This is a genomic window from Haloarcula sp. CBA1129, from assembly GCF_008729015.1.
GTDB lineage: Archaea > Halobacteriota > Halobacteria > Halobacteriales > Haloarculaceae > Haloarcula.
In genome coordinates this window covers 1,742,479-1,970,978 of sequence record NZ_RKSM01000001.1, presented here as the reverse complement: position 1 = coordinate 1,970,978, position 228,500 = coordinate 1,742,479, and the positions used below count along the sequence as shown (strand labels likewise).

Annotated in this window: 217 protein-coding genes, 3 tRNA genes and 11 pseudogenes (2 of these 231 only partly in view); 114 read left to right on the top strand and 117 right to left on the bottom strand. The window is 59.9% G+C overall.

Translation table 11 applies throughout. From position 1 onward, the window contains the following. On the bottom strand, window positions 1-841 hold the 5' portion of the coding sequence (pdxS, locus tag Har1129_RS09835) for a pyridoxal 5'-phosphate synthase lyase subunit PdxS (RefSeq protein ID WP_151100480.1). The gene continues 68 nt to the left of window position 1, outside the view; 841 of the gene's 909 nt are visible here — the first part of the coding sequence; it begins with the start codon at window positions 839-841; its stop codon lies beyond the left edge, outside the window. A 166-nt stretch (window positions 842-1,007) separates the two neighbouring features. Here pdxS and Har1129_RS09830 point away from each other — a divergent pair, with 166 nt between their 5' ends. Continuing rightward, window positions 1,008-1,778, top strand: a complete 771-nt coding sequence (locus Har1129_RS09830) for a DUF1405 domain-containing protein (protein WP_151100479.1) — start codon at window positions 1,008-1,010, stop codon at window positions 1,776-1,778. 32 nt (window positions 1,779-1,810) lie between these two features. On the opposite strand, the gene Har1129_RS20555 is transcribed toward Har1129_RS09830, so the two are convergent. From Har1129_RS20555 to Har1129_RS09800, 7 genes are all read right to left on the bottom strand, one after another. Next, entirely contained in the window at window positions 1,811-1,987 is a 177-nt protein-coding gene (locus Har1129_RS20555; protein WP_191906111.1) for a hypothetical protein, read from the bottom strand. A gap of 93 nt (window positions 1,988-2,080) precedes the next feature. Then, window positions 2,081-4,807: a valine--tRNA ligase gene (locus Har1129_RS09825; RefSeq protein ID WP_151100478.1), complete on the bottom strand. Its 2,727-nt coding sequence runs from the start codon at window positions 4,805-4,807 to the stop codon at window positions 2,081-2,083. 237 nt (window positions 4,808-5,044) lie between these two features. Beyond that, window positions 5,045-5,962, bottom strand: coding sequence for a DUF6293 family protein (locus Har1129_RS09820; protein ID WP_151100477.1), 918 nt, complete (start codon window positions 5,960-5,962; stop codon window positions 5,045-5,047). Window positions 5,963-6,030: 68 nt separating this feature from the next. Then, complete coding sequence (locus tag Har1129_RS09815) at window positions 6,031-6,456, bottom strand: DUF2892 domain-containing protein (protein WP_151100476.1); 426 nt, start codon at window positions 6,454-6,456, stop codon at window positions 6,031-6,033. A gap of 102 nt (window positions 6,457-6,558) precedes the next feature. Next, complete coding sequence (locus Har1129_RS09810; protein ID WP_151100475.1) at window positions 6,559-8,085, bottom strand: sodium:solute symporter; 1,527 nt, start codon at window positions 8,083-8,085, stop codon at window positions 6,559-6,561. Between the two features lies 1 nt (window position 8,086). Further along, window positions 8,087-8,296 (bottom strand): DUF3311 domain-containing protein, encoded by a 210-nt coding sequence (locus Har1129_RS09805; RefSeq protein WP_151100474.1) that lies wholly within the window; start codon window positions 8,294-8,296, stop codon window positions 8,087-8,089. 75 nt (window positions 8,297-8,371) lie between these two features. Beyond that, window positions 8,372-8,716, bottom strand: coding sequence for a tRNA-binding protein (locus Har1129_RS09800; protein WP_151100473.1), 345 nt, complete (start codon window positions 8,714-8,716; stop codon window positions 8,372-8,374). Between the two features lie 51 nt (window positions 8,717-8,767). On the opposite strand from Har1129_RS09800, the gene Har1129_RS09795 reads away from it, so the two are divergent. Next, on the top strand, window positions 8,768-9,478 hold the full coding sequence (locus tag Har1129_RS09795) for a sugar phosphate isomerase/epimerase (RefSeq protein WP_151100472.1): 711 nt from the start codon (window positions 8,768-8,770) through the stop codon (window positions 9,476-9,478). 210 nt (window positions 9,479-9,688) lie between these two features. Continuing rightward, window positions 9,689-11,026 carry a DNA primase DnaG gene (gene dnaG, locus Har1129_RS09790; protein WP_151100471.1) on the top strand — a complete coding sequence of 446 codons (1,338 nt, stop codon included), beginning with the start codon at window positions 9,689-9,691 and terminating at the stop codon, window positions 11,024-11,026. On the opposite strand, the gene Har1129_RS09785 is transcribed toward dnaG, so the two are convergent. Continuing rightward, entirely contained in the window at window positions 11,023-11,439 is a 417-nt protein-coding gene (locus Har1129_RS09785; protein ID WP_151100470.1) for an N-acetyltransferase, read from the bottom strand. The genes dnaG and Har1129_RS09785 overlap by 4 nt on opposite strands. Next, window positions 11,436-12,794, bottom strand: coding sequence for a DUF92 domain-containing protein (locus Har1129_RS09780; protein ID WP_151100469.1), 1,359 nt, complete (start codon window positions 12,792-12,794; stop codon window positions 11,436-11,438). The genes Har1129_RS09785 and Har1129_RS09780 overlap by 4 nt, the downstream gene beginning before the upstream one ends. 95 nt (window positions 12,795-12,889) lie before the next feature. On the opposite strand from Har1129_RS09780, the gene Har1129_RS09775 reads away from it, so the two are divergent. After that, window positions 12,890-13,498 carry an undecaprenyl diphosphate synthase family protein gene (locus Har1129_RS09775; RefSeq protein ID WP_151100468.1) on the top strand — a complete coding sequence of 203 codons (609 nt, stop codon included), beginning with the start codon at window positions 12,890-12,892 and terminating at the stop codon, window positions 13,496-13,498. Window positions 13,499-13,502: 4 nt separating this feature from the next. Here the strand turns inward: Har1129_RS09775 and uppS are convergent, their stop codons facing one another. Then, on the bottom strand, window positions 13,503-14,429 hold the full coding sequence (gene uppS, locus Har1129_RS09770) for a polyprenyl diphosphate synthase (RefSeq protein WP_151100467.1): 927 nt from the start codon (window positions 14,427-14,429) through the stop codon (window positions 13,503-13,505). Window positions 14,430-14,544: 115 nt separating this feature from the next. Between uppS and Har1129_RS09765 the strand changes: the two genes are divergently transcribed. From Har1129_RS09765 to Har1129_RS09755, 3 genes are all read left to right on the top strand, one after another. Further along, the gene (locus tag Har1129_RS09765) at window positions 14,545-14,739 is read left to right on the top strand and encodes a cold-shock protein (protein WP_004517065.1); all 195 of its coding nucleotides are present in this window, start codon (window positions 14,545-14,547) and stop codon (window positions 14,737-14,739) included. A gap of 2 nt (window positions 14,740-14,741) precedes the next feature. Continuing rightward, complete coding sequence (locus tag Har1129_RS09760) at window positions 14,742-14,936, top strand: cold-shock protein (RefSeq protein ID WP_151100466.1); 195 nt, start codon at window positions 14,742-14,744, stop codon at window positions 14,934-14,936. 175 nt (window positions 14,937-15,111) lie between these two features. Continuing rightward, the gene (locus tag Har1129_RS09755; protein ID WP_151100465.1) at window positions 15,112-15,522 is read left to right on the top strand and encodes a DUF5778 family protein; all 411 of its coding nucleotides are present in this window, start codon (window positions 15,112-15,114) and stop codon (window positions 15,520-15,522) included. A 5-nt stretch (window positions 15,523-15,527) separates the two neighbouring features. On the opposite strand, the gene Har1129_RS09750 is transcribed toward Har1129_RS09755, so the two are convergent. Then, a complete protein-coding gene (locus tag Har1129_RS09750) occupies window positions 15,528-15,818 on the bottom strand; it encodes a hypothetical protein (protein ID WP_151100464.1) in 291 nt (96 codons plus the stop codon). 111 nt (window positions 15,819-15,929) lie between these two features. Between Har1129_RS09750 and Har1129_RS09745 the strand changes: the two genes are divergently transcribed. From Har1129_RS09745 to Har1129_RS09720, 6 genes are all read left to right on the top strand, one after another. Continuing rightward, window positions 15,930-16,985, top strand: a complete 1,056-nt coding sequence (locus Har1129_RS09745; RefSeq protein ID WP_151100463.1) for an Lrp/AsnC family transcriptional regulator — start codon at window positions 15,930-15,932, stop codon at window positions 16,983-16,985. 46 nt (window positions 16,986-17,031) lie between these two features. Continuing rightward, window positions 17,032-17,679 carry a bifunctional precorrin-2 dehydrogenase/sirohydrochlorin ferrochelatase gene (locus Har1129_RS09740; protein ID WP_151100462.1) on the top strand — a complete coding sequence of 216 codons (648 nt, stop codon included), beginning with the start codon at window positions 17,032-17,034 and terminating at the stop codon, window positions 17,677-17,679. Further along, window positions 17,676-19,022 carry a glutamyl-tRNA reductase gene (gene hemA / locus Har1129_RS09735; RefSeq protein ID WP_151100461.1) on the top strand — a complete coding sequence of 449 codons (1,347 nt, stop codon included), beginning with the start codon at window positions 17,676-17,678 and terminating at the stop codon, window positions 19,020-19,022. Before Har1129_RS09740 ends, hemA begins: the two co-directional genes overlap by 4 nt. 41 nt (window positions 19,023-19,063) lie before the next feature. Beyond that, a complete protein-coding gene (locus Har1129_RS09730) occupies window positions 19,064-19,342 on the top strand; it encodes a 4a-hydroxytetrahydrobiopterin dehydratase (protein ID WP_151100460.1) in 279 nt (92 codons plus the stop codon). A 10-nt stretch (window positions 19,343-19,352) separates the two neighbouring features. Continuing rightward, window positions 19,353-19,772, top strand: a complete 420-nt coding sequence (gene lwrS, locus Har1129_RS09725; protein WP_151102129.1) for an LWR-salt protein — start codon at window positions 19,353-19,355, stop codon at window positions 19,770-19,772. A 108-nt stretch (window positions 19,773-19,880) separates the two neighbouring features. Continuing rightward, a complete protein-coding gene (locus tag Har1129_RS09720; protein WP_151100459.1) occupies window positions 19,881-20,528 on the top strand; it encodes an HAD family hydrolase in 648 nt (215 codons plus the stop codon). Here Har1129_RS09720 and Har1129_RS09715 read toward each other — a convergent pair. Beyond that, entirely contained in the window at window positions 20,516-21,445 is a 930-nt protein-coding gene (locus Har1129_RS09715; RefSeq protein ID WP_151100458.1) for a molybdopterin-binding protein, read from the bottom strand. The two genes, Har1129_RS09720 and Har1129_RS09715, sit on opposite strands and share 13 nt — an antisense overlap. A gap of 144 nt (window positions 21,446-21,589) precedes the next feature. On the opposite strand from Har1129_RS09715, the gene Har1129_RS09710 reads away from it, so the two are divergent. From Har1129_RS09710 to Har1129_RS09700, 3 genes are read left to right on the top strand one after another with little or no spacing between them, the layout of a single operon-like run. Continuing rightward, window positions 21,590-22,369 (top strand): GIDE domain-containing protein, encoded by a 780-nt coding sequence (locus tag Har1129_RS09710; RefSeq protein WP_151100457.1) that lies wholly within the window; start codon window positions 21,590-21,592, stop codon window positions 22,367-22,369. Between the two features lie 44 nt (window positions 22,370-22,413). Continuing rightward, on the top strand, window positions 22,414-22,770 hold the full coding sequence (locus tag Har1129_RS09705) for an Hsp20/alpha crystallin family protein (RefSeq protein ID WP_151100456.1): 357 nt from the start codon (window positions 22,414-22,416) through the stop codon (window positions 22,768-22,770). An 18-nt stretch (window positions 22,771-22,788) separates the two neighbouring features. After that, on the top strand, window positions 22,789-24,507 hold the full coding sequence (locus Har1129_RS09700) for an AarF/ABC1/UbiB kinase family protein (protein WP_151100455.1): 1,719 nt from the start codon (window positions 22,789-22,791) through the stop codon (window positions 24,505-24,507). A 20-nt stretch (window positions 24,508-24,527) separates the two neighbouring features. Here Har1129_RS09700 and Har1129_RS09695 read toward each other — a convergent pair whose 3' ends face one another. Next, window positions 24,528-25,055: a GNAT family N-acetyltransferase gene (locus tag Har1129_RS09695; RefSeq protein ID WP_151100454.1), complete on the bottom strand. Its 528-nt coding sequence runs from the start codon at window positions 25,053-25,055 to the stop codon at window positions 24,528-24,530. A gap of 219 nt (window positions 25,056-25,274) precedes the next feature. On the opposite strand from Har1129_RS09695, the gene Har1129_RS09690 reads away from it, so the two are divergent. Next, a complete protein-coding gene (locus Har1129_RS09690) occupies window positions 25,275-26,693 on the top strand; it encodes a sulfatase-like hydrolase/transferase (RefSeq protein ID WP_151100453.1) in 1,419 nt (472 codons plus the stop codon). Between the two features lie 6 nt (window positions 26,694-26,699). Then, window positions 26,700-27,110, top strand: coding sequence for a GtrA family protein (locus Har1129_RS09685; RefSeq protein WP_151100452.1), 411 nt, complete (start codon window positions 26,700-26,702; stop codon window positions 27,108-27,110). Here Har1129_RS09685 and Har1129_RS09680 read toward each other — a convergent pair. Then, complete coding sequence (locus tag Har1129_RS09680; protein ID WP_151100451.1) at window positions 27,107-28,054, bottom strand: MoxR family ATPase; 948 nt, start codon at window positions 28,052-28,054, stop codon at window positions 27,107-27,109. The genes Har1129_RS09685 and Har1129_RS09680 overlap by 4 nt on opposite strands. A gap of 85 nt (window positions 28,055-28,139) precedes the next feature. Between Har1129_RS09680 and Har1129_RS09675 the strand changes: the two genes are divergently transcribed. Next, window positions 28,140-28,224, top strand: a tRNA-Ser gene (locus Har1129_RS09675). 67 nt (window positions 28,225-28,291) lie between these two features. On the opposite strand, the gene Har1129_RS09670 is transcribed toward Har1129_RS09675, so the two are convergent. The 4 genes from Har1129_RS09670 to Har1129_RS09655 form a co-directional block, all read right to left on the bottom strand. Further along, the gene (locus Har1129_RS09670; protein ID WP_151100450.1) at window positions 28,292-30,148 is read right to left on the bottom strand and encodes a DUF2070 family protein; all 1,857 of its coding nucleotides are present in this window, start codon (window positions 30,146-30,148) and stop codon (window positions 28,292-28,294) included. A 55-nt stretch (window positions 30,149-30,203) separates the two neighbouring features. After that, window positions 30,204-30,773: a GMP synthase subunit A gene (locus Har1129_RS09665; protein ID WP_151100449.1), complete on the bottom strand. Its 570-nt coding sequence runs from the start codon at window positions 30,771-30,773 to the stop codon at window positions 30,204-30,206. A 69-nt stretch (window positions 30,774-30,842) separates the two neighbouring features. After that, the gene (locus Har1129_RS09660; RefSeq protein ID WP_151100448.1) at window positions 30,843-31,940 is read right to left on the bottom strand and encodes an ATP-binding protein; all 1,098 of its coding nucleotides are present in this window, start codon (window positions 31,938-31,940) and stop codon (window positions 30,843-30,845) included. Between the two features lie 70 nt (window positions 31,941-32,010). Further along, entirely contained in the window at window positions 32,011-32,559 is a 549-nt protein-coding gene (locus tag Har1129_RS09655) for a hypothetical protein (protein WP_151100447.1), read from the bottom strand. An 81-nt stretch (window positions 32,560-32,640) separates the two neighbouring features. Here Har1129_RS09655 and Har1129_RS09650 point away from each other — a divergent pair, with 81 nt between their 5' ends. Both Har1129_RS09650 and Har1129_RS09645 read left to right on the top strand, forming a co-directional pair. Beyond that, entirely contained in the window at window positions 32,641-32,988 is a 348-nt protein-coding gene (locus Har1129_RS09650; RefSeq protein WP_151100446.1) for a DUF192 domain-containing protein, read from the top strand. Between the two features lie 193 nt (window positions 32,989-33,181). After that, window positions 33,182-34,690 carry a (R)-citramalate synthase gene (locus tag Har1129_RS09645; protein WP_151102128.1) on the top strand — a complete coding sequence of 503 codons (1,509 nt, stop codon included), beginning with the start codon at window positions 33,182-33,184 and terminating at the stop codon, window positions 34,688-34,690. A gap of 72 nt (window positions 34,691-34,762) precedes the next feature. On the opposite strand, the gene Har1129_RS09640 is transcribed toward Har1129_RS09645, so the two are convergent. The 5 genes from Har1129_RS09640 to Har1129_RS09620 form a co-directional block, all read right to left on the bottom strand. Continuing rightward, window positions 34,763-35,731 (bottom strand): hypothetical protein, encoded by a 969-nt coding sequence (locus tag Har1129_RS09640; protein WP_151100445.1) that lies wholly within the window; start codon window positions 35,729-35,731, stop codon window positions 34,763-34,765. A gap of 398 nt (window positions 35,732-36,129) precedes the next feature. After that, window positions 36,130-36,429 (bottom strand): HalOD1 output domain-containing protein, encoded by a 300-nt coding sequence (locus Har1129_RS09635; protein WP_151100444.1) that lies wholly within the window; start codon window positions 36,427-36,429, stop codon window positions 36,130-36,132. 99 nt (window positions 36,430-36,528) lie between these two features. After that, on the bottom strand, window positions 36,529-38,982 hold the full coding sequence (locus Har1129_RS09630; protein ID WP_151100443.1) for a bacterio-opsin activator domain-containing protein: 2,454 nt from the start codon (window positions 38,980-38,982) through the stop codon (window positions 36,529-36,531). Between the two features lie 90 nt (window positions 38,983-39,072). Next, window positions 39,073-39,747 (bottom strand): HAD family hydrolase, encoded by a 675-nt coding sequence (locus tag Har1129_RS09625; protein WP_151100442.1) that lies wholly within the window; start codon window positions 39,745-39,747, stop codon window positions 39,073-39,075. A gap of 43 nt (window positions 39,748-39,790) precedes the next feature. Then, the gene (locus tag Har1129_RS09620) at window positions 39,791-40,252 is read right to left on the bottom strand and encodes a bifunctional nuclease family protein (RefSeq protein WP_151100441.1); all 462 of its coding nucleotides are present in this window, start codon (window positions 40,250-40,252) and stop codon (window positions 39,791-39,793) included. 316 nt (window positions 40,253-40,568) lie between these two features. On the opposite strand from Har1129_RS09620, the gene Har1129_RS09615 reads away from it, so the two are divergent. Next, window positions 40,569-41,102 carry a hypothetical protein gene (locus tag Har1129_RS09615; RefSeq protein WP_151100440.1) on the top strand — a complete coding sequence of 178 codons (534 nt, stop codon included), beginning with the start codon at window positions 40,569-40,571 and terminating at the stop codon, window positions 41,100-41,102. A gap of 78 nt (window positions 41,103-41,180) precedes the next feature. Further along, window positions 41,181-41,507 (top strand): hypothetical protein, encoded by a 327-nt coding sequence (locus tag Har1129_RS09610; RefSeq protein ID WP_151100439.1) that lies wholly within the window; start codon window positions 41,181-41,183, stop codon window positions 41,505-41,507. A gap of 53 nt (window positions 41,508-41,560) precedes the next feature. Here Har1129_RS09610 and Har1129_RS09605 read toward each other — a convergent pair whose 3' ends face one another. The 4 genes from Har1129_RS09605 to Har1129_RS09590 all read right to left on the bottom strand — a co-directional run bounded on the left by Har1129_RS09605 (window position 41,561) and on the right by Har1129_RS09590 (window position 43,215). After that, complete coding sequence (locus Har1129_RS09605) at window positions 41,561-41,797, bottom strand: DUF3194 domain-containing protein (RefSeq protein ID WP_151100438.1); 237 nt, start codon at window positions 41,795-41,797, stop codon at window positions 41,561-41,563. Window positions 41,798-41,801: 4 nt separating this feature from the next. After that, window positions 41,802-42,191 (bottom strand): prefoldin subunit beta, encoded by a 390-nt coding sequence (locus Har1129_RS09600; protein WP_004591484.1) that lies wholly within the window; start codon window positions 42,189-42,191, stop codon window positions 41,802-41,804. A 215-nt stretch (window positions 42,192-42,406) separates the two neighbouring features. Next, a complete protein-coding gene (locus Har1129_RS09595; RefSeq protein WP_151100437.1) occupies window positions 42,407-42,916 on the bottom strand; it encodes a hypothetical protein in 510 nt (169 codons plus the stop codon). After that, window positions 42,913-43,215 (bottom strand): UPF0175 family protein, encoded by a 303-nt coding sequence (locus Har1129_RS09590; RefSeq protein WP_004517029.1) that lies wholly within the window; start codon window positions 43,213-43,215, stop codon window positions 42,913-42,915. The genes Har1129_RS09595 and Har1129_RS09590 overlap by 4 nt, the downstream gene beginning before the upstream one ends. Before the next feature lie 153 nt (window positions 43,216-43,368). Between Har1129_RS09590 and Har1129_RS09585 the strand changes: the two genes are divergently transcribed. Both Har1129_RS09585 and Har1129_RS09580 read left to right on the top strand, forming a co-directional pair. After that, window positions 43,369-44,205 (top strand): pantoate kinase, encoded by an 837-nt coding sequence (locus Har1129_RS09585; RefSeq protein WP_151100436.1) that lies wholly within the window; start codon window positions 43,369-43,371, stop codon window positions 44,203-44,205. A 60-nt stretch (window positions 44,206-44,265) separates the two neighbouring features. Then, complete coding sequence (locus tag Har1129_RS09580) at window positions 44,266-44,994, top strand: DUF2103 domain-containing protein (protein WP_011223779.1); 729 nt, start codon at window positions 44,266-44,268, stop codon at window positions 44,992-44,994. 21 nt (window positions 44,995-45,015) lie between these two features. On the opposite strand, the gene Har1129_RS09575 is transcribed toward Har1129_RS09580, so the two are convergent. Both Har1129_RS09575 and Har1129_RS09570 read right to left on the bottom strand, forming a co-directional pair. After that, window positions 45,016-45,660, bottom strand: a complete 645-nt coding sequence (locus Har1129_RS09575; protein ID WP_151100435.1) for a hypothetical protein — start codon at window positions 45,658-45,660, stop codon at window positions 45,016-45,018. A 37-nt stretch (window positions 45,661-45,697) separates the two neighbouring features. Further along, window positions 45,698-45,922, bottom strand: coding sequence for a hypothetical protein (locus tag Har1129_RS09570; RefSeq protein WP_151100434.1), 225 nt, complete (start codon window positions 45,920-45,922; stop codon window positions 45,698-45,700). A 76-nt stretch (window positions 45,923-45,998) separates the two neighbouring features. Between Har1129_RS09570 and Har1129_RS09565 the strand changes: the two genes are divergently transcribed. The 3 genes from Har1129_RS09565 (at window position 45,999) to Har1129_RS09555 (ending at window position 46,826) form a co-directional block, all read left to right on the top strand. After that, on the top strand, window positions 45,999-46,307 hold the full coding sequence (locus Har1129_RS09565; RefSeq protein WP_004591489.1) for a 50S ribosomal protein L37ae: 309 nt from the start codon (window positions 45,999-46,001) through the stop codon (window positions 46,305-46,307). Between the two features lie 26 nt (window positions 46,308-46,333). After that, window positions 46,334-46,468, top strand: a complete 135-nt coding sequence (locus Har1129_RS09560; protein WP_004517024.1) for a DNA-directed RNA polymerase subunit P — start codon at window positions 46,334-46,336, stop codon at window positions 46,466-46,468. Between the two features lie 106 nt (window positions 46,469-46,574). Continuing rightward, window positions 46,575-46,826: a KEOPS complex subunit Pcc1 gene (locus Har1129_RS09555; protein WP_151100433.1), complete on the top strand. Its 252-nt coding sequence runs from the start codon at window positions 46,575-46,577 to the stop codon at window positions 46,824-46,826. Window positions 46,827-46,850: 24 nt separating this feature from the next. Here Har1129_RS09555 and Har1129_RS09550 read toward each other — a convergent pair whose 3' ends face one another. Further along, entirely contained in the window at window positions 46,851-47,453 is a 603-nt protein-coding gene (locus Har1129_RS09550; RefSeq protein ID WP_151100432.1) for a metal-dependent hydrolase, read from the bottom strand. A 75-nt stretch (window positions 47,454-47,528) separates the two neighbouring features. On the opposite strand from Har1129_RS09550, the gene Har1129_RS09545 reads away from it, so the two are divergent. From Har1129_RS09545 to hop, 6 genes are all read left to right on the top strand, one after another. Further along, the gene (locus Har1129_RS09545) at window positions 47,529-48,170 is read left to right on the top strand and encodes a hypothetical protein (RefSeq protein ID WP_151100431.1); all 642 of its coding nucleotides are present in this window, start codon (window positions 47,529-47,531) and stop codon (window positions 48,168-48,170) included. A 17-nt stretch (window positions 48,171-48,187) separates the two neighbouring features. Continuing rightward, window positions 48,188-48,793, top strand: coding sequence for a hypothetical protein (locus Har1129_RS09540; RefSeq protein ID WP_151102127.1), 606 nt, complete (start codon window positions 48,188-48,190; stop codon window positions 48,791-48,793). 224 nt (window positions 48,794-49,017) lie between these two features. Further along, window positions 49,018-51,780, top strand: a complete 2,763-nt coding sequence (locus tag Har1129_RS09535) for a PAS domain S-box protein (protein WP_151100430.1) — start codon at window positions 49,018-49,020, stop codon at window positions 51,778-51,780. 111 nt (window positions 51,781-51,891) lie between these two features. Beyond that, window positions 51,892-52,299 (top strand): helix-turn-helix domain-containing protein, encoded by a 408-nt coding sequence (locus tag Har1129_RS09530; protein ID WP_225307793.1) that lies wholly within the window; start codon window positions 51,892-51,894, stop codon window positions 52,297-52,299. A 79-nt stretch (window positions 52,300-52,378) separates the two neighbouring features. Further along, window positions 52,379-53,140 carry an aldo/keto reductase gene (locus Har1129_RS09525; protein ID WP_151100428.1) on the top strand — a complete coding sequence of 254 codons (762 nt, stop codon included), beginning with the start codon at window positions 52,379-52,381 and terminating at the stop codon, window positions 53,138-53,140. 144 nt (window positions 53,141-53,284) lie between these two features. Then, window positions 53,285-54,115, top strand: a complete 831-nt coding sequence (gene hop / locus Har1129_RS09520) for a halorhodopsin (RefSeq protein ID WP_151100427.1) — start codon at window positions 53,285-53,287, stop codon at window positions 54,113-54,115. A 260-nt stretch (window positions 54,116-54,375) separates the two neighbouring features. Here the strand turns inward: hop and aspS are convergent, their stop codons facing one another. Beyond that, window positions 54,376-55,680, bottom strand: a complete 1,305-nt coding sequence (gene aspS, locus Har1129_RS09515) for an aspartate--tRNA(Asn) ligase (protein ID WP_151100426.1) — start codon at window positions 55,678-55,680, stop codon at window positions 54,376-54,378. 187 nt (window positions 55,681-55,867) lie between these two features. On the opposite strand from aspS, the gene Har1129_RS09510 reads away from it, so the two are divergent. The 3 genes from Har1129_RS09510 to Har1129_RS09500 are packed head-to-tail and all read left to right on the top strand — an operon-like array spanning window position 55,868 to window position 58,082. Next, on the top strand, window positions 55,868-56,767 hold the full coding sequence (locus Har1129_RS09510) for an ABC transporter permease (RefSeq protein ID WP_151100425.1): 900 nt from the start codon (window positions 55,868-55,870) through the stop codon (window positions 56,765-56,767). Continuing rightward, window positions 56,764-57,513, top strand: a complete 750-nt coding sequence (locus Har1129_RS09505) for an ABC transporter ATP-binding protein (protein WP_151100424.1) — start codon at window positions 56,764-56,766, stop codon at window positions 57,511-57,513. The genes Har1129_RS09510 and Har1129_RS09505 overlap by 4 nt, the downstream gene beginning before the upstream one ends. Further along, a complete protein-coding gene (locus Har1129_RS09500; protein ID WP_151100423.1) occupies window positions 57,510-58,082 on the top strand; it encodes a hypothetical protein in 573 nt (190 codons plus the stop codon). The genes Har1129_RS09505 and Har1129_RS09500 overlap by 4 nt, the downstream gene beginning before the upstream one ends. A gap of 339 nt (window positions 58,083-58,421) precedes the next feature. On the opposite strand, the gene Har1129_RS09495 is transcribed toward Har1129_RS09500, so the two are convergent. Then, complete coding sequence (locus Har1129_RS09495) at window positions 58,422-59,135, bottom strand: phosphoglycerol geranylgeranyltransferase (protein WP_151100422.1); 714 nt, start codon at window positions 59,133-59,135, stop codon at window positions 58,422-58,424. Between the two features lie 128 nt (window positions 59,136-59,263). Between Har1129_RS09495 and Har1129_RS09490 the strand changes: the two genes are divergently transcribed. From Har1129_RS09490 to Har1129_RS09480, 3 genes are read left to right on the top strand one after another with little or no spacing between them, the layout of a single operon-like run. Further along, window positions 59,264-59,740: a hypothetical protein gene (locus Har1129_RS09490; protein WP_151100421.1), complete on the top strand. Its 477-nt coding sequence runs from the start codon at window positions 59,264-59,266 to the stop codon at window positions 59,738-59,740. Between the two features lie 58 nt (window positions 59,741-59,798). Further along, window positions 59,799-60,200, top strand: a complete 402-nt coding sequence (locus Har1129_RS09485; protein WP_014040906.1) for a Rieske 2Fe-2S domain-containing protein — start codon at window positions 59,799-59,801, stop codon at window positions 60,198-60,200. Beyond that, entirely contained in the window at window positions 60,197-60,388 is a 192-nt protein-coding gene (locus tag Har1129_RS09480) for a hypothetical protein (RefSeq protein ID WP_151100420.1), read from the top strand. Before Har1129_RS09485 ends, Har1129_RS09480 begins: the two co-directional genes overlap by 4 nt. Window positions 60,389-60,405: 17 nt before the next feature. Here the strand turns inward: Har1129_RS09480 and Har1129_RS09475 are convergent, their stop codons facing one another. Then, window positions 60,406-62,931 (bottom strand): DNA topoisomerase I, encoded by a 2,526-nt coding sequence (locus Har1129_RS09475; protein WP_151100419.1) that lies wholly within the window; start codon window positions 62,929-62,931, stop codon window positions 60,406-60,408. Between the two features lie 247 nt (window positions 62,932-63,178). On the opposite strand from Har1129_RS09475, the gene Har1129_RS09470 reads away from it, so the two are divergent. Both Har1129_RS09470 and Har1129_RS09465 read left to right on the top strand, forming a co-directional pair. Then, window positions 63,179-63,724, top strand: coding sequence for a hypothetical protein (locus Har1129_RS09470; protein ID WP_151100418.1), 546 nt, complete (start codon window positions 63,179-63,181; stop codon window positions 63,722-63,724). Between the two features lie 170 nt (window positions 63,725-63,894). Next, window positions 63,895-64,191 carry a hypothetical protein gene (locus Har1129_RS09465; protein WP_151102126.1) on the top strand — a complete coding sequence of 99 codons (297 nt, stop codon included), beginning with the start codon at window positions 63,895-63,897 and terminating at the stop codon, window positions 64,189-64,191. Between the two features lie 53 nt (window positions 64,192-64,244). Here the strand turns inward: Har1129_RS09465 and gatB are convergent, their stop codons facing one another. Beyond that, window positions 64,245-65,762, bottom strand: coding sequence for an Asp-tRNA(Asn)/Glu-tRNA(Gln) amidotransferase subunit GatB (gene gatB, locus Har1129_RS09460; protein ID WP_151100417.1), 1,518 nt, complete (start codon window positions 65,760-65,762; stop codon window positions 64,245-64,247). Window positions 65,763-65,903: 141 nt separating this feature from the next. Between gatB and Har1129_RS09455 the strand changes: the two genes are divergently transcribed. The 4 genes from Har1129_RS09455 to Har1129_RS09440 all read left to right on the top strand — a co-directional run bounded on the left by Har1129_RS09455 (window position 65,904) and on the right by Har1129_RS09440 (window position 72,020). Then, window positions 65,904-66,206, top strand: coding sequence for a hypothetical protein (locus tag Har1129_RS09455; protein WP_151100416.1), 303 nt, complete (start codon window positions 65,904-65,906; stop codon window positions 66,204-66,206). 21 nt (window positions 66,207-66,227) lie between these two features. After that, a complete protein-coding gene (smc, locus tag Har1129_RS09450; RefSeq protein ID WP_151100415.1) occupies window positions 66,228-69,815 on the top strand; it encodes a chromosome segregation protein SMC in 3,588 nt (1,195 codons plus the stop codon). Further along, window positions 69,808-70,833: a segregation/condensation protein A gene (locus Har1129_RS09445; protein WP_151100414.1), complete on the top strand. Its 1,026-nt coding sequence runs from the start codon at window positions 69,808-69,810 to the stop codon at window positions 70,831-70,833. The genes smc and Har1129_RS09445 overlap by 8 nt, the downstream gene beginning before the upstream one ends. An 83-nt stretch (window positions 70,834-70,916) precedes the next feature. Beyond that, a complete protein-coding gene (locus Har1129_RS09440) occupies window positions 70,917-72,020 on the top strand; it encodes a site-2 protease family protein (RefSeq protein ID WP_151100413.1) in 1,104 nt (367 codons plus the stop codon). A 33-nt stretch (window positions 72,021-72,053) separates the two neighbouring features. Here Har1129_RS09440 and Har1129_RS09435 read toward each other — a convergent pair whose 3' ends face one another. Beyond that, window positions 72,054-72,704, bottom strand: a complete 651-nt coding sequence (locus Har1129_RS09435; RefSeq protein WP_151100412.1) for a hypothetical protein — start codon at window positions 72,702-72,704, stop codon at window positions 72,054-72,056. 48 nt (window positions 72,705-72,752) lie between these two features. After that, the gene (locus Har1129_RS09430) at window positions 72,753-72,989 is read right to left on the bottom strand and encodes a hypothetical protein (protein WP_151100411.1); all 237 of its coding nucleotides are present in this window, start codon (window positions 72,987-72,989) and stop codon (window positions 72,753-72,755) included. 93 nt (window positions 72,990-73,082) lie between these two features. Here Har1129_RS09430 and Har1129_RS09425 point away from each other — a divergent pair, with 93 nt between their 5' ends. Continuing rightward, on the top strand, window positions 73,083-73,334 hold the full coding sequence (locus tag Har1129_RS09425; RefSeq protein WP_151100410.1) for a hypothetical protein: 252 nt from the start codon (window positions 73,083-73,085) through the stop codon (window positions 73,332-73,334). Window positions 73,335-73,750: 416 nt separating this feature from the next. Here the strand turns inward: Har1129_RS09425 and Har1129_RS09415 are convergent, their stop codons facing one another. The 3 genes from Har1129_RS09415 to Har1129_RS09405 form a co-directional block, all read right to left on the bottom strand. After that, window positions 73,751-73,996, bottom strand: coding sequence for a hypothetical protein (locus Har1129_RS09415; RefSeq protein ID WP_151100409.1), 246 nt, complete (start codon window positions 73,994-73,996; stop codon window positions 73,751-73,753). A gap of 214 nt (window positions 73,997-74,210) precedes the next feature. Continuing rightward, a complete protein-coding gene (locus Har1129_RS09410) occupies window positions 74,211-74,621 on the bottom strand; it encodes a hypothetical protein (RefSeq protein WP_151102125.1) in 411 nt (136 codons plus the stop codon). A gap of 33 nt (window positions 74,622-74,654) precedes the next feature. Further along, window positions 74,655-75,092, bottom strand: coding sequence for a pyridoxamine 5'-phosphate oxidase family protein (locus Har1129_RS09405; RefSeq protein ID WP_151100408.1), 438 nt, complete (start codon window positions 75,090-75,092; stop codon window positions 74,655-74,657). Window positions 75,093-75,282: 190 nt separating this feature from the next. Between Har1129_RS09405 and Har1129_RS09400 the strand changes: the two genes are divergently transcribed. Continuing rightward, a complete protein-coding gene (locus tag Har1129_RS09400; RefSeq protein WP_151100407.1) occupies window positions 75,283-75,873 on the top strand; it encodes a HalX domain-containing protein in 591 nt (196 codons plus the stop codon). A 192-nt stretch (window positions 75,874-76,065) separates the two neighbouring features. Here Har1129_RS09400 and Har1129_RS09395 read toward each other — a convergent pair. Then, window positions 76,066-76,210: transfer RNA gene (locus tag Har1129_RS09395), tRNA-Met, on the bottom strand. A 144-nt stretch (window positions 76,211-76,354) separates the two neighbouring features. On the opposite strand from Har1129_RS09395, the gene Har1129_RS09390 reads away from it, so the two are divergent. Beyond that, on the top strand, window positions 76,355-77,365 hold the full coding sequence (locus tag Har1129_RS09390) for a hypothetical protein (protein WP_151100406.1): 1,011 nt from the start codon (window positions 76,355-76,357) through the stop codon (window positions 77,363-77,365). Window positions 77,366-77,524: 159 nt separating this feature from the next. Here the strand turns inward: Har1129_RS09390 and Har1129_RS09385 are convergent, their stop codons facing one another. Beyond that, a complete protein-coding gene (locus Har1129_RS09385; RefSeq protein ID WP_151100405.1) occupies window positions 77,525-77,914 on the bottom strand; it encodes a DUF5830 family protein in 390 nt (129 codons plus the stop codon). A 51-nt stretch (window positions 77,915-77,965) separates the two neighbouring features. Here Har1129_RS09385 and Har1129_RS09380 point away from each other — a divergent pair, with 51 nt between their 5' ends. Then, complete coding sequence (locus Har1129_RS09380) at window positions 77,966-78,625, top strand: TVP38/TMEM64 family protein (protein ID WP_151100404.1); 660 nt, start codon at window positions 77,966-77,968, stop codon at window positions 78,623-78,625. Here the strand turns inward: Har1129_RS09380 and Har1129_RS09375 are convergent. Both Har1129_RS09375 and Har1129_RS21195 read right to left on the bottom strand, forming a co-directional pair. Beyond that, window positions 78,603-81,170: a PAS domain S-box protein gene (locus Har1129_RS09375; protein WP_151100403.1), complete on the bottom strand. Its 2,568-nt coding sequence runs from the start codon at window positions 81,168-81,170 to the stop codon at window positions 78,603-78,605. The genes Har1129_RS09380 and Har1129_RS09375 overlap by 23 nt on opposite strands. Window positions 81,171-81,216: 46 nt before the next feature. After that, entirely contained in the window at window positions 81,217-81,339 is a 123-nt protein-coding gene (locus tag Har1129_RS21195; protein WP_004591539.1) for an HVO_2523 family zinc finger protein, read from the bottom strand. Between the two features lie 105 nt (window positions 81,340-81,444). Here Har1129_RS21195 and Har1129_RS09370 point away from each other — a divergent pair, with 105 nt between their 5' ends. Both Har1129_RS09370 and Har1129_RS09365 read left to right on the top strand, forming a co-directional pair. Then, a complete protein-coding gene (locus tag Har1129_RS09370) occupies window positions 81,445-82,965 on the top strand; it encodes a sulfite oxidase (RefSeq protein ID WP_151100402.1) in 1,521 nt (506 codons plus the stop codon). A gap of 43 nt (window positions 82,966-83,008) precedes the next feature. Continuing rightward, entirely contained in the window at window positions 83,009-83,299 is a 291-nt protein-coding gene (locus Har1129_RS09365; protein ID WP_151100401.1) for a hypothetical protein, read from the top strand. 84 nt (window positions 83,300-83,383) lie between these two features. Here Har1129_RS09365 and Har1129_RS09360 read toward each other — a convergent pair whose 3' ends face one another. After that, the gene (locus Har1129_RS09360; RefSeq protein ID WP_151100400.1) at window positions 83,384-86,482 is read right to left on the bottom strand and encodes an adenosylcobalamin-dependent ribonucleoside-diphosphate reductase; all 3,099 of its coding nucleotides are present in this window, start codon (window positions 86,480-86,482) and stop codon (window positions 83,384-83,386) included. 566 nt (window positions 86,483-87,048) lie between these two features. Here Har1129_RS09360 and Har1129_RS09355 point away from each other — a divergent pair. From Har1129_RS09355 to Har1129_RS09345, 3 genes are all read left to right on the top strand, one after another. Further along, the gene (locus Har1129_RS09355) at window positions 87,049-87,621 is read left to right on the top strand and encodes a J domain-containing protein (protein WP_151100399.1); all 573 of its coding nucleotides are present in this window, start codon (window positions 87,049-87,051) and stop codon (window positions 87,619-87,621) included. A gap of 37 nt (window positions 87,622-87,658) precedes the next feature. Then, window positions 87,659-88,342 carry a phosphoglycolate phosphatase gene (locus tag Har1129_RS09350; protein ID WP_151100398.1) on the top strand — a complete coding sequence of 228 codons (684 nt, stop codon included), beginning with the start codon at window positions 87,659-87,661 and terminating at the stop codon, window positions 88,340-88,342. 262 nt (window positions 88,343-88,604) lie between these two features. Continuing rightward, window positions 88,605-90,245 carry a GTPBP1 family GTP-binding protein gene (locus tag Har1129_RS09345; RefSeq protein WP_151100397.1) on the top strand — a complete coding sequence of 547 codons (1,641 nt, stop codon included), beginning with the start codon at window positions 88,605-88,607 and terminating at the stop codon, window positions 90,243-90,245. A 12-nt stretch (window positions 90,246-90,257) separates the two neighbouring features. Here the strand turns inward: Har1129_RS09345 and Har1129_RS09340 are convergent, their stop codons facing one another. The 6 genes from Har1129_RS09340 to Har1129_RS09315 form a co-directional block, all read right to left on the bottom strand. After that, window positions 90,258-90,755 (bottom strand): hypothetical protein, encoded by a 498-nt coding sequence (locus Har1129_RS09340; RefSeq protein ID WP_151100396.1) that lies wholly within the window; start codon window positions 90,753-90,755, stop codon window positions 90,258-90,260. 6 nt (window positions 90,756-90,761) lie between these two features. Further along, window positions 90,762-91,694: a methenyltetrahydromethanopterin cyclohydrolase gene (gene mch, locus Har1129_RS09335; protein ID WP_151100395.1), complete on the bottom strand. Its 933-nt coding sequence runs from the start codon at window positions 91,692-91,694 to the stop codon at window positions 90,762-90,764. Window positions 91,695-91,718: 24 nt separating this feature from the next. Next, window positions 91,719-92,051, bottom strand: coding sequence for an MTH1187 family thiamine-binding protein (locus Har1129_RS09330; RefSeq protein ID WP_151100394.1), 333 nt, complete (start codon window positions 92,049-92,051; stop codon window positions 91,719-91,721). Window positions 92,052-92,223: 172 nt separating this feature from the next. After that, window positions 92,224-92,871: an HVO_2922 family protein gene (locus tag Har1129_RS09325; protein ID WP_151100393.1), complete on the bottom strand. Its 648-nt coding sequence runs from the start codon at window positions 92,869-92,871 to the stop codon at window positions 92,224-92,226. Between the two features lie 159 nt (window positions 92,872-93,030). Beyond that, window positions 93,031-94,434, bottom strand: a complete 1,404-nt coding sequence (locus Har1129_RS09320) for a hybrid sensor histidine kinase/response regulator (protein ID WP_151100392.1) — start codon at window positions 94,432-94,434, stop codon at window positions 93,031-93,033. 220 nt (window positions 94,435-94,654) lie between these two features. Beyond that, window positions 94,655-94,726: transfer RNA gene (locus Har1129_RS09315), tRNA-Gly, on the bottom strand. A 348-nt stretch (window positions 94,727-95,074) separates the two neighbouring features. Between Har1129_RS09315 and Har1129_RS09310 the strand changes: the two genes are divergently transcribed. The 26 genes and pseudogenes from Har1129_RS09310 to Har1129_RS20960 form a co-directional block, all read left to right on the top strand. Then, window positions 95,075-95,920 (top strand): putative RNA uridine N3 methyltransferase, encoded by an 846-nt coding sequence (locus tag Har1129_RS09310; RefSeq protein WP_004957426.1) that lies wholly within the window; start codon window positions 95,075-95,077, stop codon window positions 95,918-95,920. A gap of 4 nt (window positions 95,921-95,924) precedes the next feature. After that, a complete protein-coding gene (gene rpl3p / locus Har1129_RS09305) occupies window positions 95,925-96,941 on the top strand; it encodes a 50S ribosomal protein L3 (protein WP_151100391.1) in 1,017 nt (338 codons plus the stop codon). A 3-nt stretch (window positions 96,942-96,944) separates the two neighbouring features. After that, complete coding sequence (gene rpl4p / locus Har1129_RS09300) at window positions 96,945-97,685, top strand: 50S ribosomal protein L4 (protein ID WP_151100390.1); 741 nt, start codon at window positions 96,945-96,947, stop codon at window positions 97,683-97,685. Beyond that, the gene (locus tag Har1129_RS09295) at window positions 97,682-97,939 is read left to right on the top strand and encodes a 50S ribosomal protein L23 (protein WP_004591553.1); all 258 of its coding nucleotides are present in this window, start codon (window positions 97,682-97,684) and stop codon (window positions 97,937-97,939) included. The genes rpl4p and Har1129_RS09295 overlap by 4 nt, the downstream gene beginning before the upstream one ends. 2 nt (window positions 97,940-97,941) lie before the next feature. Next, entirely contained in the window at window positions 97,942-98,664 is a 723-nt protein-coding gene (locus tag Har1129_RS09290; RefSeq protein WP_004516968.1) for a 50S ribosomal protein L2, read from the top strand. Further along, window positions 98,661-99,083: a 30S ribosomal protein S19 gene (locus tag Har1129_RS09285; RefSeq protein WP_151100389.1), complete on the top strand. Its 423-nt coding sequence runs from the start codon at window positions 98,661-98,663 to the stop codon at window positions 99,081-99,083. Before Har1129_RS09290 ends, Har1129_RS09285 begins: the two co-directional genes overlap by 4 nt. A 2-nt stretch (window positions 99,084-99,085) precedes the next feature. Further along, window positions 99,086-99,553, top strand: coding sequence for a 50S ribosomal protein L22 (locus Har1129_RS09280; RefSeq protein WP_151100388.1), 468 nt, complete (start codon window positions 99,086-99,088; stop codon window positions 99,551-99,553). Further along, a complete protein-coding gene (locus tag Har1129_RS09275; RefSeq protein WP_151100387.1) occupies window positions 99,553-100,470 on the top strand; it encodes a 30S ribosomal protein S3 in 918 nt (305 codons plus the stop codon). The genes Har1129_RS09280 and Har1129_RS09275 overlap by 1 nt, the downstream gene beginning before the upstream one ends. Beyond that, window positions 100,467-100,682 (top strand): 50S ribosomal protein L29, encoded by a 216-nt coding sequence (rpmC, locus tag Har1129_RS09270; protein ID WP_151100386.1) that lies wholly within the window; start codon window positions 100,467-100,469, stop codon window positions 100,680-100,682. Before Har1129_RS09275 ends, rpmC begins: the two co-directional genes overlap by 4 nt. Beyond that, entirely contained in the window at window positions 100,682-100,966 is a 285-nt protein-coding gene (locus Har1129_RS09265) for a ribonuclease P protein component 1 (RefSeq protein WP_151100385.1), read from the top strand. The genes rpmC and Har1129_RS09265 overlap by 1 nt, the downstream gene beginning before the upstream one ends. Continuing rightward, window positions 100,957-101,295, top strand: coding sequence for a 30S ribosomal protein S17 (locus Har1129_RS09260; RefSeq protein ID WP_004591559.1), 339 nt, complete (start codon window positions 100,957-100,959; stop codon window positions 101,293-101,295). The genes Har1129_RS09265 and Har1129_RS09260 overlap by 10 nt, the downstream gene beginning before the upstream one ends. Then, the gene (locus Har1129_RS09255) at window positions 101,295-101,693 is read left to right on the top strand and encodes a 50S ribosomal protein L14 (RefSeq protein WP_004516961.1); all 399 of its coding nucleotides are present in this window, start codon (window positions 101,295-101,297) and stop codon (window positions 101,691-101,693) included. Before Har1129_RS09260 ends, Har1129_RS09255 begins: the two co-directional genes overlap by 1 nt. A gap of 4 nt (window positions 101,694-101,697) precedes the next feature. Then, complete coding sequence (gene rplX, locus Har1129_RS09250; RefSeq protein ID WP_151100384.1) at window positions 101,698-102,060, top strand: 50S ribosomal protein L24; 363 nt, start codon at window positions 101,698-101,700, stop codon at window positions 102,058-102,060. Further along, on the top strand, window positions 102,057-102,761 hold the full coding sequence (locus Har1129_RS09245; RefSeq protein ID WP_151100383.1) for a 30S ribosomal protein S4e: 705 nt from the start codon (window positions 102,057-102,059) through the stop codon (window positions 102,759-102,761). The genes rplX and Har1129_RS09245 overlap by 4 nt, the downstream gene beginning before the upstream one ends. Then, window positions 102,758-103,291, top strand: a complete 534-nt coding sequence (locus tag Har1129_RS09240) for a 50S ribosomal protein L5 (RefSeq protein ID WP_151100382.1) — start codon at window positions 102,758-102,760, stop codon at window positions 103,289-103,291. Before Har1129_RS09245 ends, Har1129_RS09240 begins: the two co-directional genes overlap by 4 nt. Further along, window positions 103,288-103,473, top strand: a complete 186-nt coding sequence (locus tag Har1129_RS09235; protein ID WP_053967660.1) for a 30S ribosomal protein S14 — start codon at window positions 103,288-103,290, stop codon at window positions 103,471-103,473. Before Har1129_RS09240 ends, Har1129_RS09235 begins: the two co-directional genes overlap by 4 nt. A gap of 2 nt (window positions 103,474-103,475) precedes the next feature. Beyond that, window positions 103,476-103,868: a 30S ribosomal protein S8 gene (locus Har1129_RS09230; RefSeq protein WP_004516956.1), complete on the top strand. Its 393-nt coding sequence runs from the start codon at window positions 103,476-103,478 to the stop codon at window positions 103,866-103,868. Between the two features lie 2 nt (window positions 103,869-103,870). Next, window positions 103,871-104,407: a 50S ribosomal protein L6 gene (locus tag Har1129_RS09225; protein ID WP_151100381.1), complete on the top strand. Its 537-nt coding sequence runs from the start codon at window positions 103,871-103,873 to the stop codon at window positions 104,405-104,407. After that, complete coding sequence (locus tag Har1129_RS09220) at window positions 104,407-105,132, top strand: 50S ribosomal protein L32e (protein WP_151100380.1); 726 nt, start codon at window positions 104,407-104,409, stop codon at window positions 105,130-105,132. The genes Har1129_RS09225 and Har1129_RS09220 overlap by 1 nt, the downstream gene beginning before the upstream one ends. Next, window positions 105,132-105,581, top strand: a complete 450-nt coding sequence (locus Har1129_RS09215) for a 50S ribosomal protein L19e (protein WP_008312924.1) — start codon at window positions 105,132-105,134, stop codon at window positions 105,579-105,581. Before Har1129_RS09220 ends, Har1129_RS09215 begins: the two co-directional genes overlap by 1 nt. After that, window positions 105,581-106,144, top strand: coding sequence for a 50S ribosomal protein L18 (locus Har1129_RS09210; RefSeq protein ID WP_023843357.1), 564 nt, complete (start codon window positions 105,581-105,583; stop codon window positions 106,142-106,144). Before Har1129_RS09215 ends, Har1129_RS09210 begins: the two co-directional genes overlap by 1 nt. Then, window positions 106,141-106,779, top strand: coding sequence for a 30S ribosomal protein S5 (locus tag Har1129_RS09205; RefSeq protein WP_004957374.1), 639 nt, complete (start codon window positions 106,141-106,143; stop codon window positions 106,777-106,779). Before Har1129_RS09210 ends, Har1129_RS09205 begins: the two co-directional genes overlap by 4 nt. Then, on the top strand, window positions 106,779-107,243 hold the full coding sequence (gene rpmD, locus Har1129_RS09200; protein ID WP_151100379.1) for a 50S ribosomal protein L30: 465 nt from the start codon (window positions 106,779-106,781) through the stop codon (window positions 107,241-107,243). The genes Har1129_RS09205 and rpmD overlap by 1 nt, the downstream gene beginning before the upstream one ends. After that, window positions 107,243-107,734, top strand: a complete 492-nt coding sequence (locus Har1129_RS09195; RefSeq protein WP_151100378.1) for an uL15m family ribosomal protein — start codon at window positions 107,243-107,245, stop codon at window positions 107,732-107,734. The genes rpmD and Har1129_RS09195 overlap by 1 nt, the downstream gene beginning before the upstream one ends. Window positions 107,735-107,740: 6 nt before the next feature. Further along, window positions 107,741-109,204, top strand: coding sequence for a preprotein translocase subunit SecY (gene secY, locus Har1129_RS09190; RefSeq protein ID WP_151100377.1), 1,464 nt, complete (start codon window positions 107,741-107,743; stop codon window positions 109,202-109,204). A 280-nt stretch (window positions 109,205-109,484) separates the two neighbouring features. Continuing rightward, a pseudogene (locus tag Har1129_RS20960) lies at window positions 109,485-109,741 on the top strand (glutamine--fructose-6-phosphate aminotransferase); the annotation flags it as partial. On the opposite strand, the gene Har1129_RS09180 reads toward Har1129_RS20960, so the two are convergent. From Har1129_RS09180 to aglF, 5 genes are all read right to left on the bottom strand, one after another. Then, complete coding sequence (locus Har1129_RS09180; RefSeq protein ID WP_151100376.1) at window positions 109,738-110,178, bottom strand: hypothetical protein; 441 nt, start codon at window positions 110,176-110,178, stop codon at window positions 109,738-109,740. The pseudogene Har1129_RS20960 and the gene Har1129_RS09180 sit on opposite strands and share 4 nt — an antisense overlap. Window positions 110,179-110,227: 49 nt before the next feature. Continuing rightward, window positions 110,228-111,643 carry a DUF4330 family protein gene (locus Har1129_RS09175; protein WP_151100375.1) on the bottom strand — a complete coding sequence of 472 codons (1,416 nt, stop codon included), beginning with the start codon at window positions 111,641-111,643 and terminating at the stop codon, window positions 110,228-110,230. 57 nt (window positions 111,644-111,700) lie between these two features. After that, window positions 111,701-113,125 (bottom strand): sugar transferase, encoded by a 1,425-nt coding sequence (locus tag Har1129_RS09170; RefSeq protein WP_151100374.1) that lies wholly within the window; start codon window positions 113,123-113,125, stop codon window positions 111,701-111,703. 146 nt (window positions 113,126-113,271) lie between these two features. Beyond that, window positions 113,272-114,111: an RNA ligase family protein gene (locus Har1129_RS09165; protein ID WP_151100373.1), complete on the bottom strand. Its 840-nt coding sequence runs from the start codon at window positions 114,109-114,111 to the stop codon at window positions 113,272-113,274. Between the two features lie 229 nt (window positions 114,112-114,340). After that, window positions 114,341-115,096: a UTP--glucose-1-phosphate uridylyltransferase AglF gene (gene aglF / locus Har1129_RS09160; RefSeq protein WP_151100372.1), complete on the bottom strand. Its 756-nt coding sequence runs from the start codon at window positions 115,094-115,096 to the stop codon at window positions 114,341-114,343. Window positions 115,097-115,259: 163 nt separating this feature from the next. Between aglF and secY (Har1129_RS09155) the strand changes: the two are divergent. The 6 genes and pseudogenes from secY (Har1129_RS09155) to Har1129_RS09135 all read left to right on the top strand — a co-directional run. Next, window positions 115,260-116,342, top strand: a pseudogene (secY, locus tag Har1129_RS09155) (preprotein translocase subunit SecY); the annotation flags it as partial. A gap of 270 nt (window positions 116,343-116,612) precedes the next feature. After that, window positions 116,613-116,855 carry a hypothetical protein gene (locus tag Har1129_RS21355; RefSeq protein WP_370455408.1) on the top strand — a complete coding sequence of 81 codons (243 nt, stop codon included), beginning with the start codon at window positions 116,613-116,615 and terminating at the stop codon, window positions 116,853-116,855. 15 nt (window positions 116,856-116,870) lie between these two features. Continuing rightward, window positions 116,871-117,254 (top strand): annotated as a pseudogene (locus Har1129_RS21350) (NAD-dependent epimerase/dehydratase family protein). Then, window positions 117,251-117,466, top strand: a pseudogene (locus Har1129_RS20955) (IS6 family transposase); the annotation flags it as partial. The pseudogenes Har1129_RS21350 and Har1129_RS20955, both read left to right, overlap by 4 nt. A gap of 206 nt (window positions 117,467-117,672) precedes the next feature. Further along, a pseudogene (locus Har1129_RS21345) lies at window positions 117,673-117,875 on the top strand (hypothetical protein); the annotation flags it as partial. Window positions 117,876-119,171: 1,296 nt separating this feature from the next. Next, a pseudogene (locus Har1129_RS09135) lies at window positions 119,172-119,288 on the top strand (IS5/IS1182 family transposase); the annotation flags it as partial. A 224-nt stretch (window positions 119,289-119,512) separates the two neighbouring features. Here Har1129_RS09135 and Har1129_RS09130 read toward each other — a convergent pair. The 3 genes from Har1129_RS09130 to Har1129_RS09120 form a co-directional block, all read right to left on the bottom strand. Next, complete coding sequence (locus tag Har1129_RS09130) at window positions 119,513-121,051, bottom strand: HAD-IIA family hydrolase (RefSeq protein WP_225307791.1); 1,539 nt, start codon at window positions 121,049-121,051, stop codon at window positions 119,513-119,515. A 176-nt stretch (window positions 121,052-121,227) separates the two neighbouring features. After that, complete coding sequence (locus Har1129_RS09125) at window positions 121,228-122,802, bottom strand: hypothetical protein (RefSeq protein ID WP_151100371.1); 1,575 nt, start codon at window positions 122,800-122,802, stop codon at window positions 121,228-121,230. A gap of 345 nt (window positions 122,803-123,147) precedes the next feature. Then, a complete protein-coding gene (locus tag Har1129_RS09120; RefSeq protein ID WP_151100370.1) occupies window positions 123,148-123,423 on the bottom strand; it encodes a hypothetical protein in 276 nt (91 codons plus the stop codon). A gap of 432 nt (window positions 123,424-123,855) precedes the next feature. On the opposite strand from Har1129_RS09120, the gene Har1129_RS09115 reads away from it, so the two are divergent. Next, window positions 123,856-124,041 carry a hypothetical protein gene (locus tag Har1129_RS09115; protein WP_151100369.1) on the top strand — a complete coding sequence of 62 codons (186 nt, stop codon included), beginning with the start codon at window positions 123,856-123,858 and terminating at the stop codon, window positions 124,039-124,041. Here the strand turns inward: Har1129_RS09115 and Har1129_RS09110 are convergent. Then, window positions 123,951-124,814 (bottom strand): annotated as a pseudogene (locus Har1129_RS09110) (IS630 family transposase); the annotation flags it as partial. The gene Har1129_RS09115 and the pseudogene Har1129_RS09110 overlap by 91 nt on opposite strands. A 46-nt stretch (window positions 124,815-124,860) precedes the next feature. Here Har1129_RS09110 and Har1129_RS09105 point away from each other — a divergent pair. Both Har1129_RS09105 and Har1129_RS09100 read left to right on the top strand, forming a co-directional pair. Next, window positions 124,861-125,004: pseudogene (locus tag Har1129_RS09105) on the top strand (IS630 family transposase); the annotation flags it as partial. 55 nt (window positions 125,005-125,059) lie between these two features. Then, complete coding sequence (locus Har1129_RS09100) at window positions 125,060-126,163, top strand: IS630 family transposase (protein ID WP_151100351.1); 1,104 nt, start codon at window positions 125,060-125,062, stop codon at window positions 126,161-126,163. Between the two features lie 5 nt (window positions 126,164-126,168). Here Har1129_RS09100 and Har1129_RS09095 read toward each other — a convergent pair. Next, window positions 126,169-126,390 (bottom strand): annotated as a pseudogene (locus tag Har1129_RS09095) (transposase); the annotation flags it as partial. 65 nt (window positions 126,391-126,455) lie between these two features. Between Har1129_RS09095 and Har1129_RS09090 the strand changes: the two are divergent. From Har1129_RS09090 to asnB (Har1129_RS09075), 4 genes and pseudogenes are all read left to right on the top strand, one after another. Further along, window positions 126,456-126,548, top strand: a pseudogene (locus Har1129_RS09090) (IS5/IS1182 family transposase); the annotation flags it as partial. A gap of 309 nt (window positions 126,549-126,857) precedes the next feature. Beyond that, window positions 126,858-128,219 (top strand): O-antigen polymerase, encoded by a 1,362-nt coding sequence (locus Har1129_RS09085; protein WP_151100368.1) that lies wholly within the window; start codon window positions 126,858-126,860, stop codon window positions 128,217-128,219. A 348-nt stretch (window positions 128,220-128,567) separates the two neighbouring features. Beyond that, window positions 128,568-129,542, top strand: coding sequence for a glycosyltransferase (locus Har1129_RS09080; RefSeq protein ID WP_191906113.1), 975 nt, complete (start codon window positions 128,568-128,570; stop codon window positions 129,540-129,542). 548 nt (window positions 129,543-130,090) lie between these two features. Then, complete coding sequence (gene asnB / locus Har1129_RS09075) at window positions 130,091-131,932, top strand: asparagine synthase (glutamine-hydrolyzing) (protein ID WP_151100366.1); 1,842 nt, start codon at window positions 130,091-130,093, stop codon at window positions 131,930-131,932. Window positions 131,933-131,975: 43 nt separating this feature from the next. Here asnB (Har1129_RS09075) and Har1129_RS09070 read toward each other — a convergent pair whose 3' ends face one another. Continuing rightward, window positions 131,976-133,169 carry a sulfatase-like hydrolase/transferase gene (locus Har1129_RS09070; protein WP_151100365.1) on the bottom strand — a complete coding sequence of 398 codons (1,194 nt, stop codon included), beginning with the start codon at window positions 133,167-133,169 and terminating at the stop codon, window positions 131,976-131,978. Between the two features lie 162 nt (window positions 133,170-133,331). Between Har1129_RS09070 and Har1129_RS09065 the strand changes: the two genes are divergently transcribed. Then, window positions 133,332-134,525, top strand: a complete 1,194-nt coding sequence (locus tag Har1129_RS09065) for a glycosyltransferase family 4 protein (RefSeq protein WP_151100364.1) — start codon at window positions 133,332-133,334, stop codon at window positions 134,523-134,525. 10 nt (window positions 134,526-134,535) lie between these two features. Here the strand turns inward: Har1129_RS09065 and Har1129_RS09060 are convergent, their stop codons facing one another. Further along, a complete protein-coding gene (locus tag Har1129_RS09060; RefSeq protein WP_151100363.1) occupies window positions 134,536-135,822 on the bottom strand; it encodes a sulfatase in 1,287 nt (428 codons plus the stop codon). 133 nt (window positions 135,823-135,955) lie between these two features. Between Har1129_RS09060 and asnB (Har1129_RS09055) the strand changes: the two genes are divergently transcribed. Beyond that, window positions 135,956-137,806, top strand: a complete 1,851-nt coding sequence (gene asnB, locus Har1129_RS09055; RefSeq protein WP_151100362.1) for an asparagine synthase (glutamine-hydrolyzing) — start codon at window positions 135,956-135,958, stop codon at window positions 137,804-137,806. Between the two features lie 29 nt (window positions 137,807-137,835). Here asnB (Har1129_RS09055) and Har1129_RS09050 read toward each other — a convergent pair whose 3' ends face one another. The 9 genes from Har1129_RS09050 to Har1129_RS09010 all read right to left on the bottom strand — a co-directional run bounded on the left by Har1129_RS09050 (window position 137,836) and on the right by Har1129_RS09010 (window position 149,589). After that, window positions 137,836-139,986, bottom strand: a complete 2,151-nt coding sequence (locus tag Har1129_RS09050; protein WP_151100361.1) for a bi-domain-containing oxidoreductase — start codon at window positions 139,984-139,986, stop codon at window positions 137,836-137,838. A gap of 51 nt (window positions 139,987-140,037) precedes the next feature. Next, window positions 140,038-140,244: a hypothetical protein gene (locus tag Har1129_RS09045; RefSeq protein WP_151100360.1), complete on the bottom strand. Its 207-nt coding sequence runs from the start codon at window positions 140,242-140,244 to the stop codon at window positions 140,038-140,040. A gap of 31 nt (window positions 140,245-140,275) precedes the next feature. Then, entirely contained in the window at window positions 140,276-141,388 is a 1,113-nt protein-coding gene (locus Har1129_RS09040; protein ID WP_151100359.1) for a hypothetical protein, read from the bottom strand. Then, complete coding sequence (locus Har1129_RS09035) at window positions 141,385-143,202, bottom strand: alginate lyase family protein (protein WP_191906114.1); 1,818 nt, start codon at window positions 143,200-143,202, stop codon at window positions 141,385-141,387. Before Har1129_RS09035 ends, Har1129_RS09040 begins: the two co-directional genes overlap by 4 nt. Continuing rightward, the gene (locus tag Har1129_RS09030) at window positions 143,195-144,619 is read right to left on the bottom strand and encodes a sulfatase (RefSeq protein ID WP_151100357.1); all 1,425 of its coding nucleotides are present in this window, start codon (window positions 144,617-144,619) and stop codon (window positions 143,195-143,197) included. The genes Har1129_RS09035 and Har1129_RS09030 overlap by 8 nt, the downstream gene beginning before the upstream one ends. After that, window positions 144,616-145,878: a nucleotide sugar dehydrogenase gene (locus Har1129_RS09025; protein WP_151100356.1), complete on the bottom strand. Its 1,263-nt coding sequence runs from the start codon at window positions 145,876-145,878 to the stop codon at window positions 144,616-144,618. Before Har1129_RS09025 ends, Har1129_RS09030 begins: the two co-directional genes overlap by 4 nt. Window positions 145,879-145,884: 6 nt before the next feature. After that, window positions 145,885-146,976, bottom strand: a complete 1,092-nt coding sequence (gene wecB, locus Har1129_RS09020; protein WP_151100355.1) for a non-hydrolyzing UDP-N-acetylglucosamine 2-epimerase — start codon at window positions 146,974-146,976, stop codon at window positions 145,885-145,887. 69 nt (window positions 146,977-147,045) lie between these two features. Next, window positions 147,046-148,269, bottom strand: coding sequence for a glycosyltransferase family 4 protein (locus tag Har1129_RS09015; protein ID WP_151100354.1), 1,224 nt, complete (start codon window positions 148,267-148,269; stop codon window positions 147,046-147,048). 147 nt (window positions 148,270-148,416) lie between these two features. Further along, window positions 148,417-149,589, bottom strand: a complete 1,173-nt coding sequence (locus Har1129_RS09010; protein WP_151100353.1) for a CDP-glycerol glycerophosphotransferase family protein — start codon at window positions 149,587-149,589, stop codon at window positions 148,417-148,419. Window positions 149,590-149,773: 184 nt separating this feature from the next. On the opposite strand from Har1129_RS09010, the gene Har1129_RS09005 reads away from it, so the two are divergent. Next, the gene (locus tag Har1129_RS09005; RefSeq protein WP_151100352.1) at window positions 149,774-151,345 is read left to right on the top strand and encodes a phosphotransferase; all 1,572 of its coding nucleotides are present in this window, start codon (window positions 149,774-149,776) and stop codon (window positions 151,343-151,345) included. A gap of 514 nt (window positions 151,346-151,859) precedes the next feature. Next, entirely contained in the window at window positions 151,860-152,963 is a 1,104-nt protein-coding gene (locus Har1129_RS09000) for an IS630 family transposase (protein ID WP_151100351.1), read from the top strand. A gap of 39 nt (window positions 152,964-153,002) precedes the next feature. On the opposite strand, the gene Har1129_RS08995 is transcribed toward Har1129_RS09000, so the two are convergent. The 3 genes and pseudogenes from Har1129_RS08995 to Har1129_RS08985 all read right to left on the bottom strand — a co-directional run. Further along, window positions 153,003-154,202 carry an IS701 family transposase gene (locus Har1129_RS08995; RefSeq protein WP_151100350.1) on the bottom strand — a complete coding sequence of 400 codons (1,200 nt, stop codon included), beginning with the start codon at window positions 154,200-154,202 and terminating at the stop codon, window positions 153,003-153,005. Window positions 154,203-154,383: 181 nt separating this feature from the next. Further along, window positions 154,384-155,850, bottom strand: a complete 1,467-nt coding sequence (locus Har1129_RS08990; protein ID WP_191906115.1) for a flippase — start codon at window positions 155,848-155,850, stop codon at window positions 154,384-154,386. Between the two features lie 175 nt (window positions 155,851-156,025). After that, a pseudogene (locus tag Har1129_RS08985) lies at window positions 156,026-156,334 on the bottom strand (UDP-glucose 4-epimerase); the annotation flags it as partial. 59 nt (window positions 156,335-156,393) lie between these two features. Here Har1129_RS08985 and Har1129_RS08980 point away from each other — a divergent pair. Then, window positions 156,394-156,837 carry a helix-turn-helix domain-containing protein gene (locus Har1129_RS08980; RefSeq protein ID WP_151100348.1) on the top strand — a complete coding sequence of 148 codons (444 nt, stop codon included), beginning with the start codon at window positions 156,394-156,396 and terminating at the stop codon, window positions 156,835-156,837. A gap of 140 nt (window positions 156,838-156,977) precedes the next feature. On the opposite strand, the gene Har1129_RS08975 is transcribed toward Har1129_RS08980, so the two are convergent. From Har1129_RS08975 to Har1129_RS08900, 16 genes are all read right to left on the bottom strand, one after another. Further along, complete coding sequence (locus tag Har1129_RS08975; protein WP_151100262.1) at window positions 156,978-158,147, bottom strand: ISH3 family transposase; 1,170 nt, start codon at window positions 158,145-158,147, stop codon at window positions 156,978-156,980. Window positions 158,148-158,170: 23 nt separating this feature from the next. Further along, complete coding sequence (locus Har1129_RS08970; RefSeq protein WP_151100347.1) at window positions 158,171-158,713, bottom strand: DUF2254 family protein; 543 nt, start codon at window positions 158,711-158,713, stop codon at window positions 158,171-158,173. A gap of 185 nt (window positions 158,714-158,898) precedes the next feature. Beyond that, complete coding sequence (locus tag Har1129_RS08965) at window positions 158,899-159,456, bottom strand: hypothetical protein (protein WP_151100346.1); 558 nt, start codon at window positions 159,454-159,456, stop codon at window positions 158,899-158,901. A gap of 427 nt (window positions 159,457-159,883) precedes the next feature. Continuing rightward, window positions 159,884-161,410 carry a primase-associated protein gene (locus Har1129_RS08960; protein WP_151100345.1) on the bottom strand — a complete coding sequence of 509 codons (1,527 nt, stop codon included), beginning with the start codon at window positions 161,408-161,410 and terminating at the stop codon, window positions 159,884-159,886. After that, window positions 161,407-162,291 carry a DNA primase gene (locus tag Har1129_RS08955; RefSeq protein WP_151100344.1) on the bottom strand — a complete coding sequence of 295 codons (885 nt, stop codon included), beginning with the start codon at window positions 162,289-162,291 and terminating at the stop codon, window positions 161,407-161,409. Before Har1129_RS08955 ends, Har1129_RS08960 begins: the two co-directional genes overlap by 4 nt. Continuing rightward, a complete protein-coding gene (locus tag Har1129_RS08950; protein ID WP_151100343.1) occupies window positions 162,288-166,112 on the bottom strand; it encodes an ATP-binding protein in 3,825 nt (1,274 codons plus the stop codon). The genes Har1129_RS08955 and Har1129_RS08950 overlap by 4 nt, the downstream gene beginning before the upstream one ends. Then, window positions 166,105-168,339, bottom strand: coding sequence for a VirB4 family type IV secretion system protein (locus Har1129_RS08945; protein ID WP_191906264.1), 2,235 nt, complete (start codon window positions 168,337-168,339; stop codon window positions 166,105-166,107). The genes Har1129_RS08950 and Har1129_RS08945 overlap by 8 nt, the downstream gene beginning before the upstream one ends. Next, window positions 168,323-169,444 (bottom strand): hypothetical protein, encoded by a 1,122-nt coding sequence (locus Har1129_RS08940; protein ID WP_151100341.1) that lies wholly within the window; start codon window positions 169,442-169,444, stop codon window positions 168,323-168,325. The genes Har1129_RS08945 and Har1129_RS08940 overlap by 17 nt, the downstream gene beginning before the upstream one ends. Before the next feature lie 2 nt (window positions 169,445-169,446). Further along, window positions 169,447-170,562, bottom strand: a complete 1,116-nt coding sequence (locus Har1129_RS08935) for a hypothetical protein (RefSeq protein ID WP_151100340.1) — start codon at window positions 170,560-170,562, stop codon at window positions 169,447-169,449. A 2-nt stretch (window positions 170,563-170,564) separates the two neighbouring features. Further along, window positions 170,565-171,395: a hypothetical protein gene (locus Har1129_RS08930; protein ID WP_151100339.1), complete on the bottom strand. Its 831-nt coding sequence runs from the start codon at window positions 171,393-171,395 to the stop codon at window positions 170,565-170,567. Further along, entirely contained in the window at window positions 171,392-173,125 is a 1,734-nt protein-coding gene (locus Har1129_RS08925) for a hypothetical protein (RefSeq protein WP_191906265.1), read from the bottom strand. Before Har1129_RS08925 ends, Har1129_RS08930 begins: the two co-directional genes overlap by 4 nt. A 27-nt stretch (window positions 173,126-173,152) precedes the next feature. Beyond that, window positions 173,153-173,572 carry a hypothetical protein gene (locus tag Har1129_RS08920; protein ID WP_151100338.1) on the bottom strand — a complete coding sequence of 140 codons (420 nt, stop codon included), beginning with the start codon at window positions 173,570-173,572 and terminating at the stop codon, window positions 173,153-173,155. A 6-nt stretch (window positions 173,573-173,578) separates the two neighbouring features. Beyond that, window positions 173,579-173,857 carry a hypothetical protein gene (locus Har1129_RS08915; RefSeq protein WP_151100337.1) on the bottom strand — a complete coding sequence of 93 codons (279 nt, stop codon included), beginning with the start codon at window positions 173,855-173,857 and terminating at the stop codon, window positions 173,579-173,581. A gap of 512 nt (window positions 173,858-174,369) precedes the next feature. Beyond that, window positions 174,370-174,660 carry a hypothetical protein gene (locus tag Har1129_RS08910; RefSeq protein ID WP_151100336.1) on the bottom strand — a complete coding sequence of 97 codons (291 nt, stop codon included), beginning with the start codon at window positions 174,658-174,660 and terminating at the stop codon, window positions 174,370-174,372. An 80-nt stretch (window positions 174,661-174,740) separates the two neighbouring features. Beyond that, window positions 174,741-175,238, bottom strand: a complete 498-nt coding sequence (locus tag Har1129_RS08905; protein ID WP_151100335.1) for a hypothetical protein — start codon at window positions 175,236-175,238, stop codon at window positions 174,741-174,743. Window positions 175,239-176,021: 783 nt separating this feature from the next. Continuing rightward, window positions 176,022-176,861 (bottom strand): phosphogluconate dehydrogenase C-terminal domain-containing protein, encoded by an 840-nt coding sequence (locus Har1129_RS08900; RefSeq protein WP_151100334.1) that lies wholly within the window; start codon window positions 176,859-176,861, stop codon window positions 176,022-176,024. Between the two features lie 241 nt (window positions 176,862-177,102). On the opposite strand from Har1129_RS08900, the gene Har1129_RS08895 reads away from it, so the two are divergent. Further along, the gene (locus tag Har1129_RS08895; RefSeq protein WP_191906266.1) at window positions 177,103-177,876 is read left to right on the top strand and encodes an IclR family transcriptional regulator; all 774 of its coding nucleotides are present in this window, start codon (window positions 177,103-177,105) and stop codon (window positions 177,874-177,876) included. Window positions 177,877-177,914: 38 nt separating this feature from the next. On the opposite strand, the gene Har1129_RS08890 is transcribed toward Har1129_RS08895, so the two are convergent. The 3 genes from Har1129_RS08890 to Har1129_RS08880 form a co-directional block, all read right to left on the bottom strand. Then, window positions 177,915-179,321: a four-carbon acid sugar kinase family protein gene (locus tag Har1129_RS08890; RefSeq protein ID WP_151100332.1), complete on the bottom strand. Its 1,407-nt coding sequence runs from the start codon at window positions 179,319-179,321 to the stop codon at window positions 177,915-177,917. A 28-nt stretch (window positions 179,322-179,349) separates the two neighbouring features. Further along, a complete protein-coding gene (locus tag Har1129_RS08885) occupies window positions 179,350-180,609 on the bottom strand; it encodes a ribulose-bisphosphate carboxylase large subunit family protein (protein WP_191906267.1) in 1,260 nt (419 codons plus the stop codon). Window positions 180,610-180,682: 73 nt separating this feature from the next. Then, window positions 180,683-181,483: a hypothetical protein gene (locus Har1129_RS08880; RefSeq protein ID WP_151100331.1), complete on the bottom strand. Its 801-nt coding sequence runs from the start codon at window positions 181,481-181,483 to the stop codon at window positions 180,683-180,685. An 85-nt stretch (window positions 181,484-181,568) separates the two neighbouring features. Between Har1129_RS08880 and Har1129_RS08875 the strand changes: the two genes are divergently transcribed. Next, complete coding sequence (locus tag Har1129_RS08875) at window positions 181,569-181,994, top strand: VOC family protein (protein WP_191906268.1); 426 nt, start codon at window positions 181,569-181,571, stop codon at window positions 181,992-181,994. 199 nt (window positions 181,995-182,193) lie between these two features. On the opposite strand, the gene Har1129_RS08870 is transcribed toward Har1129_RS08875, so the two are convergent. Continuing rightward, the gene (locus Har1129_RS08870) at window positions 182,194-182,982 is read right to left on the bottom strand and encodes an SDR family oxidoreductase (protein WP_151100329.1); all 789 of its coding nucleotides are present in this window, start codon (window positions 182,980-182,982) and stop codon (window positions 182,194-182,196) included. Between the two features lie 159 nt (window positions 182,983-183,141). Between Har1129_RS08870 and Har1129_RS08865 the strand changes: the two genes are divergently transcribed. Then, complete coding sequence (locus Har1129_RS08865) at window positions 183,142-183,903, top strand: HpcH/HpaI aldolase/citrate lyase family protein (protein ID WP_151100328.1); 762 nt, start codon at window positions 183,142-183,144, stop codon at window positions 183,901-183,903. A gap of 82 nt (window positions 183,904-183,985) precedes the next feature. On the opposite strand, the gene Har1129_RS08860 is transcribed toward Har1129_RS08865, so the two are convergent. The 3 genes from Har1129_RS08860 to Har1129_RS08850 are packed head-to-tail and all read right to left on the bottom strand — an operon-like array spanning window position 183,986 to window position 186,961. Beyond that, on the bottom strand, window positions 183,986-185,293 hold the full coding sequence (locus Har1129_RS08860; protein WP_225307790.1) for a TRAP transporter large permease: 1,308 nt from the start codon (window positions 185,291-185,293) through the stop codon (window positions 183,986-183,988). Beyond that, the gene (locus tag Har1129_RS08855) at window positions 185,290-185,865 is read right to left on the bottom strand and encodes a TRAP transporter small permease (protein ID WP_151100327.1); all 576 of its coding nucleotides are present in this window, start codon (window positions 185,863-185,865) and stop codon (window positions 185,290-185,292) included. The genes Har1129_RS08860 and Har1129_RS08855 overlap by 4 nt, the downstream gene beginning before the upstream one ends. Before the next feature lie 25 nt (window positions 185,866-185,890). After that, window positions 185,891-186,961: a TRAP transporter substrate-binding protein gene (locus tag Har1129_RS08850; protein WP_151100326.1), complete on the bottom strand. Its 1,071-nt coding sequence runs from the start codon at window positions 186,959-186,961 to the stop codon at window positions 185,891-185,893. Window positions 186,962-187,067: 106 nt separating this feature from the next. Here Har1129_RS08850 and Har1129_RS08845 point away from each other — a divergent pair, with 106 nt between their 5' ends. After that, complete coding sequence (locus Har1129_RS08845) at window positions 187,068-187,508, top strand: universal stress protein (protein WP_151100325.1); 441 nt, start codon at window positions 187,068-187,070, stop codon at window positions 187,506-187,508. A 1,291-nt stretch (window positions 187,509-188,799) separates the two neighbouring features. Next, window positions 188,800-189,642, top strand: a complete 843-nt coding sequence (locus Har1129_RS08840; protein WP_151100324.1) for an aldo/keto reductase — start codon at window positions 188,800-188,802, stop codon at window positions 189,640-189,642. 550 nt (window positions 189,643-190,192) lie between these two features. Here Har1129_RS08840 and Har1129_RS08835 read toward each other — a convergent pair. The 5 genes from Har1129_RS08835 to Har1129_RS08815 form a co-directional block, all read right to left on the bottom strand. Continuing rightward, complete coding sequence (locus tag Har1129_RS08835) at window positions 190,193-191,419, bottom strand: phage integrase SAM-like domain-containing protein (RefSeq protein ID WP_151100323.1); 1,227 nt, start codon at window positions 191,417-191,419, stop codon at window positions 190,193-190,195. A gap of 276 nt (window positions 191,420-191,695) precedes the next feature. Continuing rightward, window positions 191,696-192,100 carry a hypothetical protein gene (locus Har1129_RS08830; protein ID WP_095637938.1) on the bottom strand — a complete coding sequence of 135 codons (405 nt, stop codon included), beginning with the start codon at window positions 192,098-192,100 and terminating at the stop codon, window positions 191,696-191,698. Continuing rightward, window positions 192,097-192,915, bottom strand: a complete 819-nt coding sequence (locus tag Har1129_RS08825) for a ParA family protein (protein ID WP_074878686.1) — start codon at window positions 192,913-192,915, stop codon at window positions 192,097-192,099. The genes Har1129_RS08830 and Har1129_RS08825 overlap by 4 nt, the downstream gene beginning before the upstream one ends. Window positions 192,916-193,273: 358 nt before the next feature. Beyond that, a complete protein-coding gene (locus tag Har1129_RS08820) occupies window positions 193,274-196,909 on the bottom strand; it encodes an exodeoxyribonuclease V subunit beta (RefSeq protein WP_151100322.1) in 3,636 nt (1,211 codons plus the stop codon). Beyond that, window positions 196,902-199,958, bottom strand: coding sequence for a PD-(D/E)XK nuclease family protein (locus Har1129_RS08815; protein ID WP_151100321.1), 3,057 nt, complete (start codon window positions 199,956-199,958; stop codon window positions 196,902-196,904). The genes Har1129_RS08820 and Har1129_RS08815 overlap by 8 nt, the downstream gene beginning before the upstream one ends. A 351-nt stretch (window positions 199,959-200,309) precedes the next feature. Between Har1129_RS08815 and Har1129_RS08810 the strand changes: the two genes are divergently transcribed. The 3 genes from Har1129_RS08810 to Har1129_RS08800 all read left to right on the top strand — a co-directional run bounded on the left by Har1129_RS08810 (window position 200,310) and on the right by Har1129_RS08800 (window position 202,319). Further along, window positions 200,310-200,975 carry a hypothetical protein gene (locus Har1129_RS08810; RefSeq protein WP_151100320.1) on the top strand — a complete coding sequence of 222 codons (666 nt, stop codon included), beginning with the start codon at window positions 200,310-200,312 and terminating at the stop codon, window positions 200,973-200,975. Between the two features lie 73 nt (window positions 200,976-201,048). Then, window positions 201,049-201,597: a TATA-box-binding protein gene (locus Har1129_RS08805; RefSeq protein WP_151100319.1), complete on the top strand. Its 549-nt coding sequence runs from the start codon at window positions 201,049-201,051 to the stop codon at window positions 201,595-201,597. Window positions 201,598-201,785: 188 nt separating this feature from the next. Then, window positions 201,786-202,319: a transcription factor gene (locus Har1129_RS08800; protein WP_151100318.1), complete on the top strand. Its 534-nt coding sequence runs from the start codon at window positions 201,786-201,788 to the stop codon at window positions 202,317-202,319. 32 nt (window positions 202,320-202,351) lie between these two features. On the opposite strand, the gene Har1129_RS08795 is transcribed toward Har1129_RS08800, so the two are convergent. The 6 genes from Har1129_RS08795 to Har1129_RS08770 form a co-directional block, all read right to left on the bottom strand. Next, on the bottom strand, window positions 202,352-203,083 hold the full coding sequence (locus Har1129_RS08795; protein ID WP_151100317.1) for a M48 family metallopeptidase: 732 nt from the start codon (window positions 203,081-203,083) through the stop codon (window positions 202,352-202,354). Between the two features lies 1 nt (window position 203,084). After that, a complete protein-coding gene (locus Har1129_RS08790) occupies window positions 203,085-206,054 on the bottom strand; it encodes a type I restriction endonuclease subunit R (protein WP_151100316.1) in 2,970 nt (989 codons plus the stop codon). Next, a complete protein-coding gene (locus tag Har1129_RS08785; RefSeq protein ID WP_191906257.1) occupies window positions 206,047-207,486 on the bottom strand; it encodes a class I SAM-dependent DNA methyltransferase in 1,440 nt (479 codons plus the stop codon). The genes Har1129_RS08790 and Har1129_RS08785 overlap by 8 nt, the downstream gene beginning before the upstream one ends. Window positions 207,487-207,556: 70 nt before the next feature. Beyond that, on the bottom strand, window positions 207,557-208,834 hold the full coding sequence (locus Har1129_RS08780; RefSeq protein ID WP_151100314.1) for a restriction endonuclease subunit S: 1,278 nt from the start codon (window positions 208,832-208,834) through the stop codon (window positions 207,557-207,559). Beyond that, complete coding sequence (locus Har1129_RS08775; RefSeq protein WP_151100313.1) at window positions 208,827-210,332, bottom strand: class I SAM-dependent DNA methyltransferase; 1,506 nt, start codon at window positions 210,330-210,332, stop codon at window positions 208,827-208,829. Before Har1129_RS08775 ends, Har1129_RS08780 begins: the two co-directional genes overlap by 8 nt. Window positions 210,333-210,334: 2 nt before the next feature. Beyond that, on the bottom strand, window positions 210,335-210,985 hold the full coding sequence (locus Har1129_RS08770; RefSeq protein ID WP_151100312.1) for a helix-turn-helix domain-containing protein: 651 nt from the start codon (window positions 210,983-210,985) through the stop codon (window positions 210,335-210,337). 303 nt (window positions 210,986-211,288) lie between these two features. Here Har1129_RS08770 and Har1129_RS08765 point away from each other — a divergent pair, with 303 nt between their 5' ends. After that, window positions 211,289-211,519 carry a hypothetical protein gene (locus Har1129_RS08765; RefSeq protein WP_151100311.1) on the top strand — a complete coding sequence of 77 codons (231 nt, stop codon included), beginning with the start codon at window positions 211,289-211,291 and terminating at the stop codon, window positions 211,517-211,519. Between the two features lie 27 nt (window positions 211,520-211,546). On the opposite strand, the gene Har1129_RS08760 is transcribed toward Har1129_RS08765, so the two are convergent. Both Har1129_RS08760 and Har1129_RS08755 read right to left on the bottom strand, forming a co-directional pair. Next, window positions 211,547-212,860: an McrC family protein gene (locus tag Har1129_RS08760; RefSeq protein WP_191906258.1), complete on the bottom strand. Its 1,314-nt coding sequence runs from the start codon at window positions 212,858-212,860 to the stop codon at window positions 211,547-211,549. Window position 212,861: 1 nt separating this feature from the next. Further along, window positions 212,862-215,801 carry an McrB family protein gene (locus Har1129_RS08755; protein ID WP_191906259.1) on the bottom strand — a complete coding sequence of 980 codons (2,940 nt, stop codon included), beginning with the start codon at window positions 215,799-215,801 and terminating at the stop codon, window positions 212,862-212,864. Between the two features lie 600 nt (window positions 215,802-216,401). On the opposite strand from Har1129_RS08755, the gene Har1129_RS08750 reads away from it, so the two are divergent. Then, window positions 216,402-217,430, top strand: a complete 1,029-nt coding sequence (locus Har1129_RS08750; RefSeq protein ID WP_151100308.1) for a Cdc6/Cdc18 family protein — start codon at window positions 216,402-216,404, stop codon at window positions 217,428-217,430. An 18-nt stretch (window positions 217,431-217,448) separates the two neighbouring features. On the opposite strand, the gene Har1129_RS08745 is transcribed toward Har1129_RS08750, so the two are convergent. Both Har1129_RS08745 and Har1129_RS20550 read right to left on the bottom strand, forming a co-directional pair. After that, window positions 217,449-218,135: an SOS response-associated peptidase gene (locus tag Har1129_RS08745; RefSeq protein WP_151100307.1), complete on the bottom strand. Its 687-nt coding sequence runs from the start codon at window positions 218,133-218,135 to the stop codon at window positions 217,449-217,451. A gap of 65 nt (window positions 218,136-218,200) precedes the next feature. Continuing rightward, a complete protein-coding gene (locus tag Har1129_RS20550) occupies window positions 218,201-218,791 on the bottom strand; it encodes a hypothetical protein (RefSeq protein ID WP_191906260.1) in 591 nt (196 codons plus the stop codon). A gap of 272 nt (window positions 218,792-219,063) precedes the next feature. Between Har1129_RS20550 and Har1129_RS08735 the strand changes: the two genes are divergently transcribed. Genes Har1129_RS08735 through Har1129_RS08725 form a run of 3 tightly spaced genes read left to right on the top strand, consistent with a single transcriptional unit; the run spans window position 219,064 to window position 222,487 of the window. Next, a complete protein-coding gene (locus Har1129_RS08735; protein WP_191906261.1) occupies window positions 219,064-220,008 on the top strand; it encodes a hypothetical protein in 945 nt (314 codons plus the stop codon). 2 nt (window positions 220,009-220,010) lie between these two features. Then, complete coding sequence (locus Har1129_RS08730) at window positions 220,011-220,316, top strand: hypothetical protein (protein ID WP_151100306.1); 306 nt, start codon at window positions 220,011-220,013, stop codon at window positions 220,314-220,316. A 2-nt stretch (window positions 220,317-220,318) separates the two neighbouring features. Continuing rightward, window positions 220,319-222,487, top strand: a complete 2,169-nt coding sequence (locus tag Har1129_RS08725) for a type B DNA-directed DNA polymerase (protein WP_191906262.1) — start codon at window positions 220,319-220,321, stop codon at window positions 222,485-222,487. Between the two features lie 139 nt (window positions 222,488-222,626). Here Har1129_RS08725 and orc4 read toward each other — a convergent pair whose 3' ends face one another. After that, entirely contained in the window at window positions 222,627-223,859 is a 1,233-nt protein-coding gene (orc4, locus tag Har1129_RS08720; RefSeq protein WP_151100304.1) for a DNA replication protein Orc4, read from the bottom strand. Between the two features lie 629 nt (window positions 223,860-224,488). Next, the gene (locus Har1129_RS08715; RefSeq protein ID WP_092893735.1) at window positions 224,489-224,812 is read right to left on the bottom strand and encodes a hypothetical protein; all 324 of its coding nucleotides are present in this window, start codon (window positions 224,810-224,812) and stop codon (window positions 224,489-224,491) included. A 138-nt stretch (window positions 224,813-224,950) separates the two neighbouring features. Here Har1129_RS08715 and Har1129_RS08710 point away from each other — a divergent pair, with 138 nt between their 5' ends. Then, the gene (locus Har1129_RS08710; RefSeq protein ID WP_151100303.1) at window positions 224,951-225,877 is read left to right on the top strand and encodes a MarR family transcriptional regulator; all 927 of its coding nucleotides are present in this window, start codon (window positions 224,951-224,953) and stop codon (window positions 225,875-225,877) included. Next, complete coding sequence (locus Har1129_RS08705) at window positions 225,874-226,677, top strand: DUF6036 family nucleotidyltransferase (protein WP_151100302.1); 804 nt, start codon at window positions 225,874-225,876, stop codon at window positions 226,675-226,677. The genes Har1129_RS08710 and Har1129_RS08705 overlap by 4 nt, the downstream gene beginning before the upstream one ends. Window positions 226,678-226,688: 11 nt before the next feature. On the opposite strand, the gene Har1129_RS08700 is transcribed toward Har1129_RS08705, so the two are convergent. Together Har1129_RS08700 and Har1129_RS08695 are read right to left on the bottom strand one after the other, a co-directional pair. Further along, window positions 226,689-227,504, bottom strand: coding sequence for a hypothetical protein (locus Har1129_RS08700; RefSeq protein ID WP_151102119.1), 816 nt, complete (start codon window positions 227,502-227,504; stop codon window positions 226,689-226,691). Between the two features lie 297 nt (window positions 227,505-227,801). Continuing rightward, window positions 227,802-228,500 carry the end of a DUF4365 domain-containing protein gene (locus tag Har1129_RS08695; protein ID WP_151100301.1) on the bottom strand. Its footprint extends 1,155 nt past the window's final position, so the window shows 699 of its 1,854 coding nt (coding positions 1,156-1,854); the start codon falls outside the window, past its right edge; it ends in the stop codon at window positions 227,802-227,804.

Here is a 228,500-nt window from a genome sequence, read left to right as displayed (position 1 = left end):
TGCCGGGGTTCTTCGCGATTTCCTTGAGTTGCTCAGGGTCGTCGTAGTTGTTGACCGCTGCGACGATGGACTCGCCCATCGCCTGCGGGTTCTCCGCGCCGAAGATGCCCGAGCCGACGAAGATGCCGTCACAGCCGTGTTGCATCATCAGTGCGGCGTCAGCGGGCGTCGCGATGCCGCCGGCCGCGAAATTGACGACCGGGAGTCGGCCGCGGTCCGCCGTCTCGTGGACGAGCCGCCGGGGAGCACCGTGTTCGCGGGCCCACTCGTCGCGTTCCTCGTAGGCCATCCCTTCGAGCTTGCCGATAGCGCGCTGGATGTTCCGCTGATGCGTGACAGCTTGGTTCACGTCACCGGTGCCTGCCTCGCCCTTTGTGCGAATCATCGCCGCGCCCTCGTCGATACGGCGCAGCGCTTCGGCGAGGTTCCGCGCCCCGCAGACGAACGGCGCGGTGAACTCGCGCTTGTCGATGTGGTAGCGGTCGTCGGCCTGTGTCAGCACTTCGGACTCATCGACCATGTCCGCGCCAGCGGCTTCCAGAATCTGGGCCTCGGCGGTGTGGCCGATGCGGGCCTTGCCCATCACCGGAACTGACACTTCCTCGATGACCTCTTCGAGCTTGCCGGGGTCGGCCATCCGGGCGACGCCGCCGCGCTTGCGGATGTCGGCCGGCACCGACTCCAAGTGCATTACGGCGACTGCGCCGGCGTCTTCGGCGATTCGAGCCTGTTCGCGGTTGACGACGTCCATGATGACGCCGCCTTTCTGCATCTTCGCGAAGCCGCGCTTGACGAGGTCAGTCCCGCGACGGAGGTCCTCGAGGTCGGTCTCTTCACTCATTACTTCGGCTTAGGACTGGATTTACTTAACGCGTGTCCTTTCGAGGGACAGAACGCCGTTTGACCCGTCTGCGAGGGGACTGCTATCGGGCCAGTGGCAGCGATATTCCTCAGTGGACGGGGCTGAGACCACTACCGTTTTCATCGCGTCTCCCCACTGCACCGACATGGCTACCGACGAGAGTGTCGGCGGGCGCATCGACGCGGCTGTCGCGCGGGTGTTCAGCCGGCGGCTCCCCGACGCCGAGGGGCTCCCGCGGTACGTCGCGCCGCTACCGGCGTGGCTGGAAAATGCCGGGCTCCGACTCGCTTGGCCCATCGCGCTCGTCAATCTGGTCGGCACGCTGTTTGGCTTCTGGTACTACGCCGGCCGACCGCTGAACACGGCCCCGCCGCTCGTGGAGGGGCAACTCGGCGCGGCCCCGCTTGCCGCTTATCCGCTGATTCCGGACTCGCCCGTCGCGACGATGTTCATCGGGCTCTCGCTGGTGGCGTGGCGGCTCGACTGGGATGTACAGTGGCTCCACATGCTCGGCTTCTTCGGCTGTATCAAGCTCGGCCTCTGGACGCCGTACGTCCAGCTCGTCCTCAACGGCCCCGGCGGGATTCCGCTGTGGCTCTACTGGTTCCTAGTTCTGAGCCATCTGGCGATGGCCGCCGAAGCATTTCTCATCCACCGCTACGCGAGCTTTTCGGTCGCCTCCGTCGCGGTCGCCGTCGGCTGGTACGGCTTCAATGATATCGTGGACTACTTCGTCCCAGTTCTCGATGGGCCACACCACACTTGGCTGCGGGCCGAGCCGCTGGTCGCCGCCGGCGGGTTCGACCACACGGTACTCGCCCACGACCTCGCGGCCGGCTGGGCAGTCGTGTTGACGCTCCTGGCGACGTTTCTGGCACTGGCCACACGCGTAGAGAAAGTGAAACGGCAGGCGTGACCACCGCTGTCCTGCACCGGTAGTGCGGCCGCTCAGGTCGTGAAACCGTCCTCGGCCTCGCGCTCTTTGAGGACCCATTCCAGTTCCTCGATGGCGCGCAAAATGGCGACCTCGGCCTCGTCTTCCAGCTCGGTCGAGGGCGGGTCGTGTTTGTCGTACTCCGCTTGCAGCGCCTCGATACGGTCCCGAATGGCCTCCTCCGTTTGCATGGTTCAAACCACCGGCCCCGCAGGTCTTCATGCTACTGGTCGCGGCGATGGGTGCGAACCCGATGCTTCTGCGATCGGAAAAACGCGCCGAGCTTACCGAACGACGACGACGGCGCTTTCGGTTTCGGTCATCTCGCCCTCGCCGGAGTAGGTCCGGGACTCCTCGACGGTGAACATCTCGTCGTCGAGTTCGACGCCGGCGACCTGCAGCGTGTCGCCGTCGACCTCGTAGTCGCCGTCCTCGATAGCGGCGTCGATAGCGCCGACTTCACTGCCGAACTCGGGACCGACGATGGAGTAGTCGAGGTCGATGCCGCTGACCTCGGTCGTGATGTCCGGGGCCTCGTCGTAGGTGTCCAGCTGGGCGACGTGCATCGCCTCGGCGACGGCGTCCTCGAAGCCGGCGATGTGGCCGAACACCTCGACGTGGTCGAGGTCGGCGTTCAGCGGCAGGCCGTTCTCGGTCTTGTAGCGCCGGAGCGCGGAGACGACCTCCATGGCCGTCTCGCCCGCTTCGAGGTCTGCGTCGTAGCCGCCCGCCGTCGGCCAGTCCGTCGTGTGGATGGAGCGATCCTCGTCTCGCGGACCCTGTCCGCTCGATTGTTCCGAGGCGCGTTGCGCCTCGCTCTCGCTATAGCACCGCTCCCACAGCTCCTCCGTGATGTGGGGCAGGAACGGCGCGAACAGCTGGAGGAAGGTCCGGTGGGCCTCCAGAAGCGTGAACTCCGTCGAGACGTCGCCGCCGTCGCTGAGTCGTTGCTTGGCGATTTCGAGGTAGTCGTCACAGAACGTGTTCCAGAAAAAGGACCGGAGCTCGTTCCGGGCCTTCGAGAACTCGTACTCCTCGAACTTCGTCGTGACCGATTCCACGGTCGCGTCCAGTTCGGCCAGCAGCCACTCGTCGACCGCCGCAAGGTCTTCAGGTTCGTCGGGCTTGCTCGCCGGCGTGAGCTGGTCGACCAGCCGGGAGGCGTTCCAGAGCTTCTGGAGGAGCCGTTCGCCGGCCTCCAGATCGCCCTCCTTGTACGGGAAGTCGTCGCCGATGGAAGTACCGGCGGCCCAGTAGCGCGTGGCGTCGACCGGGAACTCCGCCAGGACCTCGCTGGGCGGGATGACGTTGCCCTTCGATTTGGACATCGCCTCGCGGTTCTCGTCCAGCACCATCCCGTTTATCATCACGTTCTCGAAGGGCACCTCGCCGGTGTGCTCGTAGCACTTGACGACGGTGTGGAACAGCCAGAAGGAGATGATGTCGTGACCCTGCGGGCGAAGGTCGAACGGGTACAGCTCGGGGTTGTCCCAGGTGAACTCTCCGGCGTCGCTGTCCCAGTCCCACCCGGCATTCACGAGCGGCGTTAGTGACGATGTCGCCCACGTGTCGAACACGTCCTCCTCGGGCGTCAGCGAGTCGTGGCCACAGTGCGGACAGCTCTCAGCCGGCGGGTCGTCCGACAGCGGATCGACCGGCAACTGCTCGCGCTCGGCCATCACGGGTTCGCCGCAGTCGTCGCAGTACCACACCGGAATCGGGATACCGGAGTCGCGCTGGCGGGAGATACACCAGTCCCATTCGAGCCCTTCGATCCAGTGCTCGTAGCGGGTCGCCATCTTCTCGGGGAACCACTCCATCTGGCGGCCCGCCTCGATGTACTCCTCCTTCTTGTCGAGCAGTTCGATGTACCACTGCTCGGTGACGAGGTACTCGACCTCTTCCTCGCAGCGCTCGTGGACCTGCACGGTGTGGTCGTGGTCGCGGCTCTCAAGCAGCGCCCCCTCTTCGTCGAGGTCCTCGATGATGGCCTCGCGGGCCTCGGTGGTGTGCATCCCCTCGTACTCGCCGGCCACATCGGTCATTGTCGCGGACTCGTCGATGGCCAGTCGCAGCGGTAGGTCATGCGCCTGATACCACTCGATGTCGTTCTGGTCGCCGAAGGTACAGCACATCACGATACCGCTGCCGGTCTCCATGTCGACGCGCTCGTCGGCGATGACGGGGACCTCCTGCTCGAAGATAGGCACCCGTGCGGAACCGCCGACGAGGTGCTGATTCTCGTCGTCGTCGGGATGGACGAAGACGGCGACACACGCCGGCAGGAGTTCCGGTCGTGTCGTCGAGATGGTGAAGGTAGCATCTTCGTCGGCTGGCCCCTCGCCGGTCTCGACCAGATCAAAGGCGATGTCGTTGAACTTCGTGTGCTTGTCCTTGTCTTCCTGTTCGACCTGTGAGATGGCCGTCTCACAGTCCGGACACCAGATAGTCGGCGCGCGCTGACGGTACTCCCGACCCTGCTCGTAGAGGTCGAGGAAGGACAGTTGGGAGACCCGCTGGACGTCCGGCGCGATGGTCTTGTAGGTGTTGTCCCAGTCGATGGAAATCGCTAGCGACTGGACGTCCTCGGTGAACTCGTCCTCGAACCCGGTACACACCGTTCGGCACTTCTCCTGAAACTCCCGCCGCGGGTAATCCTGATGTCGAATATCGAGTTCACGCTCGGTGAGGCGTTCCGAGGCGATGCCGTTGTCGTCGTATCCGAAGGGGAAGTAGACGGTGTCGTCGGCCATCCGGTGGTAGCGGGCGACGAAGTCCTGCAGCGTGAACTGATAGAGGTGGCCCATGTGGAGGTTCCCGGACACTGTCGGCGGCGGCGTGTCGATAGTGAAGCGGGTGTCAGCGTCCTCGTCGTAGGCGTAGGTCTTGTCCGCGACCCACTGGTCCTGCCATTCCGGCTCTACCTCGCGAGGGTCGTACTCCCCGTCGAGGGCGTCTTCTGAGTTGTCTGTAGTCGATTCGTCCTGCGGTGAGTCCTGTGTGTCACTCATATTCTAACTGTGGGTGTAACACCCGAGTCGCATCGGACTGCGGCGCGGTTATCGGCGCGGTTATCGGCGGTGCGTGCGTCGATTTGGGGAGGTGGTGTGGGGCGTGGAGGCCCCTACACCGACGGGCGCGAGAACCAGATCGGAAGCGAGTCGACGCACCATGTATGTAGTATTCCACCAACGGCAGGATTAATGACTTCGGTTTTCGCTGGCGTTCCAGCAGATTCACAGCGCTGACTACGGCAGGTCAGGCTCGCGGTGATCGCGGTCCTCGGCAGAGTGGGCGCGGACCCACAGTTGCCCGATGCGCGAGAGTGTCGTCCGGTAGGATTTCCCGTGATCCTCCTGCTCGATGTACCCCTTCCCGCCGGGGCCGAGCCGGTCGACGTTGTAGATGACCTTCGAGCGGAATGAGTCTGTGTACTCCTCGCCCATGTCCCGGGCCAGTTGCTGGGCCAGTTCGGAGACGGACTCGAACTCGCCGTGTTCGCCGAGCGTAAAGAGGATGACCTCCTCGAAGGGCTTGACGTTCGAGAAGGAGGCGACCGGGAGTTCGACGATGTGGGAGCCGTCGATCTCCTTCGCGCCGATGGTCGTCCCGCGCTCGTCGAACTCCGACAGCAGGTCCCGTGCGGTTTCGAGTCGCTCGTCGACCCGCTCGTCGACTTCTTCGCCCGTGCGCATGTCCTCTAGCATGTCGATTTGCTTGCGCAGTTCCTCCGCGAGCTCAGTCTCCAGATACTTCTCGGGGACCGTGTAGTAGGTGTGGATTCGGTCCCGGTCGCCCTCGCGCTCGACCATGATCGAGTGGGCCGCAGTCGCGAAGGCAAACGAGACGGTTCGGGGCATCGCGGAGACGTTGACCCACACCTCGCTGCCCGCATCGAGTTCGGCGTTGATGAGTTCGAAGGCCTGCTCGAAGGCCTCGTCGTAGTCGTACACGTCGGCGACGACGAATCGCTCGGTTTCCGCTCCGAGCAGGTTCTGGTAGTCCTTCTCGAGCTTCTCGGCGAGGTTGCGCGAGTACTCGACGTTGGCCTCGCTGCCGACCGCCCCTTCGAGCAGGATGACGCGGTCAACGTCGAGTTGCTCGCGCACGAGCGGCGCGATGAGCCGGTCGTAGTCGAACCCGACCGGGACGATGTGGGTCTGCATACGTGAAAGACTGGGACGGTGATTATAAAAAGAACCAGACTCGGGCCGCTGAGCGCAGTGGCGGTGCGTTACTCGCAGCTCTCGTGCACGATAGCGCCGTCCTCGTTCGGTCCGCGGCGCTCTCCGGGAACGATGGGGTCCGCACAGACGGCGCAGGTCAGCGTACCGCTGGCGTGGCCGTTCGAGGCCTCATCGTCGGACGAGGTGAAGTCAACGCTCACGTCGGCCGGCTCGTCGGTCGCCGAGTCGTCGTCCGCGTCGCTCGGCGCGAACACGTCGTCGTCATCGGCCGCCGTATCGATGTCGAGCGTGTCGTTGAATCCACAGTACCCCGTTGAGGCGTTGAATCCCAGACCGAGCGCGCCGACACCGGCCAGCAGCCCGCGCTTGCGCTTCCCGCTGCGAAGCCAGCGCAGGGAGACGATTGTCAGGACGACTGCCAGCACCGCTCGGATCAGGCGGTCGCGACCGCCAACGTTTTGATCGGAGTCCATACTGACACATTGGTCTGGACGCTTTTGTAGGTTTACATGTCCGACGATGGCTGCCGTCCGGTGGTTGTCGCGCTGAATGGTCGGGCCCGGACCGAAGGCGTTTCAGTCGCTTTCGAGACCGGTGACGGCGTAGGCGGTGCGATTCTCGGTCGCAGCGGGGGCCGTCACCAGCGAGATGGCGACCGTCAGCACGAGGCCGACCAGAATGCCGACGACGCCGGGTGTCCAGCCCATGTACGCCGTCGGCAGGGCGATGTTGAGGCCGACCAGTCCCCCAATCGTCGAAAGTACCGGGAAGACGTGCAGGCCGTAGAACACCTGACTGCCGACCACGCCGGCGTACATCCCCGAGCGCGTCGTCCCCTGCCAGTACAGCGCGAGTGCGACGGGAACCGTCAATTGTGCGAAGCCGCTGAATGCGGTATCGCCGATTTGGACCAGCGTTCCCGGCGTGTAGAGGCTCGCAACGAACGACAGCGTGGCGAAGGCGACGACGCCGACGCGGGCGACAAGCCCCTCACGGCGGTCGGTCCGCTCGTCGCTAGCGTCGTCGCGGCCGGTCAGCGGCCGGTAGAGGTCCCGCGTCAGGTACGACGACCCCGACAGCAGCATGGAGTCGCTGGAGGACATCATCGCGGCCATCGCGCCGGCGATGACCAGCGCGGTGAACCACGTCGGCGTGTACTCGCCCAGCAGCGCCGGGATGACGTTGCCGCCCTCCGGTACCGTCACGCCGAGGCCGGCCGCCCACGCGCCGAGCATAAACGCCGGCACGAACAGGAGGAGCACGAGCACCGGCCAGAGCGCGAACGTACGTTTGAGCACCTTCTTCGACCCGGCGGCGAAGAAGCGTTGGTTGATCTGGGGGAACATCGTCACGCCGAAGGCGATGCTGACCGCGGTCGAGATGATGTACTGCGGCGTGTAGAGGCCGCCGCCGAGACCGACGAAGGCGGGCTTCTCCGTTGCTAACAGCGCCGTCGCCTCACCCGCGCCGCCGACGGCCGAGAGGACCCAAGCGACGGCGACCCAGACCAGCGAGAGCATGAACAATCCCTGAAGCGTGTCGGTCCAAGCGACGCCGCGCATCCCCGAGAGCGCGACGTAGAGAACCATGAACAGTGTGATACCGCCGGCCCCGACCCAGAACGGGACCGTGCCGTTCGTGAGGCCGACGATGGCCTGCCCCGCTCCCTTCTGCTGGAGCATCACGTACGGAAACAGCCAGAACAGGCTCACGGCGGCGACGACAACGCGGAGTGCCGTCGATCCGAACCGGTCGCCCAGCATCTCTCCGAGCGTGACGTAGCCGTGGCGCTTGCCGACCAGCCACTGCTTGTACCCCAGCACGTACCAGAGGACGGCGAAGATGACGCCGTCCATCAGCCCCATCACGAGTATCCATTCGGGGCCGGCGCTGAACGCGAGGTTCGGGCCGCCGAAGAAGGTAAAGGCCGATAGCAGCGTCGCAAATGTCGTGAACAGCAGGACAACCGTGCCCAGCGTTCGGCTCGCGAGGTAGTAGTCCTCGGCGGTCCGGTCGGTGAGCCGATAGGCAACGGCTCCCACCGCGAGCGCGACGACCATGTACGCGCCGACGATGCCCAACTGGAGCGCGGTGTCGGCCATCTCAGCCCACCTCCTCGACACCGAGGCCCCAGTCGGTGCGCGCGAAGACGGCGAAGACGACGCTCGCGAGCGCCATCCACCCGATGTGCCACCACAGCCACACAGGTAGTCCAGCCGCAATCCCGCTGGTGTCCCAGAGGAACCACGGGACTGCCAGCGCCATCAACACGAGCGCGACGACTGTCCACCCGACGGCCCTGCCCGTACTCATATTACGACAAACTAGCCGCTGGCGGTACTAATGGGTAACGAACCTTCACCGTCTCTCGTTGAAGAACTATCTTCTTCAATACACGCGGGTCCCCGGCTCGACCTCCCGCTCGGGGGCCAGATGGACGACGCCGTCCTCACTGTCGACGCCGGTGACCAGACACTCGCTCTCGAAGCCGGCGATAGAGACCGTGCCGAGGTTGACGACGGCGACGACCTGTGAACCGAGCAGTTCCTCCGGGTCGTACACGTCGGTCAGTCCCGCCGCGGACTGGCGCGTCTCGTCGCCGAAGTCCACGTCGAGTTTGTACACGTCCTTGCGCGCTTCGGGGAACGGCTCGACGTTGACGATTTCGCCGATGCGCATCTCTACATCTTCGAGGAACCGTGCGGGGTCGATTTCGGTTTCCGTGAATCCCATGCGCCCCGGTAGTACGTCCACTTATTTTATGACAGCGTTCGCAGCGGTGGTATGCGAACAGCGATACAGCTCTGGACGCTTCGAGACCTCCGGGAACGCCTCTCGGACGTGCTCGGCCGCATCGCCGCCGCCGGCTACGACGGCGTGGAGTTCGCCGGCATTGGTGATCCCGGTGCGTCCCGGCGCGCGCTCGACGAAACGGGACTCGGCATTGCTGGCGTCCACGTCCAACTGGAAGACCTGCAGTCCGACCCTCGAACCGTTCGCAATCAGGTCCGGACGCTCGACGCGCCGTACCTCGTCCTCCCGTATCTCGACGACGACCACTTCGCAAGCGAGAGCGCCATCGAGTCGACGGCGACGCTACTTGGCATGCTTGCGGCGGATTTCGACCGGCCGCTGCTGTATCACAACCACGACCACGAGTTTGTCCCGCTCGGCGACGGCACCGCCTTCGACGCGCTCGTCGACCAGACATCGATTGGCTTCGAGTTCGACGCCGGCTGGGCGCACGCGGCAGGTCAAGACCCTGTCGCACTGATCCGGCGACTCGACGGGCGCGTTCCCGTCGTCCACCTCAAAGATATGACTGAGGACGGGGAGCCGACGGCGCTCGGCGAGGGTGTCGTCCCGCTTCAGGCCGTGGTCGATGCGGCCCGCGGGGCCGGAACCGAATGGCTCGTTTTCGAACATGACGACCCCGAGAATCCAGTCGACGCCATCCAGTCCGGTATCGACGGCATGCGTCCATTGCTGGAGTGAACTGCTGACCTGTCAGGCAGTGGGGCGAGCCACAGCGAAAGCGTCGAACCACTGCGCAACTGCGGCAGTGTCTGCATGCAGTGCAACTGGGGAAGAGTTTGTTCACTGCCGACTCGCGTGCGCAAGGTTATTCCGCTGTACTACCCAACATCAGCATAGTGACAGCAGTCCGTCGGAACAGCGTTCGACGGGCTCGAAAATAGGACAATCATGCAAGATACGGCGAAATATCTGATACATGCCGACATCACGGCGGCGGGGGTCGTCGAGCGCAGCGACGTCGTCGGCGCGGTGTTCGGCCAGACGGAAGGGCTGCTCGGCGACGAATTGGACCTGCGGGACCTACAGGACTCAAAGAAGGTCGGCCGCATCGACGTGGAGATCCGCTCCGAAGGTGGCCAGTCCTTCGGCGAGATTACCGTCGCGAGCGGCCTCGATAGAGTCGAAACAGCGATTCTCGCCGCGGCACTGGAGACCATCGAACAGGTGGGACCGTGTCGCGCCGAGATCGAGGTCTCGGAAATCGAGGACGTCCGCAGCGCAAAGCGGCGTGAAGTCGTCGAGCGCGCGACGGAACTGCTGAACGACTTCGAGGAGAAATCCATCCAGACTGCGGACATCGTCGAGACGGTCAGACAACAGGTCCGGGTCGCCGACGTGACCGACTACGAGGGACTCCCGGCCGGCCCGCGGGTGGCCGACTCCGACGCGATTGTCGTCGTCGAAGGCCGCTCGGACGTGATGCAACTACTCAAATACGGAATCAAGAACGCCGTCGCAGTCGAGGGCACAAATGTCCCCGACGCCATCGCCGACCTGACGGCCGGTCGGACGGTGACTTCGTTCCTCGATGGTGACCGTGGTGGAGACCTCATTCTGAAGGAACTCGCGCAGGTCGGCGACGTGGACTACGTCGCTGTCACTCCCAGCGACAAGTCCGTCGAGGATCTCTCGCGTAGCGAGGTGATGTCGGCGCTGCGGGACAAGGTCCCCTACGAGACGGTCGCAAGCGCCAAGAGCCTCGACAGCATCCGCGAGGAGATGTCCCATGCCGGGGAATCGACGACCGCTGATGGCGGTGCCGTGGCGGCCGCGATGTCTGAGGATACCGCCGACAGCCAGCCGACCCCCGGGGAACAGACCGGGTCGGCGCAGGCCGAAACAACCGATGGCGAGACGAACGTCACGGACGGCTCGAATGCGACCGCGGTAGCGGATGCAGCAACCGACGAGGATACGACCGAGAGCGGCGACGAACCGCCCATCCCCTCGCTTTCGGACCACATCGAAGCTGTTATCCAGAACCACAGCGGGACGGTCAGGCTGGTCGACGAGGACGCGACGCTACTCGCGGAGGGCGACGCCGATGCCGTTGTTTCGTTGCTAGAATCCGCTGCGGACGTTCCCAAGACCGTCGTCATCGATGCCGATTGCTCACAGAAACTCCTCGACGTCGCTGCACAACGCGGCGTCGATGTTGTCGTCGCTGGCGGCCACGGCGAGTACGTCAAACAGCCGACAGCCGTTCACGTTCGCATCGAGGGCTAGAGGTCCCGAACGAGCAACACGCCGTCGCCGTCGTCGTAGTGGTCGGGTAGTTCGTCGGCGACCGAGAACTCGAACCCATCGTAGAAGGAACGGACCCGCCCGTCGTCAGCGCGCGCGGTGAGTCTGACCGTTTCGAATCCACCAGCCCGGAGTCTCTCCAGCAGCCCGTCCATCAGTGTCGTTCCGAGGCCCTGACCTTGTTTTCCGGGCGTGACGGCGAACTCCGCCAAGTACGCGACCGGGTGGTCCGGAACCACCAGCGCGTAGCCGACCGGCTCACCGATATCGAGCACCAGCACGAGCGGCGGGCCGTTGATTCCAACGCCGAGCAGTTCCGGCCACGGCTCGTCGAGCGCGTTCGTCTGGATAGCCCGGAGGGTGGCTTCGTCTTCGGAGCGGGCCTTGCGGATCATAGGAGACCGACGGCCAGCACGACACCGGCACCGGTCAAAGCGGCCGCCAGCGTCGCAAGCATGTTGACGCCCTGATTGCCGACGACCGAGCCCTCGACGGTCGCCCCCAGCAGGCTGTCGACGGTCATGCCGACCAGCCCGCACAGGAGGATGACGCCGCCGCCGACCGTCCCGATGTTCTGGGTGAGCGCGGCGATGCCGGCGATGATGCCCGCGCCGACGGCCCCGGCAGCCACGCCCTGCCATGTGACGCCACCATCAGTACCCGGTTCGACGGGTCTGAGCGTCGTGATGAGCCGCGGGTTGTCGTAGAGCCCGCCGAACTCACTGGAGAACGTATCGGTCATCGCGGCGGCGACGGCCCCGGCGAAGGCGTAGAAGAACAGCAGCGGGTCGACGGCGGTATGGCTCGGACTCGCCGCCGCGGCGACGACGGCGAACAGTGCGACGATAGAGTTCGCGAGCACGTTTCCGCTCCCGCGTGCGCCCTCGTTTTCCTCTGCGATGCCGCGGTCGAGTTTCTCGTCGTACCGATACTTGGTCGAGAGCCCACCGAGCCCGAAGAAGGAGATCAACATCGCGAACCAGCCGAACCCGCCGAGTACGATGGTCAAAAACGCGAGGAGGACGCCGGTGAGCATCCCCGGGAGAGACGCGGTGTCAAGTGCGTAGGAAAGGTATCCGAGCAGGACTGTCACGGCAAGTGCGATGACGACGCGCTGTGCCGTCACCGACGGGTCGAGTTCGAAAAACAGCCACAGCAGCAGTCCCACGGTGAGCATCACCAGCGGGTCGTCCCGCTCGAACAGCACCGAGCGAAGCAGCGCGGCGACAAACGCGCCGCTGGCGGCGAGAAACAGCACGAGCGGGAGATCGACAGCAGCCGCTCCCTCGCCGACAGCGGCCTGAATCCGTGTTCCGAGCACCTGTCCCGTGACGCCGGCAACGAAGCCGACGAGGACGAAGCCCGCGGTTGCGACCACCTCGTCGGAGCGAACAGTGTACGCGAGCCGCTGACCGAGGTTCCCGTAGGCGACGATGACGACGACGCCGACAAACACCGGCACCGGCAGACTGAATCGGACGGCAAGCAACGCGAGGCCGGCAGCGGCAAGCGAGAAGGCCGTGAGGCCGTACAGTTTCCCGTCCTCGTAGTCACCGGGGCGGGCGAACAGGTCGAACAGCCGCGAGTCCTGTCCGATGACCGTCACGCCGAGCGCGGCGACGAGGACGAAGGGTGCGATAGCGGCGACAGTCGCGAGTTCGAGCGAGCGAAAGCCCGTTGCGGCCGGGACGGCGACCGCGAGGGTCCCCACGGCGGCGAACGCGCCTGCCCGACGGACTGTGCCAGTCACGTCCCACCGGTATCCCCGAGAGGCACTTACCCTTTCCGAACTGTGGAGGCGACGGTACCGTGGGATTTACTGCGGCTGTCAGCATACCGACTGGTGTGGGACTATACGACCGATATCTCGCAACGCGCGTTCGGCGCAGCGACGCCGACCTGCCCGAGACGGTCGCGCTGGTGATTACGGAGCGGGACCTGCTGGGAGACGGTGCCTACAGGACGTTAGAGCGGTTCTTCGACTGGGCGGTCCAGTACGGTACCGATACCGTCGTCGTCTACGTGAGCGTCCTCGATGAGGAGGCGATTCCGACACTCCAGCGCGAACTCGAAAGCGTCACCGCGCCACGGGAGATAGCGGTCAGAGTACCGAACGACGAGACGACGGCCGACGCGCCGATTCAGATCTCGATCGGTCTCGGCGGACAGTCGGAGTTCGCAACGGCCGTCCAGAAGCTCGCCGAAAGCGTCGATACCGGTGCTCTCGATCCAGCTGACATAGACGAGACTGCGGTCGAAGAGCATCTGGTCTTCCCGACCGATCCGGATCTCGTCATCAAAACCGGGGCCGAGCGGCTCTCCGATTTCATGATCTGGCAGTCCGTGTACTCGGAACTGTACTTCACCGACGTGAACTGGCAGAACTTCCGGCTGCGGGATTACTTGCGGGCGTTACGGGATTATCAAGAGCGCCAGCGGCGATTCGGCCGCTAGGATATCAGTCCGCGAGGTCGTACTCTTCGTCGACCTGCTTGCGCTCGGTGCTCGGGAGCGCGTCGCGGAACCGTCCGAGCATCCGTTTGGCCGTCGGTAGCTCCGACTGTTCGATGGCACGAACCAGTGCGAGCGACCGCTCGGCACGGGTCGTCCGCCAAGACTGTTCTCGGTTCTGATAGGTTCGAATCGCCCGCAGGAAATCGACTTTCCGGAACTCGGGCCAGTAGGGGGTACAGAAGAACGTGGCGGCCTCGTTGCCGTTAGCGTGCCACGGCAGGAAGTTCGAGGTGCGCTCGTCGCCGCCGGTCCGAACGATGAGATCGACATCGCGGGTCGGCCCCTCGTAGAGTCGCGCTTCGATGGTGTCCGCTGAGACGTCTGTCGGGTCGAGAGTCCCGTCCTCGACGGCAGCGGCGACATCGCGGGCCGCGCCGAGCAGTTCGGCCCGGCCACCGTAGGCCAGCGCGATGTTGAGGTTGAGCTGGTCGTACTGAGCGGTTCGCCCTTCGGCGTAGTCGATAGCATCACGAACCCGCTCGGGAAGCATCTCCGTCTCGCCGATGGCGCGGATACACACGCCGGCCTCGTGAACTCGGTCGGCGTCGGCAAACGTCCGGAGCTTCTGCTCGACGAGGTCGAAGATGTGCTCGCGCTCCTCGGGGTCGCGGTCGAAATTCTCCGTCGAGAATGTGTACAGCGTTACTTCCCGGACGCCGAGCTCGTCGCACCAGTTCAGCAGTGCCTCCGTCGTCTGGGCCCCCTCTTTGTGACCCTCCTGTTTTTTTGCACCCTGCTTTTCAGCGTATCTTCGGTTCCCGTCCATGATGACTGCGACGTGGTCGGGCGTCCCTGACAGTTCCCACTGGAGCAATCGCTCATAGGCCGCATATCCCAGTCGCTTCCCCCTCGATAGCATCGTTGTATACATTTCAACCACTCAATAAGGACTTTGTGGAAGGGACTGGGTACAGTTATTTCCCGCCTAATCCGGCGAAATATATGCGCATAGTTTTAATACACCCCGGCACAACGTTCGAATTGCAATGGCGACCGGTACGGTAGACTTCTTCAACGACACAGGCGGTTACGGTTTCATCGATACCGAAGACTCCGACGAGGACGTCTTCTTCCACATGGAGGACATCGACGGTCCTGACCTCGAGGAGGGGCAAGAAGTGGAATTCGAGATTGAGCAGGCCGACAAAGGCCCGCGCGCGAAAAACCTCACGCGGCTGTAACCATGGCGACAGGCACTGTAGACTTCTTCAACGATACGGGTGGCTACGGTTTCATCGAAACCGACGATGCCGACGATGACGTGTTCTTCCACATGGAAGACGTCGGCGGCCCGGACTTAGAAGAAGGGCAAGAAGTCGAATTCGACATCGAACAGGCAGACAAAGGACCACGAGCGACGAACCTCACGCGACTGTAAGCGGGAGCGGCTCGCTTTTCGACGGGGCTCGTGCTCGGACCGAGCGGCGTTACTCGGCAGCGTGTGGGTTCCCACGGCTGTCGCCGCGCCGTCTCTCGAACCGAATATCTTCGGATAGACCGACCAGCGCTCCGAATCCGAAGTATCTTAGGGAGAGCAACACCGACCGCATGGTATGAGCGAGGCCGACGCACTCGACGACGACCTTTACCGCCGGACCAAACAGCTGCTCGAGCCGGGCGAGATCCAGCTCAACGGTGCTGTCGTCCACACAGAATACGACGGCAGCGACGAGATAGAGATGATGCAGGCCACCATCGAGGTCGGCGAATTCATCGCCGAGGGTGCGGGGCTGGACCCGACGGATACGTTTGTCTACTCCGGCAGCGACGACCCTGAGTTCGCGTCGAACCAGCACCAAGGGCTCACGCTGGACGACGAGGAGTTCGTCTGGGAGTGTCAGCAGCTTCTGCGCAACGGCTCCTTTGATCTCGTGTTTTATTATGAGGCCAGCGCCGACCACGCCGGGATTCTCGAAGCTGTCGAGGACGCTGGCTACGCAGTCACCGGCGTCAAAGGCGAGTAACCACGTCAGTCGTCAGTCGCCAGCCGTTCCTGACAGTTGTGACAGTAGGTGTAGTCGGAGCCGTTCGCCGCGCCACAGATGCGACAGGTCCGTGCCTCGATGGCGGCCTGTTCGAAGTACGCGTTGAGCTGGCCGGTGTCGCGACCGTTGCGCTGGCCGCTGAACTGCTCGACCAGCGTGTCGTGTGCGGCGTAGTCCATGAGCCGGAACATGAGGACAAACCACAGCGGCACCCCTAGCAGGACGAACAGGTAGACCAGCAGCCGGACTGCCAGTTCGGCTGTCGAGATTGCCACGCGTCAACTATGGACGCAGAAAGGTAAAACGCTCCGGCGATCTGGACACGTGGGCCGCGTGTGCCCGACTGTCCCGGACTGTTTTTATTCGCAGAACCCCCAGCTTTCGGCATGAGCGAAGACCTCGAGACGGTAGACCGGGCGGTGTTGAACGCCTTTCAGGGCGGCTTCCCGGTCGTCGAGCGGCCGTTCGAACCAGCCGCGGCGGCCCTCGGCGACCACGGCGTCGACATCGACGCGGACGAGCTGTTAGAGCGCGTGCAAGCCCTCGACGATGCGGGCGTGCTCACACGGTTTGGGGCACTCATCAACGCCGAAGCCATCGGCGGCACCGCAACGCTTGTCGCGACCCACGCCCCCGAGGGCAGCTACGACGAACACGCCGAGCTGATAAACGCCCACCCGGAGGTCGCACACAACTACGAGCGCGAACATCCGCATCTGAATATGTGGTTCGTCCTCTCGGTGGCTGACGAGGAGCGTGTCGACGAGGTGCTGGCCGACATCGAAGCCGAGACCGGCGAGGAGACGTACAACCTCCCGAAACAACAGGAGTTCCACGTCGGCGCGAAGTTCCCCGTCGAGGGACCACAGACACAGGATATCGACTGCTCGGACCTCGGGCCGGACGTGATGTCGACCGAGACGCGGTCGCTCACCGCTGACGAACTCGATCTCGTGCTGGCCATTCAGGACGGCCTGCCGATTACCGCCACGCCGTACGCCGACGTTGCCGACGAAATCGACGCGGCTGTGGACTGGGTTCTGGAGACGATACAGCGGTTCAACGAGGAGGGGAAGGTTCGCCGGGTCGGCGTCATCCCGAACCACTACGCGCTGGGCTACAGCGAGAACGGGATGACCGTCTGGGATGTCCCTGACGAAGTCATCGACGAGGTCGGTCCGGCCATTGCCGAGTTTGACTTCGTGACCCACTGCTACGAACGGCCTCGGCACGACGGCGTCTGGCCGTACAACTTCTTCGCGATGACTCACGGGCGAAGCGAAGCGGAAAGTCAGGAGCGCATCCAGCAGGTGCGCGACCGGATGGCAGAACACTGGGACGTGTCCGAGGACGACTGGGACACGCTGTTCTCGACACGTATCCTGAAGAAGACGGGCATCAGGCTGGACGAACGAGCACGGCAGAACACAGAAACGGCGTGACCGTGCGCAGTCAGGACTGCAATGTCGAGTCAGAGAGGGCCGACCGATGATCCCACTCATGCACGACTTCGAGGGCGAGACGGTCCTCATCGTTGGCGGTGGGCCGGTCGGTGCGCGCAAGGCTCGAACGTTCGCCACAGAGGCAGATGTCGTCGTCCTCAGTCCCGAGTTCGCCGACCGGGCGTTCGCGGACGCGGAAAAGGTCCGGGCCGCGCCGACTCCCGAGGATGCCACAGACTGGGTCGAGCGGACTGATCCGGTGCTGGTCGTCGCCGCGACGGACGACTCGGCCCTGAACGACGCCTTCGCGGCGGCTGCGGAGGACAACGGCGCTCTCGTCAACCGAGCTGACGACCACGGCGACCAGTCGTTCGGCAATGTCGTCGTTCCGGCGACGGTGCGGGACGACCCGGTAACGCTGGCGATTGCGACCGGCGGGCGCGCGCCGGCGCTGTCGAAGCACCTGCGCGAGCGTTTCGAAGACGAGTTCGGAAACGCCGGTCTGATGGCTGCTCTCGTTGGCGACCTCCGCGAGGAGTTCCGCGACCGGGGCGTCCCGCCGGCCGAACGGCGTGACGCCGTTAGGTTCGTTGTCAGGTCACGGGAAGTTTGGAAGGCTTTAGATAGTGGCAGGTACAAGGGGGAGCAAGTAGCTAGAGACGTGATCGGAGAGTTACCTGGTGATCAAACGTGAGAGGGGACACTGGTGCAATCGTTGGGGTCTGTATCTCCCATGAGCGCGCGAGCGTCGACCAATTAGAGACCGCTGCGGCGGATAGCGAGCGCCACGCCGTCGAATCCCTGCTCGCGAACCCCGAAGTCGAAGAGGCGATTGCCCTGCAGACCTGTAATCGTACTGAGGGGTATGTCGTCGTCTCTGATCACGAGGACGGGCTCGACGCGCTCGAACTGTTCACCCGCGCCGTGCCCGACGACGTTGTTGTCGAGATGGGCCACGAAGAGAGTCTCCGCCACTTGCTCCGGGTGGCCGCCGGGCTCGAATCGATTGTGCTGGGCGAGGACCAGATTCTCGGCCAGCTTCGGACCGCCTACGAGACCGCCCGCGGCGTTGGCGGCATCGGTCCGATGCTGGAAGACGGTGTCACGAAAGCGATTCACGTCGGCGAGCGCGCCCGCACGGAGACGAAGATCAACGAGGGCGTCGTCTCGATTGCCTCCGCCGCGGTTCGCCTGCTCGAACAGGAGTGCTCGCTGGCAGGCGAGACAGCGCTCGTCGTCGGGGCGGGTGAGATGGGCCAGCTCGCCGCAAAGGCACTCAGTGAGGAAGTCGACCGCTTGCTCGTGGCCAACCGGACGGTGCCACACGCCGAGCACGTCGCCGAATCGGTCGATATCGACGCGAGCGCAGTTGCGCTCGACGCCATCGAAGCGGCTGTTTCTGAAGCCCGCGTCGTTATTTCGGCGACGGGGAGCGGCGATCAGGTGTTCGAAATCGGAACGTTCAGCGACGCCGGAGCGGTGTCTATCGTCGACATCGCACAACCCCGTGACGTTCCGGCCGGTGCTGACCGCCTCCCAGCAGTTGCGGTACACGACCTCGACGCGCTGGAGTCGGTGACCGCCGAAACACGGAACAAGCGACAGCGAGCCGCCGAGGCAGTCGAGCGAATCGTTGACGAAGAGTTCGACCGACTGCTCACGCAGTACAAGCGCAAACGTGCCGACAGGGTCATCTCGACGATGTACGAGAGCGCCGAACAGGTCAAGGCGGCAGAGATAAACAGTGCGCTCTCGGCGGCAGACTTCGACGAGGAGCAGGCGGAAGTCGTCGAGGCAATGGCCGACGCTATCGTCTCACAGATCCTCGCCGCGCCGACCAAGAGCCTGCGGGACGCCGCCGAGGAAGACGACTGGTCGACAATCCATACGGCGCTGCAGTTGTTCGACCCTGACTTCGGCGGCCCCGACCAGACCACCCCACCCGAGTTCACTCAGGGTATGTCGGTCGAAGACATCCCTGACGGTATGCGCGAGGAAATCCCGAACGCGATGCTCGACCGACTCTCTGACGACTGACCACGCCCACCTTTTTGCCCACGCCGTCCGACGTAGCCGATATGGCAGACCTGCTCTCTGAGGAAGAGATTAGCGACCGGCTACCTGACGAGTGGACCCGTGACGGCGACGAAATCGTTCGCGTCTTCGAGTTCGACGGCTATCTGGACGCGTCGGGCTTTCTGAGCGCTGCTGCTGGTCTCGCTGAGGACGCGTGGCATCACCCGGAGATGACCATCCGCTGGGGCGAAGTCGAAGTCCGGCTGACGACCCACGACGCCGGTGGCATCACCGAGAACGATATCGATCTCGCCGAACGGCTGAACGGCATCCACGACTGACGGTGTGACTGTGGACACGACCGACGGACTCGCGTCGCTCCGGCCGACTGATCCCGATGGCGCGACTGCCCGGTACGTTTTCCGGATCGAATTCCGACTGGGGCCGGACGCGGATGGGTTGTGGACCGAGCCTGACCGGTTCGAAACGACGCTGTACCGGGCGGCTGATGACCCGGGAACCAGCGGCTGGCTGTTCTTCCGGGACACGCTCTGGCGTGGCGAACTCGCTGACGAACCGCACTTCCGTCGACTCGCCGGGGACGAACTCGGCTGTCAAGTCGTCTCGGCGTCGTTCAGCGAACTCAGGACCGACGAGGCGTATCTGGAGTCGCTGAAAGCCGAGATCGTCGACAATTTGGCCCTGTTTAACGCCGGTTCGGTCAGCGAGGTGTGCAACAAGTACCTTGGTAGTTCGATTCGGGTGGCGTGAAACGAGACGCTGCTGTGTAGTCGGTGGCTACAGAGGGGTTATACGCAGCAAAACTAGTCGTAGGGCCCGAAAGACTATATTCGAAACTCCCCAACAAATCGACCCCCAATGACCACCGAATACGACTTCTGGCTGTTTGACCTCGACGGGACGCTCGTCGATATCGAGCCAGCCTACCCCCGGAAAGTGATGGGTGCCGTGGGCGACCGCCTCGGCGTCGAATTTACGGACCGGGAGCGGGATGCACTCTGGTACGGATTCGGTGGGACACGGTCGCGGACCCTCGCGGAACGCAACGTCGACCAGCAGGAGTTCTGGCGGCTGTTCCACGAGGAGGAAGACCCTATTGCCCGGGCCGAGGCGACGTATCTCTACGACGACGCCGAGGCGTTCCTCGCCACCCTCGATACACCGGTCGGACTGGTCACGCACTGCCAGCAGTACCTCACAGAACCGGTGCTCGATCATCTCGACATTGGCGACTGGTTCGAGACGGTCGTCTGCTGTGACGACGATATCGGCTGGAAGCCCGACCCGAAGCCGGTCGAACTGGCGATGCGGGAGATGGGCGTCCGGTACAACGGCCACAGCGGCGTGCTTGCTGGGGACAATCCGTCGGACATCGGCGCAGCGTGGAACGCGGGCCTCGACGGCGTCCACGTCGGTCGGCGGTCCCCGGCAGAGACGGGTCGGTGCGTGCGCGGTGACAAGCGCGTCGCCTCACTACTCGACTTGTCGTCGTCTCAGGGGAGATAGTCCCAGTTTTCCACGGAGACGGTCGCGCCGGCATCGAGACCAGTTTCGCCTGCAGGCACGGATATCCAACCGTCAGCACGGGTCGCTGTAGCGAGTTCATCACCGGACAGTGGCGTCGCCGTCCCGTCGCTCACGGTTACCGGCCTAAAGGTCCGGGTCGCGTTCTGACTGTCGACCTGCGCCGCCAGCGTCGCTCGGGTCTCCGGATGCACAGCTAGCGGGGCGTGGGCGAACGTTTTCAGGAGCGGGCGAACGAGTTGGACAGCACTGACGCGGGCCCCAGTCGGTGACTCCGGCAGCAGCACCACCGGCCGGTCCGCAACGACGGCCAGACCGGTCTGGCCACCGGGGTCGATAGCGATGGTGTCCGTGAGCACGTCGCCGAGGTCCGCCACCACGTCCCGGAGCGTATCGCCCGGTTCCGTCCCGGTAATGACGATCATGTCACGGGTGAGGTCGCGCTGGACGGCCATTCGCAACGCCGGCGCGTCGTCGGCCACGGGGTCCCGGTATGTCACCTTGCCGCCCCAGCGGTCGACATACTGTGATAGTGTGAACCCCGCCGTCTCGACCTGTTGGGCCTTGCCAGCGTCTCGCTGACCCAGTTCATCGCCCGTCGGCAGGATGCCGACCTGCGGTCGCTGGCGAACGAGGAGTTCGGAAATCCCAGCGGCTTTCAACAGCCCCACGTCGCCGGGCCGTATCTGATGGCCCTGTTCGAAAACGGCGTCCCCGACGCTGATTTCGGCCCCGCCGATAGGTTCGTTCGCCGTCGCATCCGTTGCCAGAATTCGCCCGGTAGCGACGGAGAGTGGAATCCTGTCCGTCCGGTCGATGGGTCCGGTGACACTACCGATTCGGCGACGAGCGGTCTCCAGCGGGAGCGATTCGGCGTCCGAGGGCGAGGAGCCAGCCATATTCGGACTAGCGGCCGCTGTGGCAAAAGTACCCTGCGTAGCGGCGGTGTCCCGACACCTCACCGTTCCCGGCAGCCACACTGTCCCAGCCGTGGGACGGCGGAACCGGGAATGTTTTTCCTCGGTCGGGTCCGGCATCGACGTATGGTCCTCCCCCAACTGGTCGCCATCACGTTTCTGGCTATCGGCGGTTTCCTCCTTGTCCGCGGTGGCCGGGAACTCCGAACAGTGTTTCATATCCTCCGTAACGATCCGGTCCCAGTGCGCTCACTCGACGGGCACACCGGCCCCGTCGAAATCACCGGCACAGCCGTTGCTGACGAGGACACCGGCACAGTCACGGCCCCCTTCACCGGCAGCGAGTGTCTGGCCTACACCTACGAAGTCGAGGAATACCGATCGTCGGGGAAACACTCCAACTGGGAGACGCTGGATGAGGGGCAGGCCGGCGTCGACTTCGTCGTCGACGACGGAAACGCTCGCGTCCGCGTGAATCCTGATGGGGCGGACGTGCGGTTCGAGTCCCAGTCGGTGACGGTGTCCCCCGGGACCGAACTCCCCGAGCGACTGGCTGACTACGTCGAGCGGACGAAGAGCGTCGAGGCACAGGACGGGTCCGTGAACCTGCTCGTGACGGAGCTCAGTCTGGGGAACAAACAGCGCTTTACCGAGCGGCGGCTGGATGTCGCCGAGGACGTGTACGTCTACGGGCAGGCGATGCGCGGCCCCGCAACAGAGTGGGGGAGTAATCTGGTCGACGCTATCGTCGGGGACGGCGACGGGACGCCGGTGTTCGTCATCTCCGACACCAGCGAGCGCGGCACTGCCCGACGGATCGTTCGGGGCGCTCTCGCCGAAACCGTGTTCGGTCTCATCGCCGTCGGCATCGGCAGCGCCGCCCTTGTTTCCGTCCTCCTGCAGTAGCGGAGACCGTCGGGTTTACCACAGCGTACCACCTAGATGGGCGTATGCCAGCCCTGCGTGAAGCGCTTCGGGATCTTCCCGACGCCGTGTTCGCGGACGTGCTCGAATCCGAGGACGAATACCTGCTCGTGCTCGATCTGCCGGGCGTGACCGCGGATACAATCGACGTGACCGTTGAAGGGGGCCGCCTTCGCATAGACGGGCAACGGACCAAGGACGTGCCCGGGGAGTTCACGTTCGTTCGCGAGGACCGCTCCGTGTTCCTTGATGCCGAGATCCCGCTCCCGCCGGACACGACCGGGCAGGGCGGGGAGGGGACCGTAGAAAACGGCGTCCTCGAACTCCGCCTGCCGAAGGCGACGGCCGCACCGAGCACGACAATCCCGATCGACGGGGACTGACCCAGAGGTGGCAAGCCGGTGAACATTCGCGCGTACTGGCGGTTCCTCGTCGTCGCTCGCCACTTCCTGCCCCTGTTGGTCGCGTACGCACGAGACCGGAAACGGTTCTTCGTGATCGGCTCATCACGCCGCGTCACACCCGAACAGCGTCGTGAGCGTGCACAACAGCTACTTGACTCGTTGCTGACGCTTGGCCCGACGTTCATCAAACTCGGCCAGATCCTCTCGACGCGGCCGGACGTCCTACCACCGGAGTACATCGAGGAGTTCTCGAAACTGCAGGACCGCGTGCCACCGGCTGACTGGGACGAGGCACGGGTCGTCATCGAGGACGAATTAGGGTCTGTCGACGACCGCTTCGACGAGTTCGAGACAGAGGCAATAAGCGGCGCGTCGCTCGGGCAGGTGTATCTGGCGGAGGTCGACGGCGAGAAGGTCGCCGTCAAGATCCGTCGCCCCGGCATCGAGACGCTCGTGGAGGCCGACCTGCGGGTCGTCCGCTGGTCGCTCCCGCTGTTGATGTACTTCATCGACAACTCCCGGTCGTTCTCGCTTGAGACACTGGCCGATGAGTTCTCGAAGACCATCCGGGAAGAGATGGACTACCAGCGAGAGGGTCGTATGCTCACCGAAATCCGGGAGAACTTCAGGGACAACGACCGCATCTGCATCCCCAAGGTCAAGGAGTCCCACTCAACGCGGCGCGTCCTGACGATGGAGTACGTCCCCGGGACGAAAATAAACGATATCGACAGCCTCGATTCGGGCGGTATCAACCGGACGGAACTGGCTGAGACGCTCCAGCGGGCGTACCTCAAGATGATTATCGACGACGGCGTGTTCCACGCCGACCCACATCCCGGGAACCTCGCGGTACAGGACGACGGGACGCTCGTCTTCTATGACTTCGGGATGTCCGGCCGGGTCGACCCGTTCGTGCAGGACAAGATCATCGACTTCTACGCCGCCGTCGCGGATCAGGACATCGACGCCATCCTTGATGCCCTCATCGAGATGGGGACGCTCTCGCCGGAAGCCGACCGGCAGGTGATGGGTGACGTGATGGAACTGGCCATCGCCGACGCCCGCGGCGAGGACATCGAGCAGTATCGCGTCCAGCAAATCATCCAGCAGGTCGAGGACACCATCTACGAGTTCCCGCTTCGCTTGCCGGCGAATCTTGCGCTCGTATTGCGTGTCGCCACGGTCGTCGAAGGCGTCTGTGTCACCCTCGACGAGGACTTCGACTTCATCGGCGTCGCCACCGACTATCTCCGCGAGGAGGGGTACATCGCCGAGGGCGTCCGGAACTTCGTCGAGGACAGAGCGACCGAAGTGTCCGACGCGGCCCGGTCGGCCGTCCGAATCCCGCCGAAACTGGAGTCCGCCCTCGACAGGGTCGAGCGGGAGGACTTCCGCGTGCAAGCCGACATCGAGGACTCCGACGGCCTGCTCGCGACGATGACCAAGCGGCTCATCCTCGGAATGCTGCTTGCAAGCACGCTGTTCTCGACGGCGTTCCTGTACACGCAGGCATCGCTTCCCGCGACCGGTGTCGGTATCGCCGGCACTGTTGGCCTGTCTCTGGCGCTGTGGTGGTCGTTCCGCTCGAAGAAGGCCGTCCGTGCAAAACCGCAGTTCACGCGCCAGAGCATGCGCGAGCAAGACCGAGAGAGTCCGGGCGGGCTCAACACCTCCTTCGGCGAGGACACCGACGACGCCTATAGCGGCGACTGAACGCCGTCCAGTCGCTGCGATTAGAGCTGTTTTTCGAAGTGGATGAGTTCGTACTCACCCTGTGTCGACCGGTCGACCTCTTGATATCCTTCGTCTCGGTAGAACGCGACCGCGGCGGGTTGGCTCTGAGATGTCGTCGCAAGCAGGACATCGTACCCCCGCTCGGCCACCTGCTGTTCGAGTTTGTGGAGGAGGCTGCGACCGTAGCCGCGCCGCTGCCGGGACGGAGCGACCCGCATCCGATGGAGTTCGGCCGCGCCGGGGACGGTCCGCTCGTCCGCGTGGCCGACCTCGTTCGGGAGGAAGCCGCCCATCGCGGCTAGGCCGCCATCGAATGTCCCCGGGAGTTCGTCGTCAGCGGCGGTCACGACGCCGACGAGAAACGCGCCGCCGGTATCGAAATACCGCGTCTCGACGTTTTTCAGGTCCGACGTTCCGGGGATGTCACTGGGGTCGTTTCCGCTCGCTCGCATCGCCCATTCGTGAAGACGCCAGACAGCATCGGCGTCTCGGCTATCGTAGGACCGAAACTGAATCCGGTCGGTCATCGAATATGTTCTGGACAGCCCTTGTCGGAGAGGGGGTTTAATTCTACCTTATGAGAGTATGGTTCTATTATCCCTCTCTGAATTTATCCGGAACGTTCAGTATTCAGTGTCTGTTATAGGGGGTATGAGAAAATTCGGTGGCACACGCTGGGTGAAAACCCCGGTTTACGGACGCGATACGTCGGTCCTATTACGACCACAGGGGAGTGTAGGTCGATTATGACAGCCCCAGCAACGAACAATGTGGTGCTGGTCACGGTGGACTCGCTGCGGGCAGACGCGCTGGGTGGCCCTGACAGTGTCTCCCCTGTCATAGACTCACTCGCCGAGTCGGGTGCCGTCTTCGAAAACGCCGTTGCACAGGGGAATTGGACGCCGTTTTCGTTCCCTAGCATTCACGGGTCGCGTCCGGTGTTCGCGGAGAGCGACGACATCGGTCTGGCGTCGACGCCGACGCTGGCCGAGCAGGTGTCCGATGCCGGTGTCGAGACGGCAGGATTCAACGCTGCAAACGGCTTTCTCACCGACCACTGGGGGTACGACCGCGGGTTCGACGAGTTCGAGCCGTTCGTCGACAGCGGCGGCTACAGCAAGTATCTGGCGGCCCACCCGACTATTCAGGCCTGGGTCCAGCTGGGCACCTCGCCGTTCCGGCGCGCCGCGACGGTTCTCAGCGGCGGGTCCGACGAACGCCCCTTCGCCGACGTGTCACGGATGGGCGACCTCGAAGACCGTGCCACCGAGTTTCTGGAGACGACCGACGGACCGTTCTTCCTGTGGGTTCACTACATGGACACGCACACGCCGTACGTGCCGGCCCCGCGGCATATCCGCGAGGTATCTGACAACCACTTCGGCGTCCTCCGGATGCTCAGCTCCCACCTCCGAACCGGACTGGGCTGGGAAGTCGACGACCGGACGCTGGAGACGCTCCGGACGCTGTACGAGGCGACGGTCCGGCAGGTCGACGCCAGCGTCGGACGGCTACTCGACACGCTCGAAACAGAGGGCTACCGCGACGATACCGCCGTCGTCGTCGCCGGCGACCACGGCGAGGAGTTCCTCGAACACGGCCATCTCGCTCACTACCCCAAGCTCTATCGGGAACTCATCGACGTCCCGTATATCGTCTCGACACCAGATGGTGAGCACCAGTCGGTCGAGACGCCCGTCGGCCTCGACACCATCGCGCCGACAGTGTGTGACCTGCTGTCGCTCACGCCGGCGGCGGAGTGGGACGGAGCGTCCGTCGCTCCGGCGATTCACGGCGCAGACATCGAGGACCGCGCTCCCATCGTCTCCGCGGCGGTCCGGGGCGAGAGCGTGACCAGCCAACCGATTCCGCGGAGCCGCGCCGACGGCGAATTGCTCCTCAGCGCACGCGACGAGCGCTACACCTACATCGAGTTCACGGAATCAGGCCGCCGGGAACTGTACGACCGGACGAACGACCCCGAGGAGCAGGTCGATCTCTGTTCGGACTCGACGGACGCCGATCCGCCGGCGACGGTGCTTGACCGGCTCTCGGATGCTGTTGCCGACCACCTCGCCAAGCTCGACAGCGACGGGACGGGGACCGGAAACACCGAGGCATCCGACGAGATAACAGCACGATTAAAGGCGCTCGGTTATCAGTAAGGCTGTATGGCGTCTGCTGTCGTCACACCGGCCCGGCGACAGCAACTCGTCCGGTTTTTCCTCGTTGGCGTGGTCGCGGCGTCGGTCCAGCAAGCGTTGCTGTGGCTGTTCACCGACCTTGGCGACCTGAACTACATCCTCGCGGCCGCTATCGCCATCGAGTGTACGATTCTGTTGCAGTACGTTCTCAACAACGCTTGGACGTTTCACCGGTCGCAGCATTCGAACCTGCGGGAGTACGTCCTCGGATTAGGGAAGACGAACCTCGTTCGTGGGACGGCGATCCCGATCCAGTTGGGCCTCCTATATGCGTTTGTCACATGGGGCGGCGTCGTGCCGCTGGTCGGCAACGGCGGAGCTATCGTCATCACAGGCGTGTATCGGTATGCGCTTGACGCACACTGGACGTGGGGTTAGACGGTCGGGACGGGGACCTCATCGAGGACGCTCTGGACGACGGTTCCCTTGTCGACCTGCTCGACGCGGGCATCGGGCGTCAACACCAGCCTGTGGGCTAGCACTGGCTGTGCGACCCGCTTGATATCGTCTGGAGCAACGTACTCTCGGCCCGCGATTGTCGCCATCGCTCGCGTCGCCTCGAACAGTCGCTGGGTCCCGCGCGGTGAGACCCCGACATCCACCCGATAGTCGTCTCGGGTCGCCCGAACAAGGTCGGCCATGTACTGCAGCAGGTCGTCATCGACGGTGACCGTCTCCGGAACGCTCCGGAGTTCCTCGACGGATTCCGCATCGAGCACCGGTTCCACAGTTGGGCTCTGTGTCGTCCGGCCAGCGCGCCGCCGGAGGAGTTCGACCTCGCCCTCGCCGTCGGGATAGCCGAGCGACGTTTTCGCGAGGAATCGGTCGACCTGCGCCTCTGGCAACTCGAAGGTTCCCTCCATGTCGACGGGGTTCTGAGTCGCGATGACGAAAAACGGCGACGGCAGGTCGTAGGTGTCTCCATCGACGGTGACCTGTCCCTCTTCCATCGCTTCCAGCAGGGCAGACTGGGTCTTCGGCGGTGCACGGTTGATTTCGTCGGCCAGCACGACGTTGGCGAACACCGGCCCCTCCGTGAACTCGAAGCTCCGAGACTCCTCGTTAAAGATGTGTGTGCCCGTGATGTCGGCCGGGAGGAGGTCCGGCGTGAACTGAATACGGGAGAAGGACAGTCCCAGCGCGGTCGCGACGCTGCGGGCGGTCAGCGTCTTCCCTGTGCCGGGAACGTCCTCAAGCAGGACGTGGCCCTTTGCGACGACCCCCAGCAGCACCGTCTCGAAGAAGCCGCGGTCAGCGATGACGGCACTCCCGATCTCGTCGAGGATCTGACTCGACACCTCGCTTGCCTCGGTAGCGTCCATAGCCTGTCATGTTACGGGTCCGGTAAAGGGGTGTCGAGTCCGAAATCGAAACCACTAAAGAGCAAACGGCGGTACTGATGGATGAGCCGAGGTAGCCTAGCCTGGCCAAGGCGGTTGCTTCGAGAGCAACTGTCCTCACGGACTCAGGAGTTCAAATCTCCTCCTCGGCGCTTTCTGACGGACCAACTCCAAGCGACAGCGCTTGGCTCCGGCGGATCGTAGCCGGTCGACCGCCGCTCAGGTCAGTAGGAAGATCAGCACGCTGACCGTCATTACGATGAGAATAAACGCCGCGGCCAGCGCACCACCCATCGAGACCATCGCGTTGGCAGTCGAGGCCAGTGTCTCTGTCCGGTCGTTGCCGAACACCGTCACGGTCGCCTGTTCGCTCGCCATCCCGGCCTCGACGGGTTCGAGGTCGGCGATAGCTCTGTCGACGAGGTCCCCGATGAGCGCAACGATTTCCTTCTCAGGGATCGCCTGCCCGACCTGATTTTCGGCTTCGACAGTATTGACGATGTGGGTGTCGCTGGTCATCACCTCCATCATATCCACGCCTTCGGCGGCGTCGATGATGCGCTGGCGGAGGCCCGGCTCCATGTTGTTGCCGTCGATGAGTACGTACGCCGTCCGCTGGCCGTTGACTTCGAAGACACAGACCCGTATCCCGAGCGGGCCGATGCCATCTTCGGGCTCCCAAGGGGTTTCGTCCCAAGCCACGCCACAGCGGAGCTGGCCGGTCTCGGCGTCCGTAAGCAGGCTGCCAAGCTGACCGGCCCCGTGGAGCATGTCGAAAGACCGCTGACTGCCGGGAACGACGTGGCCGAGGTCGTCGCCCTCAAGCCCGTCGTTGCAGTTGTGCGCGTCGACCAAGAGCACGTCGTCGAGCCCGTCAGCCCGTGCTTCCGACATCGCTGAGAGTCCCACAGCGTACTCCACGTCGTCGGCACAACCCGGCGCGTACGTGTTCACGACGAGTGCGTCGTCGCCGAAGGCCTGCCCGGTCAGCGTGGCTTCCCCCTCGGTGACGCGGTGGCCCACTGTTGCCTGATCGTCGTATTTGAGCTTCTGGGACGCCGTTTCGGCGGTCGACAGGATTGTATCGACCTCCCGTTCGGTGACGAGGTTGAAGTCGTGGCCGGCGGTCGCGTGTGGCGGGAACGCCAAGCCCTCCGCCGACTCGGCGACGCGTCTGGGGAGGTTCCCACCGCCGATTTCACCCATCGGACCGGGGTGAATCATCGGCAGGACGAACCGGGCCTTCTCCTCGCCGTCCGGTTGGCGGACCGACAACACGGTGACCGGGACGACGGCTTCTTCGCCGATCTCCTCGAAGAACTCCTCCAGTTCGCGCGTGCCCTCGGCGATGTGCCCGATGAAGCCCCGGAGGAAATCCAGCGCGGAAACACCGAGCGAGGAGCGCCACGGCTGGTCGATGACGACCAGAAACAGCCAGACTGCCAGCGCGTAGATGACACAGATAGCCGCGAGGATAATGAAGTCTTGCGGGATGAACCCCTGCACCTGCGGCGGGACCTCTTCCGGGCGCGAGAGGTACTCCCGGAGCATCGGGTCTTCGAGGATGAACGCGGTTGCCCCGCTGTATATCGCCAGTAACACGGCGGCAGTGATGGTCTGAACGCTCGCCGGAATCGCCGCTTTCAGCAGTGAGTGTCGCGAGACGGCCATCAGTATCAGCAGCCGGAAGGCGAATATCGACGCCAGCGCGACTAACAGTACGTCGAAGACGAAGTTCTGGCCCAGCCGGACGGTAAAGATGGCGATAAGGCCGGCGATGGTCAGCATCGCTATCGTGATGAGCTCACAGATGACCGCAAGCAGGGTGGCCCGGTTCGGGGTTAGCTGCCCGCCCAGTTGTCGGTCGACCCACGGCGTCACGGCACTGGCGATTGAGGTCGGCAGGCCGATGAGAAACACGCCCTGCCAAGCGTCGTCGAGGATGAACCGTGAATCGAACGCAACGATGCCGGTCATCGCGGCGATGACCAGCGCAAAGGCTAGGCTCGTGTACCAAGTCGGAGCCCGGAAGATAAATCGGGAAAGGCTAGCGAGATTTCCCTGTGTCGCCGTCATTTATCTATCACTCCCTACGAGCGGATATAAAACCAGTTACATTACCCGTTGCCGATTACTGGCTGGCGACGGATTGTTGATCACAGACCGACAGGAAGTTCTCGAACACTTCCTCGCCTTCTTCAGTGTGCGCGACCTCCGGATGCCACTGGACGCCGTATATCGCCTCGTCTGTATTGCTCATCGCCTCGACGCCACAGATGTCGGAGGTCGCGGTTCGCTCGAATCCGGGTGGCACTTCCTTCACCTCATCAGCGTGGCTGGCCCACACCCGGGTTTCGGGGTACAGCGAGCCGAGAAGTGGGTCGTCGTCGTCGAGAATCTCGACCGTTACGTCCGCGTAGCCGCCGTACTCGCCGCCGCCGACCCGGCCGCCGAGTTCGTCGGCGATGAGTTGCATGCCCAGACAGATGCCGAGCACTGGAACGTCGAGGTCGAGGTACGCGGGGCAGTTCCCGATATCGTCCATGTCCGGGCCGCCCGAAAGGACGATGCCGTCGGCGTCGATCTCCGCCGGGGGTGTCGTGTTGTCCCTGAGTGAGACGTCGACGCCCATGTCTCGGAGCGCACGCTGCTCCAGATGTGTGAACTGTCCGTGATTGTCGATAACGTCGATTCGGGTCATTACTGACGCGAAGGCTACGAAGGCGTATATATCTCCTGATGCGGTCGACGGTTCCCCTCGCGACCGGCTTCAGGGCCACTCTCGAAGGGTCTGGCGAATCTCGTCGAGAACTGTCGGCCCGCACAATTCCAGCGTCACAACGTTGCCGTCATCCGACGTCGTGAGGTGTACTGCCCCGCCGTAACTCTCGACGATCCACGTCGTTAGCCAGAGTCCGATACCCTTTGAATGGCACAGTTGCGTTTCCACACCGCTATTGAGGACATCTTGTTCGTGCTGTGGAATCGACGGACAATTATCCCCGATGTGGACGAACACGGTTCGGCCGTGCTCCTCGACGGAGATATACAGTGTGGGGGTTTCTTCGCAGTGGACGACCGCGTTCTCGATAACGTTCCGTAACACGGTATCAAGCATCCAGTCAGCGTACACCTGCGACTGTTCTGGGAGGTCGAGTTCAACGGTTGTTTCGGGATGTGACGCCATGATCGTCTTCGCCTGTTCTCTGACGCACGGCACGAGATCAATCGGTTGCTGTGCGCGACGGTCTGCATCGAACGCGAACTCTATCTGTCGTGCCTTCTCCGTCGTGTCGATGATATCATCGATTGTGCCGCTCAATTGGTCGGCGTGCGCACGGCATTTGGGGTCTCCGCGCTCTGTGGCATCCCGTTGCAGTTCGCCGAGATGGCCAAGTGCGACGTTGAGGTCGTTCCGGAGGTCGTGTCGGAGCACCCGAAACAGCACCTCGTTGCTCTGGGAGAGTCTCCGTCGGGACCGTCGGAGTTCCAGCAGCCACCCGAACAGAATGCCGCCAAACCCGCCGACCGCGACCCCGCTTGCGAGTATCGATGGGACCATGGAGGACTGCGGTACCGGGGCGAGCAACACGACGATTTTGATGACCGTAAACAGCGCGATACCAAGCCCGCACCACTCTGCGGCGGTCCATATCTGTTCGCCGGACAGCCCGCTCACCGGGAGCCAATAGTTCGCCGCTACCAGAGCTAGCGCCGGTGTCAACCCCACGCCGAGGATGACCAGATCGATCAGGGACGGCTGGACGGTAGACATGCCGTGGGCGAGCAATGCGCCGGTAATCACGACGCCGGTCGCGACGACATAGCCCGTCCCCAGTGATTGCTTCGTAAGCACCGGAGAGGTCACTATACTAATCAGTTACTGTGTACCTACTTATCCGTCCACCTCTGAATATCAGAATTGATACTCAGGGCGGCTACGAGTCGTCGTAGCGGTCGGCAGCCGATTCGAAGCCCAGTTCAGATTGCTCCTTAGAGCGTCGCTGTTCCTGCTGTGCGATAGCGTCAGGGTCTGGATTCGCGTCGTCGTCGAGCCGTGCCCACGACTGGTGAACCTTCGCGTGACACCACCGACAGAGAAATACTGTTATTTCGTGTGATAGCTCACCGCCGCCGTCGCGGTACGAGAGGTGGTGTTCCTCCAGTAGCGGTCGGTCCTCGGAGTGGGCCATCCGCCGCTCTTCGAGTCCGCAGCGAACGCATTCCCGGTCGTGGTTCCGCGAGCGGAAATGCGGGCAGTCACCCCAGTCCCACTCCGGCTCCGCATCCGCGTCCGCATCGTCCGGCGCAATTGCCGCCGGACAGCGAAAGTCGTCGGCGCTCCGGGCGTTGGCGAACTCGGGGTCGTGGTGGCCGTGTTCACGCGCCCACCGACACTTCCCCTCGTCAGTGACGAAGTCACACCGCTTGACGTGGTCGTACGGGTCGTCGACGCCGACGGACGTGCCCCCGGGGGCCTTCTCCATAGGTCACGATACAGGTCTGTGGCCCCTCAAACCCACTGTTCCGACAGAACGCTTTTCCCTGCCCCTGACTTCCGCGGTGGTATGCGGCTCGTCTACGATCCCGACGGCGCGGCTCGGCCGCTGGCGACAGAGGTGGAATACGCCGAGTCGATATTCGAACAGGGCCGGGGGCTGATGTTCCGGTCATCTATCCCCGACGACTACGCGCTCGTCTTTCCCTTCGACCACGCGAGTCGACAGTTCATCCACATGCTGTTTGTCCGGTTCCCGCTTGACGTGCTCTGGCTCGTCGACGAAGAGGTGCAAGCCGTCGAAACCCTACAGCCTTGGCGGTCGGTCGGCTACGCGAACGCTGACACTGTCATCGAGCTGCCCGGTGGCGCGGCGTCAGGCGTTTCGGAGGGCGATACGGTCCGTCTTGAGTCGTGAGTGCGATTGGCGTGGGACGTGATAGGTAGTTCCGTCACCTTTTAGACTATGAAGATTAGAGTAGACACCACTATGTCGGAACACCCGACGGAGGATAGAGGAAGTCGCCGCGAGGCGGCTGGCCGCGAAATTCGTGGCGCGTGATGGAGTATCTTCTGTGAGTCAGAACACATTGTTCGAGGGGCACCCAGCGATGCGTGCGCTCTCAGATGTCGGTGAGGTACAGTTTCTCGACACGACACTGCGCGACGGTGAGCAGGCCCCCGGCGTCTCACTGACGCCGGACGACAAGGCCGACATCGCCCGCTCGCTTGACGCGGCGCGTATCGACGTCATCGAGGCCGGGAGCGCCTGTACCGGCCCCGGCGAGCGCGAAACGATTTCTCGCGTCGCAGGGCTTGACCTCGACAGTACCGTCACCAGCTTCTGTCGCGGTATCCAGAACGATATCGACCTCGCGCTCGACTGTGGTGTCGACGGTATCAATCTCGTTGTCCCGGCCAGTGATAAGCACGTAGAGCAGAAGGTCGGCACCTCCAAGTCCGAGAACGTCGACAACACTGTCGAACTGGTGGAGTACGCCGCCGATCACGGGCTCTGGGTCGAGGTCATCGGCGAGGACGGCTCGCGTGCCGATCTGGACTACCTCGAAGAACTGCTCGGGGCCGCTATCGAGGCCGGCGCGGACCGCATCTGCTGGGCCGACACTGTCGGCCACGCGACGCCGGACCGCGCGCTCGAATGCGTGTCCCGGCTCTCGGATCTAGGACCGGTCAGCACCCACACCCACGACGACTTAGGGCTCGCGGTGACGAACGCCCTCGTCTCGCTCGGTGCCGGGGCCGACCTCGTCCACGGGACGATAAACGGTATTGGTGAGCGCGCCGGCAACGTCGCCCTCGAAGAGATAGCCATCGCGCTCGACCACGGCTACGGCGTCGAGTCAATGGATCTCACCGAGGTGTACGACCTCGCCCAGCTCATCGCCAACCGAACCGGCATCCCACTGGCCCCCAACAAGGCGGTTGTCGGGGAGAACGCCTTCACCCACGAGTCCGGCATCCACACCGACGGCACGCTCAAGGACGACTCGATGTACGAGCCGTATCCGCCGGAGAAGGTGGGCCGCGAACGCCGTCTCGCACTCGGCAAGCACGCGGGCCGGGCCGGTGTCGAGGCCGCCCTCGACGAACACGACGTCGAGGTCACCGATGACCAGCTCTCGGAGATCGTCAACCGCGTCAAGGAGATCGGCGACCGCGGCAAGCGCGTCACCGACGCCGACCTGCTGACCATCGCCGACGAGGTGACTGGTGACGCACGCGACCGCCGGGTCGAACTGCTCGGCCTGACCGCCGTTTCCGGCTCCGATACGCCGACAGCGAGCGTCCGGCTCGCGGTCGACGGCGAGGAGCGCAAGGAGGCAGCGGTCGGCTCCGGGCCGGTCGACGCCGCGATGAATGCTGCCGAGGTAGCGCTGTCTCACACCGCCGACGCGACGCTCGAAGACTACCACGTCGACGCCATCACGGGCGGGACCGATGCGCTCGTCACGGTCGAAATCGAGATGTCACGCGGCGACGACCACGTCGTCGTCTCCGCCAGTGACTCCGATATCACTCGGGCGTCCGTGCGTGCGATGGTCGACGCGATGGACCGCCTCGTCGCCGACGACGAGGACCCGCTCGTCGCTGACGACTGACGGCACGACAGCTCCCTGTTTCAAGCACGCAAAACCGTCCGGCCCTGCAGCGGGCCACAAAATATCGCTCTGCTATTTGTATCCGCGGCTGGCTTCGTGGTACTGGAACACTGTTTCCATGCCCCGGACCAGCGCATCGAGATCAACGCTTTCCGTGTCAAACTCGCGGTCACGCACGGACTGGTAGATGTCGGCCCACCGCTCTCGGAACTTGGTCTCGAACTGTTCGGCTTTGATCTTGTCGATGAGTTCGGCTTTCCCGTCGGGGTTTTCCAGCTCTTCGGGCGTGACGAACCCTTCTTGGAGTGCGAGGACGACGATCCCCGCGGTGTAATCCCCCTCTTTGACTTCCCGCTCCCAAGTCGTGAGCCAGTTGCCGATCCGGGCCATCTCCTGCAGGTCCCAGATGAGGTCCCGAACCGTGCCGTAGTCGGCAAGCGCAAACTCCGGCGAGTACATGAGGTCGACGGCCGCGTAGGGGAACATTACCATGTTATGTGCCCCGTAGGTTTCCGCCCCGCTGAGATTCGCGATTCGGGGGTTCTCGTTGACGACCGCGCTGTAGTCCATGGCGTTCAGTGTCTGCCGCATATCGTAAGTAAACACGTCGTAGAACTCGTCGACGCGGGGCGCCTCAGTCAGTCCGCCCTCGAACTCCCGCCACACACGCTCGATAAAGGAGAAATAGTCCTCGCTTACCGCCGCACGGCTCGGGTCCACGGCCGACGGGTTTTGGACGAGGCGCCGGGCCTCCTCGAAGGTGTCCCGGTCCCCGTCGTTCTCGACGATGTCGTCAAGCATTGTGACGTACATCGTGAGAATCGTCTTCTGCGTCCGGACGTGGTCGGCGTGGTCCGGATGAACAGAAGAGAGCGTGAACTCGGGGAACAGCGAGTAGATCCACTGCCAGAGGAACCGATCACGCTCGCCACAGACCCGCTCGTACTCGTCTGCCAGTTCTGCAACCCTGTCGGGGAGACTGGTTGTCCGAACCTCTTCGAGAAGGTCCTGTGCATCAGCCGAGGGAGACTCAACACTCATCGGACTCACCGCCCGGGTAATAATGTTTGATTAACCGCGTTTTGCCCATCGGTTTTGCATTCGGTTGAACGAGTACCGCCTCGTTGCCCGTGCCCTGCGAGCTGGCTTCGATCAGTCGTTGTTCGCTGTCCATACAATCGAGAGGCAAAGTTGCACTTATAGTGGTACTGACGAGTAGGGTACTAGTAATATACTATTAACAATATACTTGGTCGGACTTGATCCAATTTACGTACCAGTTTTTCAATTGCTACCGCGAAAGAAACATCTACTTACTGAAAAATTCAAAATCCAGCTAACCGAGAGAGTAAAATAAGGTGACAATAATACGGATATGGGCAGTAGTACCCCTTCTAAATACGGTCAACACACAGCAGTAGCATGGCCGCAGACTGAGCCTACGCTTCGAGTTCGGTAGCCGCCGAGACGTCACGGGACGGTGTCACTAGCACCGAACGGTTCCCTTCGACTTCGATACGACAGCCAGCCATACTGAATACGACGAGTCCGTCAGGACTCGGTGTACCGTCCGTATCGGGACGAAACAGTCGGTCAAGCGCATCAGGGTCGATACAGTCACTGATTCGGTCATCAAGATCGACGGGGTCGACACCCAGCGTGTCGGCCACGGCGTGGACGATGGTTTCGCTCAGCGGTTCGTTGGGTGTCGGTCTGTAGACCAGTTTTGCTTGGGACATGGGTCGTCGCTGTTTGTCTCTTGATTGGTGACTGAAAAGGCGATTGTGGCTATACAGATACAGTCTGCCGGACTGGTCACTAATAGTATAGCGCCGGGATCAGCTATCGCCGAACACGAGTTCGAGCAGTTTTCGCTCGCTGACGCGAAGATGCCGATTGACCGTCGGCTGTGACACGTCCAGACTGGACGCGATCTCCTGACCGGTCGTCTCCCGGGGCCAGTCGAAAAAGCCACTCAGATACGCTGTCTGGAGCACTTCGAGCTGTCTGTCGGTGAGTTGCTCTTCCAGTGCCGACCGGACCGTCCCGTCTCTCTGACCGTCGGACTGTGAGCCGTCACGGCGCGCGATCAGTGCGACGTTGGCGTAGCGTTCGCCGAGCTGTTCGACGAACTGCCGGACATCGGTTTCACCCGAGACGACAACGGTCACCGTGAGTCCGCCCGTCGACGTTCGGATCGATTTCAACCGCCCGCCCTGTTCCAGTAGCGTCTCCGCGACGGTCTGGCCCGTCACGACGACTTCGTAAAGCCCGTCGGACTGGTCGGTCGAAATCGCTCGTGCTGTGTCAACACGAGCCATCGACAGCATCTGCTCCTCGACGACAGTCGGGTCACAGTCCGAGATCGCGAGGAAGAGACGGATCGCCCCGTCGCTGCGCTGTACGGCTCCCTCACAGACGACCTGTACGCCGACCCGATCTGAGAGCTGTGTCAGGAACGACTGTGGGGCTGACAGTGATAGTTCAAGTTCGACGGTTCCGTCGCCGGCCCGTCGCTGTCGGGACTCGACCTCCCGTATCGCGTTCGCGATGGTCTCACCGAGTTCGGCGAACACCTCCTGCAGCATCTCGTCGAACCCGTTTTCCTGCTCGGCGTACACTGTCAGGACCCCGTAGACGAAGTCGTCGTATTCGAGTGGGATACTGAGCGCTGACTGGAACTCGCGAGACAGCGCTTCCGTCCGCCAGTGGTCTCCCCGGAGGTTGTCTGCCACTGACGGGATGATAGTCATTGCTTCGGACTGGGCAGTCTGGACGGCCGGCGGCCCCCCGTCGCGCTCCAGCGACAGCGAGATGGCGTCCAGATAGCTAGCGGTGTCACCCGCCCACGCTCTGGGCACGAGTTCCGTCGCATCCTGTCGGCCGAGCCAAGCGAAGGAGAACCACTGTGATTCGGCCAACTGGTCACACACCGCCTGCTCGATTTCCTCGGTGGTCTCCGCGTCGACGAGCACCTGATCGATCCGGCGGATAATCGCGTTGACCTGCTTGAGCCGTCGCAGCTCACGGTTCTGTTCGCGGCGCTCGGCCTCGCGCTCGCGGAGCGTCGTCTCGCGGTCGACGCGCGCAAGCGCGGCTTCCGCGCTGGCAGCGAGCAGGTCAACCATCTCGCGCGTTCTGGCGTCGCTGTGTTGCTCGCCCAGTTCGATGTAGAACACGCCGTGGTCTTCGAGCGGGAGACAGAGTCGCTTCGCGTCCACCGTGACCGGGCCCACCCCGAGGTCGATACTCTCTCCCGGGGCGACCTCGACGGCGCTGTCCTGCACGAACACGTCCCACACTGTGCTGTCCCCCGGCCCGATTGACGAACTCCGGTTCTCCCCGGCGTCGCCGACGCTATGGAGAGTGTTGTCGCTTCGGTCGAACAGGTAAATCCCCACGTCAGGGAGCTCCAGCACGTCGACGGCCGTGTCGAGTATCTGCTCTGCTACGGCAGTCTTCGTTTCCGTGTGTAACAGCTTTCGGGTCGACTCGTGTAACGCCGCGAGCGTCTCCTCGAACCGCTTCCGGTCCGAGATGTCACGAACGACGCCGACTTGCCGGTAGCTCCCGTCTTCGCGGTCGTACGTCGTGAACTTGGTCTCTATCGGGAGCGTGTCCCCGTCAGCCGTTCTGAGGTCCGTCGTCAGCGTCCCCACGTCGCGTTCACCTTCGATGAACTGCCGTGACATCTCCGCAGCGTCCTCGATGACTGATTCGTCCGCCAGCAGCGTCGCGTTCGACCCGACCAGTGTGTCCTTGTCGTAGCCGGTCATCGACTCGACGGCGCTGTTGACCGTCTGCATCGTGAACGCCTCGTCAAGCGTGTATATCCCGTCCTCGATGGTCTCGACGATGCGCTCGTACTGTTCGAGCATCTCCGTCCGCTCGTGGCGCTCGGTGATATCGTGGACGATACCAAGGTACAGCGCCTCGCCGTCCCACTGCTGGGGCTCGAAGGTAATCTCGACCCACTGGTCCGTATCACCGACGGAACACGACGACACCAGCGGTGTTCCTGGCGACTGACTGCAGTGGGTTCCGAGGTCAACATCACTCAATCCCGGGAAGAACTCAGCTATTGGGCTCCCAAACACGTCCGACGGGTCCGAGTCGAGGAGGTCACAGAGATGGTCGTTCCCGGTCTGTATCTCTCCGCTTGCGGCGGTAACGACCACTGGCTCGGGCATTCGCGCGGCGAGCGTCTCCAACAGCACAGGGGGGGACTGCTGTGCCGGCGTGTCACGTGCCGCTTGTTCGTTCTCATCCGTTCCACCGACCGGCTTCTCCATACCGTTTTACGGCACTTGCCATGGGAAAGGTTGCTTTCAGTATACGTACCAGAACGGGATAGATGTGTATTTATTAGGTGTGGATACGGCTCAGTCACTCCCGCTATGCCGGCCAGCGATCCGAACCACGTCTTCGAGGCCGGACACATCGTGGTCCGGCGTCACGTCGAGTTGAGTGTCGACCCGATGTGGGCGACGGATAAACGCCGAGTCGATGCCGGCCCGGTGTGCGGCCTCGATGTCGGATTCGTTGTCGCCGACGAACAGGGCGTCGCTGACGTCGAGGTCTGCCATCGCCCGCTCGATGTAGTACGGTCGCGGCTTCTTCCGCCGAAGACTCTCGACTGTCGGCTCCCGGGCCCAGACGGTGTCGAAGTAATGGCCGATATCGAACTGCTCGAAGGCGAAGGCGACAGTCTCACGCTGGTTCGAGGACACCACGCCCAGCGGACAGTCCAGTCGGCCGAGCACGGATACGTCGGAGTAGGGCTGTTTCTCGCCGGCCCGGATGAGCGACCGCTGAACCTCGGTCAGTGCCTCGTCACGCGCCCGGAAGAACCGCTCAGGGTCGATATCGTACTGGGTGCAGATATCGGTCAGTTCGGGCACCGTCACGCCGATACTCATCGCCTCGACGTGGGCTGCCGACGGCGACACAACACCGAGTTCCTCGAAGGCCCGGCGCGCGCCGACGTAATGTGCGTCCATGTCCGTTAGCGTCAGCAACACGCCGTCGTTGTCGAAGATGACCGATTCGTACCCCATCACACATCACGAGGGCGGACAGACGCAGAAAGGTTTCGCGTTCTCACAGCCCGAGGTCCTCGCTGCCGCTCCCGCCCTGATCGAACTGCTCCGGCGGTCGCCCGGCCTCGTCGATAACGTCGTCCGTTACGACGACCGGACAATCCACCCGGAGCGCAACCGCGATAGCATCCGAAGGGCGGGCGTCGAACACCATGTCCTTGCGCCGGTCGTCGGTGTACTGCTCCGCGTCGATCTTCCCGTAGAAGGTCCCGTCGGCCAGATCGTCAATACGGACCCGGTCGATGGCGGCCCCGAACTCCGTCACCATCTCGACCAGCAGGTCGTGGGTGAGCGGGCGCTCGAAGGGCTCGCCGGCCATCGCCAACTGCATCGACTGGGCCTGATCCTTGCTGACGAAGATGGGGACAATCTCCTCACGCGCACGGAGCAGGACGACCGGCGTGCCGCTCCCTTCCTCGCTGACGCCGACGCCGACCCCTTCGACCGTGGCATCGTATTCCATGGTCCAGCGTTGGGCTCGCGGGTATGAAAAGCTACCCCGGCAGCGGTTTCAGGGACCGATCCTGTCCGCTATTGCCTGACCGCCTCGGCCACGTCTTCGTCAACCGGACCGGCTACGCGACGCGCACGCTAGCTATCCCATCCAGCAGTCCGGTCTGGACCCGACGGAGTGGTGAGCGCACACTAAATCGGGATTAAATCGAATTAAAACAAACGAGAGAACACTCAATTCGGACAAATTCGACTTAATTCGCACTTCCCGCTATCCCCCTTCATATGCCACTGGGCCAGAGAGAGGAGCGGAGGCAACGACCACAATGAAACTCACTACGATTGCCGGCGGCCTGCTTGCCGTGCTCGTCATCACGGGCTCGGCGGCGGCACTGCCCGGCGCAGCAAGCGCACAGGCCGATGACCATGCGGACAACGCACAGGCGGACAACGCAGCCGAGCAGGCAGCGAACGAAACAGCGAACGCAGGCGAGAACGAATCGGGTGCCGCCGCTGAGGCGGCTGACCGTCGTGGCCCACCCGCTGACGGTGGCGAAGCAGGCGACCAGCGCGGCCCGCCGTCGGACCTCCCCGAGCAGGTCCCTGACTTCGTCAGCGAGATCCACACCCTCATCGGGCAAAAGCAGGCTGGCAACCTCGCGGGCGATCTGGGCGCACAGATCAGCGACCTGACGCCCGGTGATGAGAGCGACGGGGCCGAGAACGAGACCGAATCGACATCTGAAGGCGCTGACGCGGAGTCCACTGGCGACGCGGATGCTGACGAGGCCGCCACTGACGAAACGGATGTGGACGACGAACAGCCCACTGCGGACGATAGCGACGACAGCGACGCGTAATCCCCTCTGACCTGACGGCTCTCCTCCGAATACTGACCAAGCGCGGTTTTTTTGCTTGCTGAACTCCGAGGGCTACCTATGGATGACACCGCCGAGTCCAGCGTCCACGCTGACGACGGAACTGGTGACCGCACGACTGCGGACCTACTTGCGGGTGACGAGGGCTCGTCGGCGTCGGAATCGTCTGGCGGCATGAACCGGAAGCGAGCCCTCATGTTCGTCGCGCCGTTTCTCGCTATCGGACTGTTCGATCTGGCCCTGCTACTTGGCTGGGGACTGGACCCGCTATGGGGGTTCATGATTCTCCCGCCGATACTGTTCGTCTCAGTGCTCGGCTGGATTGCGTTCCGAACCGGGTTCGCGAGCGACCGGACCGGGGACCCAGCCGTCGACAGTCACGACTGACGGTTCGCGGCGTCGGTAAAATACCGAGTGGCTGCCCGCCCCGTTGCGGGTCCCTATTCCTCGAACAGGTCGTCGACGGCAGCCCGGGCGGCAAGGGCGGCGTCGTCCGCAACCTGTGTCTCGTCCTGACGACTGTCGGGCGCATTGACGTACACGTCGACGTCTAGTACGCCGTCTTCGAAGGTGACAGTCACGTCGAGGTCCTCGACCGCGCCGACATCGTATCGTGAGAAGACAACGTCTTCGGCTGCGGTCGAGGCTGTCTCGACGACCTCAGCGTCTGTCGGCATCGCCTTATGCGCCGCCAGCGCCGGGGCCGCCGGCCGGACCCGCGCCGCCTGCGCCGCCGAGCATCTGCTGGAGCTCGCTCTGGAGCTCTTCGAACTGCTCCTGAACGCGCTCTTCCTGCTTTTCGAGCGTCTCGACGCGGACTTCGAGGCTGTTGACCTTCTCTTCGAGGTCATCCTGTGCCTCGTCGAACTCGGTCTTCACGAGGAGCTCGCCGACCTCGCGGTACATGGTCGAGTCCTCGTCAATGTCGTCGAGCTCGTCAAGAGCCGTCTGGGACTCTTGGAGTTCGGTCTCGGCCTGCTGTTTCTGTGCGGCGACCTGCTGTGCTGTCTGCTGAAGGTCCTGCAGTTCCTCGAGCTTCTCCTGTGCTTCAGGCGGAAGATTACCCTGCATACCTCCAGAGTTGGGAGCCGGAGTGTTAAACCCATGCATCTAGCTCCGGGCGTGGGTGACAGCACCCTGACTGTCTCAGGCTCTGTAGCGCTCGAAACCGAGGTATATCGTCCGTCTCAACGAGGGAAGCCGACTGGAGCCCGCAGTATGAAAGCACTACGGAGAAACAGGACCGACCCGAGCTATCTGCGACATGGCTGTGTATCGGGTCAGCTCTACGCGACCTCGCCAACTGCCCGCTCGCGCAGCTCCCCGGTCAGGTGCATCCCGTGTTGATCGATGCGCCTGACGATCCGCTTTGCCTGTGTCGGTTTGAGATACTTGTCCTCGATAGCGGCCCGGACCACGACGCCGAAACTGCTCGTCACCTCCGCCCCAAGCCCCTGTGCCATCCGGCGGACAGTACGGTCCTCGGAGACGACAGCCACGGCGGAGCGGTCGTCGCTGTCACGATGGGCCAACACGCCGGCCAGCACCGTCACAGCGGCTCCGAGGTCGGCATCACCGAGCAGGGATTCTGCTTGGTCGACGTGCCCCCCATCGATGTCGGTGTCGATACCGCTCTCGCGGTACTCCGTCAGGTTTGTCGCGGTCGGTTCGATCTGGACGTCATTGATGACAGGCTCCGGAATGACGATGTCGCCGTCGAACGCGTCCAGCAGTGACAGCTCTCCCACCTGCCCCAGCGAGTACAGCCCCGTCGGCCCGACGTAGATGCGGGTCATAGCTCCGCGGCCGTGTCAGCATCGAGCTCCAGATCGGACAGCTCAAGCTGCGTCGTCAGGTTGCGTTCGCGAGCCACGTCGAGCCACTCCGCGATGGAGAGGTCCGCAAGCTGTGCGGCTTCGGCCGCCGACACGTCGCCGGACTGGTACTGCTCGACGGCGACGCGGAGCCGGAGCGTTTCCAGCCCTTCCCGGAGGGCCTTCCGAATCGTGGTCGACCGGTCCTCGGAGAGCAACTCGGCGACGTCATCCAGTTCGTCTTTCTCTTCGCTCGGGAGCCGCGCGCTGATTGTCGGCATGTTTGCACAGTCATCCGCCGTAAACGCACATCAAACTACGGGTCGGGGAACCGCCTGTCGCCCTCCTGACACTCTAGCGAGCCGTCTGGAAGCCAATCCGAACGGAAGGACCGACCACCAATCCTTAACGCCGCCGGGTCCCACGGAGAGGCAATGAGCGACGAAGCACATGCGTTCGTTCCCGGCCACATCACGGGCTTTTTTACCGTTGACCGGGGCGAGGACCCGGTCGAGACCGGCTCCCGCGGGGGCGGGCTGGCCCTGTCTGACGGCGTCGCCGTCACTGTCAGCCGCGGGGCTGAAACCGAGATAACGCTGAACGACGAGCCGATTGAGGTGGAAGCCGTCGAGCGAGTGCTGGACGCGTTGCGAACCACAGCGACTGTCACCGCCGAAACGCCGCTCCCGCTTGGGTCCGGCTTCGGCGTCTCCGGTGGGCTGGCGCTCGGCACTGCGCTGGCGGCTAACGCCGTCTTCGGCCACGGACTCTCGTACAACGAACTGGTGACCATCGCCCACGGCGCAGAGGTTCAGTCCGGCTCAGGCCTCGGCGACGTTGTCGCGCAGGCCCGCGGCGGCGTCCCGCTCCGTCTTGAACCCGGCGGGCCGCAGTTCAATTATCTCGATGCCATCCCGGCCCGCAGCCGCATCGAGTACACCACGCTCGGTGAGCTATCGACAGCGGACGTGGTCGGCGGCGATACGGAGACGCTGACGGCTGCCGGCGAGCGCGCACTCTCAACCGTCGTGAAGGAGCCGAAACTATCGACGTTCGTGCAGGCCTCCCGGCAGTTCTCCCGTGAGGCGGACCTGCTGACGCCGGAGGTGAAAGGAGTCATCGACGACGTGACCGAAGCCGGCGGAGACGCCGCGATGGCGATGCTCGGCGAAACGGTGTTCGCGCTCGGGACTGGCCTCTCCGATGCGGGGTACGACGCTGCTGTCTGTGCCATCTACCCACCCGGTGCGACCATCGAAGACGAGGACTGAGCCTGCTACTGCTAGGACGCGAACCGGCCTCCTTATCCGCACGGACCCGTAGCCTCAGCTATGGACTGTCGGCAGTGCGCCACGCCGCTTGACCGACCGGGCGACTACTGTCTGGTCTGTCACACTGCCAACACGGACGCCGTCGTCCTCGAACTCGACCGCGAGCGAGCGACGGTGACATCGCTGCTCGACGGCTCGGTCGTGGGCCAGCGCACGGTGACGACGACGCCGGAGGGTGAGGGGAGCGACGAAACCGTCGTCGTCGAGCTTCGCAACTTCGCCGGCCTCGTCGCAGACGAAGTCCGGCGCAAGCGGCCCGAAGAGGTGTACGTCACGGGCGACCGCGATGTCATCGCCGCCGTCCGCCCGCAACTGCACTACGAGTTCTTTCGTGTCGAGGGTGACGACCCGGTTCAGCGGGTCATCGACCGACAGGGCGAGCCCGCGCTGGAAGTGGTCGACGCCGCGCCGGCGGAGAAACTTGGCGGGAGCCACTCGACGCTCATCGGCGGCCGGTCGGGCCAGCGCGTCATTCAGACCGTCGCCGGCCATCCCCACGTCAAGAAGGTCATCCCCGGCCCCATCGACGCCGGTGGCGCGAGTTCGCCGACAGGTGTTCGCGCGAAGGCGACCCGCGCCGACGCCAACGGCAACGTCCGGGTGCTCATCCGTGACGGCTCCAGCGTGCAAGAGAACCGCGTCGTCACGACGGCCGGTGACCGCGAACTCGGTGAACACGTCCGAGCCGACCTGAATGAGGCGCTCAGAGAAGCTGAACTGCAAGAGTAGTGCTCGCTTCGGGACCTGCGGTCACGCCACGACGACGCTGACAGCGAGCACAGCGGCGACCGCGACTCCGACGACAACAGTCCGGCGAATCGCCGGCAAAGCCGTTCGCACGTCGAGGAACATCGGGAGCGCATGGAGCACGGCGAGCGCCAGATAGCCCGTCGGAGCGATCAGCGGAAACGCTACGGCTCCGACAGCGAGCAGACAGAGGCCGACGACGCCTGCACCGAGGTAGCCGCGGCCGCGCGCAGGCTGGCCGGCCCCTTCGAGGACGCCGCCGGTCCAGCAGTAGCCGACGGCCGTTGCACCGACCCACGCGTGCCAGAACGCCAGTCGCTCGGGGACGATATCGAGGAGGCCGCCGACTGTCAGCGCAGTCGCGGTAGTGTTGACTGCTCCCCAAGCAAACATTGCGTCGGAAAAGCGGACCGAGTCCGGTGCGTGCAGGACCGTCAGTCCGACGAAACCGCTGATAAGAACGGCCCACAGCACCGCCGCCAGCAGCGCGGTATCGACGTGGTCCAGCCGGGCTATTGCCTGCGTGCCGCCCCAGCCGACCAGCCCGGCCGCCGCGCCCGAGAGGAGGAATTCCGAGGCCGTAAGCCGCCCGCTCGTGGCTGGTACGACCCGCTGGAGGCGACTTCGGAGTCCGTCGAACGCTGCCATCGACCGATTGTTTGCCCGCCGGCCTATTGAGTGGTTCCTAGGCTAGCTCCGCGGCCAGCAGGAGGATGCTGGGGGCGACGAGCAGGACGACGCCGACGAGTATCAGCACTCCCGGCACCACGAGCAGTCCCATGTCTGTGAACAGCCACAGACCGAGCCCGCCCAGCAGTGCGACGAGACCGACAAGTCGCACGAGCCACGTAACGATACCCTCGAACCCGGAGTCCGCGACGAAGTCGACGACATCGAGTATCTCGTCCATGTCGGTCGGCCGTTGCTGGCGGCGTGGATTAAACCCCTGTGGCCGTCGGCCGACCGGACCGCATCTCGAAGGCCTTATGTGGCCGCTCGGCGGACAACAGACCACTATGGCTAGCAAGAGCGGAAAGACCGGCAGCTCGGGCCGTTTCGGCGCTCGCTACGGTCGCGTGTCCCGACGCCGCGTCGCGGAGATCGAATCGGAGATGAACGAGGACCACGCCTGTCCGAACTGCGGCGAAGACCGCGTCGACCGTCAGGGCACGGGCATCTGGCAGTGCAGCTACTGTGACTACAAGTTCACCGGCGGCAGCTACAAGCCGGAAACGCCCGGCGGCAAGACCGTTCGACGCTCCATTCGGGCCGCACTGTCCGAAGACGAGGAGTAAAGGACCTCCGTTCCTATCTCTCAACTATGAGCTACAAGTGTTCACGCTGTAAGCGCGACGTGACGCTGGACGAGTACGGCGGCGTTCGCTGTCCGTACTGCGGACACCGCGTCCTGCTGAAGGAGCGGTCGCCCGACGTCAAAGAGATCAACGTCAACTGAGGCTGTCGGTGACGCGGCCGATAGTCGATAACCGGCTGTGCCACGTTGAAACGGCTTTTCTGGGGCAGTCCCGTGACCGATGCGATGACGCCCCATCCCGAACAGGATAACTGTGTCACACCAGACCCACCTCACCGCCGAGTACGACAGCGCTGACCGCGCTCGCGCAATCGAACGGAGTATCCGTCCCGAAATCGACGATATCGAGGGAGACCGGACGACGGCGCGCCTCAGTCGGGACGGACAGCGGGTCGAACTCACGGTTGAGGCGGCCGATCTCGTTGCACTGCGGGCCGGCATCAACACATGGCTGACGCTACGTGGCGTTGCCGAGGACTCTTTCGCGAGACCGCAGTGAGGAAAGCGGTGCGGCAGCCGAGCGTTACTGTCGGTAGCGGTCCGGGACGTGGGCCCCGATCGACTCGGGGAGGTTGCCGAACACGACCGGAGCAAGGGTTGCCAACCGACGACGGAGGAGTCCGTACGTCGCGCCGGTGACGAGGGCCGCGCCGACGACCCACTGAAACGGGCCGTCCAGAACGACGAACAACGGCCCACCCACAACCACCATCAGCCCCACATCCGCGGGCGAACCATCGTACTGTATCCATCGCTTCGGCGACCGCCATTGCCCGCGGACGTGGTCGTACACGGCACGTTCGGATGTCGCCTCCCACGGGCGGAGTTCGAGGCCGCCGCCGTACCGGTCCATCCGGCAGTGGAGGGCAGCGCCCATCAACGCGAAAGTGAGCGCAATGAGCAGTGGTGTCTGGAGGACAGCAGCGAACCCAGCAGTCGGGAGAGCCGCGAGCGTGTACCAACTGGGATAGTGCAATGTGCGCCGATGACCCGAGTATAGGTCGAGATCGGGCAGGACGCCACCGACGAGGCCGCCAGCGAGCGCCGCCGCGGCGTGGTCTGGCGCAAGAACGAGCAGCGGTGCTGCGATGGCAAGCCCCGCTATCGCATGTGTCGGCAGCATCATATACCTGTACAAGGGCCCGGAGCCGGTATAAACACGTCGCTGGGTTTATTCTCCGTCGTATCCCAGTCCACTCCAATGAGCGATGGTTCCGGCCGTCCCGACAGTAGTCTCGGGACTATCGATCTCGATAACACGTTCGAAAAGCTCTTTCGCGACGGGCGAACCAACGCACTCATCGCGTGGGTGCTCGTCGCGATTCTCACGGCCGTGTTAGTCGAGAGCGTCCTCGATATCGACTACCAGTGGATACTGCTCGTCGGTGTCGTGGGCGCTGTCGTGCTTGTCCCTCCAGTCGCCTACCGCGAGTGGCGCGTCATGCTGCCGTGGGAACTGCTCTTTCTCGCCTGCCTGCCGATTCTGGTCCGCGGCCTCGTCGGGGGGACGGTCGGAACCTTTGCCACATATCTCTCGCTGGCAGCGCTGTCGCTACTCGTCATCGTGGAGCTGGATATGTTCACTCAACTGGAAGTCACGCACTGGTTTGCCGTCTGCCTCGTTGTCCTGACGACACTCGCTGCAGTGGCGGCTTGGACGGTGTTCCGGTGGAACGCCGACCGGTTTCTCGGGACAACGTATCTCACGACCAACGAGGCGCTGATGACCGAGTGGCTGTACGTTACCCTCGCTGGCCTCGTCGCAGGTGTGTTGTTCGATGGCTACTTCAGACGCCGGGACCGCCGCCTCTGGCGTGGTATTCGACGGATGGTGCGGCGATGAGCCTGCCCCGACCGTCGATGCGGAACCAGCGACGGATCACTCGTGCGATGCAACTCGTCTTGCTCGCGCTGGTCGGATACGGCATCGTTGCCGGCCAGCCGAAGCCGATAACGAACGGCGGTGTCGGTCTGCTTGTGACGTTTCTTCCGGCGGTGATGCGGCGAAACTACAATCTGGCTCTGGATCCGTGGCTCGCCCTCTGGATCACGACCGCGGTGTTTCTGCACACGCTCGGTTCGGCCGGGCTCTACGGACAGATCGACTGGTGGGACCACCTCACCCACGCGATGTCAGCCTCGCTCATCGCCGCGTTCGGGTACACGACGGCCCGGACGATCGACCTCCACAACGATTCGATTCACATCCCCCAGCGCGTCTTCTTCGTGTACATCTTCGTCGTCGTGCTCTCCTTCGGGGTGATCTGGGAACTGTTCGAGTTCGCGCTCGATATCGTCGCTACCGAAACGGGTATCACGATGCCGCTGGCACAACACGGCCTCGACGACACGGTCCGAGATACGATGTTCAATTCGCTCGGGGCGCTTCTGGTCGCGGCATTCGGACAGGCCCACCTCACTGATGTCGCCGAAACCCTTCGGGAGCGACTGTTCGTTGTGGACTGACACCGGCCCCGCTGCCGAGATGGTCGCTATCGAGGGTGTGATGACGGAACACAGTACGTCCTCAGCCCGGCGTTTTCTGTCCGAGAGGCCACGACAGGGACCGTGTTGCCCCAGTCGCTCACCCATCGTGGCCGCTAACTATGTGATTTCGTTGTCTGGTAACTGCTGTCGCCGCCGAACTGTTATTACCCCTCAGTAAAGTGGTTGAACAGCATACCAGAGTGATGCTCGGAAACGACCTCGACGACGTCGCGTTTGCGGGAGCGAGACAGGCCGGCACTGCCAGTCGAAAAATCGAAGTGGTGTATCTCGATTCCGACGCGGCGGCACGAGAGCGGATACACGAGGAGCTTGCGGACCACCACGCCGATATAACGGCGACGAGCGTGGCAACGACAGAAGCCGCATTAGAAGCCGCCGCATCGATGGAGGTCTCTTGTCTTGTCCTCGACCCGTCTGGACTGGGCGACATCCCGGACTCGCTGGTGTCAAACGACCGCTACCCGGTCGTCCTCTACACCGACGCCGCGACGCCGGACAGCGTTGCGACTGTCTTCGACGACGCGGAGACAGTCGTCAGGAAACGGGGGGACGAACAGCTGACGTTTCTGGCGGAGAAGATTGTCAGCGTCGTGTCGGCGTCGGCTGATCGGACTGAGTCTGCGCTACAGGAAGCGGTATCCGGAATCGAATCGCGTACTGAAGCGAACGAGATCGCGGTTCTTCTGGCAGAGAACGGGACGGTACAGTGGTCGAGCGAAGCGGTGTCGACGTTCGTTCATGGTCTTGATGATACCCGCCGCGTGGAGCGATTCTACGACGCCATGAGGGCGGCACTCCCCAACACGCCCAGCGGCCGTCGGCAGTTACAGCGACTTCGGGACTCCCCAACCGAACCGGTCGCCGTCCGAATCCCGGGCAGCGAGCGCAATCAGTACCTTCTTCGACACGGGTATGAGCTACCGGACGCTGCGGGAGGACTCACGCTCGTCCTACTGCGAGACGTTACCGAAACCGCACGACGTGACGCCCGCACGGCACTGCTTGACCTCCTCATCGAGCAAGCACAGGACGGGCTCTACACGCTTGATGAACGTGGTGTCATCGACTTCTGCAACGAGTCGTTTGCGGCGAACCTCGGCTACGAACCGACCGAACTGTGTGGCAAACACGCCTCGGCAGTGCTGGCACCCGGTGAGCTCTCGACGGGGCAGGCGACTGTGGAAACGTTACTCGAAGCGTCTGAGCAGGAGAGTACAACTGTCGATCTGACGTTTTGTCGGAAAGACGGTACCGAGCGGGAGGTGTCGATCAACTACACGCTGGTTCACGACGACGGCGACTACAGCGGGCTGATCGGCGTCGCACGGGACGTTACAGAGCGAAAGCGCCGTGAGCGGGAGTATCAGGAGCTGACTGAGCGATTGAACTTCGCACTTGAGGGCGCGGAACTCGGCGTCTGGGACTGGAACCCCAAAACTAACGACGTCACCTTCGACGAGCGCTGGACCGGGATGCTCGGCTACGCTAGGGACGAACTGGAGCCACACTACGAGACGTGGGCCGACCTCGTCCACCCAGACGACCTCGACCGAGCGGAACAGGCGCTCGGGAAACTGAAGTCCGGAGAAACTGACCTGTACCAGTGCGAATTCCGAATGCGGACGAAAGACGGGGACTGGCGATGGATTCGGGATATCGGCAAGGTGTTCGAGTGGAACGACGACGGCGAGGCGATTCGGGCCGTCGGAATCCACCAAGACATCACCGAAGAACGGAGACGGCAGGACGCAATCGAACGACAGCGCGACGAACTGGCGACACTCAACGGGGTCAACATGCTCATACAGGACCTCATTCACGCTTTGGGTGGTGCTGCGACTCGCCACGAGACCGTAGAGACGGTGTGTGAGCGCATCGTCGAATCCGACCGCTGCGAGCTAGCGTGGATCGGCGAGCGAGCCGGTGCGAACGACAGGCTCGTGCCGAAAACAGTAGCGGGCGATACTGATGTCGTTCTTGACGACCTACTCGTTCATGACGAGAACGACCAAGTGCTGTGTGAAACTGCCCTCGTGACAGGGACGGTCCAGACGATACAGGACTGCAGCGACCCGACCGAGTTCAAGCAGTGTGGGGCCGCTGCTCGTACACAGGGATTCAAATCCGCCGCAGCGATTCCGCTGGTCCAAGGAAACACCGTCCACGGCGTCCTTTGCGTGTACGCCGACCAGCCAGCGGCGTTCAGCGGCCGTGTAGCTGACAGCTTTGCTGTCCTCGGTAAGATGGTCGGGTACACGCTTGCAGCGGTCCAGAACAGGCAACTCCTGTCTGATGACACCGCAGTTGAACTGACATTCGAATCAAGATACCCCGACATACCCCTTGTCTCGGCAGCGAACGCGCACGGCTGTCGAATCGAGGTCATCGAGTCTGTCGAGACCGATCCGACACATCTCCTCTACGTCTCCGTCCACGACGGGCCGCCTGATGCAGTCGCTGCGCATCTCTGTTCGCATGCGGAGGTCCTCGATTCGCGGGTCGTCCGTGCAGACGGCGACAGCGGCGTTATCGAGTTACAGGTTACAGAAACCGTCCAGTCGCTGCTTCTAGATGTTGGGGCGCGCTGCCGGACCATGGTTGCTGTTGACGGAACGCTCGCTATTACTGTTGAGGCTCCGCCGGATGCCGACTCCAGAGCGATACAGGACGCGGTCGCCGACCGGATTCCGGACATCACGCTAACAGCAAAACAGACGTGTGAGCAAGCGACCGAGATACTTGACTCCGAAGCGGACCCACATAAGCAGCTGACTGACCGCCAGCAAGAGGTCCTGCGCACGGCCTTTCTAGCCGGGTACTACGCTTGGCCGCGAGATACGAGCGCTGAGCAACTTGCGGAGACGCTCGATATTGCGTCACCGACCCTCCTCCAGCATCTCCGGCGAGCGGAACGGAACCTCATTGACGCTATCTTTGACATCTAATAGCGTACGACAGCTATAATACTGAATTATTCGCATATGTTTCTTGAACATTACCTAGTAATCTAGGCGTGTGGTTGATGCTGCTGGCAGTGATTTATTTAGACTGCATAAATGAGCAATCAAAGGAATGCTGGGCAGCGAAGTGACCAGTGGCGTGGGATGACACCGTCGGACAGAACACTGTCTACGGCGGAGGTAGATGACGTGTTCGAGGTTCTGGCTGACTGGCGGCGGCGTGCCGTCTGCCACTACTTCGCGAGCGGTGACCAGACGGCCGCTGATGTTGCGACACTAGCATCGGCAATATCGAAGCAGGGGGACACAAGCACGGTCGAGGCTACAGACACGTCGCCCTCGACTATCCGAACACAACTCGAAGAGGAGCACTTACCGGTACTCCATCGGATCGGGCTCATCGACTACGACGAGCGAAGCGGCGCAGTGAAGTACTGGGGGTCGGCCACCGTCGAAAAGTGGGCTGACCACGCGCAGGCAGTCACCCAGCGGACCGATTTCTAGCGGACCGACGGGCCGCATCTGGGGGGATGCGGGCTGTTGGAGACAGACTGTTTTTTACTACAGCGTTCGACGGGGATGCATGGACCTCCCACCGGTCGGACTCGGCACGATGGGTATCGAGGACGAGGCTGTTGTTCGGACAGCCATCGACTGTGGCTACCGCCATCTCGACACCGCGCAAATCTACGACAACGAGAGTACTGTCGGTGCGGGCATCGCCGCCGCCGACACCGACCGGGCTGATCTGACTGTCGCGACGAAACTCTGGATCGATGCCCTCGGAGCGACCGCCGTCCGCCCGGCGACAGAGGCGAGCCTCGACCGACTCGGCCTCGACGCCGTCGATCTGCTGTACGTCCACCGTCCACGCGGCGACTACGACCCCGAAGCGACGCTGCCCGCTGTCGAGGCCGCGTGCGAGGCGGGGCTGACTGAGCACGTCGGGCTCTCGAACTTCGACCCGGGGCAGTTGACCGTCGCGCGTGACTACCTCGACACGATTGCTGCACATCAGGTCGAATTTCATCCGCTGTTCTGGCGCAAATCACTGCTCGCTGACGCCCAGAGACACGGCTACCCGCTGGTCGCGTACGCACCACTGGCCGGCGGTCGCGTGTTCGAAGAACCGACCATCGTCGACATCGCTGACCAGCACGAGACATCGCCGGCTGCCGTCAGCATCGCTTGGGTGACCAGCTACGAGAGCGTTGTCACGATTCCGAAGGCGTCCTCCCGGTCCCATCTCAAAGCCAACCTCGCCGCTGCCGACATAGAGCTGACCGACGCTGAGATTGCGCGCATCGAAGCCATCGAGCGTGAAGAAGAGCTGTTCCCCGAGTGAGTCCACTCTGGGACCGTGAGCTGTTGCCCGCCTCTCATGTCAGTATCTGGAGGGTGAGCGACGGTTTCCAGAGTTTGGAGAGAACCCGAATACCGATACCGTTTGGCTATACCATCTTAAGTGGTCCGTTCCTATATTAAACATATGACAGGAGCCAGTACCACTGCAACGACAGTACTTCAGGCGACACAGTCAGAAGTGCTTCAGGAGATACAGTCGAATTTCCTCCTGAACTCCTCGCTCTGGGTGAACATCGCGCTGGCGGGCGTCGTGATTCTCCTGTTCGTTGCGATGGGTCGCGAACTCGAATCGTCACGGGCGAAACTCATCTGGGTCGCGACGATGTTGGTCCCGCTGGTCTCGATTTCCAGCTACGCCGGTCTGGCTTCTGGGCTGACGGTCGGCTTTCTACAGATGCCGCCGGGTCACGCCCTCGCCGGTCAGGAGGTCCTGTCACCGTGGGGACGATACCTGACATGGACGTTCTCGACACCGATGATTCTCCTTGCACTGGGGCTGTTGGCTGACACCGATATCGCGTCGCTGTTTACCGCCATCACGATGGACATCGGGATGTGCGTGACCGGCCTCGCCGCCGCGCTCATCACCTCCTCACACCTGCTTCGCTGGGTGTTTTATGCCATCAGCTGTGCGTTCTTCCTCGCAGTACTATACGTCCTGCTCGTCCAGTGGCCGGCTGACGCAGAGGCTGCTGGGACAAGCGAGATATTCGGGACGCTCAAGCTGCTGACAGTCGTGCTGTGGCTCGGCTACCCGATTCTGTGGGCGCTTGGCTCGGAAGGACTTGCGCTCCTGAGCGTCGGCGTCACCTCGTGGGGCTACTCCGGCCTCGACATCCTCGCGAAGTACGTCTTCGCGTTCCTGCTCCTGCGCTGGGTCGCCGCAAACGAAGGCACTGTCTCCGGCAGTGGCGTGAGTCTTGGCTCTGGGGGCGCTGCGCCCGCAGACGACTGAGTTCACCGTCGTTTCCGGTTTTTCGACGAAGAAATAGCGTGTCGTGTCCAGCTCCGGCGGCGCAGGGAAACAGGCGTATCGGTCTCGAATCGCTGCGAGACAAAACGCTCGCGTGTCGCGACGCCCCCGCTCGCAGTTCGAGGTTCTTCCCTGCGGTCAGAATCTCGCTCCCTACGGGAACAGGAGCTGCCGATCCCGCGGGAACACCGTCACTTCGCTCCGCTCGTGACGAGCCCCCGCTCGACAAATCATGTCGTCGCCTATGGCGACAGACGCTGCCGATCTCGCGGGAACAGCACCGCTTCTCGGATGTTCTCTAACCCGAGCATCGTCATGATGAGGCGCTCGCCGCCAAGGCCCCAGCCGGCGTGTGGCGGCATGCCGTACTTGAACATCTTGGTGTAGTACTCGAAGGCTTCCGGGTCCAGCCCCTGCTGTTCGAACCCTTCGACGAGGTGGTCGAAGCGGTGCTCACGCTGGCCGCCCGAGACCAGTTCCATCGACGGGTGCATCATGTCGAAGCCGGTCGAGACTTCCTCGTCGTCGTCGTGGTCCTTGATGTAGAACGGCTTGATCTCGCTGGGCCAGTCGGTGATGAAGTAGTGCTCGCCGACTTCCTGCCCGAGGACGTGTTCGGCCTCCGTCGAGAGGTCGTCGCCCCACACCAGCGGCTCGTCGAGTTCACCGGTGGCGTTGATCTTGTCGAGGGCCTCCTCGTAGGTGAGCCGCGGGAAGTCGCCCTCTGGAGCCGCGAACTCGTCTTCGAGGCCGAGCGCTTCGAGGTGGTCCTGACAGTTCTCGGCGACGCCATCGTAGGCGGCCTTGACGACGTGTTCGCAGGCGTCCATGGCCTCGGTGTGGTCGTAGAAGGCCGACTCGAAGTCGATAGAGGTCGCTTCGTTGAGGTGCCGGGGCGTGTTGTGCTCCTCGGCGCGGAAGATCGGGCCGATCTCGAAGACGCGTTCGAGGCCGGAGCCGACCATCAGCTGCTTGAACAGCTGCGGGCTCTGGTTCATGAACGCCTCCTGTCCGAAGTAGGTGATCGGGAACAGCTCGGTTCCACCCTCGGTCCCCGTTGCGACGATCTTCGGCGTGTTAATCTCCGTGCCGTTGATCTCCCGGAACGCCTCGCGGACCGACCGGAGGACTTCCGCGCGGATCTCGAAGATGGCCTTCACTTCGTCCTTGCGGAGGTCGAGTGTCCGGTTGTCGAGGCGGGTCGGCAGTTCGGCGTCGACCTTGCCCGACGGGTCAAGCGGGAGTTCGGGGTCGGCTTCGGAGATCACGTCGACCGATTCGGGCGTGACTTCGACGCCCGTCGGCGCGCGTGGCTCCTCTTCGACGTCACCAGTGACCGAGATAACCGACTCGCGCTGGACGTTCAGCCCCGTCTCGACGAGGTCGTCGTCCATCTCGTCTTTCTCGAACTTGACCTGTATCTTCCCGGTGGTATCTCGAAGAATGAGGAAGGCGATTCCACCGAGGTCTCGGATCTCGTGGACCCAGCCGGCGACGGTGACCGTGTCACCCGGCGTCGCGTCCGCCGTGTATGTTCGGTTTTCCATGGCTGTTCGTTCTTGTGGCCGTAACTTAAGAACAGTCTTTCGAGGCGAGGGTAATCCGTTCTCGGAACACGGTTGGCCGTGAGAAAATACAACACCTTTGGGCCGACCGAAGCGATAGCGCGTTTCTATGGAAACATAGCAGCCGTTGATAGTGTATTTTATATGATATACTTTCAAATCCGACCACATGGCCCTCCCCCGATGGTTTCCCATCGCACGGAAAGAAGCAGTCACGTTGTTCAAGTCGAAAGCAATCTGGATACTTGCGCCCCTGCTCGTCGTCTGGGGGTATGGTCCAACCTACGAGAGTTGGGACGTACTTGGCCCGAACGTCACGGTCGGCTTCGTTCAGGCCGCTGGATCGGTCCTCCTCCCCCTCGGTGTGCTGTTGCTGACGTATCGGTCGATTATTCAGGAGCGTACATCGGGCAGTCTGAAGTTCCTGCTTGGACTGCCACTTACCCGGACTGATATCCTTGTCGGCAAAGTCTGCGGTCGGAGCGTCGGCGCTGTGGTGCCGTTCGCTCTGTCGACAGTCGTTCTCGGAATCATTGGCGGCGTCAAGTTCGGGCTGTTCTCGCCGCTACGTTTCATCGGCGTGTTCCTCGTGACAGTACTGTACATCGTTGTGCTCGTGTCGGTTGCGACAGCGGCATCGGCAGTCACGACCAGCGAAGTCCGTGTCACCGCCGTACTGTTCGGTGTCTTCTTTTTGATTCTGACACTTCTGTGGCGATTCATCGGTGCCAGTATTTATTCGGCTGTGACCGGAACCGCGGCCAATCCGTTTGACCCGCCGGCTGACGGTCTGTTGTTCGCCATCCTCCGAATCTCGCCGGGGCGCGCGTACCGAACAGTAACGAACTGGATACTCGGAGTTGGAAACTCCGGTGGCCAGTATACGTCTGTGATTGATGTCATGTACCCCGGTCTATCGACCAACGAGTACGTGGTTGATGCAGCCTTCAGCGGACAGCCAGTCCCGGTGTATCTCCACGAATCACTCGGCCTTGTCGTGCTCCTCCTCTGGGGGATTGTTCCGCTGGCACTGGCCGGTTATCGGTTCAATCGAGGTGATCTCGCGTGACGCCGCCGGCAATCGAGACCGACGGGCTATCGAAGCAGTACGGCGAAACTGTCGCGATTGATGCACTGAATATGACTGTCGAACAGGGCGAGGTGTACGGCTTCCTCGGCCCGAACGGCGCTGGCAAGTCGACCACAATCAATCTGCTGATGGACTACATCAAACCAACGTCTGGGACAGCGCGCGTTCTGGGCCACGACCCGTGGAACGATGTCGTCGCCTGTCATCAGCGCATTGGTATCTGCCCCGACCGCTTCGAGACGTACGGTTCGCTGTCCGCGCGGCGGCATCTCGAACTGGTGATCGATACGAAGCGTGCGGATGACGACCCACAGACACTGCTTGAGCGTGTCGGACTGGCCGACGCCATCGAGAAGCCTGCCGGCGAGTTCTCACAGGGGATGGAACAGCGGTTGGCACTCGCAATGAGTCTCGTCGGGGCACCGGACCTCCTGATTCTCGATGAGCCGTTCACCGGGCTTGACCCGCACGGCGTCGCGCTGGTGCGGGATGTTGTCGAAGCCGAGTCCGAACGCGGCACGACAGTGTTCTTCTCTAGCCACGTCCTCGGGCAAGTCGATCTGGTCTGTGACCGCATCGGGATTCTGTATGAGGGAGACCTCATTGTTGAGGGGACCCTGTCGGCGCTCCGGGACACCTGTGATCTTTCGTCTGACGCGACAGTCGAGGATATCTTCATGACACTAACCGATGGTTCCGCCCGCGCTACGGAGGGAGATGCATGAATCGCCGCCAGTATCTGACCGTGTCGACGGCGGCGCTCTCCGGTCTCGCCGGCTGTCTGGGTGACACCGAGTACACGATCTCCAGCGTGGAAGCCGAAGACGATTCGCACCCGCTCGCACTCGATGTGACAGTCGCTGACCGGAATATCGCAATCGAAAGCCCCGGTCGGCTGGACATAACGCTCCGAAACACTGGGACACAGGACGTGAGCATCAAGAACACCGGTGTCTGGCCACTCGGAGTGTTAGGACTGGTGCCAGCGGATGCGTCAGAGTCCGTTGCCATCCTTCTGTTGACCGACGAGTATGAGAAGGCAGATACCGTCGAGATACAGCCAACCGGAGCAAGCAAAGACAATACCCCACTCACCGGAACGCTAGCGGCCGCTGAGTCCATCGAGCGGCAGTATGAAATCGACGGTCGGCGGGTTTCAGATACTGGCACATACACGCTGCAAGGCTACTTTGACGCAGTTCCCCTCTCCTACCGTCTGGGCGAGGATGCAGACTGGGTCGCGTATCACCCGTCAGTAACGGTGACACTCGCTGAACAGTCGGCGCTTCCCTGAAACGCCCGGCCGAAAACCGATGTCGGTCTAGTCTCTACCTGTGGCCCGTACGACCCGCTGAAAGTCCGAACCGGCATCCACTTCCAACGGAGACCGGAGCGGTCCTTCAGTTTCGCCACCCGCTCGGCGAGCGACAGCCAGCCACGGAACGCCATCCCCTCGAAACCTACCACGACGACCTGCTGGACCCCTGTGACGTGCCGACGGGACAGTCCGCCGTCGACCGGCACGCGCTTTCAGCAGGAATCGGTATGGCTGACAGCGACCACGCGTCAATGGCAGTAGACAAAAACCACCTCAGCGGCGTCGTCGGTCGGCTGCTCGAACGGCCGACTTCTCCTACTTGACCGTCGCCGTCGCGTCTTTCGCGCCCTTCACCGTCTCTCGTACCGCGTCGACGCCTTCGTCGTGGACGAGGTCGCCGACGACGATGGTATCGGCGTGCTGTGCCATCGTGCGAGCGGACTCGTAGTCGTGGATGCCACCGCCATAGAACAGTGTGGCGTCGTCGAGGATGTCCGCAGCGGCGGCGACGATGTCGGGGTCGCCGAGCATCCCCGAGTACTCCACATAGACGATTTCCTGCCCCAGCAGGTGTTCGGCCGCCTCGGCGTAGGCGGCTACGTCGTCCGCGTCGAGGTCGCAGTTGGCCTGCGTGTAGGACGCCACCGATGCCTCCGGGTTCATCACGATGTAGGCCTCGGTGAAGGTCCGCGACCAGTCGATATCGTCGTCCATGCGTATCCACTCCTTGTGCGCGCCGGTGATCCAAGCCACGTCGCCGGCGTTCATCACGACCGGGATGAGATAGCCGTCGTGACGGTCGCTGTGGACGACCGACGCGGGGTTGGACGGCTCAATATACACGGGAATATCGTGTTTCCCGCACGCGTCGACGACCCGCTTCATTTTCTCCTCTGTCATCCCGGTGGTCCCGCCGACTTCGATGGCGTCGGTCCCCGTCGCCGCGACGTCTTCGAAGGTCTCTCCATCAACCAGCGTCTTGTCGGGGTCTATCTTCACGATGTGGTCCCAGTCCGCCCAGTCGCTCATACCTGCCAGACTTGCGCGTGGCCGTATAACCGCTTCGGATACGCCGATGACAGTGGGCCCGGCCGGTGTCGACTCCGGATATATATGTCTCCGAAGGTTTATGATGGCTATGTTACAATCGTCAGACGATGACAGCGGACAAGCGTCTGTACGTTGTCACTGCCATCCGCGGCGTGCTCGTTCTCACGGGCGCTGTCGTGACGGTGGCGGTGCTGTACTCCTTCTCGACGATGCCGACAGCGTCGGCGTCCGGCGGCGGCTTCGTCCGCGGACTCTCGTATCTGTTCGGTAGCGTCTTCTTCGTCCTCGCGCTGGGCGGTGCCGGACTCGGCCTCGCCTTACCATCACTTCTGGGGGCTGACGATGCGCTGGCGTTCGACCGCTGGCAACGCCGGTGTCTTCAGGCCGCTGGCGGCCTCTTCCTCGGTGGGTTCGTCGTCGGACTGGCGACGGGGCTGCTCACCCAGTTGCAGTTCGGCCTGCTTCTCTGGCTTGTCGCCATTGTCCTTGCCGTACTTGTCGTCAGTTGCGTGCTTGTCTGGCGGCTGTTCGAAGTGTTCGTGACGGCGCTGGTCCGCCTTATCGCCGCAGAGACCGGTGAGTGACCCACACCATGCCGGACTACGGTAACGCTGATACCGACGGCAATCGAACGCGACAGTCGTGCAGCGACTTACGACAGTCGAGACGGTCCACGAGGACGGGTCGTGGTTGTTCACCGCCGAAGATCCATACGGCGACCTCGAAGAAGTCGTCCTCGTCCCCTGCGAGGACGGCGTCGAGGCGTGGGTGAACCGATGTACGCACGAGGCACAGCGGTTCGATACTGGACGGGGGGTCCCGATGCGCGATGACCAGCTCATCTGCCCCCGGCACGGCTCGCTGTTCGATGCCTGCGACGGCGGCTGCGACAACGGCGACGCCGCAGGGACGACGCTCCCCGGCGTCGAAATATCCGAGACCCACGGCGACGTGTTCCTCACTGACGACGACTACACGTTCGCCCACGAGGGCGGTATCGATGACGACGACGGTCCGAGTTCCACGTCCCACCTCCAGCTGTGACCGACGGCCACAGCATCGACCGCGACCGACTTCAGGCGGGCGTCGTCGAATGCCCGCTCTGTGAGCGCCAGATTCCCGAACCGGTAACGCATGCAGTCGTCTACGGTGCTGTCGACACAGTCACGGCCGACAACGCCGAGGCCGTCGAGTGTCCGGTCTGTGACGGCGTGACGTTCGTCGCCGACTGACCGGGAACCGGCCCACGTCAGGCTTCCAGTTCGTCTTGCCAGTCCCGGACCTGTGTAGCGCTGACGCCCTGTACCTCTGTCGCGACGACATCGGGGTCGGCCTCCCGGAGCGCCGCCAGCGAGTCGACGCCGGCGTCGCCGAGCTTCTCCGCGGTCGCGGAGCCGATACCGCTCAGGTCCTCAAGATCTTCGACGGCGGTACGGGCCTGATACTCCTCGTAGTTGCAGATGGGACAGCCAAGCTCCCACGGGTCGTCGCTGTCGGCGTCGATGACCAGCTCCGGGAGGTCGTGTTCCTCACAGAACGCCTCGGTCACCGAGATGTCGCCGTTGCGGGGCAGCGGTAGCGAGTAGTCACAGTCTGGGTAGCGCGTACAGCCGACGAGCCGGGAGCCCGAACGAAGGTGTTTGATGGCCAACTCGCCGCCCTCCGCTTCGGCGGCTTCGTCGCCTTCGCCTCGTTGCTCCCCCGGAGCAACGCCACAGTCGGGACACGGGCCGATGACTTCGTCCTCGCTCTCGTCGGCCTTCTCGGCCTCACAGCGGGGACAGCCGTGGACGAACGTGTCCCGGCCGGCGAGCATTTTGACGTGGTGCATATCGTGTTCCTCGCAGTGCTCTTCGAGCACTTGCGGCTCACCCGTCGAGGGCAGCGGGAGCGTGTTGCGACACTCGGGGAAGCCGTCACAGCCGACGAAGTACGACCCTTGGCGCGAGCGCCGAACAAGCATGTCCTCGCCGCACTTGGGACAGGGGCCGAGGGTCTTGTCGGCTTTCAGCGATTCCTGCAGGTGCTCGCCGATTTCCTCGCGGGAGTCCCGCAGTTCGTCGAACACGCGCTTGAGCATCTCCCGGGACTCATCAGCCACTTCATCCAGTGATTCCTCGCCGTTGGCGATGGCGGTCATGTCCGCCTCTAGCTGGGCGGTCATCTCGTCGCTGACGACGTGGTCGGCGAACTCCTCCGCCGCCTCGACGACGGCCATCGCCAGCGTCGTCGGCCGGGGCGGGTCGCCCTCGATGTAGCCGCGGTCGTACAGTTTTTCGATGGAGTTGTGGCGCGTGCTCTTTGTCCCCAGTCCTTTGTCCTCCATCGTCTGGATGAGCCGGGACTGGCCGTAGCGACGCGGCGGCTGGGTCTGCTTGGCTTCCATCCGGACCTCGGAGATGGCCAGCTCCTCGCCCTCCTCGACATCGGGGACGTGGTTCTCGCTGGCGCTGGAGTAGGGGTACACCTCGTGGTAGCCCGGTTCGACCAGTCGCTTGCCGTTGGCCTTCAGCGAGCGGCCGCCGGCGTCGGCGACGACGCGGAGGTGCTCCCACGTGGCGGCCTCGGCAACCGTCGCGAAGAAGCGCCGGACGACCAGTTCGTAGATCTCCCACTCGTCGTCTGAGAGGTCCACCTTCGGCGGAATCTCGCCGGTCGGGTGGATGGGCGGGTGGTCGGTGGTCTCCTCGTCGCCTTCGGTGGCGGTGATGTCGTCCTGTTCCAGTAGCATCTCGGCGTCTTCGCCGAAGTGTCCGGCCCCGACGAACTCGTCGAGTAGCGCGTCCTCTTCGAGGTCGTCCGGGTAGACCGTGTTGTCCGTTCGGGGGTAGGTGATGTAGCCGGTGGTGTACAGTTCCTCGGCAATGGACATGGCCTGCTGGGCGGAGTACCCCAGCGAACTCGCGGCGGAGATGAAGGCAGTAGTGTTGAACGGCGTCGGCGGGCTGTCGGTGCGGGTCCGGCGGCGGACACTCGTCACCGTCGCCGCGTCGACGCTCGTCAGGTCGGCGTAGGCGTCGTCAGCGTCGCCTTCGACCCAGACCCGCTCGGCCTCTTTCCCGTCGTCATCGTAGAAGTACTGCGCCTCGAACCCCGAGCCGTTCTTCTGGAGGTCGGCGAAGATCTCCCAGTAGTCCTCGGGGTCGAAGGCCTGAATCTCGCGCTCACGGTCGACGATGAGCTTCAGCGTCGGGGACTGGACCCGACCAACGGAGATGAAGTCGTCGCCCAGCTGCCGGGCTGACAGCGAGAGAAAGCGAGTGAGCGCCGCCCCCCACACCAGATCGATAATCTGGCGGGCCTCGCCCGCGGCCGCGAGATCGAAGTCGATGTCGTCGGGGTTGGCGAAGGCGTCCCGGACCTCTCGCTCGGTAATCGAGGAGAAACGGACACGGTCGACGGGTACGTCGGTCTCCTCGCGGATGAGTTCGTAGGCCTCCTTGCCGATGAGCTCTCCCTCGCGGTCGTAGTCTGTTGCGATGGTGGCCTCGTCGGCCTCACGGGCCAGTTGCTTCAACGTCGTGACGATGTTCTCTTGTGTGGGCTCTTTCGTCACGTCGGCGTCGATGAGCTCGACCGGCTCAACGTCGCGCCAGTCGTTGTACTCCTTGGGGAAGTCGACGCCGACGACGTGCCCGGAGAGGCCGACCACGCGGGTGTTTCCCCACCGATAGACGTTGACGCCGTTTTGCCGGCTCGCGGACGCGCTCCCCTCAGAGAGGATCTCCGCGATGCGGCGGGCGGCGTTGTCCTTCTCGGTGATAATCAGCCGCATCAGACACCACCTGTTGCTGTCATTACCCGTCGGTACGGAGTCAGTTGTTCTAAAGGCTTTCGGGAAAATCAGGCGACAGCGCGGGTGTGCGGGCGCTTGCGGGGCCGCTCGCGCTCGCGCGGAGGTAGCCCCTACAAATCCGGTATCCCCCTCGGACGAACAGTCAATACCAGTCCCGCGCTGCCGCCGGTCAGGGCGGCACTTATCACTTCGATGCACTCTTGCCACTGCCACCCCCACTGCCGGTATGAATCGCCGGACGACCAAACTCCTCCGCGGAACCGCCGCCGCGCTCGTCTTCGCGACGGCGGCGTTTCACCTCTGGTGGGGCCTCCCGCGAAGTATCATCTACGCGCAGGCGATTGAGGGACTCTTCGGACGGGGGCTCCCGCCGGACCCTCGCCCCTTCCTGTTTGTCGCCTTCGCCGCGGTGTTGCTCGCTGGGCCGTATCTCATCACCAGAGAGATCATCGGCCTGCGGAACGCCTACATCGCCGGGACAGTCCTCATGATCGCATCCATCGCCGGCTGGGTGTTCTGGCACGCCACTGGACACGGTGCCTTCCTCGTTTCAGGGTTCTCTGCACCATCGTCCGGTGGCGGCGGCCACCACGGCGGGAGCACTGCCCTGCTGATACTGGACCATTTCAACACGGAACCGACCGAATCAGCTATCAAGACCCTCGAAGCACTCGCCGCTGCGATATTCGTGACGCTGCTGTGGAAAGACCCTGCGATTATCCCGGGCGAGCAGCGTGAGCGGGTCGAGTCGAACACGTCGAGCGAATCGTAGCACGCGACTCAGCGTAGCGGCTATCCGGCCACCCCCTCAAATCAGATGAACCTGTAAGATTCAGGATCAATTCGGCAAGGAAGCGGCGGTATCGTGACATTTATCATCAATAGTATGTCTCTTGTTACAGGATGGAATCCTCTATCCCGGACGTGATATGGGACCCAGGGATGGACCGGGTGTTTGAGGCGTTGTTTACCCGCCGTCGGCGAATGATTCTGTTCATGCTAAAACAGAGTAGTCCACGGCCAATTGTCGACTTTCTGCCCAGAAGTGCCGGGGCCAGAAATACTGAAACCGAACTCCGCCACGACGACTTGCCGCGTCTGGCCAGTTTAGCGTACATCGACTGGGACCGAGCGGCCGATGAGGTATCGCGGGGCCAGCGATTCGACGAAATCGAACCGATGCTCGAACTGTTCGAGAACCACGCTGATGAACTGCCAGACGACTGGCCACAGCGATAACTGCAGCACTGCAGACTCACCACCGCACCGCTCAGCCTGATTCAGACGCTGTCTTAGCTCTCCAGTTCCTCGCGTAGCAGCCCGTTCACGTCGCCGGGGTCGGCGCTCCCGCCGGTCTTTTGCATGACTTGCCCGACGAGGAAATTGAGTGCACCGTCCTCGCCGCTGTGGTAGTCCTCGACGGCGTCGGGGTTCTCGTCGATAGCCTCTTTGACAGCCTGCTGGACCTCGTCGCCGGAGGTCTTGCCCAGTCCCTCGCGGTCGACGACAGTGTCGGGGTCATCGCCCGTATCGAGCATCTCCCGCAAGACCGTTTCGTGGGCGTTTTTCGCGGTAATCTCGTCCTCCGAGACAAGTGCCACGAGTCGGGTCACCTCGTCGAAGCGGTCATCGATGTCAGTGATGGCCATGTCGCGGTAGTTCAGTTCTCCGAGCAGATTGTCGGCGACCCACGTCGCGGCCAGATCAGCGTCGAAGCGCTCGGCCACGTCCTCGAAGAAGTCCGCGACCTGTTTCGTGCTCGTGAGCTTCGAGGCGGCTTCCTCGCTCAGACCGTATTCGTCGACGAACCGCTGGCGGCGGGCGTCGGGGAGTTCCGGGATCGGGACCTCGTCTTTCCAGTGGCTGACTCGCAGGGGCGGCAGGTCTGCCTCCCGGAAGTAGCGGTAGTCCTTCTCTTCCTCCTTCGAGCGCATCGACACCGTGTTGCCGTGCGTTTCGTTGAAGTGGCGAGTCTCCTGCTCGACGGCGCGTCCCGACTGGATGAGCTTCCGCTGGCGGGACGCTTCGAAGGAGAGTGCCTGCTCCGCGCCCTTGTGGCTGGAGATGTTCTTGACCTCGGTACGGTTAGCGTCTTCGAGCACGGACTCGTCGATGTCGCCGTCCTCGTTCACTTCGCTGGCGTCGACCATCGAGAGGTTCGCGTCGATGCGGAGGCTGCCGTCCCGCGTCGCGTCGAACACGCCGAGGTATTCCAATACTTCTTCGAGCTTTTCGAGGAACGACCGCACCTCACCCGGTGCGCGGAAATCCGGTTCGGTGACGATCTCCATCAGCGGCGTGCCGGCGCGGTTGTAGTCGATGAGCGTGTAGTCCGCGCGCTCGATGGAACAGGTCCGGGATTCAAGCGGACCCGTGCCCTCGCGGACGTGTTTGATGGAGCCGGGGTCCTCTTCGAGGTGTGCTCGGCGGATGTCGACGCTGCGGCGCTCGCTCTCGACGCTGAATTCGAGTTCACCGTCTTGGCAGATGGGCGAGTCGTACTGGGTTATCTGGAAGTTCTTCGGAAGGTCAGGGTAGTAGTAGTTCTTCCGGTGGAACGTCGTCTCTTCCGGGATGTCGGCGTCGATGGCCTTGCCGACCTTGACGGCGGCCTCGACCGCGCCCTCGTTGACCACCGGGAGCGCGCCGGGCAGGCCCAGACACACCGGACAAGTGTGGGTGTTGGGTTCGGCGTCGGCCACATCGGTCGAACAGCCACAGAAGATCTTCGTCTCCGTCTCGAGCTGGACGTGGACCTCCAGCCCGATGACGGCCGCGAGTTCGCGGGACTCGGACGCTTGTGCAGTCATTAGCCGTGGTTCGGTGGCGCGTGGCTAAAGGCTAACGACCCCGTCTAATCGGTCCGGACATCTCCGACCGGAGCGGACGTATCACTCGAACTGCCAATGTCTGACGTAGGTATAAGTGTCCAGACTGGCTGGGTAACGGATATGTGCGGCAACCGAGTCGAGGAACTCGAAACGCGCGTCAGAGAACTGGAAGCGTCGGTCGAAGGGCTGACCGACGAACTCGTCGAATGCAAGGTCCGCATCCGCGAACTCGAAGCCAGCGTTGACGAAGACAACGGATTCAGCGCCGACGAGTCCGACTCGGAGGCATCGGCCGCCACCACGTCGGAGGCCGACACACCTAACACCGAGGATACCAACGAGGTTGATAACAGGGAGGAAGCCGAGGCCGCGTCGGAGGCTGAGACCGAGGAGGACTCGGAGTCCGACATCATCGTCGCGTAGGGCTGTCGGCCACACCACCGCATGCATATCAAAGAGCTCGTCCTCGACAATTTCAAGAGCTTCGGGCGTAAGACCCGAATCCCGTTTTACGAAGATTTCACTACCATTAGCGGCCCGAACGGCTCGGGCAAGTCCAACATCATCGACGCGATACTGTTCGCGCTCGGACTCGCTCGCACTTCGGGTATCCGCGCCGAGAAACTCACTGACCTCATCTACAACCCCGGCCACGCCGACGAAGACGCCGAGTACGACGGCGAGCGGCAGGCCAGCGTCGAGGTAATTCTGGCCAACGATGACCGGACGCTGTCACGATCACAGGTCGTCAACGCCGCCGGTACCGAAGACGTGGGCGACGTGGACGAAATCGCCATCAAGCGCCGCGTCAAGGAGACCGAGGACAACTACTACTCCTACTACTACATCAACGGCCGCTCGGTCAACCTCTCAGACATTCAGGACCTGCTCGCACAGGCCGGCGTGACGCCGGAGGGGTACAACGTCGTCATGCAGGGCGACGTGACCGAGATCATCAACATGACCGCCGGCTCCCGTCGGGAGATTATCGACGAAATCGCCGGCGTCGCCCAGTTCGACGCGAAGAAGGCCGACGCCTTCGACGAGCTGGAAGTCGTCCAAGAGCGAATCGACGAGGCCGAACTCCGCATCGAGGAAAAGCAGGAGCGTCTCGACCAGCTCGAAGACGAGCGGGAAACGGCGCTCAAGTATCAGGATCTCCGCGACGAGAAAGAGGAGTACGAGGGGTACCGCAAGGCCGCCGAACTCGAAGACAAGCGCGAGGAACTGGCGGCCGTCGAGGAGGCTATCGACGAGCTGGAATCCGAGCTCACGGAGCTCCAGACGGAACTCGACGAGCGCCAAGGCGCGGTCATCCGACTGGAAGACGAACTCCACGAACTCAACGGGGAGATCGAGCGCAAGGGCGAGGACGAACAGCTCGCCATCAAGCGCGAGATCGAGGAGATCAAAGGCGACATCTCCAGATTAGAGGACAAAATCGAATCCGCCGAGGAGACCGTCGAGGCCGCGGAGAACGAGCGCCGGCAGGCGTTCGTTCAGATCGACCGCAAGCAGGAGACCATCGACGACCTCGAAAGCGATATCCGCGAGACGAAAGTCGCCAAGTCAAACGTCAAGGCCGACATCGCCGAGAAGGAGTCCGAACTCGCCGAGGTACAACAACGGATCGACGAGGTCGGCGAGGAGTTTCAGGAGGTCAAGGACGAGCTGGAGGAGAAACGCTCGCGGCTGGAGACCCTCAAAAGCGAGCGGAACGACCTCCAGCGCGAGCAGGACCGCCTGCTCGACGAGGCTCGCCGGCGCTCGAACGCCGAGGACGAGAAGCGCGAAGCCATCGAGGACGCCGAGGCTGAGATTCCCGACCTCGAAGCCGACATCGAGGACCTACAGACGGAACTGGAGAAAGCCGAGAAGAACAAAGCGACCATCGGCGAGGTCGTCGACGACCTGCGCGCGGAGAAGCGCGAACTCCAGTCGGACTTAGACGACCTCGAAGACGAAATCAGCGCGAAACAGCAGGAGTACGCCCAGCTAGAGGCGAAGGCCGGCGAGGACGGTGACTCGTCGTACGGCCGCGCGGTGACGGCGATTCTGAACGCCGGACAGGACGGCGTCCACGGCACGGTCGGGCAACTCGGCGGCGTCGACCCCGAGTACGCCACCGCCTGTGAGACGGCGGCGGGCGGGCGACTCGCTCACGTCGTCGTCGATGACGACAACGTGGGCCAGCGCTGTATCGAGTACCTCAAATCACGCAGCGCCGGCCGGGCGACGTTCCTGCCGATTACACAGATGCAGAACCGCTCGCTGGGCTCGCTGCCAAGCGCCGACGGTGTCATCGACTTCGCGTACAATCTCGTGGACTTCGACCGCGAGTACGCGGGCATCTTCTCGTACGTGCTCGGCGACACCGTCGTCGTCGACAGCATGGACACCGCTCGCGACCTGATGGGTGACTACCGGATGGTCACCCTCGACGGCGACCTCGTCGAGAAATCGGGCGCAATGACCGGCGGCTCCTCGTCGGGCACGCGCTACTCCTTCTCGGGCGGCGCTGGCAAGCTCGAACGGGTCGCCACGCGCATCAACGAACTCGAAGACGAGCGGGCGGATGTGCGAGAGGACCTGCGGGACGTGGAGGAGCGCTTAGACGACGCCCGCGACCGCGAGTCCGACGCGACCGAGCAGGTCCGCGATATCGAGACGAGTATCGAACGCAAGCAGAGCGCCCTCGAAGACACACGTGACCGCATCGAACAGCTGGAAGCCGACCTCGAAGAGATCGCCGCGGAGCGCGAGGACGTGGCCGACCAGATGGACGAACTGGAGGCCGACATCGAGGCCAAAAACGAGGAGATCGACGCGCTCCAGAGCGACATTGACGACCTCGAAGCCGAGGTTGAAGATTCGGAGCTGCCGGACCTGACTGACCAGCGCGAATCCATCAAGGACGACATCGACGCGCTCGAAGACCGTCAGGACGAACTCGACGCCGAACTCAACGAGTACGAACTCGAAAAACAGTACGCAGAGGAGGCTATCGAGGACCTCCACGACGACATCGAGGCGGCCCAGAACCGCAAGGCAGAACACGAGGAACGCATCGACGCCCTCGAAACAAAGGTCGCCGAGAAACAGGAACTGCAGGCCGAGAAGGAGCAGGCAGTCGCCGACCTCGAAGAGGAGCTGGCCGAACTCAAGTCCGAACGCGAGGACCTGAAAGCCGACCTGCAGGAGGCAAAGGAAGCTCGGGACGAGCAACAGGCCGCGGTCTCTGAAATCGAGCGGGACCTCGAATCCGAGCAGGAGACTCAGGAGCGTCTGGAGTGGGAAATCGACGAACTCGAAGCGCAGGTCGGCGACTACGACCCCGAGGACGTGCCCGACCACGAGACGGTCGAACAGGAGATCGACCGGCTGGAAACGGAAATGGAGAAGTTAGAGCCGGTCAACATGCGCGCCATCGAGGAGTACGACCGCGTCGACGACGACCTGCAGGAACTCGAAGACAAGAAGGCGACGCTCGTCGAGGAGGCCGACGGTATCCGGGAGCGCATCGACACCTACGAGGCCCGCAAGAAGGAGACGTTCATGGAGTCGTACACGGAGATCAACGACCAGTTCCAGAACATCTTCGAGCGGCTCTCGAACGGTACCGGCCACCTTCACCTCGAAGACGAGGACGACCCCTTCGAGGGCGGGCTGACGATGAAGGCCCAGCCGGGCGACAAGCCGATCCAGCGGCTGAACGCGATGTCTGGCGGCGAGAAGTCGCTGACGGCGCTGGCGTTCATCTTCGCCATCCAGCGGCACAACCCCGCGCCGTTCTACGCGCTGGACGAGGTCGACGCCTTCCTCGACGCGGCCAACGCCGACCTCGTCGGCGAACTAGTCGATGAACTCGCCGGGGACGCCCAGTTCGTCGTCGTCTCGCACCGCTCGGCCATGCTCGAACGGTCCGAACGGGCCATCGGCGTGATGATGCAGGGCGACAACGTGAGTGCGGTTACTGGCATCGACCTCAGCGGTGATGGTGACGGTGACGAGGAGGTTCCGGCTGATGACTAGCGAGTCGCCACGCGGCTCGGAACAGTCGAGCGGCGACCGCGGGGAGCCGCGAGACGATGAAAAGACGGACGATCAGGCGGATGACATCCCCCTGAACATCACCGGCCACGAGGACCGCGAGCCGCCCGGTGAGTCGGGCGATGCAGCGGCACTATTGGGCGACGATCCAGACCCGAGTGGCGGCATGACGGAGCGGGACAGTGTCGAAGGCGAGGCGACTGCCGACGACAGCGACGACGAGGACGTCGAACCGGTCGAGGTGCTGGTCCAGCTCGCGGACGACGGCGAGATCGACCCGTGGGATATCGATGTGGTGCGGGTCACCGACAAGTTCCTCGACCGAATCGACGATGCGGACCTGCGCACGTCGGGCCGGGCGCTGTTCTACGCGAGCGTCCTGATTCGGATGAAAAGCGACGCGATGCTCGGCGAGGGCGAGACCGAGGAGGAACCGGCCGAACCATGGGAGCAGGCGATGCACGAGGACGCCCCTATCGAGGAGCCGGACCCGTTCGCCGCGCTGGAGTCGGAGATGGACCGCCGGCTCGAACGCCGTCGCGCCCGCGGGATGCCACAGACGCTCGACGAACTGGTCCGGGACCTCCGGGACGCCGAGCGTGAATCGTGGTGGAAGGAGTCTCGCGAGTATGACACCAGTGACTCCCCGAGCGGGTTCGACCGCGGAACACAGGAACTCGACTATCGTGGGGCCGACGACATGCGACTGGACGAGGAACCGTCGGCGGCCGACGTGACCGGGACGGCCCACGCCGAGAATATCGACGACATCATCGCCGACGTCCACGACGCCGTCCGCGAGCAGTACGACCAAGGCCGCGAGGAGGTGCTGTACCGCGAGGTCGACACCGCCGGCGGGACCCGCGTCGAGACGTTCCTCGGACTGCTCTTTTTAGCCCATCGCGGTCAGGTTCGCCTCCAGCAGGACGACCTCTTTGGTGACCTCTGGATTCAGGACCCCAGCGCCGCGACCGGGTCAGACGAGGCTGTCGCGGACTGACCGAGTCAGCCGTGACTACGGCTCACCGTACACGCAGTGGGCCAGCAAACAGGTTCAAACGGGTCGAACCCTAAGCGTGAGTAATGGCGACACAGTCCTCGCCGCCGGAGTTACCGGACCCGGAAACGCTCGCAGATACGTTCCACGTGTACGAGATCGACAGGACCGCCGAGGACGGCGTCCGGTATTACGGCGAGCCGATGACCGAGTCCGAGCAGGTCATCAACCGAATCGCGCCGGCGTTCCGTCAGCGCGGATATCGCGTCGCGCTCAAGCGGGAGATGGGCGAGTGGGTGCTGATCGCGCGGGAGCGGTCGCTCGGCGTCGATGGCATCCCGTGGCTGAATGTTGGACTCGCTGTTCTGACGCTGGTGTCGACGCTGTATGCCGGGACCCGCTGGTATGGGCTGTCTGTTCTCGAAGACCCGACAGCCATGGTCAAGGCGTGGCCCTTTGCCGCCGCCGCACTGGGGATTCTTTCGATTCACGAGTTCGGCCACTACGTCATGAGCCGCCACCACGAGGTGGAGGCGAGCCTGCCGTACTTCCTGCCGTTCCCGAACGTGCTCGGGACGCTGGGCGCGGTTATCAGCATGAACGACCACATCCCCGACCGGAAGGCGCTGTTCGATATCGGCGTCGCCGGCCCGCTGGCGGGCCTCGTCGCAACGGTCGTCGTGACGGCCATCGGCGTGACGCTTCCACCGGTGGAGGTGACCCGCGGCATCGTCACGAACATCGAACTCGGCTACCCGCTCCTGTTGCAGGGTATCGCTGCACTCATGGGTGAACAACTGGAGTATGCGAACCCGCAACTCCTCCCGAACCCGGTCGTCATCGGCGGCTGGGTGGGGGCGTTCGTGACCTTTCTGAACCTCCTGCCGGTGGGCCAACTCGACGGCGCACACGTCGCGCGGTCGCTGTTCGGCGACCGACTGTCGATGGTCCAACTGGCGGTCCCCATAGCTCTCTTCGGGCTGGCTGGCTACCTCGTCGCTTTCGAGGGTGGCCGAGCGGCCGGGCTGTGGGCGTTCTGGGGCTTGCTGGCGCTGGTGTTCGGCCGGCTTGGCTCTGCGACGCCGCTGGACGAGACACCACTCGGACGGGGTCGCTGGGCTATCGGTCTGGTCACGTTCGTTCTGGGTATGCTCTGTTTCGTTCCGGTGCCGCTCGTTATTACGATGTAGCGGTTTCTCGCTGTCCGAACGCCCGCCGCCGGCTTACAGCCCGTACGGGTCGTACTCTGGTCTGGTATCCGCGTCGGAAGGGAGCGCATATCGCTCCCGGAACTCAGTGAGTAGTCCGTCAGCGGCGGCAGTGAACAGCACGGCGACGCCGTAGGGGCGGGAATACGAGTCGGCATCGGGCGCGTCGGGGTCGATGAAAATCGCATCCGTCGGTGGCTCACCGATACTGGGAAGTTTAGTCAGCAGTGACTCCATCGGCACGAGGCCAGTGAGCACGCTCGGGACGAACGTGCCGCCGGGCAGCGGCGCGCGCGGCTGGACGAAACACTCAGCAACCGGCTCGCCGTCCTCTTCGAGCGTCGCACTCGCCGGGCGTTCGAGGTCCGGTTCCCAGAGGTCCGCCGCGACTTCGGGGACTTCGGCGTCAACGGCGAAATCCATCGCGACGCGGTCGCGCCGCTCGAACGAAAGCAGCGACCAAGCTTCCTCCGAATCGTCGGGATTGCCGCCAAGCGTCGCCTCGACGAGGTCACCTGTCCGGAGGTCATCGACCGCTGGCTGTTGCTCGCCGTAGCCGGACTGGTACACGGTGTAGAGCCGCGTCGCATCGGTGTCGAACAGATTGATGTGTGGGACCGCGTCGACGACGCGGTAGACCCTGAACACGCCCGTGCGCTCGTCCATATTCCCCAAACGCGCTCCATCGTCAAGACTCCGCGGACTCGCCGCCACTCAGGCAGCCGTCATAAGTCTGAGCCACTCGGTCAGGCAGTCGTCGCTGCAGTGGTGGTGACGCTGTCGTCCGCCGTCCGTGTCAAGCACCCCGACGACGAGGTGCCAGTCGTCGGCGTAGACGTGGCCGCCACAGACCACGCAATCGCGCACCGTCTCATCGTCCATCTGCTTCCCGATGGACACCGTCTCGACGTAGTAGCTCCCCCCGAGGGCATAGGGCGTTTCCAACTCCATCGACACTGTCTGAGGACTGTACCCCCCTAAATAACGGGGACAAACCGACCAGTCCGACGCAACACCGAGGTAGCCTCGGCTCCAAGGACAGGTATGAGTCAATCCACGGACCTTCCGGACCCAGACCCGGAACAGCTTCGTCTGGCCGTCGAACGACTGCTTGACGAAACGGTTGACCGCGACGAGTCACTCCACATCACGGCCGATGATGTGTCGATTTCTATTCCAATGCGGTTCGGCTCGGACTCCCCGCAGGCGACGTGGCGGTTCGACGGCGACGTGACGATCTCAGTCGACGGTGTCCGAGGGCCACTCAGAGAGTGGGTCGATCTCCTCGAAGAGTAGCCGGCATCGGAGCTGAGATCCGCGGAACGGCTCGACGTAGGGCCGGAGATCGAGCTCCAGCGTCCACGTCGGGCGGTCCTGTTCGACGAGCTGTGTTGTCGGATGATTTCGTCGGAATTGAGAGACGACTGTGCGTCGCGGTCGGCTGCGTCCGCGTCGCTTGGCGGGAGAATCTGGCGTCCGCGTCGCTTGGCGGGAGAATCTGGCCGTCGATGATGACGTGGGCGACGTGAATGCCTTCGTGGATGAATGTTCTGGCCAGCGATTCGCCGAGACCCGGACCGAAACCTGCGATGACTGCTGTCCGTGGCACATGCACGCGAGCGGCTATGGGTGGCTGAAAGTATGGTCACAGCGTCGGTGCAGAACGGAGGTCACCAATATCCACGGTGACGCCAGAAACCCAGAGTGCTGTTTCAGTCGTCTCCTCCGTGTGTGTGGCCGATATACAGTGTTACGGCGTTGAAGACGACGAGTGCGACGAACGCGATTCGCGTCGCCCCGGAGTTCAGGCCGGTAATCAGTAGCGGGAGATACAGAAACGGGAGCGCAATCGCTGTCCAGAACGCGAGACCGCGAACGGCGGTGGCGAGTGACTCGTCGAACTCCGGCACGGACTCATCAAACTGGGCGAGTAATTCGTATGCGGACGAACTTGACATGTGGAGGACCTATTCCCGGCTTCTACTGGAGAGAGCTTATAACCGCTAGAGGTTTCCATCCGTTTCGCTTCGTTTCATGCACAGCGGTTCCCTAGCCGCTCATTTTACGACCGACTGAGCGGCGCTTAGACGTTTTATCGGCGATGGAAATCTGGCATGATATGCTGTCTCACTCCTGATCTCGACGATGACTCCGGTGGACGTGTACGACCGATTACGGCCCGAGTAGTGACACGGTTACGTCGTGTTCTGTATCGATTAGTGCCGTGCTATCGACGACGTAATCCGGAAGCGACTCACGCCACTCGGCGAGTCGTTGCTCGTGGTAGGTCCGATGGCGCTCCACCGAGTACGCCTCATCGTCGTCGGCACGGAGCTCGTCAGCGGTGTCATCGGGCGTCGGATACGACGGTGCATCCGTAGCCAGCAGCGAGTCAGGATCGATGTGAATCGTGTCATCGTCGTCGTCGGGCTGGACGACGTGGAGACGCGCCCGCATTCGACCGCTGAACGGCGGTGTGACGCGTAACACGGTCTCTGATCCGTCCGCAGTCGCTTCAATGGCTGCGACGAGATCAGTGACACTTATCGCGAGTGATTTGATGTCTGTCGGGTCGGTGTCCATGGCTGAGTCTGTAGGTTCCATTAGTTCAGGCTGTTACATTCGGCTGCTGTAGTCCCAAGTGTGGAGTCGGTCGGGCGTAATCGTGATCTGTATCTCGCGGCGGTCGGGTGCAAGCAGTTGTTCAGCTAGCGGTGAGTCGGTTCCGCCGAGGTAGCGGTGCAACAGGTCGGTGAGCACTGTCTTGTCCGCATCCGTTGCCATCGTCGCTGTTCCGTTGCCTCTGACGCCGCGGTACGGCGGCTCGTTCGTCGAGACTTCAAACGAGACATCGGCGTTATAGTCGAGGTAATCGACAACTGCCGCGTCCGCCCCGGTCGCACACTCGAAGACTCCGTCAACGAACCGATACCAAAGCGAGAGCATCCATGGCCTGTCTGCTGGTGTCAGGCACCCGAGACGGAGTGGCACAGTTTCGGTACTGAGAAACTGTTCCATCTCCTCGCTCGTCCACGGTCCGGAGACAGTCACCATACACACGGCATACGGTCGCCGCTATGTTAACATCTCTGGGATGAGTCACTGCAGTGTGACAGAACGGCCACAGGAAAACCAGCAGATCAACCGCAGATTCTCAAAATCGATAATCTGCTGGGTACCTTTATCTTGCTGTTCAGGAAAGTCACCGTGAGAGCAGTACGCAAGTCGACAGGAGGGACAACAAGTGCAAAAGCGCATTGAGACGGAGGAGGCAACGGTGCTCGTCGTCGACGATGAGCAAGATATTGCGGACCTGTATTCGACGTGGCTGCTGGCCGAACACGACGTTCGGACCGCACACAGCGGTACGGAAGCACTCCAGTTAGTCGACGCGTCCGTCGACGTGGTCTTTCTGGACCGACAGATGCCCGACATGAGTGGTGATGCAGTCCTCGATACCATCGCCGAACGCGGTATTGACCCCGCAGTCGTGATGGTAACGGCTGTGGACCCGGACTTCGACATCGTCGAGATGCCCTTTGATGAGTACCTGACCAAGCCGGTCAGCCGCGAGGACCTCCTCAGCACCGTCTCGGAGATGCTCGTTCGGACCACGTACGACGATCAGGTGCAGGAGTACTTCGCCGTGGCCTCGAAGAAAGCGACCCTCGAAACCCAGAAGAACACACCGCAACTCGAAGCCAGCGACAAGTACCAAACCGTCAGCGAACGACTCGAAGAACTCCGCGAAAGAGCCGACACCACGGCCGCAGAGATTGACGACTTCGAAGCCGTGTTTCAACAGTTCCCCGGTAGCGGCCTCTCGTCGAGCTGATCGCTGGCGATTCTTGTTCGGTGAAACTGCGATATAATCTCTGGAACAGCCATGACGAACGTAACCGCGTTTGAGAACTCACCGCTGCGGCGATCTGTTCGCTCGGAACACCACTGCTTGCACTGATATAGCGCTGTCTGGCCGGTTCGTGACAGAGGCTCCAGTGACGACTTATCGATGGTATCTGGAAAATGCCCGGGGAGGGCTCCGAACCCTCGATCTCCGCATGGCCCAGGTCTGGGGCGTGACGAGCGCCCCGGGGTCATGACGGGTGCACTGCCGCATGAGTCAAGAGACCCTATGAGTGCGGCGCTATGTCCAGCTAAGCCACCCGGGCGCGGGTGCATTCAGGCGTTGGCCGTTAGCCGTCTTGAAGGTTCTCATCTCTGCCGGGACTGTGGCACAGTCCCACGCTGCGTGGGCGCATCGGCGCTGATACTCGACCCGCGGATTTAAGCCATCACGCAGGTATGCAGGCAGTATGGAGATACCAGACCTCGTCCAACAGGAACTCGGGGACGAGGAGATCCGGGGCGGTGTCAACCTCGGCGACGAAGACGCGGCCTGTTTCACATCGACCCGGACGCTCGTCTACCGCGGTGAGGGTCTTCTCAGCGACGAGAAGGTCGCCAGCTATCCGCACGACTTTGAACGGCTCACGGTCTCGGAGGGTCGACGCAAGACCAAGTTCTCGCTCGTTTACACCAGTGAGAAGCTCGAACTATCTGTTCCCGGGAGCCGCGGTGATGCCGTCCTCGAACGGTTGCTCGAAGGGAAGCTCACTGTCTCGGGTGGCATCGCCCCCGACGAGAGTCTCGCTGGCGTGTTCCGATTCAGCGAACTCACGCTGGTCGTTACCGACCGCCAACTGCTCAAGCACATCGGCAACGTCACTTGGGACGCCGACTACGAGGCGTTCTCTTTTGACGATATGACCGGCTTGGAGTTCGAAGAGGGCAGCGTCGCTACGGCTGTCGTGCCCTCGTTTAACGAGCGCCCGGAGCGCATCAAAGCGCCGTCCGAGCAGGCACCGATGGTCCGGAAAACACTCGAAGAAGCACTCTTCGCGTACCACGAGGTCGATTCACTCGCTGATCTCAACGCCAAAGTTGGAGCCGACCCCGAGAAGAATGCCGACGAAGCCGGCAACGGTCTCGGCCTCGAATCCGGTATCGACCCGCTTGTGAGCAACGACGACGAAGGCGGTGACGATTCTGAACGCGAGTCCGCGAGCGCCGGCGCGCAGGCTGCGACCGCATCGACCAGCGACCAGAGGACGACTACCGAAGCCACGACGGAGACACAATCCGGAGACACGTCTCGCATCGACACTGAACCGGTCGAGTCAGACACCGCTGCAGACTCCGATATCGCTGAACTCGAAGCGGAGGTCGCCGAGCTGACCGCCGCTGTCGAGGCCCAGAACGAACAGCTCCAGAAACAGGAGCGCACGATCAAACAGCTCATCAAGGAACTCCGACAGGGCCGCTGAACCGTTTCTGCTTTCGACTGCAACCGTCCTTCTGGGGTCGCGGCCGCGGCTTCGCTACTGGCGGCTCACTCCGTTCACCGCTTGTCTAACGAGGGTCACTCCCTACGGTCGCGCCCCTCTATTTTCGAGGTTGTGACCGCTATCGTGGCCACGACCGCGCTACTCCCGCCCTAACACTTTCCGAATACACGTCGATCCGAACGGGCCCAGTTCGCCGCCGTCGAACTGGACGAAGTGGCCCGTGCTGATAGCCGCCCCGCAGCGCTGACACGAGAACTCCCCCTCACGGACGATGACGTCGCTGTCGAAGTTGACGTACGACCTCTGTGATCGCGGGCGGACGACGCCGTTTTCGCGCTCGAGAAGGCCCCGCATCACTGCGGTGTCGAGGATTTCGCGCTGGACCTGTGGGTTGGTCGTCACCGTCTCGATGCGGTCGAGAGCGTCGGCGACGGACAGCTCCCCGTGTTCCAGATGGGCGAGCAGTTCGACACCGAGTTCGACCGGGTCTCCCGTCTCGGACACAATCGCCGTTTCAACCCCCAACAACCTAAAAGATACCACAAAGCGTTTGTCGATTGCTACCGCTGGATTGGGTAGATGGACCGCCTCGCGAAGCGACAGCTGGTCGGAACTGCCGGGCTGGTGGTAGTCGTCGCTGTCGCGACAACGCTGCTCACACCCGAGCGGGTGGTGGCCCAGACGATGCACCTCGCCGACCATCCTGTGTACCTCGCCGGCGTTATCGTCGGGCTGTATCTGGTCCGCCCGTTCTTCGCGTGGCCGACGATGCCGCTGTCCGCGTTTGTCGGGTTCGTCCTCGGGGTCAAATACGGCTTCCCGGTCGCGCTGATGGGCGCACTTGTCACCTGCCTCATCCCCTACCGGTTCGCGCTCCGGGCCGGCGAACAGGGTGGGATGTTCGGCTGGCTTGGGGATTCCGGTCGGCGAATCATCGAGGTGACCGGCGAGACGCGGGGCGTCCTCGCGGCGCGGCTCTCACCGGTTCCTGCGGACCCCGTCTCTTACGGAGCGGGGTTCGCCCGTGTCTCGCCGCGCTCCTTTGCCGTCGGAACGTTTCTCGGCGAGATTCCGTGGGTCGCCGTCGAGGTCACCGCGGGCGCGTCGCTGCGGTCGTTGACGCTCACTGGCCTCACTATCGACGCGCTCCCGCACGTCCTGCTGTTCTCGGCGGCGTTAGCTGTGCTGGTGCTTGCGGGGCCGGCCTATCGCCACGTCAGCGCCCCGAACTCATCGTGAACTCGAACTGCGCGCCGCCGCACTCGCTCTCTGCCACCGACACTGACCAGCCGTGGGCTTGTGCGACCTCGGCGACGATTGCCAGCCCGAACCCGGTCCCCGATTCGCTCGTGGTATAGCCGCGCTCGAACACGTCATCTCGCTCCTCCGGCGGGATACCGACGCCGTTGTCGGCGACGTAAAATCCGGTGTCCGTCGTTCCGACGGTGACCGTTATCGGTGCCGCGTTGTCTGCACAACGCTCGTCGTCCGATTGCGTCCGACCGCTCGTGGATCCATGCTCCACACTGTTCCGGAACAGGTTCTCGAACACCGTACGGAGCCGCGCCGCATCGGCTTCGATCATCGCCGTCCCGCGTTTTTCGAGCGTCGCTTCGCCGGTTTCGACATCGGCCCAAGCCTGACCCGCGAGGGCAGCGAGGTCCACCATCGCCATCTCACCGACCGTCTCACCCTGTCTGGCGAGCGTCAACAGGTCGTTGATGAGTTCGTCCATCCGGTCGGCCGCGGACTCCGCGGCCTCGAGATGTGAGACCTCTCCAGTCTCCTGAGCGACCGATATCCGCCCTTTGACCACGTTCAGCGGGTTTCGGAGGTCGTGGCTCACGACAGATGCGAACTCCGCGAGCTGTCGCTCCCTGTCTTTCCGGTCGCTGATATCGCGGATGACGCCCGCTGTACCGTTGAACTCCCCGTCCGCGGCTGGAAGCAACGCGATATGGATCTCGATAGGCGCGTGGTCTCCGGTTTGGTCGACAATATCCGTTTCGAAGGTCACGTTCCGCCGGGTCGGGTCAGACAGCATCGTCCGGATGAGCTCGCTGCCGCGGTTGATGTCCTCGCCGGCCATGATCGTGGAGATGTGTTCGCCGATGAGGTCGTCCGGTTCGAACCCCGTCAGCTGCTCTATCGCCTCGTTCACGTAGGTGAACACGCCCTCGTCGTCGAGCGTGTACACCGGGTCACCGACGGCCTCGATAATCGTCTCGTAGCGTTCGAGTTCCCGCTCGCGTTGCTTGCGCTCCGTCGTCTCGCGCATCACGCCGACCGAGCCGTCGAAGGTCCCGTCCTCGTCGAACAGCGGCGCGATCCTGTCCTCGTTGATTCGGACCGTCCCGTCGGCGGATATCGTCCGCATCTCGTAGGCAGCCCACGTCCGCTCGTCGTCGTCAAGCAAGTCTCGGATGAGTGCTGTCCCTCTCTCGACATCCGATTCAGGCATGAACCGAGCCGGATCTGAGCCAATAATCTCCGAGCGGTCGTGCCCCAGATGAGCGGCCATCGCCTCGTTTGCCATCTCTATCGTCCCGCCGGCGTCGAGGATGTACATCGGGTCTCCCACGTTCTCGACCAGCGTGCGATACTCCCTGAGCTCCCGCTCTCGGCGTTTCCGTTCGGTGATATCCCGGCCGATCCCGGCGATTCCGAACAGGTCGCCGCGCTCGTCTTCGATGAGCGACCCCTTGAATTCGTACTGGAGCATCTCGCCGTCAGCCGTCTCGACTCCGGCCTCAATAGTGCCGTCCCCGGTCTCCAGCGTCTCCTCGAATATCCGCCATAATTTCTCGTGGTCGGAATCCACGATGAGTTCCCCGATGTCCATCGACGCTAGCTTCTCGTTGGTGTAGCCGGTCACCGACGGGACGGTGTCGTTCCACCGGATCAGGCTTCCATCGGTACCGACCACGTAGAACATATCGTCGACGGAGTCGATGAGCTTCTCGGTAAATGCCCGCTGATTCGCGAGTTCACGCTCGCGCTCTTCGCGCGCAGTTACATCAGTGATGAATCCTTCGAGGATTTCGACGCCGTCGTCGTCAGTACCGACAACACGTCCGCGCTCCCACATCCAGCGGGTCTCACCATCGGCCGTCTCGATCTGGTAGGAGACTTCAAACGGCTCGTTGGCGGCGATACAGGTCTGGACCGTCTCCCAGAGCTGCTCTTTTTCCGAATCCTTGATGAGCGTCCCCCAAGACACGTCGCCGCTTTCGAGCGCCTCAGAACTGTAGCCCACCAGCTCCGCTGCACCGTCGCTGACGAACTGCATCGGCCAATCGGATTCGTTTCGTGCGCGATACACCATCCCCGGGAGGTTCGAAATGAGCGTCGACAGCATCCGCTCGGACTCTTCGAGCGCTGTTTTCGCCCGGCGCTCCCCCACAGCCCGCTCGATACGGTTAGCAAGCACGGCGTACTGGTCCGTCCCGACCCCCTTCTGGAGGTATTCGGTGACGCCGGCGGAGATCGCGTCACTCGCGATTTCCTCGTTTCCCTTGCCGGTAAAGAGAATAAACGGTAGCTCCTCGTACTCCTCGCGGACGACCTTCAGAAATTCGAGCCCGTCCATGTCCGGCATGTCGTGGTCGCTGACGACACAGTCGAACGTATGCTCGGACAATCGCTCTAACCCATCTGTTGCGCTTCGCTCGGTACAGACAGAGATACTCCCGTGAGTTTGCTCCAGATGGACCGCAACGAGATCGCCAAGGTCGGGGTCGTCGTCGACGTGCAGCACCGAAATCTCGTCCCCGTGACCACTCATATCACTTCTTTCGTTGTTCCAAGATATTAAACCCGCGAGCGGATCGTCAGTAGAACGTGTCAGCGCAGTCATACACGACGCCGTGCTCCGGACAGACGTACTTGCAGTGTCGGTGGTACATTGCCCGCTCACAGAGCGGACAGGGCCGACCGCCGGGCTGCTCGTCCATGATTCCGTAGAACAGCTCCGCTCGCTTGTGTCTTCCGGAGTTTCGGAACAGAATCAGGACGAAATTGGAACAATCCCTTTTGCGGGGTAGACCGTCGGTACAGCCATGACTGACGACCTCCTCGACTCGCCCGGCGGTCGGCTGCTGGTCAGCGTCGCCGCAGCTGTCGCGGGCTTAGCCGGCTCCTACGCGGTCACCGGCTACGCGCCCACGTTCATCGCATCGCCTATCGAACGGACGCTCGCGCGGTCAATGCCCGGCGTCGTCGTTTCGACCGCTATCTCGACGCTCGGCAGTCTCGGCCAGCAGCTCAATCTCCTGCTCGCTATCGGCCTCGCGGGGCTGTTCATCGCGCTGGCGGCCAGAGCGGCCATCCTCACCGGCCAGTTGGCGAACAACCGCGCCCTCCCAGTCGTTGGAACGGCTGTCGTGACGTGGGTCGTCAGCGTCGTTCTCACTGGCGAAGTCATCCTCGCCGCCGGCCCAGCGGTTCCCGCCGCCGCTGTCGTCGGACTGGCACAGGCACTCGACAGATTCGGTGGGCAGGCGTCGCCTATTTCCTCGAAGCGCAGACGGGCGCTCTCGACGGTCGGGGTGGCCGTCGGCGCGGCGACAGTCGGCTACACGACTGGCAATCAGCGGTCAATCGCTGCGACGGGTGACGATGCGCCCGCACTCACTGCGCCGGGGGCTGATCTCGACGACGTCGACGAGAAGCTTGCCGCCGCGGCAGACTCCTCCCTAGACCTTGGCGACATCGACCCGCTGGTCAGCGAGAGCTTCTATGAAGTCGATATCAACTCCATCGATCCGGAGCTCTCGGCCGCGGACTGGTCACTCTCCATCACTGGTGCCGTCGAAGAGGAGGTCACGCTCACCTACGAAGACCTGCTGGGGATGGACGCCGAGAACCGGTTCGTCACGCTCCGCTGCGTCGGCGAAAGCCTCAACGGCTACAAGACGGACACCGCGCTGTGGACCGGCGTTCCCGTCGACAGTCTCCTCGACGAAGCCGGCGTCCAGAGCGGCTGTGAATGTGTCATGCTCCGGGCCGAGGACGACTACTACGAGGAGTTCCCCATCGACGCGCTCCGGGGCGGGCTGCTCGCCTACGGCATGAACGGGAAGATTCTCCCACGCGGCCACGGCTACCCCGTCCGGGCGCTGGTCCCCGGCCACTGGGGCGAAGTCAACGTCAAGTGGCTCTCTGAGATCGAAGTGCTTGACGAGGAGGCCGACGGCTACTGGGAGAAACGCGGCTGGCAGGGGACCGGTCCGGTCAATCCGGTCGCCAAACTCCACCACGAATCGATGCTCCCAGACGGCCGCCGGCGTATCGGCGGCCACGCGTACGCCGGCTTACGCGGCGTCCAGCGCGTCGAGGTCTCGACCGACGACGGCGAAACGTGGGCCAACGCGGACCTCTCCGAACAGTTGCCCGCGGCCAGCGGCGACGGCCCCGCCGAGGACGCGTGGCGACAGTGGGAGTACACCTACGACCCGCCGACTGGCGGCCACACTGTTGTCGTTCGGATGGTCGACCAGCGCGGCGAGGTCCAGCCCGAGGAGGAAACCGATTCCTACCCCAGTGGTGCCTCGGGGTGGGTGTCCAAAGAATACGCATAACTCGAAGCGAGCGGCACATACCGCTCTGGTCCCTATCACGAGTATGGACGAGACGATTGCGGGCGAGGTCATCCACGTCGTCCCACCGGCCGACCACGAGGACTACGACTTCGAGCCCGAGATGGCGTCGCTCGCGGACTCACGCTACGTCATCGTCTGTCGCAAGGGCGGCAAGCCGTCGTGGTTTGAACGGATCACGGCCTTTCTCCGCCGCCAGCCAATCGAGCCAGTGACGCTTGTCGCTGACTCGGAAGCCGAGGAGGGCACAGAAATCACGGCGACTGTCGAGGAAACGACGATTACCGGCGTGTACAACGTCACGGAGTTTCGATAGCAGAACGCGACGGGACATCGCGAAGCGAAAAGAAACGGGTCTCAGCCGCAGCGAAATCCGAATCCGCGTATCAGGCGGTAGCGTTCAGCACTCGGACCAGCCACAGGACTCGCAGGTCTTGCAACCCTCTGAGTAGTACAGCGACAGCGAGCCACAGTCAGGACACTCCGGACTCTCGCCGGCGTCGATGATGTCTTGCTGGTCGCCGCTCGGTTCGGATGCGGCGGCCGCGCCGCCGTCGGTCTGGGTCTGCGTGGCGGTCTCGCCGTCCGCTTTTTCGGCAGTTTCCTCTAGCGTGGTCTGGTCGGGGTAGGCCTTGTCGACATCGCCGTCGAGGTAGCGTCGCAGGGCCGTGCCGATGGCGTCCGGGATGGACTGGATCTGTTCGCCCTTGTCCCAAGCGACCTTCGGCGACCGGATGCCCTGCAGTTCGTCGGCGATCTCCTCGGGGTCGACGCCCGAACGGAGTGCCGTCGAGATGGTCTTCGCCAGCGCCTCGGTGAAGGAGGCGGTGAAGCCGCCGGAGTTACCGATGTTGGCGAACAACTCGAACGGCCGGTCGGCCTCGGGGTCTTCGTTGATGTTGACGTAGAGCTTCCCGTAGCCGGTGTCGATACGCTGGGTCACGCCGTGGAGCACGTCCGGTCGGGTCTGCTTCTCGGCGTATTCGGCGTCCCCGTCGGCGACACCGAGCACCTGTTCGATGGAGTCATCGATGGCCGCCTGTACGGCGTCGGCTTCGAGGAAGCCCTCGATACCGCCGAAGACCTCCTCGATCTGGGCGACGATTTCGTCGGCGTCCATGTCCGAGAACTCCGTGTTCTGGGCGCGCGTCGTCAGCACCTGCTTGCTGCGGGTGCCGTCGCGGTAGTAGGTGACGCCCTTGCCGCCGTGGTCGTAGATATACTCGAACACCTCGGCGGCGTCGCCGATGGTGGAGTCGTTGGGAGCGTTGACCGTCTTCGAGATGGCGGAGTCGACGCCCTCCTGACAGGCCACCTGAATACCTGCGTGCTGCTTCGCGGAGAGGTCGCCCGTCGTGACGAACAGCTCGCCGATAGCGTCGGGCACGGTCGTCAGCCCGTCGACGCCGTCGAACTCGTTGTTGCCCATCTGCTTCTGGGCCTCCTGCTTGACGGCCTCAACGTCGATGTCGTTGTCCTCCAGCGCGCGGAGGAAGTAGTCGTCGAACTCCACGAGCATCTCGTCGCCCTGCACGTCGTCGGAGACGTTCTTGTAGTAAGCGACGTTGTAGATGGGCTCACAGCCGCCGGTGGTGTTGCCGATCATCGAGGTCGTCCCGGTCGGCGCGATGGTCGTCGTGTTGTGGTTGCGGATGGCGTAGCCGTCAGCCCAATCGTCGGCGTCTTCGCCGGTCTGCTTCTCGAACCACTCGGGGTACGCCGTCGGGTTCGCGTACTTGGAGTTCTCCCACTCGCTGAAGACACCGCGGTCCTCGGCGAGTTCGTGGCTCGCGGCCTTCGACCCGTGGTTGATGTGCCGCATCGTCTGGCGGGCGATCTCGTTGGCCTCGTCGGTCCCGTAGGCGACGCCGAGCTGGATGTACAGCTGGGCCAGTCCCATGATACCGAGGCCGATTTTCCGCATCTCCCGGACCTTCTGCTCGATCTTCTCGACCGGGAAGTCGGACATCGTGACGACGTTTTCGAGGAAGCGGGTGCCGAGTTCGATGCGTCGGTCGAACTCGTCCCAGTCGATGGCGTCCTCGAGGAACGCGTCGATGGCGGCTTCCATCGAGTCGTATTCGTCGGCGTGGGCCTCCGACCAGACGCGCCAGTCCGGCGCGTCCTCGGCGGCCAGCGTCGAGAGATTGATGTGCCCGAGGTTACAGGCCTCGTACTCCTCCAGTGGCTGCTCGCCGCAGGGGTTCGTCGCGAGAATCTCGTGGTCCGGGTGTTCCTCCACGTCGAAGGAATGCTGCTTGTTCACCCGTTCGAGGTAGATAACGCCGGGCTCGCCGTTCTCGTGAGCGCCCTCGACGATATCGTCCCAGAGTTCCTCGGCCGGGATCGAGAGTTCCTCGCCGACCTCGACGTGTTCGCCGAGACCGAACATGTCGTACAGTTCCTTCGTCTCCTCGGTGACGATGTGGGCATCGCCCGTTCGCGGATTGGTGAAGGTGAATTCTTCGCCGGCCTTCAGCGCCTCCATGAAGTCGTCGGTGACGCCGACGGAGATGTTGAAGTTCGAAAGGTGGCCCTCGACGGCGTTACGGAGGTGTTTGGGCACCTTTCCGTCGTCGTCGATGAGCTCGCGGGCTTCCTCCAGCGCTTCCGCGAAGGAGTTGTGCGTGAAGTCGTCCGGGTCGTTCAGGCGCAGCGTCTCGGCCAGCGAGACGTCCTTGTTCTTGGCGTGGATGAACTGGATGACGTCGGGGTGGGAGACGCGCATGACGCCCATCTGGGCCCCGCGGCGGGCACCACCCTGTGCGATGGTCTCGCACATCTGGTCGTAGGTCCGCATGAACGTGATTGGTCCGGAGGCGATGCCGCCGGTCGAGCCGACGGGGTCGCCGTACGGGCGGAGCTTCCAGAACGCGTAACCCATGCCACCGCCGGACTGGAAGACCTGTGCGGCCTCCTTGGCGGTCTGGTGGATGTCGTCGATGTCGTCGCCGGGCGAGTCGACGAAACAGGCGGAAAGCTGCTGGAGTTCGTCGCCGGCGTTCATCAGCGTCGGCGAGTTCGGCATAAAGGAGAGCTGCTCCATCTGCTCTTGGAAGGCGTCGGCGGTCGATTCGACGTGGTCGCGGACGCCCTCAGGCAGTTCCGGTACGACCGTCTCGTAGGCGAACTTGTTGACGTTGTAAACAGAGAGCTCAGTCTCGACATCGTCGTCGACGGACGTTCCTTTACCGAACACCTCGTCGGCGAGCTCGTCGCGGCGCGGATGGTCGGGCTTCAGCTGGTCCGGCGAGACGTGTACGTCGACGTCTTGTTTGTTGGCCTCGAACACGGCCTCGGCGAGTGCGATGTTCTTCGCGACACGGTCGAAGAGGTCTTCGGGTTCTTCGATAAGGTCGCCGTCGGCATCCTTCCGGAGGTAGCGAGCCGGAAGAATGTTGTGGTAGGCGTTGCCTGTGAGTCGCTCTTCGATCGTGTCACCGTCGGTACGTTTGATCGGCAGCGTGATCTCGTCGGCGGAAAGGTCGCTGTTACTCATCGCCCGCTCCTCCTCCCGACAGCGGCCGTCTGTCGGTCGATACCCCTCGTCGTAGCTACCCGTGATCCTGTCATTTCTGGCGGCGAATACGTATTCATCGATAGCGTTTAATCCTTCTTGTCTGCGATTCCGCGGTGGCCGTAGCGATCTCGAAAGTCGTGGCTACGGTGCTCGACGAACTGTGCTGGTGACGCGTGAAACGATAGTCGCGTACAACGGAATAGATGCCGTGGATTCTCCTTAATACTGTCCAGACCGAGGTGAAAGTGAAACCCCGACCCCATGAACCACCAGACGTGAGCGAGATATCCAGTGGAAACGAGCGGGGGTTCAGGGGTGGCAATATACGCTCACTAACCGTCCGTAGGGAGGGAGTAAGGCCGTGTCAGACGTACTGCCGTGGTGCGGTTTTGGCAGAACTTGTCTATCAGCCCGTGCGGTGGCGATTCAGTGTGTCGGTGCGCCGCTCTAGCCCCGGTTTGATCGCCCGCTATCGAGTCCGGTACACGAACGAGTCGGGGGTGAGAGGCGGGACGCTTACAGGCCTGTGGACCGAAGACATGTGCGTGCAGTACGACGGGCTCACCAAGGGAATCGCAGTGGTGTTCGGAGGCCTGACGGTCGTCCTGACAGCGGTGGGTCTCTTGATCAATCCCGCGGTGCTCTTTCTGGCGCTCATGTTCGGCGCGTCGACGTATTTCATGTACTACCACCTCAGCGGGAAGATGGCCGCGAGCCTCTACGAGCGGGTCGAGCGACAGGCAGCACAGAACACGGGAAACGCCCGTCGCGGTGGGTTCGGGGCTGGCCCGCGAGAGGAGTGGGAGCCGCCACGGGACGGTCGTCAGGCGCGCCGCTCGCGAGCGACTCAGAGCGGTCAGAGACGTCGCAGCCAAGCATCCGGACGACAGCGTCGCCAAGCGGCAAGCAGCCGGCAGCGCCGACAGCGGGTCCAATCATCAGGACCGAGTCCAGCGGAGGCCTACAAGCGACTGGGCCTTGATACGGATGCTGACCAGAGTACGATCAAGCGGGCCTACCGGGAGAAAGTCAAAGAGGTCCATCCCGACACCGACAGCGGGAGCGAGGCGGAGTTCAAGCAGGTGCAAGCGGCCTACGAGACGCTGACCGACGACTGACCGCAATTCCCATATACGCCGCTCCGAACCCGGACGTATGGACAGCGACACGCCGCCGCTCATTGTCGACATCGATGGGACGCTGACTGACGAAAGCCGAGCGATTGACCCTCGCGTCATGCCGGTCCTTCGTGAATGGCCAGCACGCGTCGTCATCGCGACCGGGAAAGCGATGCCGTTCCCGGTTGCGCTCTGTGAGTTCCTCGGCATCGAGCGGACGGTCGTCGCCGAGAACGGCGGTGTCGTGTTCGTCGAAGCTACCGACGAGCTCAGGCTGGAGGGCGACCACGAGGCGGCGCTTGCGGTCGGCGAGGCCTACCGCGATCTGGGTCACGATCTGGGGTTCGGACAGATCGATCTGGCAAACCGGTGGCGTGAGACGGAACTCGTCGTGTCGCTTGATCAGCCACTCGAACCACTAGAGGAACTGGCTGCAGCCAACGGGCTCGTCGTTCTCGATACCGGCTTCGCCTACCATGTGACAGATCCGGTTGTCGACAAGGGGACGGGCCTCGAAGCGGTGTGTGCGGAACTTGATCTGGAGCCGGAAGCGTTTCTGGCGGTCGGCGACTCGGTGAACGACGCCCAGATGTTCGATCTGGCCGGAGAGGCCGTAGCTGTTGCCAACGCTGACGAGACGGCGCTCGAACGGGCCGACCGAGTGACTGACGCGACCTACGGCGACGGATTTCTCGAAGCGGTCGCGCCGTACCGGGATTGACGGTCGTGTGACTGACGTTCGGACCAGTCGCTAAGCGGAATGGCGAACAGGTGACGCCATGACAGAGGACACGCGGAGCGGCGCCACACAATCGCGAACTCCGCGTGGCAGTTTAGTCCACGAGCCGTGCTGGCCACGCCATCGGATATAAATACCATCCCGAGCACTACTGTGAGAGACACACTCAGCCACCGGTCTCAGGAGTTCTCTGGAGCCGCAAATCCGGGGAAGGCTTATATCTGCCCCACAGTAACGGATGGATATGAGCCCCGACCGGGCTGTCCTCCGGCGCGCGCTTGACCGCGGCGAGCGGGAGGGCGGCAGCGTCGAGTTCAAAGAACGGCTCAGCGAGAATCTCCACTTGTCCGAGGGACGGCTCGAATCCCTCACAGCGCAACTGCGACATCGTGTTCTCTCCGGGGATGGGGAGGCGACCTACGTCGTCGGCGTCACTGACGACGGTGGTCTCGCCGGCATCTCGCCAGCGGAGTTCTCAGAGTCGATGGACGTACTCAGCCTGCTGGCAGAGGAAGCCGGTGCCCACATCGAGGAGGTGAAAACGTGGGGCGTCGACGGCGTCTCCGAGAACGGGTCGGCAGCCACCGATGGCACCGACGGCATCGTGGGCGTCGCGACGGTCTCAGAAGGGTCCGTTCTCGCGGACGATGACCACATCGTCGTCGGTACTGCCGGCCACGTCGACCACGGCAAATCCACGCTCGTGGGGTCGCTAGTCACTGGTGACGCTGACGACGGCGAAGGCGGGACCCGCGGATTTCTCGACGTTCAGCCACACGAGGTCGAGCGGGGGTTGTCTGCGGACCTCTCCTATGGCGTCTACGGCTTCGACGACGACGGCGAACCGATCCGCATGGATAACCCGCATCGGAAGGACGACCGGGCACGAGTCGTCGAAGCGTCCGACCGCCTCGTCTCCTTCGTCGACACCGTCGGACACGAGCCGTGGCTCCGGACGACGATCCGCGGCCTCGTCGGCCAGAAGCTCGACTACGGGCTCCTGACCGTCGCAGCCGACGACGGGGTGACCGAGACGACGCGGGAACACCTCGGTATTCTGCTGGCGACGGACCTCCCGACGATTGTCGCCATCACGAAACGCGACCTCGTCGACGAGGAGCGGGTCGCCGAAGTCGAACGCGATGTCGAGCAGGCATTGCGGGAGGTCGACAAGACGCCGCTCCGGGTGGAGCGCCACGGCGTCGACACGGCTATCGACGAGATCTCTGAGACCGTTGTTCCTGTCGTCACCACCAGCGCCGTCACAAAGGAGGGGCTGGACGACTTAGACGAGATGTTCGAGGCGTTGCCCAAGACCGCCGGCGAGGTGGGCGATTTCCGGATGTACGTCGACCGGACGTACAACGTTCAGGGAGTCGGTGCGGTCGCCTCGGGCACTATCAAATCCGGCGAGGTCGAGGCTGGCGACGAACTGCTGCTCGGGCCCATGCAGGACGGGAGCTTCCGCGAGGTCGAGGTCCGGTCTATCGAGATGCATTACCACCGGGTCGACGAGGCCAAGGCCGGCCGCATCGTCGGCATCGCGCTGAAAGGCGTCCGCGAGCCGGACATCGAGCGCGGGATGGTCCTGTTGCCGGGCGATGCAGACCCGTCGCCGGTACAGGAGTTCGAGGCCGAAGTGATGGTATTGAACCATCCGACCCGCATCGGCGACGGCTACGAGCCTGTGGTCCACCTTGAGACAGTCAGCGAGGCTGCGGCCTTCTACCCGGAGGGTGGTCAGTTACTCCCCGGCGATGCCGGGACGGCCCGTGTCCGGTTCAAATTCCGCTCTTACCTCGTCGAGGAGGGCCAGAAGTTCGTCTTCCGTGAGGGGAGTTCGAAAGGTGTCGGGACCGTCACCGACATCGATCCGGCGGCGTAGCGGCCCGCCGTCTCACCGAGACACACCGTCTTCAGTCGGCTGTCTGTAGCCATTAGCCGTTTTCTCGGCGAGTCCGAACAGCGCGGCCCACTCCAGCAGGTTCGCCGTGCGCTTCTGCCAGACCGCTTCCCAGTCGGTGTGACGTTCGCGCTCCCAGCGGGGAATCTCGTCCCGAAGCGCACCGAACGCAGTATCGGTGTCTACTGGCTCCGAACCGAGAGCGGCGAGGAGCACGTCGATACCGAAGACAGAGTCCTCGAACGCGGGTGCGAGCGCCGCGTCGCCGAGATCAGCTCTCGTCCGGTAGTATCCCCGGTCGCTCTCGGCGACCAGCCCCAGTGCCTGTAGCAAAACCAGATACTCTTGTGCTGTCTCGCGGTCGGACACGTCAGTCGCCGTCTGGATCGCTCGACAGCAGTCAGCCTCGCTGTCGGGGACGAGCGGAATCGCGTCTCTGGCGGTCTCCAGAAACGAGCGCGAGCGGGCCGGTGGTGCGACCTTGTAGCGCATACCCGATTACAGGCCGAAGCTCTCGGCTAACACGTTCTCGCTCGTCTCGCCGACCACGTGCGTGTCGCCGCCGACGACGTCGATGGTGACTGCGGCCGGGCCGAACAGTTCCACAGGGAGATCCGCGAAGTCCCAATCGACGTCCTCGAAGACGCCTTCCAGCGGCTCGTCGTACTTCGCGGCCGCGACGGACGGGACCTCATCGAAGCGGTCGAACGATTCGTCGACGGTGAGGTGGACCTCGCTGCCGTAGGCGAGGGCATCCGTCGTCCGGGCCATCGCGGTCGCTTCGTCGCCTGCGACCGGTGCGACCGGCGCGCGACCGCTGGCCGACAGCACCGACACCGGGTCGAAGCCGAGCTCGGCCAACCGGAAGACGGCCAGTTCGGCGGCCCGTGCCGCCGCGACGACGCTCCCAGTGACACTCGCCGTCGCGAACGACGGGAGAAACACGCCTGTTTCGGGGACGCCGGTTCGCTCGGCGACCTGACTGGCGACGGCCTCGTCCGGCAGTTCGTCGGTCTCCAGAGCTAGCACGGCGAAATCCGCGTCCTCGCGGTAGCCGATGCGCTGGAAGGCTTCCTCTTCGGCGACGAGCGCGCGTGCGGGACCGCTCCCGAGCGCCTCGAAACCGTCGACGGCCAGCTCCCAGCCGCCCTTCTGCGAGCACAGCAGGGCCAGCGCCGGGTGGTCCGTCGACAGTTCGACGTGGTTCAGTGGCGCGCCGGCGACGGTGTCCATCGTGGATTGCACTGTCGCCAGACCAGCCGTCTGGATTTCCGCGAGTAGCATCCCGGCCTCGACAGCGCCGGGGACTTCGACGCCGAAGTCCAGCACTGCAGCATCGCCCTCCAGACCGTGTACGTCTATCGTGAGTTCGTCAGCGAAGTCGATGGCCTCGTCGACGAGTTCCGTGGCCATCCGATTGAGACTGTCCATACGCCGTCTTTGGTACCCTCCCCTTTAATCTCCGCCTTCGGTCACGCCGCTTCTGGCCTCCCGTCCCAGATGCTTCTCGACGGCATCGACCTTGTCCCGCGCCTGCTGGTCGATGGTCCGCTTGTCGTCTATCTTCAGGAACGTGCTCACGCGGTCGGTCTGCTCGCCGACGGCCTCGTGAGCGGCGTGGGTGGCCGCAAACAGTTCCTTGCTGTCCTCGGCTTCGATTATTGTCCCCATCGGCGTCGTCTCGTACTCGACATCGAACGCCTCCAGCGCCGCGACGGCGTCGGCGACGTACGACGACATACTCCCTTCGATAACCGGTGCGACCGAGAGGAACCCTATGCAGGTCATACTCGGACGCACGCGCGCCCGAACCCTAAACCGCTCGCCTGCGGCGCGAATCTACCGTGGGTTCCCCCGTATTGGACATCCTCCCACGACAACTGCGGCTCACGCTGTTGTTCGAGACTGCTCGCCCACTCAGTTTCCTACTGCTCACAAAAGCCCCAAACGGGTGGCGTTGCTACTCGGCTTCCTCGATGGCCGCGCCGCGAGCGTTCGTTTTCACGCTCTGGAGGCCCTGTTTGGCCTTCTGCTTGGAAGCGTATCCCTGACCGCAGTCCGCGATTATCTCCCCGTTGTCGTGGCGGAGTCGCCAGCGGGCCTTCCCCTCGCTGTCTTTGAACAGTTCGAACGTCGCCTTACTGCCACCTTCTTCTTCGGCCGCCTCGTCTTTGGACTCGTCGACGACGTACGCGCCGGGTGCGTTGTTCTTGACGCTTTCGAGCCCCTGTTTGGCCTTCTGCTTGGAGGCGTAGCCCTCGCCGCCGTCGGCGATGATATTTCCGTTGTCGTGGACGAGTCGCCAGCGGTACTGTTCGGCGTTGTCCTCGTACACTTCGAACGTGGCCTTGCTCGCAACGACGTCCGTCGCCACTTCGCCCTCCGCTTCCTCCCACTCCATGTCGATTTCGAGACTGACAGTGCCGTCACCGCGCTCGACATCGACTTCGAAATCCGCCTCCGCTGGTGGGTCGACCGTCACAGTCTGCTCCTCATCGGCCGGGGCCGGCTCGCCGCGACTGAACCGATTCGCCAGCCGCCGGAAGTACGACGCAATACCTCTTCGACTCCGCGTTTCCTGTGACTCATGGACCGTCTCGTCTGTCATGCAGTTTCACTGTCGATGGGGGCCCAGATAATGGTACTCCCCACACGGTGGGTGATACCATCGACATTCGGACAGTTGGTTGACAACAGCACCCCTCATTTCCCGAACGATTGTCGATTGACAGCATGTAACAGTCCATCAAAACGGGACAAAGCCAATTCAAACACGAATTTCGAATCGCACCCCGCCATCATGGCTCTCACTGATGGCGATTTTCCAGTCGTGTGCGGCAACGATATCTGTGACGATAGAGAGACCGAACCCAGACCCGTCGTCACTGGTCGTATGGCCGTGGTCGAAAACTGCCGACCGATTCTCCGGGGGGATACCGCGTCCGTCGTCTTCGACATAGAAGCCCGATAACTCCGTCTCGGCCCCATCATCAAGCGTGCCAACACGAAGGGTCGGTGGTGTACTGTTGTGGTCGAACGCGTTCCGAAAGAGGTTCTCGAAAATCTGCAACAACCGGTTGTGGTCTGCCTCAACCACACTGTCGTCTGAAAGCGCTAATTCAAGTGTCCCGCCGTCGGTCTGAGTGTGTTCCCAGGCGTCTTTGGCCACAGTCGCGAGCGCGACTTCTGATAAATCTGTCATACTCTCCTCCATCCGAGCAAGCGTCAGCAGCTCGTCAATCATCGTCTCCATCCGGCCGAGGTTTCGCTCCATCGTCTCGACGTGCTCTGTTGGGGCGTCATCCCGGATGAAGTCGACTCTGGCCTTCGTGACCATCAACGGATTTCGGAGATCATGAGAGACGACACTCGCGAACTTGTCTAGTTTCTCATTGGACTGTTCGAGTTCCCGCTTTGTCTGTTTGAGCGCCTGCTCGTCGTGTTTCTGCTGCGTGATTTCTCTGGAGATAAACTGGACGGTGTCGGTGTCACCAGTCTCACTGAGGGGTGTGACGATGTTGTGAAAATGACGTACCCCAATCGAGTCTTGAAACGTCACCGCGCTCCCGGCTGTAATTGCTCGCTGGCCGTATTCGAGCCGCTCAGAGGCTATCTCAGCCGGTAGTACGTCCGACAACTGCGAGTCGATGAGCTCCGGGCGCGTAGTTTCGTGTGCCCGTGCCATCGATTTGTTCGCTGCAAGGATTCGGCCGTCAGTGGTGACTTCGACGATTTCGTCCGGCGTATTGTCGACTAGGCGCTCGTACTTTTTTTGTGCCCGGTGTTGTCCGACGACGTTGCGTATCCGGGTGGCGAGCAGTTCGAGACGCTTTCCGTCTATGATTTTCTTCTTCTGGAGGTGATCGTCAACACCGGTACCGATCGCGTCACTGGCCACGCTTTCACCGCCTTGTCCGGTCATCAGAATAAACGGTATCGAAAATTCTGCACTTATTTTCTCGTACAGTTCCAGCCCGTTCATCCCGGGCATCTCGTAGTCGCTGACCACGCAGTCGACACGTTGCTCACGCAACGACTTGAGTGCCTCTGGCCCTGAATTCGATACTTTGGTGGTGAAACCGTGCCCGTCCCGAAGCTTCTCCGACGTTATCTCACCGAAAAAGTCACTGTCGTCAACAACAAGTACGCTGATCTCTTCGACAGCATCCATCCTACTGAGCTATGAACATTGAACAGTCTTAATTGGCGTGCTTCACCCCGCATAATTGACAGTTTCAGCCCTTCTAACGCCCATAATCGGTCAAAATCTGCCAGTGGTTGAACCCGATACAAATCCTCGGTGGCGCTGGGATTTCCGTGGTTCAAACCCAACGAGTACACAGACCAAGGACGCGATGAAACGCATCGCTCATCAGTTCAGTTTAGAGAAATGCGCTGGCTGGGATTTGAACCCAGGTTGTGACCATGGCAAGGTCACGTGATACCAACTACACTACCAGCGCTTACTTCATCTGCACTGACCTTCGCGACCATCGGTCGCTCAGCACCAGCGCGCAACGCCTCGTTGCAATCAAATCTGGCGGGGGTGAGAGTAAAAAGCCTTCCGTTTTCCGAGGAAAACCATGGGAAGTGAGGGCAATAACCGTCCCGCCTGCAACACGAATCATGTGATGGCGTCACGGGACATGGGCTTTCGGAAGCGGCAATCCAGCGAACGCTTGCATCGGTCCCGAACCGGCATGACGGACCATGTGAACGCGACGCATCGCGAACTCGAAACGGGGCCTTTTTAAGCACGGCAAAGGGAGATATCGGCACAGTCTAGTGGCGCGACGTGGAAGCGTCACGGCATGACGACCAGCGTACTCGTGCCGTCTTCCCTCGCACGGGAAGCCGAAGACAGACGCGAGGCAACTCGCAAGCTCGGTTACGTGGCCCGCGCGGCCGCGGTCTACCGGGTTGATCGGCTGACAGTGTACCCCGACCCAGATGGGGCGGGCAAGTGGGAAGACGGGTTCGTCGAAACCGTGCTTCGGTACGCCGCGACGCCCCCGCACCTCCGAAAGGAGATGTGGGGTAAGCGGGACGAACTAGAGTACGTCGGCGTCCTGCCGCCGCTCCGCGTGCGTTCACAGACCGGCTCCGGATCTGAGGGTTCGGGGTCGTTAAGACAGGGAATCGTGACCGAGGTCGGAGCTGATGGGCGCGTCCGGGTCAATTGCGGCATGCAACACCCGATCTCCCTTCCCGTCCCAGCGGATATGGACGTGGAACAGGGGGAGCGCGTGACCGTCAGGGTCTCTTCGCGACGGCCGGTCCGGGCGAAACTCGTCGACGCCCCCACAACGGGATTCGACGTTGTCGCCGCGGACCTCGATGCGGCACTCTCGCGCGACGATGCCGGGCTCACTATCGCGTCATCGCGATACGGCGAGCCGGTAACGTCGACCCGTCTCGGCCAGCTGGCCGAGCGGCGCGACGCCGAGGGCGGCATGACCGTCGCCTTCGGGGCACCCGAGCGCGGGTTACCGTCGATACTCGACGTTGCCCCGGACGCCGTCGGGGGAGACCAGACGAGCGACGAACCAGAAGGGTTCGACCTCTGGCTGAATACGGTTCCGAACCAGGGCAGTGAGGTTGTGCGAACGGAAGAAGCTCTGTTCGCCTCCCTCACCTGTCTAACCCTCACGGAGTAAACGAATGCCACAACCAAGCAGACCACGCAAAGGCTCAATGGGCTTTGGCCCGCGCAAGCGCTCAACAAGCGAGACCCCTCGCTTCAACAGCTGGCCGTCTGACGACGGGCAGCCGGGCGTCCAAGGGTTCGCCGGCTACAAGGCAGGCATGACACACGTCGTGCTTGTCAACGACGAACCCAACTCCCCCCGCGAGGGGATGGAGGAGACTGTCCCCGTGACAGTCATCGAGACGCCGCCGATGCGCGCCGTTGCCCTGCGAGCGTACGAAGACACGCCGTACGGTCAGCGTCCGCTGACGGAAGTCTGGACCGACGAGTTCCACTCGGAGCTCGACCGGACCCTAGACGTTCCGGAGGACCACGACCCGGACGCTGCTGAGGAACAGGTACGTGACGCACTCGAGGCCGGTAACCTCGGGGATGTGCGAGTTATTACGCACACCGTCCCCGACGCCGTCCCGAGCGTCCCGAAGAAAAAGCCCGACGTGATGGAGACTCGCGTCGGCGGTGGGTCCGTTTCGGACCGCCTCGACCACGCCCTCGACCTCGTCGAGGACGGTGGTGAACACGCCATGAACGACATCTTCCGCGCCGGCGAGTACGCCGACGTGGCCGGTGTCACGAAGGGTAAAGGGACGCAAGGTCCCGTCAAGCGGTGGGGCGTCCAGAAGCGGAAAGGCAAACACGCCCGCCAAGGATGGCGTCGACGGATCGGCAACCTCGGTCCGTGGAACCCGTCCCGTGTGCGCTCGACGGTCCCCCAGCAGGGGCAGACCGGTTACCACCAGCGCACCGAGCTCAACAAACGTCTCATCGACATCGCTGACGGCGACGAAGCGACCGTCGACGGTGGCTTCGTCAACTACGGCGAAGTCGATGGGCCGTACACGCTCGTGAAGGGCTCCGTGCCCGGTCCGGACAAGCGCCTGGTGCGCTTCCGGCCCGCGGTGCGTCCGAACGACCAACCGCGCCTCGACCCCGAGGTGCGCTACGTCTCCAACGAATCGAACCAGGGATAACCTATGCAGGCAACAATCTACGACCTGGACGGCAACACAGACGGCGAGGTCGACCTCCCGAACGTCTTCGAGACGCCGGTTCGGTCCGACCTCATCGGCAAAGCTGTACGTGCCGCACAGGCCAACCGAAAGCAGGACTACGGGTCCGACGAGTACGCCGGCCTCCGAACGCCGGCCGAGTCCTTCGGTAGCGGCCGCGGGCAGGCACACGTCCCGAAGCAGGACGGCCGTGCCCGCCGCGTCCCGCAGGCGGTCAAGGGGCGACGCGCCCACCCGCCGAAAGCCGAGAAGGACCGCTCGCTCGACCTCAACGACAAGGAACGGCAGCTGGCCGTTCGCTCGGCGCTGGCCGCGACGGCCGACGCCGACCTCGTCGCCGACCGCGGCCACGAGTTCGACCGTGACGAAGTGCCCGTCGTCGTCTCCGACGACTTCGAGGACCTCGTCAAGACGCAGGAAGTCGTCTCGCTGCTGGAAGCGCTCGATGTCGACGCCGACATCGAACGCGCCGACGAGACGAAGATCAAGGCTGGACAGGGCTCGGCCCGCGGACGGAAGTACCGTCGTCCCGCCTCGATTCTCTTCGTGACCAGTGACGAGCCGTCGAAGGCCGCCCGCAACCTCGCGGGGGCCGACGTGGCGACCGCCAGCGAGGTCAACACGGAAGACCTCGCGCCCGGCGGCGCGCCCGGTCGACTCACAATCTTCACGGAATCCGCACTCGCGGAGGTGGCCGAGCGATGAGTTGGGATGTCATCAAGCACCCACACGTCACGGAGAAGGCCATGAACGACATGGACTTCCAGAACAAGCTCCAGTTCGCCGTCGACGACCGCGCCTCCAAGGGCGAGGTCGCCGACGCCGTCGAGGAGCAGTACGACGTGACAGTCGAACAGGTCAACACGCAAAACACGATGGACGGCGAAAAGAAGGCCGTCGTTCGCCTCTCCGAGGATGACGACGCTCAGGAAGTCGCCTCCAGAATTGGGGTGTTCTAACGATGGGACGACGAATCCAAGGACAACGGCGCGGCCGCGGGACCTCCACGTTCCGTGCTCCGTCGCACCGTTACAAGGCTGATCTGGAGCACCGCAAGGTCGAGGACGGCGACGTCGTCGCCGGCACGGTCGTCGATATCGAGCACGACCCTGCCCGCTCGGCTCCGGTCGCTGCCGTCGAGTTCGAAGACGGCGACCGACGACTCATCCTCGCGCCGGAAGGCGTCGGGGTGGGCGACGAGCTACAGGTCGGCGTCAGCGCCGAGATCGCACCCGGGAACACGCTCCCGCTGGCGGAGATCCCAGAGGGGGTCCCGGTGTGCAACGTCGAATCCAGCCCCGGTGACGGTGGGAAGTTCGCCCGCGCGTCGGGTGTCAACGCCCAGTTGCTCACCCACGACCGCAACGTCGCGGTCGTCAAGCTCCCCTCTGGGGAGATGAAGCGGCTTGACCCGCAGTGTCGCGCCACCATCGGCGTCGTCGCCGGTGGCGGCCGAACTGACAAGCCGTTCGTCAAGGCTGGCAACAAGCACCACAAGATGAAAGCGCGAGGGACCAAGTGGCCCAACGTCCGCGGTGTGGCGATGAACGCCGTCGACCACCCCTTCGGTGGCGGTGGCCGCCAGCACCCCGGCAAGCCCAAGTCCATCTCGCGGAACGCCCCGCCCGGCCGTAAGGTCGGGGACATCGCCTCGAAGCGAACTGGTCGAGGTGGCAACGAATGAGCTCAGAATATCAAATCGGCCACGAAGGAGAGTTCTCCTTCCGCGGCCACACGCTCGACGAGCTGCAGGAGATGGAGCTCGAGGAAGTCGCGGAACTGCTCCCCGCTCGACAGCGGCGAAGTATCGTACGCGGCCTGACCGAGGAGAAACACAAGCTCCTCGAAAAGGCCCGCGAGGCCGGCGAAGAGGAGACAGCCAACGACCCGATCCGGACGCACCTGCGCGATATGCCGGTGGTCCCGGAGATGGTCGGGCTGACCTTCGCCGTCCACGACGGCCAGAACTTCGAGCGTGTCAACGTCGAGCCCGAGATGCTCGGCCACTACCTCGGTGAGTTCCAGCTCACACGGAGTAGCGTCGAACACGGTCAGGCCGGTATCGGAGCGACACGCTCCTCGAAGTTCGTACCGCTCAAATAATCATGGGAATCAGTTACTCAGTCGAAGCCGACCCGGACACGACGGCCAAAGCGATGCTCCGGGAGCGGCAGATGAGCTTCAAGCACAGCAAGGCCATCGCCCGCGAGATCAAGGGCAAAACGGCCGGCGAGGCTGTCGACTACCTCGATGCGGTTATCGAGGGCGACCAGCCCGTTCCGTTCAAACAGCACAACTCGGGCGTTGGCCACAAAAGCAAGGTCGACGGTTGGGACGCCGGGCGCTTCCCGGAGAAGGCCAGCAAGGCCTTCATCGACCTGCTGGAAAACGCGGTCGGCAACGCCGACCATCAGGGCTTCGACGGTGAGGCCATGACGATCACGCACGTCGCCGCCCACAAGGTCGGCGAGCAGCAGGGTCGCAAGCCCCGGGCGATGGGGCGTGCCTCAGCGTGGAACAGCCCGCAGGTCGACGTCGAACTCATCCTCGAAGAACCGGAGGCCGACGAATAATGGCTGACGAACAACAGTTCATCGAGGACGGACTCCAGCGGACCCAGATCGACGAGTTCTTCGCAGAGGAGCTCGGTCGCGCCGGCTACGGCGGCATGGACGTCGCCAAGACGCCGATGGGGACCCAGATCGTGCTCAAAGCCGAGAAGCCAGGGATGGTCATCGGCAAGGGCGGGAAGAACATCCGGAAGATCACGACGGAACTCGAGGACCGATTTAACCTCGACGACCCGCAGGTCGACGTGCAGGAAGTCGACGAGCCGGACCTCAACGCCCGCATCGTCGCGGACCGACTGGCCAACGCCCTCGAGCGTGGCTGGTACTTCCGCAAAGCGGGCCACACCACCATCGACCGCATCATGGAGTCGGGCGCACTCGGCGCAGAGATCGTCCTCTCCGGGAAGGTCACGGGTGCACGCTCACGCGTGGAGAAGTTCAACCGCGGCTACGTCAAGCACAACGGCGAACCCGCAGAGGAAATCGTCGACAGCGGCGTCGGCGTCGCCGTGATGAAGCTCGGTACCATCGGGGTCCGAGTCAAGATCATCCCGCCGGACGCGGAGCTCCCCGACGACTTCGAGATCTACGAGGATGTCGACGTCGAGGACTACGTGGCCGACACAGACGGCGAGTCTGTCGAGGAACTCCTCGAAGGCGAGCCCGAAGACAGCGAGACAGCCGAGGAACTCGACGAAGACGTGGCCGCCGGGGCCGACGACGAGTCCGACGCTGACGAAGAGTTCGTCGACGAGGAAATCGTCGAGGAAGACGTCGAAGTCCCGACTGACGACGATGTCGAGGACGTCGACGTCGACGAACTCGAAGACGCTGTCGACGAGGAACTCGACGAGGACGTCGAAGCGGAAGCAGAAGAGCTGATGGACGAAATGGACGACGAGGAGGGTGACGACGAATGACCGTCCTCCACGTCCAAGAGATTCGAGACATGACGCCCGCCGAGCGGGAGTCGGAGCTCGACGACCTGAAGACCGAACTGCTGAACGCCCGGGCCGTGCAGGCCGCGGGTGGTGCGCCGGAGAACCCCGGCCGCATCAAGGAGCTGCGGAAGGCCATCGCCCGCATCAAGACGATTCAGGGCGAAGCAGGCGACCTGCAGGAGAACGAATAATGCCACTGACACCCGAGACGCTCCCACGACACGAACTTGTCGGCCTCGACTGCGAGGTCGTTTCGGCGTCCAACCCGGACGCTGTCGGTATCAGCGGAACTGTCGTCATGGAGACGACACAGATGCTGACAATCGAGGGGGCCGACCGGGTGTGGCACGTGCCGAAGGACAGCGCGACGTTCGCGTTCGCCCTGTCGACCGAAACGGTACTGGTCGACGGCGACCGACTCGTCGCACGTCCCGCTCGTCGCACAGAGAACACAGGAGATTCACTATGGCGCTAGGACTGAACGTACAGGAACCGGAGGAAACCTGTGCCGATCAGAACTGCCCGTTCCACGGAGAGCTCTCCGTGCGCGGACAGACACTGAACGGCGAGGTAGCCTCCACTGACATGGAGAAGACCGTTGTCGTCGAGCGCGAGTACGACGTGAAGGTGCCGAAATACGACCGCTTCATGAAGCGGCGGAGCCGCGTTCCGGCTCACGCACCCGACTGTCTCGACCTCGCGGTCGGTGACACGGTCACGATAGCAGAGTGTCGACCGCTCTCGAAAACGAAAAGCCACGTCGTCGTCGGCGTGGTCGCCGACGAACAGGACGGTGATGCCTGATGGAAGCACTCGGTGCTGACGTCACGCAAGGCCTCGAGAAGGGCTCGCTCATCACGTGTGCGGACAACACGGGAGCGCGCGAACTCAAGGTCATTTCCGTCCACGGCTACTCGGGAACGAAGAACCGCCACCCCAAGGCTGGGCTGGGCGACAAGATCACGGTCTCGGTCACCAAGGGGACGCCCGAAATGCGTCGTCAGGTGCTCGAAGCCGTCGTCGTCCGCCAGCGAAAGCCGATCCGTCGACCCGACGGCACCCGCGTCAAGTTCGAAGACAACGCGGCCGTCATCGTCGACGAGAACGAGGACCCGCGCGGGACCGAGCTGAAAGGTCCTATCGCACGGGAAGTCGCACAGCGATTCGGCAGTGTGGCATCAGCAGCGACGATGATCGTATAGAACCATGAGCAAGCAACCAGACAAACAACGCAAGAGTCAACGACGTGCCCCGCTTCACGAGCGGCACAAGCAGGTCCGGGCGACGCTTAGCGCCGACCTCCGCGAGGAGTACGGCCAGCGAAACGTCCGCGTCAACGCTGGTGACACCGTCGAGGTACTCCGTGGCGATTTCGCCGGCGAGGAAGGCGAAGTCATCAAGGTAAACCTCGATAAGGCTGTCATCCACGTCGAAGACGTCACGCTCGAGAAGACGGACGGCGAGGAAGTCCCGCGACCGCTTGACACCTCGAACGTCCGCGTGACGGACCTAGACCTCGAAGACGAGAAGCGCGAGGCGCGTCTCGAATCAGAGGATGATTCCGCATGAGTAACCACCAGAAGCGACTCTCGGTGCCGGACAGCTGGCCCGTAGAGCGCAAGACCGCGACGTTTACGGTGAAAGCCGGTGCCGGCCCGCACGGTGAGGACGGGGTGCCCCTCCTCATCGTCCTTCGGGACGTGCTCGGCTACGCCGACAACCGCAAGGAAGCCCGCTATGCCCTCAACGAGGACAACGTCCTCATCAACGGGAAGGCCATTTCCGACGAGGAACGCCCTGTCGGGATGTTCGACATTCTGGCCTTCACCGAGCGCGAGGAGTACTACCGCGTGTTCCCCGGCGAGGGTGGTCGGCTAGCGCTGACCGCAATCGACCCGGACGCGGCCCAATCGAAGCTCGGTAAGATCGTCACCAAGACCCACGTCTCCGGTGGCGACGTCCAGCTTGGCCTCCACGACGGTGAGACGCTCATCGTCGAGGACGGCCAGACCTACGACGGTGGCGACTCCATCGTCGTCGGTAACGAGGACGGCGAAATCGTGGCCCACTTCGAGTACGAAGAGGGCGCGCTCGTCACCGCTGTCGACGGTGCCCACGCGGGCGAAATCGGCGAAATCGAGGAGATTCAGGTGACACCGGGTTCCGCCCAGAACAACGTGATCGTCTCGCAGGACGATGGCGACGGCTTCGAGACGGTCGAAGAGTACGTCGTCGTCATCGACGAGAACTTCACGGGTGATGATGAATGAGCTCCGAGAGTGAGTCCGGCGGCGACTTCCACGAGATGCGCGAACCGCGCATCGAGAAGGTCGTCGTTCACATGGGTATCGGCCACGGTGGCCGCGACCTCGCCAACGCAGAGGACATCCTCGGGGAGATCACCGGGCAGACGCCGGTACGAACGAAGGCCAAGCGGACTGTCGGCGAGTTCGACATCCGCGAGGGCGACCCAATCGGTGCGAAGGTTACCCTCCGCGACGAGATGGCCGAAGCGTTCCTCGAGACCGCACTGCCACTCGCCGAACTGTCGGCAACGCAGTTCGACGACACCGGCAACTTCAGCTTCGGCGTCGAGGAACACACCGAGTTCCCGAGTCAGGAGTACGACCCGAGCATCGGAATCTACGGGCTTGACGTGACGGTTAACCTCGTCCGCCCCGGCTACCGCGTCGCCAAGCGAGACAAGGCGTCGCGCTCGATTCCGACGAAGCATCGACTCAACCCGGCGGACGCAGTCGCCTTCATCGAGTCGACCTACGACGTGGAGGTGAGCGAATGAGCGAAAGTGAAACCACAGACGAGCCCGATTCCGAGACGGCATCCAGTGAGCGAACTGGCCAGCTCGAGTCCTGTCAGCGCTGCGGTCGCGAACAGGGACTCGTCGGCAAGTACGACATCTGGCTGTGCCGCCAGTGCTTCCGCGAGATTTCGCGGGGCATGGGCTTCAAGAAGTACAGCTAACAATGACAGGGAACGACCCATTTGCCAACGCACTGTCGGCGCTTAACAACGCCGAAAGCGTCGGGCACTTAGAGCAGACAGTATCGCCCGCTTCGAACGAGATCGGCAGCGTCCTCGAGGTCTTCTACGACCGCGGGTACATCGACGGGTTCAGCTTCGTCGACGACGGCAAAGCCGGCGAGTTCGAAGTCGAACTGAAAGGAGCCATCAACGAGTGTGGCCCGGTCAAGCCCCGCTACTCTGCGGGCGCAGACGAGTTCGAGAAGTGGGAGAAGCGGTTCCTCCCGGCCCGTGACTACGGGACCCTCGTCGTTACGACCAGCCACGGCATCATGAGCCACTACGAGGCTCGTGAGCAGGGCGTCGGTGGCCAAGTCATCGCGTACGTATACTAACAATGCCACGAGTAGAACTGGAGATTCCGGAGGACGTGGACGCCGAGCAGGACCACCTTGACATCACCGTCGAGGGGGACAACGGCAGCGTCACACGTCGGCTCTGGTACCCTGACATCGACGTGTCCGTCGACGGCGACACAGTCGTCATCGAGTCCAACGAGGACAACGCCAAGACAATGTCGACAATCGGTACCTTCCAGAGCCACATCGAGAATATGTTCCACGGCGTGACCGAGGGCTGGGAGTACGGTATGGAGGTCTTTTACTCCCACTTCCCGATGCAGGTCGACGTCGAGGGTGACGAAGTCGTCATCGAGAACTTCCTTGGCGAGAAGGCCCCCCGCCGAACGACGATCCACGGCGATACGGACGTCGAAATCGACGGTGAGGAGCTGACCATCAGCGGTCCCGACATCGAAGCCGTCGGACAGACCGCCGCAGACATCGAGCAGCTCACGCGCATCAACGACAAGGACGTGCGCGTGTTCCAAGACGGGGTGTACATCACCCGAAAACCAAACCGAGGTGACGCCTGATGGCTGACAACGAGGAAGACGTTGAGGCAGACGAAGAGTACACCGAGCTGACTGACATCAGCGGTGTCGGCCCATCCAAGGCGGAGTCGCTCCGCGAGGCCGGCTTCGAGGACGTCGACGCCGTCCGTGGCGCTGACCAGTCCGCACTCGCCGATGTCAGCGGTATCGGGAACGCACTGGCGGCCCGTATCAAGGCTGACGTCGGTGGACTCGAAGTCGAGTCCGAGACCGAAGCCGAAGTCGAAGAGGAAGGCGGCGAGGAAGCGCCCGACGAGGACGTGGAGACGGAACTCCAAGCCCGTGGGCTCGCCGACAAGACGCCGGACCTCTCCGATGAGGACGCGCGGCTGCTGACCCAGCGACACCGGGTCGGCAAGCCGCAGTTCAACCGTCAGGACCACCACAAGAAAAAGCGCGTCTCGACCTCGTGGCGCAAGCCCCGCGGCCAGCTCTCGAAACAGCGCCGCAGCATCAAAGGCAAGGGCGACACGGTCGAGGCAGGCTTCCGCTCGCCGACTGCGGTTCGCGGCAAGCATCCGTCCGGCTTCGAGGAGGTCCGCGTGCACAACGTGGACGACCTCGAAGGCGTCGACGGCGACACCGAGGCCGTCCGTATCGCCTCGAAGGTCGGCGCTCGCAAGCGCGAGCGAATCGAAGAGGAAGCCGAGGACGCGGGCATCCGCGTACTCAACCCCACCTACGTCGAAGTCGAGGTGAGTGAGTGATGACTGATCTCTCTGCACAGAAGCGACTCGCGGCCGATGTCCTCGATGTCGGGAAGAACCGCGTCTGGTTCGACCCCGAGCGACAGGGCGACATCGCCGACGCGATTACCCGCGAGGACGTTCGCGAACTGGTTGATGAGGGCGCCGTTCAGGCGAAAGACAAGAAAGGCAACTCCCGTGGACGCGCCCGGGAGCGCCAGAAGAAGCGTGCGTACGGCCACCAGAAGGGAGCCGGCTCCCGGAAGGGCAAGGCAGGCGCACGGCAGAACTCCAAGGAGGACTGGGAGTCACGCATCCGCGCACAGCGGACGAAGCTGCGCGAACTGCGTGACGAGGGAACGCTTTCGAGTTCGCAGTACCGCGACCTGTACGACAAGGCCGGCGGTGGCGAGTTCGACAGCGTTGCCGATCTCGAACGTTACATCGACGCAAACCACGGTGACGCATAATGGCGACAGGACCACGATATAAAGTACCGATGCGGCGACGCCGCGAGGCCAGAACCGATTACCATCAGCGGTTGCGCCTGTTGAAATCCGGCAAGCCACGTCTCGTTGCTCGAAAGAGCAATAAACACGTCAGGGCGCAGCTGGTGACGCTTGGCCCTAACGGCGACGACACCCTCGCGTCCGCTCACTCGAGCGATCTCGCCGAGTACGGCTGGGAGGCTCCGACGGGCAATATGCCCTCGGCCTACCTCACCGGCCTGCTCGCCGGGCTTCGCGCGCAGGAAGCGGGTATCGAGGAGGCAGTGCTCGACATCGGACTCAACAGCCCGACCCCCGGAAGCAAAGTATTCGCAATACAGGAAGGCGCAATCGATGCCGGCCTGGACATTCCGCACAACGACGACGTACTCGCCGACTGGCAGCGCACGCGCGGTGCCCACATCGCCGAGTACGACGAGCAGCTCGAGGAGCCGCTGTACAGCGGCGACTTCGACGCTGCAGACCTCCCGGAGCACTTCGACGAGCTCCGCGAGACCCTACTGGACGGTGACATCGAACTATGAGTGCTAACAACGGATGGGAGCCACGGACACGCCTCGGCAAGCAAGTCGTCGAGGGCGAAATCGACTCCATGCAGGAGGCGCTGAACTCCGGGCTCCCGCTGAAAGAATCGGAAGTCGTCGACCAGCTCGTTCCCGATCTGGAAGACGAAGTGCTGGACATCAACATGGTCCAGCGGATGACAGACTCCGGCCGCCGCGTGAAGTTCCGCTGCGTGGTCGCCGTTGGCAACCGCGACGGCCTCATCGGCTACGCTGAGGGGCGTGACGATCAGGTCGGCGGTGCCATCCAGAAAGCCATCGACATCGCGAAGCTGAACATCATCGACGTTTCCCGTGGCTGCGGGTCCTGGGAATGTGGCTGTGGCCGTCCCCACACGGTCGCGCTGCGCACCGAGGGCAAGGCCGGGAGCGTCGAGGTCGAGCTCCAGCCGGCCCCGCGCGGGCTGGGTCTGGCGGGCGGAGAGACCGTCCGCAAGGTGCTCGAACTCGCCGGTATCGAGGATATCTGGACACGCAGTAGCGGGAACACGCGAACCACGGTCAACTTCGCGAAGGCGACGTTCAACGCCCTGCAGAACACGGCCGAGGCGCGTGTCCCCGAGCGGACCTTCGAGAAGCGAGAGGTGATCGAGTGATGCACGCGCTCGTCCAGCTCCGTGGCGAAGTCAACATGCATAGTGACATTCAGGACACGCTGGAGATGCTCAACATCCACCACGTGAACCACTGCACGCTCGTCCCCGAGACGGACGCCTACCGCGGCATGGTGACGAAGGTCAACGACTTCGTCGCCTTCGGTGAGCCGAGCCAAGAGACGCTGGAGACGGTTCTGGCCACGCGCGCCGAGCCGCTCGAAGGCGACGCTGACGTGGACGACGAGTGGGTCACCGAGAACACGGATTACGACGACATCTCCGGGCTCGCCTTTGCGCTCCTCTCCGAGGAGACGACGCTGCGCGAGCAGGGACTGTCCCCGACGCTCCGTCTCCATCCGCCTCGCGGCGGCCACGACGGTGTCAAACACCCCGTCAAGGAGGGCGGGCAGCTCGGGAAACACGACACCGACGGCATCGACGACCTCTTGGAGGCGATGCGATAATGACGAGTAAAAAGAAACGACAGCGTGGCTCGCGCACGCACGGCGGTGGCTCGCATAAGAACCGACGTGGTGCCGGCCACCGCGGTGGTCGCGGTGCCGCAGGCCGTGACAAACACGAGTTCCACAACCACGAACCGCTCGGCAAGAGCGGCTTCAAGCGCCCGCAGAAGGTGCAAGAAGAGGCAGCAACCATCGACGTTCGCGAGATCGACGAGGATGTCACGCTGCTGGCCGCCGAGGATGTCGCCGAAGTTGAGGACGGCGGCTTCCGTGTCGATGTCCGTGATGTGGTCGACGACGCCGACGACGCCGATTACGTGAAGGTACTCGGTGCCGGCCAAGTTCGCCACGAACTCACGCTCATCGCCGACGACTTCTCCGAGGGCGCTCGCGAGAAGGTCGAAGCCGCAGGCGGGAGCGTCGAACTGACCGACCTCGGCCAGGAGCGCCAGGCCGAGGCCGAGACAGACGAAGACGCGGACGAGGAATAACGAACGATGAGCTGGAAGGACACCGCTGAACCACTGCTTGTCCGGATGCCCGCAGTACAGCGGCCGGACGGACACGTCCCGTTCAAGCGCAAGCTCACCTGGACTGGGGGCGTGCTCTTGCTGTATTTCTTCCTGACGAACGTGAAGCTGTTCGGGCTGGACATCGACGCCAGTCAACAGGTGTTCGGGCGATTCTCCTCGATTCTGGCCTCCGGCCAGGGGAGCATCATGCAGCTGGGTATCGGTCCGATCGTTACGGCGTCCATCGTGTTACAGCTCCTCGGTGGGGCGGACCTGCTCGGGCTAAACACCCAAGACGACCCGCGTGACCAGATCCTCTATCAGGGGCTCCAGAAGCTGCTGGTACTCGTGATGATCTGTCTCACCGGGCTGCCGATGGTGTTTGCGGGCGGCTTCCTCCCGGCTGACACGGCGGTCGCGAGTTCCCTGGGTATCGGCACGGCCGGTGTCCAGTGGCTCATCTTCGGCCAGATGTTCGTCGGCGGTGTCCTCATCCTGTTCATGGACGAGGTCATCTCCAAATGGGGCGTCGGCTCCGGTATCGGCCTGTTCATTGTCGCCGGCGTGAGCCAGCGACTCATCGGTGGCATCCTGACGGCACCGTTCCTCGGGAACAGCGAAGGGATCATCTACACCTGGTACCTGTTCATCACCGGCCAACGTGGCACCGGGCCAGTGCTGGCCGCTGATGGCCTCCAGACCGTGTTGCTGCAGGGTGAACTGCTGGGACTGTTCACGACGCTGCTCATCTTCTCGGTGGTCGTCTATGCCGAGTCTGTCCGCGTCGAGATCCCGCTGTCGAACGCCCGCGTGAAAGGAGCCCGTGGCCGGTTCCCGGTCAAGCTCATCTACGCGAGCGTCCTGCCGATGATCCTCGTCCGGGCACTGCAGGCGAACATCCAGTTCCTGGGCCGGATCCTGAACGCCCAGCTTGGTTCGATGCCCGCGTTCCTCGGAACGTACGCCAACGGGCAACCAACCGGCGGTCTGTTCTACTTCCTTGCCCCCGTCCAGAGCCGTGGCGACTGGATGTGGTGGCTCGAAGGGACCACCCAACCGATCTGGCAGATCCTGACCCGCGTCGGGATTGACCTGTTCGTCATGCTGGTCGGCGGCGCAATCTTCGCCGTGTTCTGGGTCGAAACCACCGACATGGGTCCGGAAGCGACCGCCAAGCAGATCCACAACTCCGGGATGCAGATTCCCGGCTTCCGACAGAACGTCGGCGTCATCGAGAAGGTCCTTGAGCGGTACATCCCGCAGGTGACTGTCATCGGTGGCGCCTTAGTGGGCCTGCTCGCAGTGATGGCCAACATGCTGGGTACTATCGGTGGCGTCTCCGGTACTGGGCTGCTGCTGACGGTCTCTATCACGTACAAGCTGTACGAGGAGATCGCCGAAGAGCAGCTCATGGAGATGCATCCGATGATGCGCCAGATGTTCGGATAGAACGGCCGAATATCTACACTTCTTTAAGTCCGCTACGACCTCTGAGCCACTGCTTCGGCTTCAATCTTCTTTCGTCAGGAGGCGGTCCGCTTGTGTGTGGCATCATCGGTTGTGTCGGCCGTGACAACGAACCTTAGAGATGCTCGTCATGCGCTCCCGAAACTGGCGTACTGTGGGGACGACTCCGCCGACGTCGCGCTTGTAAGCAGTAACATGACTTGTACAACCCCGGCAAAATCGCTAAATCTGCGTGAGACGGTGTGGGAACGGTCTGCTCGGGGTCGAGATGAAGGAAATCACCGACAAGCACGCTGAGCGCTTCGCTGCGGGTGAACTGAAACATGGACCACTGGCGTGCGTTGGTGACCGAGAACACGTCGGTGTTCGCTACTGTGACCTGCGACGCATCCGCGGGCCGCCGCCGTGCTGGCAAATACACATCTCCAGCTGGTGTCGTATCACACGGCCGCACTACTGGGCAGGAATATCGATAAGCCGCGTAATCTGGCGGAAAGTGTGACGGTGGAGGAGGGCTAGGACTGTTCTTCGTCGGACGCTGAATCGTCGGTCGTTTGCCGCTCCTGTTCCGGTGGCTCCGGTGGTGCTAACATAGTGGCTGCGAGTTCGTACCCGCGGGTCTCGGAGAGCGGGTCGAGAACGCTCTCTTGGAATTGCTCGTACGCACTTCGGACGACCGCCCCGCCACGCGAGTGTTGCCACGCTTGCTCGATGTGTGGGATGAGCCGATCCAGTAGTGCGATGAACGGCCCGACAGCGTACGTCTCCCGGAGGTCGATAACGATTACTTCCGGCTCTGGCTCTTTCGTGAGCCAGCGGTAGCAGTATGAATCCTTGATGAGGTCGGCCGCACGGGCACTGATCGATCTACCGGCCCTGATGACTTGGGACCCGCTGAGGATACCGTTTTTAGTACTGTTTTCAGCGTGATTGACTGTTCCTGATTGGCTGCCCATTCAATTGCGTACTGGTTTGCTTGGTCGATAATATCGTTTTCAGAGTCTCTCAGGTACCCACACTCACGACGTCTGCCTCGATTGTAAGCGTCCCCAGATTGATCACGACCGACGATCCCTGCTGGAGGGAATCGCCCTTGAACTGGACGCCGCTCGTCGTCTCACGGACTTGCAGTTCGGCCGTGATAGTGACATCACGTAGGAACGGATGGTCAACGACGTTCACCGAGCCGTTGTCTCCCGTCGTGATGATAACCGATGGGTCGGTGTCGACGCGGCTGATACGTGCAATCGTTTCGCCGCGACTGGTTTCGGTCATCCCGGGTTCGATTGCACTAGCCATATCTTCGCGGATGTCTGTCATCCTGAGCGTTACCGTCCGGCTCCCGGGTGTGCCACGCGGTTCGAGTGCGCCGACGCGTTCGATGTCCCCGGAGAGGTCGTAGGTCTCGGTCGAGATTGAGATAGTACTCCCACGCTGAACGTAAGCGCTTCCGAACCGCTGCCGGTCACCATCTTCAAGCGTCGTCAGCGTGAGGCCGGCGAGGACGCGTTTGCGGTCGGGGTCCTGTGTCTCGTAGGTAGTGACAGTCTCGATTGTTGCTGTTTCGTGTCCAGCCACAGTAGCAACGTCGCCGGTTACGATATCGTCGGCTGTTTCGGCGTCGACAGTTGTCTCGAGGAGCACGTCCGACGTTGTCGGTTGGAGGCCGCTCCCGACCTGTTCGAGACGCCCGTCGATCGTGTACTCCGGCGCCGAGAGCGTGATTGATTGTCCGGGCCGGACTTGCGTGTTACCAAATCGCTGGCGTCCCTGCTGTGTGTACGTCTCGAGGTTCGCTTCGATGAAGACGGTCTGTTGGCCGGGGTCGTCGGTAGCGTACGTCGCCACGTCTTGGACGGTCGCGACAGTTCGGCCACTGAGGCGGATCTCATCACCGGCGCTCACGTCACGCGTTTCGGCGGCAGTCATCGTGTCCCGGAGGACGACAGTCGTCATCTCTTTGTTGAGGCTATTGCCGCCACCGACAGCCCGTATCTGCCCGCTTACCTCGTATCGGCTCGTCGCAATCGCTAATGAGCGGCCAAGCCGAGGCGGTGCGTTGGCGTAGGACAGACTGTCACCGCTGGCGGGGCCTTCGATTGTCGCACGGACGATAGCACGCGTCCGGTCGCCCTGTGGGGTGAGATAGACATCCGTGACTGTGAGTTCGGAGTTGCTGCTAGGACTGTATGTATCGCCTTCGTTGATTTCGGAGACGAGATACTGCGGCTGTGGGCCAAGATCAAGCGTGACATTGGTACTTGTCTGAGCCGGTGGCTCCGGGTCTGGCTGGAGGACGAGTGCTGCGCCGGCTACCACAACTGCAAGGACAAGTAGGACGGCCAGCGCGTCGACGATATTGACGAGCCCGAAAAGGTTTCCCTCATCGTCGAGGAGGGCTGACGAGCGACTATCTGCCATGCTGTAGGCCTTTTTCGGAGGCGGTTTGAGTGTTTCGTTGTCGTACTCCGGAAGCGCTCACACTAACTGATTCTTGAGCGAGAATATAATATCTATTAGGACGCTCCAAATCTGCCTTGCAACCAGTTTCATATCGTAGCTGAACGACTGTTTACGCACGTATTCGAGGTCGTATCGCAGCTTTTCACCCGGTTCTTTTCCCGTCACGTCATTGACTTGTGCGGGCCCGGTCAGGCCAGGTTTCACAAACCACCGTTTTTGCCAGTCAACGACACCAGTCTGGATATCCGAATCCAATTCTGGCCGTTCAGGACGCGGCCCGACAACACTCATATCCCCACGCAATATCGACCAGAGCTGTGGGATTTCATCGAGATGTGTCTGGCGCAGGATTCGACCGACTGAGGTTACACGTGGGTCAATACCGCCAGCATCCTCATCACTTATTGTTGCCCCGGTCTCATCCTCTGCGTTCTCAACCATTGACCGGAACTTGTAGATCGGGAATGTTTCACCAAACACTGCTGTCCGGTCCTGTCGATACAGTATCGACCCCCCATCGTCTATTTTGATCGCGGTCGCGATACCTATGATGATTGGAGATAAGATAACCAACCCCGCTGTCGCGAATACAATGTCGAATGCGCGTTTGAGAATGTAGTCCTGTATGTCCCACGGTTCGATTTTCACATCGACCAGAGTTCCAGCACTGGTATTGGCTGTCAACACAGAATCCGTGTGTTCTCGATGGACCCTCGCATTGACTCCGTGTTCATAACACGCATCAAGCGCACCGAAAAATTCCGCACGGTCAGCGTGCTCAAACGCTAATACGACTGTGTCGATATCGAACTCAACGAGTACGTCTTCGATCCGCGAGAGCCCACCCAGCCGGTCAAAGCCGTTGGGCTGGACGCCACCATCAGCAATTGCTGGCGGAACATGGTCTTGTGGTGTAACCACAGTTGTGGGACAGAGATACCCAAGCAGTGTCCCCTCCACCTCTCCTGCAATCTCGTTGATTATGTCGACATCATCACCAACAATGATGGTCCGCTCGCCATCCGACGACGGGCGCTCTCGAATCCACACGAACCATGCGGGCAGTGCGACCAGCAATAGCGGTGTCACTAACACGACAGTCAAGCGCGGTAGGCGGTAGGTGTAGTCGAAGTAACCGATCGTCGCTAGTACGAGCACTGCCACGAGTACTCGCTTCTGCGCCAGTGCTACAGCGTCGAGAATCCGACGTGGGCGGGGCTTGTACAGCGGGAGAAATACACTGGTGACGACGACAGCGGTGACTAAGAGTTCGAACGTAAACTCCGAGCCAGTCGGCGGATCGGTTGGAAGCCGGCTAAGTAACGGGACCGTGGTCGCTATCGTCTGGAAGGTTGCGTTGTTGACAAGTGCAACGGCTATGGCTGTTAGCAGGACAACACCGGTCACACTCGCAACCCGGTACCGCCAGCCACTATCCATTAATACTGTGATTGCGGAGTTCCAGTATAAGTCCTGCGTCCTGGTCTGCCCGCAATGGCACTATTTTTTGAAGGCATCAATAGTTGTTGCCGAATAGCGTCTTGTCGAATATCGCTTACGAGTTTATACGTAGGCAGGAATAACACTTACCTCTCGTCGAGAAACGTCCGCGTCAGTGCTGCAACTTCGGATCGAAACGTTCCCATGTCGACTGGGTCCGAGCCGTAATAGAGTCGTTTGTGCTCTTCTCGAACAATATCTTCAATGGTCCGCTCGTAGAGTGTCTCGACTGTCACTGCCTGCTCATGGTCTTCTAGTTTGGCAGCGAGTTTTCGGAAGCGCTGTTGTGTCGCGTATCTGTGGGCCAATACTGACGCGTCGGCGTCGACCGGAACCGTCTCATCGACCTCTTGAAAGTCGGGATGGAGGAGTTTTGTACGGCCACCACGCTTGTTCCGGACCACGACGCCCTCGGCCGGCCCGTCGTACCACGCTGACTGCGGGATCTCGTAGCTGGTGGGATCGAACTCCTGTGCCCGTCGCTCGCGTTCGAATGCGTTGACAGCCTGAAGTCCGAGGCGATTGAAGATTCCTTCGACGGCGTCCGGAGAAAAGAACCGCTTGTCGGCAGTCGACCAGATATCGAAGCCGAGAAACGATGGCGTTCGCTCCCACTCGTAGTCGATGGTGTGGTGATGCATCGCTTCGCCGAAGAAGACGTACGCTTCGACATCGTCAACGGCACGCCGGAGCGCATCTCGGTCAAAGTTTTCGCGGACGTATCGGACGGCGTGGCGATACGGATCTGGTATTGTATCGGGGTCGTCGTAGACACGACTTCGGTCGCCGAAGCGAAGGAGCCCTGACTGCTGGAGCTGAAAACGCATGTTTGCTCCGTCAACCTTCTCCAGAATCCACAGGTGTCCCTCGTTGAAGAAATCTTCAGGGGCATCTTCGACGCGTGGAATCGACGGGAACTGTTTCATCTATACCAAGGCACCATTGCGGAGTCGTCTGCCTGCCTTCCTTGAGTGTTTCAAGTCTATCCCGATACTGCTCGACGCATGAGCCGGTAGCGTCACCGGCCCAATCTGCGAGGGTCGAGACGGCGTGGTGAGGCGCTTCGTCTGATATCTCGATCCTTGTACACACCCCACATAGCTGTCCAGCGCTTGCCGGAACGTGCGTTAGTAGTGGTCGTCGGAGGCTAACAACTCACTCGCTCGCGGCGATGTTCTCGGCAGCCATCTCCGGATCGATTTCGCCCTGGAGGCGTTCCTCTGCTTGGTCGCGGTCCTCGGGGTAGCCGATGTCGTTCCGCCAGCCGTCCATGCGGATCGCATCGATGGTCCGCCCGGAGTGCAACAAGAGGTCGATCGCGTCGCTGATTTCGTACTCGTTGCGGTTCGAGGGTTGGACCAGATGGCAGGCGTGGAAGATGGCCGGCGTGAACGTATAGAACCCGGTCATCACTAGATTGGATGGTGGATCATCGGGCTTTTCGACGACTTCGGTTATTTCCCCGTACTTGTTGGTATCACAGACACCGTACCGACTGGCTTCGTCCCACGGAACCTCTTCGACGAGGAAGGCGGCGTCGGCGCGCTCCTCCTGCTGGCGATTGACGACGTCTTGGAGGTTCGCCTCGAAGATGTTGTCGCCGAGCATCAACATGAAGTCGTCATTGACGTGCTCTTCGACGGTGAGAAGTGCATGGGCAAGGCCGTTCTGCTCACGCTGGTGGGTGTACGTGATTGGGACGCCCTCGAATTCGTCTTCGTAGTGATTGATGATAACCTGTTTTTTGTAGCCGACAACTACCAAAAGTTCGTCGGCGCCTAGTTCGATCAACTGCTCGAAGCAGTGTGTCAGAATGGGTTTCCCAGCGACCTCTACCATTCCTTTTGGCTTGTCTTCGGTTAGCGGGCGGAGACGTGTCCCCTCACCAGCGGCGAGTACGACAGCTTTCATGTATCTTCATTCGTTGGTCGTCCGATAAAGTTATTGTCGATTTATCTTCTTCCCTCTTTAGCCACCGACTCCCAATGAACGTCAGCCACGTTCTAGCGTGAGGGCACTGCAGTTGCGGACTTCCTGAATCCCGACAAACTTGTTTTTAGAGCAGACTACAGCCGGGCTGCCGATGGTGTTCGCCGGCGGCTTCCTCCCGGCTGATACGGCCGTCGCGAGTTCGCTGGGTATCGGAACGTTCGGTGTCCAGTGGCTCATCTTCGGCCAGATATTCGTCGGCGGTGTCCTCATCCTGTTCATGGACGAGGTCATCTCCAAGTGGGGCGTCGGCTCCGGTATCGGGCTGTTCATTGTCGCCGGTGTGAGCCAGCGACTCGTCGGGGGCGTCCTGACGACGCCGTTTATCGGCAACAGCGAAGGCATCATCTACACCTGGTATCTGTTCATCACCGGGCAGCGCGGCACTGGGCCAGTGCTGGCGGCTGATGGCCTCCAGACCGTGTTGCTCCAGGGCGAACTGCTGGGGCTGTTCACGACGCTGCTGATCTTCTCGGTGGTCGTCTACGCCGAGTCTGTCCGCGTCGAGATCCCGCTGTCGAACGCCCGCGTGAAAGGAGCCCGTGGCCGGTTCCCGGTCAAGCTCATCTACGCGAGCGTCCTGCCGATGATCCTCGTCCGGGCGCTGCAGGCGAACATCCAGTTCCTGGGCCGGATCCTGAACGCCCAGCTTGGTTCGATGCCCGCGTTCCTCGGGACGTATTCGAACGGCCAGCCAACGGGCGGCCTGTTCTACTTCCTCGCACCCATCCAGAGCCGTGGCGACTGGATGTGGTGGCTCGAAGGGACCACCCAACCGATCTGGCAGATCCTGACCCGCGTCGGGATCGACCTGTTCGTCATGCTGGTCGGCGGCGGCATCTTCGCCGTGTTCTGGGTCAAGACCACCGACATGGGTCCGGAAGCGACCGCCAAGCAGATCCACAACTCCGGGATGCAGATCCCCGGCTTCCGACAGAACGTCGGCGTCATCGAGAAAGTGCTTGAGCGGTACATCCCGCAGGTGACTGTCATCGGCGGTGCGCTCGTCGGGCTGCTGGCCGTGATGGCCAACATGCTGGGTACTATCGGTGGCGTCTCCGGTACTGGGCTGCTGCTGACGGTCTCTATCACGTACAAGCTGTACGAGGAGATCGCCGAAGAGCAGCTCATGGAGATGCATCCGATGATGCGCCAGATGTTTGGCTGAGTTGTAGAACAAGTACAGAACAGAGGGAGACTCGGAGACGGTCCTTCCTGGTCGATCCTTTCCCCTTCGTCATAGGAGCGGATCGATTCTCAGCGACATTCATTATTCACCCAGCCGCTGCTATCTCAAGAGTCAGGAGTGCGCTGAGAGACTCTTCCGAAGAGTTGGAAGTAATGAAACTATCCCAAATCAGCAACTAAACGAGGTTCTTCTTCCGATTGATGAGAATACAGTAGATCTTTTACTGTAGCACGGTTCGGAGCCGATAATGTGAATGCTCGTCACTGGCGACGCTGGATTCATCGGCGGCCATCTCGCGTAGCGATCATCACTAACGGCCACGATATCGTCAAGCCGGGCAATTTCGACCCATTCTACGATACACGGATCAAGGACCACACTGTCGAAGTCAAACGCGAGTGTGCAAACGAGGGCGGCGATTCGTATCGACTCGTCGAAGGCGACGTTCGGGCCGCTGACCTCGTTAGTGATTTAGTTGAAGAGGCCGACTAAGTCTATCACTAGGCCGTGCAGGTGGGCGGTCGCCTGAGCATTGAGAATCCCCGCAAGTACGACGAGCTCAATGTCGATGGCACGCTGAACGTCTTGGACGCCGCCCAAGATACTGGCATCGAACGGGTCGTCATCGCCTCGTCGTCGGTCTACGGCAACCCGAAGTATCTCCCCTACGACGAGGAGCACCCGGCAATGCCCGTAAGTCCCTCGGGATGTCGAAGTTGGCGGCCGTAACGGTACGCCTGTGCCTACAGCGAAGTGTATGACCTGTCAGCGGTCGGGTTGCGCTATTTTATGATGTACGGCCCGCGGATGCGTATGGCCATCTCGAATTTCGTCTCGCGTTGTCTGAACGGTGACCAGTCGGTCGTGTACGGCGACGGCACATATCAATGAAGCTCGTACACCTCCTCAGCGAACCGTTGGACGGGGACAGTCAAGACGGTTGAAAGAACGAGCACACGCCGACACCAGTTTGTCAGTTTGGGGTGCGTCTCCAAGCGGCGGGGCTATCGATCAGCGAGACGGTTGCGATCTTAGACCTGCTGGATGTCGACCGCTCTCACGGCACGGTCTGGAACTGGGCCCATTATGCGTCTTTAGCTAAGCTCAGCAGTAATATCTATATCCCAAATTATGCACATCAGTACTGGGGCGAGAAAATCAATGGCTGATGTCCTCACTCTCCCAAGATCGAGCAATACGGTTCGTCCCCAACTGAGAATTCTCCGCCATAGCAGGGCTGAACAGGCTGTATATTGCCGAAAAACGTGGTTGAGATGTATTACTGAAAGTATTAACTAAAGACGCATGCTGGGCCCATACGCTGTCTGAGGTTCAGATCAACCCACCGATGTTCGGAAGAGTGCAGCGCTACCGCAGCCCATCAGAACGCTTCGATTTCTGAAGACGGCGCAGCCGTCATGGATCGGGGTTGACGAGAAACAAATTGAGGTTAACGGCGAAAAGAAGTGGCTCTACGCCGCCATCAACACAGAATCGAAGTTGCTGATCGAAAGAAACGACTCCAGAAGTGTTTCTTTGACGAGATCCAGAGAGATATCCTCGCTGGCAGTCGGGCGGTCTCCCATGATGTTGCTTCTTGGGCACACAGGCTAATCAGAGCCACACGTTCTGAGACGCTGTTGAAACATCGGCCTTCGTCCACCCAATTCCTCTTTACGCACTCTAGGGACTTAGCGGGCTTTTATCCCATCAGAGCACTTCGCACGAGAAATCGATTTTTATTCTCTGTGGGATAGCTGAAACACAGTTTGATCGCGTTGGTCACGGAGAATCCGCCGTTGTTTGCCGTAGTCATCTGTAACGGTGGAAAGGCCCACAAGACTGTGGGCAACCTCACAGAGGTGGAAGCGCAGGACACACTAATAGTCGCGATACCAATAGACAGACGTGGCCTATTGTGCTGACCACATTTTTGAGATCCCTGAAACCACGAACAGGCTGCCGCGGTGTTAGTGAACACGCATCTACGGTTGGTGTCGCACTACACCGCTGTCGAACTGGGGCGGAACACCGACAAGCTGCAGAATCTGTCAAAGAGTGTGTCTGCAGAATAATTCTCTGGATCGCACTTGCACGCTCAGCCACGCTCGGGGGGGTCAACCTGTTTGTCTAAGAAAGTATCTCGTAACGCTGATTTCACACGGTCGGTAATCTTTAGTATCATCCCGATAGTTCGGGAGGTTCCACAGGCCCGCTTTACTGGTTCGGCTACTCCCTCTCCAAATGCCATCGTCAACCTGATTGTCTGGGTTTTATGAAATTTATCTATTGTATCTCTCAGTTCTATTTCTTTCATTAGCCATCGATAACAGTACGAACCTCGGACAGCCTTGACGATACGGATGGCAACTATGTGAGACAGGTTGACTACCAAAGAGGAGCGGCTTAGTTTTCGAGACTTCTTGACAGCCGTCATAACCAGCCAACCTATCTTTGAGTTCTCAGAGTATGTCATTAATCACCGGCGGCCGCACATAGAAACTGTGCTGTGCCCGTTCTTTGTCGTCGCGACAATTATCTAACCTCAGATAATTTCCATCCCCGATGGATACACATAAACTTGTTGGTTAATCTCTATTGAATATCCTGATAATCTATCAGGTACTATCTAATTGAGGGAGTTTGAGAAGTGAGCAGTCCATAGCGGTTGGTGTCCATGCAACTCACAGACCTGCTCAAATTGCTGTGTTGAATAGACAGATGGCGTCGGGATAGACCGTCAAATCAGTAAGAACGAAGCCGAGGAGGTCGGATATGGTGGAAGTCGGTCTCCTCGACTTCGTTGAGACATTCAAGCGCTCGCTCGGCGACGCCGTGCGAGCGCAGGCATGGTATCGAGAGTTCCGTGAGATCGTCCTTATGTTTGCCACCTCTAACATAGAATCGCTCTGTGAGCCCCTCTAACTGTGACTCAGCATCTATTCAACACGGCAGCTCAAATAGAACTTGGATCTAGTGCCTCTCCAATGCTGAACTGCTAAATATAACCAAGAGACGGTCTGTGGCTGGAATCTAGCAGATCATGACTGAAGTCCCACTAGACGAGCAAGATGTTTGAGAGACGGTACCGTTGTCTCCCTATTGATAAAATGTTGATAAAATCAGGTCCTGGCACGTCACTACCACGTTCATATAAACTCGCTCAAACCGCCGACACTCTCTAAGATGACTGTCGGCGCGATAGAAGAGGCCTCAATGCCTTCTCTCGTCGCATCCCCCGACAGTGTGCAGATGGAATCACAGCCAAGCCGCTCAGCCAGTGCTATCTCTGTCTGAAGCCTATCACCGACGATAGCGATATCGTCGCTCGTGTACCCTTTCTCCTGAATAATATGTGTCAGCATCTCCTCATTCGGTTTCCCAAATATCCGGTCCGGGTTCTGGTCAGTAGCCGTTTCGAACAACGCAGCCATCGACCCGCAGTCAGGTATGTTCCCCGCAGACGTGGGACAGACCTCGTCCTGATGTGCGACGAGGAACTCTGCCCCGTTCTGTATCATTAGAGCCGCTTTCCTTATCTTCTCGTATGTCAGTTCTTTATCGAACCCGACGACCACGTGTGACGGGGAATCAGACACCGGGTTTATGGCTTCAGACTCGATAGCATCCCGCATCGCTTCCGTCCCCACGACGTACGTCTCGGTCGCATCGGCGTTTTTGAGGTAGTTGATAACCCCGTCAGTCGATAGAATGATGTCGTCCGGGTTGGCCTCAATACCCATCGATTCGAGTTTCGCTGCGTACTGGTCCTTCCATCCCGACGAATTATTCGAAATATAGTATAATTCGACTCCAGAACTTTTCAAGGATTTGACTACTTCCATAGCCCCGTCTACCGGGCTATCGCCTAAGTAAAGCGTGCCGTCCAAATCGAAGAAAACTGCCTCTTTGTCACCTAACTTCACGTCGGGGGCGAAGGTTCGGTCCGCGTAGAGAAGATCGGAACGGTCGTCTATCTCGACCCAGTTTTTTTCCCCTATAGAATACGGTCGAACTGATAGGTTACTGTCGCCAAGCAAGTCATCTATCACTTTCTCAGTCCACCCCGAGTAAGAGCTCTCGTTTTTGGAATTTTGTTCGATTTCTTGGAAGAGTCGCTTCGAGAACGCGGCGTTGAAATAGTAGAGATCTATCGATGAGGCGAACGCGTCACCCTCTTCGATATTCTTCGATATCCGATCCACTCTGTCGTCCTCGACGGCGATTTTCATAGACTCCTGCGAGTAATTTGCGGGGTCACAGGCAATATAACTTGCCTCGTTACTCTCTGAAACCATCCCGTCCGGAATCGACCTATCGAAGACGACGTCCCCGTTACTCAGTAAGAACTCCTCGCCACGGAGTTCACTTTCGGTGATATATAAGGAGTACATATTCTCGGTGTTCGCGTAGATATCGTTTTTTATTGTCTCGATCGTCACCCCGTCAAGGTCTTTCTCTACTCGCTTGCATACCGAACGGACATCTCCAGACATATAGCCAGTGACAACGTAGACTTCGTCGATACCGGCGTCACCGTACGCACGTAGTTGGTGTTCGAGAATTGACGCCCCGTTGACTTCGATTGCAGGTTTGGGCTTTTCGAGTGTTATAGGCCGTAGCCGGCTGCCAACTCCCGCTGCTAGTATAACAGCTTTCATTATACTTCTCACTATTGCTGGGTCCATATAATCTTGGCTTTATGAAGTAACGCATCATCTCCCGATTACGTCAGGATTTTCAATCGAATCCGGTACTGCATCTTTGCAGTCGCCTCACTTCGAATACCGATTTCATACAACCGGCTGCTGTGTCTCTCCGAGGCCCGTACGTTTCGCTGTACGAGCTATACCACCGGACCAGTCTACCGTAGCTTATGCGGCTTGTAGGCGCCGCCTCCGATGTTCCCGATAACGCTCGATATGTGACAGTTCTGCCGGAAGTTGTCCGACATATGGACGATAACGTCGAACGAGTAATCCTCGATTACGTGTTGGTACTCTTGGCGACAGGCGTATTTTAACTCCCGAGTGACGTTCGATAGCCGCGGCGTTTCGGCCGTCCTGAATTCGGGGTCTGGTATGTTCAACGTCAGCACGATTATCTCCGTCCCGTGCTTTCGCAACTCGTGTATCTTGTTGTCTATTCGCCACTCGTCAGTCCTACTATCGACACCGTATAAATCTTTGACAAACTCCGAAAACCCGCGCTCGATGTCGTACGACTCCCTGTCGAGTATCTCCGTGACATCTCCAATGTCGTTCATTATGTCGTCGGCGTGTGGTTGGATAGCAGGCCAGAGAATGGCGTAGAACGCCGTTCCTGTTTCTTCGAGGAGTTGTTCCCGGCGGGCGTCGACGGCCGCCACCGCGTCGCTGCCGAACTGCTCGACGACCCAGTCCGTTGACCGAACCGGTGGATTCGGCTCGTTACGTACCGACATCTCTATCGTGTTCTTGTAGCCGGTTTCGCGGACAGGCGGTGTTTGAACGATGTGTCGCGCTAACTGATCTACACCGTCGAGGACTTTGCCATCAGCCGAAACTACGACGCCGGTATCCTGTGACCCCCAAGAATCGGAACGCATACTCTCGAACCGACTGTCTCCCTCCATCGCGAGTATCGAACATATGAGATCTTCGCACTCGAAGGTGCCGCAGGCGTTAAATTGGTCGGTAAGCAGGTCGGGAACGGGATAGTGCGACTCGACTGTAAAGTCCGCGGTCCAGAGTTGTCTGTGCTGGTTCAATTGCTGCCATAGCAATCTGACGGGGTTCGAGTACGTCGCTGGCATGCGCGAAAGTACGTACCCTGTCGTCTCTTTCGACGTCGTCAGTATCCCTTCCTCTCGCAACGTAGTGAGTCCGGTGTCGATTAGCGCCGAGAGCGGCGTCGAGCGCTGTGTGTTATCCCACGGAGGCGTAATCGTTACAAGATCCCAGTTCCAGTCTTCACCCTGGAGATAGCCGGATTCTTTTATCAGCTCTACGTCGTCTAGATCTTTTCCACGACGCCTATCCCATTTTCTAGCCAACAAAATCTCCAAGCGCAGTATCTTGTACCCGTTCGACGTGAGGTGATTGCTATCGTCGTGAATCAGATCGTCGTCGGAGTGACCGATAACGTCCAACCGGTTCGGACGAGATAGTTCGATCGCGTCGGAGAAGAGAATTTGGCCGTCACTCTCGACCGTAGCCCCGTCCCATTCGTCCGCCAACTCACGAAGCGACTCCCTTGCTCGCTCCGTGGCCACGAAGTCGATATCCTTGTTCTTTCGAATGTTGTGGTACGCGAGGGTAGTACTACCGATGAGGCAAATATCGCTCTTCTCGACCCCTGCCTCACGAATGACCGTTTCGAGGTCCGTGATGTGGTCGATGTTGTGGATACTCTTCCGTTTGCTAGCAGGATTCTTAGATATGATATTTTCCAATGGCATGATACTATTCCTCTGTGTACATCGGTCTACGGAGATAATTCATGTGTACGTCGATTGGTCACAGGACATACGCGCATGTCACTCGGATACGACTGTGAGACGTTCACGATATCGTACCTAGGCTAATTAACCGGCCTACAAAGATGTATCTATTTCTGGCTGGCCGGTCATCGCACCAAGCTGTCGATACGGCCGTCCGGTACCGCTGGATAGCGAGTTCTCGGTCGGGCCGCGGGGTCAATCGTTTCGCTGCCAGGCGCTGTGCAGTATCTCGGCTAGTTCTGCGGCCCTATCGGCCGTCCAGAAGTTCAGCTTGTCCACCCGGTTTCGGGCGTTCCGTCCCATCTAGATCCGTTCGTTCCTGTTCGTAATCAACCGGCAGAGATACGACTCCCAGTCTACCTCAGTCGTGGCGTGAAATCCGGATGTGCCGTCCCCGATGATGTCCCCGAGGTAACTGACGGAGGTGACGAGGACGGGGAGTTCCAGTGCATCGCCAAGACGACTGAAGTAACCCCCTTTGTCACGCGTCCACCCGTCGTCAAAAAGCGGTCGAATCGCGATATCAGTATTCGAAATGTACCCAAACTCACGGGCGAGATGCCATGTCTTGTAGGACACGTCGCCACGGTCGACGAGAGGTGAATGTTCGTGTTCTTCGGCGGTGATAACGTCGAGAGAAACCTACGGAAAGGCGTCCAAGACGGCTGTGATGGGGTCGCTGAACTGCTGTAGATAGTAGAGATTCTGTGGGTTCCCGATCCAACTTCTCGTGACATTCGAGTCATCGGCATGGCCCGCGTTCCAGTACGGTTCGTATTGCTCTGTTGATTCGATGGAAAAGCTGCTACGCCATGAGAGCGTGAATTAAGACATGGGGCGCAAGAGACCGACATCTATTCCGTGCCTAAGAGCACGTCCTGTTGACTGGTCCGTGTGCGAAAGAAGCCGAGTCATGGGCGTTACAGCCCGGATGCCTCGGGGCGCGGCATCCGGGAAAGCCCGAATAGGTGAATCTCTGCTTCACGCACTGACGTCCCGGGAGAACAGACTATGTACCTCGGAATTGATGTCCACAAACGGTACGCACAGGTGGCAGTAATGGTCGAAGCTGGTGAGATTACTGAAGAGGTTCGCGTCGATAGTGATCAGCGCAACTTTTGGATGTATTCACTCAGGTGGTTAGTGATCCAAGAGGTCGCAAAGCTCAGCCTCTGGGTGAGTGTTGTGAAAATCTGATCAAGGAGTGACCGATACTCATCTTCGTCTTCGACAACGAGTGGAGAAGACTCCCATCTAAGGCTTTTCCAAACTGATTCGATCGGATTGAGGTCTGGTGAGCCGACAGGTAAGAATACGAGATCAATCCCACGCTTATGAGCACGTCTCCGCGTGTACGCGCAGACGTGCGATGAGAAATTATCCAACACGACCAGAATCCGATTGCCGGGATTCTGGTCGCGAATCCGATCAAGACAGTCACAAATCTGTTCCTTTGTCTGATCAAGGGGAAAACTGAGCACACTATTGCCAGTGAGTGCGTAGAACCCGGCCGCTGGTGTCTCGATTTTCACCAGCGGCCGGGTGATTGTCGGCTCGCTCACCGTGTAGAGTCGTTGTGAGTTATCCCATGGTTGCGGGTGTGAGATATCAAAAAACCCCACGACAGTCCCTCCATCAGTCCGAACGTCTTCATCAACAGTCCACTCTTGTTCACCGTCGTCTTCAGAACGCTTGTTGTGTGGATCAGCAGAATCACCCTCGTCGAACGCGTCGGCAACGCGTTCGTCGAGGATTTCCTCTGCGTTCTCGGGTCGATCAGGCCTCTTTGTCCGTGGTACAGCGTGGGAAACACCAAGTTTGTCGAGTACTCGCGGGAGATGATTCGGATGATATTCGACATCAAATTCTTGCTTGAGAAGATGGTGAATCTCCGGTTTTGTCCAAGGCTCACCCTCTTCAAGAAGGTCCAGGAAGCGTTGTTGTTCGGTTTCGTCGAGTTTCGGGGGCTGAATAGTGGCTAGTGGAAGTTATGAAGGTGGAATATGATGTATGAGTATGTCTGGAGATCGCCGCAAAGAGATCGTTCGTCACCTCAGTGAGGACGATCTCGATCGACTCCTCACAGAGTCTACGGATGAGAAACTCACTGAGCGGCTGATCTTCATTAAGCGGCTGTACAAGGGGGCGACCCTGGAGGACGCTGCCGACGATAGTGGCTAGTGGAAGTTATGAAGGTGGAATATGATGTATGAGTATGTCTGGAGATCGCCGCAAAGAGATCGTTCGTCACCTCAGTGAGGACGATCTCGATCGACTCCTCACAGAGTCTACGGATGAGAAACTCACTGAGCGGCTGATCTTCATTAAGCGGCTGTACAAGGGGGCGACCCTGGAGGACGCTGCCGACGACGTCGGCAGGTCCTCCGCAACAGGAACACGCTGGGCTCGTCGGTGGAACAAGGGTGGTCTCGGACTTTTGATGCCGAACTTCGGGGGCGGCAGGCCCCCGAAGCTCGGCCCAGCCCAACGAGAACGCCTCCTGGACCTGCTCCGTGAGGGCCAACCCTGGAAGAAACAGGAGATACAGCACCTCATCAACGAGGAGTTCGACGTTGAATTTCACCCAGCCCACCTCACTACATTCCTCGAAAAGCTCGGCCTCTCCTACGCAATTCCACGGACTAAGCGTCCATCACGGCCAGAGAATGCCGAAGAGATCCTCGACGAACGCGTCAGCGACGTGTTCGACGAGGGGTCTGATGAGCCCCACAACAAACGCGATGGAGACGACGAGGAAGGCTGGGTCGTTGACGAAGAGATCCGTACGGACGGTGGAACTGTACTTGGATTCCTCGACACATCGCATCCGCAACCGTGGGACAACTCACAGCGACTCTACACCGTCGACGACCCTCACATCACCCGACCGCTGGTGAAGTTAGACGAACCAGCGGTCGGGTTCTATGCACTCTCTGGTGAGAGTGTACTTCAGTTTCCAACCACTCAGGAGAAAGAGCGAATTTGCGAGTGTCTCGAGGGGATCCGCGAGCAGAATCCGCTGGCTCGGATTCTGCTCGTTTTGGATAACTTCTCTTCACACGTGTGCGAGTATACACGCAAGCGAGCCCATCAACTCGGGATTGACCTCGTGTTTCTCCCCGTTGGCTCACCGGATCTCAACCCAATCGAGCAGGTCTGGAAGAGTCTGAAATGGGAAGCGTCACCGTTGATTGTGGAGAACGCGGCAGAATACCGCGCTCTCCTCACCGAACTCTTTGAGAAGCTCACAGCTCAGCTGAGTTTCGCGGCCTCTTGGATCGACAATCATCTCGGCAGTTATCTTCAAAAGTTACGCTAGGTACTACCGCCCCCGAAGTTCGGAGTGAGCAGGCCAATCCCTCCCTTATTCCACCGGGTAACCCAGCGACTGCCAGTTGATTGAGACATCCCGACATCGTCAGCGGCTCCCTCAATCGTCGCGCCTTTGTAGAGCCGCTTGATGAACGTCAGTCGCTTGCTGATCTTTGCGTCGTCTGTCTCTTTTTGCAAGCGATCAAGATCGTCCTCACTGAGGTGACGGACGATCTCTCTTTCTCTCCCGACATTACTTCGATAACACTGAGTCTACCCAAAGCTCCTGCGAATCACTATTCGCCGTGCGAGCGCGTTCCTGGTTCCGTGAGTTCCGAGAAATCGCTCTGATGTGTGTCGTATACAACACCAAGCGTGCCGTGAAACAGTGAAATCTACTACAGTATGGCGATTCAACACAGCCCATAGAGATGACTTCACATGTGTGCAAATTCTCCGCTAAATGTGGGACGATATTTAACATCCGAACGCGAATGCTGGCTTTTTTTGTCGCCCGAGACTACAAATAGCGTTCACCAAATTCACTGTGCACTGGTTGTAATAATGAATCCCCGTCCGGACCGTTGAACGCCCACTGGTACCAGCACAGGATGATGTAGCATCCATCAGCAGTCGTGTTCTCGATACCAAAATTTCTTATATACATAGATTCCCAGTTAGAGTATCGTCGTAATGCGCAAGTGGAAGAGCAGCGATCAGACCGATACATCTCCCAAGCTATACATCCAGCATATATGTCGATAAATGTAGAAAAGAACGCGCTGAATTTCGGCTCTGTCTTGGGTATCTGCTGTGTCGTTCTGATATACTGGTTTAGCTTTCCGTTGTTCGTCGCTATCACTGCGACTGTCCTCTCTCTGCTCGTTTCTATCTGGGTGTATGACGATATTTTCTCCCCGATGTCACTGTTAGGCATCTCGTGGTTTGGTGCGCTAGCGGTGTACGAACTCCATCTGATGGCCCCCTCGATACAACCGGACCTTACATTACAGACGTACTACATAATATACGCAAGCGCGCTTTTGTTCTTCGTCGGCTGTTACTTCGCCAACAGAGTAACTGGTGTCGTTCGCCGAGCTAGTTCGATCCGAGTCCCGTGGAGTGAAGAACGCACGATAGTTGTCCTCGGAGTCTACATGGCTATTGGGGGGGTCGTTTTTGCCTACATGTTTCAAAACGTCGGTGGCATAAACGCTTTTCTCCGGGACTCGAACAGCTACAGACACAATCTGTTCGTACCCGTCATATATAATCTGTTCCTCTATCCGGTGACTGCTGTCGGTATCATCTCGTTTGTCCTCTTTTTGGACAAACCACGGCGGCTGTATCTATTGCTAACGGTACTTAGCTTCGTGTTCCTCTCACTTCGGTTGGCTAGAATGGCTCCACTATTCTTCCTCCTCATCTTAGTCGTCTGCTACAGTCAGATGAAGAGAATTCGGCTGTCACAGGCGGTGGCGTTCGGCGGATTCACAGTACTGATATTCTCAATTATTGGCTCGATTCGGAGCGGATTTGGAGTTGGGAGTGCATTGCTCGAAGCAAATAACATTCGAGTCCCGTTTGATAACTCATTGTTGGCTACGCTGTATGTTTACATCGCGCCGGGGTTTAGAAATATACAGATTATCACGAACAGGGTGTCTGATTTCACGTACGGTACTCAGCTTTCATATGGGCTGTACAGTTTCTTTCCGCCTATGAAATCGCTACTGGGGGAGCAGCGGGGATTCGAGCAGGAGTTCTACGGCTCTTTTGGTGTATTCCCGACGTACATAACTGATTTTTATCTCGATTTTGGTATAATGGGTATTCTTGTCGGTTGCTTGACCCTTGGGTTCATCTCCACATATATCTATAATAGGCTGCGACAGAGCGGCGAAATCGGTTACCTATTCGTGTACGCTGCCATCGGTGCATCGCTGTTGTTATCCTTCGTCAGTAATCGATTTAGTCACCCGTCGTTCTGGCGGATACTATTTATAGTTTTGTTTACACATTATATAATACTCAACGAAGAGTCCGATTTCCGTGTAGTATAGCCAACTGTCGGTGCTCTACTATCCCGTCTACCGGTGACATCCCTATAGAAGACAGTTGTACCGCGGATTATATAACCGACCGGCGATACTGTTCCGGTAGATATGTGTGGTATGGCTGGTGTCTTCAGAAATATCGAGATAAGAACTATCAATAGGGTGGTGAATTGTTTCAGATATCGTGGCCTCGATAGTGATAGCTACCACGTCGATTCGGGGTATAATCTAGCAATGGGGATGCGGCGACTATTACTAATCCATTAATATGAAAAATATAATATATTTATGAATGTACTATTTGCTGTTCCTGGAACTAGAGAATCAGCAAGTACCCGGTTGCGTGTCCTAAATATGATTCCCCATCTAGAAGAGAGTGGCATCCGCTGTGATGTTGTATCCCTTGAAGGTACTAGACAAATTGGTTTCAGGTCTAATCGGCTCAAAAAAGCATATTTTGCATTAGATCTACTCGGTAGAGCACCCCGCTACGATGTTGTGTTTATACACAGGCTTCCGCTGCCGCGTTTGTACGTAACACTTCTGGAGAAGTTGAGTAAAAGAATAGTGTATGATTTTGATGACGCAATATACACTGGCCCAGTATGGGAGTCTATTTCACTGAAACGTAAAGAAGATTTTAATAATTTAATCCGAACAGCGTCCACAGTCATAGCTGGGAGTCCCGAGCTTCAAACATATGCCGGTAATTACTCGGATGAGGTGTACTGTCTTCCAACTCCACTACCAAAACAGAAATATGATCATTACTGGAATGGAAAAGAGGCTAATGGCGAACCACCGAGGATCGGATGGATTGGAAACCCACAGAATCTCCGGTATCTCGCAACGATAACTGGCCCTCTGGAGGTGGTGCTGAATCAGTATGACGATGCGACATTAGACATTATTACAGCGGGTGAAAAACCGGTCACCCCGCTTGTAGATCGAAACGACGTAACATACCGAGAGTGGAGCCTAGACTCGGAGCTTGATTACCTATCAAAAATAAATATTGGGGTTCGACCCCTCTCTGACACTGAATGGGCGAATTCGAAGGGAGGATTTACATCGGTCGTACAAATGATGGCACTGGGGATTCCGGTCGTAGTAACACCTGTCTCATACTTGAAAAACATCGTCCGTCATGGGGAGTCTGGGTTCCACGCGAGCACTGAGGAGGAATGGATCAAATACCTCAAAGAGTTGATTGAAAACCCGAAACGTAGGGGTACATTCGGGAATCGTGGTCGAGAGTTGGTGACGGAAGATGAATTTTGGACTGAAGAGAGTGTTGAACTGTTACGAGAGGTCCTTGAGTCAGACTGAGTGAATATATATCCGTTAAGAGGGATAATAAGCAAATTGCAACCAGTGTGGTGTAATCAATAGCGCATATCTCATGGTCAGGCTGTCGAATGATTTGTATATCGTTGTGAGCGCTGATAGATTGTCCCAATCCGAGCCGAGCGTGTCACAGATCTCGGCCGTATGCTTCAGTCAATTCGGCGCTTCACAGTAGCTGTGGACGTCTTTGAGCTGAAAACAGTGAAGAACGACATGCGTCAAGGGTATAACCACCCGGTAGCGGGCTCGTCCGCGAGGTTCCCAACTTAGTTAGATGCCGACACTACTCAATGAGGTCGAAAACATTGATGTCTATGGAGTCAAAAAACAGGTTCTCTGGTCTTCATCAATCTAACCCGCGGTGTCAGACGATTAGATTGTAATCCAACACAGCATATTAGACGCAGATTCAAAATCCGTGTTGTATAGTCGAATATCAGTGGATGTCGACATTTTTCCATGATGCACTTCTCGGAATAACTATTGTATCGCGAATTATATAGCCGGCCAACGATACTGTATCAATATCTATGTGTGGTATTGCTGGTCTCTACGGAGACATAGAAGCGGGAACTATTGATAGGATGGTTGACTGTCTCACGCATCGCGGTCCTGATGACGACGGCTACCACGTCGACGGGAAGCACGGCATAGCGATGGGAATGCGACGGTTATCAATCATCGACTTGTCGAACGGGGCACAGCCGGTGTACAACGAGGACGGGACAGTTGTCGCGGTGTTCAACGGGGAAATATACAACTACCAGTCGTTGCGTGAGACACTAGAAGCATCCGGACACAGGTTCACTTCTGACAGCGACACCGAGGTACTCGTCCATCTCTGGGAGGAGTACGGCGAGGAGCTACCAATCTATTTAAACGGAATGTTTGCGTTTGCGATTTGGGACGAGCAGCAGGAGTGCCTCTTTCTCGCCCGTGACCGTCTCGGTATCAAACCGCTCTTCGTGACGACGAATCAGGACAGTTTCGCGTGGGCGAGCGAACTGCAACCACTCCTCCGCGCAGGGGTAGAACCAACGGTCAATCAGAGTGCGCTGTCGGATTACTTCAATTTGGGGTTCTCACCGTGGCCGAAGACGCTGATCTCGGGGATTGAGAAACTGCCACCAGCAAACTCTCTCCTCTTATCCGACGGCAGTCGTGTACAGCGTCAGTACTGGTCACCGCCCGCGACCACTGTTACTCGGACAGGCGCTTCCCGGACGGTGCGGTCACTGCTCGAGAAATCCGTCGAACAGAGACTACAGGCTGATGTCCCAGTAGGCGCGTTTCTGTCGGGCGGTCTCGACTCCTCGGCCATCGTCGGACTGATGACGGAACATAAGGACGACGTTCGGACGTTTTCTGTCGGCTTCAAACAAGCAGAATACGACGAGAGCGCCGAAGCAAGGTACGTTTCGGACTATTTTGGAACGGACCATACCGAGTTAACGGTAGACATGTCCGCTGTAGATATCCTTCCACGCATAATCTCGGCTTACAGTGAACCGCTGGCAGACCCCGCTATCCTCCCGACGCTGTTGCTCTCCAAGCGAGCACGTGAGGACGTGAAAGTCGTGTTGAGCGGCGAAGGAGCCGACGAGCTGTTCGGTGGGTCACCGTACCACGAGATGGTCGAACGACACCGGCGTATCTCCGCGAAACTACCCGAGAGCCTCTTTACGGCTCTCAAGCCAGTCGCCACGCACTCACCAATCAAACCGCGCCACTTCCGATACCTATCATCGCTCGGAAGCGATGAAAAGCTTATCGCGGAGGTGGCAGGGAATTTTTCGCGGCCACCGGACGAGTATCTTGCTACGGAGGGGCAGGGTAACCTTCCTGATCTGATACAGCGCTCGCTTGAATCAGCCGAGTCGGAGTATCTCCACCGACAACTAACGTTCGACTTATCCTATCTCCTCCCTAGCAAACTACTGCACAAGGTCGACTTCGCTACCATGCAGGCTTCGCTCGAAGCACGCACCCCATTCCTCGACCACGAACTAGTTGAGTACGTCCATCAGGTGCCGACTGACCAGCGATTTGACGGGACGTACAAACCGCTGCTTCGGAACGCAGTGAGCGACCTATTGCCCGAGCGAACCCTACAGCGCACGAGTCAGGGGTTCAATCTCCCTATTCACCACTGGTTCAGAGCAGAATACGAGGGACTCACGCGCTGGCTCACTCCAGATATGCTACGACAGACACCACACGTCGATGCTACTGCAGTCCGGTCTATTTACACTGACCACTGCGACAACAATCGTGACCGTGGCCTCGCACTCTGGAAAATCGTCAACTACGTCGGCTGGTACGATCTTGTCGTTCGGCCGCACAAACGGGACCAAGCCAGAACTGTCTCCTGACCGGTTCGCAGTAATTCAAATAGGAGCTAGCAACTGTGAACGCCTAACGCAAATACCCGAGTTCCCGGAGTCGTGCTTCCGCAGCACTGTCGAGCGTATTCGCGACTGTCTTCGCTTTCGGGAGGTCGTGGATGGTCTCCAGCGTTGACTGACACTGATTTGACGTAACACCTGGTGTTCCATAGCGTCGGGCCCCAGCAAGGTGGAACGGAACCACCTTTTTGAGGTGACGGCGCATGTATTCGCGTTTCGCGCTTTTCAGCAACTTCCCGCACATGATGGCGAAACGGTTCAGCCGTCCGGTGCGGGAATATACATACCCTCCATCAGTATCCCAGACGGATTCGTACACTGACTCGCCGGAAATCAGGGGTGCTCCGGCGACGTAGCCCTTTCGATAAAAGCATGCACCGTGGTCAGCAAGGCGCTCACTGGTGAGGTCTATACCAGGTAATTCGGGCACAGCGTCGCCTATCAGGGCGGCAATCGTCGGGAAGAGATCCACATGACGAAGCAGTCCCGCGGTGACGCGGCGGGACTCGAACGAGGGATGGATGAACACCGTTGGGACGTAGGCGAGCTTTGGATGTATCGGCGCATTGTGACCGAGACAACCGCCTTCACCCAGCAGTTCGCCATGGTCGCTGGTGTAGATGATCAGTGTGTCATCGAGTAGTCCACGCCGTTCTAGCTCGGCTATCCGTGACTCGAAATACTGACGGTCGCGCTCAACGCCGACTCGATATTCGTCGCAGTAAGTCGACGTCGGCGCTGCCTGCCGCTCCCGATAGTACTCCCAACCATTGCCAGGGAACGACCCGTACGGTGCGTGCCCACCGGGGCCTCGTTCAACGAAGACGAACGGCGGTTCGATGTCAGCTATCAAGTCAGGATCGGACTCCGTGGTCGCCAGCGTCTCGTCAAGGATACTCTCACTGTCGGGATTCTCGTTGAATGCTTCGTTGATTGTGTTTGCGAATGCCGAGTGCACGCCTGGAAGTGAAAACAGCGACAGGACATCGGCGTGGATGCTATCACCGAACTGCCTAACCCCGTGTTGGGGCGGATGCAGCCCGGTCACGATAGAGGAGAAACTCGTCGGGGTGTGGATACTCGCGGCGACCGTTTTATACGTCTGTCCTCGGTCGGCGATCGATTCCGGGAGCGAATCCCACCGGACCGCATCACCGATGTAGAGAAAGACGTTAGAGATATTCTGCTCTGTGAGCCCGTCCATAAGTGCGGATATCACTAATGTGGGATAACGTCTACGACTTACCACCCCCGCCGAGACGGTCACTCCAACAGTGGCAGGTTGAAATCCGCTCAATACATTGGCAGCTAGCTCGTAACTTGTTTCTATGCCAGTATCAATGCACAAGTATACGGTCAGCCACAGATGACACGAGTACTCTTACTGAAACTCAACGGCTGGCGACAGACCTTCGACGAGCGGGTCGAAGCGATCGCCGCGAACACCGACGGGGTGGTACTTGTCCGACCGAGACCACCCCAGCAATCTGGGGGGCTCAGTACTCTCGACAACGTACGGACATACGATATCTGGCCTACACGGGGGCGGTTCGTCAGACCGAACTGGCTCAAGCCACTCGTCTTCCCGGTCCACGTCCTCGGGGCGATTCTCCTGATGTTCGTGTTGTACCTCCGCGGTGAGCTACCGCCGGTCGTCCACGCGCTCGATTACGCGCTCGGTGGGATGGCGGGGGCGGTAGTTTCTCGCGTATGTGGAGTCTCCCTCGTAGTAAGCGTTCGGGGGCTCAAGGACTCGAAGTTCGAGCGATCGGACAAACTGACCGCCCGGGTCAGCCACCGAATTCTCCAATCGATGACAGAGTTTGTCTTCTCGAGTGCTGACCATATCGTCACGAAGTCTGCATATCAGGTATCGTTCGTTGAGAACACCTGTGACGTGGACGCGACGTTCACCACGGTCCCAACGGGCGTTGACTTCGAACTGTTCGATCCTGGGGTCGTTCGCCCGTCGTTTCCGGACGAGGTCGGACAGCAACTGGACGAGAGCGACGACATCGTGCTCTATCTCTCGACCCTGATTCCGAAGAAAGGGCCAGACCAAGTACTTCGATTGCTCGAAGCGGCCGCCAAGGAACTCCCCGATGATGTCACGTTCGTGTTTATCGGTGAGTTTCGTGACGACGCCTTTGAGGAAACGTTCAAAGGGCTCGGTGAAGCTGTCAGCGACCGAGTCGTAATCCATTCGGAAGCAGTTCCGTTCGAATCAGTCCCCGGTGTGCTCGCGCAAGCGGACGCGACCGTTCTCCTCTCTGAGTCGAAGACTGAGGGGGTTCCTCGGATACTGCAAGAGTCGTGTGCGATGGGGACACCGATAATAGCCGCAGATGTCGCCGGTATCGCGGACGCGTTTCGCGACCTCCCGGGGTGTTATCTTGTCGACCGAGAAGACGCGATGGCGTTCGGTGACGCAGTCACGCGGGCGACGAGCAATCCACCGGCGATGCCGAGAGAGGTCTTTGCCGAGCGGTTTGATATGTACGGCAACTACGCCAAGTATACCACTATCTACGACGAACTCAGCATCTCACGCGATCGATGAATGGAACGCGTCATTTGTAACCAAGCGCTTCGAGACGGCGCTGAATGTCGCCGTCAACGTCGACTTCCTCGCGCTTGCTATCGGCATCACCGTGGGTCGCGATTCGGCGCTCGCTGTGTTCGACCAGCGGTTCCGCAAGGTCGGGGCTGCTGTCCGGTGCGACCGTTACCTCGTTCGTCTGGATATCACGTTCGAGCGCCAGCGCGTTGGTCCCGTCCTGGATTCGGAAGCGACGGAGGTTGCCCTTGTTATCATCTTCATCACCCCGCACCTGCGAAAAGACGTGTCGGTTGCGGTAGGACTCCGGATCCTGCGCGATTTTTTCGAGGGAGTCGCCGGGAAGCGTTGAGTCCGGTTTTCCGAGTACCGACAAAATGGTCGGCACGATGTCGAGCGTGCTCGTCGGAACCGAGACCCGCGCCGGCTGCTCGTCCAACCCGAGTACGATGAGTGGCACGCGAAGCAGTTCGTCGTCCAGTGTCCTCGGGTGAGCGTAGTATCCATTCTCAGCGAAGCCGTCGCCGTGGTCGCCGGTGATGATGACTACGGAATCGTCCAGCAGGTCCCGCTGCGCGAGCGAATCGAGAAATGCCGCGAGCATCTCATCGGTGTATCGAATCTCACCGTCGTAGAAGTCGGAGAGGATACGGTGTTCCTCGTCGGTGATGGACTTCGGGTCCGAAACGGACCGCTTGTAGAGTTGGTGGAGGTCACGGTCCTCGACGCTTTCCCCGTGGAATCGACGTTGATGTTCGGCCGGCGGCTGGTACGGGCCGTGGACGTCCATGTAGTGGTTCCAGCAGAAGAACGGCCCGTCGTCCACAGAGTCTATCCACGCCAGCGACCGCTCGTTTATCGCTTCGGCACTCGCGTAGTGCTTGTTCCTGATGATATCGAGCAGTCGTTGGAAGAGCGCGAGGAACTTGTGATGGCTCAGATAGAGATCGTCGTCGAACTCGTCGAACCCGGCTCCGTAGCCGTACGCCCGTGAGACGTACGGGTTTGAGTGGAAAGCGCCGGTCGCGTATCCTTTTTCGGTAAGCCGCTCAGCGATAGAAGACGTATCAAGACGGTAGTTCGTGTTTATCGCTTCGTCGGGATAACGCCCGGTCAGTATCGATGGGACCGCCTCGGCGGTGTGCGAACTCGCGCTGAATGCGGTGTCGAACCAAAGACCGTCTTCCAGCAACGCGTCTAGTTCCGGTGACGTGTCCCGGTCGTAGCCGTGGCCCGACAGGTGGTCCGCTCTGAGGGCGTCGATAGTAAGGAGAACGATATTCGGCAGCTCTACAGCCATGTCTGAACACAAACAGTAGCTCCATATATACTGTACGGTTGACTCAGACGCGTGCTGGACGGCTGCAACCGTTGCCTCACCCGGTAAGGAACACCGCATATGTTATAAGTATCGACTAGCGAGTACTCAGTACATGTGCGGTATCGTCGGCGCAATTAATACAGATATTACGGCCGGAGTCGAGCGTTGCCTATCACACCGCGGTCCAGACTCGCAGGACCACTACACGACGACGGTCGACGGTGCCGATATCTACCTCGGTAACACCAGACTAAGTATCATCGGACTCGGTGAACAGGGCCGACAGCCGATGCACGACGACAAGGTGAGCATCACTTTCAACGGCGAGGTGTATAATTATCGTGAGCTACGCGAACGACTGCAGTCGGCCGGCTACGCGTTCGACACCACCACTGACACGGAGGTGTTGCTGAAGGGATACAGGGAGTGGGGGCTGGACTCGCTCTTACAACGTCTCCATGGAATGTTCGGGTTCGCGTTGCTTGACGAGAACACGGGGTCACTGTACGTCTGTCGTGACCAACTCGGAGTCAAACCGCTGTACTTTGTCGACGACGGGGAGCGGTTCATCTTTGCCTCTGAAATCAAGGCAATCCTCTCCGGGACGGATGTCGACGCCGTCATCCGCCGCGACAGGGTCGGGGAGTACCTTGCCAATCACTGGGTGTACGAACCGGATACGCTGTTCGAGGATATCTATAAACTGCCGGCCGGTACGTACGTGAGTATCGACTGTTCCCAAGGTAGTACAGAGCACCATCGGTACTGGGACCCTATCTCGGACACGAAACCGCCGACTGCGTCGCGGGACGACCTCTCAACGTTGTTGGAGACGACTATCGACGAACAAATGCGTAGCGATGTCTCCGTCGGAATGTACCTGAGCGGGGGAATCGACTCGTCGCTCATCGCTCACTACGCGACCGACATTGACCCGGATTTAACTGCGTTACATCTCCGTGATGACGAACGGAACGAGGGTGCGGAGTACCGGAACCTCCAGCGACTCGACGACTCGTACCCGTTCGACTTACACAGTTTCACGCCAGACCAGTCGATGGTCGACCTCTACAAGGAGATGATATACTATCTGGACGAGCCCATCGCCGACCCCGCCATCATCCCGGCATACCTACTCGCACGCGAGGCCAGTGACAGGGATATCCGCGTGATGCTCTCGGGCATGGGTGGTGACGAGATATTCGCCGGCTATCGCCGGATGAAGGTGATCCGGTGGCAGCGGTACCTTCGCTGGCTCTGGCCGGGTGCGAGCGCGGCAGCGACCCTCTACCCGGACCGGGACAGCGACATCCGTAGGAACCTCGGACGGACGGCGCGGTACCTTCGCTCTCCGACACCGGACAACTATCACAGCCTCTCGTACTACTTCAGCCGCGAAGAAATCGGGGCCCTACTCGATCGCCCTGACTGGCACGAGGACTACGCGGACCGAATCGACGAGTTGCTTGGCGACCGGAATTTCGACTCGCGGGCCGAACAGCTTCAGTTTCTCGACCTCCGGGGCTTTCTGGCCAGCCACAACTTCATGTACGCCGACAAGGCGAGCATGGTGGCCGGGGTCGAGGTCCGTGTTCCCCTCGCCTCACATCACATCGCAGCAGAGTACTTCCGACAACCGCTGGCCGAAAAGATGGCAGACGGCTTGAAAACGCCGCTACGTGAGGTCGCGCGTGGTCTCTTTGACGACGAGTTCGTCGAGTACAAGAAAGAAGGGTTTGGATTCCCCATTGAAAAGATACTCGACACCGAGGAGATGCGTGACGAACTGTCCGAACTCGTCAACGACGACCGTATGCAGCGGTTGTTCAACACCGACTACGTCGAGAAGATCATCGATGACCACTACCGCGAGGCGGCACAGAACGCGATGAAAATATGGAACGTGTACACACTCTGGCTCTGGCTGATGGAGTTCGACGTGACCGTCCCGGAATCCTCGTGAACACAGGGTCACGGTGTCGGGATGATTTCTTACCCCGTCTCGAACAGCTCCATCTCTGAGAGTGTGACCGTCCGGTTCTCGCGAACAGACCGCTGGATTGCAAAGGTCATCAGCGTGCTTCGGACGAGTTCGGTGGTCGGAATCGGTGACGGTTCCCCCTCCCGAATTGAGGATATAAACGCCTCAAACTGCTGTTCGTGGCCTTTTTCCTGTGACAGGGGAATAATCTTGCCGGTCTTGTAGTTCGTTATCGTGTGCGTCTCCTGCTCACCGAATATCTCTACGTACTCTTTTGGCGATGAGGGGTCGCCAAGTGTCGTGTACAGGATGTTTCCGACCGAGCCGTCGGCGAACGACACCGTCACGTCTATGTTGTCTTCGCCGCTGTGTGCCCCCCCGGAAGTAATCGGCGTGGCGGTAAGTCGTTCAGGGACTGACTCCGTTATGAACTGGAGGTAATCAACAAAGTGACACAGTTCCGCGACGATTCGCCCACCACCTTCCTCGGGGTCTTGGACCCAGTGGTCGGACGGCAGCCGGTCGACGCTCACGCGGTAATTCACCATCAGCGGTGTTGACCGGTTCGAGAGCTCTTCTCTGATTCTGGTCGACATCGGTGAGAACCGGCGATTAAACCCGACCATCAGTCGGCCCGCCGAATCTCGAGCGGCGTCTGCGACGGCTCGCAATTCTGTTCTGTTGAGCGCCAGTGGTTTCTCGACGTGGACGTCCTTGTTCTGATCGAGTGCCTCAACGGCGATATCGGCGTGGAGATTGTTTCTGGTCGCGACGACAACGAGGTCCACGTCGTCGTCCGAGACAACCTGTGTGTAGTCGGTCGTCGCGTACTCGAAACCAAACTTCTTGGCGACGTGACGCGAACTCGTCCCCGACGATGTCGCGACGCCGACCAGTGATACGTCCAACCCCTCGAGCGCTGGCAGAATCGTTCCCTCAGCGAACGTCCCACCGCCCACGAGGCCGACACCGACGCTGTCCTGCGGCTGTGGTGTGGAGTGACGGAACTGTAATCGGTCGCTGTGCTCCTGCTTGGAGTCGTACTGGAGGACCACTCCCGTCACGTCCTCGTCACTCTCGTCGTCGAAGATGAGGTCATAGGCCGCCAAGGCGTCCTCGAACGGGAACTCGTGCGTTACTAACGGCGCGACATCAACGGATTCCTCCGCTAAGAGCCGGAGGAACTCTGACATGTTTCGGTTCTCTGTCCACCTCACGTGACCGAACGGGTAGTCAAGTCCCTGTTCCTCGTACATCCTATCGTACCGACCGGGACCGTACGACCGGGACACGCCGAAGTCGAGTTCCTTCTCGAAGAACGGGTCACGGGGGAGATCCATACTGACGTTACCGATTACCGAGACGGTCCCTTGATCTCGACAGAGAGACCCCGCAAGTTCGACCGGCTGGTTGCTATCGGTCCCGGCGGCGATAACAACCGCGTCCAGTCCGTGACCGTCGGTGAAGTTGTTGACGGACTCCGCGACATCGTCAGCACCAATTGTCAGGCCCGCGTCGAGGCCGAGCGGGGCCGCAGCCTCGACTTGTCGGTGTGCGATATCCATCCCGATCGTCGGGAAGCCGTAGGCGTCCAGTATCTGCACGACGAGCTTGCCGACGAGGCCGAGGCCGATGACCCCGACCCTCTCCCCCGGTGTGAGGTCGGCACGACGCACGCCCTGCAGTGCGATAGCGCCGAGCGTCATAAAGGAGGCGTCTCTCGTCGAGACGCCGTCCGGGATGTGTGCCGCCAGATTCCGCGGAATAGCCACGACTTCGGCGTGTGAGGCGTGGCCGGCCCCGCCACAGGCAACCCGGTCACCGACGGAGAACTCGGTGACCTCGTCCCCGACGGCGACGACTTCACCCGAACAGCTGTACCCCAGTGGGACCGGTTGGTTGAGTCGGTGTGTAGCAGACTGGTACGCGTCCAAGATACCGTCCGTCTTCGCCTTGTCTACGACCTGCTTGACCAGATCCGGACGTTCCCGTGCCTTCTGCAGTAGGTTCTTGTTGGCGAACTCTATCATCGAACGCTCGGTGCCAGCACTGACCACGGAGTGATGCGTCTGGACGACGATACCAGTCGGGCTGGCGCTCGGTCGTGGCGCCTCGACGACTTGTAACTCACCGCTCCCGTAGTCCTGTATAACTTGCTTCATTGACTCGTGTCCGACCTCATGGAGAACGGTTGCGCAAGTCGCCCCCTGAACTTATCGGTCGAGATAGCCGAGCGCTTCTAGTTGGTCTTTGTCGACCTCGCGGTCGGCCGAGGAGTCGGCAGCGTTTTCCGAGGCCGGTTCGCCCACTACCGAGAGGACGAACTGGACATACTCGTCAACCGATTCGAACTCCGTTCCTGAGATGTTCCGGCGGCACTGTTCGTACAGGTCGTCGGGGACTGACACTGTCTCGGTCATCACCGGCAGTTTGTCGTCGGACGGTAATATATCATTGGAGGCGCGCGCGCAGCAGTAACGCGTCACAGAGGAATTTGACGGCCCAATTGGGGTATCGTAGCCGCATGTATCGCTCCCAGACCGGTACGGAGCCACGGACTGCTCCCCGGACTGCGGCCGGGCCGGTGAGGTTGTGGTGCTGTTTCAGGAACGCGAGTTCCGTGTCCGCGGCGGTTAGATACCGCTTCTCCCTGTACTGCTCGTACAACCGGAGCCAGACGAGCGCGGTCTGCGCGTTGCCAGTGAGACAGTAGAACTCACTCCCGTTCCAACGACGGTCGTACTCCCCAAGTAGAACGTCCGTCCTCTGTTGACAGTCGAGTAGCCGGTCCGCGGTCTTCCGTGCGGCAGAAATAAGCGTGTCGTCGTCCAACCACAGACCACACTCAAGCAGTCCTCTGACGGTGTACGCCAGCGTATGGAGATACGGACGCTCGTCCGGGGAAAAGCCGGCGTACTCGAACCAGTCTCGCTCGGTCTGTACCGAGACGACCCAGTCGAGATGGGCGACGGCCCCCTCGCGGAAGGTCCCGTTGCCGGTCAGTTCGGCCGCTTCGAGCAGTGCCCAAGCAACTCGGGAACAGTAGCTGTGTCTCTCTCCTCGGTAGTCAAAATTATCCCAGTAGCCGTCGGGATGTTGGACGTCTATGAGCCAGTCACCGGCCCGCTCGACCGCGGACAAGAACCGCTCGTCGCTGGTCTGACGGTAGGCCTCGACCAGCCCGAACAGTATCTGTCCGGTGTTGAACACGCTTGGGTCGGAATCTGTCTGTAACCCGACCCCGCCGGGGAACGCACCGTGGTCGAACTGTCCGTCAAGCAGCCACATGGCCATTTGCTCGGCTCGCTCCCGTGGCTCGTCGGCGTTGGTGTACGCTGCGTAGTCGTACAGTGTCGGAATGATGTACCCGCTCGTCTCCAGATAGGGACCGGCCCAGCCGGTGAGGAGGCTGTAGTACGCCGCCGAACCGCCGACGCCGGTCACGTCTTGACTACGGTACAACCACGACATCGCGGCCGAGAGGTGTTCGTCGTTCGAACGCGGTGTCGTCTGTCGGCCTCGGATATCCCGATATATCTCGCGTGTCAACGTGGCAGGTCTCATATCTTTACTCGCGGGAGTTCGATTGTTCGGTCGGCAGTTCGGATCGCGACGGGCGTCGAACCCTGCCGCTCGATGTCGATATCTGTCCGCTGGTTCGTTACAACGTATCCGAACGAACCGCTGAGAGAGCACAGTTCGACGACAACACGCTCCTGCTGGACGCCAAACTTCGGAAAATACGTGCTGGTCGTCAGATTCACCGTGTCGACCCCAACGGGTGTCACGGACAGTTCTGGTCCGTCATCGTGCGTGAGCGTCACCGTTGATTCCCCGTTCACCGAGACGGCCGGATGGGCGTGTAGACGGCTGACTGACGGCGCGACCGGCGTCTCAACGTCGTCCCAAAGCACCAACCAGTCGCCGCCCTCGTACACCGACCGCCGATGCCGGTACCGGTTCGCCGCCCCGTACTCGACAGTGAGTGCCGTTACTTCTCCCCGTGTCGACGTTGCGGTCGTCGTCTCGACGGCCCCGCTCATCCGGAACCGGGCACCGTAGCCGACCGGTTCAAAGTCGTCGACCTGAACCGTATTGTGGGCCTCGATACTCCGGGCGCTAGATCGTTTCGCTCCGGGACGGTAGTCGAAGACCCCGGTATCGGTAACCAGCCGACGGCCGTCGCTCCAGAGGAGAATCGTACACGGGTCGTTGTGGGTGTGTCCCAGTTGCTGTTCGGGGCCGGAGTCACCTGCGTCGATTAGGAGAGACAGTCCGTTCGTCCCGAACCACCGGAGAGCAGAGTCGCCGGGTACGTCCGGTGCAGAGCCGCTGTGTCCCACGGCCGACCCATAGCGCGCCACTGTGTCGAGCCGGTGAGCTTGGTCGAAGACGGCGTCGTTCAAAAGCGGGATACGGCCGTCAGGCGGCCGGATGTGCTCTATGAACCCACAGGCGTCAGCGGCGGTACGACGTATCCCTTCCGGTGGCTCTATCCCAGTAGCACGGAGCACTGATACCGCTGAGAGTAGCCGCTCGGTTACCGCGAGGTGGTACATCGGGCTCCGCTCGAAGTGGTACCCGTCATCGAGGAACTGCGTCGCTGCCGCCGACCGAAGGACGTTTACACCCCGATCGACGAACCGCTCTCCGGGCTCGCCGAAGACGGTGCCAGCGATAACCAAGGCCGCTCCGTTCTCTATCAGATGGTTGCCCCCAACATCGTGTTCGATGTTGTTTTCGAGAAAGAGGAGGTTGCGGTAGAGAAACCGCGCGACTGAATCTTTGACTCCACCCGTCCACGCGCCGTATCGCGCGATAGCGACACTCCGAAGCGAGACGGCGTATGGCGTCCAGAACCCACGGAGATAGCCGCGGCGAGCACCGATACGTTCTCGTTCGAGACACGATTCCAGCCACGCATCAACGCGGTCGCAAAATATCCTTCTCGAAGCCGGCGTCTCGTTACCCAGCACGCCCCAGAGGAGTGGTTCGAACCCGGCCAGTTTCAGGAACCACAGACGGGGAAGGTCCGAAAGCGCGCTGTCGCCGGGTGCGACCGCCGCGGGGTCGGACAACTTCCGTGTTCGATTCATGAACGTCACGACACCGTCTTCGAAGTCGGTAGCCAGCCGCTGGTACCGGGTTCGCTCCGCCGCCGAGAGGGACGACCGGAGACGGTCGTTGTCGGTCGCCTGCGGACCGAATGTCGGGTCCAACGCCGCCGGCACCCGCTGTCGATATCGCTCGTCTACGTCGACGGGTAACGCTGGAACGACTCGGTTCCGTACCTTTCGGGAGAGAACCCCGAACAGCTGTGACGGCCGCTTCCGTGCGGCAGCCTTCGCGAGGAGGCTGTACCGACTGACTCTATCCATCATATACCAACTCCCCGGCCTCACGCAGCTCCGCTATCTGTTCGCGGACCCGTTCTTTCTCTGTGATTGTCCTATTCCGGCGTTCGACCGAGTCGCGATGGCTGTCAAGCGCTCTTTCGAGAGTCTCCCACCGTTCGCCACCGTCACGAAGCGGCGTCGATTCGCTGGGATCGTCCTCGATGTTGTACAGTTCAGTCGATCCCGTGTGTCGGTTCCGAATCAGTTTCCACGGGGGTTCGGTCCGGGCTTGCAGGAGGTCGTTTTCGCTGTTCTGTCTTCGAGCCGGGTCGAAGTCGTACACTACTTCGGTCGAAACGCCTGTCCGCGTCTCTTCCAGCAGATTGATACCTTCGAACGTCTCTGGGGTGGACACCGCACCGTCCGTCGCCGCGATGAGCGTCCGGGGGACATCGACGAGCGCTGCCAGATTACCGGACGCGTTTTCGATGCCGTACCCGCTTAATAACAACGGAACGTGGATAACCTCCTGATACAGCGTGTCGGGACCGTGACTGAACCCCCCGTGGTCGTGTAGTTCGGTTCCGTGGTCACCAACGACGGACATCACCGTCTCCTCGAACTCGTCCCGGTTTTTCAGCTCCGAAACGAGACGGCCGATAGCGGCGTCGGTCCGGCGCACCTCGGCGTCGTAGAGCTGTCTGATTCGTGCTACCGTGTGGTCGTCGATTTCTGCGTCCGCCTTCTTGTACTCGTGGGCGACGGTATGCCAGATTCGACCAATGTCCAGCCGTGACGGCGTACTGTCCATCTCGTCCGAGAGGTGTTCCTCAGGCGGTATCCACGGGTAGTGTGGGTCCATGTAGTGGACCCAGACAAAGAACGGGCGGTCGCCGTCGTGCGCCGCCAACCAGTTGAGAACCGTATCGGTGAGCTGCTCGGCCGGTAAGAGCGGCTGCGAGCCGACCATTGCGTTCGCCATCCGACCGACTTGACCGAGAGTGTCCGTGAGCGTCTCGCTGAATGCGACCGAGCGCTTCGCAAAGCGTTTCAACCGACGTGACAGTCCACCGGTTCCCGAACGCTCACTATCTGAGACGAAGTCACGATAGACCTCGAACCCACGGTCGTACCCGTACGACCGGGTCAGCCACGGGTTTTTCGCGTTGAATCCCGCCGTAGAGTAACCCGCGTCGCGGAAGGCCTCCGCCAGCGCCGTCGCAGTGTCGGGAAGCCCGATACGCCGGCCGTGGCTGAGCGAGTGCACACCGCCCAGCAGCGATTTGAACGAGTAGTACGTCGGAATGCCGTTCGCAATGGCGTACTGAAACGAGACGCCGTCGTCTGCGAGTCCGTCGAGTGTTGGCGTCGTATCACGCCCGCCGCCGCCGACCCCAACGCTGTCCGCCCTTAACGAATCGACCGTGACGTATAGCACGTTCGGTGGTGAGGGGCTCATACAGTGTACACGTCGAATCCGGCTGATTCCCAGCGGTCTCGGTCCAGCATCGCCCGCGTGTCGATGAGTACATGATCGTCCATCAACTGCGCGAACTCCTGCGGGTTGAGTGCGCCGTATTCCGGATGGTCCGTCACGATAACCGCGGCGTTACTGCCGGCGAGGCTCCGCTCCAGCGACAGCAGGTCACGTCCCCGCACACTGTCAGTCACGTACGGGTCGCTGAGCCGGATGTCGTCGACTCCTGTCTCTTCGAGACGGTCGACCAGCGTGAGCGTCGGGCTCTCCCTCGTATCGGCCACACCGCCCTTGTATGCGACACCCAGTAGTGCCACCTCCATTCCGGCGAGCGCTCCGAGCGCGGCCGAGAGGAGTTCTAACACGAAATCCGGCATCGCGTCGTTGACTGTTCGGACCGTCTCGATGAGTATCGGTACGTCGTTCCCGTGGTTCAGAAACAGGGGGTCGATGGGTATACAGTGGCCGCCGACGCCGGGGCCGGGCCGGAGAATGTCGACTCGCGGATGTTCGTTAGCCATCGAAATCGCGTCCCTAGAGTCGATACCGTACTTGTGGGCGAGTTTCGCGACTTCGTTGGCGAACGCGATGTTCGTGTCGCGATATGCATTCTGTATCAGCTTCACGAACTCCGCGGTCGTGGCATCAGTCGTCGTGATGTTGCCGGAGATGAACGAATCGTACAGCGCGACAATTCGGTCCGCGGGTTGGCCGTCGACGGTCCCGACTATCCGGTCGTTCTCCCGGAGTTCGGTCAGCGTGTTGCCGGGGAGGATAGTTTCTGGACTGTACCCGAGGATGAAGTCCTCACACGCCGTGTAGCCGCTCTGTTCTAGGGTCTTTCGAAGCGAACTGGCAGTCGTGCCCGGCGGGACCGTCGACGAGAGGACGACTGTGTCGTCCGGTCGGAGTACCTCACTTATAGCCGCTCCGGCGGCTTCGACGTACGAAAGGTCGATTCTGTCGGCCGCCGTATCGTATGGCGTCGGGACACAGATGACGTGGAAGTCGGCCTCGGTCGGCTCGGAGACTATTGTTAGCCCGTCGTTGAGGGCCCGCCCGACGAACCGAGCGAGGTCCGACTCTTCGATATCGACCTCGCCGGATTCCAGTTCGTCGCGATACGTCGGATTCGCGTCGTATCCCGCGACATTGTACCCGGAGTTCACGAGTACCGACGCGGTCGGCAGGCCAATGTATCCCAGCCCGTGTATGCAGATGTTCGGTTCGGCATCGCTCATAGTCGCCTACGATACCTCCCCGTATCCGAGTGTGTCCAGTATCTGGTCGGCAGCCGTGCCGTCACCGAAGGGGTTCGCCCACGTCGGTTTCACACCAAGCATCTCCGTCGCCCCGGAGACGATGTCGCTGGGCGAGACACCGACAACCCGGTTGGCTCCGACGTCGACGGTTTCGGGTCGTTCGGTGCTGTCTCTGAGTGTGACACAGGGTGTCTCTAGGATACAGCTCTCCTCTTGCACCCCACCGGAGTCAGTGAACACTATCGTCGCGTCATCTTCGAGAAGCAGGAAGTCGAGGAAGTCCTGTGGCTCGACCAGCCGGATTTCGGCCGGGAGAGAGATATCGTACTCTTTGAGTCGCTTGCTCGCTCGCGGGTGAATCGGGTAGACGACGGACAACGAATGCTCGCGAGCGGCCGACGCGACGCCGTTGAGCAGTGACTGGAACCGTGCCCGGTCGTCAACGTTTTCGGCTCGATGGGCCGTCAGTAGCGCGAACTGACCGTCAGTACGGATGTCGTCGTCAATCTCGTTCCGTTTGTGAGCGATATCGACGTGCTGCTGGACCGCATCGACGACGGTGTTCCCTGTCATCGTGATTTGGTCGTCGGGTACCCCTTCCGAACGGAGGTGCTCCCGTGCCGTCTCCGTCGGGGCAAACAGGTAGTCGGACGTGTGGTCGGCAACGCGACGGTTGATCTCCTCAGGCATATCGCGGTCGAAGCTCCGGAGCCCTGCTTCGATGTGTCCAACGTCGATATCGTCCATCTTCGAGGCCGCGACCGCTCCGGCCAAGACGGAGTTCGTGTCGCCCTGTACTAGGACCGTCTCGGGTGACTCGGCCTCGAGGACGGACTCGATAGCACCGAGCATCTCGCCGGTCTGTCTCCCGTGGGAGTCCGATCCGACCGACAGGTTGTGTTCCGGAGTCGGGAGGTCCAACTGTTTGAAAAACACCGCATCAAGCTCCTCTGAGTAGTGCTGTCCGGTGTGGATTATTGAGAACGGTACGTTCTGGTCTTGACAGGCTCGTATGACCGGCGACATCTTGATTATCTCCGGTCTGGTGCCGAGAACAAAGGACAGTATAGGAGGCATCAATTGGGGTGTTATATCCCAGAATCCTGCGGCCAAACTTAAATTCTCCTGTTCGTCACACGCCACTCGTTAGCTTTGAGCGGGCCCCGAACTTGGCAGAATCGTCTCCATATACGCGGCACTGATGTTCTCCCAGCTGAACTGCTCGACGACGAATTCGCGGCCTGCTTGGCCGAACGTCGCCCGCTCTTGGGGGTTGTCCCGCAACCGCTCGGCCGCTTCGACCAGCTGTGTCCGGTTGCCGGGCTCCATAACGACGCCCGCGCCGGCGTCCCGGAGAATTCGTTCCGCTTCGCCGCGCACCCCGAGAATCACCGGCAGTTCGGCAGCCATCGCTTCCAGCAGTTTCGACGGGATGACCGTCTCGAACACCGCTCTCGGTTTCAAGTGGACGAGAGCGGCGTCCGACGCCGCTAGTATACTCGGGACTTCCTCTTTCGGCCGCTGGCCAGTGAACACGACGTTGTCGAGGTCTTCGGCCCGCGCTTTGAGGCGTTCCCGCTCCGCTCCATCACCGACCAGCACGAACCGTACGTCTTCCAGTTCTGCGGCGGCATCCAGCACGACTGACAATCCGTGGGACCGACCGATGGTTCCGACGTACGAAATGGTGAACACGTCGCCGTCTGGTTCGGTACCCGGGAGGGTTTCGCCGTCGGTTCTGTACCGGTCGATCTCGATGCCGTTCGGGTGAAATGTTATCTTCGATCGGTCGACACCGCGTTCCAGTATCGGTTCGACGAAGCCTTCTGAAACCACAACGAGCACGTCAGAGCGCTGATACAGGAACGTGACGGTTCGCTCTAAAGAGCGAATAACCAATCTGGAATCAAAATCGCTGACAGCGAGGATAGACTCGGGCCACAAATCGCGCACCTCGAAAACGAACCGTGCGCCCTTTGTCCGCGCGATGAGCCAAGCGGACAGCCCGGTGAGCGGTTGGGGTGATGTCGCGATAACGACCGAAGGCGAGACATATCGGAGTCCGACGATGGCGGACATCACCATGAACCAGACGAACTTCAGTCCCCGCCGAAGGAGGTTGCCACTCGACGAGGTAACGGTCTTTGTGTAGAGCACCTCAATGTTCCCGTGTTGTTCGCGGTGGAGCCAGTCGTTGTCGTACTCACGATCAAGTTCGCCATTCGGATAATCCGGAGCAGATGTGATAACCGTTACCGGCACCTCCTCCGACCAGCGGTCTGACAGCTCAGCCCATCTCGCTGATGCTGCCCCTGTCTCCGGTGGAAAATATTGTGTTAGTATGAGAACCGACCCAGTAGAATCGTCCATGACCTGGTGTATGTTCATATCGCTAGCCGCAAAATAACTAATGGTTGTGTAGGCCCGCCTCCCTCTGCAGACTGCAGTGGCATCGGCAGTGAAGCCCACACATGAGCCCCACTGCTGGTGTCGAAGTAGTGGTGTGGATCCTAGGTATTACGTTCGGCCACGTCTGATACAATCGTACACGCGTTTCGATGAATTGCCGTCTTCGAACGCAAAGAACCGCTTTCTGAGTTCCTCTCTGTCGCGGGTATAGCTGTCTTCTCCGTTGTATATCGATTTGATACCGTCGAGAAGGGTGGCAAACGTTTTTGGGCGCGGGCCTGCGGTACAGCCGGCATAGTCGAAGTAGAACCCCCTCTCGTCCGCTATGTACCAGTCCTTGTCAAAACTGTAGTACACAACTGGGTTATCCGTGTGCAGGAAATCGAATAGGATACTTGAGTAGTCCGTTATCAGCGCGTCCAGTTCGTTCAATATCGGATACACGTCGAACTCACTCGGAAGCACGAGTATGTTTTCGTAGGTTTCCGGTATTTCTTCGGCAACAATCGGATGCGGTTTGAGCACGAGAGTGAGGCCGTTCTCTATCAAGAATTCGTCTAGTACCTCCAAATCCAAGTACTCGCTGTTTATCGGTGACGGTATATCACTACGAAACGTGGGAACGTATCCGATAATCTTCTCTGTCGTGGAGATCGTTTCGAGTAACTCCGCATCTAACCCGATTTCCGCACCGTCCATGGAGCCGTAGAGCTCGTCGTTTCTCGGATATCCCGTACAGATCATATCGCCCCTGTCGATATCGAATGCCGAATCGAATATCTCTAACCACGTCTCGCCCGTTACGTACAGTCGAATATCCTTCTCGAATACCGTCTCCGACAGAAATTTAGCGAGATGCGTCTTCCTCTTGTCCTCTCTCTGGTCGCGGCCGATTTTTTTCAGCGGATTACCATGCCACAGTTGATGCACAGTAGCGTTGCCGGTACACCACCATGAAATATCACCATCAATGTCCGAGCAAATAATGCAATTACCGGCTATCAGTTGGTAGTATGCTCCCGAGAGTGTGTGGGCGTGATATGACTCGTATCCTTCGGAGCGTAGTGTCTGCACGATTTCCTCGTCTCTGCTCACCCAAATCGGACGTACCCCGTCGTCTTGTTCGTTGGCGAACAAAAACAGATATTTGGGGTTATCCAGAAACTTATCCCCCTGCCACGCTCCGAAGACCCACACGTCTTGATCACTGGGTACAAGCTTAGCGATAAGGAAGAGAACGGACTGTAGAACAAAGACGACAGAAGACCGTATATTTCTCATCCATCAGCACTCATACGCATATATTAATAAGCCTTCGTCATCCGCTTGCAGAACTCTTTTGATGAGTTAGAACGGTATATATGATGTTGACCATCAGCCGAGTCGCTCTCCCTATGTCGATACACCAATACTACAGCGGGCGAGATTTAATACGGATACTACAGTCTACTGCCGGTGACGCTATATGAACGATACAATCAAGGGTTGCTCTGTTAGCGTACGTGATAGCGCTTGGCTTACCCTCTTTAGAAACCAGATACGCGGAACAGCCCTCTGCGTCGGCTCTCAACGCGTTTCCGACCCCATTATCGTAGGTCACCTTGCTGACGAGGTATATGTGGTAGACAACTCATGCGACCGGCTACAGTGTGTTCGAACTGCCGCTCAACACGAAGGAGCCTCGGTTCAGACGCTGCTTGGAAACACGGACTCACTGCCGTTCCGAGGCGAGTTTGATTCGATCATCTGTGATTACTCGTACGCTGCCGAGGGGCATACAATTTCAACCCGTCCCAGCGACTTGGCGGCGACTCTCACCGAGAGTGGTGTCCTACTCGTTGTCACGGATACACCAGCCGGCGTTCTTCGGTCCGTAGCAAAACAACCAATAAAACGCTTCACTAATTTCGAATCGTTGTTTCAGAACGCGGTCCGACATTCCGTCTCTCACATCCGTGCACAACTGGCCGACTGTGATTTCGAGACGGTCGTCTGCTACTGTCTGTTTCCTGATTCGGACTCACCAAACTACCTCTTTCCTGTATCGGAAACGCGATCGGTATTCGAGTTTTTCACCCAGCAGGAGTTCACCACGAACTACAGAAAGATACGCCGGCTTCCGCTCGGTGAGAGAATCCTGGAAAAGACTCTCCCCACCGTTCTCTTTGCGTGTTACAAAGACGGGGCAAAAGCGACGGGGATAACGGACGATTTGATAATAAAAGGACACCACCGAGCAGTCGCCCTCTCGCTCGACGACGGCGTAGTACAGTCTGTGAGTAAATATCCTTTCGGAGAGCGCTACTCACAGTCCAACATACGGGAACACTCTATCGTCTCGCACATCCGCAATTTGAGAACGGACTTTTCAGCGGTACCGCTCACTTCCAGCGAAGACACCGCGTTGGGGACCGCAGTCGTTCAGGAACCGGCCACCGGCGGGGCGATGTCACACCAGATTTCTGACGACGACGACGCACCACTGTTCACTGCAGGTATCGAGTGGTTGATTAAATTACACACGGCGACGCAGTCAGCGAAATTCGTAGACGAGAGCCTGCAACTGGACCGCGACACAGTTGCGTTCGACATCGACCTCCCGGATGCAGAACCAATAGCGACGGCTAAGACGGCGGTTCATGGGGATTACGCACCGAAAAACATCTTTGTACAGGATGAAAGTGTCACATCGGTCGTCGACTGGGAGTACGGTGCTATCTCTGGAAACTGCATCATCGACCTCGCCATGTTCGTCTTCGAGTTCGCATCGGCCCGGTACGGGTCGTTCCGTCGGGGATTCGAAGCGGCACTGCTACGGGACACGCCGTTCTCGAACCTGGTTCGCGACCAGATTAAACGCTATTGTGAGGAAATCGGCATCGATACCCGAGCGTTCAAGCGGTACGCGATATCCCCGTATGTGAATCTTATTAGAGTCAACGACGACATTGGTGGGTTCACCCGAACTGTCGACGTAGATAGGTATCTCAAGAAGATTGAAATAATCACCAGCGACTATGACAGTATACTCGTCTAAACGTGTGTGGAAGGTGTCATAGCAGTACTTCCGAGGTTCAACGGTACAGGTCGTGATCATCGACCAGATTCTCTGTGAGTATACTGGCTCGAAGTAGAAGCAGTCGGAATCAGCGGCAGCCGAAACCAATGGCCTGGTCAATTGAGGCGTGACTCCGACGACTGGTGTAATACTGTCCGCTCAAATCGGATGTTTACTCTCGATATGAGGTCGGTTAGAGAGCGCTGCCGCTCAGCGGCAGGCGCTCTCGTCGCGTCTGGCGCTTACCACGGAGAGTAGCTTTGGAGCATGTACTCCGCTAACTCCTCCGCTCGATCTCTATCACATCCTTTGTCCTCGATCAGCCCTTGGATTGCTGACTCGCGCACAATCTGGTTAATTACCTCCTCGAACGACGAGAAGTCTGAGTGGTTCTCACCTGTTCCAAGCCGTCGCCGTACCACGAATGCATGAGCTAACATCACCACCGCTAGTGGCTAGTGGAAGTTATGAAGGTGGAATATGATGTATGAGTATGTCTGGAGATCGCCGCAAAGAGATCGTTCGTCACCTCAGTGAGGACGATCTCGATCGACTCCTCACAGAGTCTACGGATGAGAAACTCACTGAGCGGCTGATCTTCATTAAGCGGCTGTACAAGGGGGCGACCCTGGAGGACGCTGCCGACGACGTCGGCAGGTCCTCCGCAACAGGAACACGCTGGGCTCGTCGGTGGAACAAGGGTGGTCTCGGACTTTTGATGCCGAACTTCGGGGGCGGCAGGCCCCCGAAGCTCGGCCCAGCCCAACGAGAACGCCTCCTGGACCTGCTCCGTGAGGGCCAACCCTGGAAGAAACAGGAGATACAGCACCTCATCAACGAGGAGTTCGACGTTGAATTTCACCCAGCCCACCTCACTACATTCCTCGAAAAGCTCGGCCTCTCCTACGCAATTCCACGGACTAAGCGTCCATCACGGCCAGAGAATGCCGAAGAGATCCTCGACGAACGCGTCAGCGACGTGTTCGACGAGGGGTCTGATGAGCCCCACAACAAACGCGATGGAGACGACGAGGAAGGCTGGGTCGTTGACGAAGAGATCCGTACGGACGGTGGAACTGTACTTGGATTCCTCGACACATCGCATCCGCAACCGTGGGACAACTCACAGCGACTCTACACCGTCGACGACCCTCACATCACCCGACCGCTGGTGAAGTTAGACGAACCAGCGGTCGGGTTCTATGCACTCTCTGGTGAGAGTGTACTTCAGTTTCCAACCACTCAGGAGAAAGAGCGAATTTGCGAGTGTCTCGAGGGGATCCGCGAGCAGAATCCGCTGGCTCGGATTCTGCTCGTTTTGGATAACTTCTCTTCACACGTGTGCGAGTATACACGCAAGCGAGCCCATCAACTCGGGATTGACCTCGTGTTTCTCCCCGTTGGCTCACCGGATCTCAACCCAATCGAGCAGGTCTGGAAGAGTCTGAAATGGGAAGCGTCACCGTTGATTGTGGAGAACGCGGCAGAATACCGCGCTCTCCTCACCGAACTCTTTGAGAAGCTCACAGCTCAGCTGAGTTTCGCGGCCTCTTGGATCGACAATCATCTCGGCAGTTATCTTCAAAAGTTACGCTAGGTACTAGAGGTGGTGATGGACGCCCTTCCACGTTCGCCCCTAGTACTCGTCAGCACCAAGATTCTGCTTGATATCTCTGTGGAACTGTTCTACGCACCAACGGACTTGTGCCCAGGACACTAACTCCTCCAGAGATGCCCCATCAACCCCCCAACACATCCATGCTTTGAGTTTACCCTCTTCTCCATCTTTGTCTTCGTCGCCTTTTTTCAGCAGCAACCACCCTGTCTCGTCGCTTACCCATCCTGTATCCCGTCGTTTCACCTCTCGAATTCGTGTTCGGTAGAACTCACCAGAGAGCGATTCCTTGGTCCCTTCGTTCCACGTGATCTCAGTCCAGAGGTCGTCGCCGAGTGCCTCGGCGACTTCCTCTGGTGTCTCTGAACTCACGTCCTCAGGATGAGCAGAATGTTTCCGGTTAGGATGATCGTCTGGATGGACGAGATCGGTCTCTTCAGGAACGAACCGAAACTCCGTGGGCGAGACTTCGAGAACATATGGTTCGGGAATCGCCCGGAGTTTCCGCCTGAAACTCCGGGCTTCCCCGAAGTGTCTATCAGCAACGACCCAGCCGTGGTCAACACCAGCTGCAACTGCCTGTTCGATGAGATCCAGAGCTATGTCGGGCTTAGACCGGTGTTCAATATCAGCAGGGATGCCTGTGTCTTTCCGTCGCTGAGCGTAACGGTCACGTTGTTGTGGACTTTCGTAGTCCGCGTCGTCGTCACCAGTCCACTGTTCGGACAGGAATAAGCGCATCCCGAGTGGCCAGGTGAGTTGATCGGAATTCTGCCGCTCGCCAGGTCTGGCGAGCGTGCAGTTAACCGTGACTTGACAGTTGTCGAGTTTTCCAGTTGCACCACACCACTGACTGGCGACGCCAACGCTTTCGTCTCCTGATTTCGGGATACCCATGCCATCGACAATCAGTGCAGCCTCTCGGCCCTGAATCGCTTCGGGAACGCGTTCCCGAAGCTCGGTTTGGACGTTCTCGTGTTCCCACGGACTCTCACGAACAAACCGTTCGAGCCGTTCTTGATCAATGTGCATTTTCTCAGCGATGTCAGTGACGGTATTGGAACTTCCGGGGCGCAGCAGGCCCCGGAAGTACCGGCCCACATTCAGCCACGTTCGTTCATGCTTTGGCCATGATGATCCATCTGCCCGAGTTGTGAATGCTGTTTGGTAGTCGCTGAGAAACTGTAGCCCTTCCGCCTGCTTCGGTCTCACTTCGCTCATCTTGGCTCAGCTGACTCGTCCTGTGACTGAAAATCAACTGCCGGAATTAAACCTCGGAAGTACTGCTATGACACCCTCGTGTGTGACTAACACGGTATCGTGATGATTATAAATCGCTCTCGGAGCTGCCAATCCTCGCCAATCCCGCATCTGCCTCATCCCGCTGACCGTGCCGCGGACGTCACTTTGGCCGGTCGAGCACCACTGTTTTGATAGACGACAGTTCCCGTCGAGAGATACCCTCCAGCTTATATATTGTTACGAAATACGTGCAGACGCCGATAGCGGGGTAAACGACGAGAACAACATAGGGATTGGCAAACTCCGGAACGACGGTGAGTGCCAGCGCCATGAAGCCAGCAGCGACAATAGATTTTACAAATATCTCCGTCGGCAGTGGTATTGAGATGTTCTTCACGGAGTACCCGTAGATGATGGCGGTGAGGAGGCTCTGTGAAATCAGCGTCCCGATTGCTGCCCCCTCTATCCCATAGGTCGGGATTAGCACGAGGTTCAACACTATGTTGACGATCGTGGATAACACAACGCCTTTGGAGATATTCGCCGTTTTCTCGGCCGAGGTTAGGATATACGTTAGGGAATTCTCGTAGCCGCGGAGCAACATCCCGACAGACATTATGGGAATCAGGATCCACCCCTGCTCTGCCACCGTCGCCGTCGACAAAGCCTCTAGAAGGGGAACTGAGACGAATACGATGCCGACGAGTGCTGGAACTGCGACAATCGTGTAATATCTGAATATATCCTTGTATACCTCGGTAATCTCACCGAAGTTGTTTTCGTCCCAACTCTTCGCGATACGCGGGTATAAACTCGGTGTCAGCACGTTTGTGAAGTTTCGAAACAACCCACAAACGCCGTACGCTACAGCATAGATACCCACAGCTGAAGGGGACAAAAAGAACAAGATAAGAAACTTGTCGGCGTTTTGATGAAGTGACTGCGAAAGGGAGGCGGGGACCATCGGCAGTCCGTATCGGACATATTTCGGAAAGTTACGCGCGTTCGGCCACGGCACGGAGTAGTTCTTGAATATATGGCTCATAAGTGATACATTCAAAATCAGAGATACGGCGACCAGTGCACCCATTCCGTGGATAATCCCACCGTCGAAAAGAAATACTGTAGTCAGAACTGCAATTTCTGACAGTGTTTTGATCGTATTTATAATCTCGTACAGTTTGACGTTTGACTTCGACCGATAGAAATTCAGATTTATTCGCCTCAGGATCGTCAGAAACACCAGTACCGCCGAGACAGCGACTAGGGAGTCCACGTCCACGTAGCCGTTCCCTACGAGAGAATCAATATCTAAGTGGACTCCGATTACTCCGATAGCGACACTGATTATCGCTCCAGTTATAATTGATAGGGATAATATATCGACGTACGTTTGTTCTTTCACTGTGTCCGACACACCGTACCGTGTCATCGCACCGTGGAGGTGTAATCCGCCGATGTTGCCCATCATCACGACGAACGCGAAGGTGGTTGACCAGATTCCGAAACTGTCTGCACCGAGTAACTTCGTGATTAGCGGAACGACAATCACGCTTCTGAGCATGGTGATTATCGTTCTAAACGTGGAGTAGAGGGAATCAGATAGTATCTTAGAACCTAAGGACATGCATGAAACGACCCTTTGCCGACGTATAATTTTGCTGTTTCTCGCCTTTCTGATACTGAAGCGGCTGACGATACGTTTGCCGTCTCTCACGTCAAAGGAATCGATATATGCACGCGTCACGCATTGAAGCATCGTCCTTTGGGCTGGACAGACCGATGTCAATCTTCGGACTGTTTCAGGAGTTCCGGACGAGCGGTTCGTACCACTCGCGGTTCTCGCGGTACCACTCGATAAACTTCCCGACGCCCTCCCGAATCGTGTGCTCGTCTTCGTACTCAACCAATTCACTTGTCTCCAACGTATCGGCGCGGGTGTGCTCCGCGTCGGCGTCGTGGCGCTCAGCGAACTCTATCTCCTCGGCTAGAGTCAGAATCTCTATATTGTCTGTGCCCCCGATGTTGACTGCTTCACCGTCGGCGGCGTCCTCCTCCAACAATGTGACGTTCGCTTCAACCACATCAACGATATATGTGAAGTCCCACGTTTATCCACTGAGACCCGATTCACTCAAAACTTTTTCACGGTAGATGATCATGCTAAGATATGAGCAAGAAGCTCTCGCCAGCAGTCTCGCTCACGCGCGAACAGAAAGAGCAGCGGCGGTTGGCCGCTGCTCAGGAGCTTCTGGTGACCGATAAGAGCCAGAGCCAGATCGCTGAGGATCACGGCGTGACGCCGTCGGCCGTTTCCAAGTGGAAAACTACGCTGGAAAAAGAAGGAATAGAGGGGCTCAAAAGCACGACCGATGAAGGGAACCAGGGACCAGATTCTCAACTCGATGACCAAGATCGAGAGCAACTCGTCGAGTTGCTCGAAGAGGGGGCACAAGCTCACGGCTGGGAAACCGATCTCTGGACCTCCAAGCGTGTTGCAACGCTGATTGAGCAGGAGTTTGACATCAATTACACGCCACGCCATTGCTCGCGGATTCTCCGCGAGCTTCAGTACCTCACAAAGCGTCTTCGGCCAACTGCCTCTGACGAGTGAGGTCACTGCTGAAACGGTAGTCGGACCTGGCGTTGACGCTCACTCATAGCCAGTGATACCACGAAACTGTCCGAGTCGGCGGCGGAAAGCCGCCGACACGACAGCGTTGCCACTGCTCAAAGACCCGTCTAGGCCTGTGATTACCGCTCGAACCGATCGTCAGGAGGGCGGTTCGCTGGAATCGACCGCCGAACTGAGAGCGCGTTCCACGCTGCGCGGGTGACCATGCGAATGAATTCTTCGAAGGGCCACCACCAGAGGCGACGCCCGCCCCGGCGGGGCGTCGCCACGTATTCCCAGTGGAGGTACCGCCAGACGTTCTGGACGAGCAGGCTAATCACTACGAACAGCAACCGCCGAGCCTGATCGGTCACTGTCGTGGAAATCAGCGATGACTCTGACAGGCGGTACGTCGCTTCGATCCCGAACCGCTTGCTGTAATGGCGACGAGCTTGTCGCGGTGTGTCGATGAACGGCGCGTCGACGGCGTAGCCGTGACGCGCCACCCCATGGTCGTCGTAGCGCCCCATTCTGTAGGTACAGTCGATCATGACAGGGAATTCGACGGTCCACTCGTGACCGTCGAATTCCGTCGTGAGGTCGTGTTCGCTCTCACGACTCCATCCCTCCGAGAGTTCCTGCTGGATCTCGGTTCCCCATGCGATGACCGGAACCACGTAGGCGCAGTTGTGCGCCTGCATCAGCGTGAGGCACTTCCCATCGTAGAATTCACTATCGACGTACAGCGCTTTGACTTCGAAGTCGAAGTTATCGACGAGCCCAAGAAACTCCGCGAGGACACTGCTGGCGGTGTCGCCGTCGGTGAGACGGCGCACCGCCAGCGTGTAGCGTTTGTTTCGGACCCGGGCGTAGAGTGTTGCGTACGCGTGAAACGCGGTTGTTCCGTCCTTCGCTTCGCTGTAGTAGAGACCGTCTGTTTCGTCTTCGTCACCGTAGTAGGGCCGCAGGTGGAGATCAACGACGATCTCCACCTGCTCGGGGAGTACATCGAGGGTGTACTCTTGGAGAAGCGTGTTGCCAACGGTTTTGACCGTCTCAAGGTCGAATTTCGTTCGGAGGTGATAGAGGATGTCTGTACTGGATGGGCTGTCTTTACTCCGGTCACAGAGCGTGGAGATCGAGGTCCCGTCGGCGGTCGCGCCGACGAGGACCTCGTAGATATCTTCGGGATCGATATCGGCGTTCTCAGCGAGACTCACACCAAATGCGCCAGTGAGCGCGTTGACGAGAAAGTTAAGGAGCTGGTCCTCGTGGATTTCACCGTCTGCTTGCTGCTGTTGTTTGGTCACACTTCAGCAAGCAGACCTCTCAACTAACAGGCTTTGTGAGGTACTGGGTCTGTTTCGGATGGATCATCATCAGCTGCTTCTGCATCTGAGATAATCTGCTGTGGTGTGAGCTCTTGCTTTACCCGCTTGATGATGCCCTCGGGCGTGGTCTGTTCTAAGGTCCGGTCGACGAAGAAGTACAGGACAGTGAAGGATACAATTGCGAGACCGAGCGCCAGGCTGGTTAGAAGTCTCAGAGTGAATGGAGAGACGTGAGTGAATGCGAGAAGACCGATTACGTCGATACCGATTGAGGCAACGAAGATACCGACAGTCTTCTTGTATCCTCCGTCAGATCTGAACAGGTTAGCTAATCGAGTGGAGTACCTAGAGGTGGAGAGCTGGATACCCAGGACGACAACTGAGAAAACGATGGCAAATATGGCTGCTTGGATTGACGCTAACGTGGCAAAGACTTGTTGCCCGTTCGATGAAAGGTCGTAGTGAGACAGTTCCGCTGCTACGATAGAGACTCCTGCTAGGACAGCGAAGATCGCTGGAACCGGCCAACGCAGTGGTTTACCCATCTCATTTGAGACGATGACACGACTTGTCTTATCTACCGGGGGTTGAGAGAGGTTGGCAGAATGTTTCTGACTTTCCTTTGACCACTTTACTGAACCATAATCTACTGGACGGTAAGCACGCCCTCTGTATTGACCGTAACTGGGTCAGAATAAATCACTCGCTAAGGCTTCGACAGAGACAAATCTCACTTGTTACGAATTGCTTTGAGGAACCACTCTCCCCGATCTATATTTCTATTATCCCATTCCCTACGCTGGATTCTGAATAGGTAATTCAGCTCGTGGACTATCCAAGTGACCCAAGAAAGGAGAACGAACACACCGAATAGTAGCTGTATTTTCGGATTCAATTGGTATGATTGGAGGAGGAAAAACAGTCCAGAAAACAGAAGCAGGCCGGAGTATCTCAGAGCGGTGATTTGTAGATGAAATAGAACCACTTTGATGTCGCTAAAGAGTTCCAGAATGAACGTTAGCATCAAGAAACCAGCACAGACCGTCAGGACTCCAATTGTAAGTTCCTGATAGTAGCTCATCTGGTTATCTTCCAGTATAAATTGAATCACCACTAACACGATGGCAAACAGGGCGACAGATTCTGATGCTGTTCTATCAACCACCGACATTGAATCCTCAGAGGAAGGAGCTTCGGTAGTTGATGCTGGATTGATCAGAATCTGAACAGCGGGCACGAATATAAAAGCACCAAGTAAAATGAGATATACCGATCCTATGGAAATCATCTAATTATTCACGGTGTTCAAAGCAGTAGTCGTGTTCCCGACCAATACGATTGTCACAGCCACTTGCCCTGCAAACCCCTTGGAGCATCCGTTTCTCATCATCTGACATTATTCTCGATGTAGGGGGCAGAAATCGTGTTCCCGGCCAATTTGATTGTCGCAACCGGGTTTTGAACAAGTCACATATCGCTTAATTGGCTCTCTATCGTCTCCACTCATACATCAAAGCTGTAAATCTCGATATATCAGTATTGCGGGTGTCAAAGTGAAATAGAAAGCTGAGAAGGTTACCAGATTTGTTCGACTACACACCTTCGAGTATCCGAATCCGAGTGGAGGTACTTCATCGTCGTGACGCTCTGAACCGGGAGTAGTCGCCAAACCAATCACTATCTAAGAGTTCCACAGATTCGCGGGTGTCTATGATTCAGAATTGCTTAGTGGGGCCAGCTGATTCCTCCTCGACCTGCTCGTACATCTCGTCCGGGAACGGGAGGCTGCCCCAGATCGAGTAGGGACATTGGTCCTGGCCGATACAGTAGCGCTGTAGATCGTCGTTATCGCAGTTCATCGGCAACGGGGTGTCGCCGTCGATCGTGTTCGAGAACTCGTAACGGACCTGGTACTCGGTTTCCTGCTCGTCGTACCACGGCCACCGAGAGAAGACGTCCTTGAGATCCGTGACGATTTCGTCGAGGCTGCTGTCCTGATACTGCGGCAGCCACATCACCATCCGCGCGAAGTTGTAGAGGTCCTTCCGGACGGGCTTCTTCTCGTGTAGCCGCTCCTCCATATTCGCCATACAGGGAAGTTCGAAGAGGTCCTCGATCTCCCGGACCTCGATCTGTTCGGCGCCGGTTCCGGCTCGCCCGATTCGGTACGTATTGACGCGCCCGTCGCGATCGATCGTGACGGCCGAGTGTGACTCGTGGTCGGCCAGCGTCTTCGCGAGACTGCTCGGACTCGAGATCCAGTCCGTTACAGAGGATTCCCACTCGTCCTCGGAGTCGTACGCCGTAACCGCTCGATAGAGCTCCTTCGCCGTGTGGAACTCACCCTTTTGCGCCACGTCATCGGGCGCGTCACTCAGGGCTCGTCGGAGGACGCGGATCGTCCGTTCCCCACGGTCCCAGTTCCGCCAGATGCGCTCGTGGTGGCCGGTCTCGAGGAAGCGGTCGATCCGCTCCGTGATCGCCGACTCGTTCGTGGTCAGCCACGTCAGCTGGTCGTCGGAGAGCCCGTCTTCTTGCACCCGCAGGAGCTTCTTGAACGCCCGCTCAGCGTAGTTCCGATACTTGCTGTCGAAATCACCGACCGGGACGTACAGCTTGTTGTCTTTCACTCGCGTCAGTATCTCCCCACTATCCTCACTCCCCGTCGACGCCTCGTCCTCCGCTCGAACGAGACATTTGCGTGACGCCGCCGCCATCGGGATTTCGAGGTACAGGCCCTCCCCGAACTCCGGCATCTCCGTGATACCCGTACAGACTCGACCCGGATGCGGGCCATCCTCACCGGGCTCCTTGCTGTACAGCACGTCGGCGATGTCCTGTTGGAGCGACCCATCGCCGTGGGCCTGAATGAGGGAGGCGAGATTGTTGACGTACAGCTCTCGGATGTCGTAGAGTACCTGGATGTTCCGGGGCGACGCGTGCTCGAACTTCGGGTGCTCTTTCACACAGATCGCACTCAGCGTCGCGAGCACAGCGAGCGTCCCCGGCTCGTCGACGAACGGCTCATCAGCGGCGTCGGCACGAACCTGCTCTTTGAACGCCGCCGTCCCGAACCGTTCGACGTCGTTCACGAGGTCCTCGGGTTGGTCCTCGCCGTCGACGACGTATCGGTTGTAGCCACGTGTAAACAGCTGGTTGATGCGGGTCTCGCCGTACTCCAGCGGGAGTGCCGCAACTCGATACGCCATGTCCTCGTCGTCGGTAGGCGTACTCGGGCTCATTCGTCGATCACCTCGGGTGTCGCCGACCGAACGTCGAATGCCGGGCTCTCGATGGGTTGAACGATGCTACAGACGTCGGCGTGGAGTGAGTAGGGCAGGCGGGCGACCCGCCGGCGGTCGGCCGTCACGACGGGGTCGATGGGGATGTCGTACGTCTCGAGGAGGAGGTCGTTCAACACTTCGCGACTCTGCTCGTCGTATCGGTGCGCCGGGTCGGTATCCAGCAGGTAGACGTGGACCCCCTGCCCGCTGTACACGACCATCGTCTCCTCGGCGTCGAAATCGTCCTCGAAGATATCCCTCAGCTCGAACCCGTACTCGATGGCGCGGTCGATGTCTTCGAAGGCGTACGGATACCCCTCGGGAGCGGCGTCGAGGATACCCGCAGTGTCGAGGAGCGCATCGTCGTCCTGATCATCGACGGCCGCCGACACCATCTCGTCAGCTCGGCCTCGAGCAATCTCTTTCGCGTCGATGTCGACGAGGAGGACCCAGGGTCGTTCCCAGTGATCCAGCGCGTAGTAGACGGCGTCGGGACGTGGGTCCGGTTGTTCCAGCACCTCCGGATCAGCAAGCGCGAACTTGCTCCGCCCCAGCGGGTCGTTGCGAGCGGGGTGTTGAATGAAGTCGACGACGTCCTCGAAGTCGTTGAAATCGGATGTCGTTCGGTCCCCCGACGGATCTGTCTGCCACGTATCCCGCCGGATGAAGTCCTTGGCCGGCACCTCGTCTTTGCGAACCGGGTGGGACTCTCGGAAGGCGATGGCGTACTGTTTCGGACCGGTCGCCGTGATGAATTCCGGCAGGTCGTCCAGATAGCGGGGGAACTCCTCGGCGTAGTAGGCGTAAATCTCCTCGCGGGTCGCCTGTCGCCAGGTCATTGGTTGAGTTCTTGGTCGAGATTTTTGAAGCCCCGAACGGTGGTCAGGCCCGCAGCATCGAAGTCGTCGACGGCGTCTCTGATGGTCGCGAACGACCGTGCCGCCCGCCCGCTGACCCGCTCGCCTATCCGATCGGCGTCGGCAAGGCTATCCAGGACGTCGAGCGCCGTCTCGCGATTGTTGAAGGCCCAGATTGCGTCGGCGTCCACCGCGCTGAGTTTGTCGTAATCCTCGACCGGGGCGTGCCGGTTGTTACTCGCGAGCTCTGCTTCTCCGGCCCAGACAAGCTCGCCGTCCTCGTCGAAGCCGGCCACGTCCAGTACCGTGCCGTCGTCGCTTTCGTAGTACGGCTCCACACGAACGACGTCGTCCTGCTGGTGGACCCACAGTTCGAGGAGTCGGACGCCAACCTTGTGTGGCGTTTTCTCGCCGAGATCGCCCGCTCCTGGTCCCGCCTTCAATTCTCTCCCCAGGAGGTCTCGACCGTCCGGGAGGACGGTGTAGTACTTGCGCCCGGCAGCGGAGTCCGCTTCCAGGAGATCCTGCTCTGTGAGCCGCTCCATATGGAGGTCGTCGTATTCGTCCCGAAGCTGGCTCATCCTGTCCAGTAGCGTGTACTCGTCGTCCTCTCTGTTCATCACGTCGAGAACCCGATTCAGGAACCGGACGTCGTCACGGCTGAGCCCGCGTTGGCGGAGTTCGTCATCGGGAACGGGTACGCTGCTTTCCTGGACGGGCGTTGCCCCGTTCTTCGGCTCCGCTGTTTGGTCACCAGCTGATTCCTCGTCCGCCTCGGTGGCCTGCCCGAACAGGGGGCTCATCGCTGCCTCGTCTGCATCTGGGTCGCTGTCCGTCTCGGTCGGCGTGGTCGACGTCGACGCATCTTCGGTCGTCGATTTGCTGATGAACGCGGATTGCGTCGGGTCCGTTCCTGAGTCGCCGTCGGTAGCCGAGCCCGTCGTCTCGGCCCCCGAACTCCCCCAGCCAGTCTCTTCCGGAGCAGTGCTCGACTCAGTCGGCTCTGTTAGCCCGTACTGGGCCTGTGTCCGCTCGACCATCCGTGGCCGGGACACGGACTCGAAATGGTCTTCCTGGGGTTCTGTGAGCGGCTGGTCGCTTTCTGGATGCCCCGCTGCAATCGGAAGCGGCTTCAACGAAAACGGCGGCGGACCAGTCTCCCCGAAGGACGGGCTCGGGAGCTGCGCAATCCACTCGCCGCTCGGAAGCGTGTTGATCCGGTTGCGGAGTTCGGTCGGGCTGAGGTCCTCGTGGGCAAGCGACTCCGCGAGGTCGCGCTCGATCGAGATGTTGCCGATGAGCTTCGTCTTGATGTTGTTCAGCACCTCGTCGTAGGCCCGCTCGTTCCGGTTCCGCACCTGTTCGGGGAACTGCATCACGAGTCCCATACTCAGCCCGAACGATCGGCCCTGCGGCAGTAGCTGCTCGGAGACGAGCTTTGTCGACGCGACCGGCGCCGCCTCCTCGATGATGAGGTTTGTGAGCTTCTCGTAGTCGGTCTGACCGTCGCGACGGCGCACCTGAACGGCGTCCCAGAGGTTGCTCAACAGCAGGAGTGTGATCGCTCGCTGTGCCTCCGGCCGAAGGTCGCCGAGGTCGAAGATGATGGTCGCGTCTTCATCGAGGAACTCGCGGAAGTCGAAGCGGTTGTCGACGTACTCGTCGGCGTCGTTCTGCTCGGGGACGTGGCTGAAGATCCGGCGGAGATGCGCGTCCTCTTTGAGCTTGTCGAGGCGGTTCCCGACGGCGTCCATCGACACCTGGAACTGGTGGTTGTCCTTCGCGAAGTGGCGCGTCAGTGATTCCTCGATGTTCTGGTTGTCCGCCGAGACCAGGGGAATCGTCTGGTCGCGCTGCATCCGGAGCGCGGCGGCGAAGAGGTCGTCCAGGCCGAACACGTCGCTCCCGTACTCCTCGTCGAACAGCGCCTTAATCAGGTAGCTGAGGATCTCGTTCGCGACGAACGCCTGCCCGTACTGCTCGCGGCCCATAATCATCCGGAGGATGTCGTGGAAGTGGTCGACCTTGTCCTGAATCGCGTCCTCGCGGTTCCGACCCGCCTCGAGCGCAGGCCGGATGTCGAAGAAGGAGAACGCGGGGATTGACTCTGGGACGCGGAAGTGGTAGACGTCGTCGAGGCCACTGAACCGCTCGTAGTGGCAGCGCAGGTAGTTCTCACACATTCCGTCCCCCTTCGGGTCGACGAGGACGACGGGGCCACCCGTCGTCTCGCGGAGCGAGAGCGCGTCGTTGATGATGGCCTTCGACTTCCCGCCACCAGTCGACGCGAACCGCCCGTAATGCGTCGGCAACAGGTCCGGCGGGATCCGAATGGGGTCCGGCCGTGGCTCACCATTCTCGTCGAGCGCGTAGCCGATGGCCATCCCGTCCTGGAACTGCTGGATCAGATCCGGATTGGGCCACGGGAGCGGGTTCCGACTCTGCTGTTCGGCCCTCGTACCCCGCGTTCCTTCGACGGTCAACTGTTCGGAGGAGGGGACGAGGACGAAGTTCGCGAGCTCCGTCCCACAGAGGACCAGCTCGGGGCGGGTCTTCCCCCGGCCCGTCGTCAACTCGCGATTGAGGAGGCGCTGGAGAGCGGCCCGTGCCTTCTTCCCCTTCGTTTTCTCACGGAAGCCGCTGTCCCGGAGGCGTTGCCCCTCGACCTCGTAGAACGGTCCATCAAGCGGGTCGAACACGGGGAGGAGCGAGTCCATCCGGCCATCGAGGTCGTCGCGGGTATCGTCGGTGGGGACGCCGACGGCCCGGATGTTGACCGTGAACGACCGTTTGGCGTTCTTCGCATCGATGTACTCGATCCGCTTCTCGACGGCCTCGCTGAGCTGCCGGTCGTCCTGGTCGCTCCGTTGCTCCTCGACCTCGAGCAACGACCCGACGACCTCCTGGAAGAACGTGTCGCGGCCGTCGACGAGGTCCTCTTTCCGTACCTCCGCGTCGGACTGCCAGCTGGCACGCCGTTGGAAAACCACCTGGAAGGCGGTCGGCGCCCTCGCCTCCATCAGATGGTCGATCAGCGACGCCAGCGCCGCGCCGGATTCGTCGACGGACGAGAGATCGCCGCTCGTTTCCTCTGTCGTGAACGGCGTCAGCAAGGTCATCCAGTCCTGCTTCCGCGACGCGGCGCCACACCACCGGACACCGAGCGGCGAGACAGCGTTTTGTGCCGGGCGAGCCAGAATCGTTCCCCCCGGTGTCATCGTCGGCTTCTCGATGGCCCGTCGCTCTTCGTTGTCGTCTGGAAGTGCATCGGGCGGCGCTAGTTCCAGGGCCGAGTCCCCGACAGTCACGTGATGATCGGGGACGCTCGTGGCTGCCGTACCGCCGTCGACAACGGGGTCTGCTTCGGCTGCCTCGGAGTCCATTGATTCCTCGTTGACGATATCGTACTGTTCTGTCGGGTCAAACTCGTACTGCAGCCGCCCGGCCTGGTAGTGGTCGACGAATTCCTGCGGTGTGAACTCGACTGGCTGAATGAGCCGGGCAGCGACGTCGACGTCGACGCGCTCGATGTCGAACGTGGCTGGATAGATGGAGCGGAGGCGTTTCTCAACCGTATCGAGGTGGGCGTCGGCCCCGTAGAAGAACTCCACCGGGTCGTCGGGGCCATCACTGATCGCGAGGAACTCGAATCGGAGTGGTGTCTCACTGTGGAGTGGGTTCAGCTTCGCCCCGAGGCCCGACGAGCCGGGCGTGGTCAGTTTGTGGAGGCTGTCGAGGACTCGGGGAATGCTCTCCGGGTCAAGTCGCTCTGATGTCGGCGTGACGCGCAGGTACTCAGCCATCGTTGGTCTCCTCCGTTGACCCGCCGTCTGGCTCAGCTTCGACGGCGTCTGATTCCTCGTTCAGTTCGCTCGTTTCGTTCGTTCCGTTCGTTGCTTGGTGTTCGAGCTCTTCCTGGAACTCCTGCATCTCGGTATCGACGGCGTCGTCGCCGGCGCCGGGCAGCGAGGACCGAACTTGGGAGGTCGGATCGAAGTCGATGACCTGCTTCTCCTTGGGCATCGCTTTGACCTGAATGCCGCGCCACTCGCCGTCGACGCCCACCAGCGCCTCGGAGAAGCCGGCGTCCTCGTTGCCCGGCACGGCGTCCTGGACGAACCGCATCTGCGCGTAGTTCAACCCGAACTCGTCGGCCCACTCCTCGTCCATCCCGTCGAGGCGGTGGAACTGCTTGACCGCACACTGATCCAGAATCGCCTCGCTTTCGGCGTGCTCGAAGAACTCGTCAACGGTCTGCGTGACCAGCCGGATCGAGAGGTCGTGGTGCCGGTGGTGGCGGAACACCGTCTCAAGAAACGCCAGGCTTGCGGCGTCCTGCATGATGTACCGCGCCTCGTCGATGTAGAACACGACCTCCTTCTCCGAGACTTTCGCCCGCTCGTACACCAGTGAGATAAGCAACTGCATCGTCAGCGCCGTGCTGCTGTCGACGCTGCCCTCCTGCTGGGCGAGGTCGAGGTAGATGACCTTCTCGTCACGGATGTCGAAGTCCGATTCTTGGCCCAGGTTGGCGTGGCGACCGTCGTCCTCGAAGGGGCGAAGCTGGTCGAGGAGCCACGTCGCGTCCTCCTTGATTTTCCCCGCCTCCTCGTCGGACCGGACGACGAATTCCTCAGGGTCGTTGACCATCTCCTCGAAGACGTCCATCATATCCTGAATCGTCGGGCTCGGGTTGCCATGCGTGGAGATGTCGTCGGTGATGCCGTTTCGCTTGTACGCCCGCTTGAGCCCGAGTTCCAGCGTCGTCCGGCGGTCGCCCAGCGAGATGCCGCGGAGCGCGAAGAAGTTCGTGAGGAAGCTCATCGCGTCATCGAGCTTCTCGTTGAACGGACTGGCGTCCTCACCCATCGCTCGCTGGACGTGCTCCGGCGTCTCGCGGATTTCCAAGGGGTTGAGGCCGAGCGTCCCACCGACGGTGATCCGTTTGGCGTCGAGCGCTTCCGAGACGCCGGCCCAGTTGTTCAGCGGTTCGAGGATGATGCCGATTCGGTCCTTGCTCTGCTCGATGGACCGGATGAAGTTCTGCTTGGAACTGAACGACTTCCCCGACCCCGTGTCGCCGACGGTGAACATCGCGTAGCCGTTATCCCGTGCGAACGGGTCGATGACGACCGGGCTCTGGTTGTCCTTGTGAATCCCGAACTCGACCCCGCCTTTCTCGAGGATCGTCGCGTTGTGCGGCGAGGACAGCAAGGCGCCGACGGCGCCGCCGAGCGCAATCGATGTCCGGCCGAATTCGTTGTCGCCGATGGGCGCGGCGGACTGGAGGGCGAGATCCTGCCGACAGATCGCCGTCTTCGGCGTGAGGTTCGCCGGGTCGTCACGGAGCGCACTTTTGACTTTCTGGACGGCGTCGCGGAGTTCCTCCTTCTCGTCGGCCCGAACGGTGATGAACATCCCTTGATCGAAGACGCTCGCACCGTTCTCGACAGCCCTGTACGTCGCTGCAGCCTCGTTGGCCCGTTCCTGTAGGTAGGCACTCCGCACGCTCTGTTCGAGGTCAGCGTCCACCTGAAGGTCGTCAGCGATATCCTGCAGTTCGTTCCGCGCCCGCTCTTGGTTCTTCGGCGTGATGTGGGCCGTCAGGTCGAACTGCACGTCCGTCATCTCGAAGAGCTCGGAGAGGTAGCCGTCGTTGGGGTAGTCCGGATAGTCAGCGATGTATAGCGTCGTCGTCCACTGCTCGCCGACCCGTGCTGCGCGCGTCTCCCACTCGATCGCCGCCGGCGCCGTCACCGTCTTGTGTGACTCGGCGATGTCGTCGAGGAGCTGGCGTTCGGCCGCGCCCTGTTCGATGGTCTCCTCGTCGAGCAGATCCGAGAACTCGACCTCTTCCTCGTCGTCTTCGGTGTACCAGTCCCAGAAGAGTTTCCCGCCGATGCCGACCAGTACCACGAGCAGGATGTAGAGGGCCGCACCTTCAGCTGAGGTCGGATTCGTGAGCCACTCTGTGAGCTGGCCGACGGCTCCGCTGCCCGTCTGGAGGACGAGGTTACGCATCGTAGTCATCCTCCCGGCGCGAGTGGCCGATGATGGGTTGTTCGCGAACGACGCTCTCTGTGTCCTCATAATCGTGTTCGCGGCCGTTCCAGAAGTCCATATTCAACACGAAGAGTTCGACCGTGCTGAGCCGGCGTGCGGACCACCCTGAGGCCTGCTGGATGAATTCCGAGCGCACGTCGTTGACCCGACTGTCGAGCTTCTCGAACATCTGTGCACGGCGCTCGACGTCGGTGAGGTCCTCGCGGCGGGTCACGAACGGGTTGAACAGGAACCCGATGACGGGGAACTGCGTCAGCTTCTCGGCCGGCGTCCCCTCGTCGCGGAAGCGGTCGTAGACCTCCAGCGGGGTGACCTCGACGCCGATGTAGTACCGCACCTGCTGGATACCCCGCTCGCGCATCTCCTTTGGCCGCGTCTCCCGATACTCCTCGAGGAGTTCCTGGAAGATCGGATTTTCTTTGACGTCCTCGTCGTTCAGGCGGTCTTCGATGTTCTCCGTGATCTGTTCGACCGGGAATGAGCGGGTCGTGGCGTGGAGTTTAAGTTTCGAGTCCAGTTCCTTGTTGGCGAACTCTTCGCCGGCGTCCTGGAGCTGTGCCCAGTCGTCGGACATCGCGAAGTCCATGTTGCCGGGGTCGATCTCGATGAACGCCTCCATCGTGCCGTCGGCGCGCTGGATCGCGCCAGCACCCGGCCACGCCCGCTCGATGTTCGTGAGGTCCTGGGTCCGCTCGTCGGGCTTGAACGGTGTGTAGTTCGCGAGCCCGCCCTCGTTGCGCTCTGTCTCGTTGGTACTACTGTCGGCTTCCTCCGGCGCGCTGAAGGTGATCTGGGGGCGCTTGACGTAGCGATAGACGTCTTTCGTCCACGTCCACGCGTTGAGGTGGTCGGGCGAGACGTAGACGATCGCAACGCCGAACCCGAAGCCACCTGCGACGAACGGCAGGGCGAGTGATTCGATGCCGGTGAGGCCAGCGATGAACAGGCCGACGATCGGGAAGGCGATCAGGACGCCGACGTCGCCTTCCTCGATGTTGAGGTAAGGTATGCGACTCTCCTCACCGAACTGGTCCATGATGCGCCGTGCGGCTGCGTCTTCGTCGAGCGACATCGTCAGTGGATCCCCCTATCAAATTCCATTCCGCGTTCCTCACCCGCTGTCTCCGACGTAGTACCACCAGGGTCGTTCTCGGTGCGTCGGTACGAGGGCGTACTATCTCCATCTGCTCCATGACCACCCCGAGCAGCAGCTTTCTGTGCGATAGCATGGCCGGCTGCGGCTTTCGGCCCCCACCGAGCAGCGGTCGTCGCGACGCCAGCGCCGCCGATGTAAGCCCCAGCGGCCACGCCGCCGATGAGGGCCGCTCCCTTCGTCGCACCGCCGAGAACCTTCGCCGTCAGCGGGGTCGCGTATTTGAACGTCTTCCACGTGACATAGAGCGCGACGAGAGGAAGTGAAGACGCGACGAGGTACTTGAGGAACGCTGTTCCCGGCGTCAACGTCCCTCCAGAGTAGAGTAGGTCGTATCCTTTGAGGACTATCGCCGCAGGCAGGGGTAGGATGGCCAATGGGACGAACCGTTTGCTGAACCCCATCGCGACACCAGAGAGGACAGGAATGTTGCCATAGGCGACGGCGAACGCGATGGGCATCCCGTACAGGTAGACGTAGAGGAGAATCTGCCGGATGTAGAACAGCGCTTCCAGTGCCCACATCGAAATTCCTCCGATAAGAGCAAAGAGGAGACCAAGACCGGGGTTGGTAATCGACCCCGTTATGAACTGTAACATAGCAGAGCCCAGCGAGGACAGCTCCGGCATCAGGGCAATCGTGAACCCATCAACAAGGTAGAGCGCGAGCGCCCCAATCCAGTACCAGGTAATAATCAGAAAGGCTCCGACCCAGGCAGTCTTCTTGGTCTTCCGAGCCTCGTACGCACTCCCGATATTGAAGATGCGGATGGTGTGTCGTCCCTGAACGCTCATCACAAGTAGCAGCAGAGAAATCAACATGATCTCGCCGCCGATGAGCCCTTCTTGGATTGCTGGCCAAGGGGCGTTACTTGGTTCTCCGAAAATGAACGTCCCGTCAGTCTGGGGAGTCGGAGTGCCAAACATCTCTTCGGTCAGCGTCTGATACCCCGACTGAAGCCCGTCCATGAACAGACCGATGAACCAATCGACGACGTCTTTGAAGCCCTCGAGAACGACGTCTATCAGGTCCACCATCGTTAGGCCTCCGTGATTGAAACCTCGCAGTCACTCATCTCCGTGGATCCGGAGTACTGTACATCAAAGGATTCCGACACCTGGTCGCCGCCAACCTGGGTTCGGACTGTGACAGTGAACTGGCCGCTGTTCCCGTCCGGGGAGCACCCCATTCCCTCCTCAGATTCGGACCCAAACGGGAACGAACCACTGAACAGGTCGGTAGTTTCTCCCGGCGAGATCACCACCTGCTCGGTTTCATACATCCCGCTACCTCGGGGATCTTCAACCGGGTTTGGAACATCACCGGAGAAAATTAACTCAACAACCGCTTCTGGTCCGCTTCCGGTGTTTTCGACGGTGACGTACGCTTCCCCGTTCTTTAGCCGATCCGTCTCGGTATCTCCGTAGACTTCGTCCCACGGCTTCTCAGGGTTATTCCGGTAAAGACCGACCTCTTGAATTCCAATTTCCGGCTGAATCAGTGAGGAACTCTCAGCTAGCGTTTCTTCACCGCTGAGAGCCACGACAGTATACTCTCCAGGCTCATAGGAAGTTCCGATCTCGAAAGAGACCTGTTGTGACCCAGCAGCGGTTTCTCGTTGACCGAACAGCTCCCCATTCGGCTGGACGAGGTTGATCTGGTCGACTCCCTCCTCTGAGGAGTATTCAACGACGAGTTCTGTCCCCTCTACAGTGACTTGCTGGATGACTCCTCCTTCATCAGACGGTGTTGAGTTCCCGCCACCTGGGGAATCGCCGTTGTTGAGGCATCCGGCCACGCTCACGAGAGCGGCGCCGGCAACTGTTCGGAGGGCGGTCCGTCTACTGAGGTGGGGATTGTCCTGAGTCATGGTTTCTGTCCGAAGATGTCTTCTGGGCCGAGCATCCGCAGGAGGCGCTTGCCAGCGTAGAACATCACGAAGAACGGCAGGAGCTGCCAGCCGACCTCGAATACCAGCGTAAACCAGCCGTCAATCGTCCCGAGTGGGTGCCAGCGGGCCGTCGCGGTATCGCTCACGTACGCAGGATCGTGACCGAGCCACGAGCCAGGGTGGTACCGAACCGTGTAGATGCCCGGTTCGTCGATGGTTACAATCGCCACCCCTGAGGCGTTGGTCTCGACGCTCTGATCCGCGACCGTGATGTACCCGTTTCGGGTAGTGCCGCGGATTGGATATTGACGGCTATCGTCGAGCGTGATCGGCACACCAGTTTGATTGTCCCGCAGTTCGACCCTGAGCGTCGCTTGGGACTGATTCTGTTGGATGACTTCAACAGTGAGATTGCTGCGGCGGAGCTGTCGCTCGGAGCCGGCGTCCGGCTCGACGATTGACGCATTCACGCCCCGGACGATTCCCGCAACGTGCAGCGCCTCTCGATCGACGTTCTCGGCTCGAACAGCGACGCCGTACGTCGTCGTATACGACTGGTTGACGATGTCGATATTGATGTTCTCACCGATGGTGCCGACCGGAGACGGGCGGTCAGTCCCCCAAGTCTCGATGAGTTTCGGCCCGTCTCGAACCGGCTCGGCACGCGGCCCGATCCGCGAGGGATAGGCATGGACGTACACCGGCATCGCATCCGACTGTACGGTCGCACTAGCAGTCCGATTCGACCGAACGAGCGTGTCCCAGCTGGTGTCCCGAGCGGTGTAGAACCGCCAGATGCCACGGACCCGTGCCTCACCGTCCTCCGTGAGCGTGTACCCCTGCCACGGCCGCGACTGGAAGATGGCCACGCCGGCGTCGCCGTTCGGATACTCGGCGTAGTAGGGGTACGCCGAGAGGTCGTAGATCTCGACGGCGATCGAATCGGAGACGTTCCGTGTTTCCGTCCGGTAGGTGACGTCGACGTCCGTCCGGTTACCCTGGTCGGTCCTGACGGTCTTCTTCAGCCTGACGCTAATCTCCACTTCCAGTGTGAGATTCGCACTCCAGTCGTCCTCGATCTGGTAGTTGAGGGCAGGCGTATGGGTCCCGTCACGCTCGGCGATGGTCTCACCGTTCTTCTTCAACCGGACTTCTTCGATCTCGTGTTCCGTGAGCGACCACGAGATAGTCGTGTTGCCGGAGGAGTCCCCTTTGGGTACGCGAACGCGGTAATCGACGAACCCGCGCATCGTCCCATTCGGCGCGATGTAGAGTGGGGTTTCACCGGACTCGAGGTGTCCACGAGTAGAGGGCTGGACCGCGAAGATCGTTGTGTGAGCATCTTCGATGAAGACGCCGTCCTCGAGGTCCGCGTGTGGCGGATGCACGGACGTATCTGGGCCGCCGGCGTCGAGGTCCTCGAAGTCGTTCCGCGTCCACGTCGCCGCGGTCGCGGGCGGCCGTTTGAACGTAACGTCCGTCCCGTTGGCGACCTGATGGACAGCGGAGCGATTCTCACCGTACTGCTGGCGGTACTCTTCTTGCGTGACGTAGTTGTCCGCATCACGTGTCCACAACGTTGCCGACTCATTCTCGGTGAGCCCGTTTCCCTCCGTGCCTGGTCGCGGCGGGTCAGCGGCGACGATACCCGTAACTATGCTCGTCGCGAGCAAGCCGGCCATGAGTACGGAGAGTTCTCGATGGGTCATAGACTTGCAACGGGGACTGTGGGGTGGTTACCAGGGGACGAGGTCGACGCATTGCGCCAGGGGGAGGCTCATCATCGACCCAGCGACAGTGTACATCGGGCCGAGGACGACAAGGACGACCGCGGACTTCATCGCAGAGCGCTTGTGCCGCTTGAGCCCTTTCTTTTGCTCAGGATTCAGGGTGAACATCTCGATCAGGGAGTCAGCTTGCCAGACGATGGCGAGGCCGACGATCCCCAGCGCGGTGGTCAGCTGGAAGAACCCCTCAATCATACTCGGGAGGTTGTCCGCGCTACAGACCGCGTTACTCTGTGCGGCGGCCGGCTGGACAGCGAACAGGCTCAGGAGGACGACAGTGAGCGCTGCCTGACGAGGGATTTTCCCGGTCAGCAGTGACTCGTTTTCAGTGCTACACTCAGGGTCGGAGGGAGTCTGGTCCTGTGACATAGCGAGCTAATCATCTGCGTCATCCCCAGCCGTTTGCTGGCTTTGCTGGGTTTCTACAAGCGACTGGAGATCAGCGAAGCGGTTGGTGTTTTCAGCGACTTCTTCGAGTGTGTAGCCCTGTTCGCGGGCCCGTTCGAGGAGGTCACGGAGTTCATCAGGGTTGACGCCACGAACGTCCATCTCCTCACGGAGGGCACGGCGATAGAGGGCGGAGGCGTTGATATGGCCGTTCCACATCAGGTACAGATCATCGATATCCTCGATGGTGACTGACCTCGTAATCATACATGCGGGTATGGGTAAGCACCGGCTGAGTGCCGGTACATGTTTGCTTAATATCCTGATGCTTAATAAATATTTTCTGGTAACTAATTGAGGATACAGCTAACCCAAACTATTAGCCATTCAATATCCGGTGCGCGCTCCACAGACGACGGCCAAATTCACCACAGACTACGAAAAAAGCACCTTCGGGTGACGACCCGCTATAAGATTAGAACCTACACCCCACGAAGCTGGACCGTCTTCATGTCGCTGGCTTTCGCACATCAGCGGCGTCTTCGAATAGTTCCATGACTCTCTGATTGAGCGATTATTGGTACTCGTCGAGACGTGGTGTATGCCCGTACAGGCGCACCAACTACGGTGACACCTCGTGGAAGGCATTCCATTAACAGCCTTCTACCAATTGGTCAACGTGGTCCTAAAAACTATACTCGCGGAGACAGCCTACTGTCCTCGGTCAATATAAAATAACTAACCCGATTGACCTGATCCTGTGGGTAGGTTCGGGTCTATCATTGAGATCTTTTTTGTGGGATCAATTCGTCGATGAAGGTGGTGAGAAGGTCGTCAGGCTCATATTCGAAATTATCCGCTGGTGGTTCCCAGAGTTCGACAGTAAACGCCGTCGCGTTTGTGGCATGTCCCTCAGTAGCTCTAACAATGAGAACTGCGCTTCGATAGATCACGACCGTCTTATCATCATCGACATCGAGATATTCGATTGCGGCTTCATCAAGTGCAACTCGGAGGTCTGCCGGTTCATCTAACGTACAGCGTTGTACCGGCTCGTCCTCACTTGTCATACTAACTACTACCAGACGTTTGTACAAGTACCTCTGGATATTATACCCGACTGGTGGGTGATTACACCACCTTGCAAGTGTTACTCATGCCCCTCTCGTTTACTGAATAAGGATTTGAGCGATTCAAGTTGATCTTCGCGGTCCTCAAGTTCAGTTTCGATGTCTGCGAGTTTGCGCTCGATTTCCTCACGCCGGTTCTGGTGTTGTTTAGCCCCGCGCTGAGTAGCTTTCAGGTCATCAAGGTCGGACTTGACCTCGTTAAGTTCCTGCATCAAGTCCTGCCGGCGTTCTCGGAGACGTTCAACAGTATCCTCAATCTTGCCGCGTTCGATCATCGAGCCACACGTACATAACGTGACTTCGCCGTCACCGTCAACAAGCAGTTCGTCAGTTGGTGAGCCGCTCGACTCAGACTGCTCGGCCACATCGAGCGTCTCGAGGACCCCATAGTCTTCTTTTGCCAGTCGTTTTTCGTTGTACTGGATTAGGCTCTGGAGATCCGATATCTGGGAGTTCAGCGTTTGACGCGTTTCTCGGAGCTGTTCGGTTTCGGTTTCGAGGTGTTGGTGATCACCCATCGGCGTCTCGGGCAGGTCTGCCAGTTCGGCTTCGAGATCACTACGCTCCTGTTTGAGTAACGTGATACTCTGAGTTTATGTCTCAACTTGGCTTCGCGTCGATTCAATCTCTGAGCGCGTTGTACAGAGTTTAACGAGATTCGCCCCTAACTAGCTCTGTTTCTGCTTCTATATCCCCTATATTTCGGCCCTATATCTTTATTTTTCTTTTTTCTGCTCAAATTCGTCTTTTAATCCTTTATATGGTTCTATACCTGTGGTTTGTATTGTTCAAATTCAGTTATTTCTGAGTGGTGACCATCTATATCGGATGATTTGTAATTAGTACTCTCTCTTTCTTCTGATACGGGAATTTTTTATATAGTCGATATCGACAGGTCGCATGATATTCTCGCGTAGGTCGTCAAGCGACAGACTGATGCGCTTCGTTTGCCTCGAGGAGGAACACGAAGAGTTTCGCACCTTCGGACTCGTAGAGGGAGCCGCCCCATCGAAGGTGATCAAATTAATTGCGCGGGTGAACGTCCGTTTGTAGATATCTCAATGGAAATTAAAAGAGTTGAAGCGAGTGCTGTGTTGAATAGCACCCCCTGAGCCACGGTGAAGCGACACCGATTTTGAAACCAACGGCATCAACCTCTAACGAGCCGACTGAAATTTTGAGTGTATAGACCAGCACCGCTATTCAACACGGTAGAAGCGAGATAACGAGTAAATCAGGATCTAAATCGCCGTATTGGGGACGTTTTGCTGGTTACTTAGCTAGTCCAAGACGCATCTACATTAGGCGATTTCCGATGTTACCTCGTCCAGTCGTTCTTCTGAAAAGACCGTCTCCTTCCAGTCTGAGACGAAGATGTCCTGCTTGGTCTGCTCGATCGCTTCTTGTGCCCCGTCTGAAAACGGAAAGTCGGTGAATCCGAAGACGATCCCGAGTTCGACTCTGAAGTGACCAAACAGGAAGTCTTTCGCTGCCTGCTCGGGGACGCCGATGTCGACCGCGTGCTCGTGGGCCTCACGGATAGCGTACAGACAGGACCCAAGGACCATTTCGACGAGTGCGGGCTCCAAGACGACCATCTGCTCCGTGGTGAGTTCGTGGGCCCGCCGTACCGGCGCATAGATGTCCCGGGCGAAAGCCTCTCCACGGTCGTAGTCTTCATTGGGGCCCTGATGGAGGGCACAGACAATGTCCTGTTCCTCGCGTCCTTGCCCTCCGAACCAGTCCGGGTTGTCGCCACTCAGGCTCGAATTTGCATCTACGATAGATGGGTGTGCTGGGTGTGTGATGAAGTATGAGATGTCCGCTCGCTCGTATAATTTCCCGGCGTATGCCGCCGCCGGGTCCAACAAAACGACCATGCTCCCGCGGTCCATCTGTGGGACCACGTCCTCCGAGACGGTTCCAATGAGGTCGTCGGGTACGGCCAACACGACGATATCTGCTCCGTCGAGGGCTTCGTTTTCGGGAGTTGCTGAAAGACCGCGCTCGGCGAGGCGCTCGCGGCCGCTGTCGCTTGGCTCCACGTACCGTACGTCGTACCGATCGTAGTCTTTCAGTTGGTCAGTGATCCGACATCCCATTTTGCCGCCGGCTCCAAAGAGTGCTACGCTGACAGTCATGACTCAGGCACTAGTCGACTTTACGATACACACCACAATAAATCCCCGGAAAATCGGCCCCTCAAAGTTTCAAACCCCCCTTCTCTTCGCGAGAGGCGATGGCGGTGGGAGCAACACTATTCTACTGTACATCGACTGTATGAGCCCCGGCCACCACGAGGTCCCTGGGGTAGTGTGTGGCACGTACTATCCGTATTCGAGCCGGCGACAACGTTTTGTGATAGAGGATCGCATTCCACATATGGCGACTGGCTCTAGCGAGAACCGAACTGTCCAAGCGACCGAGACGGCTTTCGACATCGTCGAGTTGCTCCAAGAGCAAGACGGAGCAAAGCTTCACGAAATCGCTACGGAACTTGACCTGGCGGACAGCACGGTGTATCACCATCTGAATACACTCATCGGCCGGCGATACGTCGTCCGAGAGGGTGATGTCTACTACCCGGGACTCGAGTTCCTCCAAGTTGGGGGACGAGCCAGAGAGCGGCGGCGGGCGTACCGCTTGTCAGAATCGTTCGTCCAATCGCTCGCGGAGGAGACAGGCGAACAAGTCCAGTTCATCGTCGAGGAGAACGGCTACGGATACCACGTTTACACCACAACCGGCGAACACGCGACGTCAATCGATACCCGTCCCGGGAAGCGGATCTACCTCCACGCGAACGCAACTGGGAAGGCGATTATGGCTTTCTATGAGCGGGAACGAGTCGAGGAGATCATCGACTCGGTGGGGCTTCCTGCACTCACCGAACACACAATCACAGACCGTGAGGAGCTGTTCGAAGAACTCGAAACGGTCCGCGAACGGGGCTATGCGTATAACTGGGAGGAACACGTAGAGGGCTACTGTGGCGTCGGAGTGCCAGTCCGGTTGGAGAGAGAAGTCTTGGGGGCACTTGCATTGGGCGGCCCCGTCGAGCGCGTCCGCAACGAGCAGTCCAGAGAGCGGTTGACACAGAGGGTCCGCGAGACGGTCAACGAAATGGAACTGGAACTGAAGTTCGACACGCCCTGACAGCCCGCCGACGTTTGATCGGTTACTGAGAAGAAACGTTATGTTCGCTTGGTCTGGTCGCGCTCGACACCACCGCGTTCGACGGCCCCAAAGTAGTCGAACTCGTCGTTTTCCGTGTGGACCTGTCCACCCTTGAGAGCGATCTCGAGGCCGTCAAAGGCTTCCTCGTCCGAGTACACACGACACAGCGGCCCTCCCGGAGCGACCGGCGCGACGGCCTCGAGAGCCTGAAGATTGAGCTGGGAGACGACGTGACTGCTGGTGTCGCCACCAGCGACACAGGCTCGATCAAGATCCGCGCGTTGGAGTACCTCGCGGAAGATGCGGCCCTGCTCACGCCCGAGATACGATTCGAGGCCTTCATCGATCCCGACCGCCTCGAACCGCTCTCGCGTCGCGTCTATCGCCGGGTCGTCTGGCCCTCGTGCCGAGTAGAGGACAACGCTTTCTCCGGCATCCAACGCGTCGAGAGCTGACTCCACCACTTCGTCGCGCGCTTCGGCTGCCTCGTCGGGGTCGACAAGCCGCTCGGTGTCGATAGAGACCAACTGGAAGCCGTGGTCACTCGCCCACTCAATCTGCGACGCCGTCTCTGCGGACGCGCTTCCAGACATGACGGCGATTCGATCTACCGGGTCTCGCTTGTCGAAGAACGACTCCGTCCGGTCTATCAGTCCGATCTCGTCCCAGTGACTGACGAGTGCGTGGTGCTCCAGTCCCGAAGAGCCGACAGCGAACAGTTGCCCCTGTGCATCGGTCGCCCGGTCCCACAGGAGATGCCCGATCCTGGCCAGATGGTCGCTATCCAGTGCATCGAGCACGACGATTTCGTCGTCTACCGCGGTCTCATCCACCGCCGACGCGAGGTCGGTGTATGATTCAAGGAACCGACGGTCAACGCCCCCGATCGGGCGGTCAGTCTGTTCCCCGAGATGCCGGCGGAGGTCACTCTCTCGCATCGGGGTGACCGGGTGATCTCGCATTGTCGGGTGACGGTCGATACGGTACATTTCTCCGCCTTGTTCCGCAAACAGGTTAGAGAATGCGACGAAGCGGCCGTGTGGGACTTCAGTTCCCTGTGAAACTGGGACGAACGGCGAATCGAAGACCTCCTGTGCAACGTCGATCGCGGTCCCGATACTCCCGACCTCAGGTGAGGAGTCGAAGGTTGAGCAGACCTTGTAATGGACGATCGGCGCGTCCAGATCTGCGAACCGTTCGAAAATGGATGGAAGCTCGGCCGTCATCTCCTCAGGAGTCATCGATCGACTTACGCCAGCGACGCCGACGGCGTCGAGATCGTCGAACCGCTCTAACTCGGCGGGGGTCGGGGGTTCCATGAAGAGTACCGCCCGGACGCCGTTGTCCGCGAGGCCCTCGAGGGCATCAGTTGATCCGGTGAAGTCGTCTCCGTAGAACGCCAGTAGTAGCTCTGTGTCTGTCATGGGTTCGGGTGGTGATTGATAGTTAGTATCATTTGTTTTCGTAGTGTTCGATGGCTGTTCGTAACTCCTCGTGTGTCTCTGCGTATTCTTCAAGCGGTACTCCCTGCATCGCCGCCTCCCAGGCCTGTTTGAGATGTGTGACACCGGCTCCCGGTCCGTCGGGATGACCGAGGATTCCGCCCCCGGCGAGGTACATGAGATCCGCGTTCCCGAGGACCTCGTACGTGTCTTGCACCTGGTCGGCCCACTGGCCCGAAGAGAAGACGGGCATCACCGGCTTTTGGCTGGCGATTGGTGTCTGGCACTCAGTTGCAGAGGCGATTACCGACTCGTCGGACTCGTAAAACTTACTCCGGATTCCACTCACGTGGAGGTGGTCAACGCCGGCGAGTCGCCAGAACTTCTGCCAAGCCTCGTAGCTGAACCCGAGCAGTGGACAGCGGGACAGCGCGCCCCAACCGTTCCGGTGTCCGTGGATCGGCAGGTCAGACTCCTCGCGGAGTCGCTTGACCCCGGCCAGTCCAACGCTCTGGAGGCTGACCATTAGACAGTTGCCGCCAGCGTCTTTCACCGCGTCGTGGCGACGCAGCATTTCGTCGACATCGCCGGTGACGTTACAGGCATACATCACCGTCTCGCCGGTCTCCGCTTCGTGGCGATTGATGACGTCCATCACTGCTTCAACGCGTTCCTCGACGGGAGAGTAGGGCGGCCCGGCGATGAGCTCATCGTCCTTGATGAAGTCGACACCGGCGTCGACCACGGTCTCGACTATTTTAGCCGTCTCATCGGGCGAGAGCCCGACACTCGGTTTGATGATCGTTCCTATAATCGGCCTATCTTTGATGCCGACGACCTCCCGTGTGCCCTCGATGCCGAACTGCGGGCCAGGCTGTGCCGCAGCGAATGACTCGGGAATCGAGAGGTCGATCAGCCGAACGCCCGAAAGCTCCTTCAGGACGAACAGGTTCCCCGCGACCATCGTCATGAGGTTCGGGAGTGATGTGCCGATGTTCTCCATTGGGTAGGACAACTGAGCCGTTGCTCGGGTGTACGAACCAGCGTCGCTGGAGTTGTCTGGAGTTTCGGCCCCAGGGAGGCTGGGCTCATCGACCGTCGCCCGCACTGTCACGTCTTCGACTCTGGCGCCATGGCGCTCGGTGAGGTCGTCCGTCTCGGTGGAGACATCGACGAAGGTCCCAGACGACTGCTCGTTGGCAATCGCTTCAGCCGCGTCGCTGGGAGCGTGTGGCGTCTCGATCAGGTACGTCGCTTGTATCCGTGGCATTGGTATGTTAATCCGCTTGTCCGGCTCCATTGTGGGCTGCATTTAGTGTCCGTCGAGGCTACGGTCATCCGTGTCACTTCTTCCCACGAACCCGATCGACGAAGTCTGAACAACTGTCTCCGGGCGAGATCCCGAGGTCTGCAGCGATATCGTTGACATGGCTGAGAATACCGTCTTCCAGCGCTGACGTGGAGTCGCCGATCTGTGCTGACTCGACGTCGACCGTGGCCGCAGGGATCCCGCGCTCGTTCATCGTTTCGATCCGACCGATGCCAGCATCGTCTTTCCCGACGCCCGCATCGAAGAGAGTAATTCCCGCAACGTCGGCCTGAATGTAGGAGTCGATCTCGCCGGCCAGGCGCTCGCCGTGGCTGCCCGTGACAGTGATCGCCCCCTCGTGCTCGTCGTTGATCAGGCCGATAGAGTCGAGTGTCCAGACGGGCGTGTCGCCGTCTCGAACCTTTTTTTGGGTCATCTCGTTCCCAACGTCCTCCCGAACTGGATCGCGTTCCGCGTCGGACATAGCCGCTGCGCACTCAACAGCGGACTGACCGACCTCGCAGCCACAGTCCGCCGCTGCGTCGTTAACGTGACTCACCACACCGCCTTCGACCATACTCAGGCCGTCGCCGATACGGGCGCTCTCATTGTTGACCGTCGCTGTCGGGAGTCCCAGATCGTCCAAGTATGGCAGTGACTGGATCCCGGCCTCGTTTTTACCGACGCCCGCGTCGTTGAATATGATTCCCCGCAGTCCTAATTGCGCGGCGTATCGTCCAGACGAGATACCGCCGTGACTGCCAGCGACGACAACTGCACCCTCGGAATCATCGGGTTGTGTGATACTATCGACTACTCTAATATCTCTGGGCATGACAGTGATTACCTCGACTACCTATTATATAATACTTTTGTTTCCCGGCAAAACCTATTTACCACCGTCGTGAGAGAGTATCAGTGTGTTCGAGCGAATACATCACATAGCGATACTTGCAGGTGGTATTGACGCCGATCTTGACGAGTATACTGCCGTCTACGAAGAGCACTTCGAGATGGAACGGTCCGAAATGGTCTATTTCGAAGAGGACAACTGCGAGGTAGCGCTCTACTCCGTCGGTGGGACGATCATCGAGTTTACCTCACCGACTGGTCCGAGTGGCTGGCACTACGAGCACCTCCAGGAACACGGTCCGGGGTTCTTCCACATCGCCTTCGAAGTAGACGACATCGAGCGCCGTCGGCAACAACTCGAGGAGCTTGGGTACAATTTCCTCGACGAAATCAGAGACGGAATCGACTGGAAAATCACGACACTCGATTATCACGACACGCCGCTGCCGATGCAGATCGTCGAAGACTCTCGCCGGATCGAAGATCGACAGTAGCTGTGATCGGGCGCTTTCTCTAGGCGAACGGGTTTCCGATTCCCACGACTGCAACTGGACTACCGTGTCCTAACCTCCTGTTTTCCGACATCCCGTATTCCGTCTTCGACTCCGCTCTGGATATCAAATTACGACTGAGCACGTCGACACAGTTACGGCAGTTGTCCACGCTATCTGTCCTCTACTCACCTCTGTGTTGTCAGTAGCCACCGCCCAGCGTCGTCGTGACGCCGCCGTCGACAGTCAGTGCCTCGCCACTGATGAAGCTAGCAAGCGGACTGACGAGGTACAGGACGGTATTGGCCACGTCTTGGGGCTGCCCGATCCGTCCGAGGGGTGTCTTCTGTCTGTGCTCCTCCTCGGACTCGTTGTCGATCAGGTCAAGGTCTTCGTCAGTCATGCTCGTCTTGATCATGCTCGGGTGGACAGAGTTCACACGAATGTCTGATCCGCCGAGTCGATCCGCAAGAGCCCGAGTCATTGACTCAACAGCACCCTTGGATGTCGTGTATCGCACCCCGTCCCCACGACCGATGAAGGAGGTGACGCTGGACATGTTGACGATCGTCCCGTTCCGGTCCGCATCGATCATACTTTTCGCAGCTTCCTGGGATCCAAAGAAGACACCCTTCACGTTGATGTCCATAATCCGGTCGAACTCTTCCTCCGTCGTCTCTAGGAAGTCGTCGCTCTGGGTGATGCCGGCATTATTGACCATGATGGAGACGCCGCCCAGGTCATCGGCCGTTGAGACTGCCTTCTGGAGGTCTTCGATACTTGCAACGTTGCATTCGACGTATTCGGCCTCCTGATGGTACTCGTCCCTGATTTTCTCGTGCGTTGGAGTCCCTCCCTCACGAGGGTCGGGCTGCAGATCAGCAACAACGACGTTCGCACCGTATTCGGCGAGTGTGAGACTGATTGCGCGCCCGTTACCGCTGGCGCCACCCGTTACTATCGCTACGTCATCCGCTAACCAATCGGTCATACTTACACCCAGAAATTTCTGAGCCACCTATATAATAGTACCGGCGAAGCGTCCGGCGTGATACATGATTGTCGAACGACGCAACTCCGGGCACGGTCTCGAAGACAACGGAGCTCACCAGTGAGAAACGTTTTATCGCTGGTAACGCTACTTCCGAGCATGGCAGACAGCCAGCAGCGGTTCCTCGACCAAGACGAATCATCAACGGGTACGTGGATCTCGATCGGTCATCCGGCGGTCGCCGAGATCTGTTCGCAAGGGTATGACTTCGTCGTCATCGACTTGGAGCACACGGCGATGAGTCTCGAAACGCTCGAAAACATGCTCCGGGCGGTTGACAGAGATGTGGCGCCCATCGTGCGGGTCCCGACCAACGATCCAGTCTGGATCAAGCGCGTCCTCGATCTGGGCGTCGCCGGCCTCATGATTCCGAGAGTCGAAACCCGTGAACAGGCAGAACAGGCTGTCGAGGCGATGCAGTACCCGCCAAACGGTGATCGGGGTGTAGCGCCCGCACGGGCCTCCGACTACGGCCGGACGTTCGGCGAGTATTACAAACACGCCGATGACGAGCTCACGACGATCCTGCAAATCGAGACCGAACTCGGTGCGTCGAACGCCGCCGAAATCGTCTCCGTCGACGGTGTTGACGCGGTGATCGTGGGACACGGAGATCTGTCTGCGTCGCTCGACGTGTTCGGCCAGTGGGAAAGCGAGACGTTCGAATCCACCCTAAATTCGATCGTGACGACAGTGCATGACGCTGGAAAGCAGGTCGGCATGTTGGCCACAGATGAGGAGAGCATCGAGCGGTGGACCGGCGCTGGTATCGACTTCCTGATCGCGGGGGCAGACATCGCCTATCTCGCGGAGGGGAGCGATTTGGCACGCGAGAAACACGAGACACTCACCGAAGAGTAGCACATCGGACAACTGGACTGTTTTTGACGCCGCGACGGACCATCGAACACTAATTATACGACGTAGGCTGGAGAAAATCGGGCTACGCGAGCCCGAAGTATCGGGGGACAGAGAGGACTATCGAGGGGAAGACGACGAGGAGTACCAGTGCAACTAACAAGGGAATGTAATAGGGAATGATTCCCTGGATGATCTCCTCGATTTCCAGATCGGTCACCCGTTCGAGCGCAAACAAGACGACACCGAAGGGCGGCGAGATCAATCCGATCATCAGTGCGACCATCATCACGATGCCGAAGTGAATCGGATCGATGCCGATCTGGGGCAGCACCGGCGCGACAATCGGCACGACGATCAGGATGATAGCGATCGTCTCCATGAAGGTGCCGAGGATGAGGAAGAAGAGGGAGAACAAGAGTAGGATGAATGTTGGGTCGGTCGACAGGGTTAGCAGGCCCTCGGTGAGAATTGACGGCAGCCCCGAGATGGTGAGCACAAAGCCATAGACGTTCGCGAAGGCAATGATGAGCGTCAGTACTGCAGTGTCCTCGAACGTATCTCCAAGGATCGACCGGAACGTGCCCCAATCAAGGTTCCGATAGAACAAGACACCGAGGAGTATTGCGTAGATCCCAGCGACGGCGGCCGCTTCGGTTGGGGTGAATATGCCCAGAGCGATACCGCCGATAATAATCGCTGGCGCAACCAGACCGGGGATTGCTCTGACGCTAGATTCAGCAAGCTTGCGGAGGTTGAAGGGGCTCATGTCCGCCCTGCCGCTCCTGAGCGCCCCGACAGTGATGAACACCATCAGGCCAAGTCCCATCAGTAACCCGGGGAGAATTCCGCCCAGGAAGAGGGCTCCGATCGACACCTGCGCTGTCACGCCGTAGACGATTATGGGAATGCTCGGTGGGATGATCGGACCGATAGTCGAGGACGCACCAGTGATCCCCGCCGCAGTCGGACCGTCGTACCCGCGACTCGTCATCGCCTCGTACTCGATGGAGCCCAGGCCGGCGGCGTCGGCCACCGCCGCGCCACTCATCCCTGAGAAGATGATACTGACCACGACGTTCACGTGTCCGAGACCGCCTGGCAACGGCCGCACGAGCGCCTCGGCGAAATCGAAGATGTCGTCGGTCAGCCCGATGTTGTTCATCATCCGTCCCGCAAAGAGGAAAAACGGAATCGCAAGCAGCGTGAAGCTGTTCAGCGAGCCGAACATTCGGTTGGCGAACGTCTCGACAGTCCAGGATGGACCGAGGCCCGACAGCATCACCAACACCGACACGAGTCCCAGCGCGAACGCCACGTGGACGCCGATCAGATAGAAGACCAGCAGCGGTATCACGAACAGTAGTATCAACAGGACCGGTTCGGGAATCATCGTTCCTCCCGGTCATGTTCTTCTGTGGTCTCCTCGACATCTCCCACGGGATGGTCTTTGGCGCCGGGTTCCGAGAGGCCAGGAACCCACATTGTCACCATCTTTTCGACGATGAACACGATACAGAGCGCGAACGCGATTGCCAGGTAGATCATCAGGTACCCGACCCGCAGCCAGCCGACCGTGGGAAGCGACTGAACGAGCGTCTGCTCAATGACGCTCACGGCGGACCAGATACCGATGCCACACATCGCGATGACTAGGAGATTAGAGAACGTTGTGAGGTACTTCTGGAGCGAGTCTGTCAGCATCCGCAGTAGCGGCCGAATCGAGATATGGCTGCCGCGGCGCATCGCGTAGGGGATACCGGTCAGAGTCATTATCACTAGTAGGTACCGAGCGATTTCAGTCGTCCAGACGGCCCCGTAGTCGGTCGGGAGAACGCGCATGATGATCTGGAAAGCGACGACGACGCCCATCGCACCGAGGACGAGTTGCCCCAGGCTTCCCAGGGCATTCTCCAGCCGCTGCATGAGCGTTCTGATTGCCGAATCGGGGGTTTGTTCGGTCATACCCGTAGTATTGTTACGACCATTGTCAGGCTAACGATTGGACATCCTCGAGGCTCGGCTTCCACCGATTAGCGAAGAACTCCTCCAACTGCGGTTGTGCGGCGCTTCGGAACGCATCCTGATCCACGTCTTCGCTGGAGACGACGGTAACGTCGTGTTCTTCCTGAACCATGGTAAGCAGTTCCTCCGCGGCGCTTCGGGTCTCCTCGTTCGCCCACTGGATTGCCTCGTCGAGGGACTCCTGCATCGCCTGCTGTTCCGACTCGTCGAGACCCTGCCACGTATCCTCATTGAGCACCCAGTTCTGGGTCTGGAGGAGGTGGTCTGTCTGCGAGAAGTGCGATTGGACCTCAAAGAGACTCGAATCGACGAATTGCGCTATCGGCCCTTCCGACGCGTCCACGACGCCGGTCTGGAGAGCCTGGTACAGTTCGTCGTACGGCACTGGGGTCGCTTGCGCACCGATTTCTTCCCAGCTCTGGACCCACGTTTCGAACTCCGGAAGCCGCATCTTGACGCCTTCGATATCTGCGGGAGCAGCCACCGCCTTGTTCGCAGTCGTCCCACGGAGCCCGCGGAACGCCGCCCCGAGGATTCGCTGGTTAGCCTGCTCTATCAGTTGGCTGTTGAACCCATCTTCGCCGTAGACGTATTCGTCCATGAGCGCTTGGAAGTGCTCCCATCCCTCCGCCACGAACGGAGCTTCCAGGAACCCGTATTCGCGGCCGTACGACGACGTGAGTGCGGTCATCGCCACGCCATGCCCGGCGATACTCCCAGAGGAGGTGGCACTCATATGGTCTTCTTCGCCACCGATACTCACGTAATTGAGTGCCAGGCTGCCGTCCGTTTGCTCCTTCAGATTGTCGCTCCACCGATTGAGCAACTGCACCTGTGGGTGCTCCTGACCGAACGTCGCAGCGATATCGAGTGTCTCCGCTGCGGAGTCACCGCCCGATTGACCATTCGTATCGTTCTGGCCATCAGTAGCTGCACCGCCATCAGATGAGCCGCTACAGCCCGCAAGGGAGCCAACTCCGATGGTTGCTATACCTCCAACTGCCTTCAGGACTGACCGCCGATTGCTGTGAGACATTCTGCAATATAGACCGTTACGTTCATTGTATTTATACCTTTGGTGGCAAGGCAGTCTCAACCGGTCGAGGGACAAATGATATTACAGTGGACCCTCAAGTGAGAGTATGGTTATCGTAGCAGCAGTCGATAGCTCAGAGCGTTCGTCCTACGTACTGGATCAAGCAGCGACCCTGGCGAAGCGCTTCGACGAACCCGTTCACGCGATCCATGTCATGACGCGTTCGGAGGCAATCAATGCAGAGACATCGAGTATCACCTCAGACGACGCTATCGAAATCGAGGAATTACGTGCGACAGCCGCGCAAGTCGCATCGGATGCCCTCGAAGACCAACCAGATGACGTCGAAACCGAAGCTGTCGGCCGTATCGGTGATCCGGCCACTGAAATCGTGGAGTACGCAAATGAACACGACACCCAATACATCGTTGTCAGTCCGCGCCGACGGTCCCAGACTGGGAAAATCATCTTCGGGAGCGTCGCACAGTCGATCCTTCTTGATGCGACCTGCCCAGTCGTGTCCGTGACCGACGAATCGAGTCGGTAGGCCACACAACGAGTATCGTTTGATTGGATTGAAATAACGCCGTTTCCAAGAACCAAACAGTATCATACAGCGGTGGAAACCACCACTCAGTTAATCGGTAGGAACTCTTCGTCCCACTCTCGAATGTTTGAATCACTGTATCGCAGAGACTGCACAATCGAGCGAGAGTTCTCAATGATAAATGAGATAGCGTTTGCAGCGCCTTCCTCAACGAAGTACTGCGAGACACGCGCTCATTCCAACGGGTAATAGCTACCTTGTCCGGCGAACAATCGCCAGAAGCCGTTTCGCGTATCGTGAATATTCCCTATCCATATTCTTATCGTCTGACCGGTGTTTCGGAAATAATGTCCATACGTCATTATACGAACGTCGACTTTCAGGAGAGAGAATATCCATGATAAAATATGTAGCTGATTCGCCCCTCTTTCACGTCTCGCTAGATCATCTACACTCACAGCGGGCTGAACTAACTTCGCTGATGACCTATCGAAGAGGACGGAGACCGCTCGTTTTCGACCATTTCGAATTCTGGTCCTCCTGTGAATAATAATCGTACGGCCGTTATACAATGTGGATTGGTAACAATGATATAACCTGGAGCGACACCTGTTCTAACTCCGCACAACAGTCATTACGAGTTGCGTCTCTATAGTCACAACTATAACAACAGTACGCATGTTATTTATGAAGACTAGCGATACGCTAAAGCGGGCGGTCGATACTCATTGAAATGAGTACATTCGTTTCTGTTAGCCTTCGATGAGCCAATGTACCGTCCCAGCACTGCCTTTTTGGCATTCTCATCCCGCCAGTATCAGCCAAGAACCAAAACTAGTTCTCTCCATCTATTATGGGTTCTTTTTTACTAATATAGGGGGTAGAGCCATTCATCTAGACAGTTTGAAATATAGCTAGTTTGGCATTGTTTCTCTCTTAATGTCAGTAGTTGATACTCTGATCGTCTCTTGTCTGAAGCCTGATACAGTCATATATCGTTGCAGTGCAGCTGAAGCCATGACATGATGACAGCGAACACCCTGATCATGACTAACGTGCTTCTCAAGTCGTTTTCGCAGAGACGCATCACTCAAGACAACAGTTGCACCGAATGAACCGGAATCCGCAGACTTCGTTATTCGCGGAGATGACTATCCCAGCAGGTCCGAGCGATCAGTGTTGCTCACCAGCTACCACGAGTCAACTCACCGGAATCTGTGATCTGTGGCCAGTCAGATGGCGATCTTGTCGAGTTACTAAGATTTAAATAACTGTAACATGAGCTTAATGTATGTCTGCTATCCCAACGAGAACGCTGACAAATGGCGATCAGATTCCGGTAATTGGCGCTGGCACGTGGGATCTATCCGGCGAAACAGTAAAGCAGTCAGTCCGCTGTGCTCTGGAGACTGGATATACCCACGTAGACACAGCTGAAGGGTACAAGAACGAAGCCGAAATTGGTGAGATACTCGCAGAGTACGACCGTGATGAAATATTTATCACATCAAAGGTCCTCCCGAAACACCTCAATTACGGGTCAGTCTTTGAGGCGTGTCGAGACTCTATTCGAAAACTCGACGTTGAGTACCTCGATCTCTACCTCATCCACTGGCCAAACCCAACTATCTCAATTCGGGAGACTTGGAGCGCATTGGAACAACTCGTCGAACAAGGATACGTGAAAAATATCGGTGTGTCTAATTTCTCAGGGTATCAACTATCAGCATTACAACATATTGCTGACATCCCTGTCGCGGTAAACCAGATCGAATATAATCCCCTCTACGCCCGATCCGAACTACTCGAGTACTGTCACACTACGGATGTCGTCGTTGAGGCCGCTGCCCCGTTCGGCAGGGGGAAAGTTTTCGATCATCAAACCGTTCGAGAAATCGCTGAGAAACACAATAGGTCTCCCGCACAGGTCGCACTCCGGTGGGCAATAGAAAATGATATCGTCGTTCTCCCGAAATCCAGGTCGCCGGATCACATCCGGTCGAATTTCAACCTGTTCGATTGGGAACTCGACACAACAGACCATGAGAAGATTGACGGAATCGAGGTGTCTGATCCTGCTTACGATTCTGTTGACCGGGATTGGACGAGAGATACGTATGGGATTCCGAAATAAGTTATCAGATATGGCTCTGGATCTTATCTCATGACGGAACTCTCACTGGCTTGAGACCGCCGTCTTTATTCGACTCACTGAATCGGTTGATCTGCTCTCATTCTTTTCACTCCAGAAAGAGCGTGTCGTACAATAGTTCTCACCCGGAATATTTCGTGTATTCCCACCTAGAAAGAAGCTAAAATCTAGTGTCCCTCTGTATCACACGTTAGATGGGCTCGTCAGAATCACGGTGTAGAGGGTATGAGATACATTCTATGACATGCTGCAAGAAATAGAGTCAGCAATCAGGGATAGGAACTACCGATATTTAGTGGACGTACTATTGGCACTGTCGAGTTAGAAGCCGAGATTCATTGGTTAGAACGCGGTGACCAAGCTAAGATCCAAGAGACGGATGATTACTAACTTTCTTTTGGACTCGATGGTACCGAGTATATCGGCTTAGACCTGAGATTCCTCGAGAACTCGGCGTTTGAATTAGTGGTGGACCCATCTAGCCATTCAAATCCGGTGGCCCGATATCCTAGAATCAGATTAACCTAGTCCCTCATCGATCAATTTCGTTGAGTGCTTCTGTTGCCACATCTCCAAGTTCGCCGGCCTCGATATGCGAATATCGTTCACGAACCATCTCCTCCGAATTGTCCAGATACCGGGCGGCGACGGTATATCCGAATGCCCGAACGAGAACTTCACCCATCCCACGCCGGCCGCCGTGGGGCGCCAGATAGTCGTGTTTCGGATGGTCGATGTCGATCTCTGCGGCCTCCGAGAGCCGTTGGAGAATCGACCGTGCGCCGTCTGTCGTGATCGACGGCGGCCGAATGTCCTTATCGAGCGCCAGCAGTAGGTCGCGAGCGTATCCTTCACGACGTTCAGTAATTGCTTCTGGGCATTTCCCTTGGTCGGCGAACTCTTCCTGAACGAGCCCTGCGAGCGTCCGTTGGTCGAACGTCGAAAACACGGGCCAGCGCTCCGTCGGTGGGTCCATCAGCTGGCGATAGCTTCGCAGCGGAGAAATCACCGGGTCGGGGAGACTCGCAGCGTCCCATTGCTGTTTCTTCCGGTAGACGTCCATACTCCCGTCGTCAAGGGAGAGATCCTCCCAGCGGACGCCACGCCGTCGCGGGTCGTTCGGATCCTGAAGTAGTTCCCCAACGCGGACAGCTGTGTACGCAAGGACGAACACCAGAGCCCGGTCACGAGCCGACTTTAATGCGGCGTAGCGTGCTCGCTCCTTGTCGAAAGAGGCAGTATCCTCCGAGAGTGTCGTGTACGCCTCGATGGCCTCGCAAGCCTGTTCGTCGACGTGGCGGGTGAGGGCGTGGCGCTGTTCGGACGTCCAGGCCTGCTGGTCACCGGGCTTGCGGCCGTCGTCCTCCGGTAGCGGCGCCATCGCACTCGCCCGCTGGGCGTAATGCGCTTCGAGATACCCCTCGTTGACACACCAGCCACACCACGCAGAGATATAGCGGTAATAGGTTTGTACCGTGTTCTGCTTGAGTCCCCGATCTCCACCGAGATGCCGGGCGTACTCCCGGAAGACGCGTTCGTCGAGATCGTCGAAGGTCGGCTCGCGGTCAAGGTGGTCGGGGACAATCCCAGTCCAGTCGTCGTCGCCGCGGTCGCCAGCGGCCCACCTGGCGAACCGCTCGAGTTCGCGTGCAGCGTTGCGTCGATAGTTTCCGCCGTCGCCACCGCGGCCTTTTCCCTTGTCCTGGAGGTAGCGATCGAAGCTGTCGTCGAGCGGCGTCGAAAGCGCTCGGTCAGGCATTCACCTGCCCTCCACCGTCCTGCGAGCGCGGTCTCGGTACCTCTACCCTGGGGGAAGCGCCGTCGTGAGTCGGTTTGAGCATTCGTGCTTCACCGACGGCGGCGGGGTACTTCAAAGTGGTCGTGATTACGAGCATAATCAGGACCACTTTCTGTTTTCGAACCTTCGGGAGAATTCGGGAGTCTAGAGTCTCTTACCGTCGGAATTCCGCACTACAGGATATTGTATATCGTATATCGCTATACAAAATCTCGGGCCTCGCTCTGCGCGAGGTCATTAGTCGCCGAGTTCCGAGAGCCGAGTCTGGATTTCCTCGGCATCTGCCTCAGAGAGCGCCTCAACACCGAACTGAACGAGTAGCGGGTAGAAGTGGCGGTTCTTCTTAAACTCGTCCTGACCCGCCTTGCGGAGCTTCAGCTGGGACTCGAGGTAGGTGTCCTCCATCTCGTCGAGGACATCGTCGGGAATGTAGATCGTCCGCCCGTTCCACTCGTCCTTGATGTTCGTCTTCGTTTTGCTCGTTTCGTTCGTTTCACTCGTTGAAGTCGATTCGGTCGTTTCGGTCGATGAACTGGTTTCCACCGTTTCACTCACCTCACTCGTTTCGCTGGATTCGACCTCATCGTCCTCCTCTTCGTAGTTGCCCTCGATGCCGGAAGCATCGCCCCAGCCGTCGGTCATGCTTCCACCTCCTCAGGTGCGGTCTTCTCAAACGTCTCGTCGAACAGGTCGGCGATCTCGTTGAACAAGTCGCGTGCATCCTCGACGCGCTGGTTCTCCTTGCCGAAGCCGAAGACGGACACACCCTCGCCAATCGACTGAGAGAGGTCGGTCCGCTTCGGGATCTCGAACACCGGGAGGGAGTACGCCGACTTGATCTCCTCGATGGTGTCGCGATGTTCGGCGTTCTGCTCGACACGGTTACAGACAATCGCGAGCCGATTGATGTCTCCGTACGCCTGTTCGAGCGAACTCAGCTGCTTTGCGAAAATCTGGAGGCTGTTGGCGTTGAGCTTCTCGGGAATAACGGGGATCACGACGTTGCCGGTCGCGACGAGGGCGTTGTCGGTGAGGACGTTCAGAGATGGCGGCGTGTCGACGATGATGTAGTCGTAGTCCTTGTCGAGCTCGTCCAGAGTCATCTCCAGCCGCTCGCGACTCTTCGGCGCCTCAAGCAGCGTCTGGATGTTCTTGTTGTTCGCGAGCTTTTCGCTGGCGGGAAGGATGTCGAATTCCTCGTGCTCGACGATGATGTCGTTCACCGACTCCATCTGATCGAAGTCGAGAACGTCGAACAGCGTTGTGCGGTCGGTATCGTAGTACAGATCGTTGTAGCCAAGCGAGCAGGTGAGCCCTCCGTGGTAGTCGATATCGACCAGGAGGACGTCGTGGCCTCGCGCAGAGAGTGCGCCACCAGTATGAATGACGTCGGTTGTCTTCCCCGCGCCTCCCTTCTGGTTCGCTACCGTGATTCGTGCGGTATTGGTGTCGGTCATTAGCTTCGTTTTTCTCGTTATGTTCGTTTCGTTCGTTTTGGTCGTTTAGTTCGGTGCGTTCGGTGAGGGTGTTTCACTCGGTGGGAGGATTACTACGATGTTAAAACCAACTGTTCGTTCCACTCGTTGAAGGAGTTTCGTTCATTTTCATCATATTGTTCGTTTCTCTCGTTTCCCTCGTTTCGTTCACCGAGCACTCTGTATTCCAGCGTCGGTTCGGCTCGTTCCAGTAAATTCATTCATTACTCGAAATACTCTCGTTGCGTTCGTTTCGTTCGTTCCATTCGTTTCTCGAAGGGTGCCACCAAGAGCTTGTCCTGACCTATCGCAAGGTGGGTGAATTGACGAAAACAGAGGCTTAATCCACCAAATCCACCATTGAGCGTAGTTTAGATTCCATCTCCGTCATCTGATCCGACACCCAATGGAACCGCTCCTCTATCCCCTCGTCAGTAAACCGGAGTGAAGCTCGTACGTCACGGTTCCGGTCATGTTGGAAGAGGGCGAGAGCGTACGCGAGCATCTGCGGTCGATAGTGCTCCGCGAGTTCATCCGATGTCGTAGCTGAGAGGTCGTTGGTCTTGTAGTCGATAATGTGGAATGCGTCCGGCGTGACGAGGAGCCGGTCGATATCACCGACAATCCGCGACTCATCGATTCGAGCGACAACAGAGTACTCGTTGTAAACCTCCTGAAGCTCGGTATCGGACTCGATGCGTTCAACAAATCCGACTGCATCAGCAGCGTGGTTGACAGCATCACGGAGGTCCGATTCTGATGGCTCCTCACCAGCCATCTGACTCAAACGACGGATCAGGGTGGTCCACTCGTCTCTCGGTGGACGAAGTTCGTTGATCCGGTGGACGACCGTCCCAAACGTCGTTGGACTCAGGCCGGCCGATTCCTCACGCTGAGAGTAACTGTGACCGTCTGGAGACGCATCCGCCACCGCATTCACGAGGGTCGTAGCCGCGATCCGTTTCGCCGGCGCTAACGACGGCGGTGAAGGAATCGAGATCTCCGGCGCTGAAACAACAGCTTCGTCGTCGGTGTACCAGTCTACTGGGCGCGGCGGCCTGCGAACAGTATAGCTGGCTCCATCTATCTCACCACGGGCCTGTCCGTCACGAACCGCCTCAGCGACGAGTGTTCCGTCGAGGAGGGCTGGCTGTAACCAGTCGCGCCACCGGTCTGCGTCGTCGAAGGCTGCAGGCTCGGGGAGTTCGATTGTACCAGACTCGTCGATGATGATGTCGTGCGTGCCACAGAGAAGGAGGTGATCCCGCGTTCGTGTACACGCTACGTAGAGGAGGCGTTTCGACTCCGCCCGCTCCTGTGGACGCGACCGTCGGTCAGCGTACTCGTGGACGGCCGTCTTCTCGATGGAAAACGCATCGCCCGGATTCGGCCCGCCGACCGCCGGCACCGGCGGCGCGTCATCAGTTCCGTCCACGAGTCGAACGTAGCCATGGTCGTCGACGGAGCGACCGAAGTTGAGGTCACTCCCGAGATCAGGGACGGTGACGATCGGGAACTCGAGTCCCTTCGCTGAATGGATCGTCATAATCCGGACGCCCTCGGCGTCACCGGGAATATCTGCCTCCCCCTCACGAGGGTCGATCTCGGCTTGGCGGTCGATCCGGTGGAGCAACCCGGCAGCTGTGTGAACACCGTTCTCGCTCCAAGTACGGACCTGGTCGCGGAACTTCTCGACGTTCGCGACGGCCTGTCGACCGCGTTCGTCAGCACTCACACTCGCCAGATACCCCGTGTCGTCGATCACTCGGGACAGCAGGCGGTTCCACGGGAGGACGCCATCTTCGGACGGCGTCGCACAGCCGCTGAGGGTCCGCCACGTCGTAAGGAGATCGAACGCGTCCGCAAGTTGTGGATCGTCCGCCTCGGCGAGCGCATCCCATACTGAATCAGCTTCTGCGACAGCCGGTGCGAGGCGATCATCCGCGAATCCGAACAGCGGCGACCGAAGCACCCCGTAGAGGGAGACATCGTCCTGTGGATCACCGAGTACTCGAAGCAGGTTCGTGAGCGCCTGGACCTCAGGCGTATCGTAGAACCCCACGCCACCGACGACAGTATAGGGAATGTTGTACTCCTCGAGGGCCCGCTGATACCGATCCAGATGAGTTCGCCGGCGCAGGAGGATAGCCGTGTCGTCGGGAGTAGCGTCACGATGGGCACCTGTATCGGGGTCTTGGACTGTCGGCGGATCGTCGAACAGGTGGGTCAGTCGAGCAGCGAGCGCTTGCGCCTCGGCCTCGATAGTGTGGTCCAGCGCGCCTTCGGCGACCGGATGGTCGTCGCCGAAGAGCTCCGCTGCCGTATCGGCGTCGTCGGGCACAGCGAGATACTCAACGCTCCCGGTCAGACCCTCGATGTCCTCGACACGGTCGCGCTGCGTACTCAGTCCCTGAGGTGGCGCTTCGTAGGGTTCGTGGGTATCACCTTCTGGTTGGAACAGGTACTCGAAGAGCTCGTTCAGGAACGACAACGGCTCGTCCAGCGTCCGGAAATTCCCGGAGAGTTCGAGGGCGGTCGGACTCTCGGCATCGCTGTCGGGAACGTCGTCAACTCCACGAGCCTCGTTGACGGTCTGGAGTTCTCTGCGCGCATCCCCGAACGTCGTCACGTCGGCCCCACGGAATCCGTAGATGCTCTGTTTCTCGTCGCCGACCAGGAAGACGTTCGACGCCGCCTGCTCGTCAACGCCCGTGAGGAGCTTGACCAACTCCCACTGACGCGGGTCCGTGTCCTGAAACTCGTCGACCATCACGGCCGCAAACTGCTCTCGGAGCCGCTCCGTGACGGCATCGTTCGCTCGCAAGAACTCGAGGGTTGTCTCGATCACGTCGGGAAAGTCGAGCGTATCGTGGCGCTCCTTCTCGTCGGTGTAGGTTGCGAGGACGTCGTCGAAGACCCGCATCAGAGCCAGTGCGTAGTGAGCGCTATTCGCTTCCAGTTCCCCTGGCGTCGTCTCGACCGCATCCGCGTGCGGTTCGACGGCATCGATGACCGTGTCGATGGTGTCTTTCAGGTCGTCATAGACGTCACCGTACTCACCCCAATCGTCCCGGTCACCGACGACGTACCCCGAACTGCTGTAGAGGCCGCCGTTCTTCTTCTCACAGGCCTCGTAGAGCTCGAGGATTGCCCGCTGACAGTCGCGAGGATCGCTTTCCTCCGGGTCGTCCGAGAGTGTCGTCGCGACCTCGGTGAAGGTCTGGTAGGCTCGAAGGCCGTCCTCGTCGGCGATCGCACCCTCGCGGTCGACACGGCCCGCAACCGGGCGTAGCTGCTCAAGGAGTCCGTCCGCATACAGCGTCTGTCGGGCGTCGGCGACGTCGAGATCACAAACGACCTCCCAGCAGATATCGATGTAGTCGTCGACCTCCGCATCACGCCACTCCTCGAGGACCGCCTCGCTCTGTGGGCGCTCATCGAGTAATCCAGCGAGTACATCGACCAGCTGGTCACGACCCCAAAGCTGAGCGAGGAGCGCGACGTCGTCATCGTCCTGGTTGCGTTCGAGGAACTCCGTCACGACTTCGCGTTGGAGTGTCGCGGCGCCGTCTTCGTCGAGCACGTCGAAGCCGAGCGGGACCGGAGCCTCGACGGCCCGTTCTCGCAAAAGCCGCGTACAGAACGCGTGAATGGTGTGGACGTAGCCATCCTCCAGGTCGTCGAGGACGTTTCGCCAGCGGTGGTAGGCCTCTGGTGAGTCGACAGCCTCGAGCCGGTCGTACACCTCCTCCCGAACGCGCTCGGTCAGTTCGGCAGCAGCCTTTCGCGTGAAAGTAATCGTGACGATGTTCTCCGGCGTGAGCGACGGGTTCTCGGCCAGTATCGTCACGTACCGCTCGGTGAGCGTTGTCGTCTTCCCTGTCCCGGCGCCGGCAGTGATCGCGACGTTCCGGCCCTGGACGAGCGCGTCCTCCTGTTCCTCTGTGAGCTGAATCTCCTCGGGGTCCTCAGTCATCGCTCATCACCGCCTCGATGTCCTCGTCGTCGCGAACACGCAGCGGAACGTACGCAGCGTCGTCCTCGTGAACCTCGTCGACGAACTCCCGCTTGCGGTGATGGCGGACATCGCAGGCCCGACGGTAGTCACAGTATCGGCAGTTCGCTCCGCTGGCCGACAGAAGCGTCGTGTGGAACCGTCCGTTGCCGATCGCCTCGTCGATCTGGCCTAGCCACTCCGGGACGACATCGTTCAGGAAGCGACGGAGTTCGACCTCGGAATCGAACTTCGACTCGACACCGCGTGGAACCTTGATGTCGTTGGGCGGTCGAACCTGATAGTACGTCGCTGAAAGCGATCCCTGCTCGAATAGATCACCGTCGACGACGTTGGCCGCAGCAAGCAGATAGATAGGGAGCTGGAACTTCGTGCCGCCGGTCGTCTTCGTCATATACGGTGCTCGACCAGTCTTGTAGTCGTAGAGCGTGAGCGTCGGTTGTTCGCCATCCCGGCTTACGTCGACGCGGTCGATGTATCCCCGAATCGAGACAGTCGAGCCGTCCGGACGCTCAACTGTGAACGGCCCAGCATCCGAGTCGGGAAGTCCCTCGCCGAACGGGGCCTCGAACAAGTGTGGGCGGTCAGCGCCGTCCCGCGAGAGTTCGTTGTCGAGGAAGGTAGCGAACAATCCCTGTTCCGGTGCGTCGTGAGGTTTGCTCCCGGCCTGGTACGGAGCACTCTCGCCGTCACTCAGGCCAGCGAACAGCTCCGCCTTCCACCGTTCGTAGAACAGGCCTTCGTACTCGAAGTCAGCATCCCGGAGTTCTTCGACGGCAATCTCGCGAAGGTGTATCGCCAGGTCGTTCCGGTCGAACTCGGTGAGGTCGACACCATCTTCGGTTTCGTCCTGTAGATCCGCGAAAAACCGTTCGAAGACGTCGTGGACGTACGATCCGGTTTCGAGGGGCGTAGGGACGACCTCGACGTCGTCGGGATCCTCGATTCCGAGCACTTCGTCGGCGTAGAACTTGAACCCACACTCGACGTATCGCTCGATCCGACTCGCGCTGTAGGGTTCTCGTTCCGACGGAGGATAGACCTCAGCGACGGTCTCGGGTTCTAACACGCCGTCGTGTTCGGAGAGGCCAGCCGTTCCCCTGTTGTCCGCACAGTGGAGTCCCCGATCCGTGCGCTTGGTCTGCTCGGGGGAGAGGTCACCTCGGTCGCCGGCGCGGCTGACTGCCGCACGCCGGTTCGTTGTTGCGGCGACGTGCCGCTGAAGGTCTTCGCGGGAGCCCACGCGGTCATCGACGCCGTCTTCGGGTTCGATGCCTGTTACGCGCTGGAGTTCGTCGAGGACCGGCGACCGGACGACAGCGGATTCGTCATCGCCCGTCTCTGGTGTGGTGATCGTGAGTTCGTCAACGTTCGCGAGTAGCGTCGCGAAGAGATAGCGCCCCCGGAGGCGCTCGTCGCCAGTGTCGAACCGCGGATGGGCGTCGGTCATCTCCTCGAAGAAGGCCGGGCGTTCCGGCGTTACCGGGAAGTGCTCGCTCGTCAGGCCCACGAGGAACACCTTCTCGAACGAGCGCATCCGGGCGTCGAGCAGCCCCATCACCTCAACGTGGCCGCCAGCAGCGCGCTGTGGAACCCGAATCGGCACGCCATCGAACGCACGGGTGAACAGTGCCAACGGAGAGAGGTCGCTATTGACTGCCGCCAGCGACTCGAACGAGGAGAGGACCTCGTCCACGAGGTCGTAGGCTCGCTGTTCGACGGCTTGCTCGGTGCCGCTGGCGTAGTCCTCCGTCGCCCCCTCCAGGTCGAACCGGTCGTCCAACAGTCGTCGGAGCGTCTCGGTTGCGCCCTCGATGTCCTCCGTTCGGAGCGGCTCCAAGGTGGCCAGCAACTCCTCGATCAGCGCCGCCGCTTCGTCGTCGACGTCCTCGAGCAGGGGTGACACAGAAACAGTATCACGCCGGCGAGCAGCTGCCGTGACGGCGTTGGCTTGGTCGGTGTCGACGACGTCGACCAATGGATTTGCTAACAGGGACGTGAGGTCCTCAGCACGGGGGTCGGGTTCGGCGAGGTTCAGGAGGTCGTGTACAACGCTCCCGGTGAACGTCCGGTTCAGCTGTGAGGCGGCGGTCGTGACGTGCGGGATGTCGAACGTATCGAACGTGTCCTCGACGTACCCCGAATAGGCCTCGGTCCCCGGGACGACGACAGCCAGGTCGTCGGGATCGCGACCATTGGCCAACTCAGTCCGGAGCTCGCGAGCGACGAAGCGAATCTCGCGCTCGGGCGTCGGGAGTTCACGCCATCGCAGAGTGTCTGGAGCAGGGACAGTGTCCGGGTCCGGGCGGTAGAGCGACTCGGTGATCGTTCCAAAGGCCCGCCCTGACTCGTCGACGGGCTCGAGTTCTACTGTCTCAAAGTCAAGTGCGTCGTAGACCTCCAAGGCGTCCTCCGCAACGGCGTCGACTCCGCTCCGGCCATCCTGGTGGAGTGGCAGAAGTGCGATCATCGGAAGTTCGTCGACGAGGCGTTCGATGAGGCGGCGTTCGACAGGACGGAACTCGTGATATCCGGAAAGGATGACGACATCCAGTTCCGGCGAGAACGCCGATAGTGACTGCTCCGCCGTCTCGACGGCGTCGAACATTTCTCCCCGGGTACAGACCCACTCGTCGACATAGTCGCCGTGGAGATCCCGGTAGTGTCGGTACGCGTCGACAGTGGCTTTCGCGATACGGCCATCAAGTTCTGAGCCCTCGAACTCCGCTACGAGCGCGTCAGCAGTCCCGACGCCGGCGTCATCGAAGAGTGAGAAACGGCTACTGAACGAATCTGCGAGAGCGGCCGAAGCGGGTTCGCCGGCGAGTGCGCCATCTGTTTCGGCTGTCGTTCTGTCAAGCGCGTACTCCGCCAACCGGCGGTTCAACTGCCCGGGGAGGGGTTGAACCGGGCCCTGGAGGTCCTCGTACCAGTCACGAACGACCGCGTCGAGCGTCTCGGCACGAAGACGGAGAGGTTCGTGCGAAGCGACCCAGCGGTCCTCAACCATACTCCGGCGAGCGTCGTTCCGCGTTATGTAGAGAACAGAGCCAGGAAGGTCATCAGCCATCTGGTCCGCTCGTTCAAAAGCAGCTTGTTCCAAACGTGAATGCTGGGGACCAGTTAGAAGCGTATTATTCATCGAATACTACCCAACAAGAGGTCCGCCTCACTTCACTTTTAGCGGGACAATCCCATTAGCTAGTTCAGCAACACCAAATTTTTTGAGCGACATCGCTCTACTCGCCTTTGGAAGGTCGTCCCTAAACACCAGTATAGCGGCGGATCTCAGGTCGGCTGGTCTGGTTTCAAATACGGCGATTGCCGACCGATTGAAACATCGGCTCTGCAATTTTGTGTTATGATCGATACAGCTGTCGCCTGGCTTCTGAATAACGCAGCAGCACTGGCATCCCTTTGGTTGACGGCGACCCTCGTGGTACTGTATTATCAACAGAAAGAGATCCTACGCGTCGAGAAACTCCCTGAAATTGAGATTTCATCGCGTTCGCTCAATGGGGATGACCTGGAAGTAGTGCTCTCGAATTACGGACACGGCTTAGCCAAGAATGTCTCTTTTCACACCGTTGTTCACGCGCCAAACGCAGAGAAGTTCGAGCCGATTTTGGTCAATACGAGAGCTCGCCGGGTGACCGAGAATTCCGATACAACACTCGAACAGTCGGTTCGACCGCAAGAAGCGCAGGTCACATTCCGTGGAACTCCCAATCTGGGCTATCAGCTGGAAGATGAAACCCACCGCTTTGCGGACTTCTCAACCGGTTTCAGACATCTCAATAAGGCTGATATCGACTCTGTCTGGTTTCAGATCTATGTTGTCGTCGACGATCAACTCGGGGGATGTCAAATGAAACCGCTCTTTTGGCCAGCTCGAAATCCAGGTGACATCGCGAAAGAGGTTGATGTGAGCGATGACCGAATCGATCTCGAGACAGGATACGACCTCGGCGGAATGTATGACCCTGAGGAAATGCCCGATATTCTCACACCCGATTGCCGAGAATGACGCCTGAGCCTGAAGCGATTCCTACTGACGGCATCAATCGGACTTTTCCCTTGGCACTGTCTACGACGAGGTAGTGACGGAGCTCGAGGTCGCCAATGTCGTCGGGATGATCACCTATCAGCAGGAACTCGACCTCGCGGCGCTTGCTGAGACGTTCGACGAGCGGGACGAAATCACGGATGTCACCTACGAACCGGCCGACAACCACTGGTTACAGACGCGCTTTGCCCCCGACGACACATACGTCGCCTTTTATCGGACCGGGCGCTGTTCGATCGCTGGCTGTCGGTCCATCGATCACTTCGAAACGATGGTCGACCGTGTAAATGCGGTCATGCGTGAGCTGTTGGAATTCGAGTACGAGCCGGCGGCTGAAATCAGTAATATCGTGGCGACGAGCGACCTCGGCTCGCCGATTCCGCTGGAACTGCTCACTATTGAGCTGGGGATGGACGCCGTCGAATACGAGCCGGAGCAGTTCCCAGGACTGATGTATCGTGGGGCGGACTACGTGATCCTCGTCTTCGCGAGCGGGAAGCTCCTGTGTACCGGACTCACCGATCTTGAGGCTGTCTCCGAAGCGGTCGACAATCTCGGAAGACGAATTCAAGCCGTCGTCTGAATGGTTCCTCTCGAAATGCGATGTGGATCGGCGCTTCGCTGACTGTCTTACCAAACAAGTGTATACGAAGTAGCGACTATTGTTAGGTAAGACACGACCATTGCTATACCGTTCCTTTCCTCAGATACCACTTTGCGATTCAACAATACATAAGCAGACGGTGGGGGTAGTAGGTGACAACTTGACTGATGGAGATTGTTAGTACGATGGGCTCAGGCTCGCTCGGTCGTGAGCTTGATCTCGATGTCTTTGTCGACGCTCTACAGGAGGCTGTAGACCACGACGTCGCAGCGAATTTCAGCGGGTCTGGAATGGTTACTGTCCGGCTTGATCCGGATGGCGCTGCGTATCAATTCTATCGGACCGGCACTATCCAAATTAGAGGGGCAAAGACCGAAGCGGATCTTGGGGCAGCACAGAGTCGGTTACTTGACCTGCTGGATGAGATTGGGCTCGAGGTTCCTGATTACTCCTTTGAGCAACGAACGGCCGTCTTTATGGAGACATTTGATCGGAGTATCGACTTAGAACGGCTAGTACTCAAGCTCGGCCTCGAGCAAACTGAATACGAACCGGAACAGTTCCCTGCCCTGATTTACCGACCGCCAGAACTTGACGTCACGCTCCTCGTATTCTCCAGCGGAAAGATCATCATCGGCGGGACGATGTCTGAAGCGACAGCGCGAGAGGCGGTCGAGCGTCTGGCCTCCCATCTTGACTAATTGCTGGGGCGGACGCTGAACCGCGGCTCTACCTACAGATCGGCCTCGGTAAAGATGAGGTCTACACTGTGCTCTTCTAACCAGTTGGCCCGTTCGCGGTAATCCGGGAGCTGCTCGCGGACGATACGCCAGAAGCGGTTGGTGTGATTCTGCTCCCGTAGGTGGACGAGTTCGTGTACGACGACGTACTCTGCGATCTCTGGCGGCGCCATAATGAGTCGCCAGTTGAAGCTCAGGTTCTGTTTTGGGGAGCAGCTTCCCCATCGCGTTCGCTGGTTCCGTACGGCCAGCCCCTCGTACTCAACACCCATTTCGTCGGCGTGCTCCGCTGCTACTTCCTCGAAGAGTGTCCGGGCCTGCTCTCGAAAGAGCGCCTCTAACTCGTCTTGGATGGATGACTCCTGGACGGCATATTTGGCCAGAACGATCTCCTCGTCGGTGATTTCGTGTTCATCCACGTCCCGGACGCGAAGAGTGTGGTCGTCACCTTGGTACGGGAACGTCTCGCCGGGTTCAAACGTCCTGTCCGGGGCACGGTCACGGTACTCGTCGTACTTGCGCCATTTCCGAGCGAGCCAGTCGGTGTTCTCGCGAACGAATTCGTGCGGGTCGACGGCGCCATCCTCCGGGATGACCACTTTGACCTCGTGAATGTCGACGTCGATCCGGGGTTGGGTCGCGTCAGCGCTCTCGACCACCCGATACTCGATCTGTTCGCCGGCGATCTCGATTTTAGCTGTGGCCCTCGTATTGCCCACACCCATGTTACCCTCCCGTTGGTGCAGACTCGTCGGGCTCGGCCTGTTCGTTGCGGATCAGGTACTCGACAATCTCTCTGACTAGCCCTTCTTTGTCGTAGAGGTCCTTCCGGTCGTGCTCGCCCACCAGTGTGCGAATCACCGTCTGGCGGATCTCCTTCCGAACACGGTCACTCATATGCCAGCCGTCGAAGCCGGTATCGATCTCCTCGAAGCCGTCGAGGATGTTCGCAGCAATCGTAGCGGCTTCATCATCCGCAACATCGTAGCTGTCCGTGAGAGCGGAGTAGACTGCAAACTCCGTCTCGGACATATCGAGTTTGTCCCGTTGCTCACCAACAGCGAGAGCCTCTTTCTCGGCCTCTTCGAGTTCTTCTGCGACTTCCGGTGCCTCCAGTTCACCCGACCGCCAATCGTTCACCAGCTGCTCGACGCGCTGACTAATGCGCTGGTACCGGGGATTCGTGGTTCGGCGGCCCTGCAGGTGGTCCTGCGTGGCATGGGCGATCTCGGTGGCCTTCGCCTTCGGCTCCAGGTCCTGGACCTTCTCGAGGTGCTCTTCGCTGATCTTGTAGATCGGCGTATTGTTCTTGATTTCGCCGACGTCGACGTTCTCTTCGATGATCTCCAGCGTCTTCTCCCGCACGTCCTCTTCGGGGTCCGGGTCGCGCTGACTCCGCCTGTAGGCAAGGTGGATCCGGTTGAGCCACTGATACGGGTCCCGCAGTCCCCGTGTCTCCAGCCGTTTGTCGGGGGCGATCGACTCGTACATGTCCTGCAATCGGGCGTAGTTGTCTTCGAATTCCGCCCTGTGTTCGTTCGCGAGCGCAACGGCGTTGTTCACTGCCTCCTGGCTGTCGACCTTCTCGACGTCCTCGAAGATATTCATCGTCTCTGCGAGGAGGTCCTCGAAGTCGTCGAGGAGTTCGTCGACGTCCTTCGCTGCGTGGTTGCGCGTTTCGGCGTCGTACTCGAGTGCGTCTTCGATGTTGCCGCTCGCAAAGACTCCCGCGTAATCGACGATCTCGCCGTTCACCTTGCCGTCGGCGGGCCGATTGGTGCGGGCGATCGCTTGGAGGAGATTGTGATTCTTGAGATTCCGGTCGAGATACATCGTCTTCAGGAGCGGGGCGTCGAAGCCCGTGAGGAGCATATCACAGACGACGAGGATCTTCGGGTCGTCCTCGTATTCGTCCGGGTTCTTGAACCGCTGGACGATCGACTCCCGCTGTTCTTTCGTCGTGTGGAACTTCTGAATGAGCTTCTCGTCGTCACCCTGCGAGGTCACGAGGACCTCGATATCCTCGGGGTCGCGGAGCTTCTGGAGTTCCTCGCCGTACAGCGCCGCCGCGCGACGGGTTGGTGTGACGACCATCGATTTCCAGCCGTTGGGCTCGACCTTCTCCTCGTAGTGGTCAACGATATCGAGTACGACGTTCTCGACGCGCGGCCGTAGCTCTGCGAGTTCGGAGCGCGTGACGTGCTTGCGGATGATCTCGCTTTTCTCCTCGACGTCGAGATCAGCGAAGGAGCGTTCGAACTCTTCGTCGAGCGCGGATTCGTCGATCTCCCACTCCTGCTGTCGCACGTCGAAATGCACCGGGAGAACGACGCCGTCGTCGATCCCGTCCTTGATCGAATACTGGTGAAGCGTCTCCTCTCCTTCTGGCGAATAGTTGTCGAAGGTGTCTCGCTCCTCTTCTCGGACGGGCGTACCAGTGAAGCCGAAGTGCTGGGCGTCGGGGATGGCCGCCTGGAGGCTTATCCCGAGGTCTTTCTCCATATACCGGTGGGCCTCGTCGACGAACACGACGGTTTCATCGTTCGTCTGGACCTCGGCGTCGACGTCCTCAAACATCTGGATCGTGGTGAGCACGAGCTTGCTGCTGCCCTCTTCGAGCAGCTCCTGCAGGTGATCCATACTCTCCGCGACCTCGAACCGCGGGAACTCGATGTTAGAGAGAGTGTTCTCCATTTGGGTCCTGAGCTTGTCGGTGTCTACGACGAGAAGGACCTGCGGATTGTCGAGGAAGCTCCGCTCCAGCAGGTTCCAGGCCGCGAAGACCATCGTATACGACTTTCCGCTCCCTTGAGTGTGCCAGACGAGCCCGCTATTATTGTCCGGATCCTCGACGCGGTCGAGGATCGCCTCGGTCGCGTAGTACTGCATGTATCGCGGCACGATCTTGAGATCGCCGCCGGCCGCCTCCTCGTAGAATACGTACCTGTCGAGGAGATCCGCCAGCACCTGCTTCTGGAAGAGCGCGAAGACCGCCTCTTTGAGGTCGTTGCCGAGGTCCGTGTCGTCATCGCGCCAGGGGTAGTAGTGCTCCGCCGGCGCGTTCACGGAGCCATACCTGAACTCGAGGTCGTCGGCAGCGACGTTGAACAGCACCGGGACGAAGAGCCGGGGCACATCGTCCTGATACGAAACGAGGTCCGTGATCGCGTCTTGGTAGGTGTTCCCCTGGGTAGCCGACTTGAGTTCCCAGACGACGAGCGGGATGCCGTTGACGAAACAGACGACGTCGGGACGGATCGCCTTCTCCCGGTGGACGCGGAACTGGTTGGCCGCGGTCCACCGATTTGTGTCGAGATCCTGGAAATCGACGAGAGTGATGTATTCGGTCTCCCCGTCGTCGTAGGTGTGCTTCTTCCCGTTTCTGAGGAGCTGGGTGAATTTCTCGTTGGCCGCGACGAGGTTCTCGGTCCGAAGTTCCCGCTGCAACGAGTTGAGAAAGCGGTCGGCCTCCCTCTCATCCATCTTCTCGTTCAGCGCGATGAGCTGCTCTTTGAGGATGTCCCAGTAGACGACCTCGGACAGATCGCGGTCGTACTGCTGGTCTAAGACGGTTGCGCCGTAGCCGCCGTCTTTCCCGTACGTCTCCCAGCCCATCTCGTCGAGCCACTGGAGGACATCGATCTCGACGCCGGTTTCGCTGGGCGTTTCGACGGGTTCGGGACTGGTGTCACTCATACTGGTTTACTCCCTCGCCATACAGCTCCCGGAGATCGTGCTTCATCCGGTCGCGTATCTCCGAGAGTTCGGTTTCGAGTTTGGCTAACTGTTGTGCCTCGGCTACTGTATCGAGGTCCTCCTCTGGTTCTGTGGTATCTACGTAGAGAGCAAGATTGAGATTATAGTCCGTTTCTTCTATTTCCTCGACATCGACTACCCTCGATTTGCGTTCTTCTGACTCCCACTCGTTGAATATCTCAACTGCTCTATCGACACCTTCTGGAGTTAGCTGATTTTCGTTATCGAGTTCTCGGTAGAAATCCTCGTGTGCGGTATTGAGGAACAGTACTTCCTTATCACGCTTTTCGGGTTTGTCTTTATTCAGGAAAAGAATGGTCGGAGCGATGCCCGTATCTTCGCCAAATAATTTTTTCGGTAGATTGATCACTGCTTCGACGAGGTCCTCGTTGATCAGAAACTCTCGGAATGGGGACTCGCCATCTCTGAAGAGGACACCCTGCGGTGCTAGCGTAGCTAGCTGTCCCGTCTCGTTCAGACTACTGAACATATGCAAGATGTAAGCGTAATCCGCGCGGTTCTTGCGTGGGTCTTTGTCGACATAACCGAATCTAGTGTCATCCTTCAGTGCGGACTTATTCCAATCCTCGGAGTAGGGAAAGTTGGTAAGGACATAATCAAACTCGCGCAGCGATCCGCCGCTTGTTCGCATCGGATCATCCAGCGGATCTGCTGCTTCAATCTCTGCTTCAATATCGTTCAAAAAGAAGTTGAGATTCGCAGCCTCAGTCATCCCTTTTATTGACTCTTGGCCGACAAAAGTCAGTTTATTAGGTTCTTTACCTTCGTCTCGATAGTGGCTTGCCACACCGACAAGCATATCTCCAGAGCCTGTAGTCGGGTCGTAGAACGAGTCGCCATTTTCGAACGGGGACAACATCCGGACGACCATCTCAATTACTTCTTCAGGTTGATAGAACTCGCCGGCATCTCGATCTTCTTCCTTTGCAAATCTCCGAATTAGCGCCATATACGCGTCTGAGACAGCGTTATAATCAACATTCTCGACACTGATATTAACCGCGTCTAATTCTTGTAACAGCGTTTTTAACGTTGACTCATCGGTTTCAAATGATAGATAGTCGACTTCAAAAGATAGCCCAAGGTCCTGATTCAGTTCTTCGAACTCCTCAAGTGCTTGATTAAGAGTCTCATCAACTCGCTTATTTGTAGCCAGTAGATCTTCCCAGAGATAGCCGTCGGGGATTTGAAGCCGATAGAAGGCAGGATCCTCATTTGCTATCTCTTCGCCAAAGTCTGTGACAGCATCCTCATACTCGTCCCGATAGGTATCATTAGCTGCTTTATAAAAGATGAGTGGGAGTAGAAACTCTCTATATTCAGTCTTGTCTATCCCGTCGTCATCTTTCATCTCGTCGATGCAGTCTTCGAAAACATCGACTAAAGCGTTGGATCCACCATCAGAAAGCGCACGGTGTGTACTATCCATGGGTTTCTACCTCTGGAAGCACGTTAATATCGCGGTTATTAGTACGTACTTCACCGGTGAGAAGCTCTCGCATCAGACCGCGCTTAAGGCGTTTAAGCTGCGATTTGTATCTGTTATTAGCTTCAACTTGATGATCGAATTCTCGAAGAGTTTCCGCTATTTTCTGCTGTTCTTCTGTGCTCGGAATAGGTATATCCAAGGCTACCAAATGGGAATTAGATAAACCCGGTATAGCTGAGCCTTCAGCGAGAGTTTCAAGATAATTCTGCTTCGTTTTCATGAAGTAGAACAGATATAGAGGATCCAATCCGCTCTTGGGGCGAAGGGCCTTCAGCTGTCGGCTAATACAAGCACGTTGGTTTGCAAATGTGGATTTACCACATCCAGAACCTTTCACAGTCACTAATGTATCGTCTGGTTCGCAGAATTTGGTCGGCTCGTTCGTGTATTTTGTTACAGTAAAGCCAAATTCATCAAAATCATCAGGTCCTGTGAGATAGGGAGTGAGGGAATCATCCTCATAAACTAAATCAGACTTAACGTGAGCTCCAGAGATGAGTTCTGTACGATTCTTTATTTTATCCACATCCCACGATGCAGGTATCTTTCCGGCTCTGGTATCTACAAATTCATCGTGGTCATAGTATCCTTCTGTGAATAAGTCTTGCATAGCTCCTTTTTTCACTCGTTTAGTCTGAGAGGCTATTTCATCCGTCTTCTGTATCGCTTGCTCGACGTTATAGAGGATACTTGCTATCTTACGCTGCTCCTCCAGTGGTGGAATCAGTCCTTTTAGACTGTATGCGTCATTTCTGTTTAGCCCAGGGACTGCTGAGGCCGCGTTTAGTCTACTCAATTGTACGTTTTCAAGGAGATAATATACGAACCGAAGATTTTCGTCTGTCTCTTCCTGGCTAATGTAATAAGTCGTATCGATCGGATAGAAGGGTTTCTCAGAAAATTTCAATTCACCAATTGATCCCTTCCGGCCGACTATTATTCCAGGACGATCAACGTACGCTTCTGAATGACTACCGACCTGCCCATTAGAGCCGTATACCGGATATTTTCCCCCATCCCGCTCGTCTTCTGTAAGGTTCTCGCCGTACTCTAGTGATATTATCTCCCCCAGCCGGCGTAGATCCCAACCCTCAACAGGTGAATCGTCTATTTCTTGGATTTTACCGGCATCTACTGTTTCGCTTGACTCTCCAGAGTGTTCATCCACGATCTCATCGAGACTTGCCTGCTGGCTTGCGTCGTCACTCATAGCCCAACACCTCCACATGTTCATCCATACGACTCTCTATCCGGTTCCGCTCTGATCGCAATTCGCGGAGTTGTTTGACTTCTTCACTCACATTGATGTCCTCTTCTGGTTCCGTTGTGTCGACATACAACGCGATGTTGAGATTATAGTCGTTCTCACGGATTTCCTCATGTGGAACTGGACGACTCACCCTCTCTTCAGTTTTCCATTCGTTGAAATTCTCGACAACGTGATCAAGGCCTTCATCCGTGAGCTCGTTTTGATTAGAGAGCTCCCGATAGAAGGCTTCGTCCGCAGCGTGAACGAAGAGCACTTCGTCCTCTCGCTCTTCGGGCTTGTTCTCATTGAGCACTAGAATCGCCGACGGAATCGAGTTGTTTTGGAACAGGTTCTCGGGTAAGCCGATCACCGACTCAACGATATCGCGATCGATCATCGGCTCCCGATACCGCTGCTCGTGCTTTCGGAACAGCACGCCGTGCGGGACAACGATCGCCGCCTGCCCCGTTTCGTTGAGCTGTTCCTCCATGTGCATAATGAAGGCGTAGTCGCCTCGATCCGCCCGGGGTAGCTTATCGGCCCAGTCGAAGCGGCCAAATTTGTCTTCCTGCAGTTGGTCTTTTGCCCAGTCCGCCGAGAACGGGAAATTGGCGAGGACGTAATCGAACGTCTCGAGGTCGGCGTCGCCGGTCGTGAACTGCGGATTGCGAAGCGAGTCCTCCCGGGCGACCTCGCCCTCGTACCGGTGGATGAACAGGTTCATCTTCGCGATAGCGGCGACGTCGGGGTTCATCTCCTGGCCCGTGAGCCGGAGCTTCGTAGGGTCGCCGTCTTGCTCCTCCCGGAAGTGTCGGGCCGCCTCGACGAGCATCCCGGCGGAGCCACTGGTCGGGTCGTGGAACGAATCGCCCGGTTCGAAGGGCGCGAGAAGCCGGACCATCATGTTCACGATATTCGGCGGGGTGAAGAACTCGCCGCCCTCCTTCCCCTCCTCGCTGGCGAAGTGCTTCACGAGGTCCATGTACGCCTCGCCGAGCATGTCCGGCGGGACGCGTTCGGCGCTCAGATTGTACGTGTCGAGATGGTGGGCGAGATCCTTGAGGCGGTCGTCGTCCAGTGCGTCGGCGTTCACATAGTCGGCCCGGAACGCGTCTTGGAGCTCAGGGTTCTCCCGTTCAATTGCCTCGAACGCCTCGTTCAGGAACTCGTCGATGTTCTTGTTCGTATCGAGGAGTTCGGCCCACCGGTAGCCCTCGGGGATCGGGAAGTCGTAGAAACTCGGGTCGTCGGCGATTTCCTCGTCGCCGAATTCTTCGAGGACGTCCTCCCGCTGGTCTTCGTACGTGTCGCTGAGCGTCTTGTAGAAGACCATCGGGAGAATGTAGTCCTTGTAGTCGGTCTTGTCGACGGTGTTACGGATGATGTCCGCACACTCGAACAGGTGGTTTTCGAGCTCTTCCAGCGTGATCGAGTCAGTATACGAGGTGATCTTTGACATAGTTAGGCTCCTCCGTAGGCGTGTTTGGCGATCTCGGTCGCCGGCGACTGGCCAGCGAGTTCGGCGTGGAGACCGTGTCTGTTCGCGAGTTCTTCTACCAGGTCAGGAGTGGCGTCCAGACACGCCGCCAGCCTGAGGATCGGTTTCAGTTCTGCTGGCACGTCGGTCTCCGCGCTCACAGCACGGTAGGCGACGTGGTAGAGCACATCGTCCGTGTACAGGAACACCTCCCGGAGGGTCTGGATATTGTTCTTTCCGAGCGAGCTCACGAGCGACGTGAGGAGGATGTCTTCGAGGAGGTCGGCTTCGAAGTACTCGGTCGCCGAGCGCTTGGTCCGCGTGCGGGTTTCGTTGGTGTCTGCCACCTCCTGCTCGTAGAGCTCACTCTGTGGTGCGCGCCGCAGGTATTCCTCGAAGTGCTCTCGATAATCATCGAGGAGACGGCCTGTATCGACGCGATATCGGCCATCGTGTTCTTGCAGTAGTGACTCCTCGACGAGTCTACTGCAGTTCTGTGAGACGGCACCCTTCGTCATCGGGAGCTTCTCAACGAGGTCCTTCTGGATCGGCGGGCCATCGCTCCGCTGTAAGTCTGCGACGGCCGCAAGGACCTGGGTTCTGGTTTTCCCTTCACGGGCCTCCGTGAGGCGCATAATTTGTTTGGCACACTGTGACCACATAGTAGTTTGGGTTGTGAAAAGGCGTTCCGAGTTCAAGTTTAGCACCTATAACTTCTCACTATACAAGAGTTTCAGAGTCTGATCGGCGAAATTAGATTTATATAGGACCATCTTACCTAACAAAATGGGCGCAGCTGACCTCCATATTTGGTAAGAAAACATGACCAATTGGCTCTTCGAAGGGGTAGATAGCAGTCTGTTTCTGTAATTCGCTGCGTCCCGTGAAAACGAAAAGGCGTAGGGTGAGGAAGGTACGATTGAGAAAGAGAGGGTACGATGGAAAGTCGGTTCACTGTCGGTGATCGTGTCCGGATCGACATCCCTGATGAGACGGATCCAGACCACGACCGGCTCCACGGCTGTCAGGGCGAGATCACTGCAATCCTAGAAGACGACGCAGGTGAAGAAACGGGAGATGAACGGGACTCACGACTCTATCGAATCCAGCTCGAAACGGGAGAAACGACTGATGTTCGATGGCGAGATATCCGTCCTCCGATTCAGTAACTGACTTCGAACCACCTAACCGAGTAATCAGCGATAGGGTTCGGAGGCCTCGGTAACGACCTGATCGAATAAGCTCTCCACGCTTGCTTCAAGACTCTGAACGTATTCATCGTAGGAACCAGTGTCGGCGTCAGTCGACACTGCGAAGGAGTGTAACGAGTATCCCTCGACTGTTGAGGGAGCCATCTTCACACTTCCACCGGGATAGACTAGAACGCCTGGAACTTCGAGCGAGAGGATGTAAGAGGTTAGCTGATACACGTCGCTAGAAGACGGCGATTCGTGGTTGGTTTTCCACTTCGCGTCGGCAACGAGTATCGGTTCCCCACCGGCTGTCCGGACGAGGACGTCCGGCCGCATTGAAACCGAGTGGGGACCGTCGACGAGGTTCGGGATCGAGGCCTGACCATCAACGCGAAGACCCTCTTGTTCTTGTGCGACAGCACGAAACCCCCGTTCGACGATCCGCTCGAAGACGGTATTCATATTCACGAATAACGCCAGCGAGCGCTGGGTCCCGGCACGGATATCCTCGAAAAATTCTCGCTCTAACACCAGCGTCGCCAGTTCAAGTAATGTCGTATAGTGGTCATTCAGTCGAGAGAGTTCGATACGTCGAACGGTTGCTGGCTGTACCGGTTCCACGCTAACGAACTCCCTGAGCTGTCGCTCCTGTACTCTGAGCTGACTCCTGAGGTCGTCATCACTTACGAGAGTGATGAGTACCCGAATTGACGCCAATACCGCCTGATTCAGTGTATTGTCCGTGGTGAACTCCTCGTAGTCGACGGCGAAGTCGGTCGTGACAGGAGAGGGGCGCTGAAGCTGTCGTTGTACGTCGATTCGGCCTTTGACACGCTTTTCGATGCTACTCGTGGAGACGTAATCCCGATGAAGACCTTGTGAGAGCACCGAGTGGAGTTCAGCCCGAAACAGGATTCCAATCGCATCAAAAAATGACGAGGCACTTGTGAAGTCCGTCTCCAAATCAAGAGTGTCGACCGGCGTGTCGAACGCGTACCGAAGCGCCCACAGTAGCCGGGTCACGGTCCGTTTGGGGGTGACCTCGACACGAACACCGCTGGGCAGCGTAAGTACGCCTACGTACGATCCACTAGAGAGAGTTACCTTCCCGTCGCTCCCGAAGGAAACATCGAGTGGTGCAGTCCCAAAACGCTCCTCCATACCCTCTAAAAACTCGGCATCCGATTGCGAAACGGGGAAAGGGTCCGTCTCCTCATGTTCCCCGAGAGAGATCGGCTCCGACGGGGGCTCGGTTTCGGTGCCGCCAGTTTCGTCGATCTGTGGACCGAGCCCGCCAATCGGGAGAAACTCAGTCATGCTATTGTTCGTTCGCCCGATTGACGAACTCTCGAAGGCTTTCGATGAGATCGTCGATATCTGAGTGTGCGAGATCTTGTACGTTGATCTCAGGGCTCTCGAAATCCCCGTTCTCCCCGTCTTCCGGGTCCCACTCGTGTTGATAACCCGTAACCGATTCGAAGACCGTGGCGGCATCGTCGATGAACGCCGGTGAAACCTCACTATTGTCGTTCGAGACTACCCAGTTCCACCGGAACCCAATCGTTCCATCTTCCTCGATCTGAATGATTCCGACAGATGGGTTGACCGAATCTGCTTTCACCATCAAACTCGCATAGTCGCCGTCTCCAGGATCAAGATTGGCGATATCGTCGGCATCATCAATTAGCTGGGATATTTTTTCGGCGTTCGCCGGATCAAGCGTTGACGAAATCCGGTCACGGAACGCATCAGTTGTTCGTTCTCCCTCCCCCCATGTGTCGTCAGCGGAGTCAGAATCTGATTCTACTGATGATTCAGGTTCTTGGCCGGACAGACCGACTGGATTCTCGATTCCGCCGAGCGTACAGAGCGTCGTATAGAGGTCGTTGGCATTGAATGACTGAATACGCTCAGTATTCCAGTCAAATAGTGTCTCGCCAGTCCCATCGAGAAGATCTTCTCGAAGCCGGTCGAGCTGCCCAAAGTAGTATTCTTCCAGCTGAGGCAATATGTCAAAGCGCCACGCGTCGACGACTGCTGCCTTCGAATCGTGTTCAAGGAGGTACGTGTGGCCGAGCTGTTTACCTTTCCCAAGCTGTGCCGCGTCCAAAATACGCTCGTTGAGTTCATCAATAGCGAGGATACTCGCTGCTAAGAGCCGGTCCCTGTCTGAGACGACTCCAGTAGGTGCTGTGAGCAATTCTTCGGGTTCCATCCCGGCGTCGATGGTGTCGTACTGCTCGGAGACGACATCGAGGTTTGGTGGGAAATCGATAAATCGGAACCGTCGACGGAGTGCCGTATCGACCAGCGATATCGACTGGTCGGCAGTGTTCATCGTCCCGATGATGTAGAGATTCGGGGGTAGCGTGAACGAATCGCCGGAGTGTGCGAGTTCGACCTCGAAGCTGCCTCGTTTGTCTGCCTCCAGGAGGGTGATGACTTCGCCGAAGATCTGAGCGAGATTTCCGCGGTTGATCTCGTCGATGATCAGGACAAACGGCGGTGCCCGCTCACCCGCCGGCGTTGCCTCCAGCGCGTCGTTCGCGTCCTCAGCAACGTGTTTCAGCACCCCGTCCTCGACATCGTAGGTAACACTTCCAGACTCTGTTGCGTCGGCAGTCAGCCCCTCGATGAAATCCTCGTAAGAAAACGAGGGATGGAACGTCACCGAGCGAATCTGTTTCCCTGTGGGCTCCCTCTCGGTTTTCTCGTGGATCCATCGTCTCGCAAAACGCTTCGCGTCGAAGGTTTTCCCCGTTCCAGGAGGACCATACAAGATAACCTGCTTGTTCTGGACGAGCTGGCGTTCGATTTCTTCAGCACTGTTCGGTTTTGACGGGAGTTCAGTGGCGTCGGTTGAGGTCGCCTGCTCGACGTCGATATCAACTTGGCTGAGGAGAAAGTTTGCAGCTGCGTCCGAGAGATCCGCGAGATATGCTTCTTGGAGGTGATCGTTTGAGTTTATTGGGTAGTATTTCTCTGTTCGGTACTTGTCTTGACCGAGAATTTCCTTAAGCTCGCTATCGACAGGGAGTGGTTCGTTGAACCAGTGAAAGTCGACAGCGATTCGCTGGTACTTCTGGTCGCGGAAGGAGTATGTTTCGTGGTGACCCGTGGCAATTGAGTAGCCAATGAGCTCGTCGTCGAAATTATGGAAGATTACATCGCCTTCCGCTACCCGTTCAAGGCCGTGGTGCCACTCATTATCTACTTTAGCTCTCAGATATTCGTCTCGGATTTCAGCTTGATTACCTTGATTGACCCAGAACGGATTGGCGTCCGTCCCTGCGAGGTCCTGAATTGTTGTCGTCGATCCGTCGCCGCCCTCAGTACCAGAGTCAGTCTTAGCGTCGAGCACCGTCCGATAGAGTCGGATTGCCGCGTCAGAAGATTCGTTCTCGATACTCGACTCGTCGACCTTGTCGATCACGTTGAATAGCTGATCCACCTCAAGCCGAATCGGTACCTCGAGTCCGTGATCAGCTTCCGCTGTCGCGTGGCCAACAACTTGCTCATATGTTTCGAGGAAATCTTCGAACTCCTCGACGCCATCTGCGTAGGAGTCTGGTTGATCGTAGTCGAAGAAGGCCAGACCGCTCTCGGTAGCGGCGTTGATGATCGGATACTCCTCAATATGGAGGTTACCAAAGAGTTCCCGGACCGTCGTTTTACCACCTAGTTCAAATTCCCACTGGTCGTCGTATTGATCGGCATCACGAATTTCTTTTATAAGATCCGCAAGTTCGTCAATCGAATTGTCCCACTTAGACAGTATGTTCTCGGCATTACCACGTTGGATAGCAGCATGCATCCGGTCCCACATCGACTTGAACCGTTCCGAGGTGGGATCGTCGATAAACGCATCCGCTCGCTCTCGGATATCTTTCGTCCTGTCGTGTTTTTCGAAATCAAACTCCTCGCCAGCGGTGTGGTTTTCCGCGACTTCTCGCCACTCTTCGAGTACCTCCCGCTGGTCGGAAGTCAACACTGTAGGCATCTCGCCACCATCGCTAATTATGCCGTATACTCGCTCGATAGCCTGTTCATCGGGGTTTTTGATCGGCATAACCGACTGTGGGGGAGCATAGGCCTCGTCATATCCCAAAATTCGGTTGACCTTCGCCCGATTGTAGCCATTCGTCGGGTGGCGCCAGTGTTCCCAATCAATACCGACGTGAAACTCTTCGACATCATCGTCCGGGGCCACCTTCTTTTCAGGGTCGGTAACACCTTCACCACTCCACGGCTCCGACACAGTGCCAACTCCAACATAGGTGCCAGAGGGTTGATCATACATCAGCACCCTGTCGCCCTCATTTAGGGGTTGAAGCTGTTCTCCGTACTCCGACTTGTCGGCAAACGTCGCGGCTACGCTGACGTCCTCGAATAGTCGTTCAAAATCGATTGGATTGTGATGTTGCCGATTAGTATGAACGAAATAGGCATCAGTCATCGATGATACCAATAGATGGCCTATTGGCTAAATAAAACCAGTCACCTAAATCCCCGCGGACGGTTCCACGGTCGGTATGTTCGGAACATCGTCTAGAAAGCAGAAATCCGAATCTAGCCCAAAGAGGACCCAATCCCAGGTTCAAGCCATATGCGTGCTGTGAGCCGCTTTGGGAGCAAAAGACCAACCGGGATCGGTGGTGACGAATTGGGGGGTTCCGGTATAATGAATTCTCGGCCAGCAGTTGATTCCGGAAACTCTCGGAAATGCCTGCTTTCCACAAACCAGAATCACGCTACTGCAAGGGTTTTACAGGATCAGCTTAGGGCGATAGGGAATGATTCCGGAAACAACCCGGTCACGTTTTTACTACTAGCCTGAAAACCAGTCTACCAGATATAGATGATCCGCGATGCTCGCGTTCTCCGCGCCGGGTTCGTTCCTCGGGAAGTTGAGCATCGCGACGCCGAAGTCAATCACCTCTCCAGCGTTCTCGAACCAATTACGAACGGTGAACCCGCCGACACGGCCATCGTCACCGGGCCCAGCGGTGCCGGTAAAACCTGCGTCTCACAATTCGTCACCGAACGACTCCGAGAAGAGGTGCTCGACGTCGAAACGACCTACGTCAACTGCTGGCGTAACTACACCCGATTTCGGACGCTCTACCAGATCCTCGACGACCTCGGCGCGACCATCGACATCCACCGGCAGTCGACGCCTCACGACGAACTCGTCGACCGGCTCCAGCAGCACGACGGCCCGCGAACGGTCATCATCCTCGACGAGGTCGACCAGCTCGAAGATCCCAGCGTCATTTACGACCTCCACAGCCTCCCGCAGTTCGCGATTATCTGCATCGCGAACAAGGAAGAGGAGCTGTTCAGCCGCGTCGACGACCGGCTCGTGAGCCGGCTGCGCTCCAGCGAACACGTCCGGATGGACAAGTACCACGACGAGCAGCTGTACGACATTCTGAGTGCGCGGGCAAAGTGGGGGCTCGACGAGGACGTCATCACCGACGACCAACTCTATCGAATCGCCGACGCGGCCGCCGGCGACGCCCGCCTCGCAATCGGCATCCTTCGTACGGCCGCCGGCAAGGCCGATCGCGAGAACCACGAGCGCATCACCGACGACATTCTCCTGGACGCCGCCGAGGATGCTCGGGCTCAGATCAAGCAGAAGAGCCTCGACTCGCTCACGCCGCACCAGCGCGTCGTCTACGACATCGTTCGCGAGCACGGTCCGGTCGGGCCGAGCGAAATCCACGAGCGCTATTCCGAGGACGTCGATGACCCACGGACGAAACGGACTATCCGCACGTACCTCTCGAAAATGGAGCAGTACAACCTCCTCGAGGCGGAAGGGACGAGTCGGGACCGAGAGTACTCGCTCGTTGATTCAGCGGCGGCGTCACCGATGCAGTAACGGTGACCCCGTCAGCTTTCAGGAACTGAACTCGCCGAGGCCCGATTGCTCGTGGTCCAGTGGCTCGATGACCTGGGGATCGTCGTTGCCGGGGTTGTTGACCCGCGTCGAAATCTCGTAGGCGTCCAGATCGTCCTTCGGGTACGGCTGGCACAGTTCCTTGCGGGTGTCCGGGTCTGCGGCGAGCCAGTCGGACTCAGCGTCCTTCGGGAGGACGACCGGCATCCGGTCGTGGATTGAGTTCATCAGGTCGTTCGGCTCTGTCGTGAGAATCGTGACGCACGAGATCGTCTCGTCGTCGCCCTCCCAGACGTCCCAGAGCCCGGCCATCGCGAATGCGGGGTCGTCCTCCCGGTAAATCCGATAGGGCTGTTTCGACCCGCCGTTCGGCGATTTCCACTCGTAGAACCCTGACGAGGGGACGAGGCAGGGACGTGATTCCCACGCCCGCTCGAAGACGCGTTTCTCGTCGGCTGTCTCGGAGCGAGCGTTGATGATGCCCTCCTCGGGTTCGTCCGCCCAGAACGGAATCAGCCCCCAGTGGTAGGCGTCGATCTCGTCGGAAGCCTCGTTCGTGATGATGTGGAGGTCGTCGCCAGGTGCGATATTGTATCGGGGGGTGTACCCGCCGTCCGCGACGACCTCGGCTTCGAAGCGGGCCTCGAGGTCTGGTTGGTCGATGAAGAGCGAGTTCCGGCCACACATACATCCGGGTCCGGCCGGGAGAGTCTTCAACGTATCTGGAAATGTGAACGGCTCTGAATCGTCGATTAGAGCTCGGTCGGCGGCAGAAGCTCACAGAGAACAGCTGCTTGTTCAAGAAGTGCGTCGAAGAGCCGTTCAGTCGGTCGATATAGCGCGTGGTGTTCATCAACAGAGTATGGGGTTTTCTCATCATCAGTGTGTGAGAGAAATCCGCACTCAAGAAGCGGAGCAAGGGTAGTATCCAGCGCAGTTCCGGAACGGCCGGATTCGGCTTCAAGAGTGTGTCGAGGGAACTCAGAAAGGAACCGCGTACAGCAACTCAGGACGTGAGCACGTCGATCAGCGAATAGTTCGTTGAGCGCAGTACGATGGGTGCGTGTCCAATACTCATCGAGTTTGACGTATGTGCGAACGATCGGGGATAGCTCGTTCAAGGAACCAGTAGCATGGACGATGCCAAGGTCGTTGAGCGCATGTTGGTCTTTGGTGTCCAAAGACTCGCCGAGGGGATGGAGAACAGTTTGAAGCGCCTCGTGGTACCGCGAAGTGAGGAATTCCCCGGCAACAACGTGGGCGTTCACGATATTTCGAGTTGGGTGCATTGACTCGTGGTGGTCGGGGTTTCGGTGGTCGACGTGGGTTCGTGGATGGCTCATAGAGCACCTCTTCCAACGTGGCGTTGAGCATTAACATTCCGAGCAGTCAGGCTCGAGACTGCAGCTGGGTAGGTTTAACCAACACACCGCCGTCAATACGGCCGGGTGTTGGTTAACACGAAGTACGATCGATTCAGGAACTATTCTCGGAAACAGGATCCAAACGGAGACTACTCGGGACTGTACCGGGATTGGAGGGGATCACATCCAGTTTCCTGAAACGCGGAAGCGACACGCCGCGGCTTATCGGGAACGTAGACAACTAATCGAGTATGGGAGAACACTCAACGTCGAACCGATTGGCGGTGGACCAGCCGACACGGGGCGCTGACCGCAATCGGTCCCTTGCTGACCAGGCCGATCCGACTACGGACGAGATGTTGTTGCCGTCACTCGGCGACGGCATCACGCTACTCGACGTCGAGGGAGGCCGCGGCGTCCCGATCCTGCAGTCGCTCGTACTCGACCATCTCCTCCTGCACGACGGGCCCGCCTTCTGGGTCGACGCAAATGGTCACGCGACGACGACGACACTCGCCCAGATCGCGCCCAGTCAACGGCTACTCAACCGAATTCACGTCGCCCGCGGATTCACCGCCTACCAGCACTACGGCGCCGTCTGTGATCTCCCGTCAGCGGTGAACAAAGTAATCCAGACGTCCACCGCCAACGCCCGGGCAGCCGGTCGAGGGGCGCCAGGTCGCGACGAGGACACGTCGCCCCACACGCCCGCCCTCATCGTCGCGCCGGCCGTCGACGCCCAGTACCGCGCCGACGATACCCTCGGCGAAACCCACGCGGGAACCCTTCAGGCTCGAACTCTCGCTCGGTTGGCGACCTACGCCGAGGGGTACGACATCCCGGTGCTCGTTACGCGAAACGAACGAAACGAATTCACCGAGTCAGTCGCGACGGTCGCCGACCACCACCTGGAGTGCGAGCAGACTCGGATGGGGCCACGGGTCGTCGGCAAAGACTTCGAGACGCTCGTCTATCCCGTCGACGACGGCGCGTACTACCAGACGACGTTCGCGTACTGGCGGCAGCTGCTCGCGGCACGCGCCACGCAGGTCGGCGTGGAACCGACGACGCCGGCGCCGTCGACGCCGACCCCGGAGGGTGTCGGAACGGGCGTCACCGCTGACGGTGAGACGGTGGCGGCCACCGCGGACCCCTTGCTCGATGCGTGGACGGCGACCGGTACAGGAGGCCGATAGCGATGGGGCGGACGAATCCAACCTACCGAGATGCGTTGCGAGCCATCGAAGAGCGATGGGCGGAGTTCCGGCGGGCACTGCGGCGTCGCGACCAGCCACGATTTGACCAGCTGTTCGAGTACGCCCGCGACCACGCCGACGCGAGCGGGCTGTTGAACCACCAAAATCCGCTGCTGCCGGCGCTGCTCAGCATCGATCTCGAACAGGAGGCCCGCCTCGACGACCACGAGGAACGCCTCGAGGAGCTCGAAGCCGCGGTCGCAACGAGCGATGACCAGGAGGCCGCTCCATCAGACTCGGACCCGTGACGATGCCGTTCAGCATCGACTTCCTGGACGACGGCCGCGTCCTGGAGTGGGAGGCAACCGCCGACGGCGCCGTCGCGACCGAGCGCGATGATTTCACCCCACGCTTCTACGTTGCCGCTCGCGACCCTGATGCCGACCTCGACCTCACGACACTCCAGTCGGTGTACGATCAGCACCCGGACGTCGTCACGACCGAAATGGTTGCGCGACGGCCGGGCTTTCGACGAGACGAGGAACCAGTCCTCGCCGTCGACGTCGCCCACATCGACCGCGTCACTCCACTCGCCCGGCAAGCGCGCCAGCTGTCGGCCTATCCAGTCGGGGATCTCGCCTGTTTCAACGTGGACTTCTCGCGAGAGTTCCGGTACTGTCTGGAGACCGGCGCCGATCCGACGCCGGCGAGCGAGCTGTCGACGCTCCGGCTCAGCGTCCCGGTGACCGAAACGAGCAACGACGTCTATGGGAAGCTGTCCGTCGCCGGCGACACCGTCACCGGCTCGCCGACGGATATCCTGACCGCCGTCCAAGAGGCGCTCGACGCACACGATCCGGACGTCCTGGTCTGCTCGACGAGCGAGATCGTCCCGACCCTGTACGAGATGGCGACGGACGCCGGCGTCGACGACTTCTCGCTGAGTCGGTGGCCAAATGTGGACTACCAGCAGCTCGCAAGCCGGTCGACGTACTCGAGCTACGGCCGCGTCGGCCACTCGCCGGCGCGGTACAACGTTCCCGGCCGGGCGATTATCGACGAGTCGAACACGTTCTTCTACGGAGAGACGAACCTCGACGGCGTCCTCGACCTCGTGTCGCGCTCAAAGAAGCCCGTCCAGGAACTTGCGTGGGCGTCAATCGGGAACGTGCTGACGGCGATCCAGATTTGCGAGGCCCACGACCGTGGCGTCCTCGTGCCATGGAACTCCTGGCGCCACGAGTTCTACAAGCCGATGGGGACGCTCCATGACGCCGACCGTGGCGGCTTCATCTTCGCACCCGAGGTCGGCCTCCACGAGAACGTCCACGAACTCGACTTCTCCTCGTTGTATCCGAACATCATCTGTACCCGGAACGTCTCGCCGGACGTCATCCAGTGTGACTGCCACAGCGACCGCGACGACGTCCCCGGCCTCGGATACTCGATCTGCGACGACCGGGGCTACCTCGTCGACGTGCTACAGCCGATCATCGACGCGCGCGACGAGATCAAGGCGGCCATCCGTCGCGAGAAGGAACGGGACGACCCCGACGAGGACCGGCTGGCGGAACTCGAGGGACGGTCGGGAGCGCTGAAGTGGATCCTCGTCGCCTGCTTCGGCTATCAAGGGTTCAGCAACGCGAAGTTCGGTCGCATCGAGTGCCACGAGGCAATCAACGCGTTCGCTCGCGAGATTCTCCTGACGGCGAAACAACGACTGGAAGCCGGCGGCTGGCGCGTCGTCCACGGTATCGTCGACTCGATCTGGGTGACGCCGGACCCTGACGTCGACGACGAGGACCGCGAGGACCTCGAGACGCTCGCGACGGAAATTACGGAACGCGTCGAGATTCGGCTCGAACACGAAGCTCAGTACGACTGGGTCGCGTTCGTACCGCAGCGCGAGAGCGACGCCGGCGCGCTAACGAAGTACTTCGGGAAGGTCGCCGGCGACGACGACTTCAAGATCAGAGGCATCGAAGCCCGGCAGCGCTCGACCCCGCCGTTCATCGAGGACGTCCAGCGGGACTGTCTCGACCGGCTCGATACCACGCGGTCACCGGATGCGGTGCTCGGGCGTCTCGAACGAGCAATCGATGAACTGCAGGCGGGCAACGTAGCAGTGGAGCGGCTCATCGAGCGGAATCGTGTCTCCAAGCCGCTGGAAGGCTACTCACAGAATACCCAGAACGTGGCGGCCTTGAAGCGAGCCCGCGAGCAGGACCTGGCAGTCCATCCGGGCCAGGATATCGAGTACGTGGTCGTCGACGACGAGAAATCCTCGCGAGACCGGGTCGCCCTCGCCCACGAGAAGATCGAGACCTACGACGCCTCGTACTACGAGACGCAGCTGGTCAGAGCGGTCGAGAGCGTCCTTTCACCGCTCGGGTGGGACCGCTCCGACATTCGTCGAGAGCTCTCCGGTGAGAGGGACGCCGTTTTGAGCTTGTTCGGAGCCACCAACGAACTGTCGTAGTGGACCCCACCCCTGGTTTCCGTCGTTTCGAACCAACCCCACGTTTCCGACGTAATTTTCGACCCCCCTCGTTTCCGTCGTTTCCTCACGCCCCACCCCGGATTTCCGTCGTCCACACCCATTCAGTAGTAGGGGGTCGCTACTCGCGAGTCCAGTCCTGCATCCGGCTGTCCTCGAGGATCGTTTCGCGGACGACTTGGGGATCTTCGATGAGTCGGTTCTGGAGATGGATGCCGCCCGCACTCCCCTTGTTGATCTTCTCGATTTCGACAACCCCGAGGAAGGCTTGCTCTTTCAGGATGTCGCGGAACCGACGAACGGAGAGGATATCCATATCGAGATGGTTGCAGATGCGTTCGTACTGGTCGTACACTCGGCTCGTGAGGAACGCATCGTCGTTGCTGTTGACACTCAGTTCCGTGAGCGCCAGCAACGCCGCCTTCGCCTGCGTGGGTGCGCCGTTCACGAGTTCTCTGAACCGGTCCTTTTCGGCGTGCTGCTGTGCCTGGCGGACGTGTTCCTCCGTCACTTGCTCTGCCCCGGCCTCGTAGGCGACCTCCCCGGCGTGGCGAAGAATGTCGATCGCCTTCCGAGCATCGCCGTGTTCCTGCGCGGCGAAGGCCGCCGAAAGCGGAATCACGTCCTCGGAAAGGACGCCGTCCTGGAAGGCGTCCTCACGGTTGAACATAATCTCCCGGAGCTGGTTGGCGTCGTATGGCTTGAAGAACAGCTCCTTGTGCTGGAAGCTGCTTTTCACGCGCTCGTTCACGTTGTCGACGTACTGGATCTTGTTGCTGATCGCGATGACGCCGACGCTACAGTCGATTTTCCCCGCCTCCTCAGCGCGCGAGAGCTTCATCAGCACGCTGTCGTCGTTCATCAGATCAATCTCGTCGAGGATGATGATTACAGAATCGAATTGAGCGTCAAGCGTCTTCCAGAGGAGTTTGTAGTATTTCGACGTACTGAGGCCAGTATGGGGAACGGTGATGCCAGTCGAAGGTTCATCGTTCAGCTTCGCGGCAAGTGAGGAGATCGCCTGAGTCTCCGTGTTGTCTTCAGCACAGTCAATATACGCTGTTCCAATCTCGACGTCATCCTGGGCGGCGTTTTGAGCGCGTTGACAGACGTGTTTTGAAACGAGAGATTTACCGGTCCCAGTTTTCCCGTAGATCATCACGTTTTCCGGGGAGTACCCGTGGACAGCACCGTTGAGACGTTTCGCGAGCTTCGAGATTTCCTCGTCGCGACCGACGATCCGGTCAGCCTCCGGCACGTGGCCGATTTTCAGGAGATCCTTGTTCGCGAAGATGCGATGCCCGGATTCAAAGAGTGGATCGTCGACAGAACTGGGTGAAGAGTCGGGCGTCATTGAATATCACACGGTGTGAGCGGGGGGAGTATAAATCTAGTGGAGAACGCCACCCCGCGTTTCCGACGTTACTTGTACGATATCAGCGGGAAAATGCCGTAATTCGGTGGAATTGGATTGCTGACAATATAGCCGCGTTTCCGACGTGAGGGAGGAAACCCGTAGACGGAAGCGTCGCCTCGATGTCGAATCCCGAACCCACACACCCCACGTTTCCGTCGTAATCACCGAACAGGTGGGGAGGGGGCTCGAAGAAGACGTCCACGACGAGATACCAAAGACGGGAGCGGCCTAGCCGTCCAATACTGGCCGCCTACAGACGCAGCTGGAAAGGATCGTTTCATCTGAGGGGGCGAAGTACTTCGCCCCTCCTTGGTTGAAGTACACTTAATGAGCGTTTCTCAGCTATACTACTTTAATCTATGTGTTGCAGAAGTTAGTTCATCTCTAGATAGGTTCTAGGTCAACAGAATTAGTGGCTGCATAGCACTATCGTAGTCTCCCCCTACGCCGTCGTGGAGAAACGACGGAAACGCGGGGGGTGTGGTCCCTTCGAAATCAGCGTCACCCCCTCCACCAACATCCAGTTACGACGGAAACGTGGGGTGGGTGTCCTCCATCATCGAGTTTTACTCGTCCGGGTTGACCGGACCCTTGTACTGAGAACGAATCTTCTCTCCCTCCCGCCACTGCCAGTAGTAGTAGCGATTGTCGTTGATTTCCTTGATCGTGATCGTCGCTTTTGCAGGGACGTCGTCCGGGAGATCGTCCGGTCGCTCTTCGACCTCTTCTTGATCTGCCGACTCCTCGAGACGGGCCTCTCGTTCCTTGTGCTCGGCGAGCGCTTCAGCGTACGTCGCAACGTCTCGGAGCTGCTCCGGGTCCGACTCGTTGAGCGTGTTGACGATCTCCGTCGGGAGGTTCGCCGGTGGGGTCGGGGGTTCGTAGGACATCGGCTACTCTCGTGTTAACCAACACGACCCGCGAATCCATAGTTTTGTTGGTTAAGACGATAGAGACGGCTCTCGTGCCTGCTGACTGTAACACTACTCGAAACTTCTTTATATACAAGTTTCGTACTATGTTACACCGTGCTCCGGCGCATCGAACTCGAGGTCCTCGCCACGGTCGACCGCGGCGACACGATCTCCGAACTCGCGACGAAGCTCGACCACAGCGAGAGCTACCTCTCTCGTGCCGTCGCCGACCTCGTCGAGAAGGGGCTCGTCTACACGGAACGCGACGGCCGTCGAAAACGCGTCGTCCCGTCGGATGCTCGCGCCGTCGAGCTCTATCAGGACCTCGTCCGCCAGCACTCCCACATCGAGTTCCCCGAGCTGCTGACCGGCAAGGCACTTGAGGTGCTGTACTACCTCGACCAGCCGCGAACAGTCTCCGAGATCGCCGACCGGAGCGACAACTACCGCAACACGGTCAATCGCGTCCTCAAGCGGTTTCGCGACCGTGGGCTCGTCGGGACCGTCGACGGCCACTATGAGTTCAACGCCGACTTCGACCGCCTCCACGAGTTCGCCCGTGAACTCGCACACCATCTACATCGTCAACGCCTCGAATCCGTCGCCCCGAAGGGCACGATTCTCTGGGAGGACTACGACGAATTCCTCGCCCAGGCTGAGATGGAGATCGATGCGGAGGCGTTCCACGAAACCGGCCTCGCTCGATTCGCGGCCTTCGACCTCCAGTTCCTGCTCACCGGCCACCGCTACTACGTCTACTCCGAAGACCTCGACGCAGTCTCGCCGGCGGAGCTCTGCTGTCACACGCTGCTGATCGACGACGGCAGCCGCCACCGCTCGTACTGTCTCCTCCTGCTCAGCCACGTCGACGTCGACGAGGCGGACCTCCGAGAGCAGGCGGCGAAGTATGGCCTCGAAGACGAAATCGACGCCTTGCTCCGCTACCTCGAGACGCACGGCGAGGTCGACGACGACCGGCTCCCGGAGTGGGACGAGTTCCAGGAGCTGGCGGCTGACTACGAGGTGCCACTACCACAATGAGACCAACATTCGGACGCGAGTACATCGAGAACGAATTCCAGCGAATCGGGGACGAGCTATCTGAACCGCTCACGGTCTACCTGATCGGTGGTGGCGCGATGTCGCTGCGTGACCTCAAGGGGGCGACGAAAGATATCGACCTGGTCGTCCCAGATGGCGACGCGTACGGCCAGCTGTGGGCGGTCCTGATGGACCTCGGGTATGGGGAGGTCCAGTCGCTGGATCCAGATTACCGGGCGCTTGGCGCGACGAGCTGCGTCGAGAACGACGACGGGTGTCGCCTCGATATCTTCAACCAGCAGGTCGCGAACAAGCTCGTGCTCACCAACGGGATGCAAGAGCGCAGCAAGCCGTTCCTCAATCTGGATCGACTGACGGTTCGGCTGGTCAGCAACGAGGATATCTTCCTGTTCAAGGCGATCGCAGGCCGCGACGACGACATCGAGGATATGAATATGCTCGTGCAGGCCGGCCTCGATTACGACGTCGTGCGGGATGAACTCGAAGCCCAGATCGAACGCCTGGGGGACGATCAGTTTGCCACGTTCGCGAACGAGGCCCTGGTCGAACTCGAGGACCGATACGGGGTGACCACGCCGATCGAGGGCCGCGTCCAAGAGCTCACGAATAGATACTACCGGGGGCTCGAAGTCCTCCAAGCACTCGATGAACCGATGACCGTCGACGAACTGGCCGCCGAACTGGAGCTGGATACTGACAAGGTTCACGACCGGATCGCGTATCTCTCAACGTTCGACCGGGTCCGTCGGGATGGCGACACAGTCCGTCCCGTGGAGTAGTCTGGCCACGACTACGGGGAGGGAAGGCGGCCGTCTGGTCGGGGAACGCGGCCCCGTTTGATCTCGTGATCGACGCGGCGCAGGTGCTTGCAGCCGCCTTCGGGTGAACGTTGCTGCCAGTCGGGACAGGTACACGATTCGTCGATGACGTCGACTTCGTACCGGTTCCCGGACGCAGACTGTACCTCGTAGCGGCCACCCTTCGAGAGGAGTGAGACGTCCATCGCTTCGGCGACGGCACGCTTCGTGCGGGGCTCAAGATCGTCCTCCGACTGTGCGTTCTCGTCGACGACCAGTCGGTCGCGAACGTCGCCCGTTCGGCCACCGTCGGGAGCGACGGCTTCCGCAGGCCCCCTGAGCCGCTCGTGGAGCACTTCCTCCACCGGATGGCCTTCCGGCCACAGGTAGTGGACCTCGCGGCGCTCGCGATGGTCGTAGGAGCCGCACGCGGCTGCGCACCCAGTCCAGACGCGCCAGGCACCCAGCGCAGCCATCACGTCGACGATGTCACGGGGAACTGTCTGGTGGTCGTCCGGGAAGAACACCCGGAAGCGGGTACACGCCTCCTGCGGCGGGACGGTCTCCCACCAGTCTTCGCTGGAGCTCCAGCTGTCGTACATCGCCTCGTCGCTCCCGTAGCCGACGGTCACGCCGTTTATCGGCGTCCAGTCTGGTGGGAGGTGGTCCGCCTCGCCTTCAAGCACCCGAAGAACGGCGTATCGGAGGTACTCGTGGGCTTGGTTGTCTGTCGTTCGGGCGACCTGATCGTGCTGCTCGACAACGTATTCGGCTTCCTCGAGGACCGTTGTGAGATAGGATTCAGTCATCATTCGACGGAGGTCAGAACGCGCCTCCGCCCCTCCGCGGGCGGTGAAAAACTTAACCAACATATCGGGGCGACCAACCCACTTGTTGGTTAACAGAATTGGAGAGCGCGTCAGTCTTCGAGTATGTCGATAAGATCCTTTGCTGTCCGATTGATTCGGCTGAGACACTCTAGAACTACCTTCTGTGAATACTGGTAAAAGAAGTAGACGGCGAGACCTGTTACGATCTGCAGTATGGGTTGAAACCGAAGACAACGACCGGCGTTCTCCGAATCAGGAATCTGTAGGCAACATCGTCTATCCAGAGTCCTGTGACCACGGGTCCTCGCGTTTCTCGAGGAACTCCTCGAGCTCAGGATCTTGTGCCTGTTCCTCCCACCACGACAGATTGGGCTCCCAATCGTCTGGCCGTGGACAGTGGTGCTCACAGCCTTCGCAATATCGATCTTTAAACCCGTTAAATGCCAGCTCCAGATTTACACTCTCCATTGCTCCCCCGTGTTTACACCACACCATCTTCGTACCGAGCGTGTAGAGGCTGAGCCACTGGCCGAGCGGGCTCGTCGACAGCTGGCGGATTCGCAGGTGTTCGCAGTGCCGAAAGTATTCCGTCTGGTTAATATCCTTGACTCCTATCCGAATCGCTTCCGTCGTGCGATCCTCATCATCCGCATCAAGGTCGATCCCCTGCATTTCCAGCATATCCGTTGCCATCTCTTGATACTCCGACAGACTCATCTCCTCCACCTCTTCCTCGCTCACCTCCTCTCGTTCGTATGGATCCGGCCGGTCCTCCACATCGTCCAGCAGCTCTTCTAGGAACTCGACAGTGTGCTCGTCACCGAGTTCCTCCGCCCCCGAGATTCCGGTGGTGAAGTAGGTTATCGCCTTCTCCGGCTCTAGCGTGAAATAGTAGTACCGCCCGAGGCTCTTACCGAGGAGCATCCGGATTTCCGGATCATCCACGATATCCAATATCTGCTCGCATTGCTTCAC

Coding starts and splice junctions, on each gene's coding strand:
- Har1129_RS09830 (WP_151100479.1), top strand. CDS start 1,008: ATGGCTACCGACGAGAGTGTCGGCGGGCGCATCGACGCGGCTGTCGCG.
- Har1129_RS20555 (WP_191906111.1), bottom strand. CDS start 1,987: ATGCAAACGGAGGAGGCCATTCGGGACCGTATCGAGGCGCTGCAAGCG.
- Har1129_RS09825 (WP_151100478.1), bottom strand. CDS start 4,807: ATGAGTGACACACAGGACTCACCGCAGGACGAATCGACTACAGACAAC.
- Har1129_RS09820 (WP_151100477.1), bottom strand. CDS start 5,962: ATGCAGACCCACATCGTCCCGGTCGGGTTCGACTACGACCGGCTCATC.
- Har1129_RS09815 (WP_151100476.1), bottom strand. CDS start 6,456: ATGGACTCCGATCAAAACGTTGGCGGTCGCGACCGCCTGATCCGAGCG.
- Har1129_RS09810 (WP_151100475.1), bottom strand. CDS start 8,085: ATGGCCGACACCGCGCTCCAGTTGGGCATCGTCGGCGCGTACATGGTC.
- Har1129_RS09805 (WP_151100474.1), bottom strand. CDS start 8,296: ATGAGTACGGGCAGGGCCGTCGGGTGGACAGTCGTCGCGCTCGTGTTG.
- Har1129_RS09800 (WP_151100473.1), bottom strand. CDS start 8,716: ATGGGATTCACGGAAACCGAAATCGACCCCGCACGGTTCCTCGAAGAT.
- Har1129_RS09795 (WP_151100472.1), top strand. CDS start 8,768: ATGCGAACAGCGATACAGCTCTGGACGCTTCGAGACCTCCGGGAACGC.
- dnaG (WP_151100471.1), top strand. CDS start 9,689: ATGCAAGATACGGCGAAATATCTGATACATGCCGACATCACGGCGGCG.
- Har1129_RS09785 (WP_151100470.1), bottom strand. CDS start 11,439: ATGATCCGCAAGGCCCGCTCCGAAGACGAAGCCACCCTCCGGGCTATC.
- uppS (WP_151100467.1), bottom strand. CDS start 14,429: ATGTATACAACGATGCTATCGAGGGGGAAGCGACTGGGATATGCGGCC.
- Har1129_RS09765 (WP_004517065.1), top strand. CDS start 14,545: ATGGCGACCGGTACGGTAGACTTCTTCAACGACACAGGCGGTTACGGT.
- Har1129_RS09760 (WP_151100466.1), top strand. CDS start 14,742: ATGGCGACAGGCACTGTAGACTTCTTCAACGATACGGGTGGCTACGGT.
- Har1129_RS09755 (WP_151100465.1), top strand. CDS start 15,112: ATGAGCGAGGCCGACGCACTCGACGACGACCTTTACCGCCGGACCAAA.
- Har1129_RS09745 (WP_151100463.1), top strand. CDS start 15,930: ATGAGCGAAGACCTCGAGACGGTAGACCGGGCGGTGTTGAACGCCTTT.
- Har1129_RS09740 (WP_151100462.1), top strand. CDS start 17,032: ATGATCCCACTCATGCACGACTTCGAGGGCGAGACGGTCCTCATCGTT.
- Har1129_RS09730 (WP_151100460.1), top strand. CDS start 19,064: ATGGCAGACCTGCTCTCTGAGGAAGAGATTAGCGACCGGCTACCTGAC.
- Har1129_RS09720 (WP_151100459.1), top strand. CDS start 19,881: ATGACCACCGAATACGACTTCTGGCTGTTTGACCTCGACGGGACGCTC.
- Har1129_RS09715 (WP_151100458.1), bottom strand. CDS start 21,445: ATGGCTGGCTCCTCGCCCTCGGACGCCGAATCGCTCCCGCTGGAGACC.
- Har1129_RS09710 (WP_151100457.1), top strand. CDS start 21,590: ATGGTCCTCCCCCAACTGGTCGCCATCACGTTTCTGGCTATCGGCGGT.
- Har1129_RS09705 (WP_151100456.1), top strand. CDS start 22,414: ATGCCAGCCCTGCGTGAAGCGCTTCGGGATCTTCCCGACGCCGTGTTC.
- Har1129_RS09695 (WP_151100454.1), bottom strand. CDS start 25,055: ATGACCGACCGGATTCAGTTTCGGTCCTACGATAGCCGAGACGCCGAT.
- Har1129_RS09690 (WP_151100453.1), top strand. CDS start 25,275: ATGACAGCCCCAGCAACGAACAATGTGGTGCTGGTCACGGTGGACTCG.
- Har1129_RS09685 (WP_151100452.1), top strand. CDS start 26,700: ATGGCGTCTGCTGTCGTCACACCGGCCCGGCGACAGCAACTCGTCCGG.
- Har1129_RS09680 (WP_151100451.1), bottom strand. CDS start 28,054: ATGGACGCTACCGAGGCAAGCGAGGTGTCGAGTCAGATCCTCGACGAG.
- Har1129_RS09670 (WP_151100450.1), bottom strand. CDS start 30,148: ATGACGGCGACACAGGGAAATCTCGCTAGCCTTTCCCGATTTATCTTC.
- Har1129_RS09665 (WP_151100449.1), bottom strand. CDS start 30,773: ATGACCCGAATCGACGTTATCGACAATCACGGACAGTTCACACATCTG.
- Har1129_RS09655 (WP_151100447.1), bottom strand. CDS start 32,559: ATGGAGAAGGCCCCCGGGGGCACGTCCGTCGGCGTCGACGACCCGTAC.
- Har1129_RS09650 (WP_151100446.1), top strand. CDS start 32,641: ATGCGGCTCGTCTACGATCCCGACGGCGCGGCTCGGCCGCTGGCGACA.
- Har1129_RS09645 (WP_151102128.1), top strand. CDS start 33,182: ATGCGTGCGCTCTCAGATGTCGGTGAGGTACAGTTTCTCGACACGACA.
- Har1129_RS09640 (WP_151100445.1), bottom strand. CDS start 35,731: ATGAGTGTTGAGTCTCCCTCGGCTGATGCACAGGACCTTCTCGAAGAG.
- Har1129_RS09635 (WP_151100444.1), bottom strand. CDS start 36,429: ATGTCCCAAGCAAAACTGGTCTACAGACCGACACCCAACGAACCGCTG.
- Har1129_RS09630 (WP_151100443.1), bottom strand. CDS start 38,982: ATGGAGAAGCCGGTCGGTGGAACGGATGAGAACGAACAAGCGGCACGT.
- Har1129_RS09625 (WP_151100442.1), bottom strand. CDS start 39,747: ATGGGGTACGAATCGGTCATCTTCGACAACGACGGCGTGTTGCTGACG.
- Har1129_RS09620 (WP_151100441.1), bottom strand. CDS start 40,252: ATGGAATACGATGCCACGGTCGAAGGGGTCGGCGTCGGCGTCAGCGAG.
- Har1129_RS09615 (WP_151100440.1), top strand. CDS start 40,569: ATGAAACTCACTACGATTGCCGGCGGCCTGCTTGCCGTGCTCGTCATC.
- Har1129_RS09610 (WP_151100439.1), top strand. CDS start 41,181: ATGGATGACACCGCCGAGTCCAGCGTCCACGCTGACGACGGAACTGGT.
- Har1129_RS09605 (WP_151100438.1), bottom strand. CDS start 41,797: ATGCCGACAGACGCTGAGGTCGTCGAGACAGCCTCGACCGCAGCCGAA.
- Har1129_RS09600 (WP_004591484.1), bottom strand. CDS start 42,191: ATGCAGGGTAATCTTCCGCCTGAAGCACAGGAGAAGCTCGAGGAACTG.
- Har1129_RS09595 (WP_151100437.1), bottom strand. CDS start 42,916: ATGACCCGCATCTACGTCGGGCCGACGGGGCTGTACTCGCTGGGGCAG.
- Har1129_RS09590 (WP_004517029.1), bottom strand. CDS start 43,215: ATGCCGACAATCAGCGCGCGGCTCCCGAGCGAAGAGAAAGACGAACTG.
- Har1129_RS09585 (WP_151100436.1), top strand. CDS start 43,369: ATGAGCGACGAAGCACATGCGTTCGTTCCCGGCCACATCACGGGCTTT.
- Har1129_RS09580 (WP_011223779.1), top strand. CDS start 44,266: ATGGACTGTCGGCAGTGCGCCACGCCGCTTGACCGACCGGGCGACTAC.
- Har1129_RS09575 (WP_151100435.1), bottom strand. CDS start 45,660: ATGGCAGCGTTCGACGGACTCCGAAGTCGCCTCCAGCGGGTCGTACCA.
- Har1129_RS09570 (WP_151100434.1), bottom strand. CDS start 45,922: ATGGACGAGATACTCGATGTCGTCGACTTCGTCGCGGACTCCGGGTTC.
- Har1129_RS09565 (WP_004591489.1), top strand. CDS start 45,999: ATGTGGCCGCTCGGCGGACAACAGACCACTATGGCTAGCAAGAGCGGA.
- Har1129_RS09560 (WP_004517024.1), top strand. CDS start 46,334: ATGAGCTACAAGTGTTCACGCTGTAAGCGCGACGTGACGCTGGACGAG.
- Har1129_RS09550 (WP_151100432.1), bottom strand. CDS start 47,453: ATGATGCTGCCGACACATGCGATAGCGGGGCTTGCCATCGCAGCACCG.
- Har1129_RS09545 (WP_151100431.1), top strand. CDS start 47,529: ATGAGCGATGGTTCCGGCCGTCCCGACAGTAGTCTCGGGACTATCGAT.
- Har1129_RS09540 (WP_151102127.1), top strand. CDS start 48,188: ATGCGGAACCAGCGACGGATCACTCGTGCGATGCAACTCGTCTTGCTC.
- Har1129_RS09535 (WP_151100430.1), top strand. CDS start 49,018: ATGCTCGGAAACGACCTCGACGACGTCGCGTTTGCGGGAGCGAGACAG.
- Har1129_RS09530 (WP_225307793.1), top strand. CDS start 51,892: ATGAGCAATCAAAGGAATGCTGGGCAGCGAAGTGACCAGTGGCGTGGG.
- Har1129_RS09525 (WP_151100428.1), top strand. CDS start 52,379: ATGGACCTCCCACCGGTCGGACTCGGCACGATGGGTATCGAGGACGAG.
- hop (WP_151100427.1), top strand. CDS start 53,285: ATGACAGGAGCCAGTACCACTGCAACGACAGTACTTCAGGCGACACAG.
- aspS (WP_151100426.1), bottom strand. CDS start 55,680: ATGGAAAACCGAACATACACGGCGGACGCGACGCCGGGTGACACGGTC.
- Har1129_RS09510 (WP_151100425.1), top strand. CDS start 55,868: ATGGCCCTCCCCCGATGGTTTCCCATCGCACGGAAAGAAGCAGTCACG.
- Har1129_RS09500 (WP_151100423.1), top strand. CDS start 57,510: ATGAATCGCCGCCAGTATCTGACCGTGTCGACGGCGGCGCTCTCCGGT.
- Har1129_RS09495 (WP_151100422.1), bottom strand. CDS start 59,135: ATGAGCGACTGGGCGGACTGGGACCACATCGTGAAGATAGACCCCGAC.
- Har1129_RS09490 (WP_151100421.1), top strand. CDS start 59,264: ATGACAGCGGACAAGCGTCTGTACGTTGTCACTGCCATCCGCGGCGTG.
- Har1129_RS09475 (WP_151100419.1), bottom strand. CDS start 62,931: ATGCGGCTGATTATCACCGAGAAGGACAACGCCGCCCGCCGCATCGCG.
- Har1129_RS09470 (WP_151100418.1), top strand. CDS start 63,179: ATGAATCGCCGGACGACCAAACTCCTCCGCGGAACCGCCGCCGCGCTC.
- Har1129_RS09465 (WP_151102126.1), top strand. CDS start 63,895: ATGGACCGGGTGTTTGAGGCGTTGTTTACCCGCCGTCGGCGAATGATT.
- gatB (WP_151100417.1), bottom strand. CDS start 65,762: ATGACTGCACAAGCGTCCGAGTCCCGCGAACTCGCGGCCGTCATCGGG.
- Har1129_RS09455 (WP_151100416.1), top strand. CDS start 65,904: ATGTGCGGCAACCGAGTCGAGGAACTCGAAACGCGCGTCAGAGAACTG.
- smc (WP_151100415.1), top strand. CDS start 66,228: ATGCATATCAAAGAGCTCGTCCTCGACAATTTCAAGAGCTTCGGGCGT.
- Har1129_RS09445 (WP_151100414.1), top strand. CDS start 69,808: ATGACTAGCGAGTCGCCACGCGGCTCGGAACAGTCGAGCGGCGACCGC.
- Har1129_RS09440 (WP_151100413.1), top strand. CDS start 70,917: ATGGCGACACAGTCCTCGCCGCCGGAGTTACCGGACCCGGAAACGCTC.
- Har1129_RS09435 (WP_151100412.1), bottom strand. CDS start 72,704: ATGGACGAGCGCACGGGCGTGTTCAGGGTCTACCGCGTCGTCGACGCG.
- Har1129_RS09430 (WP_151100411.1), bottom strand. CDS start 72,989: ATGGAGTTGGAAACGCCCTATGCCCTCGGGGGGAGCTACTACGTCGAG.
- Har1129_RS09425 (WP_151100410.1), top strand. CDS start 73,083: ATGAGTCAATCCACGGACCTTCCGGACCCAGACCCGGAACAGCTTCGT.
- Har1129_RS09415 (WP_151100409.1), bottom strand. CDS start 73,996: ATGTCAAGTTCGTCCGCATACGAATTACTCGCCCAGTTTGATGAGTCC.
- Har1129_RS09410 (WP_151102125.1), bottom strand. CDS start 74,621: ATGGACACCGACCCGACAGACATCAAATCACTCGCGATAAGTGTCACT.
- Har1129_RS09405 (WP_151100408.1), bottom strand. CDS start 75,092: ATGGTGACTGTCTCCGGACCGTGGACGAGCGAGGAGATGGAACAGTTT.
- Har1129_RS09390 (WP_151100406.1), top strand. CDS start 76,355: ATGGAGATACCAGACCTCGTCCAACAGGAACTCGGGGACGAGGAGATC.
- Har1129_RS09380 (WP_151100404.1), top strand. CDS start 77,966: ATGGACCGCCTCGCGAAGCGACAGCTGGTCGGAACTGCCGGGCTGGTG.
- Har1129_RS09375 (WP_151100403.1), bottom strand. CDS start 81,170: ATGAGTGGTCACGGGGACGAGATTTCGGTGCTGCACGTCGACGACGAC.
- Har1129_RS21195 (WP_004591539.1), bottom strand. CDS start 81,339: ATGGACGAGCAGCCCGGCGGTCGGCCCTGTCCGCTCTGTGAGCGGGCA.
- Har1129_RS09370 (WP_151100402.1), top strand. CDS start 81,445: ATGACTGACGACCTCCTCGACTCGCCCGGCGGTCGGCTGCTGGTCAGC.
- Har1129_RS09365 (WP_151100401.1), top strand. CDS start 83,009: ATGGACGAGACGATTGCGGGCGAGGTCATCCACGTCGTCCCACCGGCC.
- Har1129_RS09360 (WP_151100400.1), bottom strand. CDS start 86,482: ATGAGTAACAGCGACCTTTCCGCCGACGAGATCACGCTGCCGATCAAA.
- Har1129_RS09350 (WP_151100398.1), top strand. CDS start 87,659: ATGGACAGCGACACGCCGCCGCTCATTGTCGACATCGATGGGACGCTG.
- Har1129_RS09345 (WP_151100397.1), top strand. CDS start 88,605: ATGAGCCCCGACCGGGCTGTCCTCCGGCGCGCGCTTGACCGCGGCGAG.
- Har1129_RS09340 (WP_151100396.1), bottom strand. CDS start 90,755: ATGCGCTACAAGGTCGCACCACCGGCCCGCTCGCGCTCGTTTCTGGAG.
- mch (WP_151100395.1), bottom strand. CDS start 91,694: ATGGACAGTCTCAATCGGATGGCCACGGAACTCGTCGACGAGGCCATC.
- Har1129_RS09330 (WP_151100394.1), bottom strand. CDS start 92,051: ATGACCTGCATAGGGTTCCTCTCGGTCGCACCGGTTATCGAAGGGAGT.
- Har1129_RS09325 (WP_151100393.1), bottom strand. CDS start 92,871: ATGACAGACGAGACGGTCCATGAGTCACAGGAAACGCGGAGTCGAAGA.
- Har1129_RS09320 (WP_151100392.1), bottom strand. CDS start 94,434: ATGGATGCTGTCGAAGAGATCAGCGTACTTGTTGTTGACGACAGTGAC.
- Har1129_RS09310 (WP_004957426.1), top strand. CDS start 95,075: ATGACGACCAGCGTACTCGTGCCGTCTTCCCTCGCACGGGAAGCCGAA.
- rpl3p (WP_151100391.1), top strand. CDS start 95,925: ATGCCACAACCAAGCAGACCACGCAAAGGCTCAATGGGCTTTGGCCCG.
- rpl4p (WP_151100390.1), top strand. CDS start 96,945: ATGCAGGCAACAATCTACGACCTGGACGGCAACACAGACGGCGAGGTC.
- Har1129_RS09295 (WP_004591553.1), top strand. CDS start 97,682: ATGAGTTGGGATGTCATCAAGCACCCACACGTCACGGAGAAGGCCATG.
- Har1129_RS09290 (WP_004516968.1), top strand. CDS start 97,942: ATGGGACGACGAATCCAAGGACAACGGCGCGGCCGCGGGACCTCCACG.
- Har1129_RS09285 (WP_151100389.1), top strand. CDS start 98,661: ATGAGCTCAGAATATCAAATCGGCCACGAAGGAGAGTTCTCCTTCCGC.
- Har1129_RS09280 (WP_151100388.1), top strand. CDS start 99,086: ATGGGAATCAGTTACTCAGTCGAAGCCGACCCGGACACGACGGCCAAA.
- Har1129_RS09275 (WP_151100387.1), top strand. CDS start 99,553: ATGGCTGACGAACAACAGTTCATCGAGGACGGACTCCAGCGGACCCAG.
- rpmC (WP_151100386.1), top strand. CDS start 100,467: ATGACCGTCCTCCACGTCCAAGAGATTCGAGACATGACGCCCGCCGAG.
- Har1129_RS09265 (WP_151100385.1), top strand. CDS start 100,682: ATGCCACTGACACCCGAGACGCTCCCACGACACGAACTTGTCGGCCTC.
- Har1129_RS09260 (WP_004591559.1), top strand. CDS start 100,957: ATGGCGCTAGGACTGAACGTACAGGAACCGGAGGAAACCTGTGCCGAT.
- Har1129_RS09255 (WP_004516961.1), top strand. CDS start 101,295: ATGGAAGCACTCGGTGCTGACGTCACGCAAGGCCTCGAGAAGGGCTCG.
- rplX (WP_151100384.1), top strand. CDS start 101,698: ATGAGCAAGCAACCAGACAAACAACGCAAGAGTCAACGACGTGCCCCG.
- Har1129_RS09245 (WP_151100383.1), top strand. CDS start 102,057: ATGAGTAACCACCAGAAGCGACTCTCGGTGCCGGACAGCTGGCCCGTA.
- Har1129_RS09240 (WP_151100382.1), top strand. CDS start 102,758: ATGAGCTCCGAGAGTGAGTCCGGCGGCGACTTCCACGAGATGCGCGAA.
- Har1129_RS09235 (WP_053967660.1), top strand. CDS start 103,288: ATGAGCGAAAGTGAAACCACAGACGAGCCCGATTCCGAGACGGCATCC.
- Har1129_RS09230 (WP_004516956.1), top strand. CDS start 103,476: ATGACAGGGAACGACCCATTTGCCAACGCACTGTCGGCGCTTAACAAC.
- Har1129_RS09225 (WP_151100381.1), top strand. CDS start 103,871: ATGCCACGAGTAGAACTGGAGATTCCGGAGGACGTGGACGCCGAGCAG.
- Har1129_RS09220 (WP_151100380.1), top strand. CDS start 104,407: ATGGCTGACAACGAGGAAGACGTTGAGGCAGACGAAGAGTACACCGAG.
- Har1129_RS09215 (WP_008312924.1), top strand. CDS start 105,132: ATGACTGATCTCTCTGCACAGAAGCGACTCGCGGCCGATGTCCTCGAT.
- Har1129_RS09210 (WP_023843357.1), top strand. CDS start 105,581: ATGGCGACAGGACCACGATATAAAGTACCGATGCGGCGACGCCGCGAG.
- Har1129_RS09205 (WP_004957374.1), top strand. CDS start 106,141: ATGAGTGCTAACAACGGATGGGAGCCACGGACACGCCTCGGCAAGCAA.
- rpmD (WP_151100379.1), top strand. CDS start 106,779: ATGCACGCGCTCGTCCAGCTCCGTGGCGAAGTCAACATGCATAGTGAC.
- Har1129_RS09195 (WP_151100378.1), top strand. CDS start 107,243: ATGACGAGTAAAAAGAAACGACAGCGTGGCTCGCGCACGCACGGCGGT.
- secY (WP_151100377.1), top strand. CDS start 107,741: ATGAGCTGGAAGGACACCGCTGAACCACTGCTTGTCCGGATGCCCGCA.
- Har1129_RS09180 (WP_151100376.1), bottom strand. CDS start 110,178: ATGGGCAGCCAATCAGGAACAGTCAATCACGCTGAAAACAGTACTAAA.
- Har1129_RS09175 (WP_151100375.1), bottom strand. CDS start 111,643: ATGGCAGATAGTCGCTCGTCAGCCCTCCTCGACGATGAGGGAAACCTT.
- Har1129_RS09170 (WP_151100374.1), bottom strand. CDS start 113,125: ATGGATAGTGGCTGGCGGTACCGGGTTGCGAGTGTGACCGGTGTTGTC.
- Har1129_RS09165 (WP_151100373.1), bottom strand. CDS start 114,111: ATGAAACAGTTCCCGTCGATTCCACGCGTCGAAGATGCCCCTGAAGAT.
- aglF (WP_151100372.1), bottom strand. CDS start 115,096: ATGAAAGCTGTCGTACTCGCCGCTGGTGAGGGGACACGTCTCCGCCCG.
- Har1129_RS09130 (WP_225307791.1), bottom strand. CDS start 121,051: ATGGACCCAGCAATAGTGAGAAGTATAATGAAAGCTGTTATACTAGCA.
- Har1129_RS09125 (WP_151100371.1), bottom strand. CDS start 122,802: ATGCCATTGGAAAATATCATATCTAAGAATCCTGCTAGCAAACGGAAG.
- Har1129_RS09115 (WP_151100369.1), top strand. CDS start 123,856: ATGTACCTCGGAATTGATGTCCACAAACGGTACGCACAGGTGGCAGTA.
- Har1129_RS09100 (WP_151100351.1), top strand. CDS start 125,060: ATGTCTGGAGATCGCCGCAAAGAGATCGTTCGTCACCTCAGTGAGGAC.
- Har1129_RS09080 (WP_191906113.1), top strand. CDS start 128,568: ATGATTCCCCATCTAGAAGAGAGTGGCATCCGCTGTGATGTTGTATCC.
- asnB (WP_151100366.1), top strand. CDS start 130,091: ATGTGTGGTATTGCTGGTCTCTACGGAGACATAGAAGCGGGAACTATT.
- Har1129_RS09070 (WP_151100365.1), bottom strand. CDS start 133,169: ATGGACGGGCTCACAGAGCAGAATATCTCTAACGTCTTTCTCTACATC.
- Har1129_RS09065 (WP_151100364.1), top strand. CDS start 133,332: ATGACACGAGTACTCTTACTGAAACTCAACGGCTGGCGACAGACCTTC.
- Har1129_RS09060 (WP_151100363.1), bottom strand. CDS start 135,822: ATGGCTGTAGAGCTGCCGAATATCGTTCTCCTTACTATCGACGCCCTC.
- asnB (WP_151100362.1), top strand. CDS start 135,956: ATGTGCGGTATCGTCGGCGCAATTAATACAGATATTACGGCCGGAGTC.
- Har1129_RS09050 (WP_151100361.1), bottom strand. CDS start 139,986: ATGAAGCAAGTTATACAGGACTACGGGAGCGGTGAGTTACAAGTCGTC.
- Har1129_RS09045 (WP_151100360.1), bottom strand. CDS start 140,244: ATGACCGAGACAGTGTCAGTCCCCGACGACCTGTACGAACAGTGCCGC.
- Har1129_RS09040 (WP_151100359.1), bottom strand. CDS start 141,388: ATGAGACCTGCCACGTTGACACGCGAGATATATCGGGATATCCGAGGC.
- Har1129_RS09035 (WP_191906114.1), bottom strand. CDS start 143,202: ATGGATAGAGTCAGTCGGTACAGCCTCCTCGCGAAGGCTGCCGCACGG.
- Har1129_RS09030 (WP_151100357.1), bottom strand. CDS start 144,619: ATGAGCCCCTCACCACCGAACGTGCTATACGTCACGGTCGATTCGTTA.
- Har1129_RS09025 (WP_151100356.1), bottom strand. CDS start 145,878: ATGAGCGATGCCGAACCGAACATCTGCATACACGGGCTGGGATACATT.
- wecB (WP_151100355.1), bottom strand. CDS start 146,976: ATGCCTCCTATACTGTCCTTTGTTCTCGGCACCAGACCGGAGATAATC.
- Har1129_RS09015 (WP_151100354.1), bottom strand. CDS start 148,269: ATGGACGATTCTACTGGGTCGGTTCTCATACTAACACAATATTTTCCA.
- Har1129_RS09010 (WP_151100353.1), bottom strand. CDS start 149,589: ATGAGAAATATACGGTCTTCTGTCGTCTTTGTTCTACAGTCCGTTCTC.
- Har1129_RS09005 (WP_151100352.1), top strand. CDS start 149,774: ATGAACGATACAATCAAGGGTTGCTCTGTTAGCGTACGTGATAGCGCT.
- Har1129_RS09000 (WP_151100351.1), top strand. CDS start 151,860: ATGTCTGGAGATCGCCGCAAAGAGATCGTTCGTCACCTCAGTGAGGAC.
- Har1129_RS08995 (WP_151100350.1), bottom strand. CDS start 154,202: ATGAGCGAAGTGAGACCGAAGCAGGCGGAAGGGCTACAGTTTCTCAGC.
- Har1129_RS08990 (WP_191906115.1), bottom strand. CDS start 155,850: ATGTCCTTAGGTTCTAAGATACTATCTGATTCCCTCTACTCCACGTTT.
- Har1129_RS08980 (WP_151100348.1), top strand. CDS start 156,394: ATGAGCAAGAAGCTCTCGCCAGCAGTCTCGCTCACGCGCGAACAGAAA.
- Har1129_RS08970 (WP_151100347.1), bottom strand. CDS start 158,713: ATGGGTAAACCACTGCGTTGGCCGGTTCCAGCGATCTTCGCTGTCCTA.
- Har1129_RS08965 (WP_151100346.1), bottom strand. CDS start 159,456: ATGATTTCCATAGGATCGGTATATCTCATTTTACTTGGTGCTTTTATA.
- Har1129_RS08960 (WP_151100345.1), bottom strand. CDS start 161,410: ATGAGCCCGAGTACGCCTACCGACGACGAGGACATGGCGTATCGAGTT.
- Har1129_RS08955 (WP_151100344.1), bottom strand. CDS start 162,291: ATGACCTGGCGACAGGCGACCCGCGAGGAGATTTACGCCTACTACGCC.
- Har1129_RS08950 (WP_151100343.1), bottom strand. CDS start 166,112: ATGGCTGAGTACCTGCGCGTCACGCCGACATCAGAGCGACTTGACCCG.
- Har1129_RS08945 (WP_191906264.1), bottom strand. CDS start 168,339: ATGACTACGATGCGTAACCTCGTCCTCCAGACGGGCAGCGGAGCCGTC.
- Har1129_RS08940 (WP_151100341.1), bottom strand. CDS start 169,444: ATGTCGCTCGACGAAGACGCAGCCGCACGGCGCATCATGGACCAGTTC.
- Har1129_RS08935 (WP_151100340.1), bottom strand. CDS start 170,562: ATGGTGGACCTGATAGACGTCGTTCTCGAGGGCTTCAAAGACGTCGTC.
- Har1129_RS08930 (WP_151100339.1), bottom strand. CDS start 171,395: ATGACTCAGGACAATCCCCACCTCAGTAGACGGACCGCCCTCCGAACA.
- Har1129_RS08925 (WP_191906265.1), bottom strand. CDS start 173,125: ATGACCCATCGAGAACTCTCCGTACTCATGGCCGGCTTGCTCGCGACG.
- Har1129_RS08920 (WP_151100338.1), bottom strand. CDS start 173,572: ATGTCACAGGACCAGACTCCCTCCGACCCTGAGTGTAGCACTGAAAAC.
- Har1129_RS08915 (WP_151100337.1), bottom strand. CDS start 173,857: ATGATTACGAGGTCAGTCACCATCGAGGATATCGATGATCTGTACCTG.
- Har1129_RS08910 (WP_151100336.1), bottom strand. CDS start 174,660: ATGACAAGTGAGGACGAGCCGGTACAACGCTGTACGTTAGATGAACCG.
- Har1129_RS08905 (WP_151100335.1), bottom strand. CDS start 175,238: ATGGGTGATCACCAACACCTCGAAACCGAAACCGAACAGCTCCGAGAA.
- Har1129_RS08900 (WP_151100334.1), bottom strand. CDS start 176,861: ATGACTGTCAGCGTAGCACTCTTTGGAGCCGGCGGCAAAATGGGATGT.
- Har1129_RS08895 (WP_191906266.1), top strand. CDS start 177,103: ATGGCGACTGGCTCTAGCGAGAACCGAACTGTCCAAGCGACCGAGACG.
- Har1129_RS08890 (WP_151100332.1), bottom strand. CDS start 179,321: ATGACAGACACAGAGCTACTACTGGCGTTCTACGGAGACGACTTCACC.
- Har1129_RS08885 (WP_191906267.1), bottom strand. CDS start 180,609: ATGCCACGGATACAAGCGACGTACCTGATCGAGACGCCACACGCTCCC.
- Har1129_RS08880 (WP_151100331.1), bottom strand. CDS start 181,483: ATGCCCAGAGATATTAGAGTAGTCGATAGTATCACACAACCCGATGAT.
- Har1129_RS08870 (WP_151100329.1), bottom strand. CDS start 182,982: ATGACCGATTGGTTAGCGGATGACGTAGCGATAGTAACGGGTGGCGCC.
- Har1129_RS08865 (WP_151100328.1), top strand. CDS start 183,142: ATGGCAGACAGCCAGCAGCGGTTCCTCGACCAAGACGAATCATCAACG.
- Har1129_RS08860 (WP_225307790.1), bottom strand. CDS start 185,293: ATGATTCCCGAACCGGTCCTGTTGATACTACTGTTCGTGATACCGCTG.
- Har1129_RS08855 (WP_151100327.1), bottom strand. CDS start 185,865: ATGACCGAACAAACCCCCGATTCGGCAATCAGAACGCTCATGCAGCGG.
- Har1129_RS08850 (WP_151100326.1), bottom strand. CDS start 186,961: ATGTCTCACAGCAATCGGCGGTCAGTCCTGAAGGCAGTTGGAGGTATA.
- Har1129_RS08845 (WP_151100325.1), top strand. CDS start 187,068: ATGGTTATCGTAGCAGCAGTCGATAGCTCAGAGCGTTCGTCCTACGTA.
- Har1129_RS08840 (WP_151100324.1), top strand. CDS start 188,800: ATGTCTGCTATCCCAACGAGAACGCTGACAAATGGCGATCAGATTCCG.
- Har1129_RS08835 (WP_151100323.1), bottom strand. CDS start 191,419: ATGCCTGACCGAGCGCTTTCGACGCCGCTCGACGACAGCTTCGATCGC.
- Har1129_RS08830 (WP_095637938.1), bottom strand. CDS start 192,100: ATGACCGACGGCTGGGGCGATGCTTCCGGCATCGAGGGCAACTACGAA.
- Har1129_RS08825 (WP_074878686.1), bottom strand. CDS start 192,915: ATGACCGACACCAATACCGCACGAATCACGGTAGCGAACCAGAAGGGA.
- Har1129_RS08820 (WP_151100322.1), bottom strand. CDS start 196,909: ATGACTGAGGACCCCGAGGAGATTCAGCTCACAGAGGAACAGGAGGAC.
- Har1129_RS08815 (WP_151100321.1), bottom strand. CDS start 199,958: ATGGTTGAGGACCGCTGGGTCGCTTCGCACGAACCTCTCCGTCTTCGT.
- Har1129_RS08810 (WP_151100320.1), top strand. CDS start 200,310: ATGATCGATACAGCTGTCGCCTGGCTTCTGAATAACGCAGCAGCACTG.
- Har1129_RS08800 (WP_151100318.1), top strand. CDS start 201,786: ATGGAGATTGTTAGTACGATGGGCTCAGGCTCGCTCGGTCGTGAGCTT.
- Har1129_RS08795 (WP_151100317.1), bottom strand. CDS start 203,083: ATGGGTGTGGGCAATACGAGGGCCACAGCTAAAATCGAGATCGCCGGC.
- Har1129_RS08790 (WP_151100316.1), bottom strand. CDS start 206,054: ATGAGTGACACCAGTCCCGAACCCGTCGAAACGCCCAGCGAAACCGGC.
- Har1129_RS08785 (WP_191906257.1), bottom strand. CDS start 207,486: ATGAAAGATGACGACGGGATAGACAAGACTGAATATAGAGAGTTTCTA.
- Har1129_RS08780 (WP_151100314.1), bottom strand. CDS start 208,834: ATGAGTGACGACGCAAGCCAGCAGGCAAGTCTCGATGAGATCGTGGAT.
- Har1129_RS08775 (WP_151100313.1), bottom strand. CDS start 210,332: ATGTCAAAGATCACCTCGTATACTGACTCGATCACGCTGGAAGAGCTC.
- Har1129_RS08770 (WP_151100312.1), bottom strand. CDS start 210,985: ATGCGCCTCACGGAGGCCCGTGAAGGGAAAACCAGAACCCAGGTCCTT.
- Har1129_RS08765 (WP_151100311.1), top strand. CDS start 211,289: ATGGAAAGTCGGTTCACTGTCGGTGATCGTGTCCGGATCGACATCCCT.
- Har1129_RS08760 (WP_191906258.1), bottom strand. CDS start 212,860: ATGACTGAGTTTCTCCCGATTGGCGGGCTCGGTCCACAGATCGACGAA.
- Har1129_RS08750 (WP_151100308.1), top strand. CDS start 216,402: ATGATCCGCGATGCTCGCGTTCTCCGCGCCGGGTTCGTTCCTCGGGAA.
- Har1129_RS08745 (WP_151100307.1), bottom strand. CDS start 218,135: ATGTGTGGCCGGAACTCGCTCTTCATCGACCAACCAGACCTCGAGGCC.
- Har1129_RS20550 (WP_191906260.1), bottom strand. CDS start 218,791: ATGAGCCATCCACGAACCCACGTCGACCACCGAAACCCCGACCACCAC.
- Har1129_RS08735 (WP_191906261.1), top strand. CDS start 219,064: ATGGGAGAACACTCAACGTCGAACCGATTGGCGGTGGACCAGCCGACA.
- Har1129_RS08730 (WP_151100306.1), top strand. CDS start 220,011: ATGGGGCGGACGAATCCAACCTACCGAGATGCGTTGCGAGCCATCGAA.
- Har1129_RS08725 (WP_191906262.1), top strand. CDS start 220,319: ATGCCGTTCAGCATCGACTTCCTGGACGACGGCCGCGTCCTGGAGTGG.
- orc4 (WP_151100304.1), bottom strand. CDS start 223,859: ATGACGCCCGACTCTTCACCCAGTTCTGTCGACGATCCACTCTTTGAA.
- Har1129_RS08715 (WP_092893735.1), bottom strand. CDS start 224,812: ATGTCCTACGAACCCCCGACCCCACCGGCGAACCTCCCGACGGAGATC.
- Har1129_RS08705 (WP_151100302.1), top strand. CDS start 225,874: ATGAGACCAACATTCGGACGCGAGTACATCGAGAACGAATTCCAGCGA.
- Har1129_RS08700 (WP_151102119.1), bottom strand. CDS start 227,504: ATGACTGAATCCTATCTCACAACGGTCCTCGAGGAAGCCGAATACGTT.